Genomic DNA, 224,427 nt, shown 5'->3' on the forward strand with positions numbered 1-224,427 from the left:
CTGCCCGAGTTATCCGAGCGACGCGCCGGCGCGCTACGTGCTCGAGCTGCCTGCCGGGACGGCACGACGCGTCGGCGTGGAATCAGGCGACGAGCTGAAGGTCGAAGGCGACATCGGTCCGGTACGCTGACCGGCGCCGCGCTGACAGGGAAGCCCCACCTGGTAGGGGACCAACCGCGACGGGTCGAGCCGCTCCAGCACCGCCCAGTCGTCCTCGAACGGAATGAACTGTTTCACGGGTGTCTCCTGTGCCGGGTACGGAGACAGGAAAGCAGACGGCCCGGTCCGCACGATGACGGAACCGGGCCGTTTGATGACAGGCGCGAGGCGCGCGTCAGTCGGTCTCGACCATTTCGAAGTCGTCCTTGGTCGCGCCGCAATCAGGGCAGGTCCAGGTGTCAGGCACGTCTTCCCAGCGCGTGCCGGGCTCGATGCCTTCCTCGGGTACGCCTAGCGCCTCGTCGTAGATGAAGCCGCACACCACGCACATCCATTTGCGCGTCGCGGGGGGTTGGGCGTCGGTGCTCATCGGATCGTGTCTTCGTCTGCAGTTGAATGGGCCATTCTCGCAACTCCCCCGCCCGAGCGAAAGCGCGGCGACCTGAAAGAAGGACTTCCATGCCCTATCTCCCATCAAGTGGCTTGTACGCGATCACCAATGGTCCGCGTAGCGACCTGGTGCAGGTCGTCCGGGACGCGCTGGCCGGCGGCGTACGTCTGCTGCAGTACCGCGACCTTGGCGATGACCACGCACGCCGCCATGCCGAAGCGCAGGCGCTCAAGCGGCTGTGCGACGAGCATGGCGTGCCGCTGTTGATCAACGGCGACGCCGCGCTGGCGCAGGCGGTCGGCGCCGCTGGCGTACATCTCGGTGAGACAGCCGAGGACCTGGCCAGCGCGCGCGATCGGCTTGGTCCCCAGGCGATCATCGGCGTGTCCTGCTTCGATTCGCTCGAACGCGCACGCGGGATGGTCTCGGCAGGTGCCGATTACGTTTCCTTCGGCGCCTTTTTCCCCTCGTCGACGTTGCCGCGCGCGCGCATGGCACCCCTGGAGTTGCTGAGGCAGAGCGCCGCACTCGGCGTGCCGCGGGTGGCGATCGGCGGCATCACACCCGAGAATGGCGCGGCCCTGGTCGACGCTGGCGCCGACTACCTCGCGGCCATCTCGGCCGTGTTCGGCGCCACCGACGTGCGCGCGGCCGCGCGCCGCTTGGCCGACCTCTACCGTTTCCCTTCCAGCGAGTCCCATCCATGACCACCAACCATGAACTTTTCCAGCGCGCGCAGCGGCTGATGCCCGGCGGCGTCAATTCGCCGGTGCGCGCGTTCAAATCGGTCGGCGGCGAGCCCTTCTTCACCGCGCGCGCCGACGGCGCCTACCTGTGGGACGTGGAGGGCACGCGCTACATCGACTACGTGGGTTCGTGGGGCCCGATGATCGTCGGTCACAACCATGCACACGTACGCGGAGCCGTCGAGCGCGCCGTGCGCGATGGCCTGTCCTTCGGCACGCCTTCCCCGGCCGAGGTGGCCATGGCCGAGACGATCACGCGTCTGGTGCCTTCGGTGGAAATGGTGCGCATGGTCAACTCCGGCACGGAGGCAACGATGTCAGCCATCCGGGTGGCGCGTGGCGCGACCGGGCGCAACAAGATCGTGAAGTTCGAAGGCTGCTACCACGGCCATGGCGACAGCTTTCTCGTCAAGGCCGGCTCCGGCGCCCTGACCTTCGGCGTGCCGACCTCGCCGGGCGTGCCCAAGGCAGCCGCCGACCTGACGCTCACCCTGCCCTACAACGACCTGCCGGCGGCCGAGGCCCTGTTCGCCGAACACGGGGCCGACATCGCCGGCCTGATCATCGAACCGGTCGCTGGCAACATGAATTGCATCCCGCCGACGGACGGCTATCTCAGGGGCCTGCGGGAGCTGTGCACGCGCCACGGCGCGCTGCTGATCTTCGACGAGGTGATGACCGGCTTCCGCGTGGCGCTGGGTGGCGCGCAAGCGCATTACGACGTGACGCCGGATCTCACGACTTTCGGCAAGGTGATCGGCGGCGGCATGCCGGTCGGTGCCTACGGCGGGCGGCGCGATCTGATGGAGCAGGTCGCGCCAGCCGGCCCCATCTACCAGGCTGGAACGCTCTCGGGCAATCCGGTGGCCATGGCGGCAGGCTTGGCCATGCTGGAACTGATCCAGGCCCCGGGCTTTTACGACGCGCTGGCCGCACGCACGCGGCTGCTCTGCGACGGCCTGCAGGCGGTGGCAGACGCCGAAGGCGTGCCGTTCACCACCAACCGGGTTGGCGGCATGTTCGGGCTGTTCTTCACGGGCGAGAAGGTGACGAGCTACGCACAGGCCACGGCGGCCGACGCGGCGCTGTTCAATCGCTTCTTCCATGGCATGTTGAAGCGCGGCGTTTACCTGGCGCCGAGCGCGTTCGAGGCGGGATTCCTGTCCAGCGCGCACAGCGAGAAGGACATCGCGGACACGCTGGAAGCCGCCCGGGGCGCGCTGCGCGAGGCCAGGCAACAGGGGTGAGTACAGCCATTCGCTGCGTGCTGTTCGATCTCGACGGCGTGCTCGCCGACTACGATCGCGGCAGGCGGGTAGAAACCTTCGCGCGGCATCTCGGGCACCGGGCCGAAGCCGTGCACGCGGCGATCTACGCGTCCGGCATCGAGGATGCCGCCGACGCCGGCCTGCTCGATGCACCCACCTATCTGTCGGCGCTTGGGCGCGAGCTCGATCGCGACGTCGATGCGGAGGCCTGGGTCGATGCGCGCCGAGCGGCAACCCGCGTCCGACCGCCCGTGCTTGAACTTGCGGGTCGGCTCCGCGATCAGGGGATCGCGGTGGCCGTGCTGAGCAACAACGGTTTATTGATGGCCGAACGCTGGCCGGTGATCGTGCCGACACTGCTGCCGTTGTTCGAACGCCGGTTCTTCTGTTCGGCCCAGCTGCAGGCGCCGAAACCTTCGCCCGTTGCCTACCTGCGATGCCTCGAGGCGCTGGCCATGCCGCCCGCGGCCACGCTGTTCGTCGACGACAGCGACGCGAATGTCGCCGGCGCCCGCAAGGCCGGCCTGGTCGCGCACCACTTCACGGACCTGGAGCAGTTGCGTTCCGCGCTGGCGAACTGCGGCCTGGCCTGAGGCCGCCTACCAGCTGCCGGTGTTGGGCATCGACGACCACGGCTCCTGCGGCGACAGGTGGCCGTCCTGCAGCAGCTCGATCGAGATCAGGTCGGGGGAGCGGACGAACGCCATGTGTCCGTCGCGCGGCGGGCGATGGATCGTGTAGCCCATGTCCTTCAGTCGCTGGCAGGTGGCATAGATGTTCTCCACGCGGAAGGCAAGGTGGCCGAAGTTGCGCGCCGAGCCATAGTCTTCCTGGGAGTCCCAGTTGAAGGTGAGCTCGATCTCCACCTCGGGGCTGTCCGGCGCGGCAAGGAACACCAGGGTGTATTTGCCCTCGGGAACCTCTTTGCGGCGCGCCTCGCGCAGACCGAGGCCGTCGCAGTAGAAGCGCAGCGACGCGTCGAGGTCACGCACGCGGACCATCGTGTGCAGATACTTCATGGCGTGTCTCCGGCAGGGGTCGCGAGGAAGTCGGTGAATGCCGCGCGCAGGCGCTGCAGGCCTTCCGCCAGTTCCTCGTCGGTGATGGTCAAAGGCGGAAGCAACCGCAGCACGTCGGGCCCGGCCTGCAACAACAGCACACCGTGTGCAGCGGCGACGTCGAGGATGGCGCCGGCCTTGCCGCGATGCGGCGCGGCCAGCGCCGCGCCCAACATCAGGCCGCGGCCGCGCACTTCATCGAAAAGGCCCAGGTCGGCATCGATGGCCGCCAGGCTGGCACGCAGTTCGTTGGCCTGGCGCTCCACGTTGAGCAGCACCGCGGGCGAACCCAGCTTGGCCAGCGCCACGCGCGCCACGGCAGCGGCCAGCGGATTGCCGCCGAACGTGGAACCGTGCGCGCCGACCTGCATGGTCTGCGCAACCTTCGGACCGGCCAGCATGGCGCCGATAGGAAAGCCCGCGCCGAGCGCCTTGGCCAAGGTCACGATGTCCGGCGCCACGTCGTCCTGCACGTGCGCGAACAAGGTGCCGGTGCGGCCCATGCCGCACTGGATCTCGTCCAGCACCAGCAACGCCCCATGCCGGTCGCATTGTTCTCGTACCTGCTTGAGGAAGCCGGGGGCCGCCGGTCGCACGCCGCCCTCGCCCTGCACGGGCTCCACCATCACGGCGGCCACGTCGTCGTGCGCGAAGGCCATCTGGAGCGCTTCAACGTCGTTGAACTCGATGTAGCGGAAACCACCCGGCAGTGGCTCGTAGCCTTCCTGGTACTTCGGCTGCGCGGTGGCCGTCACCGTGGCCAGGGTGCGTCCATGGAAGGAGCCACGGAAAGTGACAATGGTGCGCCGCCCGGCATCGCGCCCCTGCGCGGCCGCCCAACGGCGCACCAGCTTGATTGCAGCCTCGTTCGCTTCGGCCCCCGAGTTGCACAGGAACACGCGCTCGGCAAAGCCGGATACCTCGACCAGTTCCCGCGCGAGCTTCAGCGGCGGCTCGGTGTAGAACACGTTGCTGCTGTGCCAGAGCTTGTGCGCCTGCGCGGTCAGCGCGGCGAGCAGGTCCGGGTCCTGGTGGCCCAGGCTGTTGACCGCGATGCCCGCGCCGAAGTCGAGATAGTCGCGCCCCTGCGTATCCCAAAGCCGCGCGCCGACGCCATGGTCGAGCACGAGCTCGCGCGGACGGTACACCGGCAACCAATAGCGCCGGGCCAGGTCGATCAGGGGAGCGTCTTGCGGGGACATGGCCTCTCCGTCGGCGCACGGGCGCCGTCGCAACGTGCGTGGGAATGCGACCGGGGCGTCGCCCGCACATGCTAGCACCGCGACCCCGGCGGCCCGAACGGCTCCGGCTGTAACAGCCGCACAAGGTGTATCACTGCTGTTACACCCCGCGCCAAGCCCGGTTCTATGCGGCTTGCGACCGCCGAAAGGCTCTCGGCGCGCGGCTGCCTGTAACACCCGTGCGGGATTCGTTTGCCTGCATCCGCTCAAAAACCGCGCAGTGGCGCGGTCTGGCGGCCTTCGGAAGCTTTGGCATGGCGCTTGCCACCAGGGCTCTCACCGAAGGAACGAGCGTGCCATGGAATCCGCAGTCGCCCCCCACCGCCTTCTCGCGCTCCCGCCGTTCGCGGCCATGATCGCGCTGGTCGGCATGCCGTTCGCCAGCCATGCGGCGGATGCGCACCGCGCGGTCGACGCCAGGCCGGGCGACATCGTGTTGTTGCGCACGGTCTCCACGCGACCGGCCGCGCGGCCGGCACCGCCGGGGATGGCGCTGATGGTCTCGCCCTCGCCACAGCCCGAAATCTTCGCCTCGCTCGACAGCAGCGAACTTTCCGACGACGACATCGCGCAATTGGGCGCCACGCCCTCGCCCACCGCGCAACTGCAATCGACCGTGGGCCAGACGCTCGACGGCATGCTGGTCCGCGGCGGCGGCAGCAACACGGTGGCCGGCAACGGCGTGAGCAACGCGGTCGCGGCGCCGATCGGCGCGGTCGGCAACGCGACCGGCGGCATCGGCGACCAGGTGCAGGGCGCGCTGGCGCAGTTGCCCTTCGGCACCGGGCATTGATCGCCATGCGCCGCGCGACCGTTCTCACCTCTCTCGCCGCGCTGGCTATGTTGAGCACCGGCGTCAGCGCGGGCGATGACGACTACGCCGCCATGCTCGGCTACCTCACCAGCAGCCGCCTGGATGGCCATGTCTTGAAGGGTGCCGACGGCAGCGTCGCGGTGAACCTGGCGGCGGGCGACCTCAACAGCCAGGCCAACCTGCGCGCCTTCGCCACCGGGCCGGATGCGCAGGCCTGGATCGACGCGCGCCAGCGAACGCTTGGCAACCAGGCCAATGCGCCCACGCACGCGCAGGCCACCATCGCCGGCGACGTCCTCGCCGGGGCGCACGGGCTCGTATCGATCAACCAGGCCAGCGGAACGGCGAACACGCAGCTCAATGCGGTCGCCGCGGCGCTGGCCAGCCAGGGCATACGCGAAACGACGGACGGATCCCTGTCCGCTGCCGTTTCGGCGTCGGCAGAAGTGCAGCCGGGAGCGGGCGCCGGCGTACCGGGCGAAGGCACGCGCAGCGTGTCGGTCGCCGCGGGCGCCATGCAGGGCTTCCGTGGCGTGCTGCAGCTCAACCAGACCGCGGGATCGGGCAATGCCACGGGCAACGTCCTTTCGCTATCCGTGTCGGAGCTACCGCGGTGACCACCATAAGAATCGGAGTGAGGACACCATGAACGCATCCAAGAAGACCCTGATCGCCCTGGCGGTCGCCACGCTGTTCGGCAGCCCGATGGCTTTCGCGAATGGCCACGACCAACACCACTCGCCGTTCGATTCGGCGGCGGTCGCCACGGTCGACAACAACCAGTCGGTGACCGGCAACGTCACCGCCAACAACAAGCTGAAGAACACCAGCTCCATCGATGACCGCACGGCCGCCCAGGCCTCGGGCAACATCGGCATGAACGTGGCTTCCGGCGACAACAATGCCCAGGACAATGCCGCTGCGCTCGCCGCCACCGACGCCGACTTCGCCTTCGGCCTGGCCGATTCCGAGATCGACGTCGGCCAGTCCGGCATGGGCAACGTCACCGTGAACGAAGGCGTCAAGAACGATGCCTACGTCACCGACAACGCCTTCCGCTGGGCCTCGGGCAACATCGGCGTGAACGTCGCCTCGGGCAACAACAACCAGCAGAAGAATGCGCTGGCCGCCTCGGTCGCGACGACCAAGTTCGCCCATGCCGGCGTGAGCGTGGACCAGGCCTCCTCGGGCAACATCGTTAGCAACGCCGGCCGCGTGGAGAAGTACTACGACACCACCACCGTGCACATGAGCGGCACGGTGCAGGGCTACTCGCTGGGCCTGGGCGCGGGTGGCTATCAAGGCCAGACCAGCAGTACCTCCTACGGCGTCGAGGGCGGCCTGTGGACCGTCGGACCGTTCCCGGCCGGCTTCTACGGCGGCCTGACCGCCAGCGAGTCGCAGGGCCAGGAGCAGGGTCAGCTGGGCTTCGTCGAGGTTTCCGCCAGTGACCTGCTGGCCGATCTGTGCGGCACCGTGCAGACCGCCCGCTACGTCGTGGTCAACGCCACCAACGACGCCAGCCTGTCGGGCAATGCCTTCCAGCATGCGACCGGCAACATCGGCGTGAACGTGGCCTCCGGCACCGGCAACCTGCAGGCCAACAGCCTGTCGCTCGCCGTCGCGCAGCCCAGCCCGTAACAACATCGGCCAAGGCAGGCCAACGAGGGCGGTACCCGGCTGTCCGCAGCCGGGTTCCTATGGAACCCCCCGGCCCGGCCCCTGCGGGCCGGGGGGACTTCCTCCCACTGGTGACATCCATGCGACTGATGACCCGCACCTTCCTGCTCTGCAGCCTCGCGCTTGGCGCGCTGGCCTCCGCGCGCGCCGGCGAGGTGCGCTTTGGTGGCGTGCTGCCCAATGGCGGGCTGTACGCACATCCCGTGGAGAGCATGCAGGAGGCGCGCTACCGCAACCTGGTGCGGCAGGAAACCGACTACAGCTGCGGCGCCGCCGCGCTGGCCACGATCCTGCGCTACGCCTACCACCTGGACGTGGACGAGGCGGTGGTGATCCAGGGCATGCTGGGTCTATCCGACGAGAATCTGGTCAAGCAGCGCGGCTTCTCGCTGCTGGACATCAAGCACTACGTGGAAGCATTGGGCATGCGCGGCCGCGGCTACCGCGTGGACGAATCACGCCTGCGCAGCCTGCGCGTGCCCGGACTGGTGCTGATGGACGTGCGCGGTTTCCGTCATTTCGTGGTGCTCAAGCAGGTCCAGGGCAATACCGTGGAACTGGCCGACCCGATGCTCGGCAACCGCAGCGTTTCCATCGCCGAATTCCTCCAGGCCTGGCCGTCCCGGGCCGTGTTCGTGGTGATCGGCAACGACTTCGATCGCAACACGGTGCTGCTGCAGCCGGAGGGCAAGGCCAGCGCGCGTGCCCTGTATGCCCGGCAAGGACCCATTACCGATGCCGAACTGGTCGACTTCGGCTTCAGCAGCGCCGATCTGTTCTGAGAGGAACTTAAAGCCATGCCTCGCCGTTCCCTCCCCTTTCTCGCCGCCGCGCTGCTGCTGGCCCCGGCGCTGGGCGCGCGCGCGGCCGACAGTGCACCCGGCACCGGGCTGCACGAGCTTGCCGACACCGAGCTCAATGCCATGCGTGGCCGTTACACCGTCGACGACCACACTGTCGCGTGGTTCGGCGTGACCATGATCTCGACCTGGCAGACCGCCAGCGGCCAGCTGCTGCAGGGGACGCTGGCCTTCGGCATGGATTTCGGCAATGGGAACGGCCAGCCCACGCTCAACTTCACCCCAAGCGTGACCCTCACCAAGGCCGATGCCCCGGTACCGATGCCCGCCACCGGCACCCGCAGCGTCGATGGCAGCGGGCTGGCCAACGTCGGCGGCCTGCTGCAAAGCGTGCAGGTGGCCGGCGACGGCAACCTCGCCAGCAACGTGGCCCGGTTGACCATCCGCAACGGTAACGCGCCCGCCACCACGGGTAGGGCCACCGGAACCGGCGGCGCCAGCGTGAGCGACGGCAACGCGAACGTCTCGGTCGGCTTCGACGGCCAGTCCGCCGGCGTGCAACTGTCCATCGACGGCCAGGGCACGGTGCAGCAATGGATCCGCAACGGCAGCCTCGGCCAGAGCGTGCAGCTCGCCGCGGATGGCCAGAGCGTGAGCAACCGGCTGGAGATCGACCTGGTACGCCAGGTGTCATCGGCCAACACGCCGCTTGCGCTGAATGTGGCGCAGGCGATCGGCCTCACCCGAGGCATTGCAGGGAACTGAAGCGCGCGCCACCGCCCGGCACGCCTCCGGTCCAGGGGAGCAACACCATGCACAAGACCTTGTTAGCCACCGCCGTGGCCTGCGGGCTGCTGATCGGCCTGCCCTTCGACCTCGCCGCCCAGGCGGCGCCCATGCCGCAGGACGAAGCCCAGGTGCAGACCTTGCTGGCCCAGCTGCAGGCGCTGAAGGCCAGCTACGCGCAGCAGGTACGCCAGCTTCGCGAGCTGGACATGCAGGTGCAGGCGCTACAGGCGAAACTGGCCGGCAAGACCGCGCCACCCTCGCTGCCTGCACCGGGCGGCACGCCACCGACGGACCGGGTGGCGCAGGCCGGCACGCCGCCGGCCGACGAAGGTACACGTGCCGGCAGCGCCGCCCAGGCCGAAGCCGCGCGCCAGGAAGCGCCCACCCGCAGCCTGAAGGATGCGCTGCAGCAGGAGCACGCGCTGTTCGACCGCAAGTTCACGCTGGAAAACAGCGTCAGCTACGCCCGCTACGACCGCAGCCAGATCACGCTCAACGGCTTCCTCGCACTGGATGCGATCTTCCTGGGCAACATCGCCATCGAGGACGTCAAGTCCGACTCGCTCACCTACAACCTGGCCGCGCGCTACGGCGTCAGTCCGCGCCTGACATTGAACCTGGACGTGCCCTACCTCTACCGCAAGACGGTCTACCAGAAGGGCGGCGCGGGCGGTTCGGCGGCGGCCATCGCGGAGGAGGACACCACCGGCGCGGGCCTGGGCGACATCGGGTTGAGCGCCAACTACAAGCTGTTGGACGAGACCGGCTCGCGGCCCGACACGGTGCTGACCCTGGGCATCACCGCGCCGACCGGGCAATCGCCCTACGGCATCGACTGGAAGGTGCTGCAGCGCGACGACGACCAGTACATCAGCTTCGCCGTCCCGGACAAGCAACCCACCGGCAATGGCGTATGGCAGGCGAACCTCGGCCTGTCGGCGGTCAAGACCATGGACCCAGCGATCGTGTTCGCCAACCTCGGCTACATCTACTCGAAATCGCGCGACTTCGACGACATCAATACCGATCCGGAAACGCGGAACCCGGGCACGGTCAAGCTCGGCAACACCTATTACTTCGGTGCGGGCGTGGCCTTCGCGTTCAACGAGCGCACCAGCCTGAGCCTGTCCTTCGCCGACAAGCTCAGCGCCAAGGCCTCGCTGCGCTACAAGGGCTCGCCCTGGTCGAAGGTGATCGGTTCGGACGCCCATGCCGCCACCTTCAACATGGGCGTGACCCATGCATTGAGCCAGCACACCACGCTGGTCACCCTGCTCGGCATCGGGCTGACGCCGGACGCGCCGGATTTCAGCCTGAGCTTCAAGGTTCCCTACATGTTCTAGCCGCGGCGGACCGGGTCGGACGACCCGGTCAAAGCTGCTCAGGGCGCGGCCTGCGCCAGCTCGTCCAGCGCCAGGCCGTGCTTCTTGCACAGGCGGTAGACGGTGACCCGGGCGATGCCCAGCCGCCGCGCGCATTCGCTGACGTTGAAGCGGGTCTCGCGCAGGCACGCGACCAGCGCATCGCGCTCGGCCGACACGCGCACGCGTTCCAGCGCGGCCGGCGCATGGCCCGGACGCACGGGCAGGTCTAGGTCGTGCACGCTGATCAACGAATCCTCGGCGACCACGGCGGCCCGTTGCACCCGGTTGACCAGTTCCCGCACGTTGCCTGGCCAATGGAATGCGCGCAGCGCGCGGCGTGCGGCCGCGCTGAAGGCGAGCGCGCGGCAGTCGTGTTGTTCGCGGAAGGCGTCCAGGAAGTGCTGCGCCAGCAGTTCCATGTCGCCGCCGCGTTCGCGCAGTGCCGGCATCTGCACGCGCAGCACGTTGAGCCGGTAGTAGAGATCCTGGCGGAACCGGCCGGACGCGACCGCCTTTTCCATGTCCACGTGGGTGGCCGCCAGCACGCGCACGTCCGCATGCAGGCTCTGGCTGCTGCCGACCCGCACGATGGTGCCCTCCTGCAGGAATCGCAGCAGACTGGTCTGCGCGTCCAGTGGAAGGTCGCCGATCTCGTCCAGGAACACGGTGCCGCCGCTGGCGCTTTCGATATGGCCGATGCGGCGGGTGGTGGCGCCAGTGAACGCGCCGCGTTCGTGGCCGAACAGTTCCGACTGCACCAGGTTGCCCGGCAGCGCTCCGCAATTGATCGCGACGAACGGCCGCCCTGCCCGCGGCGACAATTGGTGGATGACGCGCGCGGCCACTTCCTTGCCGGTGCCGGTTTCGCCGGTGATCAGGACCGGCAGGTCCACCGGCGCATACTTGCGCAGGCCGATCCGCAGCGCCCGCATCGCGTCACTGGTGCCGACCAGGCCGGGCATGTCCGGTTCGCTGCGGGCGGGCATCCCGCCCACGGCCAGGCGATCGAGCGCCTCACTTAGGCGCGGGAAGTCGATGGGGCTGGTGAACACCGCCATGCAGTCGCGCAGGATCGATGTCACGCGGGGCTCGTGCGCGGGCGTCTCGGGCGAAACCAGCGCGATCCAGGGCACGCCCGGATGCTCGGCAACCATGACCTCCATCGCTCCAAGCGTGTCCAGGTCTCCCTGGCGGAGGTCGGCCAGTGCGACCACGACATCGCCGTTGCGGGCGCCCACGCCGCTGGCCTGCACGTCGGCCACGCGCACCGGCCAACCTGAACGCGCCAGTCCGTTGCGTTCGGCGCCGTCGGGCCGTCCGAACCAGACGACACAGCGCCTGGGTAATGCCAATGCCGCGGTCATCGCCACCTCCGCCCCTGAACGGATGTCCTGTGTCGATCAGCCGGTGATTACCGGCTGCGATGCCGCCCCGTCCGGGGGCGGCGGACTGTGATGAATATCACAAAACCGGGTGGAGGACCTAACGACAACTTCCGTGAAGGAGAAGTCAATCCAGGAAGAGATCCGGCAGGAGGGGCGCGCCCGGCTGCACCGCGTACGGGTCGAAATCGACCACTCCTCGCGCCCGCAGAACGTCTTCGTCGAGGGCGAAATGCCCGCTGTAGTCCCGCGCCGGGCGGGTAAGGACGGCATGGGCCGCGTCGGCCACGATCTCGGGCCGGCGGCACTGTTCCGGCCGCACGCCCTCGATCATGCCGATCGCCGCCGTGGCGATCACCGTGCGCGGCCACAACGCGTTGACCGCGATGCCCAGCGGTGCGAACTCGGCGCTCATGCCCAGCACGCACAGGCTCATGCCCATCTTGGCGATCGTATAGGCCGTGTGCGGCGCGAACCATTTGGGATCGAGGCTGGGCGGCGGCGCCAGCATCAGCACGTGCGGATTGGCCGCGCGCTTCAGGAACGGCAGGCAGGCCTGGGTGACCAGGAAGGTGCCGCGCGTGTTGACCTGGTGCATGAGGTCGAACCGCTTCATCGGCGTTCCTTCCACGCCGGCCAGCCAGATCGCGCTGGCGTTGTTGACCAGGATGTCGATGCCGCCGAAGCGTTCGGCCGCCTGCGCCACGGCGTCCCTGACCTGGTCCTCCTCGCGGATGTCCACCTTGAGAGCCAGCGCCTTGCCGCCCGCCTCCTCCACGGCGGCCGCGGCGGTATGGATGGTTCCGGGCAGCCTCGGGTTGGGCACGCCGCTCTTGGCGGCGATGACGATGTTGGCGCCGTCCCGCGCCGCGCGCAGGGCGATCGCCAGGCCGATGCCGCGCGAGGCGCCGGTGATGAACAGGGTTTTGCCGGCCAGTGTGGTGTCCATAGCGATGCATGCGTCCCGGGGAACGGCAGGATACGCCGGCGACGCCGACCCGGATGACAACCATCACTGGACGATCGTGCCGCATGCCTCCACAGTGCGACGGCCTCCACCGGAACTTCCGCCGATGGCCACGCTCTTGCCCTTTCCTGCTCCTCCCGCGGTTGCCGCTGCCACGGCCGCGCCGGTCCTGCGCGTTCACGGCCTGCGCAAGGCCTTCGAAGGTCGCGAGGTGTTGCGCGGGGTGGACTGGCAAGTGCCGGCCGGGCGCGTGATCGGTCTGCTCGGCCGCAACGGCGCCGGCAAGACCACGCTGTTGCGTTGCCTGCTCGGGCTGGCGCCGATCGACGCGGGCACGATCGAACTGTTCGGCGCGCCGATGACCGAACCGGGCGGCGAGCGGCTGCACAGGGTCGGCTTCGTGCCACAGAACTTTGAGCTGTTCCCGTGGATGAAGGTGCACGCGTATCTCGACTTCACCGCCGCCTTCTACGCGCGCTGGAACCACGCGCTGGCGGAGCGCCTGCTGCGGGAGTGGGAGCTCGACCCCAAACAGAAGATCGGCCGGCTCTCGCAGGGGCAGCGGCAGAAGCTCGCCATCGTGCGGGCGATCGCGCCGGAACCGGATCTGCTGGTGCTGGACGAACCGGTCGCGAGCCTCGATCCGCAGGCGCGGCGCGCCTTCATGGCCGAACTGCTCGCGCTGATGCGCGGGCCGGGCAAGACGGTGATCTTTTCGACCCACATCACCGCCGACCTGGAGCGGGCCGAGGCTGACATCGCGTTACTGCGCGACGGCCATATCCAGTTCACCCGCCCGCTGGCCGAACTCAAGGCGCGGCTCTCCCACGCCGTCCTCAGTCGCCCGGCCGGCTGGACGACGGCGCCGGCGCTGGCCGGCGTGATCAAGTCACGCATCGCCGGCGCCAGCCTGCACCTGCTCTTGGAAGACGTGCCAGCGGAGCGATTGCATCAACTGGCCAAGGACGAGGACGCCAGCCTGCGCATCGAGATGCCCACGCTGGAGGACTTGTTCGTGGAACTGGCATGAAGGCGATCGTCCAGCTGTGGCTGCTGCCGAGCCGGCAGATGCCGCTGCTGGGCGTGCTTGCTCATCTCTTGTGGCTGGCCGCGCTGGGCTGCCTGGCGTGGATGACGCCGCACGCCGATGGCGCGGCACTGGCCGCCGGCCTGCTCGCGATGGGCAGCTGGTTCTGGCATCTGGGTCTGGCCACCACATTGCGCAGCGCGTGCAAGCCTGAGACCTTCCTGCTGCCGGCGTTCCGCCGGCATCTGGCGGCCTTCGGGCTGCTCGACGCCATGGTCTGGGTCGGCCTGCCGGCGATGTTGGCGCTGATCATGGGCGTGCCGCACGTGCCGCTCGGGAGCGCGTTGCTGTTGCTCGCCGGGGCGATGGGTTTCGCGATGGGCGTGGAACGCTGGGTGAGCCTGCTGTTCTGGCCACTGCTGGTGCTCGCCGGCTGGATGCCGGGACTGGTCGGCGCGATCGTGCACGACGCGTGGCGTTCGCCGCTTACCTTGCCGTTGTTGCTGCTCCTGGCCGTGTTGCTTCTCCGGCTAGCGCTGCATCCCATGCTGCGGGTGACCGACCGGCCGCCGGACACCTCGCCGCTGGAGGGACTCAGCCTCGGACGCAACGCCAGCGCCGAGACGGCGCCCCGGCGCAGCGCGCTGGGGCGGCGCTTCGAGGGCTGGTTCGACGCGATCGCGCAACGGGCGATGGAGCGCGCGTTGATCCGCTACCGCGAACAGCCGACCGCTGCACGGCGCCGCACGCTCGTACGCCGGCTGCTTTTGCCGCACGACAACGTGGCGGCGATCGGGCTACGCATCGCGATCATGGCGGTGTTCGCAACGCTGTACGTGGTGGTCGCCCTGCACCGGAAGCATTTCAACGCGACCGTGGTGGGTGCCTACGCCGTGCTGATCGCGCTGGCGCGATTCCCGCAGATCGGCCGCGGCATGGCGCGCATGCGTCCCAACCTGGCCGACCTGTACCTGACGCTGGCCCCGGTCACGCGCATCGAGTACCAGCGGGCGCTCGCCGACGCCCTGACGGTGCTGGTGCCGGTCGGCACCGTCACCGCCCTGGCGTACACCGTGCTGGGCATCGTGCTGACCCATGCTGCGCAGCCGGGGCTGATGCTGATGGTGACGCTGATCGTCGCCACCAGTGGGGGCCTGGTCGCGCTGGCGGTGCATCTGATCGGACCGCAGAACGCGGTCGGCCGGCACCTGGTCAACGCGGCCGTGCTGATCGGCACCATGGCAACGTATTGGGCTGGCGTCTGGCTGATCGACGTCTTGGGCTACCTCTTCGGCGGCGGGCTGCTGGCGCTGCTGACGCTGGGCTTCGGACTCGGCGTTTGGTTTGCGGCGCAGCGTGAGTACCAGCGACGCGAGCCCTGCTTCGACGCGCCGCTGGCGTGATGGCTTGCGCTCTCTGCCCGGGCGGGCTGTAGGACGCGGCTCGCAACACTTTTCCGCAAGCCTTGTTCCCACCCCAGCATCCGCCGAAGGAGGGAACAGGCTAGTTCAACGCGTCGACGAAGCGGCGCGGCGCGTTCTCGAAACCGCCGTTGGACATGAACACGACGTGGTCGCCCGGACGCGCTTGCGCACGCAGGGCCTCGACCAGGGCATCCACCGTCGGCGCCGTCCGGCCACGGCCCTGCAGCGCCTCGGTCACGCGAGCGGCATCCCACGGCAACTCGGGGCGGTGCAGGAATACCACCGCGTCCGCATCCGCCAGCGAGGGCGCCAGTCCCGCTGCGTGCGCGCCCAACCTCATGGAATTGGAGCGCGGCTCCAGCGCGACCAGGATGCGCGCCTTGCCGACCCTGGCGCGCAGGCCGGCAAGCGTGGTCGCAATCGCGGTCGGGTGATGGGCGAAGTCGTCGTAGACGCGCACGCCACCGGCTTCGCCGACCAGTTCCATCCGTCGCTTGACGCTCTGGAAGGTGGCGAACGCGGGCAGCAGCGCGCGCGGGTCGGCGCCGGACGCGCTGGCGGCGGCCAGCGCAGCGAGCGCATTGAGCACGCTGTGGTTGCCCAGCAGCGACCAGCGTACCTCGCCGATCGTCTCGCCCCGGTACTGCACGGCGAATACCGAACCATCCGTCTCGACCAGCCGCGCCTGCCAGTCGCCCTGGCCGATCCCGAACGTCTCCACGGGCGTCCAGCACCCCATCGCCAGCACGTCGGCGAGGTTCGTGTCGTGCGCGTTGACGATCAGCCGCCCATTGCCCGGCACGGTGCGGACCAGGTGGTGGAACTGTCGCTGGATCGCGGCCAGGTCCGGGAAAATGTCCGCGTGGTCATATTCGAGGTTGTTGAGGATGGCGATACGCGGGCGGTAGTGCACGAACTTCGAGCGTTTGTCGAAGAAGGCGGTGTCGTATTCGTCGGCCTCGATCACGAACGGCGCGGCCTGGTCGCCCAACCGTGCGGAGACGCCGAAGTTGCCCGGCACGCCGCCGATCAGGAAACCCGGCGCCAGCCCTGCCTGATCTCTGGAGGCGTGGTCCAGCAAATGGGCCAGCAGGCTGGTGGTGGTGGTCTTGCCGTGGGTGCCGGCCACCGCCAGCACCTCACGTCCGGCCAGCACGGTCTCGCCCAGCCACTGCGGGCCCGACACGTAGCGCAGGCGCGCATCGAGCATGTGCTCTACCGCCGGGTTGCCGCGGGTCATCGCGTTGCCGACCACGACCAGGTCGGGCGGGGGCGTGAGGTGCGCGGCCGTATAGCCGTCCATCAGACGGATGCCGAGGGCTTCGAGCTGGGTGCTCATCGGTGGATAGACAGCGGCATCGGAGCCTTCCACGGTCAAGCCGAGTTCGCGGCCGAGCGCGGCGACGCCGCCCATGAAGGTGCCGCAGATGCCGAGGATGTGCAGACGCATGCGTTTCGAAACCCCTCCCTCTCGCCAGTTGGGCTCCCCTCTCCCGCCGGGAGAGGGGCTGGGGGTGAGGGTGTCGGGCTTGCGGTGAGCGGAGCTTTCAAACGGCGGCAAGCTCTCACTTCGCCGCCCCTCGCCCCGATCCTTGCCCCCGTGCCTGATCAGAAGGGGCAGCGGGAGCAGATTGCGTCAGCCGTTGGCGGCGGCCGACTCGCTTTCCAGCGCGCGCTTGATGCGCGCGGTCACTTCGTCCAGCTCGCCGACGCCGTCGACCACCTGCAGCTTGCCGCGCTTGGCATAGAAATCAGCCACCGGCGCGGTCTGTTCGGCATAGACGCCCAGGCGCTTGCGCACGGTGTCGGGATTGTCGTCGGCGCGGTTCTCGGCCTGGAATCGGATCTGGCAGCGGCCGACGATTGCCTCGTTGGGCACCTCGAGCTTGACCACGGCGTCCAGCGGCTGGCCGATGCGCGAGAGCAGATGGTCCAGCGCGTCGGCCTGGGCCAGGTTGCGCGGGTAACCGTCGAGGATGAACCCGTTGCGCGCATCGTCCTGCGCCAGGCGCTCTTCCAGCATGCCGAGCAGGATGTCGTCGGAGACCAGCTGGCCGGCATCCATCACCGCCTTGGCCTTCACGCCCAGCGGCGTACCCGCAGCGACCGCGGCACGCAGCATGTCGCCGGTGGAAATGTGCGGTACGTTGAGATCGGCCTTCAGCCGCGCGGCCTGCGTGCCTTTGCCCGAACCGGGCGCACCGAGTAGGACGAGTCGCATAATGCTCCAGGGCGTGTGGTCCGCACGCACGCTGCGGCGGTTCGTCAGATTTCACCCAAGGGGCGTCAAAGTACCGTCTGGACCCGGTAGCGTCAAACCGAGCCGCGCTCCGATGCGCGGCAAGTCGCTGTTTCTCAAGGGTACATGCCCGAGCTTGCCAAGGAGATCGCCATGAGTCCTGCTTCCCGTTCCGGCCGACTGCTCTATGCACAGTCCGGCGGGGTCACCGCGGTGATCAACGCCACCGCCGCCGGGGTGATCGAGACGGCGCGCGCGCGGGGCGTGCCGGTTTACGCGGCCCGCAACGGCATCCTGGGCGCGTTGCGCGAGGAGCTGATCGATACGACGAAAGAGTCGAGAACCGCCATCGCCGCGCTGCGCCACACGCCCGGCGGCGCCTTTGGCTCGTGTCGCTACAAGCTCAAGTCGCTGGAGGACAACCGCGCCGAGTACGAGCGGCTGATCGAGGTATTGCGCGCGCACGACATCCGCTGGTTCCTCTACAACGGCGGCAACGATTCGGCCGACACCGCACTGAAGATCTCCCAGCTCGGCAAGGCGATGGGCTACGACATCCGCTGCATCGGCGTGCCCAAGACGGTGGACAACGACCTGGCAGTGACCGACTGCTGCCCGGGGTTCGGCTCGGTGGCCAAGTACACCGCCGTGTCGGTACTGGAGGCCAGCCTGGACGTGGCGTCGATGGCCGACACCTCGACCAAAGTGTTCGTGCTGGAAGTGATGGGCCGCCACGCCGGCTGGATCGCTGCCGCCGCCGGCCTCGCCGGCGAAGGCCCGGACGCGCCGCCGCACGTGATCCTGTTCCCGGAAAACGTGTTCGAGGAAGCGGCGTTCCTGGCCAAGGTCCAGGACACGGTCGAGCGGGTGGGCTGGTGCACAGTGGTCGCTTCGGAAGGCGTACGCGACGCGGCTGGCCGTTTCCTCGCCGAGGGCGGCACGCGCGATGCCTTCGGCCACGCGCAGTTGGGTGGCGCGGCCTCGGTGCTGGCGCAACTGGTCAAGGACAAGCTCAAGTACAAGGTGCACTGGGCGCTGCCTGATTACCTGCAACGCTCGGCCCGCCACCTGGCCTCGGCTACCGACGCGCTGCAGGCCTACGCGGTCGGCCGCGCGGCGGTGGAGTTCGCGCTGGCCGGGATGAACGCGGTGATGCCGGTGATCGTGCGTACCTCCGACTCCCCTTACCGCTGGAAAATCGAGCCGGCGGAGCTGAAGAAGATCGCCAACCGCGAAAAGAAACTGCCCAGAAGTTTTGTCCGCCGCGACGGTTTCGGTATCACCGACGCCGCGCGCCGCTACCTGTCGCCGCTCATCCGCGGCGAGGCACCGCCGCCCTACGGCAAGGACGGCCTGCCTGCCTACGTTTCCCTGCGCAACGTGGCGGTAGCCAGGCGCCTGCCTGCCTTTCCCTGAGGCGACAGGCACCCGTTTCCTTGCTGAGCGTCACGTGAAGGCCGTGTGGAGGTGGCTACCATGCGTTCAGTCGCAGATTCCTACGCTGCGAATCACCCGGGCCCCGCGCCCGGCCAAGGGAGAGACACGATGAAATTCCTGCTGAGCGCCCTGTTTGCCCTGCCGCTGCTTGCCGCCAGTGGCGCGGCGCTGGCCGACCAGGATCACGGCCGCGGGCGCGGCCACGACAAGCACGGCCACGACGAGGGCTGGCACGGCCACGGCCATCACCACTGGGAGCGCGGGAGCCGCTACGAGGGCACGGTCGTGGTCATCCACGACTACGAGCGCGTCCGCCTGCGCCCGCCGCCGCGCGGCTATCACTGGGTGCGCGACGACAACAACGATTACGTGCTGGTCGCCATCGCCACCGGCATCATCCTGGACTACGTGCTCAACTGAGCCTTCGTGGGCCCTGACGCGGCCGGGGCGTTTCGCCCCGGCCGCGTGCGTTTCCGGCGCCCGCTGCGGCGCACAACGATCAATCACATCTCCCCTGCCTATACTCGCCGAGGCCGCTGTCGAAGCGGCATTGGGGCGAGCTGCCCGTGAGGCAACCCGCCTGTCGCGGTATCCACTCACCTGGGGAGGCACCGAATGCAGATGCAGGACGGTATGTGGTTGTGGATCGCGCTGGGGTGCGCGGTCCTCGCGATTCTCTACGGTTTGGTCTCGGTACGCTGGGTTCTCAGCCGCTCGGCTGGCAACGAACGCATGCAGGCGATCGCCGCGGCCATCCAGGAAGGCGCTCGCGCCTACCTCAATCGCCAGTACGGGACCATCGCGCTGGCGGGGATCGTCCTGCTGGTTCTGATCGGCTTCTTCCTCAGCTGGTACACGGCGATCGGCTTTTTGATCGGCGCGGTGCTCTCCGGCGCCACCGGCTACATCGGCATGAATGTCTCGGTGCGCGCCAACGTGCGTACCGCCGAGGCCGCGCGCAGCGGCATGCGGGCCGCGATGGACGTGGCGTTCCGCGGCGGCGCGATCACCGGCATGCTGGTGGTCGGCCTGGCGCTGCTGGGCGTGACCGGCTACTGGTTGATCCTCAACACCCTGCACGTGCCCGACCCGCTGCACCCGCTGGTCGGCCTGGCCTTCGGCAGCTCGCTCATCTCGATCTTCGCGCGCCTGGGTGGCGGCATCTTCACCAAGGGCGCGGACGTCGGCGCCGACCTGGTCGGCAAGGTTGAGGCAGGCATTCCGGAGGACGACCCGCGCAACCCGGCGGTGATCGCCGACAACGTGGGCGACAACGTCGGCGACTGCGCCGGCATGGCCGCCGACCTGTTCGAGACCTACGCAGTGACGGTGATCGCCACCATGCTGCTGGGCGGCCTGATGTTCGCCAACGACCCGCACGCGGTGCTCTACCCGCTGGTGCTCGGCGGCGTATCGATCATCGCCTCGATCATCGCCACCTTCTTCGTCAAGGTGCGCGAGGGCGGCTCGATCATGGGCGCGCTGTACAAGGGCGTGATCGTCTCGGCGGTGCTCTCGGCGATCGGCTTCTGGTTCGTCACCCGCGAGTTGCTCCCGCAGGGCCTGCCGACCGCCGACGGCGGCATCGACAGCATGGCGATCTTCTGGTGTGCATTGATCGGCCTGGTGCTGACCGGCCTGATCGTGTGGATCACCGAGTACTACACCGGCACGCAGTACAAGCCGGTGCGGCACATCGCGCAGGCCTCGACCACCGGCCACGGCACCAACATCATCGCGGGCCTGGGCGTGTCGATGAAGTCGACCGCGTGGCCTGTGATCGTGGTCTGCGCTGCGATCTGGGGCGCGCATTACCTGGCCGGCCTGTACGGCATCGCCATCGCCGCCACCTCGATGCTCTCGATGGCCGGCATGATCGTGGCGCTGGACGCCTACGGCCCGATCACCGACAACGCCGGCGGCATCGCCGAGATGGCCGACCTGCCGCCGGAAGTGCGCGGCATCACCGACCCGCTCGATGCGGTAGGCAACACCACCAAGGCGGTGACCAAGGGCTACGCGATCGGCTCGGCCGCGCTCGCGGCGCTGGTGCTGTTCGCCGACTACACGCACAACCTGGCCGTGAACAACGCGGGCCAGACCTTCGCCTTCGACCTGTCCGACCATATGGTGATCATCGGCCTGCTGATCGGCGGCCTGATCCCGTATCTGTTCAGCGCCATGGCGATGGAAGCGGTCGGGCGCGCGGCCGGTGCGGTGGTGGAGGAAGTGCGCCGCCAGTTCCGCGACATTCCCGGCATCATGCAGGGCACTGGCAAGCCGGACTACTCGCGCGCGGTGGATATGCTCACCCGCTCAGCCATCCGCGAGATGATCGTGCCCTCGCTGCTGCCGGTGGCGGTGCCGATCGTGATTGGCCTGCTGCTCGGGCCCAAGGCGCTCGGCGGCGTGCTGATCGGCACCATCGTCACCGGCCTGTTCGTGGCGATCTCGATGACCACCGGCGGCGGCGCCTGGGACAACGCCAAGAAGTACATCGAGGACGGCAACCACGGCGGCAAGGGCTCGGAGGCCCACAAGGCGGCGGTCACCGGCGACACCGTGGGCGACCCCTACAAGGACACCGCCGGTCCCGCGGTCAATCCGCTGATCAAGATCATCAACATCGTGGCGCTTTTGTTGATCCCGTTGCTGTAGGGCCGCCTCGAACCCGCTCCCTCTCTTCTCCGGGGGAGAGGATCGGGGAACGGGCCGCTCTTGCGACTGACCCACTGCCGAAGGCCCTTCACGGGCCTTCGCTTTTGTGGGACGCACTAGCAAGGTTCCCCGCGAGGCCACGCTCACGTCCCAGCCGCCTTCCGGAGGCGAGAGGGAGCAAGGCGCGCCCGACTTCCCTCACAGGCACTGCATCGCCCCAACGGCCACACTCACCCGTTCCACAGGGGATATCCGACATGACCCACACACGCTGGCTCGCCCTTGCGCTGGGCCTCACACTGGCAGGCATGACACACGCACAGACCTCCGCGCCGATCGGCGCACACACCACCGACGACGCGTACCTCTGGCTCGAGGACATCGATGGCATCCGCGCCATGGACTGGGTCAAGCAGCAGGATGCGGCCACGGTCGCCGACTACGCCCAGTCGCCCGAATTCAAGCGGCTCGATGCCCGACTGCTCGAAGTGCTCGACTCGAACGAGCGGATCCCCTTCGTGGAGAAGCTGGGCGGGCACTACTACAACTTCTGGCGCGACAAGTCCCACCCCAAGGGCCTGTGGCGGCGCACGACGCTGGCCGAATACCGCAAGGCGGACCCGGCCTGGGAAACGGTGCTGGATCTGGACGCGCTGGCCGCGACCGAGCACGAGAACTGGGTCTGGCATGGCGCGCAGTGCCTGAAGCCCGACTATCGCCGCTGTCTGCTCTCGCTCTCGCGCGGCGGCGCGGATGCCGACGTCGTGCGCGAGTTCGACCTGCACGACAAGGCGTTCGTCGAGGGCGGCTTCATGTTGCCCGAAGCCAAGAGCCAGGTGGCCTGGGCCGACCAGGACCACATCTTCGTGGGCACGGACTTCGGTCCCGGCTCGATGACCGAATCGAGCTACCCGCGTATCGCCAAGCTGTGGACCCGCGGCACGCCGCTGGCCGAGGCGAAGACGATCTACGAGGGCAAGTCGGAGGATCTCGCGGTCAGTGCCTACCGTGATCTGACGCCCGGCTACGAGCGCAGCTTCTTGCAGCGCGCACTGGCCTTCTACGACAGCGAGAGCTACCTGCTGGGCAAGGATGGCAAGCTCACGCGCATCGACGTGCCCACCGACGCCGAAACCAGCGTCGAGCGCGAGTGGCTGCTGATCGAGCCACGCAGCGATTGGGCCATCGGCGGCCACACCTACAAGGCCGGCTCGCTGCTGGCGACGAACTTCGACGATTTCATGGCGGGCAAGCGTGACGTCACCGTGCTTTTCGAGCCGACCGACACCACCGCGCTGGACGGCTTTTCCTGGACGCGCCACCACCTGATCCTCAACGTGATGGACGACGTGGTGAACCGGCTCGAAGTGCTCACCCCGCAACCGGGCGAATGGAAGCGCCAGCCGCTCCGTGGCGCGCCGTCGCTGTCCTCGATCGACGCCGGCGGCATCGACGCGGACGAAAGCGACGACTACTTCCTCACGGTCACCGGTTTCCTGCAGCCGACCACGCTGTACTACGGCACGCTCGGCAACGGCGATGCCGAGGCCATCAAGCACAGCCCGGGCTTCTTCGACGCCTCGAAATACCAGGTCAGCCAGCATTTCGTGCATTCGAAGGACGGTACCCGCGTTCCGTACTTCGAGATCGCGCCGAAGGAGCTGAAGCTCGACGGCAACAATCCCACGCTGCAATACGGCTACGGCGGCTTCGAGATCTCGTTGCAGCCGAGCTACAGCGGCAGCATCGGCCGTGCCTGGCTGGAGCACGGTGGCGTCTACGTGATCGCCAACATCCGCGGCGGTGGCGAATACGGCCCGCGCTGGCACAAGGCCGCGCTCAAAGCCCATCGCCTGCGCGCCTACGAGGACTTCGCGGCGGTGTCGGAAGACCTGATCCAGCGCAAGGTCACTTCGCCGAAGCACCTGGCCGCGATGGGCGGCAGTAACGGCGGCCTGCTGATGGGCAACATGCTCACGCTCTATCCTCAGCTCTATGGCGCGATCGTCAGCCAGGTCGCGCTATTGGACATGAAGCGGTACACGCATCTGTCCGCAGGCGCATCCTGGATGGCCGAGTACGGCGATCCGGACAAGCCGGCCGAGTGGGCCTGGATCAAGACCTTCTCGCCGTACGAGAACGCCCGGCCGGGCAAGGCGTACCCGCCGGTGCTGTTCACTACCTCTACCCGCGATGACCGCGTGGGTCCCGCGCACGCGCGCAAGATGGCAGCGAAGATGCAGGCGATGGGTTACGACGCGGACTTCTACGAGAACATCGAAGGCGGCCACGGCGGCGCGGCGGACAACAAGCAGTCGGCTTTCATGCACGCGCTCGAATACACCTGGCTGTGGCGGCACGTAAAATGAGGCGTCCGGCGGCCGCCCGGCCGCCGCAACCCACCGCATCGAGCTCATGAAGGCTTCTTCCGGCAACATCGCCCCCCAGTTGCGCGAGTGGATCCTTGCCACCGCTCGCGCGGGCCACGGCGTGCCGGAAGTCCTCAAGCTGCTCAAGGACGCCGGCTATCCGCCCGCGCAATGTCGCAGCGCGGTGGCGGAGGTGCTGAAGATCCCGCTGAGCTCGATCAACGCCAGCGCGCCCGGCGGGCGGCGCACCCGCGCGCCGGCCGCACCGGGGCTGTCCGTCGACGGCCATGAGGTGCGTGTGAGCGCCGGCATGGAGGCGCCAATCATGCGCGTACTGGAAGGCCTGCTCGATGCCGGCGAATGCGCCGCGCTGATCGAGTCGGCGCGACCCAGGCTGGATCGCGCGATGACCGTGGCCGACGACGGCAGGCACCAGGTCGATGAGCGGCGCACCAGCGCCGGGATGTTCTTCAAGCTCGGCGAGACGCCGCTGGTGCGCAACATCGAAGCACGCTTGGCCAAGCTGCTCGACCTTCCGGTCGAGCACGGCGAGGGCCTGCAGGTGCTGCATTACCTGCCCGGCCAGGAATACGAGCCGCACTACGACTGGTTCGACCCCACCCAGCCAGGCTACGCGGCGGTGACGGCGCGCGGCGGCCAGCGCATCGCGAGCGTGGTGATGTACCTCAACACGCCCGAGGAAGGCGGCGGCACCGCGTTCCCGAACGTCGGGCTGACGGTCACCGCGCAGACCGGTTCAGCCGTTTATTTCGCCTACGAAGGCGGCGACACCAGCTCGCTGCATGCCGGTCTGCCGGTGATCCGCGGAGAGAAATGGATCGCCACCAAGTGGCTGCGCGAGCGGCCTCTGCGATAAGCGGGCTGCGACGGGCGATTCCAGCACCCGTTCGCGCTGAGCGTAGCCGCCGGCGAGGTCGAAGCGCCTCGAACCCCAGGATCGAACCCATCTCTGCCTGGCAAGGAGGTGTCGACAGGCTCGAGCGAGAGGCATGACACGCTTTTTGGCATGTCCTCGAATAGCCGCCCGCTAAACAGCCGCCGCTCGCTTCGCTGCATTGCAGCAGCGTTTGCCGTATCCTTTCGCGCCTCGCTTTTTCGTTCCCCCCGAAGGATTCCCATGGGTCTGCATCACGTCCCCGCCGGCCGCAACGTGCCGGACGAAATCAACGTCGTCATCGAAATTCCCAAGGACGCCGAACCGGTCAAGTACGAAGTGGAAAAGGAAAGCGGCGCGATTTTCGTCGACCGCATCCTGTCCACCCCGATGCGCTACCCGTGCAACTACGGCTACGTGCCGGGCACGCTGGGCGGCGACGGCGATCCGCTGGATGCGCTGGTGATCCTGCCGCTGCCGCTGATCCCCGGCTCGGTGATCCGCTGCATCCCGGTCGGTATGCTCAAGATGTCCGACGAAGCCGGCAGCGACGAGAAGCTGATCGTGCTCCCCGCGCCGAAGATCTTCCCCGGCTACGCGCACATCAACGACATCAAGGGCGTCTCGCCGCACTGGCTCGAGCGCATCGGCCACTTCTTCGAGCACTACAAGGACCTGGAGAAGGGCAAGTGGGTGAAGGTCGATGGTTGGGTCGGCGCCGAGGAAGCGAAGGCCGAGATCCTTGCCGGCGTCGAGCGCTACAAAGCCGCGAAGTAAACCGCTTTGCCCGAGGCGCGCCGCCAATCACGGCGGCGCGCCTTTTTCATGCCTTGTGCGACGGGGCACGCTCCCACGGCGGCACCTCGCCCAGCTGCTCGGCCAGGAAATCCACGAACGCGCGCACCCGCGGCGGCACCAGCCGGCGTTGCGGCATCACCGCCCAGATCGCGCTTTCCGGCAGGGAGTAATCGGGCAGCACCGCCTCCAGGCGACCGCTACGCAGCGCCTCGTGCACATGCCAGTGCGAATGCAGCGCAATGCCCTGCCCGGCCAGTGCGGCATCGCGGACCAGTTCGCCGAGCGTGCTTTCGAAGCGCCCGCGCACGCGGACCACGTGCTCCTGGCCCTGCCCATCGGTCAGCCGCCAGGTGTCCTGCCGCCCATGGCGGCCAGCCAGCAGCACGCATTCGTGATCCGCCAGTTCCGCCGGCGTGCGCGGGCGGCCGTGCCGCGCCAGGTACGCGGGCGAGGCGCACAGCAGGCGCCGGTTGGAGGCGAGCCGGCGCGCGATCAGGCTGGAGTCGTCCAGGGCGCCGATGCGAATCGCCAGGTCGTAGCCCGCGCCTACCAGGTCCTGCATCTCGTCGCTCAGGTGCGCAGACAGGCGCAGTTTCGGATGGCGCGCGAGGAACTCGGGCAACAGCGGCGAGAGGTACTGGCGTCCGAACGCGGCCGGCAGGGTCATGCGCAATGTGCCCGAGACGCTCACGGCGCTCTGGCGCAGGTCGGTGGTCAACGCGTCCAGGTCCTCCACCAGCGCGCGCCCCTGCTCGGCCAGCAGCAGGCCTTCCGGCGTGGGGTGCAGGCGGCGCGTGGTCCGCTGCAATAACCGCACGCCGAGGCCGCGTTCGAGTCGTTTCAGGCGCTGGCTGGCGACCGCCACCGAAAGGCCCAGGCTGCGTGCGGCAGCGCTGATCGAACCGAGGTCAAGCACGCGCAGGAACAGGGTCAGGTCGTCCAGCCGGTCCATGATCTTCAATCGTTCATTGAAAGCGATTCGTCATCCTGCTGCTTTCTGTCGAAAGTGCAAGCGCCTAGCCTGCGCACTCGCGGCCGTGGTGATCAGTGACCCCGGCGCCCGACTTCGGTCTCAGCCGCAGGAGCCACCATGCCATTCACCCACGTCGCCATCCCCGCCGGAACGCCACCCGCTGACAAGGCCGCCATCGCCCGCGGCGTGCACGAAGCGATGGTCGCGGCCCTCGGTATTCCCGACGACGATTTCTTCCAGATGGTCTGTGAGTACCAGCCTGGTGATTTCCTGTTCGACCGCGGCTTCCTCGGCGTGCAGCGCTCCGATCGCGTGGTCGTCATCCGCATCACGTTGCGGCGAGGGCGCAGCGACGCGATGAAGCGCGACCTCTACGCCCGTGTCGCCGCCAACCTCGGCCGGGACGCGGACATCCGCCCACAGGACGTGTTCGTCTACCTGGTCGAGAACGATTTTTCCGACTGGTCGGTCGGCGGCGGGCGGATGAGCATGGAAATCGCCGTGCAGCGGGAGGCCGACGCATGAACGGAGGCATGGAATACCGCGCTCTGGGCACGTCGGGCTTCATGGTCCCCTCGCTGGGTTTCGGCGCCGGCACCTTCGGCGGCAAGGGGCCGCTGTTCGCCGCCTGGGGCGCCACCGACACCGCCGAAGCGCGCCGCCTGGTGGACATCTGCCTGGAGGCCGGCGCCAACCTCTTCGATACGGCGGACGTCTATTCCGACGGCGCCTCCGAGGAGATCCTCGGCGCCGCACTGAAAGGCCGGCGCGAGCAGGCGATCATCTCGACCAAGCTGACGCTGCGCGCCGGCGCCGGACCGAACGATGTCGGCGCCTCGCGCCACCATCTGGTCGGTGGCGTGGAACGCGCGCTGAAGCGGCTGGGCACCGACTACATCGACCTCCTGCAGTTGCATCACTTCGACGCGATGACTCCGGTCGACAGCGTCATGGCGACGCTGGACGATCTGGTGCGCGCCGGGAAGGTGCGCTATCTGGGCGCTTCCAACTTTTCCGGGTGGCAACTGATGAAGTCGCAGGCCGCCGCGGACCGGCACGGTCGTGCGCGTTTCGTCGCCAACCAGGCCTACTACTCGCTGGTCGGCCGCGACTACGAGTGGGAGCTGATGCCGCTGGGACTGGACCAGGGCCTGGGGGCGGTGGTGTGGAGTCCGCTGGGCTGGGGCCGGCTTACCGGGAAGATACGTCGTGGACATCCGCTGCCGGCCGGCAGCCGCCTGCACGAGACCGCACAGTACGCACCGCCGGTGGATGAGGAGCGGCTCTATCGCGTGGTCGATGCGCTGGAGGCGGTCGCCGCCGAAACCGGCCGCAGCGTGCCGCAAGTCGCGATCCGCTGGTTGCTGCAACGGCCGACCGTCTCCACCGTGCTTATCGGCGCGCGCAACGAGGCGCAGCTGAAGGACAACCTCGGCGCGATCGGATGGACGCTGGACGCACAGCAGATGTCCCGGCTCGATGCAGCCAGTGCCGTCATGCCGCCCTACCCCTACTACCCGTATTGGAACGGCATGTTCGCCGAGCGCAATCCGCCGCCGGTGCCGGCCACCCTGCCCGCCGGAGACGCGTTGTGAAAGCCGTCGCCTTCACCCGCCATCTGCCCATCGACGATCCGGAATCCCTTCTCGACCTGGATCTGCCCGAGCCCGCCCATGGCGCGCACGACCTGCTCGTACGCGTGGAGGCAGTCTCGGCCAATCCCGTCGACACGAAACTTCGCGCGGCCGGACCGGAGATCGAGGACTCCCCACGCGTACTCGGCTTCGATGCCGCCGGCATCGTCGAAGCTGCAGGCGCGCGCGCCAGGGGCTTCGCACCGGGCGACCGCGTGTATTACGCCGGCGACGCCACGCGCCCGGGCAGCAACGCGCAGTTGCAAGCCGTCGATGCGCGCCTGGTCGCGCATGCGCCGCGCACGCTCGATCCCGCGCAGGCGGCGGCGCTGCCGCTGGTCTCGCTGACCGCGTGGGAACTGTTGTTCCAGCGCATGCCCTTCGACAGCGAACAGGGCGGCCGCGGACGCACGCTGCTGGTGATTGCGGGTGCGGGTGGGGTCGGTTCGATGGCCATCCAGTTCGCGCGACGGGCAGGCTTCCGCGTGATCGCCACCGCGTCGCGGCCGGAGACGGCCGCGTGGTGTCGCCAGCTCGGCGCGGCCGCGACGATCGACCATCGTGAGCCGTTGGCGCCTCAACTGGCCGCACTCGACCTCGCGCACGTCGATGCGGCGATCAACCTGGCCGACACCGACCGCTACTGGAACACCCTGGGCGAGTTGGTCGCGCCGCAGGGCCATGTCGGCCTGATCGTGGAGCCGCGTGGGCCGTTGGCGATCGGCGGCCCGTACAAGGCCAAGTCGATCGGCATCCATTGGGAGTCGATGTTCACCCGTTCGCGCACCGCCGCCGCAGACCTGGCCGAGCAGGGCCGCATCCTCGCCCGCGTCGCGGCGCTCGTCGACGCCGGTCAGGTGCGCGGCATCGCCCGGGAAATCCTCTCGCCGATCAACGCGGCGAACCTGCGCGAAGCGCACCGGCGTCTCGAGGCGGGAAGGAGCATCGGCAAGCAGGTGCTCGCCGGCTGGTGAATCAGTGCTGCCAGCCGGAGCCGGCGTTCGAGGACGGTTTCGCCGGCGGCTGCGGTTGCGCCGGTCGCGCCGGTTCACCCTGCTCGCCCAGTTGTGCCAGCAGCGTGGCCATGTCCTCGGCGTGCTCCTCCTCCTGCGCCAATACCTCTTCCATGATGCGGCGCGTGGTCGGATCGTCTCCGCCGATGTACTCGATGATCGCGCGGTAGGTGTCGATCGCGATGCGTTCGGCCACCAGGTCCTCCTTGATCATGTCGACCAGGTTGGCGCCTTCGGCGTAGTCCGCGTGGGCGCGGCTGAGCAGGCCATCGGGATTGAAGTTGGGCTTGCCGTCCAGTTGCGTGATGCGCTCGGCAATGCGGTCGGCGTGTTCCTGCTCCTGCTGCGCGTGCTCGAGGAACTCGGCCTTGACCGCCTGGGAGTGGATCCCGGAGGCCATGAAGTAGTGGTACTTGTAGCGCAGCGTGCAGACGATCTCGGTGGCCAGCGCCTCGTTGAGCAGCTTGATCACGGTCTCGCGGTCGGCGGTGTAGCCGGCGGTGATCGCACCCTGGTCGATGTGCTCGCGGGCACGTTTGCGGATGGCCTCGATGTCGGTCAGGAACGGCTTGCTTGCCATGTCGGTCCCTCGGTGGTGGGTACCGGCGCAAGCTAGTGGAGACGGCGCGAAACGCCGGTGAAGCATGGCTTGCCGGTTTCCGCAGAGGGGCTTCGGCCCACCGTGGATCTTGGGGCGACGTCGATGGTCGGCCGAAGCCGACCTCACCTCCGCGCGATCAGCGCGGCAGGTAGGCGCGCAGGAACATCTTCACGCCGGCGCGGGCGGTCGCCTCGATCTCGGCGGCGTAGCTGTCCGGGCATTCGCAGCAACCGAACATCTGCCGCATCATCAGGTTGCCCTTGATCAGCGTGAGGAACTGCACGCAGGCGCGCGGCACGTCGTCGATCTGGAGCTTGCCGGCGTCAACCGCCTGCTGCAGCAGGCGTTCCATCAGGCCATGCGTGCGCGTGGCGCCCTCTTCCCACATCAGCCGGCCGTAGCGGGGATTGCCCTGGCGGCAGTCGGAAAGGATCGCGCGGAAGGTGCCGACGGTCTCGGCATTGCAATCGAGTCTCGCGTGGGTCAGCGCGACGCGCAGCAGTGTATCGGCGATGTCCTCGTGCGGATCGAAGTGGTACGTCTCTTCCGGCAGCAGGTCGTTCACGCGGGCTCGGATGACTTCGCGGAAGAGATTGTCCTTGTCGCCGAAGTGGCTGTAGACGGTGAGCTTGGACACGCCCGCCTCGGCTGCCACGGCGTCCATGCTGGTGCCGGCGAAGGCATTGCGGATGAACAGCGCCTTGGCCGCCTCCAGGATCGCCGCGCGCTTCTCCATGTCCTTCGGACGGCCGGGGCCGGGAGTCTTGGCGTGGGCGGGACAATTCATGGTGACACCTTGGGCGGGAACAGCTTCACAAGAACGAGCGGGAACTTTATTATACGGATCGGTTTACTTATTTCCAGTTTCCCTGGAAGCGGCCTTGCGTTGAACCGCTCTTTCGTCCCTGTGCGCAGTGTACCGCCATGCAGGGCGCGTGCCGGGTGGTGGGCAGCGGCGCGCTTGCCTGGTTACAGGGGGCCTGTGTCCGCGGACACCGCGCCGGGCATGACTTCCGTCAATCCGGCGCGGTGACTTCCGGCACTTCGGGCACCGGCCACGAGGCCGCACGCTAAACATCACTGTCGCGGCGGCCTCCGAACGCTTATCCTTTTGATCTTTTTGATTCTTGCGGACGTTAGACCATGGCGATGAATTTCGAACAGGCACGGCAGAACATGGTCGAGAACCAGGTGCGCCCCTGGGATGTGCTCGATGCACGCGTGCTCGATGCGCTGGCGCAGGTGCGCCGCGAGGATTTCGTGGCGCCGGAGCACCGCCAGCTGGCGTTCGCCGACCTGTGCCTGCCGATCGGTCATGGCCAGGTGATGATGAAGCCGGTGATCGAGGGTCGCGTGCTGCAGGCGCTCGACCTCAAGGCCACCGAAAGCGTGCTGGAGATCGGCACCGGTTCGGGTTTCCTGACCGCGTGCATGGCCACGCTCGCCGCGCACGTGACGAGCGTCGACGTACATGGCGATTTCACCGCGGCCGCACGGTCGCGCCTGGACACGGCCGGCGTTGCCAACGCCACCCTGGTGACCGCGGACGCGGTGCAGGACTGGCAGCCGCAGGACCGGTTCGACGCCATCGTGGTTACCGGCGCCGTGTGGCAGGTCCCGCAGCGTTTCCTGGGCTGGCTCAAGCCGGGAGGCCGCCTGCTGGCGATCCGCGGCGAGTCGCCCGTGCAGCAGGCCGTCCTGCTGACCCAGGCCGGCGCCGGCGGCTTCCGCGAGGAATACCTGTTCGAGACCGACCTGCCGTACCTGGCTCACGCCGAGCCGCCCCGCCGTTTCGTTTTCTGACTTCCTATCGATTGCATGAGGCAACCCCGATGCGCTTGAAGCTGCTGACCCTCGCCCTGGCCCTGTCGGCGACCTCGCTGCCCGGTCATGGCGAGGACCTGATGGACGCCTACCGCCAAGCGCGCGCCAACGATCCGGTGCTGTCGCAGGCCGAGGCGCAGCGCCTGTCGGTGGGCGAGACCGTGACGCAGACGCGCGCCCTGCTGCTGCCGCAGCTGTCCGGCCGCGCCACCTTCAGCCAGTCCAGCGGCGCCAATGCGCAGACCGTGGCCGAGGGTGGCGCGCCGATCAACGCCGGCCACCTGCGCAGCCGCGACGAATCGCTGGAACTGAGCCAGACCATCCTGGACCTCAGCAAGATCGCCGACCTGCATGCCGCAGAATCGCAGGCCGATTCGCAGACCGCCCAGTACGATGCCGCGCAGCAAGAGCTGCTGGTGCGCGTCACCGCCGCCTACTTCGGCGTGCTGACCAGCCAGGACGAGCTGGCCTACGCCAAGGCCAACGAGGACGCCTTCCGGCAGTCCTACGAACAGGCCGAGCAGCGCTTCAACGTGGGCCTCTCGGCAGTCACCGACGTGTACCAGGCCAAGTCGTATTACGAACTGGCCAAGGCGCAGACGGTCGCCGCCAACAACGCGCTGAACGATGCGCGCGAGGCATTGGCGCAGATCACCGGCAAGCCGGTCGGCGACCTGAAGCAGCTGCGCGACGACCTGCCGATGGTGCCGCCCAAGCCGGCCGATCCGAACGCCTGGGTGCAGCAGGCGCAGAAGAGCAACCCCAACGTGATCGCCCAGCAGTACAACGTCGAGGCGGCCTCGCACTCGGTCAATTCCGCCCGCGCCGGCCACCTGCCGACGATCAACGCATCGGTCAGCCGCGGCACGTCGTCGAACTGGCTTGAGAACATGGGCGGCGCCTTCGCCGATCGCAACGGCCGCTATGGCACCACCGTGGGCATCACGCTCAACGTGCCGATCTTCTCCGGTTTCGCCACGCAGTCGCGCGTGCGCCAGTCGATCTACCAGCGCGATGCCGCCGAGGATTCGCTGGAAGCCCAGCGCCGCCAGGTCACCCGGGACACGCTCAACTTCTACCGCTCGGTGATCGCCGGCATCAGCCAGGTGGAGGCCAACAAGGCCTCGGTCGAATCCGGCCAGAAGGCACTGGAAGCCACCCGCGCGGGCTTCGACGTCGGCACGCAGACGATGCTCAACGTGCTCAACGCGATCCAGACGCTGACCCAGGCCGAGAGCAGCTACTCGCAGTCGCGCCACGCGCTGATCCTTGACCAGCTGCAGCTCAAGCAGGCCGCCGGCACGATCGACGTGAAGGACCTCGAGGCGGTCAACTCCCTGCTCCAGTAACACCTATCCCCGCAGGAGCCCGTTCGCGCGCTCCTGCGGGGTTATTCCTCCAGCACGCGGTCGACCAGTTCCATCACCCGCCCTACGGCACCCCGCTCGCTGTCGAACACGCGGCGCGCCTGGCGCCCCATCCGCTCGCGCTGGCGTTCGTCACGCAACAGATCGAGCACGGCGTGGCCCAGCTGGTCCACGTGTTCGACGCGGTTGGCACCGCCCTCGCGAATCAGCGTGAGGGTGATCTCCTCGAAATTGAACGTATGCGGACCGACCAGCACCGGCCGCGCCAGCGCCGCCGGTTCCAGCACGTTATGCCCGCCGATCGGCACCAGGCTGCCGCCGACGAAGGCCAGGTCCGCGGCTGCGTAGAACGGCATCAGTTGTCCCATCGCGTCGATCACGAACACCTGGTGCGCGCCGGGCACCTGCTCGACGCTGCGCGTGGCGACGGTGAAGCCCAGGCTGCGCGCCGAGTGTTCCACCAGCTTGAAACGCTCCGGATGCCGCGGCGCGATCAGCAGCAACGCGTCGGGCAGCCGGCGCAGCACGTCCAGGTGCGCTTCCAGCACCGCCAGCTCCTCGCCCTCGTGCGTGCTGGCAGCGATCCATACGGGCCTGCGCGGGCCCCATTGCGCGCGTAGCGCGGCCCCCTTGTCGACGGCGCCATCGGGTACGGGCATGTCGAACTTGAGGTTGCCGCTGACCACCAGTTGCGCAGGGTCCGCGCCCAGCAGGCGGTAGCGCGCGGCGTCGGTGCGCGACTGGGCCGCGATCTGTCGCACCGTGCGCAGCGCCGAACGGACCAGGGAGCGCAGCGGCCGGTAGCCACGCATCGAACGTTCGGACAGCCGAGCGTTGACGATCATGAGCGGAATGCCGCGACGGCGGCAGGCGAAGTAGAGATTCGGCCAGATCTCCGTTTCCACGATCAACGCCAGTCGGGGGCGCACCCGCTTCAGGAAGCGATGCACCGCGAATGGCAGGTCATAGGGCAGGTAGACATGGAAGACGCTGTCGCCGAACAGCTGGTGCACGCGCGCCGAACCCGTCGGCGTCACGGTGGTAACCACCAGCGGTGCGTTGGGGTAGTCGCGCCTGAGCGCCTTGATCAGCGGTTCGGCCGCATTGACCTCGCCGACCGACACCGCGTGCACCCACAGGCTTCCACTGAACTGCGGCGGCTGGAACAGGCCGAAGCGCTCCGGCCAGCGCCGGTGGTAATTGCCGTAGCGCGCGCCACGGATCATCAGGCGCAGCACGATCAGCGGCGTCGCCAGGTACATCACGAAGGTGTAGAGATAGCGCAACGGGAGGCCAGGCCGGAAGGACGTCAGGAATTATAGGGCCCTTGCTCACTCCGCCTCCGCACAGCGCAACAACCCGGGCTTGTCGAAGGCGTCGGGTCGAGGCAGTCAAGACTAGCGGGGAGAACCATGCGAACCGGCAGCCTTGATGAAACGCGCCGAGCGTCGCCCAAAAAAAACTCATCGCCGGAAGTGAGAGGGCTTCCGCGCGGTCCATCCCCGTACAATCCCCCGATGCCCGGCATGCCCCGCCCCTCCTTCGATCGCGCCCTGCTCGCCCCGCGCCACTGGCCGGCGTGGCTGGGCGTGGGGGTGATCTGGCTGATCGCCCGTTTGCCCTATCCGCTCCTGTTGCGGCTGGGTCGCGGGCTCGGCGCGCTGATCCGCCACGTGCCCTCGCGTCGTCGCCGCGTGGCCGAGGCCAACGTCGCATTGTGCTTTCCCGAGCTGGACGCCCGCGCGCAGGCGGCACTGGTCGATGCGCACCTGACCGACATCGGGCTGATGCTGGTCGAGTTCGCGCTGGGCTGGATGGGATCCGATCGCGCGATCGCACGCATCCCCACGCGCATCGAGGGCCTGGAGCACCTGGAGGCCGCGCACGCGCAGGGCCAGGGCGTACTGCTCGTAGGCGGGCATTTTTCGCATCTGGAGTTGTGCGCGCGGCTGATCTCCCGACGCATCCCGATCGCCGGCATGTACCGGCGCATGGACTCGGCCGTGTTCGAGTGGACCGTGCTGCGCGCACGTCTCCACTACGCGGCGGCCATGTTCGAGAAGGACGACATCCGCGGCACGGTGAAGTACCTGCGCGGCGGCGGCACGCTCTGGTATGCCCCGGACCAGGACATGCGCAGCAAGGACAGCGTGTTCGTGCCGTTCTTCGGCGTGCCTGCCGCGACCATCACCGCGACCCACCATCTTGCTCGGATGGGGCAGGCGCAGGTGATTCCGTTCTTCCACCAGCGCCTGCCCGGCGGCGGCTACGCCATGCGGCTGGGCGCGCCGCTGCCGATGGACGGCGACGCGGCCACCGATACCGCACGGGTCAACGCCAGCATCGAACAAATGGTGCGCGCGGCGCCCGCGCAGTACCTGTGGGTGCACAAGCGCTTCAAGACCCGGCCGCCCGGCGCACCCGCGGTCTACCGCTGACGCGGATGGCGCAGCGCCCCGGGCGCGCTGCGCACGCGTGCCTCGTGCAGCTTGGCGTACTTGAGGAAGGCGTAGAAGGCGTGCACGCGCGCCGCGATGAAACCCGCCCAGCCCGCGCGCCAGTGGCCGCGCAACAGGTAGAAGCGAAGAAAGGCGATCGTCGGATAGGCGATCAGTCGCCAACCCAGCCAGGCGCGCTGGCGGCGCGCGTCATCGGCCGCCTGCAACGTGGAGTAGCGGTTGGCCTTGTCCACGCGGCCGGCGATATCCGGTTCGCCGAAATGGTCGAGCACCACGTCGAGCCTGCCGACCGGCCCGTCCACATGGACCGCTTCGTGCACGCTGTGCCCACTCATTTGCGCGCGTTCGCGATCGAACAGCCGCACGTAGTGATTGAGCCGCGCACGCGGCGACTGCCAGCGCCAGAACACCCATTCGCGCCGCCACAGCTGGTACCCGGCGCAGGCCGGACCTTCCAGCGCGCGCAGCATGGGCGCGACGGCATCGGGCGGCAACGCCTCGTCCGAATCCAGCAGCAGCACCCAGCGATGCCGGGCCAGGTCGATCGCAGCCTGTTTCTGCGCGCTGTAGCCGGCGAACGCCTGTTCGTGCACGCGCGCGCCGTGGCGCCGCGCGATCGCCGCGGTGGCGTCGGTGGAACCCGAATCGAGCACCACGATGTCCTCGGCCCACTTCACCGATCCCAGGCAGGCATCCAGCGTGTCCGCGCTGTTGAAGGTGGTGACCACCACCGATAACGACTCACGCATCACCGTCCTCCATGACGACATCCTCTATCACGTATAGCGCCGCGCACCAGAGCCCCAGCAGCCAGGCGAACAACAGTCCCCACCACGCCGAGTAGAAGGCCAGGTGGGTGTTGAACGGAAACAGCATCACCGCCAGCGCCACCGTGGCGGGGAACGCCCGCGCGCGTGCCGCCGCGCCCTGCCGGCGCCACGCGCGAAGCGCCCAGAACGTCGCGGCCAGCCAGAGCATCAGCCCGATCGCGCCGGTCTCGCTCAGCACCTCCAGCACCAGCTGGTGCGCGTGGCAGGCGCCCTCGCCCGTGCCGCAGGCCTCGTCGACCAGGAAGTGGTCGTTGGCCGGCGCGTAGTCGGGATAGGCGTAGCGGAAGCCGCGCACGCCCACGCCGTTCCAGGGATCATCCGCGAACATCCGCAGGCTGGCGCGCCAGATCGCCGGCCGGCCGGTGAGCGCCTCGTCCAGCCCCTGGGGTTCGTCCGCGAACACCGCGAGGGTGCGTTCCATGCGGTCCTGGAAGCGACCGGACGTATGCCAGGCCACCGTGCCGGCCAGAACCACCATCACCGCGCCCAGCGCGCACCAGAGCGCGAAGCGATAGGCCGAGCCAGCCTCGCGCCAGGCGAATGCGAGCGCCACCAGGCCGTAGCAGAGCCAGCCCGCGCGCGAGCCGGCCAGGAGCACCGGCCCCAGCACCAGCAGGAAAGCCAGCATCAGCCCCGGGCGTCCCCAGCGCTCGCGGGCTGCCCACAGCGCGAACGGTGCGAGCACCGCCAGCGTCGGCCCGAGCTTGAGGTTGTCCGCGCCGAAGATGCCCGACACGCGCTCGGCATCGGCAGGACCGCCAAGGCTGAAGCCGGTGAATGCCTGCAGCCAGGCATCGGCCACCCACACGGCGATAACGGCGGCGACCGCGAAGAACAGCGCGCGCAGCCTGGCATCACGACGGATCGCGAAGCAGGCGTACAGCCCCAGCGGCACGTAGCGCAGCAGGCCGGCGGTGGCGCCCCAGCTCTTGCCCGGCGCCACTGCATCGAACGAGGACAGCAGCGCGGCGCCGACGTAGCAGGCCAGCAACACCAGCAGCAGGCGCGCACCGGCGTGCCCATCCAGCGCCCGCGGGTGGCGCACGAACAAGAGGATGGTGCCGATCAGGCACAGCAGCGTCCCCAGTTCCGAACTTCGCCCGACCGGCAGCAACGCGATCACCAGCCAGAATGGCAGCAAGGGCGAACGCAGTGAGGCAGCTATCGGTCGGATCGCGGGCATCCGGGGATTGTAGGCGCGGCGGCTCCGTGCCTGCTGGCAAGCCTTGCAAGGATGTGCCGGCGGGCGATGTTTCCAGCCGCGGGCGGCGCCACGAGTCGCATGGCTCCACGTGCGGCCCGGAACGGCGGCAGTCGATCAGCCGGCCACTTCCCCATACAGTGCCAGTACCGCCTGCTGCATGTCCGACAGCCGGTAGCTCTGCAGCATCGGGATCGGCGGCGCCACGCGCAGCAGTTCGGCGGCACGCTCGACCAGCTTCTGGCGGTCGCCCACCGGCACGCGACCGGCCGGGTACAGCTCGGCCAGCAGTTCGCCGACGCCGCCGTGGGCGTAGCCAAGCACGGGACGGCACAGCGAGAGTGCCTCGACCACGGTGCGCCCGAACGATTCGGGCTTGGTCGACAGCTGCAGGATCAGTGCGGACACCGCGTAGATGTCGCGCACGTCGTTGCGGGGCGCCGTCAGCACCACCTGCGCCTCGACGTCGCGCTCGCGGATCAGCTGACGGAGCTCTTCCACGTAGGCCTCGCGGCCCGGCTCGATCACGCCCAGCAACAACAGGCGCGCCTCGATGCCGCGGCGCTTGAGCTCGGCCATCAGCTCGATCGCCTCGTGGTGGCCCTTCAGGCGCGTGCCACGCCCCGGCAGGGTCAGCAGCGGTGCGCCGGCCAACTGCGGGTACTCGGCGAAGAAGGCCTTCTGCCAGGCGTCGTCCGGACGATGGCCGTACGGGAACGCCTCCGGGTCGATGCCGCGCGGAATCACTTTCACCCGCGTCGGATCCAGCCACGGATAGTGGCTCAGGGCGTAATCGCGCATCGTCTGCGAGACGGCGATGACCCGCTCGCCGCGCAACAGGATCGAGCTGTAGCGGCCGGGCGAGTTGAGCCCGTGCACGGTGGTGACGAAATGCGGACGCGGATTCAGCCCGCGCAAGGCCCACCAGCCCATCCATCCGGGCAGGCGCGAGCGGGCATGCACGATGTCGGGCTTCAGTTCGCGCAGCCGACGGCGCAGCGCGCCCAGGTGCAACAGCGTGCGCGGCGACTTGGTGCCGATGTCCAGGGTGACGTGCTCGCTGCCCTCGGCCTCCAGCTGCGCCACCAGGCGGCCGCCGGAGGAGATCACGATCGAGCGGTGCCCCGCTTCCACCAGCGCCCGACCCACTTCCAGCGTCGAACGCTCCGCCCCGCCCGTATGCAGCGCCGGGATCAGCTGGACGACAACCAGGCGCCGGGTGGGGGTGACGACGGCAGACATGAGGGGTTGTTGGGTGGCCTTCATCCACCTTGGCAAGCAGCGATCGTGCCGAATGCCGCCGTTCAGGAACCGGCCGGGGGCCCGGGTTCAGTCGCGCAGGACGTAATGCGCGCCGCAGTAAGGACAGACGGACTCCCCGCCGTCCTCGACGATCGGCAGGTAGACCTTCGGATGCGAGTTCCACAGGGACATCGCCGGCATCGGACAGGACAGCGGCAGGTCGTTGCGCGTCACTTCGTAACGATTTTCGGCATTCGCCGGGATCGGCGCGGCCTCGGGCAGGGGGCGCGACATGGCAGGCTCCAGGAAGGGGACGTCGAGCCGCCCATGGTAGCAGGGGCACACGCCGGCAACGCGCGGGCGACCACGGCCCCGCCCCGCACTGGACTTCGACGCGCCGTTGCCATCAACTGTGCGCCGGCGTCGCCCGAAGGGGCGGGCGACGCATCGAAGGGGGACGACCGTGGATGGGACGTGGCCCGGCGCCGCGACCCTGACGTTGGCCATCCGTTGCCGCATTCATACGTCGCAAGGGGAACTACCATGGATCTCGGAAAAGCCATCGCGCGCGCAAAAGCCATCCTGGCCTCGCCCAGGACCGAGTGGCCGGTCGCGGCCGCCGAACCGGCCAGCATCGGCGGCCTGTACACCACCTACATCGTCTGGATCGCCGCATTGCCGGCGATCGCCGGCTTCATCAAGAGCAGCCTGATCGGCACCGGATTCATGGGCGTGCACGTGCGCACGCCGATCGGCGCGGGCATCGCCGGCATGGTGCTGCAATACCTGCTGTCGCTGGCCCTGGCCTACGTCATGGCGCTGGTGATCAATGCCCTGGCCGGCACCTTCAATGGCCAGAAGGACATGGTGCAGGCGCTCAAGACGGTCGCCTATTCCTGGACCGCCTCGTGGGTCGCGGGCATCGCGGTGATCATTCCGTGGCTCGGCTGGCTGATCGCGATCGCCGGCGCGATCTACGGCATCTACCTGCTTTACCTGGGCCTGCCCTTCACCATGAAGTGCCCGCCCGAAAAGGCCGGCGGCTACACGGCGCTGGCCGTGATCATCGCCATCGTGCTGAGTTGGATCGTGGGCCTGATCGTGGCGGGCGTGATCGGTACCGCTGCCTACACCGGCGCGGCCATGACCGGCACCCACCTGGGCAGCACTAGCGACAACGTCACCGTCGATCCGGACAGCGCGCTCGGCAAGCTGGCGGCCATGGGCGAGCGCGCCGAACAGGCGAGCAAGGAAATGGACGCGGCGCAGAAGTCCGGCGACAGCGCTGCCCAGCAGGCGGCCATGAACAAGATGATGGGCGCGGCGATGGGCAACGACGGCGACGTGCAGGCGCTGTCCACCGAGCAGGTCAAGGCCTTCCTGCCCGAGACCCTGCTCGGCCTCAAGCGCACCAGCAGCTCGGCCCAGCGCAGCAACGCGATGGGCATGCAGGCCACCGAGGCGCATGCCGAGTACGGCGACAGCAACGGCCGCACCGTCACGCTGGAAGTCACCGACACGGGCACCGCCAAGGGCCTGATGGCGATGGCCGGCGCGATGGCGCCGGAGGAAGAGCGCAGCACCGACCACGGCTACGAGAAGACCTACACCGCCGATGGCCGCCTCACGCACGAGGCATGGGACGATCAGTCCAGGAGCGGCGAGTACAGCGTGGTGGTCGGCCAGCGCTTCACGGTCAAGGCCAACGGCAATGCCGGCAGCATCGACGAGCTGAAGCAGGCCGTGGCCAGCGTCGACCTGGGCAAGCTCGAAGCGATGCGCGAGGAAGGCGTGCGGCATTGACCGCAGGATGGGCTCCAGTCCACCGTCCGGGTCCAACGCGGCGGACTGAAGCCCACCCTGCAAAGAAGAAGCCCGCGCCATCGCGACGCGGGCTTCTTCGTTTTCAACCGGACACCGGCGCCGTCACTTGCCCGCCGAACCCTCGGTCGTGATGCGCAGGCTGATCTCGTCGCTCACGTTGGGCACGTACGCCGACACGCCGAAATCCGAGCGCTTGAGCGTGCCGGTCGCATCGAAGCCGATCGACGGATCGCCGCTCATCGGATGCTTGCCGATCCTGTTGAGCGTGGCATCGAGCACCACCGGTTTGGTCACGCCGTGCACGGTGAGGTTGCCGGTGATGCGGAAATGGTCCTTGCCCAGCGGCTCGACCTTCGTGCTCTTGTAGGTCACGGTCGGGTACTTGGCCACGTCGAGGAAGTCGGGCTTGGCCAGGTGCTCGTCGAGCGCCGGCACGTGCGTGTCCAGCCCGGCCATCGGCAAGGTCACGTCCACGCTGGCCTGCTCCGGATGATCCGGATCGAACACCAGCGTGCCCTGCCCCAGACCCAGTTCCGCGGTCGGGTGGGAGAAGCCGAAATGGCTCCAGCTGAACAGCACCATCGTGTGGTGCGGATCCAGCTGATAGGTGACCGGCGCCGCCTGGACGAGCGCCGCGGCGCCGAACAACCCGGCGAAAAGAACAGCTTTGAACGTGCGCATGCGTAACTCCTGTGGGGGTTTCAGACGATCCGGCAGACTTCGTCGAACGCGAAGCGGTCCTCGCGCGGACGCAGCACGGCGGGGTTGCCGTAGCCGATGTTGATCAGGAAATTCGAGCGGATCTTCGTGCCGGCGAAAAAGGTCTCGTCCACCAGCGTGTTGTTGAAGCCGGACATCGGGCCGCAATCGAGCCCCATCGCGCGCGCAGCCATGATCAGGTAGGCGCCCTGCAGGCTGGAGTTGCGGAACGCCGTCCCCTCGATCGCGGCCGGTTTGCCGGCGAACCAGTCGATCGCGTCCGGCGATTCCTTGTAGAGCCGCGGCAGGTGCTCGTAGAAGGCGTGGTCCGCCGCCACGATCACGGTGACCGGTGCGGCCATGCTCTGGTCGCGGTTGCCGCGGTCCAGCGCTGGCGCGAGCCTGGCCTTGGCCTCCGGCGAGCGCACGAACACGAAGCGCGCGGGCGAGGCATTCGCGCTGGTCGGCGCGAGCCTGGCGAGGTCGTAGATCGCGTGCAGCTGCGCGTCGCTGACCGGCTTGTCCAGCCACGCCTCGGCCGAACGGCGATAGGTGCGCGCGGTGCGGAACAACTGGTCGAGGGCGGCCTCGGAAAGCACTTCGCTCATGGGTATCCTTTGCGTTCTTGGCGCGCCATCCGGCGCGGGCGATCCACAAGTGTAAGCCCAAGGGCGTGGGTGGTCGGGTGAGGAACGGGGAACCCAGCGTGCAGAATCCGACAACAATCGAGCGGGCGACCATCGCGTGAGCGCACCGCGCGAGGAATGCTGGGTCATCACCGACGCCGCTGCCGGAAACCAGCGCCAGGCGCTGGCGCTGGCCGAGCGCCTGGGCCTGCCGGTCCGGCCACTGGTGATCGCGCCGCGCGGACCGTGGGCCTGGCTGGCGCCGCGGTTGGTGCTGGGCGCCGAACTCGCGGTGCCACCGGACGAGCGGGCGCGCCTGGCGCCGCCGTGGCCGCGCGTGGCGGTCGGCTGCGGGCGCGCCGCGGCGCTGTTCACGCGTGCGCTTCGGATGTGGTCCGGCGGGCTTTGCCGCACCGTGCAGATCCTCGATCCGCGGGTCGATCCGAAGCACTGGGACCTGATCGTCGCGCCGCGCCATGACGGCCTCGCCGGACCGAACGTGCTTACACCAGCGGGTTCGCTCAACCCCATCGATGACGAATGGCTGGCCGACGCCCGCGACGCCTGGCCGCGCCTGGCCGACCTGCCCGAGCCACGCGTGGGCGTGCTGCTGGGTGGCCCGCGCCACGGCATCCCGCTGGACGAGGCCTGGACCCGCGCCTTCATCGGCGGCCTGCGCGCGGTGCATGAGCGTGATGGCGGCAGCCTGCTCGTCCTCGCCTCGCGGCGCACGCCGCCGAGCCTTGCGGCGGCCCTGCGCACCGCGTTCAGCGCCACCCCGGGCGTGCACTGGCGCGGCGAGGCGGACGGTCCCAACCCCTATCCGGGCGTCCTGGCCTGGGCCGACCGCCTGGTGGTCACGCCCGATTCGGTCAACATGCTCTCCGAAGCCTGCGCCGTCGGCTGCCCCGTCCACACCTTCGCGCCTGCGCCGCTGCCGGACAAGCTCGCCCGTTTCCATCAGGCGCTGCGCGACGGCGGGCTGTTGCACGACCTCCGGGCCGATGCGCCGACGCGCCAGCCACCGTTGCGCGAAACCGAGCGCATCGCCGCCACCGTGCGACGGCGGCTCGGGTTGCGCTGAGCCGCACATCGCCGCGAGCCCCACCCCTTACCCCGGCCTCTCCGCCAAAGGGAGAGGGAGCAGAAACATCAGGCGAAATCGAAGCCCAAGGCCACGGTCACCGCGCGCACGTCGGCGCACATGGCTTCGAGCGCTGCCTCGCGCGGCGCAATCCGCGGCCGCAGATCGAGTGTGCAGGTCAGCGCCCGCTGCAACAGATCGGCATGCACGCGCGCGAGCGTCTCCGCCTGACCGTCATCGAGCAGGCCGGCACGCCGGCACGCATCGATCAGCGATGCGTTGGCCGTGTTGGCCAGCAACTGCGGACACGCCGCCGCATGCGCGAGCACGAGCCCCTGCAACGCGAACTCGATGTCCAGCAGGGCGCCATGTCCCTGTTTGAGATCCAGCCGCGCCTCGTCCGAGCGATCCCGCTCCGCCCGCCAGCGCTGACGCATCTGGCTCACCTCCGCCAGCACCGCATCGCGCTCGCGCGGCACCGCGAGCACTTCGCGCCGGACCTCGCCCAACGCGTGGCCCAGGCCCGCGTCGCCCGCCACCGCGCGCGCGCGCAGCAGGGCCTGGTGCTCCCAGGTCCACGCACGGCTGCGCTGGTAGGCATCGAAGGCCTCCAGGCTGCTCACCAGCAGCCCTTTCGAACCGTCGGGGCGCAGCCGCGTGTCCACTTCGTACAGGCGCCCGGCGCGGGTCAGCAGGGACAGCCAGTTCATCACGCGCTGCGCAAGGCGCTGGTACCAGCGCGACCCGTCGATGGGGCGGGCGCCATCGCTGGTGAGCTGGGCGCGCGCGCCGTCGAACACGAACACCAGGTCCAGGTCCGAGGCGAATCCCAGCTCGTCGCCACCGAGGCTGCCGTAGCCGAAGACGGCAAAGCCCGAGCCCTCCCCCGGCAACCGCCCATGCTGCGCGGCAAGCTCGCGCTCGGCCAGCGCGGTGACCGCCTCGACCACGGAAGCGGCCAGCGCGGCCAGGCGTCGCGAGGTGGCCACGGCGTCGGCACGCCCGTCGTTGAAGGCCAGGCCGAGGCGGAAGGCGATGCTCGCCTTGAACTCGTTGATGCGCTCCAGCTCCGCCTCCGCCTCGCGCTCGTCCAGCGTACCGAGCACGCGGCTGATCTCGGCGCTGATGTCGGCGCGCTTGAGCGGGAGCTGGTCGATGCGCGGATCGAGCACGTCGTCCAGCAACAACGGCTGGGCGATCACCCGTTCGGCCAGGAACGCGCTATCGGCGAACAGCCGCGCCAGGCGTGCGCGCGCGGCCGGTTGTTCCTCCAGCAGCGCGAGGTAGGCCGAGCGGCGCGCCACCGCCTGCACCAGCCGGCACAGCCGCAGCAGGCACGGCAGCGGCGCGGCGCTGGCGCGGGCGGCGGCGATGAGGTGCGGCATCAGATGATCGAGCCGCTCGCGCGAGCGCTGCGACATGGCGCGTACCGAAGCGGCCTGCGGCAGCTTGGCGAGGGCTTCGGCCGCCTCGATGCCGGGCACGAAGCCGGCCGCCTCCAGCGCGCCCGGCTCCGGCGTGCCGTGGCAGGCCTGCTGCCACAGCGTGGTATCGGCGACCGCCACGCGCGCCGCGCGTCCGCCGGCGGGCATCAGCACGCTGGCGAAGTCCTCGCTGACGACGGCGCGGTGTTGCGCCAGCTCGGCCTCCAGCGCCTCCCAGTGCTCATGGCCCAGGCCACGGGCGAGACGCTCGCGACTCAACGCATCCTCGGGCAGGTCGTGGGTCTGCGCGTCGCGGAGCATCTGCACGCGGTTCTCGACACGGCGCAGGCAGCGGTAGGCCTCGCGCAACGCCTTGGCGCGCGCCGCGCCGATGTGCCCGCGCGCCTCGCAGGCGGCCAGCGCCGGCAACAGGCCACGCACGCGCAGGGACGGTTCGCGCCCGCCGCGGATCAGTTGCTCCAGTTGCACGATGAACTCGATCTCGCGGATGCCGCCGGGACCGAGCTTGAGGTTGTCGGCCAGATCCTTGCGCGCCACCTCCGCGTCGATCAACGCCTTCATCTCGCGCAGGCCGGCGAAGGCCGTGTAGTCGAGATACTTGCGGTAGACGAACGGGCGCAGCAGTTCCTGCAGCTGCTTGCCGGCCGCGCGGTCGCCGGCCACCGGGCGCGCCTTGATCCAGGCGTAACGCTCCCAGTCGCGGCCTTCGCTCTGGTAGTACTGCTCCATCGCGGCGAACGACAGCGCCAGGCGCCCGGCGTTGCCGAACGGACGCAGGCGCAGGTCCACCCGCGCGCAGATGCCGTCGTCGGTGGGCTCGTTGAGCAGGCGCACCAGGTGGCGCCCCAGCCGCACGAAGTATTCGCTGTTGTCGAGCGAACGCGCGCCATCGCTGTGGCCGGCCTGCGGGTAGGCCAGCACCAGGTCGATGTCCGAGGAGAAGTTGAGCTCGGCACCGCCGAGCTTGCCGAAGCCGATCACCACCAGCCGCTGCGGCGCGCCGTCCTCGCTGCGCGCGTGTCCGTAGCGCGCGGCCAGCGCGCGCTCGGACCACGCCAGCGCCGCGCCCAGCAGCGCCTCGTACAGCACGCTGGTGGCCGAGAGCGTCTCGGCCAGGTCGTCCAGAGCGTTGACGTCGCGGAACACCAGCCGCAACGCTTCGGCGTGGCGGAACCGGCGCAGCGCCGCCAGCGTGGCGATCTCGTCCTCCGGCAGCGCCAGCGAGCCGATGCGAGTGCCGGCGTCGCCGGCCGAGCGCAGGCGATCCAGGCCGGCCGGCGCCAGCAGTTGTGGCTGCCGTCGCCATACTTCGAAGGCGAAGTCGCTGGCCGCCAGCGTGCGGCGGATACGCTCGGCCACGCCGGCATCGTCGTGCAGCGCCACGCCGGCCGCGCGGCAGCGGGCGGCCAGTTCGGCGTAACGGTCGTCGATCAGGGCGCGCAGCGCGGGGCTTTCGGGGACGCTCATCCGGCCATTGTGCCGTAGCGTGGGGCCGCATGAACCGCCAGCAACCGCCTGTGGATGGCGAACGCATAGTTCATTTCCGCCCGATTACAGTCACCATTCCATCACGCCGCGCCATCGGACCATTCTTTCCATGATCCTCACCGACCACCCCGCCACGCACTGGCGCGCGCTTGCCGCGCGCGTCCTTGCCGTGGTGCTGATGAGCCTGGCGTTCGTACTGCTGACCGGCCTGATGGATGGCGGTGTGGGCGTGACGCCGCTGCGCATGTTCGACCAGCCGCGTTACCTCCTGGCCAACGCCCTGCCCGGGCTGCTGGCGTCGTGGGCGCTGCTGGCGTTCACCCGGCGGTTGGTGTTTTCGTTCGGGCTGGTGTTCCTGTTCGAGGCGCTGCTCTACCAGATCAACGCATTGAAAGTCGCCAACCTGGGCAACCCGCTGATGCCGGCGGATTTCCTGATGGTCGACCAGCTCAGCAAGGGCGGCGCGCACCTGCTGGTCGGCTACCTGCCACACAGCCCATGGCCGTACGTGGGGCTGCTCGCGGGCGTCGCGCTGATCGTCGCGATGTGGCGCCTGGAGCCGCCGCTGTTCCCGCGCCGCAACTACGGCAAGCGCTTGCTGGGTGGTGCCCTCGCGGTCGTGCTGCTGGGCAGCCTGCTCGGCGGCGTGGCCGCGTGGGGCAAGCTCTACAACCAGCGCGTCCTGTGGCTCGAGCCCTGGTCGCCCACGGTGACGGCCAACCATTCGGGCCTGGTCAGCTCGCTGCTGCTGTTCCATCAACAGTACGGGCACGGCGGGCACAAGGCCGATCCGGACGCCGCCAAGGCGCTGATCGCGCAGAGCCGACAGGCGCTGGAAGCGCGCCTGGACGCCGCATCGCCCAGCGGCGAGCGACCCGACATCGTGGTGGTGCAGAGCGAGTCGTTCTTCGATCCGAGCATCATGCGCGGCTACCAGGACCGTCACTTCACCCCCAACCTCGACCGATTGGAGAAGCGCGGCGTCAGCGGTCCGCTGCACGTGCCGACGTTCGGCGGCGGCACCATCCGCACCGAGTTCGAAGTGCTCACCGGCCTGTCGCTGCGCTATTTCGACGAACTGCAGTTTCCCTACCTGACGCTCGAGCAGAAGGTGGTGCCCAGCGTGGTGCGCACGCTGCGCGCGCATGGCTACAGCACCACCGCGATCCACGGCAACGATCCGGCGTTCTGGAACCGTGCCGCGGCCTTTCGCAAGATCGGCTTCGATCGCTTCGTTTCGCAGTCCTCGTTCCCGAAGGACTCGCCCAACGACGGCAAATACATGGCCGACAGCGCGATGACCGACGAGATCATGCGCCAGCTCAAGGACTCGGGCCCGCCGCAGTTCCTGTTCGCGATCAGCATCGAGGCGCACGGTCCCTACGACGTGCCGCCGACGGACGTCGCCGCGCGCGATGCCATCCCGGTCCCGCCCGGCATCAGCGGTCGCGACAAGCAGGAGCTGCAGACCTACCTCTACCACGCCGAGCACGCCGATGCGGAACTGGGCCGGCTGGCCAGATTGCTGGCCCGGCGCGACCGCCCGACCCTGTTGCTGTTCTATGGGGACCACCTGCCCGCCCTGACCAACAGCTACAACGTCACTGGCTTCGTCGACGGCGGCGACATGCTGAGCGAGCCCGGCGTCTGGCTGCTGCTCGACCCGCGCAATCCGGAACCGGCCAAACGCGAGAGCCTGGCCGCCTGGATGCTGCCGGGCAAGCTGCTGGACGCGGCCGGCATCCATGGCGATCCGTACTTCGCGCTGAGCCAGGTGCTGGCGCCGCAGCTGGCCGAACTCACCCGCGCGCCCGGCGCGCCGCAGCCGGAGATGACGGCCGAGCAGAAGGTGATCGACCGCGACATGGCCAGCGTCGCGATGCTGCGCCTGAAGGGCAAGCTGGATGCGCTGATGCCGCAGCTGGCCGCGGCGAGCCATGCGCTGCCACACCCACAGCCGCCGTCACCCGTGGGCGCTTACGGTGCACGCCCTTGAGCGCGATGGGACGTCCAGACGTCCACCGCTCCTTCACTACGCATGGACAGCGGAGCATTCAGCCATCTGTCCGGCCGCTTAAGCGGACGCAGGCGTATTCATATTGAGGACGGGAAGGCCCGCCTAGGGTCGTGGCTACCGCGGTAAACCCGCGGTTTCCCCACACTGGAGGCATCCCATGCGTAAGACTCTGCTTGCTGCTTTGATCGGTGCCAGCGTGTTCGCCGTCCTGCCTGCCCTGGCGCAGGTCGATCTCGGTGCTGCCAGCCAGGCTGGCGCGGGCGTAAGCGCCGGCGCCAGCGGCGCGGTGAATGGCGCGCCCGGCCAGCTTGGCGCCCAGCCGGGCCAGACCCTGGAGCGGGCGGATCGCCACGCGCACCATGCCACCCGTCACGCGACCGAGCACACTCGTCGCACCCTTGACCGCCATGGCAACGCCAACGTCGACACGACCGCCAGCGGCTCGGCCGGCGCGCGCGCAAGCGATCAGCGAGCTCATGCAGACGTCGGGGTTCGTGCGGGTGCCCGCGTTGATGCCGGAGCGGCCTCCGACCAGGCCGCCAGCAGCACGCGCGGCCTCGGCGACCAGGTGAGCGACACCGCGCATACCGCAATCGACAGTGCCGGTCGCACCGCGGGATCGGTCGGCGATGCCACCCGCCAAACCGCCACCGAAACTTCGGTCGGTGCCGACGCCAAGGCCCGCGCCAAGGCCGACGAGCACGGCCACTGACGGTTCGCCGTAGGGTGGGCTTCGGCCACCGACATTCCCTCGGGCGGGTCCACCCTACGGCTGCCACCAGGGCTTGCCCGCGCCCGTTCATCCATCTGTCCGGCCGCTTAAGCGCTGTCACGCCGGTTCAGAGTGCGCTAGGCCGAATGCGCCTAGGGTTACCAAGACCGCGGGTCGAACCCCGGCGACACCCAAATGGAGGATCCCATGCACAAGACCCTGCTTGCCGCGCTCATCGGCGCCACCGTGTTCGCCGCGCCCGCATTCGCCCAAGTGATCCCCGGCAGTGCCGGCCAGGCAAGCGCCCATGGCTCGACGCACGCCGGCGCGACCGCGCCGGGCTTGAACGCAAACGCCAGCACCGGCATCGGCACCACAACGTCGACGACCGACGCATCGGGCGCGCAACCGCTCGGCTTGGGCGGCCTGCTCAAGCAAACGCAGGCGGCTGATGCGGCCACCGATACGCCCACCGAAGGCGCCGGTCCGACCGGCGACCTGAACGCGAAAGCCCGCGAGAAGTTGCGCGCCGCGCACGGGCATTGACGCCCCCGGCGGGCAGCTCCGTCTATCGGGCTGCCCGCTCAGGCGAGCGCATCTTCCGCGGCGACGAAACCGCCGGTCTGACGCTGCCACAACCTCGCGTACAACCCCCCGTGCGCGATCAACTGCGCATGCGTGCCGCTTTCCACGATCCGCCCCTTGTCCAGCACGACGAGGCGGTCCATCCGGGCGATGGTCGACAGGCGGTGCGCGATGGCGATCACCGTCTTGCCCTCCATGAGCAGGTCAAGGCTTTCCTGGATGGCCGCCTCGGCCTCCGAGTCCAGCGCGCTGGTGGCCTCGTCCAGGATCAGGATCGGCGCGTCCTTGAGCAGCACGCGCGCGATCGCGATGCGCTGGCGCTGGCCGCCGGAAAGCTTCACGCCGCGCTCGCCCACGTAAGCGTCGTAGCCGCGGCGCCCTTCACCGTCGGACAGCGTCGGGATGAACTCGTCCGCGCGCGCCTCGCGTACCGCCTCGGCAATCTGCATTTCACTGGCGCCGGGGCGACCGTAGAGCAGGTTGTCGCGGATCGAGCGATGCAGCAGCGAGGTGTCCTGGGTGACCACGCCGATCTGCGAGCGCAGGCTTTCCTGGGTGACCCGGGCGATGTCCTGGCCGTCGACGAGAATGTGTCCGCCCTCCAGGTCGTACAGCCGCAGCAGCACGTTCACCAGTGTCGACTTGCCCGCGCCGGAAGGGCCGACCAGGCCGATCTTCTCGCCCGCGCGCACGGCAAGGTCGAGCCCCGAGATGACGCCACCGGCCTTGCCGTAGTGGAAGTGGATGTCCTCGAAACGTACCTCGCCGCGCGTGACTTCCAGCGGCATCGCGCCCGGCGCGTCCTGCACCGCGCGCGGTTGCGCGATAGTCGTCATTCCGTCCTGCACCGTGCCGATGTTCTCGAAGATGCCGTTGACCACCCACATGATCCAGCCGGACATGTTGTTGATGCGGATCACCAGCCCGGTCGACAACGCGATCGCCCCCACCGTGACCTTGCCGTGGCTCCACAGCCACAGCGCCAGCCCCGAGGTGCCCACGATCAGGAAGCCGTTGAGCGTGGTGATGGTGGCGTCCATCGCGGTGGTCTGGCGCGTCATCGCGCGCGTCTTGTCGACCTGTTCGCGCAGCGCGTCGGCGACGTAGGCCTCCTCGCGCCGCGTGTGCGCGAAGAGCTTGAGCGTGAGCACGTTGCTGTAGCCGTCGACGATGCGCCCCATCAGCTTCGAGCGCGCCTCCGAGGCTTTCCACGAACGCTGCCGCGTGCGCGGGATGAAGAACGCCAGCGTGGCGATGTAGAGCAGCAGCCACAGCACCAGCGGCGCCGCCAGCCAGACATCGGCCTGCGCGAACATCACGATGGCGCTTCCGGTGTAGATCGCCACGTACCAGATCGCATCGACGATCTGCACCGCCGATTCCCGCAACGAGCTGCCGGTCTGCATGATGCGGTTGGCGATGCGTCCGGCGAAGTCGTTCTGGAAAAAGGCCAGGCTCTGGCGGATCACGTAGCGGTGGTTCTGCCAGCGGATGCGGGCGGTCACGTTGGGCACGATCGCCTGGTTGACGAGCAAGTCGTGCATGGCGTTGAACATCGGTCGCGCGATGAGCGCCACGAACGCCATCCAGGCCAGCTCGCGTCCGTGCTGACGGAAGAACGCCACGCCCTCGGCCGACTTGGCCATGTCCACCAACCGGCCGATGAAGGCGAACAGCGACACCTCGATGATCGAGACGAAGAAGCCCACCACCAGCACCGCCGCGAACATCGGCCACACCTGGCGCAGGTAGAACAGGTAGAAGCGCCCGGGCGTTGCCGGCGGCATGACGTCGACCGGCTCCTTGAACGGGTCGATCAGGGATTCAAACCAGCGGAAGAGCATGGGAGGGCTCACCTGGGGGGAACGCCCATTGTGGACCAGCCGCCGGCACGCCCGCAGTGAACGCTAGCAGGGTCGCCCGAGCGCTCCGTGCGGCCACGCTCGCGGGCACGCACGCGTACTGCAATCGCACCTGGCCGCCTCCCTTGCCTTAGGCTCCGAGCGCCGCGGCAAAACGGCGGTCTATGAGCGTGGGATTCATCAGGCAAAGCGAGCTGGCGCCAAGCTCTTCTGCGCCATCGTGTTGCGTCCGGGCCATTTCTTTTGGTTACTTTTCTTTGGGCCAGCAAAGAAAAGTGACTCGAGCGCCGTCAGGCGATCGAAAGCCCGCGGCAGGCGAGCCAGGTCGCGGGGAGCCCACGCCAGAGCAGCCACGCAGCGGACGGTCGAAAGCCCAATCGCCCCAGGCGCGCGCGCCTTTGTCGCGGCAAGGTGCTCCCATGGCCCTTCGCCGGCACAAAAAGAAAACCCCGCGCGTGGCGGGGTTTTCCTGGGTACTGCGGTGAGCGTTGGACTTAGAAGTCCATGCCGCCCATGCCACCCATGCCGCCGCCCATGCCACCGGCGCCGCCGTGGCCTTCGTCCTTCTTCGGCAGTTCGGCCACGATCGCCTCGGTGGTGATCGCCAGGCCCGCAACCGACGAAGCGTGCTGCAGCGCGGTGCGGGTCACCTTGGTCGGGTCCAGGATGCCCATCTGCACCATGTCGCCGAACTCGCCGGTGGCCGCGTTGTAGCCGAAGTTGCCCGAGCCGTCCTTGACCTTGTTGAGGATCACGGAGGGCTCTTCGCCGGCGTTGGCGACGATCGCGCGCAGCGGCGCTTCCAGCGCGCGGCGGGTGATCGCGATGCCGAGGTTCTGGTCCTCGTTGTCACCCTTGAGGCCTTCGACGGCCTTGAGCGCACGGATCAGGGCGACGCCGCCGCCCGGCACCACGCCTTCTTCCACCGCCGCACGGGTCGCGTGCAGGGCATCTTCGACGCGGGCCTTCTTTTCCTTCATCTCGACCTCGGTGGCGGCACCGACCTTGATGACGGCCACGCCGCCGGCCAGCTTGGCCACGCGCTCCTGCAGCTTCTCGCGGTCGTAATCGGAGGAGGTCTCCTCGATCTGCGCCTTGATCTGGCCGATGCGCGACTGGATGCGCTCGGCTTCGCCGGCGCCGTCGATGATCGTGGTGTTTTCCTTGGTGATCACCACGCGCTTGGCGCGGCCCAGATCGTTGATCGTGGCCTTTTCCAGCTGCAGGCCCACTTCCTCGGAGATCACCTGGCCGTTGGTCAGGATCGCGATGTCCTCGAGGATGGCCTTGCGGCGGTCACCGAAGCCCGGCGCCTTGACGGCGGCGACCTTGACGATGCCGCGGATGGTGTTGACCACCAGCGTGGCCAGCGCCTCGCCCTCGACTTCCTCGGCGACGATCAGCAGCGGCTTGCCGGCCTTGGCGACGGCCTCCAGCACGGGCAGCAGCTCGCGGACGTTCGACACCTTCTTGTCGTGGATCAGGATGTACGGGTCGTCCAGCTCAACCTGCTGGCTGGCCTGGTTGTTGATGAAGTACGGCGACAGGTAGCCGCGGTCGAACTGCATGCCCTCGACGACGTCGAGCTCGTTCTCCAGGCCCGAGCCTTCCTCGACCGTGATCACGCCTTCCTTGCCGACCTTCTTCATCGCAGTGGCGATGATGTCGCCGATGTTGGAATCGGAGTTGGCCGAGATGGTGCCGACCTGCGCGATCGCCTTGTCGTCGGCGGTCGGGTTGGAGAGCTTCTTGAGCTCGCCCACTGCCGCGATCACGGCCTTGTCGATGCCGCGCTTCAGATCCATCGGGTTCATGCCGGCGGCGACCGCCTTCAGGCCTTCCTGGATGAACGCCTGCGCCAGCACGGTGGCGGTGGTGGTGCCGTCACCGGCGACATCGGAGGTCTTGGAAGCGGCTTCCTTGACGATCTGCGCGCCGAGGTTCTCGTACTTGTCGGCCAGCTCGATCTCCTTGGCGACGGACACGCCGTCCTTGGTGATCGTCGGGGCGCCGAAGCTCTTCTCGAGCACGACGTTGCGGCCCTTGGGACCCAGGGTGACCTTGACCGCGTTGGCCAGGGTGTTCACGCCCTTGAGGATGCGCGAGCGGGCGTCTTCGCCGAAGCGGACTTCTTTAGCTGCCATGTGTCTTTATCCTTCGAATTCGATGGGTAGATTGCGGAGAGTCGTGCGGGAGAGGCTGATCAGCCTTCGATCACCGCGACGATGTCGTCTTCCTTCAGGAAGACCAGCTCTTCGCCGTCGATCTTGATTTCCTGGCCGGCGTACTTGCCGAACAGCACGGTGTCGCCTTCCTTCAGGCTCATCGGACGGACGTTGCCGTCTTCGAGGATGCGGCCGGTGCCGGCGGCAATGACCTTGCCGCGGGTCGGCTTCTCGGTGGCGCTGTCGGGGATGACGATGCCGCCGGCGGAGACGCGCTCCTCTTCCAGGCGCTTGACGATGACGCGATCGTGCAGCGGACGCAGTTTGCTCATGGATGGGACTCCACAGTTCGGGTTGAAAGAAGGTGAGGATCACCGGGACGCTGTTAGCACTCGGTGATGGTGAGTGCCAATTCTAGCGACGCAGTCCGCCCCTGCAAGAGGGTGAAGCGCGAATGGCACAGCAGGTGGGGTGGTGCGGACAGGGTTTCAAGGGTTGCCGCCCATGGCCCGGGGGCGCCGCCTCGGGAGGGACGCGGCGCCGTGCTCGAACCATCTCCGCGCAGGAGAGGGGCTACCATCTCGCGCCATGCCTGGCACCTCCGTCCTGCTCTGCTATTGCACCTGTCCCGACGCCGGCAGCGCCCAGCGCATCGCCGAGGCGCTGGTGGCCGAACGCCTGGCCGCCTGCGTGAACCGTCTGCCCGGCATTGCCTCGACCTACCGCTGGCAAGGCAAGGTCACCACCGACAGCGAGCAGCTTCTGCTGATCAAGACGACGGACGCGCGCTTCGACGCCCTGCGCACGCGCCTGCTGGCGCTGCATCCGTACGACCTGCCCGAACTCATCGCCGTGCCCATCGAGCACGCCCATGCGCCTTACCTGGACTGGGTCCGCGACGCCACTGAAGAGACAGCGCAAGACTGCTGACAGCCCTTGTCAGTGGCATCCCGGCAAACTTGCCTTACCCCATTGCCCGCTCTCCAAGATGAAGAAGATCGATCTTGCCGTCCTGCTGTCGCTGGGCGCCCTGTGGGGCGGCTCGTTCCTGTTCATGCGCATGGGCGCGGGCGCCTTCGGCGCGCTGCCGCTGGCCGGCCTGCGCGCCATCGGCGCGGCGCTGTGCTTCCTGCCGCTGCTGGCCTCGCGCCGGCGGCTGGCCGAATGGCGCGCCCATTGGTGGCCGATCGCCGTGGTCGGGCTGACCAACTCGGCGCTGCCCTTCCTGCTGTTCACCTTCGCCACGCGCAGCCTGCCGGCCGGCCTGGCCTCGATCATCGACGGCATGACGCCGATGTTCGCCGCGCTGATCGGCTGGCTGTGGCTGGGCCAGCGGCTGGATGCCTGGCGCGGCGCCGGGCTGGTAGCCGGATTTGCCGGGATCCTCTGGCTGGCCCAGGGCAGCCTCGCGTTGGCGCCGGGCGCGGGGCTCGCGCTGCTTGCCTGCATCGCGGCCACCGTGCTTTACGGCTACGCGGTGCACTACACCCACCTGCGCCTGGCGGGCGTCACGCCGCTGGTGGTGACGGTCGGCAGCCACATGGTCGCCGCGCTCGTGCTGCTGCCGACGACGGTGCTGGCCTGGCCGGACCAGGCGCCGCCGATGCAGGCGTGGCTAGCGGCCGCGGGACTGGCCGTGCTGTGCACCGCGCTGGCCTACGTGCTGTTTTTCTGGGTGCTGGCCCGGGTCGGTGCCGTGCGGATCATGGTGATCCCCTACCTGATCCCCGCCTTCGGCGTGCTGTGGGGCGCGCTGCTGCTGGACGAGCCGGTGACCGCGCGCATGGTCGGCGGCTGCGCGATCATCCTGCTGGGCACCGCGCTCACCACCGGATGGGTGCGTCCGCGCCGGGCCGGACCACCGCTGGCGGCCGAGGAGACATAAGGCCGCAACGCCGGCTGGCCAGGCGCGCGATGGGTCCATAATGGATTTCCTTCACCGCGCCGCTGGAGACGCGATGCGCCCGATGATCGGCCGCCTGGCCGCCCGCCTGCCGATGTTGCTGGTGCTGTTCTGCCTGGCCGCGCTGTCGCGTCCGTCGTTCGCGCAGGAAGAGGACGGCCTGCTGCCGGTCACCCAGGCCTACCGGCTCTCCACCGACACCTCCACTCCGGGCGTGCTCAAGCTGCACTGGGACATCGCGCCGGACTATTACCTCTACCGTGGCCGCATGAAGTTCAAGCCGGCCGATGGGGTGACCCTGGGCGAGGCGACGTTCCCGGACGGCGAGAAGCACCACGACGAATACCTTGGCGACGTGGAGATCTATCACCACGCGATCGACGCCAGCGTGCCCTACACACTCGCGCCGGGCAGCACGCGGTTGCGGGTTGGCGTGCAGTTCCAGGGCTGCCACGAGGTCGATCCGAAGATCTGCTACCCCCCACATACCGAGCAACTGGACCTGCCGCTACCGGTTGGCACCGCCGCCAGCGGCGGCGGATCGCTCGGCGCCGCGCTGCAAAGCCTGGGCGCGACCCACGGCTCCTCCGGCAGCGATGCGCCATTGCCTGCCGAGCAGGCCTTCAGGCTCGAAGCAGTGGCTCAGGATGCGCGCCACCTCCTGCTGCGCTGGTCGATGCCGCCTGGCTACTACCTCTACCGCGACCAGACCCGGCTGCAGCTGCGTGACGCCAAGGGCGTGGAGCTCACGCCGCAATGGCCGGCCGGCACGCGCAAGGATGATCCGCACTTCGGCAGCGTCACCGTCTATTTCAGCGAACTGGACCTGCCGGTCACCGTCGCGGGTGACATCGGCGGCCGCACGCGCCTGGCGCTGGAAGCCAGCTTCCAGGGCTGCCAGGACGGCGGCCTGTGCTATCCGATGATGACGCGCGCGCTGGACGTCGAGCTCGGCGGCGCGCAATCCGCGACCGGCATGCCCACGGCCACCGCGCCCGAGGCTCCGCCGGCCGCCGCCGGGCAAGGCCCGCTGCAAACCAGCCTGTGGCTAGCGCTGCTGCTTGCCCTTGGCGGCGGCCTGGTGCTGAACCTCATGCCGTGCGTGCTGCCGGTGCTGTCGATCAAGGCCGTCGGCCTGCTGGAGAGCGGCGAGAGCCCGGCCCGCGCGCGGGCCCATGCGATCGCCTACACCGCCGGCGTACTGGTGAGCTTCGTGGCACTGGGCCTGGGCATCCTCGCCCTGCGCTCGGCCGGCCATGCGTTGGGCTGGGGCACGCAGTTGCAGCAGCCGCTGCTGGTCGGCGTGCTGGCGCTGGTCATGCTGGCGGTGGGCTTGTCGATGTCCGGGCTGGTGCAATTCGGCGCCTCGCTGGGCAATACCGGCGCCGGGCTCGCCTCGCGCGGCGGCATGGCCGGCGACTTTTTCACGGGCGTGCTGGCCGTGGTGGTGGCCAGTCCCTGCACGGCGCCGTTCATGGGCAGCGCACTGGCCTTTGCCTTCGCCGCGCCGGCCGCATACGCACTGCTGGTGTTCGTGGCGCTCGGTCTTGGCCTGGCGCTGCCGTTCCTGGCGGTCGGCTTCGTGCCCGCACTCGCGCGGCGGTTGCCACGGCCGGGTCGCTGGATGGAAACGCTCAAGCAGCTGCTCGCCTTCCCGATGTACCTCACGGCCGCCTGGCTGGCCTGGGTGCTCGCCAACCAGCGCGGCGCCGACGCGGTGGGCCTGCTGCTGGTCGCGGCAGTATTCCTGGCGCTAAGCCTGTGGTGGTTCGAGCGCAGCCGCGGTCGCGCCGGCCTGGTGCGCGCGCCGGTGCTGCTGGCGCTGCTGGCCACCGCGGTGCCGCTGTACGCGCTGGCCCGGCTGCCGCCGCCGGTGCGCGCGGCGCACGCCGACACCGGCGTGGTTGCCTACAGTCCGCAAAAGCTCGCCGAGCTGCGCGCCGCGGGCACCCCGGTGTTCGTCGACATGACCGCCGACTGGTGTGTCACCTGCAAGGCCAACGAGCACACGGTGCTGGACACGGCCGCCTTCCGCGCGCTGCTGCAGCGCACCGGCGCGGTCTACATGAGGGGCGACTGGACCGACGTGAACCCCACCATTGCCGCCTTCCTGGAGCACTACCACTCGCCCGGCGTGCCGCTGTACGTGGTGTTCCCGCGCGGCGGCGGCGAAGGGCGCAAGCTGCCGACGGTGCTCACTTCCGGGCTGGTCGAACAAGCCCTGACCGAGGCGGCGCGCTGACATGATGACCCGCGCGAGCTGGCTGATCCTCGCCCTGGCGGTGCTCGCCGCCGCCGCCGGCGGCTGGCTGCAGCACGCTTCGCGCGAACGGCGCGGGGCGGACCTGGCCGGCCAGCCGGCCCCGGCCCTGCAACTGCCCGACCTGGACGGGCGCACGCATACCCTCGCCGACTTCGCCGGTCGCCGCGTGCTGGTCAATTTCTGGGCCAGCTGGTGCGGCCCGTGCCTGAAAGAGATGCCGGCGCTGGCCGCGGCGCAGGCCCGCTTCGGCGGCGATCATCCGGTCGTGGTGGGCATCGCCATGGATACGCCGGAGAACGTGCGCGCCTACCTCGAGGCGTACCCGGTCAACTACCCGATCCTGATCGGCCGACTGGAGGACCCCGACAGCGCGCGCCAGCTGGGCGATCACGCCAGCGTGCTGCCTTACAGCGTGCTGCTCGATGCCGACGGCACGGTGCTCGCCAGCCATGCCGGCGTGCTGGATGCGGCGACGCTCGAGCGGTGGCTGGGCAAGCCAAACCCGTAGCAACGCGCGCTGTGCGCGACCGGGCGGTTCGATGCGTCAGGTAGCCGGCGGTCGCGCACAGGTGCGCTCCCGCAAAGGCTGGCGCACATACGGCCACGCACGGTTCGTGCGCCAGTTCTCCTTCAAACATCGCCGATCTGCGCCGAACTGGACAACATAAGTCGGGGCGCGCACACTTCGCTCCCTTGCCGGACCGCTCCGGCTGGCTGCCAAGGTGCCGCGTGGCGAAACTGCTGGTCCTGCACGGGCCCAACCTCAACCTGCTGGGCTCGCGCGAGCCGGAGGTCTACGGGCGTGACACGCTCGCGGACGTCGACGCGCGGCTCGCACAGCAGGCGCGGGTGGCCGGGCATGAACTGGAGAGTTTCCAGTCCAACGCCGAGCACGCCCTGGTCGAGCGCGTGCAACAGGCGCGCTCGGAGGGAGTCGACTGGATCCTGATCAACCCGGCCGCGTTCACCCACACCAGCATCGCGCTGCGGGACGCTCTGGCGGCGGTGGCGATCCCGTTCATCGAGGTGCACCTGTCCAACGTGCACGCACGCGAACCGTTCCGCCGGCACTCCTACCTGTCGGACCTGGCGGTGGGCGTGATCTGCGGCTTCGGTGCGAACAGTTACTCGCTTGCGCTCGAGGCCGCCCTTCAGCGGCTCGCGCCGGCCTGATTTTTTTCTTTAAAGACCCGACCGGCCGCCCGCGCGGCCCCGAACAAGAAGGCACTCCCATGGATCTGCGCAAGATCAAGAAGCTGATCGACCTGCTCGAGGAATCCAACCTCGCGGAACTGGAAATCAAGGAAGGCGAGGAAGTCGTGCGCCTCTCGCGCGTGCCGACCGGCGGCATGGCCGTCGCCGCTCCGGTGGCACTGCAGGCGGCACCGGTCGCCGCTCCCGCGCCGGCCGCCGCACCCGTTGCCGCGGACGCCGCGCCCGCCGCCAACGCGCTGCCCGACGGCCACGTCGTGAAGGCGCCGATGGTAGGCACCTTCTATGCCTCGGCCACCCCGGGCGCGGCCGCCTTCGTCAAGGTCGGCCAGCAGGTCAAGGCCGGCGAGACGCTGGGCATCATCGAGGCGATGAAGATGTTCAACCAGATCGAGGCCGACGTCGCCGGCACCGTGCAGGCGATCCTCGTCGAGAACGGGCAGCCGGTCGAATTCGACCAGCCGATGTTCGTGATTGCCTGATCCGGCGGGACTTATCCGATGCTAGAAAAAGTCGTTATTGCCAACCGCGGCGAGATCGCGCTGCGCGTACTGCGCGCGTGCCACAGCCTCGGCATCAAGACGGTCGCGGTGCATTCCACCGCCGATCGCAACCTCAAGCACGTGGGCCTGGCGGACGAGGCGATCTGCATCGGCCCGGCGCCCTCGGTCGACAGCTACCTCAACATCCCGCGCATCATCGCGGCGGCCGAGATCACTGACGCGCAGGCGATCCATCCCGGTTACGGCTTCCTTTCCGAGCGTGCCGATTTCGCCGAACAGGTGGAGCAGTCCGGCTTCATCTTCATCGGCCCGACCGCCGACGTGATCCGCCTGATGGGCGACAAGGTCGAGGCGATCAAGGCGATGAAGGCCGCCGGCGTGCCGTGCGTGCCGGGCTCCGGTGGCCCGCTGGGCGACAACACCGACGAGAACATCCGCATCGCGCGCGAGATCGGTTACCCGGTGATCATCAAGGCCGCCGGCGGCGGCGGCGGCCGCGGCATGCGCGTGGTGCGCACCGAGGCGCACCTGGCCAACGCGATCACCATGACCAAGCAGGAGGCCAAGGCGGCCTTCGGCAACGACATGGTGTACATGGAAAAATTTTTGGAGAACCCGCGCCACGTGGAGATCCAGGTGCTGGCCGACGGCCAGGGCAACGCGATCCACCTGGGCGAGCGCGACTGCTCGATGCAGCGCCGCCACCAGAAGGTGGTCGAGGAAGCGCCGGCGCCGGGCATCACGCCGGAGCTGCGTGCGCAGATCGGCAAGGTCTGCGTGGAAGCCTGCCTGCGCATCGGCTACCGCGGCGCCGGCACGTTCGAGTTCCTGTTCGAGAACGGCCGCTTCTACTTCATCGAAATGAATACCCGCATCCAGGTCGAACACCCGGTGACCGAGTTCATCACCGGCATCGACCTGGTGCGCGAGCAGTTGCTGATCGCCGGCGGCGAGAAGCTCTCGATCCGGCAGGAAGACGTGCAGATCCGCGGCCATGCCATCGAGTGCCGCATCAACGCCGAGGATCCGGACACGTTCATGCCCAGCCCCGGCACGGTCAAGCGCTTCGAGGCGCCCGGCGGCCCGGGCGTGCGCGTGGACACGCACCTGTACGACGGCTACCGCATCCCGCCCAACTACGATTCGATGATCGGCAAGCTGATCGTCTACGGCCCTGACCGCGACACCGCGATCTGCCGCATGCGCCTGGCCCTGGCCGAGACGGTGATCGAGGGCGTCAAGTGCAACGTTCCGCTGCAGCAGCGCATCATGGCCGACGCCGGCTTCCAGCACGGCGGCCAGAACATCCATTACCTGGAAAAGCGGATGGCCGAACAGAAGGAACCGAAGGCCAGCGGCGAGTAATCCACGCGAGCGTCACGGAACCAGCGACCTCGCAACAGCGGCGTCATTCCCGCGGAAGCGGGAATCCATTTCGACCCTTGCCACATCGAAGCAGGATGGATTCCCGCCTTTGCGGGAATGACGCCGTGGTGTGTTGAAGGTAACCAGCAAGAACACCCTCATGCCCTTCCTCGAACTCGCCCTCACCCTCCGCGCCGAGCAGCAGCCGCGCGTGGAGGAAGCCCTGGAAGACCTCGGCGCCCTGTCGATCACCCTGCGCGATGCCGATGCCGAAACGCCCGACGAGCAGGCGATCTTCGAGCCGGGCGTGGGCGAGCTGCCGTTGTGGCCCACGCTCACGCTGGACGCGCTGTTCGAGGCCGGCACCGACCGCCGCGGCCTGGTCGAGGCGCTGGGCGAACTGCTGCCGTGGCTCGAACCCGACCAGCTAGCCTTCCGCGACGTCGCGGACGAGGACTGGGAACGCGCATGGATGGACCAGTTCAAGCCGATGCCGTTCGGTCGGCGGCTGTGGATCTACCCGTGGAACATCGAGCCGCCCGCCGACCAGGACATCGTGGTCGTGCGTCTGGACCCCGGCCTGGCCTTCGGCAGTGGCACCCATCCGACCACCGCGCTGTGCCTGGAGTGGCTCGACCACCTCGATCTGGCCGGCAAGCAGGTCATCGACTACGGCTGCGGCTCGGGCATCCTCGCCATCGCCGCGCTCAAGCTCGGCGCTGCCGCCGCGACCGGCGTCGACAATGACCCGCAGGCGCTGACCGCCTCCAACGACAACGCCGAGCGTAATGGCGTGGCCGATCGGCTCGCCGTGTTCCTGCCCGGCGAGGAACCGAAGGCGCCGGCCGACGTCTTCGTCGCCAACATCCTGGCCGGCCCGCTCGCCGAGCTCGCCCCCACGTTCGCCGCCGCCTGCAAGAGCGGCGCGCCCTTCGCCATCTCCGGCATCCTGGCCGGCCAGCAGGACGAACTGCTGGCGCGCTACGCCGAATGGTTCGACGACCTGCGCGTGGACGCGCGCGAGGACTGGATCCGCATCAGCGGCCACCGCCGCTGAGCCGCAATCTCCTGCAGGAGCGCTGCAGCCCACGCGCAACGTGCGCCCACGCACACGCTCCACTCCGACAAACGCCGGCTTTCCCTTTACTCTTGCCGGCATGTACACCCAGTGCCCCGACTGCCGCACGGTCTTCTCGCTCGACGCGAGCGTGCTGGCGCATGCGCGCGGGGCGGTGATCTGCGGCAATTGCGAAACGCTGTTCGACGCACTGGACACGCTCGCCGACCAGTTGCCGCCCGAACCCTTCCGGCAGCTCCCGGGCACCACGCGCTCCGAAGAAGCGCCCAAGCTCGACGTGGCGATCTACCGTCCGCGCGAGGACGTGCCCGTGGCCGCCGTCGAACCGGCGCCGGCGGCGCCCGCGTTCACCCCGCGCTTCGTCAACGATCGGCGCGCCCCTCGCCAGCGCCCGCGACGCTGGCCGTGGCTGCTCACCTGCACACTGCTGGCGCTGTTGCTGGCGGCGCAGGTGGCCTGGGCCAAGCGCGACGTGCTGATCGCCAACCCGTCCATCGGCGCGTGGTTGCGCCAGGCCTGCGCCTCGCTGGGCTGCCGGCTGCCGCTGGTTCGCGACGTGCATCGCCTGCACCTGGTCGCGCGCGACGTGCAGGCGCATCCCAGCGTGCCCGGCGCGTTGATGATCAGCGCCACCGTCCGCAACGACGCACCGTTCGCGCAGCCCTACCCGGTGGTTTCGCTCACGCTCTCCGACGCCGATGGCCACCGCGTGGCGATGCGCCGCCTGCACCCGTCCGAATACCTGGACGATGACGCGGTGCTGCGCGCAGGCCTGGCGCCTGGCGCCAGCGCAGCGCTGTTGATCGAGGTCGCCGACCCCGGCAATCGCGCGGTCGCATTCGAATTCGGTTTCGAATGAAACGAAAAGCCACGGGCGCCAGCACTTAATTTTATCGGCCGTCGCCGGTACACTCGCCCCTTCGCGCATGCGCTCATCGCATGCCAAGCGCGCCATGCCGGCGAGATCCACCACCACCCTTGCAGCGGCCCACGCAGCCGCCGCGTCGCTCGTGAGGTATTGCCTGTGAACGCCGTCCGATTGCCTGTCAACGAGGCCATCCGGGAGCCCCAGTCGTCGCAGAGCGCGCTGGGCGAGTGCGTCAGCCGTACCGTGCGCCGTTACCTGGCCGACATCGGCGATACCGAATGCGACGAAGGCCTGCACGCACTGGTGATCCGCGAAGTCGAAGGACCGCTGCTGCGCGAAGTGCTGGCGTTCCACGACGGCAACCAGAGCCGCGCCGCGGCGGTGCTGGGCATCAACCGCGCCACGCTGCGCAAGAAGCTGGCCGCGCACGGCCTGCTGTAGTTCCCTTGTTCCCTGTGGGAGCGCACATGTGGGCCTCGCCGTGGGGGAATCGCGCAAAGGGTATCGCCCGCAAGTGGTCTTACACGAAGACCCGTTCGCGTGCTTTTGGACGTTTGGCCGTCCAAAACGACACGCCATCCCGGCCGCGTTATAATCGGCGGCTTCCCCTACCCTGGAAGCCGCCATGCCCGCCGTCACCCCGATCCGCCGCGCCCTGCTCAGCGTCTCCGACAAGACCGGGCTGATCGACCTCGGCCGGCGTCTCGCCGCGAAGGGCGTGCAACTGCTTTCCACCGGGGGCAGCGCCAGGGCGCTGCGGGACGCCGGCATCGCGGTGACCGATGTCAGCGAGCTGACCGGCTTCCCCGAGATCATGGACGGCCGCGTCAAGACGCTGCACCCGAAGGTGCATGGCGGCCTGCTCGGCCGGCGCGGCACCGACGACGCGGTGATGGCCGAGCTCGGCATCGCGCCGATCGACCTGCTGGTGCTCAACCTCTATCCGTTCGAGCAGACCGTCGCCAAGCCCGGTTGCACGCTGGAACAGGCGATCGAGAACATCGACATCGGCGGGCCGGCGATGCTGCGCTCGGCGGCGAAGAACTGGGCCGACGTGGCCGTGCTGACCGCGCCGGAACAGTACGAGGACGCGCTCGCCGAGATCGAGCGCGACGGCGGCCTCTCACGCGCCAGCCGCTTCAAGCTGGCGGTGGCCGCGTTCAACCGCGTTTCCGACTACGACGGCGCGATCAGCGACTATCTCTCGGGCCTCAAGCTCAACGAGGCGCACGACGCCATTGCCGGTCATGAAACCTTCGGCGGCCAGGCCAACGGCCGCTTCGTCAAGCTCATGGACCTGCGCTATGGCGAGAATCCGCACCAGAGCGCCGCGTTCTACCGCGACCTGTATCCGGCACCGGGCACGCTCGCGACTTTCCGCCAGTTGCAGGGGAAGGAACTGTCGTTCAACAACATTGCCGACGCCGATGCTGCGTGGGAGTGCGTGCGCAGCTTCGTCAAGCCGGCCTGCGTGATCGTCAAGCACGCCAACCCGTGCGGCGTGGCGGTGAGCCTGGACGGCATCGGCAAGGCCTACGACCTTGCGTTCCAGACCGATCCCACTTCGGCCTTCGGCGGCATCATCGCGTTCAACCGCCCGGTCGACGGCGCCACCGCACGCGCCATCGTCGAGCGCCAGTTCGTTGAGGTGGTGCTGGCGCCGGGTTATGCCGAGGAGGCACTGAAGGCGTTCGCCAGGAAGGGCAACGTGCGCGTGCTGGAAATCCCGCCCCCCGCGGACGGCGACCTGCGCACCCCGCACCCGGGCGTGAACGTCAAGCGCGTGGGCTCGGGCCTGCTGATCCAGACGGCCGACACCGGCATGATCGGCGCCGCCGACCTCAAGGTGGTCACGAAGCGTGCGCCCACGCCCGAGCAGATCGACGACCTGATCTTTGCGTGGAAGGTCGCCAAGTTCGTCAAGTCCAACGCCATCGTCTACGCGAAGCACCGCCAGACCATCGGCATCGGCGCCGGCCAGATGAGCCGCGTGTACAGCGCGAAGATCGCCGGCACCAAGGCGGCCGACGAGAAGCTCGAAGTGCGCGGATCGGTGATGGCGTCGGACGCCTTCTTCCCGTTCCGCGACGGCATCGACGCGGCGGCCGAGGCGGGCATCGCGGCGGTGATCCAGCCCGGCGGCTCGATGCGCGATGCCGAGGTCATCGCTGCGGCGGACGAGCACGACATGGCAATGGTGTTCACCGGCATGCGGCACTTCCGCCACTAAAGTCCGGAACCCTTTTTCCGCCGGAAAAGGGTTCTGGGTGGGGGTCCGGACGGAGCGCGTTCCGCGGCGAGATCGAACCCTCATCCCCTCGCTGCGCGCACTCCCCGCGCACGCGGAAGGGACTATACGAAGCGCCGCACCAGCCGTCGCCACTCCTGCTCGGGAGCATCGTTGCAGAACGGCAACCCGGCCCGCCCGTACCAGTAGCGGGCATTGTCCAGGTCGCCTTCGAGCCGGTGCACGTGCGCGTGGATCGCGGCGGCGCCGGGGTCATCCAGCAACTGCACCAGATGGTGCGCACGCTCGGGCTCGCCGTGGCCCAGCCACCACAGCGCCTGCAGATGGTCGGACAGGCCGGCGGGCGGCACCCCGCCGGCAAGCGACGCTTCGAACCGGGCCTGATCCATACGGTCGCCGATTGTGCGCCCTCACGGCGCCTTGTGGTGTCGATTGCGAGGCTTGCCCGGTTACGCGGAGGCCAAGCCATGACCTACGAGCTTTACTACTGGACCGGCATCCAGGGGCGCGGCGAGTTCGTCCGCCTCGCGCTGGAAGATGCCGGTGCGGACTACATCGACGTCGCCCGCCATCGCGGCGATGCGGTGATGGATCCCTTCCTCAGCGGCGGGAGCACCGAAGATGCGCTGCCCTTCGCCCCACCCTTCCTGCGCGCCGGCCACCTGCTGATCGCGCAGACCGCCGCCATCCTGGGCTACCTGGGCCAGCACCTGCGGCTGGTGCCCGAGGGCGAGGCGCGGCGCATCTACGCCAACCAGCTGCAGCTGACCATCACCGACCTGGTGGCCGAGATCCACGACAGCCACCATCCCATCGCCGCCAGCCTCTATTACGAGGACCAGCGGCGCGAAGCCCAGCGCCGCGCCGCCGACCTGCGCAAGCACCGGCTGCCGAAGTACCTGGGCTATTTCGAGCAGGTGCTGGCGCGTTCGGATGGCCGCCACGCACTGGGTGAACATTCGTATGTCGACCTGTCGCTGTTCCAGCTGATGGCCGGTCTGGACTACGCATTCCCCAACGCCATGCGCGGCCTGCGCAAGGACCTGCCGCGCCTGTGCGCGCTGGCCCAAGAGATTGCGCAACGCCCGCGCATCGCCGCCTACCTTGCCTCGCCGCGACGCCTGACGTTCAACGAGCAGGGCATCTTCCGCCACTATCCCGAGCTGGATGACCAGGCTTGAGGGGTTGGCGGGCTGAAGCCCGCCATCCTCAGAACAACGCGATGACGACTGCACCGGCGACGATCAGCCCGCCACCGACCAGCACCGGCAGGCTGGGTCTCTCGCCCAGGAACACCAGCCCCAGCACGATCACCATTGCCACGCTGAGCTTGTCGATCGGCGCGACCTTGCTCACCGGTCCGAGTTGCAGCGCGCGGTAGTAGCAAAGCCACGAAAGGCCGGTGGCCACGCCCGAGAGGACCAGGAACATCCAGCTGTGCCAGGGCAGTCCCGCCGGACGCGCCCACTCGCCGCGCAGGCTCAGGATGCCGGCGGTGACGGCGAGGATCACCAGCGTGCGGATGAAGGTGGCCAGGTTGGAGTTGATCCCGGCGACGCCGAGCTTGCCGAACAGCGCGGTGAGGGCGGCGAAGAACGCCGAGCCCAGCGCGAACAGCAGCCAGCTCTGGCGCAGGTCCATGGCCGGGTCAGTCGCCCGTGGAGGACGCCGGCGCGGGCTTGGACTTGCCCCATTCCAGGACCTTGTACATCACCGGGCGCGTGGGCTTCTGGCCGTGCTCGTCGACCAGCCGGCCGCTCGGGTCGACCATGTAGGTCTGCGCGATGCCGTTCGGCGGCGTGACCACCACCATGTAGAGCTGGCCGTTGCGACGGTACTCCTGCACCACGTTCTCGCCCTGCTGGTGCACGCTGACCTCGGGCATCGGCTCGCCGGACCGGATCGGCGCGGGCTTGCGCGGCAGCAGCGAGGTACTGCCCGGCGCCGGGGTCGCGGCCGGCTTCTGGGTCGGCGCCGGCACGGTCGCCTTGACGCCCGGATCGTTCATCCCCGGCGGCGGCGGCACGTTCACCGGCGGCGGCGTGGTCTGGGCAAAAGCAGGCGCGGCCAGGAGCGCGGGGACGAGGACGAGCGCGGCGGAAAGCTTCATGGCTTCGGGTCCGGGGAAATGTGCCGCGAGCATAGCAGCGGCCCTGGCGCGGCCCGGTGAACCGCGACCTCATGGCACGCATGCGAGAATGGGCGGATGGCACAGCTCATCCTGATCGACGGCTCCTCCTACCTCTACCGCGCCTTCCATGCGCTGCCGCCGCTGACCAACGCGCGCGGCGAAGCGACCGGCGCACTGTTCGGCGTGGTCAACATGCTGCGCGCGACGCTGAAAGCGCAGCCGGAGTACCTGGCCTTCGTCTGCGACGCGCCCGGGCGCACGTTCCGCGACGAGATCTATGCCGAATACAAGGCCAACCGCGCGGCGATGCCGGACGACCTGCGCGCGCAGGTCGAACCGATGATGGCGATCGTCGGCGCGCTGGGTTTCCCGATCCTGTGCGTCCCCGGCGTGGAGGCCGACGACGTGATCGGCACGCTGGCGCTGGCGGCCGCGGCGCAAGGCATCGACGTGACGATCTCCACCGGCGACAAGGACCTGGCCCAGCTGGTCGGCCCGCACGTGAAGCTGGTCAACACGATGACCAGCACCACGCTGGATATCGCCGGCGTCACCGACAAGTTCGGCGTGCCGCCGGAGCGCATCGTCGATTTCCTCAGCCTCACCGGCGACAGCATCGACAACGTGCCGGGCGTGACCAAGTGCGGCCCGAAGACCGCGGCCAAGTGGCTGGCCGAGTACGGCTCGCTGGACGGCGTGATCGCCAACGCCGACAAGATCGGGGGCAAGATCGGCGAGTACCTGCGCGAAGCGCTGCCCAAGCTGCCGCTGTCGCGTGAGCTGGTCACCATCCGCACCGATCTCGAACTGGAGCACGGCCCGACCGACCTCACCCTGCGCGATCGCGAAACGGCCACGTTGCGCGAGCTGTTCACCCGCTACGAATTCAAGGCCGCACTCAGGGAACTGGATGCCGAAACGCTCGGCGAACCGGGTCCCGCGCCCGCCCCGCAGGCCGCTCCCGCGCCGGCCACGCCGCCACCGGCTGCCGCGAAACCCGGCGACTACGAGCTGGTCACCTCGCCCGAACGCTTCGAGCACTGGCTGCACAAGCTGCGCGAGGCGCCGCTGATCGCCTTCGACACCGAAACCAGCGACATCGACGCCATGCGTGCCGAGCTGATCGGACTGTCCTTCGCGGTGGAGTCCGGCAAGGCCTGTTACATCCCGGTCGCGCACGACTATCCCGGCGCGCCCTGGCAACTGGATCGCGACCAGGTGCTGCATGCGGTCAAGCCGCTGTTCGAGGATCCGGCGCGGCCGAAGCTCGGCCAGCACGCGAAGTACGACATCAACGTGCTGTCGCACTACGGCATCGGCGTGCAGGGGCTGAAGCATGATTCGATGCTGGCCTCCTACATCTGGAACGCCACCGCCACGCGCCACGACATGGACTCGCTGGCCAGCCGCTACCTCCACTACCAGACGATCAAATACGAGGACGTCGCCGGCAAGGGCGCCAAGCAGATCCCGTTCTCGCAGGTCGACCTGGACACTGCCTGCCGCTACGCCGCCGAGGACGCCGACATCACCCTGCGGCTGCACGAGGCGCTGCAGCCGATGCTCGATACCGTGCCGGCGCTCAAGCGTGTCTACGAGGAAATCGAGGTGCCGCTGGCGCCGATCCTCGCCGGCATGGAACGCAAGGGCGTGCTGATCGACGTCGACGAACTGCGCAAGCAGAGCCAGGAGCTGGGCAAGCGCATGCACGAGCTGCAGCAGCAGGCGTACGCGGAGGCCGGCTGCGCGTTCAGCCTGGACTCGCCCAAGCAGCTGCAGGCGATCCTGTTCGACCAGCTCGGCCTGCGCGCGAAGCTCAAGACCCCCAAGGGCCAGCCCTCGACCAACGAGGAGGCGCTGGAGGCGATCGCCGACGACCACGCGCTGCCGCGGCTGATCCTGGATTACCGTGGCCTGGCCAAGCTGCGCTCGACCTATACCGACAAGCTCGCCAGCATGGTCAACCCGCGCACCGGCCGCGTGCACACCTGCTACCACCAGGCCGCGGTGGCGACCGGGCGCATTTCCTCTTCCGATCCGAACCTGCAGAACATCCCGGTGCGTACCGACGAGGGCCGGCGCATCCGTGCCGCCTTCATCGCGCCGCCGGGCTGGCTGGTGATGGCGGCCGACTACTCCCAGATCGAGCTGCGCATCATGGCGCACCTGTCCGGCGACGAAGCGTTGCTGCGCGCCTTCAAGAGCGGCGGCGACGTGCACCGCGCCACCGCCGCCGAAGTGTTCGGTGTCGCGCCGGAGGACATCACGCTCAACCAGCGTCGCGCGGCCAAGGCGATCAACTTCGGCCTGATGTACGGCATGAGCGCGTTCGGCCTGGCGCGGCAGCTGGGCATCGACCGCGGCGAGGCGAGCGACTACATGGCGCGCTACTTCTCGCGCTTCGCCGGCGTGCGCGCCTTCATGGACGCCACCCGCGAGCAGGCCCATCGCGACGGTTACGTGGAAACCATCTTCGGGCGGCGGCTGTACCTGGAAAACCTCAAGGCCCGCAACCAGGCGCTGCGTTCCGGCGCCGAGCGGGCCGCCGTGAACGCGCCGATGCAGGGGAGCGCGGCGGACATCATCAAGCGCGCGATGATCGCCATGGGCTCCTATCTCTGCGACCGCACCGATGCGCACATGCTGATGCAGGTGCACGACGAACTGGTGTTCGAGGTGCAGGAAGACGCCGTGGACACGATGCGCCAGGCCGTGATCGAGCACATGTCGGGCGCCGCCGAGCTGGCCGTGCCGCTGGTGGTGGACGTGGGCGTCGGGGCGAACTGGGAGCAGGCGCACTAGCGCACTGCTTTCGAACTCACCCCAGCCCTCTGTCCGCACGGAAGCGGGAGCAGGATCTTGCGAATGAACGAACCCTGACCTGTTCCGGCTCTCGCGGGCGGGCTCCTTGAAACTTTCCTATCCCGGACGCATCCAATGTTCCGGATGCACGCAACGGCATCCGCCGGCCCGTCCACCTCCCTGAGCGGGCCACCAGGATGCGAACCTCTCCCCTGGGCTTCGCATCCATCCCCGGCCCCGAAGGTTCCCCCTAGCCTTCGGGGCTTTTTTTCGCCCGTTCACGGCCGCGCCCGCTAAGATCGGTCCGAACTCAACCGAGGAGGGCGGCTCATGCGTGCAGGACTCATCATCGTCGGCATCATCCTGTTGGTCGCGGGCATCTGGGTGACCTTGGGCAACGGCAGCTACTCGCAGACCGATACCGTGGCCCAGCTGGGGCCGGCCAAGATCTCGGCCACGCACGAGAAAGCGGTGCCGCAGTGGGTGGGCATCGCCGGCATCGTGGTCGGCGGCCTGCTCACCATCGGCGGTTTCGTCAAGAAAAGGTAAGACCGTGGCGCGCCGCGTTCGCGCGGCGCGCCTGGCAGGCGCCGGTACAATGGGTCGATGGATGTTTCGTACCTGATCGACTCGTTGAACGACGCGCAGCGTGAAGCCGTCTGCGCCCCGCCCGGCCACTACCTGGTGCTGGCCGGCGCCGGCTCCGGCAAGACCCGCGTATTGACCCACCGCATCGGCTGGCTGACCCAGGTCGAGCGCGTGCCGCCGTGGGCCATCCTGGCCGTCACTTTTACCAACAAGGCCGCCGGCGAGATGCGCGCGCGGCTCGATTCGCTGATCCCCGGCGGCACCACCGGCCTCACCGTTGGCACCTTCCACGGCATCGCCCACCGCCTGCTGCGTCGGCACTGGCGCGAGGCCGGGCTGCCGGAAGGCTTCCAGATCCTCGACGCCGACGACCAGCAACGGCTGATCAAGCGCGTCGTCGCGGGCCTGGGACTGGACGAGGCCAAGTTCCCGCCGCGCCAGGCGACCTGGCAGATCAATGGCTGGAAGGACGAGGGCAAGCGCCCGGACGCCATCGAGCACGGCAACCACCCGGTCACCCGCACGCTGGTGCAGATCTACCAGGCCTACGAAGAGGCCTGCCGTCGCGCCGGCCTGGTCGACTTCGCCGAACTGCTGCTGCGCGCGCACGAGCTGTGGCTGAAGAATCCCGCCGTGCTCGAGCATTACCAGCAGCGCTGGCGGCACCTGCTGATCGATGAATTCCAGGACACCAACGCGCTGCAATACGCGTGGATCCGCGTGCTCGCGGGAAATGTCGGCAAGGTGTTCGCGGTGGGCGACGACGACCAGTCGATCTACGGCTGGCGCGGCGCCAAGGTGGAGAACATGCAGCAGTTCCTGCGTGACTTCCCCGGCGCGCGCACGATCAAGCTGGAACAGAACTACCGCTCGACCGCCACGATTTTGAAGGCCGCCAACAGCGTGATCGCGCGCAATGGCGGGCGCCTGGGCAAGCAGTTGTGGACGGCGGGCGAGGACGGCGAGCGCATTGCGCTCTACGCCGCCTACAACGAACAGGACGAAGCGCGCTTCGTGATCGAGCGCATCCGCGAATACGTCAACGAGCACGGCAGCGCGAAGGACTGCGCGATCCTGTACCGCTCCAACGCGCAGTCACGCAACTTCGAGGAACAGCTCAGCCAGCGCAGCATTCCCTATCGGGTCTACGGCGGCCTGCGCTTCTTCGAACGCGCCGAGATCAAGGACGCGCTCGCCTATCTGCGCCTGACCGCCAACCGCCACGACGACGCGGCCTTCGAGCGCGCGGTGAACACCCCGCCGCGCGGCATCGGCGACCGCACGCTGGACGTGCTGCGCAGGCGTGCGCGGGCCGAAGGCAGTTCGATGTGGGAGGCGGCGCTGGGCGAGTTGACCGATGGGCGCGAGCTGGCCGGCCGCGCGAAGAACGCGGTGAAAGCCTTCCTGGCGCTGATCGACCAGATGGCCAGGGACTTCGCTCCCTCTCCCGTGCGGGGAGATGGCTGGGGCGAGGGGTCGAGCTTGCCGGAAGCCCCCGCTCCGGACAGCCCCTCACCCAACCCTTTCCCCGGAGGGGACAGGGCTCAGGATCCCGCAGGCCTCACCCTCGCCGAGCAGATGGACCACGCCATCACCCACACCGGCCTGCGCGACCACTACGAAAAGGACAGCCGCGGCAACGGCGAAGCGCGCGTGGAAAACCTGGACGAGCTGGTCAACGTCGCCAGCCGCTTCGCGATGACGCCCGAGGACGTCGAGGCCGGCCTCACCGAACTGTCCGCCTTCCTCTCCCACGCCGCGCTCGAGGCCGGCGAGGGCCAGGGCGAGGCTTGGGACGACTGCGTGCAGCTGATGACGCTGCATTCGGCCAAGGGCCTGGAGTTCCCGCTGGTGTTCCTGGTCGGCATGGAAGAAGGCCTGTTCCCCAGCCAGCGTTCGACCGAGGACGAAAGCCGGCTGGAGGAGGAGCGCCGCCTGGCCTACGTCGGCATCACCCGCGCGCGCGAACGGCTGGTGGTCACCCACGCCGAATCGCGCCGCATGCATGGCACCGAGATGCTCGCCCGCCCCTCGCGCTTCCTGGCCGAGATGCCGCCCGAACTGGTCGACGAAGTGCGCCCGCGCGTGCAGGTCAGCCGGCCGATGTACGCCGGCCGCTACACCGAGACGACCTCGCTGCAGGAAGACCTGCCGGTCAAGCTCGGCCAGCGCGTCAGCCACCCGAGCTTTGGCGAGGGCGTGGTGGTCAGCGCCGAAGGCAGCGGCGCGCACACCCGGCTGCAGGTCAACTTCGCGGGCAGCGGCAGCAAATGGCTGGTCGCTGCCTACGCCAACCTCACGCCGCTGTAGGCCGGATCACGCCCTTGTCGGAGCGCACCTGGGCACGACCGCCACATTCGGGCCACGGGAAAACGCCGGCCGCTGCGCTACCCATTCGGGTCAACGCCGCAGGCGCGCCACGGCGGCGGCGGCGTCCACCTGCAATCCATCGGGCGTGTGCTTGCTGCTGTCCTGCAGGATCCGGTGCACCGCCTGCGCGCTCAGCCGTGGATCGAGCGAAAGCAGCAGCGCGACGATGCCGCTCACGTGCGCGGCGGCCATCGAGGAGCCCGAGCTGAAGTCGTAGCCCCCGCCCGGTTCGGTGCTGAGGATGTCGTGCCCTGGCGCACCGAGCACGCCGGCCGGCGCGGGCGTGTCGGCGGTGACGCGCACCACCAGTACGCCGGGCGTGTCGTCGGGGAAGCCGCCCAGGGTGCCGCTGGGCGGCAATGCCGCCACCACGATGCGACCCTCCTCCAGCAACTGCCCGAGCAGTTGCCCCAGCAAGGGATCGGCCGGGCCGCCCAGGCTCAGGTTGATGACGCGGGCATCGGTGTCGATGATCGCCGCCAGCGCCTTGGCCAGGGTGAACGAATTGCAGCGCGCGCCGCGGGCGTCCGCGCCGGCGTACCAACAGGCCTTGTAGACGCTGATCGCCGCGTCGGGCGCGATGCCGACGATGCCCTGGCGGTTGTTGGCGGTCGCCGCGATGATCCCGGCCACCTCGGTGCCGTGGCGATCCTGGCGGAAGGCCTGCGCGTCGTCGTTGACCAGGTTCTGCGTGGCGACCACGCGCCCCTCGAGATCCGGATGGGCAACGTCCACGCCGGTGTCGACCACGGCGACCCGTGTGTCCTGCCCCTGGCTCACGCTGTGTGCGAGCGCGGCGTCGGTCTCGACGAAACCGCGCTGCAGGTCCGCGTAAGGATCGTTGTAGCGTTGCGGCTGCGCCCCCTGGTCCGCATAGGTGTCGTACTCGTGCAGCGGTTCGGCCAGCGCCACGCGCTCATCCTTCGCCAGCGCCTGCAGCATCGCCTCGCGGCTGGTGCCCGGCGGTGGCTGCAGCACGATGCAATAGAGCTTGAGTGCCTTGATCGGCCACCCGGCGACTTCGGTCCAGCCGTAACGCTGCTGGAGGTCGGTCAGCATGGCCGAGGCGCGCCGCCCGGCGCCGTAATGCGCCGGCGCGGCGTAGCCGAGCAGGCTCGAACCGGCATGCATCGGCGGGGGATCGAGCGGGTTGGCCACGGCCAGGACGATGTCGCGCCCGCTGTCCATCGAGGCGACGCCGGTGGTCGTCGCGACATCGCCCGGCGCGCGCGTCGCCGGTCGGGTCGACGCACAGCCGGCCAGGCCGATCGCGAGTGCGGCCAGCACGAACACACCGGCGTTGCGGCATGTCATGGCCGGGCGTCGGCAGGCTCGGCCAGGCGAATGCCCCGTGCGGCGCGCAGGCGCTTGAGCGTGTCCTGCGCCGAGCCCCGGGCCGCCACTACCGTGTAGGCGCCGACATCGTTGGGTCCGTCGACCACCTTCAGGTCCAGGCCGCGCAGCAGCGCGTCCCAGTCGGCCAGTTTCATGCCGGCATCGGGCACCACGTGGATCGAGCCCTGCATCACCGGCGCAGACTCCTGGCTCAGCGTGCGGTAGACCGGAGCGGGGTTTTCGGACCAGAGCTTCGCGCCGAGGATACCGATGCCGATCGCCTGCACCAGCACCGCCGCGACCAGCGCCCGGCTCAGCCATGGGCTGGCGCGCGCGGGCCGCGAAGCCTCCGCCGGTTCGGGCTGGTCCAGCCGCGCCATCAGGCGATCGAGTCCCGCGTTGGGGTCGAGCCCCACGTCGGCCGGCAGCGTCAGCGCCAGCCGCAGCCGGCTCTGCTGTTCGAATTCGGTGCGGCAGGCCTCGCAGTGTGCGAGGTGCTCGCTCAGCCATTCGTTGTCTTGCGGTGTCGCGGTGCCCTGCAAGACCCAGGGCATGGCCTCCCAGGCACGGGCGCACCTGTTCGGAAATGTCATGGCACGTTCTCTTGATGCGTGATCGACTCGCCCGCCAGCGCCGGCAGCACGTTGCGCAGTTTCACCCGCGCATAGAAAAGACGCGCCTTCACCGTCCCCACCGGGCATTGCATGATGACCGCCACGTCGTCGAGGCTGTGGCCCACGCCGTAGACCAGCTCGACCACCACGCGCTGGTCGACCGACAGCCGTTCCAGGCCCTTGGCCAGCCAATCGCGCAGCTCGCGGTCCTCGCCCGGGTCGTGCGCGGAGGCGCGCTCGTCACGCACCGGGTCGTCCTCGATCGGCTCGTCGCCGTGTTGGCGCAGGGCCTTGAGCCCGCAGCGGTAGGCGATGCCCATGATCCAGGTCGATACGCGCGAGTCACCGCGGAAGCCGCTGGCCTTCTGCCAGGCGATCCAGAAGCAGTCGTTGATGACTTCCTCGATCACGTCCGGCCGTCGGGTCAGCCGTGACAGGAAGCGGCACAGCCGGCCGTGGTAACTGCGATAGAGCACCGCCAGCGCGCCGCGATCGCCCGCGGCCATGCGCTGGAGCAGCATGCGGTCGGTGTCGTCGTCGTGGGTGTCGGTGTCGTTCATGGGACGGCTCAGGCTCCGGTGCGAAGGCGGCCATTTGCCCGGTAGGTGCCCATGCGGGCGGGAAAGGTTGGCTCCAGGCGTCAGAAGGACCAGGACACCGAGGCCATCCAGGGCGACAGGCCGCCGGTGCCGCGCCGGGCGCGGGGTGCACCGTCGGTCGCGATGCGGTCGAGCTCGACGCGCCAGCGGTCCCCGCTCCACGCCAGTCCGGCCTGGCCGTAACGGTAATACGCAGAGCCTTCGCCGTAGTAGCGGTAATAGCCGTAGCCCCGCTGGAACCGCGCCGCGCCGGCTCCCGCCAGCAGCGAAAAATGGCGCGTCAGTGGCCAGCGCAGGTTGGCCTCGGCCAGCGGGTTGGTGCGTGCGTCGGCGCTGCCGACCGGGCGCCGCGCGGCCAGGTTGAGGGTGAGGATGTCGCGGTAGATCCAGGCCAGGTCGGCCTCCACCCGCTGATAGCCGCGCGCGCGTTCGCGCCGGGGCGCGTCGTAGTAGAGGGCGCTCGCCTGCATCTGCCAGTTGGTCGACACGGGCCAGGAATACGCCACGTGCAGCAGGCCCTCGGCCAGCCGCGTCGAACGCAGTTCGCTGGCCGCCGCTACGCCGAAGGACCAGCCGCTCGGCGCGTCCCAGCGCAGCTCGCCCTGCAGGACCGGTCGGGTGGAGGTCAGCGGCAGGCCGCGATCGACCAGTTGCGAGGTCAACGCCACCGTGCCGCCGAACGGCGCGGCCTGGGCGTGCAGCGGCGCACGCGGGAGGGCCAGCGCGAGCGCGGCAAGACCGATCGGCAACGCCCTGCCCGGCCGCGAAAACGGGACGAGCCGGCCCCGGACCCGGTCAGTGCACCGTGCCCAGGAAGCGGATGAGATCGTCACGCTGCTCGGCGTCATCCAGGCCATCGTATTTCATTTTCGTGCCCGGATTGGCCTGCTTCGCGGGCTGCGAGAGGTACCACTGCAGCTTGTCCGGCGTCCATGTCCAATCGGCGCGTTGTAGCGCGTCCGAATAGTGATAGTCCGGCAGCGCACCGGCACGGCGCCCCACGATGCCGGACAGGCTGGGTCCCTTCTTGTTGCGCCCGGCGCGGATGCTGTGGCATTCGCTGCATTCGGAACGGAACACGTCCTTGCCCGCGTCGGCGTCGCCGGCGAGCGCAGGCCGCGGACCCGCGAGCGTGCCCAGCAGCAGCCAACCCACGGCGAAGAGCGGCAGGCGGCGCCGCTGGAACAGCTTGGTCACGTAGCACTCCTGATGTCTCGCTTGGGCTCGCCCGCGGCGTGCCGCGCTAGAACATGACGCTGGCGGAAACGAAGAACGCGTTCAGGTCCGACGCGTCCGTGGCCGGCGCACCCGGCGGCGCACCGAAAATGTTGGAACGGCGGCCGTTGAACCGGGTGAAGCGGAACCAGCTGAGCGCCAGCTTGAGGTTGGCGGCGGTGGTCCAGGCGTCGTCCTTGCCCCACGGCGTCCAGTACAGGCTGAGCAGGTTGCTGGTCGTGGCCGGGTCGCCCGGCGCCCCATAACGCACCGGATCGCGCGAGCCGGTGCTCATCAGGTAGGTGGCGCTGATGCCATAGCTCTGGCGGAAGGTGTACGTGGCCGTCAGCACCTGGTCGTGCGCCGTGGCATGCGCAGGCGCGACCCGTCCGGAAACCGCCAGCGGGCTGCCGTAATGGCGTCGCTCCATGATGTTCGCGTAGTTCAACTGGACGATGTGCTCGCGGTTGCCCAGGTACTGCCAGGTGAGGTCGTAGCCGAGGTCGGTGATGTCGTCCGCCGAAGCGCTGCGCGGGCGGCGTCGCTGGGTGGTCAGTGCCACGACGCCGGCCGAGAAGAACTGGCGCTTGAAGTCCTTCATCCACGCCAGGCGGAAGTAACCGGTGCCGCTCAACCGTCCCGGGTCGCCCGAGCGCGAGTAGCCCAGGTCATCCTGCTGCGAAACCGCCAGCGAGCGGTAGCTGCCGACCTCGGCGTACCACTGCGCGTCGTAGAAACCGTAGACGCCTCCGCCGACCACGCGATGGGCAAGCGAACCGGGGCTGGACGGATTGAGCAGGGTCCCGGTGACGCCCGGCGGACCCAGGTAGGCCGGCGCCGGCAGCGCACCGACCGGGTCGTCGAAGCCCGGGTTGTTGTTCACGCTCACGCCCAGGACCAGGTCGCGCCCGTCCAGTTTGAGGTCGTACGCCACGTAGCGCAGGTCGACGTTGCTCAGCCTGGTCGCGTAGCCGCCATCACCTTGGTGGTCGGCCTCGATCTTGACGAAACCGCCCACGTGCTCGGTCAGCCGGCCGGCGAGATAGAGGTCTGCCTCGGTGAGGTTGGTCGAGCTGTCGCCGCGCTTGCGGTCGCTGTACTGGGCGATCAGCTGTCCGGCCAGCGGCAGCTTGGTGCCCTCGCCGTCGGTCTCGGTGAAGCCGTTGATCTTGAAGCGCATGCCGTAGGGCGTGAGCGACGGGCCGTAGGCGGCCGCATGGCAATCCGCGCAGGCCGAGCCGGTTTGCCGCGCGAACGCCGCGGTCGCCTGCACCGACGTGCTGGCCGCAAGCAGCAACAGCACCACGAGCCAACCCGCGAGAGCCGGCGCGCGCCGCTGTGTCGGGCGATCGGAATGGAACGGCATGGGTTCTCCTCGAGGTTTCCGGAACAGGCGAAAGATGTGCTGCCGATCAACGGCGCTTCGGCCACATGCCGCGAAGCACCGCATCGCGCAGCACAAAGTGGTGCCAGAGCGCGGCCGACACATGCAGCAGGGCCAGCGCGAGCAGGACCCAGGCCGCGTCCTGGTGCCACGCCAGCAACTGGTCGGCCAGGTCGAAATCCGGCGCCACCAGGCGCGGCAGCGGAAGTCCGGCGAAACGCACCCGCTTGCCCTGCGCGTCGCTGAGCAGCCAGCCGAGCAGCGGCAGGCCCAGCATCGCGGCATACAGCGCGGCGTGGCTGAGCCCGGCCGCGGCGCGCATGGGCCGGCTGGATCGGGCGAGCTCCGGCAACGGGCCCAACCAGAAGCGCAGCACGATGCGCACGGCGAAAAGGCCGAGCACGCACAGGCCCAGGTGGCGATGGACGTCCAGCAGTCCATTGCGCAAGGGGCGGGCGTCGATCAGGGTGCGGGCCAGGATTACGGCCGCCGCCAGCACGAGGCTCAGCACGGTGAGCCAGTGCAGTCCCACCAGTGCGCGCGGCCGGGCCATCGTCGGCGCCGTGTCGAGCCGGGGCGGGATCAGGCCCGCGATGCCCCCACCGTCGATGCCGGCCTTGTCGTCTGCCGCTGCCATGAGCCCCTGTTTCGTATTGCGGTTGGTCGTGAACCGCCGGTCGCGGCAGCGCCGGGAGGCGGGAGGTTTCAGGCGAATGAGTGCGCGGCCATCCGCGAAAGGTTGCCGCGCTCGCTTTTTTCCGACGGGGAGAGCCTCAAGAGCGCGAAGTCCTCGAAATCGCCGACCGCCGCGCTCCCTCTCCCACCGGGGAGATGGCTCAGAGCAATGCGAGGCACGCTCAATCGCCGACTGCTTTTCCTCCCTCTCTCCCGGGAGAGGGCTCGAAGGCGCCCGCATCCACCCACTCGAACCCAACCTTCCGCCAACCGCCCGGCACTTAAGCGAGGTGAGTCGTCCACGACGCATCCGTTGGCCGAAGGACATGGACATCAAGCGCATCCAGTTGCAGTCGCACGGGGACCACCGGGGCATGCTCATTGCCCTGGAGCCGGAGCGGAACGTGCCGTTCCCGATCCGCCGCGTGTACTACCTGTTCGCGACCCGCGAGAACGTGCACCGCGGGCGCCACGCACACCGCCACCTCAACCAGCTGGCGATCACCGTGCGCGGCTCGGTGAAATTCATGCTCGACGACGGCAGCGGCCCGACCGAGGTGGTGCTGGACGATCCCTCGCAGGGGCTGCTGCTCGGGCGCATGGTCTGGCGCGAGCTGTACGACTTCAGCGACGACTGCGTGCTGATGGTGCTGGCCGACCAGCCCTACGACCCGGACGACTACATCACCGACTACGACCTCTTCCTCAAGGAGGTCAACGCCGAGCTCTACCCGGCGGGGCTGGTGGCATGTCTCGACCGCTAGTCCTCGTCGGCGCCGGCGAGTTCGCGCAGATCGCCTGCGAATACTTCCAGCACGACAGCGACTATGACGTGCTCGCCTTCAGCGTGGAGCGCGATTACCTCGTGCAGCCGCAACTGGCCGACCGCCCGGTACTGCCCTGGGAAACGCTGGAGGAGCACTACCCGCCCGGCGAGGTGGAACTGTTCGTGGCGATCCCCGCCAGCCAGCTCAACCGCTTGCGCCGGCGCTTCTACCTGGAAGCGAAGCACCGCGGCTACAGGCTCGCGACCTACGTCAGCTCGCATGCCTTCGTCTGGCGCAACGCCGAGATCGGCGAGAACTGCTTCATCTTCGAGAACAACGTGATCCAGCCGTTCGTGCGCGTGGGCGACGATTGCGTGCTGTGGAGCGGCAACCACGTGGGCCACCGCACGGTGATCGAGGACCACGTGTTCGTGTCCTCCCACGCGGTGATCTCCGGCTACTGCCGCATCGGCGAAGGCAGCTTCATTGGCGTCAACGCGACCTTCAATGACGGCGTGAAGGTCGCGCCCTACAACGTCATCGGCGCGGGCGCGCTGGTCACCCGCGATACCGAGCCAGGGCGTGTCTACGTCGGCTCGCCGGCGAAGGCGATGCCCAACCGCGCCAGCTTCGGCGTGAGCCTGTAACCATGTTCGCCTGGCAGAAGAAGGGCCTGGTGTTCGACACCGCGCGGCGCAGCGTGGGCGCGTGGATGCGCCACTCCGCGCTGACGCCGACGCCCGTGGCGCTCGATGACGAACGCATCCGCGTCTACGCCGGCTTCCGCGACCTCGAGGGCGTCAGCCGCATCGGCTACGTCGACCTGCGCGCGGACGATCCGACCGTGGTGATCGGCGTCAGCCGCGAGCCGGTGCTGGACGTCGGCCGCGGCGGCTGCTTCGACGACAACGGCATGATCCTGGGCGACGTCGTCCGCGCCCCCAGCGGGCTGCACCTGTTCTACGTCGGCTTCCAGCGCGTGGCGCGCGCCAAGTTCCTGGCCTTCACCGGACTTGCGGTGTCCCGCGACGGCGGCGAGCACTTCCGCCGCGTGCAGGAGACGCCGATCCTCGACCGCGCGCCCGGCCGAAGCACGATCGCCGCCGTGCACTCGGCGCACTACGAACAAGGCCGTTGGCGGCTCTGGTACGCCGTCGGCGACGACTGGGAACAGATCGACGGCAGGCCCTTCCCGCGCTACCACATCCGCCACGCGGAAGCGGCCAGCCTCGATGCGATCCCGCGCGCCGACCACGTGTGCCTGCTGCCGCGCGGCAGCGAGTACCGCATCGGCCGGCCGCGGGTGTATCGGCTGGACGGCCGCTACGTCATGTACTTCACCCGCGGCAACCGCACCGGCGAGTACTTCCCCGGCGTCGCGATGAGCGAGGACGGCCTCGCGTGGGAGCGGCGCGACGAGAGCCTTGGGCTCTCGTTGTCCGGGAGCGGCTGGGATTCGCGCACGATCTGCTACCCGGCACTGCTGCCCCAGCGCGACCGGCTGCTGATGTTCTACAACGGCAACGACATGGGCGTGGACGGCTTCGGCGTGGCCGAGGCGCGCCTGCATGTGCGCGCAGGTGCCGCCCATGCTCAGGCTTAGGCCCTACGCGCCAGCCGATGCGGTGGCCTGGGACGCGCTGGTGGCGCGCTCGCGCACCGGCAACCTGCTGCATCGGCGCGGCTACATGGACTACCACGCGGAGCGCTTCACCGACTGCTCGCTCATCGTCGAGCGCGACGGCGAACCGGTCGCCGCATTTCCCGCCAGCCGCGATGGCCGCGTGGTCACCAGCCACGGCGGCCTCACCTACGCCGGCCTGCTGTCGACCGCCGCGCTACGCGCCGAGACGACGCTGGCGGTATTCACGCAGATGGCCGCGCACTACCGCGCCGCCGGCATGCGCCGCGTGCTCTACAAGGCGGTGCCGTCGGTCTTCCACGCCTACCCCGCCGAGGAGGACCTGTACGCGCTGCATCGCCTGGGCGCCCATCTGGTGCGTCGCGACCTCTCTTCCGTGGTCGCGCTGCGCGAGGGCTACCGCTTCTCCGCCGAGCGCCGGCGCGACATCCGCCACGCGCGCGAGGCCGGCGTGCGCATCGAAACCGGCGGCGACCTGGCCGCTTTCCACGCCTTGCTCAGCGAAGTGCTCAAGCGCCACGAGGCGACCCCCACGCACAGCCTGGACGAACTGCGCCTGCTGCAGTCGCGCTTCCCGCGGCAGATCCTGCTGTACACCGCGCACGTCGGCGGCGAGTTGCAGGCCGGCGCGCTGGTCTACGACTTCGGCCGCGTGGTGCACACGCAGTACCTGGCCACCTCCGAGGAAGGCCGGCGCACCTGCGCGCTCAGCCTGCTGCTGGGCGAACTGATCGGCAGCGTGTATGCCGACCGCCACTACTTCAGCTTCGGCGTCTCCACCGAGCAGGACGGCCGCGTGCTCAACGGCGGCCTGGTGACGCAGAAGGAACGGTTCGGCGCGCGCGCCGTGGTGCACGACTTCTACGAGTGGCCGCTGTGATGGAAATGCCACGCATCGACGTGCCGTTCCTGAGCCTCGAGGCGGTCAACGCCCGCCACGCCGACGAGCTCAAGGCCGCGGCCGCGCGCGTGATCGACTCGGGCTGGTACGTGCTGGGCGAGGAACTGGCCGCGTTCGAAAGCGAGTTCGCCGGCTGGTGCGGCGTGCGCCACGCGATCGGCGTCGGCAACGGACTGGATGCGCTGGCACTGCTGCTGCGCGGCTACATCGAGCTGGGCCGGCTGGCCGAAGGCGACGAGGTGATCGTGCCCGGCAACACCTTCATCGCCAGTTTCCTGGCGATCACCGGCAACCGGCTGGTGGCGGTCCCGGTGGAACCGGACCCGGCCAGCTTCAATCTCGATCCGGCGTGCGTGGAAGCGGCGATCGGTCCGCGCACGCGGGCGATCATGGCGGTGCACCTGTACGGCCAGCTCGCCGAGATGCCAGCGCTGCGCTCGCTCGCCGGGCGGCACGGCCTGCTGCTGGTCGAGGACGCCGCGCAGGCGCATGGCGCTGCGTTCGACGGCCGCCGCGCCGGTGCCTTCGGCGATGCGGCCGGCTTCAGTTTCTTCCCCACCAAGAACCTCGGCGCGCTGGGCGACGCCGGCGCCGTCACCACCGATGACGACGCCCTCGCCCACTGCGTCCGGGCGCTGCGCAACTACGGCTCCGAGGTGAAGTACCAGCACCGCCTGCGCGGCACCAATTCGCGGCTGGACGAACTGCAGGCCGCGCTGCTGCGGGTGAAGCTCCGCTACGTCGACGAGGACACCCGCCTGCGCCGGCAGGTCGCGCGGCGCTACCTCGACGGCATCCGCCATCCCGACATCGTCCTGCCGTTCGTGGCGCGCGAGGACGCCCACGCCTGGCACCTGTTCGTGCTGCGCTGCCGCCACCGCGACGCGCTGCAGCGCCACCTGCTCGCCTGCGGCATCCAGGCCCAGGTGCACTACCCGGTGCCGCCGCATCGGCAGCCGGCCTACGCCGGACTGCTCGACGTGCACCTGCCGCTGACCGAGCGCCTGCACGAAGAAGTGCTCAGCCTGCCGCTCGGTCCGACGCTGGCCGACGCCGACGCCGGACGCGTGATCGCCGCGGTCAATGCATTCCGGAGCCCGGCATGAACATCGCCCGCGCCAGCCTCTACTCCACCGCCGCCACCGCGGCGCGGCTGCTCGCGGCGCTGGTGGTGGTCAAGCTGGTCGCCTCGTTCGCCGGGCCCGAGGGCATCGGCAAGCTGGGCCAGTTCATGAGCCTGATGTCGCTGCTGGCGGTGCTCGCCGGCGGCGGCATCAGCGCGGGACTGGTGAAATACGTGGCCGAGTACCGCGAGGACCCGGCGAGGCTTTCCCGCCTGCTCGCCTCGGCGCTGTGGTACGCGCTGTGCGCCTCCTGCCTGATCGGCTGCCTGGCCCTGTTGTGCAGCCGGCCGCTCGCGCTGTGGCTGCTGGACGACGCGCGCTACCAGGGCCTGATTCGCACGCTGGCCGTGGCGCAGCTGGGCATCGCGCTGGTCAACTACCTGCTCTCGGTGATCAACGGCTTCATGGACGTGCAGCGCCTGGCACTGGTGCAGGTCACGGGTTCGGCGATCAGCATCACCGTGGCGCTGGTGCTGTCGGCGTGGCTGCACCTGTATGGCGCGCTGCTGGCACTGATCCTGGGCCAGGTGCTGTGGCTGGCGATCGGGTTGCCGGCGTTCCGGCGCAGCCCCTACTTCCGCCCCGGCATGTGGAAGGCGCGCTTCGATCGCGAGATGACCGCGCGGCTGGCGGCGTTCTCGATCATGACGCTGAGCTCGGCGGTGCTCTCGCCGTTGGTGAACATCGCCGTACGCCAGCACCTTGCCGCGCAGTTCGGCTGGACCGAGGTCGGCTACTGGCAGGCGGTGACGCGGGTGTCCGACGCCTACCTGCTGTTCCTCACCGCGGCGATCAACATCTACTACCTGCCCAAGCTCGCCGCCACGCACGAGCGCGACGCGCTGGCGCACGAGCTGTTCCAGGGCTGGCGATTCCTGATGCCGGTCGTGGTCGCACTGGCGCTGGCGGTCTGGCTCGGGCGCGGCTGGATCACCCGCTTCCTGTTCACCAGCGACTTCGCGCTGGCCAACACGCTGTACGGGCCGCAGCTGATCGGCGACGTGATCAAGATCGCCTCGTTCGTGCCCTCCTACGTGATGCTGGCCAAGGCGATGACGCGGCTGTTCGTCGCCTCCGAATGCGTGTTCGCGCTGGGCTACCTGGTACTGGTGCACCTGCTCACCGCGCGCTTCGGGCTGGTCGGCGCGGTGTACGCCTTCAGCGCCAACTATGCGCTGTACCTGGGCTTCACCCTGGTGGTGGCGCGACGCTACCTGGAGCGGCTATGAGCGCGCCGCTGGTCTCGGTCCTGATCCCCGCGTTCAACCACGAGCGCTTCGTGCAGCGCTGCCTAGACAGCGTGCTGGAAGACCCGTGGCCGGCGAAGGAGCTGGTGATCATCGACGACGGCTCGACCGACGGTACCGGCGAGCGCATCGCGGCCTGGGTCGCGCGGCATGCGCGCGAGATTCCCGTGCGCTTCCTGCGCCGCCCCAACAAGGGCGTGGCCGCCACGCTCAACGAACTGGCCGCGCTGGCGCGGGGCGAGTTCCTGCGGCTGGGCGCCAGCGACGACTATTTCCTGCCCGGCGGGCTGGAAGCGCAGGTGCGCTACCTGCAGGCCCACCCAGGCAAGCAGGCGGTGGTCGGCGATTCGATCGTCATCGACCAGCACGACCGATGCCTGCACGAGAGCGGCATGTGCGGACTGCACCGTGCCGACAAGCGGCTCTATCGCACCGACGCCGGCATCCGTCGCGCGGTGATCGGCCAATGGGCGGTCGGCGGCGCGGTGGTGCTGCTGCGTCGCGACGCGTTGCAACGCGTCGGCGGCTGGACCGAGGGCTTGCACATCGACGACTGGGATTTCTTCCTGCGCCTGGCCGCGCGCGACGCGCTGGGCTTCATCGACGTGCGCGTGTGCGCCTACCGCGTCCACGAGGCCAACCTGAGCAAGACCCGGCACGTCGCCACGCGCGTGTCGAACCTGGTCGAATCGCGCCACGTCGCCCTGCGCCACGCGCGTCTGTTCGAGGGCGCGGACCGCATCCTGCTCAAGGCACAGGCGCACTACATCGGCGCCAAGATCGCCTTCCTGCGGCGCCAGCCCATCGCACTGTCCTGGCACATGGCCGCCTACCTCGCCCTGGCCGCGCTCGCCCGTACCGGCCTGGCGGCGCCGCCGACCCTCGCGAGGCACGCATGACGCTGCTGCGTTTTCCTTCCCTCTGGCTCGCGTTGCCGCTGCTGTTCGCCTGCGCGGTGACGCTGCTCACCTACGACCTGCCCGAAGGCTACGGCGAGGGCATCACGCTGCTGGCCAGCTGTGCCGGCGCGGTGCTGCTGCTCGATCTGGTGACGGGCAACCGGTTGCCACCGCTGGCGCGCTTTCGCCTGCGCGAGTACGCCGGCACGCGCGAGGGGTTTGTCGCGCTGGCCTTCGCGCTCGCCGTGCTGGCTTTCTGCCTGCTGGACCTGCTGCTGTTCCCGGTCGCGCTGGTGGACGATCCACGCGCCTACGCCACGATGGAGGGCGGACGCGAGCACATCCGGCACATCTCGGACATGTGCTGGGTGCTGCCGCCGGTGGGGCTCCTGTGCGCGCGCAAGCGCTGGCTGCGCCGATCGCTGGTGGTCGCGGGCCTTTTGTTCCCGATCCTGGTGATCGACCGCAACCGCCTGCTCAACGGCCTGTTCGCGCTGGCGCTGGTGATCGTGCTGCGGCGGGACGAACACGCGCCATTGCCGTGGAAGCGCATCGTGCTGATCGCGCTGGCCGGCGCCACCGTGTTCTCTGTGCTGGGCATGCTCCGTTCCGGTCCGCTGGAGGGCCTGACGCTGCCTTTCGGCGGCCTGTATCGCGCCTCGCCGCAGGGCATCAAGTGGCTGCTGCTCTACATCAGCGCCGGGCCGTACAACTTCGGCGCGATCGAGGCGAAGCATTACCTGGACGCCAGCTTCCTGATCCACCAGACGGTGCCGCTGAGCGGCTCGGTGGCGACCGCCGGCACGTCCATTCCACTGGATTCGCCGACGGTCAACGTGGGCACGGAGTTCTTCCCGTTCCTGATGGCCTGGGGCCCGGCGGGCGCGGCGGCGGCGGTGTTCGCGCTGTACCTGTGGCTGCAGTGGAGCGTGCGCCGGCTGTGGCCGAACGTGTCGCTGTTCGGGCTGCTGGTCTTCCTGCGCATGGCCTACGTCTGCCTGATGGCGCCGTTCGCGCCGCAGGCTTTCATCTGGACCAACGTCGACTTCATCGCGCTTTGCCTGCTGCTGCAGTTGTTCGCCGCGTGGCTGCCTGTGCGCGCCCCCACGCTTTCGATCCACCCGACCTGAGTGCATGCCCATGGAACATGACGAGATCTACCTGATCGACCTGTGGCGGATCCTGCGCCGCGAATGGCGCTGGTTCGTCGCCGTGGCGGTGGTGGTGGCGGCCGCGGTGTTCTTCGCACAGACGGCGCGCCCGCGCTGGGAGGCGACCGCCTGGATCCGGCCCGGCCAGCTTTCGCCGGTGCCGCCCGGCCTGGACCCTCGGATCGAGCCGTTCCAGCGGGTCATCGAGCGCATGGAGACGCACGAGTTCCAGGACGCGGTGCTGCACGACCTGGGCCTGTCGCCGCGTTCGGCCGAGGCCCACCTGTACCGGGGCAGCTTCGATCTCGACCCCTCGCCCTACGCCGGCCTGCTCAAGCTGACCCTGCGCGGGTACTCGCGACAGCAGGCGCAGCGCTTCGTGCAGGTCACCTTCAAGCACCTGCAACGGCTGCACGAGGGGCTGATGGCCGAACCGCTGGAGCTGGCGCAGGCACGGCTGAAACAGGCCGAGGCACAACTGCGCGATGCGACCGCCGAGCGCGACCGGCTGCGGCAGGCCCTCGAAGAATCGCGCGAGCGCCAGGACCTGATGCTCGCCAGCATGGTGTTGAGCAGCAGCAACCAGGAGGTGCGCCAGCTGCAGCAGACCGTCAGCGACCTGAAGGCGCGGTTGACCGCCAGCTACTCCTACCAGACCACGCTCGCCTGGCCGATCTACGTGCCCGACCATCCGGTCTATCCCAACCGCGTGCTGATCTGGGGCGCCGGAGTGGTGCTCGGGTTGGGCCTGGGGCTGGTGGCGGCGGTGGCGCGCAACGCAGCGCGGCGGGCGGGGAGGCTGGTCGCGAGCGGCCCTTCGACGCCGGCGCTGGGCGCCTACGCCCAGGGCGAACGGGGAGTTGGGCAACGCTAGCAAGCGCTTGCCCTCGAACCCAACGTTCGACGTTCCCTTTGCCCGGGACCGGACGGGTGAGGTTTCGGGCGAAGCGCGGCATCCGGTAGAGCTCTCTGTCCATCCGCTCTCCCGGGGGAGAGGGCTCGGCTGCAACTTCAACCACACCCCGCACACCAGGCACTCACATCAGCCATGGAACGCCGGCCGCATCCGCATGGCGCCACGCGAGGACAGCATGAACCACCCACTCCCCCTCGCTCCGCCCGACGCATCGCACGGTGCGATTAGCGAAGCGCAGTTGCTCGACACCCAGCGTGCCTTCGACAGCGTGGCGCCCGACTACGACGGTCCGCGCGGCAACAACGAGCTGATCCAGCGCATGCGCGTGCAACTGTGGGACACCGTGCAGCGCGAACTCCCCATCGGCTCGCGCCTGCTCGACCTCGGCTGCGGTACCGGCCTGGACGCGTTCGAATTCGCCCGCCGCGGCTACGGTGTGCTGGCCACCGACTGGTCGCCGCAGATGGTCGAACGCACCCGCGCGCGCGCCGCCGCCAGCGCCTTGGCCAGCCAGGTCGCCACCGCCCACCTCGGCGTGCAACAGCTCGACCGCCTGAGCGGCGAGTTCGACGGCATCTACTCCAACTTCGGTCCGCTCAACTGCGCTCCCGACCTCGCCACCGTCGCCAGAGAATGCGCCCGCCTGCTGCGCCCGGGCGGCAAGCTGGTGTTCTCCGTGATCGGCCGGCTCTGCCCCTGGGAGCTGGGCCACTATGCGATCCGCGGCCGCTTCCACCGCGCCGCCGTGCGCTGGGCGCGCAAGCCGATGGCGGTGGGCATGAACCGCCACGTGATCTGGACCCGCTATTACCTGCCGCGCGAATTCCACCGCGCCTTCGCCGCGCACTTCGCGCTCGCCTCCTACCGCGCGCTCAGCCTGTTCCTGCCGCCGCCCTACCTGGTCGAGTTCTACCGTCGCCACGAGAGGTATTGCGAACGGCTCGGCCGACTCGACGACCGCCTCGGCGGCTGGCCGCTGCTGCGCGACATGGGCGATCACTTCCTGATCGTGATGCAGCGTCGCTGAGACCATGGACATGCACGCCCGCCCCGACACGCTCCTGCTCGCCGCCGGCTGGTGGAGCGGCAGCGGCGTGGCGCGAGGCGCGCTGGCGATCCACCGCGACAGGATGGCCCCGGCCGCGTGGACGACCGCGCTACGCATCGACCTGCGCGATCACCTGGTCTTTCCCGCCCTGGTCAACGCGCACGACCACCTGCACGTCAACGCCGTGCCGCCCCTGCGCACCGGCGCGCCCTTCCCCAGCAGCTACGCGTGGATCGACGCCTTCCAGGCGCACTTCGCCGAGCCGTCGGTGGTCGCCGCGCTGGCGCAACCCAAGGCCCTGCGCCTGCGCCACGGCGCGCTGAAGAACCTGCTCGCCGGCACGACCTGCGTGGTCCACCACGACCCCTGGCACCCGTCGCTCGACGAATCGGACTTCCCGGTCGCCCTGCTGCGCGACTTCGAATGGAGCTACGCGCTCGCCGGCCCCAACTACGGCCCGCCGGTGCGCGCGAGTTTCGCCGCCACGCCGCCGCAGCGGCCTTGGATGATCCACCTGGCCGAAGGCACCGACGCCACCGCCCGCGCGGAACTGGCCGAACTGGACCGCCTCGGCTGCCTCGCCGCCAACAGCGTGCTGGTGCATGGCGTGGGCCTGGCTCCGCGTGATGTCGAGCGCGTCATCGCCGCCGGCGCCGCGGTGGTGTGGTGCCCCGGCAGCAACCGCGCCCTGCTCGGGCGCACGCTCGATCCGCGCCGCCTGTGCCACGCCGGACGCCTGCTGCTGGGCAGCGATTCACGCCTGAGCGGCGAGCGCGACCTGCTGGAAGAACTGCGCCTGGCGCTCGACCGCTATGGCCTCACGCCGACGCAACTGCTCGGCCTGGTCACGCGCGACGCCGCGCGCATCCTCAGGCTCGCCGGCCGGGGTCGCCTGTCCCCCGGCGCGCATGCTGACCTGCTCGTGGTGGAGGACCGCGGCGGCGATCCGGTGCGCAGCCTGCTCGGCCTCGCCCGCAGCGACATCCGCGCCGTCGTGCGCGGCGGCCTTCCGCGCATCGCCGATCCGGACTTCGCCGACTGGTTCGCCGCCTTCGGCATCGACACCGTGCCGGTCACGCTGGACGGGCGCCCCAAGCTCATCGACCGCCGCCTGGCCGACGACGCGCTGCTCGCGCTCGAACCGGGCCTGGCCGCCGACGCCATGGCCGGCGCGCGGGTGCTCGCCGCGGCGGGAGCGCACGGATGACCCTGCCCCCCGTGCTCGATCCGCTGGCCGCCTACGACCTGTGGGCGCCCGACTATCCCGCCCACGCGCACAACCCTGTGATGCAGGCCGAAGAGCGCGCGATGCTCGAACTGTTGCCGGCCGACCTCACCGGCCTCACCGTGCTCGACGCCGGTTGCGGCAGCGGCCGCTACATGCGCCACGCGCTGCGCCGCGGCGCCGCCCGCGTGACCGGCGTCGATCTCTCCCCGGCGATGCTGCATCACGCCGCCGCGGCACCGTATGGCGGCGCTGCGTTGCCGGTGGCCCAGGCCCGCCTCACCGCCCTGCCGCTGCCCGACGCGATGGCGGATATCACCATCTGCGGCTTGGTCATCGGCCATCTCGAAGCCCTCGGCCCCGCACTGGCCGAACTGCGCCGCGTGACCCGTCCCGGCGGCGCGCTGCTGATCAGCGACATCCACCCGATCGGCCCCGCGCTCGGCTGGCTGCGCGACTTCAAGGCCGGCGGACAACGCTACGCCGTGCGCCACACGCAACACCTGTACAGCCACTGGCACGCCGCGTGCGCCGCGCTGGACCTGGCCATCGAGGAAGTGCGCGAACCCATGCTCGATCCCACGCTCATTCCCGACGGCGCGCACTTCGATCGCGTCGCGCTCGAGGTGCCGGTGGCGCTGGTGTTCCGGCTGCGCCGCCGCCCCGCCTCTTGAACGGTAACCGCGCCATGACCCGCCGACCCCACACGCTGCTGATCAATCCCACCATCGCCTCGCGCCACAGCGCGCGCTTCCCGCTCGCGCTGCTGAACCTGGCCGCGGCGCTGGACCGCCACGGCGAAAGCCGGATCATCGACGGCAACATCGACCGCGACACCGTGGCCGAAGTGCTGAGCGTGCTCGACCACGAATCCTTCGACGCGGTCGGCATGACGGTGATGGGCGGTCCGCACGTGCCCGAGGCAATCCGTTTGTCCAGGGCGATCCGCGAGCACTCGCCCGGCCTGCCGATCGTCTGGGGCAGCTACTTCCCCACGCTGTTCACCGACGCGGCGCTCAACGCGCCCTACGTCGACTACGCCGTGCGCGGCCAGGGCGAGGACACGCTCGTCGAACTGGTCTCCGCGCTGACCGGCGAAGGCCCGCCGCTGTCCGCAATCGCCGGCCTTTCGTGGAAAGACGGCGATCGCATCGTGCACAACCCGGCGCGTCCGTTCTCGCGCGGCAACCCGCCACCGCTGCTGCCCTACGAAAAGCTCGGCGATCCCCGCAAGTACCTCTCCCGCACCTTCCTCGGCCACCGTACCGTCGCGCACCAGGCCGCGCTCGGCTGCCGCTACCACTGCACCTTCTGCGGCGTGGCTGCGATGTTCGGTGGCGCCACGGCGTTGCCCACCGCGGCACGGCTGGAGCGTGAGCTCGGCTATCTCAAATACGACGTTGGTGCCGACTCGGTGCAGTTCTTCGACCACAACTTCTTCGACCGCGAGGCGGAGATGGTGCCGCTGCTCGAAGTGCTGGCGCGGCTGGAACTGCCCTGGTGGTGCTTCGCCCGCGCCGACGCGCTGATCAACCTGTCCGAGGAAAGCTGGAAGCTGGTGCGCAGGAGCCGCCTGCGCATGGCCTACATCGGCGCCGAGTCGCCCGACGGGCAGATGCTCAAGGAAATCCGCAAGGGCACGCGTCCCGACCAGACGCTCGAAGTGGCGGAGGTCTGCCGCCGCCACGGCGTGATCCCCGAGTTCTCCTTCATGGTCGCGCCGCCCACGCACACCGAGGAGGAGACCGAACAGACCTTCGACTTCATCCGCCAGTTGAAGCGCGTGAACCCGGCCTGCGAGATCGTCATCTACATCTACACGCCGCTGCCGGAAAGCTCGATGCACGCGAAGGACCGCGGCCGCCATCGTGCAACGCCGCTGTTCGACCTGGGCGGGCTCCCGGTGGTGTTCCCCGCCACGCCTGACGAATGGGCACAGCCGCAATGGGTGAACTACGCGTGCCACGCCGATGCGCCGTGGCTGGACGAGCGCCTGCGCCGGCGCATCGACGACTTCGTGACCGTGCTGCGCTGCCGCTACCCCACCGTGCAGGACATGCGCGCGCCGCATTGGGCCAAGCGCACGTTGAGCGCGATGGCCGCCTGGCGCTATCGCATCGGCCACTACGACCGCCCGTGGGAGCTGCGCCTGGCCAACCGCTTCGTGCAGTTGCGCCTGCCGCAGGTGCAGGGACTCTAGCGATGAATCCGCACGTGGCGCAGGTCAGTTTCCTGCCCGCGCCGGCGGGACTCACCGGCGCGCAGGTGCTGGAGCGCTGGCCATCGCTGGCCGACATCGCCGAAGCGGCGGCCAGCGCCGGCACGCGCATCTGCGTGGTGCAGGCGGCCGCGCACGCGGAACGACTGAGCCGGCATGGTGTGGACTACCACTTCGTCGACGTGCGCGGCACGCGCCGGCGCGAGCGCGGCCGGCGCGTGGCGACCCTGCTCGCCGCGCTCGGCGTGGAGCTCGCGCACGTGCACAGCTTTGGCTTCCCGGAAGAGTCCCACGCGCTGGCGCAACATCTGCCGCGCGTGCCGCTGCTGTTCCAGGACCACGCCGACCGCGCGCCGCGGCGCTGGTGGCGCCGCTGGCAGTGGCGCCAGCGCTACCGCGCGATGGCGGGCGTGGCGTTCACCGCGCCGGAACTGGCCTGGCCGTTCGCCGCCGCCGGCGTGCTGCAGCCGTCCACGCGGCTGTTCGCGATCCCCGAATCCAGCAGCCGCTTCCAGCCCGGCGACCGCGAGCGCGCGCGCACCGAAACGGGCCTGTACGGTCATCCGGCGGTGCTGTGGGTGGGGCATCTTCAGCCCGGCAAGGATCCGCTCACCGCCCTCGATGGTGTCGCGCTCGCCGCGCAGAAACTGCCGGGCCTGCAGCTCTGGTGCGCTTACGGCCACGCGCCGCTGATCGGAAAGCTCCAGGCGCGCATCGAACGCGACCCGTGGCTCGCCGGCCGCGTGCACCTGCTGGGCAAGGTCCCGCACGCGCGCATCGAGACCCTGATGCAGGCCGCCGACCTGTTCCTCTCCGCCAGCCATGCCGAGAGCTGCGGCTTTGCCGCGCTGGAAGCGATGGCCTGCGGCACCGCACCGATACTCAGCGACATCCCCTCCTTCCGCGCGCTCACCGGCGACGGCAAGGTCGGCCGGCTGTGGCGTTGCGGCGATGCGCGCGCGCTGTCCCGGGCGCTGGTCGCCGCCACACTCGAGCGCATGCCGCCCGAACAGATACGCGCCCACTTCGATGCCACGCTCTCCTTCGCCGCGGTCGGCCAACGCTGGCGCGAGGCCTACCTGCAGCTGCTGCAGAGCCGCCGCGACGCCTACGCCGACGCCCTCGAGAACCGGCCCGGGAGCCTCGCGTGAAACTCGCCCTCGTCGTCCCCGGCGGCGTCGACCGCAGCGGCGAAAACCGCGTCATCCCCGCCCTGCTGGCCCTCATCAAGCGGCTGGCGCAGGCGCACGAGGTGCACGTCTTCGCGCTGCGCCAGGAAGCGACCCCCGCGACGTGGCCACTGGCCGGCGCAACCGTCCACAACATCGGCGACGGCTGGCAACGCTGGCGCGCCTTCCGCGCGATCGCCGCCGAACACCGCCGCGCCCCGTTCGACCGCATCCACGCCATCTTCTCCGGCCGCTGCGGCCAGGTCGCCGCCGCCGCCGGTTTGTGGCTGCACTGCCCCACCCTGGTCCACGTCGCCGGTGGCGAACTCGTCGCCCTGCGCGACATCCACTACGGCGGCCGCCTGAACTGGCGCGGCCGCCTGAGCGAAGCCATCGTCCTGCGCTGCGCCGACCAGGTCACCGCCGCCAGCACCCCGATCATCGACGCACTCCGCGCCCTCGGCATCCGGGCCCAGCGCGTCCCCCTGGGCGTCGACCTCACCGCCTGGCCCCCGCAATCCCCCCGCCGCCGCGGTCCCGGTCCCGCTCGCCTGCTCCACGTCGCCAGCCTCAACCGGGTGAAGGACCAACCCACCCTGCTGCGTGCACTGGCCGAACTGGCCAGGCGAGGCGTCGCCTTCCGCATGGACATCGTCGGGGTCGACACCCTCGACGGCGAAATGCAGCGCCTCGCCACCCAACTGGGCCTGGACGAGCACGTCCGCTTCCTCGGCTTTCGCACGCAGCGCGAATTGCAGCCGATGATGGGCGCAGCGCATCTGATGGTGATGTCCTCACGCCATGAGACCGGCCCACTGGTACTGCTGGAAGCGGCCATAAGCGGCGTACCCACGGTCGGCACCGCCGTCGGTCACCTTGCCGAATGGTCGCCCGCCGCCGCATCCGCCGTTCCCCCCGGTGACTGGAATGAGTTGGCCGACGCCATCGATCGGGCCTTGACCGATGAAGACCTGCGTCTGCAGATGGGTTGGTCCGCACAACGACGAGCCATGCGCGAGGACGCCGACCACACCGCCCGGGCATTCGAAGCCTTGTATCTCTCGGTACGCGACGTGCCAGCCTTGCCGGTCAGGCTGCGACGTTAGATCAGTCGGCGCCTGGTCGGGAGCGCACCACTTCCTTATGGCTGTCGGATTAGGCTGCGGGTTTAGGCTGCAAGGCTGGGTGTAAGCTGCTGTACTTGAGTGGGTTTACCGCACTGGCCGACAGCTCGTCACCCGGATGGGCTGCCGGTTTACATCCCAAATTCAAACCTACTTCTAGTTAGGCCACGATGAGCAAAGTCCAACGACAAGTAACTAGCAAGAGATCATGGCTGCTCGCGCATGCGCTTGCAGTGGTGACCATTGTCGTGACCGCATATATGCTCTTCCTCAACTTCCGCTACGCGAACATCGATTACATGCCTCCGCCATCAGTGGCGGAAAAAATCTTCATTCCTTTTGGCGTGCCGTCCGTATTCTGGTTCTGGGGTTGGATGCTTACAGACTTCTTTCGCAGCAGGCCAATGCATGCTTCTGTGGCATGGGGTTGGTTCTTGTTGCTGGGCCTGTGGCTTGCATCTGTTCCATACTTCTTTTTCATTTGGCGTCCGCGGCATGCAGGCGCCTAACCAATCGTCCAAGCGAACGCGCGTACCGCGCGCCGCTTAACTCCAGCGTTAGGCCGCATATGGAAATTTCCGGCAACCAACTTGAAGAAGCCTCCTTGGCCGCCTTTGGCACCGAGGCGCTTCAGTACCTCGCCACCGGGAACATTGCTGCCCTCGCAGAGCGCTTTGGCTACGCCTTGGCCTTCAATCAAGACTCGGTCAGCGCAATCCAACGAGACTTGGCTTCGTCGCTCACCTCTGTCGGCGCCAGCTGGCTCGCACCTGCAGACACGCGGGCTCCCCGAGTCGGTTATTTCAAACCAAACGATACTGGTCTGTTCGCGCTCATTGAGGGGCACGCACCCACCAACAATGGCAAAGCCGTCCTTGTAGAGCTGGTCGTAACGGGCAACGAAGCAGAGAAGCATCTCACCTTGGAACAGATCAGTGGTGCGGTCTAACATCTCGTTCGAGGCGGACGGCTCCGCCGCCGCTCAACTCAAGCGTTAGGCACCAAATCATGCACAGACTTGCTGCAATCGCTTTGCTCGCCATAGCCACCTGTGCGTCCGCCCAGCAGCCCGTCAACGGCCCAGAACCCATGCTCAAGTGGGCTCAGTCGATGAAATGCGGTAACCAAGCGGCCGCCAACATCTGCGCCGGTCACGAGCTTGCACTGAAACAGGCAAAGATGGCTAAGTTGCTTGATCAAGAGCAAGAAAAGCTACAAGGCTTCTCTAAGGCTCTAGAGCATCTTGCTGCGGCTCAAGCGGCTTGGCAAAACTACTCGAGTGCTGACTGCACATTCCAAGCCGGTGAACCTGGCCCTGAAGGCGGGACCGGGTACCCACAACGTTTCGCGCAATGCATGCAATCGCATGTAGATGCGCGCATTGCTCAACTGAGGTTGTATGTCGCTTGCCAGCACGACGGGTGCTGGCCAAAGCCGTGAGGCCTAACAACTCGTTCAAGGCGGACGGCTTCGCCGCCGCTTAACTCAAGCGTTAGAGCCCCCATGAAATCTTCGCGGCACTTGATAAAAATTGAGCTGGTAGCGCTCGCCGCACTAGTCTCTGTGGCCTTAGTTCTGGCTACCTACCAGGCATTTTGGAGGTCGCTGCACTTCAGCCCCTACTTCACCACTGCTGATGCATTCGAGGGCGTACTTGGCTACGCGCTGGCCTTAGGTTGCCTTCCAGTCATCCTATTTGTAGCTCCGCTGTATTCGACATTGCTGCACAGAGGTTTTGCGTCTTGGTCAGTTGCCTTTGTCGTTGGCGCTCTACCGGGAGCGGTCCTGCTCCTTTTTTCAGTTCATTTCGGACTCGTAGCTCTGGCTTGCGGTGCCGTCATCGCGCTAGGTACTCATGCGGTTTGCGGGGCGGGCTCTAACCAGTCGTCCAAGCGGACGCGCGAAAAGCCGCGCGCCGCTTGACTCCAGCGTTAGCGTGCGCGGGATGCATCCATGTCATTCCAAATGAGCCTCTACGGCGCGGCCGAGGGCCTCGGCCCTCCTGTCACGTGGGAGCAAGAGCATCGTCAGCCGCTGGGTACCAAGGCGGAACTGCGCCAAAGCCTTGATCGGTTACTGCCCGGACTGCGTTGGTCGGAAAGCGGAGAGCTACTGTTTGCGTCGGGCCCGTTCGGTGGCGAAGAGCATGCTTTGGAACTCAGCCTCTTCGGTGGGCCCCATGAACGGCTCCTCGACTTCAGTGTCTACGCCTCTCCGCCGGCTATCCGTTTGATCATGTCTGGGCTGGACCTCAATTACTGTTGCGCAGTCGAATCGTGCACGCTGCGGGATCCGTTCGCCGCGGGCGACCATTGGTACGGGGCCGCGCGCTAACAATTCGTCCAAGTCGAGGCCGCTTCGCGAAACGGCTTAATTCAGGCGTTAGGGGTCTCACGAAACATGCTTGCGAAAACTAGGTTCAGAGGAATGGAACAAATGACTACGGGCAAGTCCGTCCTCTTGATTTTCCTTCTCGTGCTTGCGTGCACTACCACGCAAGCACGACCCGCCGTCTGGCAGCCTTCGCCCGGCCACGTGCAGGTGCCGATCTGGCCCGGCAAGGCGCCGGATGCGCTAGCGCACCCGAAGCCGGAGGCGGTGGCCGCGGACTGGGCCAAGGTCACCAACGTCAGCCGCCCGACGATGACCGTCTATGCGCCCAAGGGCCACAACACCGGCGTGGCGGTGGTGGTTTTCCCCGGTGGCGGTTACCAGATGCTGGCGATGGATCTGGAGGGGACGGAGATATGCGATTGGTTGACGTCGCGCGGGATCACCTGCGTGCTGTTGAAGTATCGCGTGCCCGATTCGGGGCCGACCTGGAAGGACGGGCATCGCTACTACCCGAAGGTGCAGACGGCGCTGCAGGACGCGCAACGCACGCTGGGGCTGGTGCGCCAGCACGCGGCGCAGTGGCATGTCGATCCGCACAAGGTGGGCGTGATCGGCTTTTCCGCCGGCGGGCATCTGGTTGCCGCGGTCAGCACGCATTTCGACCGGCGCACGTATCCGCCGGTGGATGCCGCCGACCGGCTGAGCTCCCGTCCGGACTTCGCCATCGCGCTCTACCCCGGCCACCTGTGGGTACACGAGGACGAGGACGACGCCACGCGCGACGAGACGGACCTGAAACTGCGTCCGGACATCCACGTCACCTCCGACACGCCGCCGACCTTCCTGCTGCAAGCCGAGGACGACCATGTGGACGGCGTGGAGCAGTCGCTGGCCTATTACGTCGCGCTGCAGAAGGCTGGCGTGCCCACGGAGCTGCACCTGTACGCGCAAGGCGGCCACGCCTTCGGCCTGCGGCCCAGCAAGCTGCCGATCCGCCATTGGCCCGAGCTGGTGGAGCAGTGGCTGCATACGATCGGCATGCTCGGCACCGACACGGCGGCTCAGAGATAGAGAGGCGGATTTCGGCTTTCCTGCGCCAACTTACCCAGGCACTGGCTCCCATGAACCCACCCGAATTCGCAGAAACCTACAGTCGTGGCGAGCGTATCCGCTTCGCCCTGATCGGCATCGTCGTGGGCGCGCTCGCACTTGGCGTGTGGAAGCTATGGGCGCTCCCGGGAATCGCCGGATTCGCGGACACGGCACCGTGCCGTACCGTCTTCGGCATCAACGGTGCCACCGTGTTGTGGTTCGGGCTGTTCGTCGGCCTGCCGATGCTGTTCGCCATCGTCCTGGCTATCGAGCCTGGTCGCCATGGCTTGGCGATCCTGCGCGATGGCCAGTACCCGCCGCGCGGCGCGAAGGTCCTCCGGCCGATCCGCATCCGACGCGGCACGAGCGCGCGATGGATAGGCTACCTGCACCTCCTGGCGTTTACGCCGCTTGTCGCGGTGGCCATCTGGGGATATGGGCAGGCCGTTGCCTTGTCCCACATGAGAGGGATGGCCCACTGTCCCGGCCAACCGGAAGGGCGTCACGCCCACATGCCGGGTCGATAGTGCCGGGTCGCCAGAGCGTCCGGCGGAAATGCCGCTTCGAGCGCACTTGCCGATGACCGTGATCCAGATACGCACAGCCCGTCCCGACGACGCCCGTCAGCTCGCGGATCTCGCGGAAGCCACCTTCCGGGACACGTTCGGCGCCGCCAATACGGCCCAAGACATGGACCTCCATTGCCGGGCGAGCTATGGCGAGGCCATCCAGGCGGCCGAGATCGCCAGGCCGGACATGCTGACGTTGCTGGGCGAGGAGGACGGGCGGCTGACCGGATTCGCGCAGCTTCGCTGGGCCGATGCGCCGGCGTGCGTGGCGGGCGCGGCGGCGGGCGAAATCCAGCGGCTGTATGTCGCCCGCGAATGGCACGGCAAGGGCGTCGCGCAGGCGCTGATGCACGCGTGCCTGGAGGCGATGCGGGCGCGCGGTTCGGAGGTGGTCTGGCTGGGCGTGTGGGAGCGCAATCCGCGGGCGATCGCGTTCTACCGGAAGTTCGGCTTCGCCCATGTGGGCGAGCATGTGTTTGCGGTGGGGAGCGATCCGCAGCGGGATATTGTGATGGCGAGGCCGGTATCGGCCTCGCCGTGAGAGGCAGTGGACTGTAACCCCACGGATCAATGGGGCGCGCGCTCCGATCCGCCTGTGGCATGCCCAAGCGGACAGCTGGCCGATGCGCTGGCGTGCCCGCGCGCGAACCGCCACGGAACCAGCATGGGTACGTCGCGCTGGTAGCTGCGGTAGGTGTCGCCGTACTGGGCGATCAGGTCGCGCTCTTCAAGGAACTTCACCGCCACCAGGATGTAGCCGGTGGTCATCAGGGCGAACAGCAGGCGGCCGGCGCTCATGTCCGGCGTGGACCAGAACGCGATCAGGAAACCCAGCATCAGCGGGTGGCGCACGATGCGGTAGAACGCGCGGGTGACGAAGGGCGTGTCGCGGTCCGGATGCCGGCGGCGCGCGAAGTGCCAGACCTGGCGCAGGCCGAACAGGTCGAAGTGGTTGATGACGAACGTGCTCGAGAGCACCAGCAGCCAGCCGATCGCGGCCAGGGCGTAGAGCACCCAGCGGGCCGGCTCGTTGTCCATCTGCCAGATCACGAACGGCAGCGTGCGCCACTGCCAGAACAAGAGGACCAGCACCAGGCTGCTGGCAAGCACGTAGGTGCTGCGCTCGATCGGCGTGGGCACGTAGCGCGTCCACCAGCGCTTGAACGCCGGGCGGGCCATGCCGCTGTGCTGCACGGCGAACAGGCCAAGCAGGAGCAGGTCGATCACGAGCGCCACGGCCGGCGGACCGGTGAGGCCGTCGTCGATGGTGCGCGGCACGCCCAAGCCGCTGACGAAGCCGATGGCGTAGAGGAAGCTGAGCAGGAACACCGTGTAGGCGAAAGCGCCGTAGAGCAGGGCGAGCAGGCGGGACATGGGATGGAACCTCATTGGCTGGAGCAACGATGCCGGCGGCTCAAAGCGCCGACAGGAACGCCACGAGATCGCGCTTCTGCTGCGCGCTCATGTGGATCTTGAAGCGGGTGTCGTAGAAGTCGACGACGTCGCCGAGGGTGGCGGCCGAGCCGTTGTGGAAGTACGGCGCGCGTGCGGCCAGGCCGCGCAGGATCGGGCCCTTGAACTTGCCGATGTCGGCCCATTTGCCGGTGATCATGGCCAGGCCCGGGTCGGTGGACTGCACGCTCTTGCCGGTGGCCAGGTTGGTGAGCGTGTACAGCGGCAGGTCGGGCGTGCGCCGGCTGGCGTCGGCGACGCCGATGTTCACCGGCAGCGCGACCGAGTGGTTGCCGATGTTCGGCGCGTTGTGGCAACTGCTGCAGCTGCCGCGGATGACGGGCTTGCCGGTGACGTCGTTCAATCCGGCCACGCCGCTGATGTTGATGCGCATCGAGTTGAACAGCTTCTCGCCACGGGCGATGGCGGCGCGGGCGCGGCCGCGGCGGTCGCGGTTGAACTGCCCGGGATCGTCCCAGCTGTCGAACAGGCGCATGGCGTTCTCGTCGAACGCATCGCCGGTCGGGTCGTTGCCGAGCGTGTCGTTGATGCCGATCCAGAAGCGCTGCAGCGCGAGGATGGCGGGGCCGCCCAGCGCATCGGATTCGTTGAGGCGGCCGGCGGCGTTGTCGTCCACCTGCGCGGTGACCAGGTGCAGTTCGAACTCGACGATGCTGTCGATGATCGCGTCGGCGGGCGCGCGCGCGGCCTGCTCGTGGCCGAGGATGGCGTTGCGTGCCTGCTGGGCCAGGCTGCTGCGCAGGTCCTGCACGTCGATGCCCGCGTCCATCGGCGGGTTGAACGGGGTGAAGGTTTCGCGCGCGTCCCACATCACGGCCGTCAGCCAGATCAGATTGGTCGAGGGCAGCGGGCGGCGGAACAGCGACAGCTCGTGCGCGCTTGCGTAGCCGTAGGGATCGTCCACCGCGCTGAGGCGGAACTGGGCGTTGTCCGGGATCGGCCTGCCAACGCGGATCAGCCCGCGGTTGAGCAGCATGGCGTAGGCGCTGCGGCGCGCTTCCACCGAGGAGACGTCGGCCAGCGGCGATACCGCACCGTCGACCAGCGCGAAGATCGGATCCATGCCGCTGGTGCGTGCGAAGCGCTGGCGCAGTTCCTGCGGCGTGATCGACCAGCCCTGCGCCTGGCGGTGGCAGGAATCGCAGCTGCGGCCGTTGCTGCCGAAGCCCTGGAAAAATGCGTTGTCGTGGTCGATGCGGCCGGTGGGCGTAGTGGTCTGCACCGAGCCGGAAGCATCGGATGTCACCAGCGGATTGCCGCGGGAGGCGTCGACCTGCTGGGCGTGGGTGGCGCCGGTGCCGAGCAGGAGCGCGGCGAGCGTGGTGGCCAGTCGCCGGACGGCGGCGGCGCGGAAAGTGCGGTGATCGGACATGCGGGGTTCCCCATGGCAGCGGTGCGTCCTTCGGACTTCGGCTTCGACCGGCAAGGTCGTGGCACGACGGGGAACACTGGTCGTGGGCGAAGTGCGACATGGGGCTCGACGCGGCGACCGGCCGCGACGCGCCGCAAGGGTCAGTTCGACAGCGCGTTGCAGGGACCGATCGGGCGGCGCAGCAGCGCCTCGCCCTCGGCCAGCTCGGGATGCGCGGCCAGGCCATTGGCTTCGATGATCGCCTGCGCCCCACGCGCCTGCACCGCGGCATCCTTGCAGTCGCCGCCGCGCGCCGCGGCGACGGCGAGCCACAGCTGCGCGGCGAGCCGGCGCGGATGGGCCGGCGGCAGTTCATGGCTGGCGCGCGGGATCGCCGCCGCCAACCGTGCTTTCGCCTTGTCCGGCTCGCCCTTCGCGAGCTCGACCTGCGCCCGCAGGGTCTGCACCCACAGCAGCTGCGGATCGCGGCGGGAGGCGACCGCGGCGAGGTCGCGGTCGACCGTCGCCTGCAGCGTGTCCGTGCACTGCGGGCCGGGCGATTGGCGGCAGGCCAGCAACAGGCGCGCCTCGGCGATCAGCGGCGGCACCCGGTACTTGCGCGTGCGCAGGCCTGCGATGGCCGCGGGCAACCGTTCGCGCGCCCGCGCAGGTTGGCCCTCGAGCAGATCGATGCCCGCCAGTTCGCTGTCCACGCGGCCGATCCGCATGCGGTTGGCCGGGTCGTTGCCGTACAGGCGGCGCGCTTCGTCGAAGAGTTTGCGCGCGCCGGCGAGATCGCCCGCTTCCACGGTGCCGAAGGCGGTGGCTTCCAATGAATCGCCGTGCAACGCGCTCTGCGCACCGAAGCCGCCGGCCGACCACGCCTGCGCCTGCCGGCAGCGCGACTGCGCGCTGGTGCGATCTCCCCGCAGCCCTTCCAGCACGCAGGCTTTCTGCGCGGCATAGACCTGGGTGAGCTGCGGCTTGACGCCGTTGCGCGCATACATCGCCAACGCCTGGTCGAACAACGCGTGCGCCTGCGTCCAGTGGCCGGCGCGATACGCGGACGAAGCCAGGCCCGCCAGCGCCAGGGTGGTTTCGTTGCTGGACGGGCCGAAATGCGCCAGCTCGAACTGCCAGGTCTTGCGCCACATCGCCATCGCCTCGTCGTAGCGCTCCAGCCCTTCCAGCGCGGAGGCGACGTCGTTGTAGCCGATGCCGACGCGCGCGTCGTCCGGTCCCCACGTGGCGATCCGTTCGGCCAGTGCTTCGCGGGCGAGGGCCAGCGAGGTCTCGCCGTGCCCTTCGCTGTTTTCGACCGCGCCCAGCGGGCCGAGCAGGTCGATCAGCGCCTCGCCGTGGATGCCCTGGGCGAGCATGCGCTGGTGGGCCAGCCGCAGGTCGGCCCCGCCGGCCGCGAAGTCTTCCATGCGTACCTCCGCGTAACCGCGTGCGGTGAGCGCATGGATGGCCTCGATGTCGGACGGCGCCAGCGTCCGCTCGGACAGCGCGACGGCCCGGTTCGCGAGCTGGCGCGATTGCGCCGCGTTGCCCAGGTTCTCGTACAGGCGCGAGAACATCGCGAGCAGATCCACGCGGCCGCCGTCGTCCATCTGGGGCGAGTTGTCCAGTTTCGCCACGCCATGCGCCACCAGTTCGTCCAGGCTGGGTTGCCGGGAGGCGGCGACGCCGTAGCGGATCGGCGCGAACAGGCTTTCGACGAACGCCCGCACCATGTTGGCGCGCTCGGCCTGGCGTCGCGCGACCTGCGCCTGCCACAGGGCCAGCGACAACGACACCAGGATGGCGAGCACGAACGTCGCGGTGATCACCACGCCACCGCGATGCCGCGCCGCGAACTTGCCCGCGCGGTACCAGCGCGAAGGCGGGTGCGCCTGCACCGGCTCGCTGTCGAGGTGTCGCTCGATGTCTTCGGCCAGCGCGCCAGCGGAGGCGTAGCGCCGCTCCGGCTCCGGGCAGGCGGCCTTCAGCACGATGTTGTCGAGGTCGCCGCGCAGCTTGCGCCGGATGGGCGCGACCGCGCCCGCCGACGGCGCCAGGCCGTAGGCGGTGGCGAGGGTCGGCGTGGTGGTGTGCGAGGGTGGCGTGGTGGCATCGCCGGTGGCGCGCCGGTGGCCGCTGATCAGTTCCTCCAGCAGGATGCCCAGCGCATAGACGTCGGTGGCGGTGGTGATCGGCTGCTGGGCGAATTGTTCCGGCGCGGCGTAGGCCGGGGTGAGCGCGCGGTGCTGGGTGCGCGTGGCGCTGTCGATGTCCTCGTCGAGCAGCCTGGCGATGCCGAAGTCCAGCAGCTTCACGTCACCCTCGGGGGTGACCAGCACGTTGGAAGGCTTGAGGTCGCGATGCACGATCAGCGCGCGGTGGGCGGTCTCGACCGCGCGGCAGACCATCAGGAACAGCACCAGCCGCTGGCGCAGCGCGAGCCCGCGCTCGCGCGCGTAGTCGGTGATCGGCTGGCCGTCGACCAGTTCCAGCGCAATGTAGGCCTGGCCGTTCTCCGTCACGCCGCCCTCGATCAGCCGCGCGATACCCGGATGGCGCAGGCGCGCCAGCGCCTCGCGCTCGCGGCGGAACTGGCGCTGCGCCTCGGCGGTGTAGAGCCCGCGCGCGAGCAGCTTGACCGCCACTTCCTGGCGCACGCCCTCGCTGTCGCGGAAGGCACGGAACACGGTGGAGGAGCCGCCTTCGCCGAGCACCTCGACCAGTTCGAACGGCCCGATCGTGCTGCCGGCGGGAAGCGCATCGCTGACGCTGGCATCGCCGATCGCCTGCGCGGCGCGGGCGGCGTCGCCGGTGGCGAGCAGCTCGCCTTCGGTGGCGTCGGCGGCGAGCATGCGTTCGATCTGCGCGCGCAGGTCCAGGTCGGGGCAGCGCTCGGTGAGCAGGCGTGCGCGCGCGGGCGCCGGCAGCGGGAGGGCCGCCTCGAACAGCTCGCGCAACGACGGTATGGATGCCATGACGCCTCTCCTCGCCCTGCCTCTTCCATAAACCCCGGATGGGTGCGGTTTGCGACCATGTTCCCCGGGTGATGCGCGGACTGCGGCAGGACCCGGTGCTCCTGCTTGCGCGCTAGTCCATGCGGGCCTTGATGAAGGCGCGGGCGAAGCGCCAGTCGCGATCGATGGTGCGCCGGCACAGGCCCAGCGTTTCGCCCACCTGCTCCAGGCTGAGGCCGGCGAAGAAGCGCAGTTCGACCACCTGCGCGGCGCGCGCGTCGGCCAGTTCGAGTTCGTCCAGCGCGGCGTCCAGCGCGAGTGCCTGTTCGGCGGTGTCGAGCGCGAGTTTCAGCGACTGGTCGTCCAGCGTCACGCGCTGCCACTGCCCGCCGGCGCACAGGCGCAGGCGGTCGCGGGCGCGGTTGATCAGCAGATGCCGCATGGCGCGCGCGGCGTAGCTGAAGAACTGCGCCGGATGGTCGAACTGCAGGCCTTCGCGCTGGCCCATGCGCAGGTACAGCTCGTGCACCAGCTCGGTGGTGTCCAGCGTGGCGTTGCGACGGCTGGCCAGCTGTTTGGCGGCCATGGCCTTGAGGCGCGCGTAGACCGTGACGAACAACGCCTCGGCCGACTGGTCGAGCGGCATGGGTCGCGATTCGGACATCCGAAGCACCCCGCTGGGGCAGGCCTCAACGGGGGGATGGTACGCCTGCGGACGATGGGTGGAACGGATCGGGCGATTTGCCGGGGAGTTGCCCCTCTCCGCGGAAAGGGCTGGGGTGAGGGGGCCACTCTTGCGAAAGGCCACCTGAAGGGCGGTCGCTCTGGTTACTCCCCGCAAGCGCCGACCCCTCACCCAAACCCTCTCCTTCGCAGGAGGGAGGTCTTCAGTTTTCGGCCAGACGCGACTCCAGCGCCGCCCTCACCACGTACAACGTATCCATCCGCGGCACCGGGCGGGTCAGCCAGGCAAGGATGCGCCGGCGTTGCGAGGAGACGACCCAGCTCTGCCCCTGCAGCCACAGCTGCGTGCGGACCATGTCCGCCCGCTCGCGCCGGGCCTCGTCGGTCGGCCTGAGCCGGTTGTGCAGGTAGCGCGCGACCTCGCCGGGCGAGCGGCACCATTCCATGCCGGCCAGGCCGTGCAGCCACAGGTCCGAGCAGGACACCGCGCTCAGTGTCCAGCGGCCGGAGACCGCGCGCAGCAGCGGCGGGCAGTCGCGTTCGAGCCGTTCGAGCACGGTGTCGGGCACGGCGTGGCGGTAATAGCGCGCCACCAGGCGCAGCGGCGGCAGCGCCCACCACGGCCGCTCGTGCGCGTGCCACAGCACGTCCCAGTCGCGCGGTGTCATGCGCGTGGCCAGCAGCGAGATGTCGTTGAGGTGCAGCAGGCGCAGGCTGCGGCCGCAGAGGTTGCCGGCCGCATGCAGCAACAGGTGGCCCATCAGCGCCGCGTGCGAGGGGTAGGCATTGATGCCGGGTTGCGCTTCGCGCGGGTACACCGCGGCGGTGAGGTCGACGGTGGCCAGCGGCAGGCGCTCGTGGATGTGCGTGTGCAGCTCGATGTTGACCGGGGTGTCGCGGTGCTCGCCCAGGGCATTCACCGGCGCCTGCGCGACCGGCTTGAACACCTGGTGCTTCCACTGGGTGAAGGAGCTCTCGTAGTCGAGTTCCTGGAGCAGGCCGGCCGCGCGTTGCGCGTCGCCCGGATGGACGAGCAGGTCGATGTCGGCCATCGGCCGTTCGCCCGCCGCGTACAGGCCCAGCGCGTGCAGCGCCGCGCCCTTCAGCGGCACCAGCGGCACGCCGGCGGCGCGGGCGGCGGCGTCCAGCCGGTGCAGCAGGTCGACGATGCGCCGGTGGCGCAGCTCCACGTGTTCGTGCTGGTCGGCGAGAAAGCGCTTCCACGGCGCGTGCTGCCAGCTGGGGCGGCGGTCGAGCAGCGGCGAGACGCCGTGCGCGGCGGCCGCGGCCATGGCCAGGCGCCATTCCAGCGGCGTCCAGTCGGGCGTGCCGCCGCCGGGCAACGCCAGTTCGGCGGCAAGCGCTTCGGTGGCGCGGCGCAGGCCGGCACGGATGGTGCGTAGCGGCGGCAGGTGGTCAGGCATGGCTGAGCGTCGCCGTGGCCGCCGGGCAGGCCTGTTCGGTGCGGTGCGCCTGCTCGCTGGCGATCAGCGCGTTCCAGCGCGCATCGAGCGCGGCGCGGGCCAGCGCGTGGTGCTCGGTGGACTGCTGTGACGCCGACTGCTGCAGCTCCACTTGCGCGTGCAGCAGGTCGCGCACGTGCCGGTAGAAGTCCGAGTCGTAGGCGCCGCGGAACATCATCGCCAGGTCGTTGCTTTCCTCCCAGTGCGTCTTGCGGCCGAGCTGGGCCTTGACCTTCTCGTAGAACTTGGTGCCGGGCAATGGATAGGAGACGCTGACGCCGATGTCGTCCGGTGCGGCGCGTGCGATCAGTTCCCGCGTGGCCAGCAAGTCTTCCAGTTCCTCGCCGAGATAGCCCAGCTGGACGAAGAAGCCGACGCGGATGCCGTGGCGGCCGAGCCGCTCGCGGGCGCCGATCAAATCGGCCACGTGGGTGCCCTTGCTCATCGCGTCGAGCACACGCTGGCTGCCGCTTTCGGCGCCGATCCAGACCTCGACGCAGCCGGCCCGGGCAAGCGCGTCGACCATCGCCTCGCTGCACAGGTCGGCGCGCGCCTGGATGGTGAACGGCACCGAGCCGGCGCTCGCGTGCAGGTGCTCGGCGAAGGTCTGCACCCAGTCCACGTAGAAGCCGAAGATGTCGTCGGCCATCCAGATGTGGTCGGGCGCGAACGTGTGTTTGAGGTGCGCCATTTCGGCGGCGACGTCCAGTGCGCCGCGCTGGCGGTAATGGTTGCCCCAGATCGGCTTTGCGCACCAGTTGCAGCGGAACGGGCAGCCGCGCGAGGCGGCCATGTTGAGGCTGAAGTAGCCGTGCCGGCCGGTCCAGAACGCGCGGTAGCGCTCGATGTCGATCAGGTCCCACGCCGGGTGGCCGACCAGCCGCGCGTCGGGTGGCTGGATGCCGATGCGCTGCAGTTGCGTCTGGCCGCCCGTGCGGAAGGCGACGCCGGCGAGGCCGGCGGTCCAGTCTTGGTTGTCGATGGCGCGATCGCGGTCGAACCGTTCGACCAGCGCCGACAGAGCGCCGACGCCCTCGCCCAGCAGCACCACGTCAGCGCCGGCGGCGAGGAAGGCATCGGGCTGGTCGGAGGCATCGGAGCCGGCCACGATCACGCGCGCGCCGCTGGCATGTGCCTCGCCGATCATCCGGCAGGCCGCCTCGCGCATTCGGCTGAGGCACATCTTGGTGAGGAAGTTGAAGTTGTCCTCGTACAGCACCACCAGCGCGGGCGCGGCAGCATGCAGGGATGCGGCGTAGGCCTCCACGCCGTCGGCCAGCATGGTGTCGAACAGCGTGACCTCGTGCCCGTGCTGGCGCAGGAACGCGGCGACCTGGATCGTCGCCAGCGGGGGATAGGGCTTGCCGCGTTCCCACTGCTTGCGGTCGTACTGCAGGTAGTAGGAGTGGCTGACCTGGATCTTGAGCATGGGTGTCGGCCCGGCCGTTGGCGAAGGAGGCCGCGCGGGGCGGCCGTCGGCGTGCATGCGGGTAAGTGCCGGGCGGGGGGATCGAGGTTGCGTTGCCTGGAAGGCGTCTCCGGGTCAGGAAGTGGATGTGCGTGGCGTTGGGCACCTGACGAAATGGCAGGCGCGCGCAATCCGAAGCTTTCTCCCCGTCGGGGAGAGGGAGCCAATCCGCGGCGAGCAAAACCTCGGCTTCCCGCAGGCGCACTCACACAGGCATGACCCTGCCCTCCTCCCCCGCCACCGTCGCCGATCCGTTCGGCGAGCACACCGCCTGCGGCTTCGGGCTGCAGCGGAAAGTGTTGGGTGGGCGCTTCCACTTCGCCAGCGACAACGAGGCGTTGCTGCAGCTGGTCGAGGTCGCCTATGGCGGGCTTCCCGCGTACGAGCTGCCGCGCGCGGAGGACTTCCACGTCGAGCTGCGCCTGCGGCCCGCCCGCACCAGGTACCGTCGCGAGCCGCCCCCGGTACGGCACCAGGCGGGCGCGGGGCTGCTATGCGGCGTGGTGGACGAGCACAACTACGCCGTGCTCGACCCACGTGGTCGTCGCGCGCTGGTGGTCGCTTCGCAGGCGATGCTCAGGCGGCCCTATCACCTGCGCTACGAGCTCATCGAGTTCGCCGTGTTCACCCTGGCCACGCGCGGCATGGGCCTGGTGCCACTGCATGGCGCGTGCGTGGGACATGGCGGGCGCGGCGTGCTGTTGCTGGGCGACAGCGGCGCGGGCAAGTCCACGCTGGCTCTGCACAGCCTGCTGCACGGGCTGGACTTCCTCGCCGAGGACGCAGTGTTCGTGCAGCCGCACACCCTGCTCGCGACCGGCGTGCCCAATTTCCTGCATCTGCGGCCGGATGCGCTCGGGTTGCTGCCCGATGGCGCCACGCGCGATTGGCTGCAGCGCTCGCCACGGATCCGGCGGCGCAGCGGCGTGGAGAAAGTCGAGGCCGATCTTCGCCAGGGCGCGGGCCGGCTCGCGGGCAGACCGCTCGAACTGGTCGGCGCGGTGATGGTGACCGGGGAGCGGGCCGACGGCGAGTTGCTGTCGCCCGTGGACACCGACACCGCCGCGACCTGGCTGGCGGTCAACCAGCCCTACGCGGCGGGCCAGCCGGGCTGGCAGGCGTTCGCGCAGGCGCTGGCCGGTCGAGGCGTGTACCGGTTACGGCGCGGAGGCGATCCGCGGGCCTCGGTCGAGGTCCTGCGGCGGCTGCTTGATGCCGACGCACACCCCGTTTCGCGGCGCGAAGCGCGATCGAGCGGGCCAACTTTTCCCGAAGCCGCCTGCACTCAGGAAAGATGAGCACGATCCCCGGCAAAGACGCGACCCTGGACCGCCGCGACGGCCTGGCGCCCTGGTACCAACGCGCCACGACAACGCTGCTCCGGGCGCTGCCGGCCTCGCGTTTCTGGCGCGCCTTCGCGCTCACGCTAGGCCGCCGGGATGCGCTGCAGATCGCAACCTATGTGGCGCTGTCGCTCGGCGCGGCGCTGGCCGGCAGCATCGCGGCGATCTGCCTGGTGCCGCTGGTACAGCCGGGTTCGTCGTCCACCTTCGCGGCCTACGGCAGCGTGCCGATGCAGGCGCTCGCCTTTGCGGTGGCCACCGGCAGCTTCGCGCTGATGCGCTGGCAGGTGGCGCGGCTGGGCGCCGACCTGGTCAGCCGCTGCGGCATGAACCTGCGACGGATGGTGCACGCGCGCCTGGTCGATGCGCCGCTGGGCGAGTTGGCCGACGCGAGCTCGGCCGAGATCGCCAACGTGCTGACCTACAACATCGAGATCCTCGTGCAGGGGTTCAGCGCGCTGCTGCAATTGGCGGTGATCGGCCTCACCACCGCGGTGAGCCTGGCGTTCGTGTTCTGGGTATCGCCGGCGCTGCTGTTGATCACGCCGGTGCTGGTGGCGCTAGGGCTGTTCGCCGCGCGCGCCTACGGCCGCGAACAGTCGGCGGTAAGCCGGCAGTACGTGGCCGACATGACGCGGCTGTTCTGGCTCAGCGAGGATTTTCCAAGGCGCCTGCGCTACGTGCGCTCGTTCGAGCGGCAGAGCGCGGAAAAGGCCGGCTACGGTGCGATCTCCGCGCGACTGGGCCTGGGCTACCGGCGCCAGATGGAGCTGGTCGCCGCCGGTCGCCTGATGCTGGAACTGGCCGCCGCCGCGGGCATCGCCGGCATGTTCGTGCTCGCCCATCGCTGGCATGGCATCGACAGTGCGTCGCTGATCGCGGTGAGCCTGCTGCTCGGGCGCCTGCTGCCGTACCTGGTGTCGACCCGGCAAAGTTGCCAGCAATTGCGTTCGGCCTCGCCGGCGCTGGAACTGTGGCAGCGCCACATGCGGCACCGCCATGACGCGTTGCCCGCCGTGCCGGCGCGTGCGCTGGCGGTCGGCGACGTGCTGGCGATCGACCAGCTGCGGTTGCGTGCACCGCTGGAGGCGCTGTGCGTGCGCCACCTGGTATTGGCGCCTGGCGAACTGACGCTGGTCTCGGGCGACTCGGGTATCGGCAAGAGCAGCCTGGTCGACGTGCTCGCCGGCATGACCCTTCCGGCGGACTTCAGCGCCTCGATCGGCGACTACGCGATCGACTTCGACGGCTACCGCGCGCTGGTGCGCAATGGCGCCTACGTCAGCCAGAGCGTGCGCCCCTGGCAGCACACGGTGCGCGACTGCCTGGCCTGGGCGGCGCCGGCGGCGAGCGACGGCACCATGCTCGCCGTGCTGGAGGACGTCGGCCTCGGCCGCTGGCTGGCGGCATCGCGCGAGGGTCTGGACGCGCCGCTCTACGGCAGCTCCAGCCGCCTCTCCGGCGGCGAACTGCAGCGGCTGATGCTCGCCCAGGTGATCCTGCGCCAGCCGCTGCTGGCCGTGCTGGACGAGGCTACCGGTGCCCTCGATGCCGCGTCGGAACTGGCCGTCCTGGCCACGCTCAAGCGGCAACTGCCGCGCTCGATCCTGGTGGTGGTTTCCCATCGCGCCAGCGTGTCGTCCATGGCCGAGCAGCATCTGCAGATCGACCGGGACCTGGCCGTCACGATCGTGCGCAACACGCCCGGCGGTCGATCCGCGCCCGGTGACGCCGCGTTCGGTTGATCGCGAACCCGCCAGGCCGCGCGAGGTCTAGAGTCCGGCTACCAAAGGTCGGACCGGACCCATGAACAAGACACCGCGCCGCAGGGCACTGGACCAGGACATCTGCGTGCACATCTTCAGCGCCTCGGCCGCCATGGTCGGCGTCTGCATCATGGTCATCGGCATCCTGCGCGTGGTCATCACGATCCGCCGGACCGACCTCGTCGGCGACGACCTGCTCGCCCTCAACGCCATGCTGTACCTGATCACGTGCCTGCTTTCCTACTGGGCGTTGCGCACCCGCAACGTGCAACGCAACCACACGCTGGAACGCGTTTCCGACACGCTGTTCCTGGTTGCGCTGACGCTTACCACGCTCAACGCGGGCTTCATCACCTGGGCCATGTCGGTCGATTGAAGGGCTGTCGGGCCATCACGGGATTTTCAGTCCCGATGGAGGTGCCGATCGTGTTTCCGAGCGAGCGGGGACCTCACTCGAACCTTCCGGACGAGGCTCATACACGATTGCTTGTCTCGACCGGCTCGCAACGCGGCGGCCACGCAGCTCGCCGATCCGGCGCAGGTCAGTTCCGCAGCCGCGGCACGCCGTGCTCGTCGCGCTCCTCGACCGCCAGCGAGCGCGTGTCCGGGTGGGACAGACGGCTGTCGCGCGGCAGGTCGAGGGTGGCCTCGCCGCGGGTGAGGGCCAGCGCATTGCGATAGCAGCGCTGGGCGAGCGGGACATCGCCCTGGCCGATGCAGGCGTCACCCATCGCTTCCCAGGCACCGGGGCTGGGTGCGATGGCAAGCGAGCGTTCCAGATAGGTGCGCGCCTTGCCCCATAGTTGCTGGCGCACGCACATGCGGCCGAGCGCGAGCAGCAGGCCGGGGTCGTTGGGATGGGCATCGAGCCAGCTTTCCGCGCGGCGCAGTCGCGCGTCCAGGTCGTCGCCGTCGAGCGTGCCCCAGGTTTCGGCCAGCTGCGGCGACCACTCGCGGCGCAAGGCGGACTCCAGCTCGTCCATCGCCGGCAGCGCCAGCCCGAAGGCGGCGGCGCGGCGGGCGTAGGCGTCGATCACCGCGGGCGCGCGGCGCTGGCCCTTGGGCAGTTGCGACCACAGCGCATTGAGCGCCTGGCCGTCGGGCGTGGCGAGGATGGCGGCAACCAGCACCTGCGTTTCCAGCGCGGTATAGCGCGGCGTGCCGAGCGCGCCGCTTTTCTGCAACGGTTCCAGCGCAGCCAGCGCGCGGCGCGGTTCGCCGGCGGCGAGCGCGGCGAGGGCGAGTTCGTGCCAGCCACCAGGGGTGAGGCTGCCACTGTCGGCCTCGGGATTGAGCAGGGCGAGGGCTTCGGCCGGCTTGCCGTCGCGGCGCAGTACGCGAGCGCGCACCACGCGCGCCGCCTGCGGCGCGGCCTGCCCGGCGCGATTGAGGGCTTCCAGTGCGCGCGCGGCCTCGCCGCGGCGCGAGGCGGCTTCGGCGGAGGCGAGCAGGGCCGGACCGCGCAGCGCGTCCAGTCGCGCGGCTCGCTCCAGGTCGCGTTCGGCCTCGCCGTGGCGACCTTCCATCAGCGCGACCAGGCCGCTGCCCAGCCGCTGTCGGCTCACCCGGCGATGCCGCCGCGACATCGCGCCGAACGGCCAGCGCGCCAGCCGCCACAGCCCGGCAAGAATGGCCCAGGCCAACAGCACGATGACCAGCGCGGCCACCACGGTGGTTTCCACACGCCAGCCGCGCAGGCGTACGAGCACGTAGCCGGGATCCTCGGCGACCCAGTGCCAGCCGAACGCGGCGAGCGCCGCGACCACGATCAGCAGCAACAGCCAGCGCCACAGCTTCACGGCCGGTGCCCCGTGCTGGACGCGCGTGCCGGCGTGGCGTCGACCGCTTTCAAGGCATGCACGGCGCGCAGGTTGCGCAGTTCGGCCAGTGCGGCGCCCAGTTGCACCGGCGCGGCAGGCTTGATGCTCCCGGCGAGGCTCGCCAGTTGGGCCTGGACGTGCGCGACGGCCGGATCGGCGGTATCGAACCGTGCCGCCACGCTGGCCTGCGCACGGGCGATGGCCGCGTGCGCGGCATCGACGTCGGCGGCGAGCAGCGCGGCCTGCGCCTGGGCGAGGTCGAGCGCGGCCAGTTCACGGGCGAAGCGGGCATCGGCCACCGCCAGCGGTGCGCCGTCGTCGCGCTGCACGTTGACCACGCTGCCGAGTGCATGGCGGATGCGTGCCCACGCGCCGGGGTTGGCCGTCTCCGCGATAGCGTCCTCGCGCTTGAGCGGAAGCGTCTGGATCGCACCGCGCAATTGCTGCAGGACATCGATCGCTTGGGTGCGCGGCACGCTCTGCTCCAGCGCCTCGCGCTCGGCGGCAAGGCTCTGGCGCACGCCGGAGAAGGCGCCGTCGTTCACCGCGGCCAGCGCCTGGTCGGCCAGCCCGTAGGCAGCGGCCGCCCCCTGCGCGTCATGGAACAGCACGTAGCGTTGCTGGCCCATGCGCAGCAGCGTCTCGGTTTCATCGAGCAGCATCGCGTCGTGGCCGGAAAGGCTCTTCTCCGACAGCTTGGCGACCGCATCCTCGAGGTTGCGCACGCGCTCGGACTGGCCCAGCAATTCCTCGCGCAGGCTGCGGTTGACCTGCTCGGCGTCGCCCAGGCGCTGGCGCAGCGAGGAGCGCTCGTCGCCGAGCGTGGTGAGCGTGTCTTCCAGATGGCCCACGCGCTGGTCGAGGTTGTCGCTCGCGCTGCCCTGCATCTGCTGCCACTGGCGCCAGGCCACGTAGCCGGCAAGGCCCAGCGCGAGCAGGGCGATCAGCAGCGCGAGGGCGAGCGTGCCGCCGCGCCGCGGGGCTGGGGCGGACGCGGGACGCGGGACCGGGGCGGCGGCCGGAACCGGCGCGTCGGGACGATCGGAAGCGAGGTCGTCTTGGCTCATGCGCGCCATGCTAGCAGCCCGCATGGCGGGGTTCGCATGGTGGGTGTGAAGCCTGCGGCATCCTCCTGCAAGGGAAGCCGCTAGCGCATGCATCGCGGTCGCGCCGGAGGAACCACGGGGTCAGCGGGCGGCGGCGAGGAGGTCGGCGGAAAGGGCTGACGCGGCGCGGCGCACGTGGCGGAAGCCGGCGGCGCGGGCGGCGGCTTCCAGGCGCTCGCTGCTGGCCACGGCGACGGCGCTGCACAGGCGCGTCCATGCTTCCGGAGGCAGGCTGTCATGCAGGTTGGCCAGCGCCTGCACGCTGGAGAGGAGCACGCGGGCGTCGGGACGCAGTTGCCGCACGGCATCGACATGACGGCGGTCCAGCCGTGCCGCCGTGCGACGGTAGACCCATACCTCGCGCAGGCGCGCGCCGCCTTCGATGAGGCGTTGCTGCAACAGGCCGCGGCCGCCGGGGGCGCCGACCAGCGCCACGCCGCGTCCCCGCACGTCGTGCAACGCGGGCAGGTCAAGCAGGCCTTCGCTGTCCTGCTGCCGCGCGGGCGCCTGCACGGCGAGGCCGTGGCGGCGCAACGCGGCGGCGGTGCCCTGCCCGACTGCCAGCACCGTGGCGCGCGTGCGCAGCGGCATCAGCGCGGCGGCAAAGCGCACCGCCGCGGGACTGGTGAAGAGCAGCAGGTCGTCTGCGCGCAGGGCTTCACGCAATGGCGTGCGCGCATCCTCGTCGCCTGCGCGCAATGCCAGGCCCGGCAGCAACAACGCCACGCCGCCGAGGGCGCGCACCTGGCGCGCGAAGGCCGAGGCGGTGCCGGCCGGGCGGGTGATGACGATCACCCGTCCGTCGAGTTCGCCGGTGGTCGAAGCGTGGGGCACCGCGCAGTCCGTGCAGCCGAAACAGGTCGGCAGTGTAAGCCGCTCGCTACACTTGGCGCTTTTCCCCACCCAAGTCCCGCGCCGTGATTGCCGACTCCCGACTGCTCGCCGACGACCTGCTCCGCTTCATCCGCGACAGGATCCCGCTCGCCCGCGCCATGGACCTGCGCCTGCACCATTACGATCGCGATGGCCTTGCGCTGGCCGCACCGCTGGCGCCGAACGTCAACGACAAGGGCTGTGCCTTCGGCGGCAGCCTCGCCAGCGTGATGACGCTGGCCGGCTGGGCACTGGTGGAGCTCGAGTTGCAGCGGCGCGGCGAAGACTGCGACGTGTTCGTGGGGGACTCGCACGTGCGCTATCTGGAACCGGTGTGGACGGATTTCCGCGCCGAGGCGCGGCTGGCCGAGGGTACCGATTTCGAGACTTTCTTCGCCACGTTGGCCGAGCGTGGCAAGGCGCGCATCGACGTGCACTGCGAGGTGCCCGGCAGCGGCGAGCGCCCGGCCGCCACGCTGCAGGCGCGCTTCGTCGCCAAGCGACGGGCTGGGGCACAATGAGGGCCTGTTTCCGGAGGGAATCATCCATGCGTCGCTACCTGTTTCCGCTGATCGCACTCGTCGCGATGCTGTGTGCCGGCTGTGCTACCGACCAGCGCAACCAGGCGCTGATCACCACGCTCAATGGCTATGCGAACACGCTGCGCTGGGCCGACTTCCAGAGCGCGCAGCAGTTCGTCGATCCGAAAGTGCGCGAAGCCAATCCGCTGACCTCGCTGGACCTGGCGCGCTTCCAGCAGGTGCGCGTGACCGGCTACGACGAGGGCGCGGGTCCGGTGCCGGATGGCGAAAACCGGGTGCGGCAGGTGGTGCAGATCAGCCTGGTCAACCTGAACACGCAGTCCGAGCGGACGGTGATCGACCGGCAGAGCTGGCGCTATGACCCGCAGACGAAGCGCTGGTGGTTGATGAGCGGGTTGCCTGATATCACGCGGGAATGAGGTCTGCGCCCTCTCCCTGCGGGGAGGGCTGGGGTCAGGGGTGACTCTTGCGACAGAACCGCCTGCGGGCCCGGCGCCGTAACAACCTTCCCCGCGAGCCCGTCCCCTCACCCAAACCCTCCTTCCGGCGGGGAGAGGGCTTCAGAGCGCGCCACCTTTGCGCCCGTCGCCCCCCTCCCGGATAATCGCCGGTTTGCGCATCCGGCCAGGCCCGCCATGAACGACTTCCTGCACAAGCTCCCCACCTTCGTGGGCAACCATCTCGCGCTGTCGGCGTTGTTCGTGGTCATCCTGCTCGCGCTGGTGGCGATGGAATTCGGCCGCCTGCTGCGCAAGTACAAGGAGCTCACCCCTGGTGGGCTCACCCTGCTGATCAATCGCGAAAGCCCGCTGCTGGTGGACCTGTCCGCACGCGCCGACTTCGAGAAGATGCACGTGCCCGGTGCGCGCCACGTGTTGCCCAGCCAGTTCGACCCCGAGCACAAGGACCTGGCCAAGGCCAAGGACATGCCGGTGGTGGTGATGGACAAGGACGGCCGCGGCTCGGACAAGGCCGCGCAGCGCTTGGTCAAGGCCGGTTTCACCAGGGTGTACACGCTCGGCGGCGGTGTGCTGGCCTGGCAGCAGGCGCAATTGCCGGTCGCCAAGGGCAATCGCTGAGGCGATCCGGCGGGACGGTCACCCGCCGATGCCGGCGCGGCCGGCGAGGATCTGCGCCAGCACGTCCGGCGCGTATTCGAACGAATCGAAGTAGAGCCGCTCGTCCGGCAGGCCTGCCTCGGTGAACATCTGCCGGCCGGCGTCGATCATCGCCGGCGGCCCGCTCATGTAGACCTCGTGGCCGGACAGGTCCGGCTGGTCCTCCAGCACCGCCTCGTGCACCAGGCCCGGACGCAGGCCCGCGGCGGCGGCCTGCTCGGGATCGGACAGCACCGCGTGGAACGCGAGATTGGGCGTCTCGCGCGCCCAGCGCTCGGCCAGTTCGCGCAGATACAGGTCGCCCGCGCTGCGCGCGCCCCAGTACAGCGCCATCGGCCGGCGCGTGCCCAGCGCCAGGAAGTGCTCGACGATCGCCTTGACCGGCGCGAAGCCCGTGCCTCCGGCCATGAACACCATCGGCCGCTCCGAATCCTCGCGCGGCACGAACGTGCCCAGCGGTCCCTCGATGTGCAGCCGCGCGCCGATCGCAAGCCCTTCGTGGACCCACGAGGTGAAGCCGCCGCCGGCGACGTGGCGCACGTGCAGCTCGATGCTGGCGTCCTCCTTCGGCCCGCTGGCGATCGAGAACGGTCGGCGCCTGCCCTCCTCCAGCAGCACGTCCAGGTACTGGCCCGGCAGCCAGTTGAGCGGCGCTTCGCCCGACGCGGGCTGGAGCACCAGGCCGGTGACGTCCGGCGCCAGCGGCTGCTTGCCGATCACCTCCACGGCAAGGCGGCGGCGTGCGACGTCCTCCACCGACGTGACCTCGCGCGCCGCGATCGTCAGGTCGCTCGCGGGCACCGCCTGGCACAGCAGGATCGCGTGGCGCGCCATCGCGCTGCCGCTCAACGCGACCGGCGGGTTGCGCGGGTAGCCGCATTGGCCGGCCAGCAGCGTGGCCTTGCAGCTGCCGCAGACGCCGGCGCGGCACGAATAGGGCAGCGCGATGCCGGCGCGCTGCGCCGCTTCGAGCACGGTCTCGCCCGGCGCCGCGGTGAAGGTGCGGCCGGAATGCTGGAGGGTGATGGTGAACACCTGCGCATTGTCGCCGCGCGGGCCGTGGACGGACAATGCACGCTTTCCCTTCAGGCGGTCCGACCATGGCGATATGGAAGCAGGCACCCGATCTCGAGCGCATCAACGCGTGGAGCGACAACACGCTGATGCAGGTGCTCGGCATCCGCTTCACCGCTGTCGGTGATGACTGGCTCGCCGGCACCATGCCGGTGGACACGCGCACGCACCAGCCGTTCGGGCTGTTGCACGGCGGCGCCTCGGTGGCCTTGGCCGAGACCCTGGGCAGCACCGGAGCGCTGCTCACGCTCGACCCGGAGCTTGAGGTGGCGGTGGGGTTGGACATCAACGCCAACCACGTGCGGGGCGTGCGCTCCGGTGTCGTCACGGGTACCGCCAGGGCGTTGCACCTGGGGCGCTCCACGCAGGTATGGGAGATTCGCATCGAGAACGAGGAAGGGGCGCTGGTGTGCGTCTCGCGGTTGACCATGGCGGTGGTGCCGCGGCGGGCGGTGGTGCGGTGAGCGACGGACTGGAGCCAGGCTCGGCTCCCTCTCCTCCGGGGAGAGGGAGATGAATATCGGCGCGCCCTACGCCAACCTCACCCCCGACCTCGTCCTCGACGCCGTCGGCGCGTGCGGCCTGTGGCCGGACGGCCGCCTCCTCGCGCTCAACAGCTACGAGAACCGCGTCTGGCAGGTCGGCATCGAGGATGCCGCGCCGGTGATCGCCAAGTTCTACCGGCCCGGCCGCTGGAGCGATGACGCGATCGCCGAGGAACACGCCTTCGCCTACGAACTGGCGGCGGATGAATTGCCGATGGTCGCGCCCCTCGCGTTTCACGGACGCACTCTGCTCGAACACGCCGGTTACCGCTACGCGCTCTACCCGCGCCGCGGCGGCCGTGCGCCGACGCTCGAATCGACCGAGCAACTGGAGTGGCTGGGACGCCTGATCGCCCGCCTGCACGCGGTCGGCTCGCGCGCGCCGTTCCGGCATCGCGAACGAGTCGACCGCGCCACGCTGATCGCGCGCCCGGCGCAGGCGGTGCTGGCCTCCCCGCTGCTGCCGTCCCACCTCGCCGAGGCCTACCGCGCCGCCGTACGCCGCCTCGACGACGCGGTGGCCGCGCGTCTGGACGCGGTCGGCCCGGCGCGCCAGTTGCGCCTGCACGGCGACTGTCATCCGGGCAACCTGCTGTGGACGGACGCCGGGCCGCACTTCGTCGATCTGGACGACGCGCGCACGGGCCCCGCGGTCCAGGACCTGTGGATGCTCGCGCACGACGCCGCGGCCATGGATGCCCTGCTCGCGGGCTACACCTCGATGCGCGACTTCGACTACGCCGAACTCGCGCTGATTCCCGCCCTGCGCGCCATGCGCCAGGTGCACCACGCCGGCTGGATCGCCCAGCGCTGGGCCGACCCGGCCTTCCCCGCCGCCTTCCCGTTCGCGGCCGAGCCGCGCTGGTGGGAGCAGCACTGCACCGACCTGCACGAGCTGGTCGATGTGTTGGCCTGAAGTCGCAGACGGCGCGCCGCAAACGCGGCACACTCCGCGCTCCCGCCAACCGGAACCTTTGAATGCGCAGCTTCCTCTTCCGCCTGATCGGCATCCTCGAAATCGCCGGTGGCCTGTACGGCGCCGCGGGCGCGCTGCGCCGCCTGCTGGTGATGGGTTCGACCTACGACATGCTGCACGCGTTGCTGGCGCTGATTGCCTTCGGTTTCGTGTTGCTGGCCGGCGTGTGGCTGGTCGAAGGGAGCGACCGTGGCGTGGCGTTTTCGCGCGTGGCACAGCTGCTGCAGTTGCCGCTGATCGCCACGCCGGTGTTCAGCTACGCGCTGCATGCGGGGGCGTACCTCAACATTTACACCACCTTCCACCTGGCGCGGCCCTGGCTGGACTGGAGCTTCGGCACGCAGGGCTTCGTGCTGGCGGTAGCCGGGCCGTCGGTGTCGCGCATCGGCGTGAACCTGCTCGCAGTGGCCTCGTGGCTGATCCTCAAGCTGCGCTAGCGGCTCGCGGGGTGGGCTTCAGCCCATCACTGGACGTACGGCGCGAGGCGGTGGGCTGAAGCCCACCCTGCGTGGCCGGTATCATTGGCCGGATGAACGCTCCCAGCCCGCACGATCCCGTCGCACCGCCGCGCATCCGCCTCAAATCCGACCGCGCGCCGGGCCACCCGTGGGTGTGGTCGGCGCAGGTGTACAAGCCCGAGCAGCGCCTGCCGCCAGGCAGCGTGGTCGAGGTGGTGGACAGCAAGGACCGTTTCGTCGGTCGCGGCTTCTGGAACGGCCACGCACGCATCGCATTGCGGCTGCTCACGAACGATCCGTCCGAAGCGATCGACGCGACGTGGATCGCCGCGCGCATCGCGCGCGCCGTGCAGCTGCGCCGCGACCTGTTGCAACTGGACCGCGCCAGCGACGCCTGGCGCGTCGTGCACAGCGAGGGCGACGGTTTGTCCGGCCTGGTGGTCGACCGCTATGCCGACATCCTGGTGATCGAATACTTCGCCGCCGGCATGTGGAAGTTCCGCGAGGCGATCCATGCGGCCCTGCTCGAACACTTCCCCGGCGCGCGGCTGTACTGGTTCGCCGAGAGCCACGTGCAGAAGCAGGAATCGTTCGACTGCCGCAGCCCCGAACCGCCGGCGCGGGTCCAGGTGCATGAGCACGGCCTGGCCTTCCACGCCGCGCCCGGACTGGGACACAAGACCGGCTTCTTCGCCGACCAGCGCGAGAACCGCCGACGCTTCGCGGAATTCGCACGCGGCCGGCGCGTGCTCGACCTGTGCTGCAACTCCGGCGGCTTCGCTGTCCATGCCATGGCGGCGGGCGCGCGCGAGGCGGTCGGCGTGGACATGGACGCGGGGATCCTGGAGATCGCCCGCGCCAACGCCGCGGCCAACAACCTGGCCATCGACTTCCAGCAGGCGGACATCTTCGACTGGCTGCGCGAGGCCGCCGCGCGCGGCGAGCGGTACGACGCGGTGATCCTGGACCCGGCCAAGCTCACGCGGGACCGCAACAAGGTCTTCGACGCGCTGAAGAAGTACTTCGCCATGAACCGCCTGGCGCTGGACGTGATCCCGCCCGGCGGCCTGCTGCTGACCTGCTCGTGCACCGGCCTGGTCGCCGAGGCGGACTTCCTGGAGATGCTGCGTCGCGTGGCGCTCAACGCCGGCCGCGAGATCCAGGTGCTGCAGGTGACCGGCGCCGGCGCCGATCATCCGGTGCGCGCCGACGTGCCGGAAGGTCGCTACCTCAAGGCAGTGTTCTGCCGGGTGGAGTGACCACCGGCCACACGCAGGGCGGACTTCAGCCCGCCGCTACCTTGCCGCACGCCGGAGCGGAGGGCTGAAGCCCATCCTGTGAAGGGGTCAGGCGGGTTCCGGCGCGCGATCGGACGAACGCCGCACCACCGGTCGCGCGCTCTTGTCGAACACCAGCGTGCTGTGTTGCTGGGTACGCATGGCCTGCGCCTCGCGCGGGTCGACATCCAGCGCCAGGGCCTCCTCGACGAGCGTCACCGCCGCCGGGCCCTGCCGGCGCCGGGTCCTGTGCGCGAAGCGGGCCTGGTTGTAATAGGCCCAGCTGGCGAACACCACGGCACAGACCAGTGCGTAGCCGAGGATAGACAGCAGGTCGGAGGTCTGGTTGGCGTACGCCTCGGCCGACAGCTCCACCCACGCGGTGCGCAGCCCGGCCAGCCACGCCACCAGCGTGATCACCGGCAGCCACAGGTACAGCCACAGCATCCACGCCACCAGCGTGACGAAGGAGGACAGCGCCCGCTGCGCCGGCGTGCGCTGGCGCTCGTTCTGGATCACGAAGCCTTCGGCTTTCATCGCAGTCCCCGGTCCGGGCTGACCCACACCGCGCGCACGCCGCGGCGCTTGAGCAGCGCCTTGGGGAACGCGACCACCGTGGTCAGCGTGTTGATCACCCAGTAGGCGATCGGATACCAGATCATCCAGTAATAGTTGCGCCCGATACGCGCCTCGTAGCGCCGGTCGATCACCAGGCTGAGCAGGAACTGGGTCAGGCAGGTCAGGCCCAGGATGACGCCGTGCCAGCGCGGCAACAGGCTGGGCACCGCCAGTTCGGGCGGCACCGGCATGAACTTGCCCAGCGCCCACACCGCGACCACCACCAGCATCAGGTAGGCCCACACCAGGCTGAGCACGTACTCCAGCGCAACCGGCCACATGCGCCGGCGGCGCCAGTTGAACAGGCCGCCGGCATAGCGAAGCAGCACCTCGCTGCCGCCCTGCGCCCAGCGCAGGCGCTGGCGCCACAGGCCATGCAGGGTTTCCGGCGTGAGCAGCCAGCACAGTGCGTTCGGTTCGTAGCGCACGTCCCAGTGGCGCATCTGCAGGCGCCAGCTCACGTCGATGTCTTCGGTGACCATGTCGACGTTCCAGTAGCCGACGTCCAGCAGCGCGCGCTTGCGGAACGCGGCGATCACCCCCGACACGGTGAAGATGCGCCCGTACACGCGCTGGGCGCGCTTGATCAGGCCGATGATCGAGGAAAACTCGCCGACCTGCAGCTTGCCCAGCAGCGTCGAGCGGTTGCGGATGCGCGGGTTGCCGGTGACCGCCCCCACGCGCGCGCTTTCCAGCAGGTGGCGCATCATCCAGTGCGCGGCGTGCTCGTCCAGCAGGGTGTCGCCGTCGATGCACACCAGGAACTCGTGGCGCGCGGCGAGGGCCGCCATGCGCAGCCCCATCGCCTTGCCCTGGTTGCTGGCGAAGTGGATCACCCGCAGCTGCGGCACCTCCTCGGCCAGGGCGTCGAGCTGCGCGCCGGTATCGTCGGTGGAGCCGTCGTTGATCGCGATGATCTCGAACTCGGGCCAGCGCTGGCGCGCAAGCTGCTCGATCGTCTCGCGGATGTGCGTGCCCTCGTTGTGGCAGGGCACCAGAATGCTGATCGGCGGCTGTTCGGGCAGCGGTTGGGGTTCGGTGCGCGGCGGCTGCCGGCGCTCCCAGCGCAGGAAGTAGATGATGCTGCCGCTCATCCACAACATCGACATGATGAGTGGGTAGTAGAACGCGAAGTCGAGCAGCATCGACAGGGCGTGATGCGTCGTGTCCACGATCAGCGCTCCTTGTACGGGTAGGTGGCCGAGGAGATGCCCGGGCGGATGCGCTCGAGCTCGGGATGGTCGGCCGGGAAGTCGTCCGGGTAGTAGCCCAGGTGCAGTGCGCCTTGGACCTGCAGGAGGCGCATGCGCGCGAGCAACGTAGTGGCGTCGATCGGCTGGCGCGTGCGCCAGTCCTGGGCGGCCAGCTCGAACACGGTCTTCTCGCGCGCGCCCGGCACGGCGGCGACGGCAGCGGCCAGGCGTTCGAACCAGGCCTTGGAAGGTTTGGCCCCGTCGAGTTGCGGCATCGCCATCAGGCCCACTTCGTCATAGCCGGCCACGAAGGCCGGCAGCGATTGCGCGAACCAGGCCTCGGCCTTGCCGTCGAGCACCGGTGCGGCGAACAGGTTGCGCGCCGTGCGCAGCTGCGGTCGCCAGCGCCGCGCGCGTTCGATCAGTGCGTGGGTGTAGTCAACCAGCCACGCCGTGCGCGCGGCGCCCGGGGACGGCGCGTCGTGCAGCCGGTCGGTGTCGCGCAACAGTGCATCGTCGGAGAACAGCAGGCCGTCGAACTTGGCGTGGCTGGCCAGATCCTCGTAGAGATCGCCGATCCAGGCGCGCACGGCCGGCTGCGAGGGATCGAGCCGCGCCACGTCCTTGCCATCGCCGGCCAAGCCCAGCGCCGCGACCGGATCGCCCGCCCGCGGGCGGAACGCCAGCGCGGGCATCCACGCGTAGACATGCACGCCGGCGCGGGTCTGCAGTTGCCAGGCCACGCGCGAGAACAGGTCCGCGCGCATCGGCAGGTGGCGGTTGGGGAAGTACAGCGCGTCGGCCACGCCATCGCCGTCCGGATCGGCATAGGCCTGCAGCCAGACCTGGTCGACGTCCATCCGCTTGATGCGGTCGAGCAGTTGCGAGAGGTTGCGTTCGCGCTGCGCTGGATCCGGGTCATAGACATAGTCGAGGTCGACCTGCACCACGCGGCGCGGCTCCACTTCATGCGTCGGCATCAACTGCCAGGCCAGGTCCGTCACGCCCGGATCGCTGCCCAGCAGCAAGCGATCCAGGGTGTGGTCGCGCACGGGGTCGGGCACCGCATTGCCGAGTGTGAGCGACATCTCCATGCCGAGCGTCGCGGCGATTTCGCGCGCGGGACGGTTGAACGCACCGTAGGGCCAGACGATCGCGTGCGGCGACTGGCCGGTGTGCTCGCGGATCAGCGCCGCGCTGCGCGTGAGGTCCTCGGTGATGCGCTCGCGCCACGCCGCCTCGGTTTCGTAGCTGCCGGCAGCCGGATCGTAGCGGCGCGTCACCGCCGACGGCAGCAGGTTGCCCTGGGGGTTGCCGACGATGCCCTCGTGCAGCGCGTCGCTGTGCGAGGCGATCTCGACCAGGCCCGAGCGCTGCATCTCGCGCACCTGTGCCCAGGTGACGAAGCAGGACGCATCGCAGTCACGGCCGTTGTAGTCCAGCCGGTCTCCGGGCGCCGTTTCGATCCAGCCGGTCACCAGCGCCAGCAACGCGGGGTAGTGGTAGGCCTGCAGCAGCGGATAGACCTGCGTGTAGAAGCTTTCCAGCCCATCGTCGAAGGTCAGCAGGAAAGCCTTGTCGGGAAGCGCCTGCCCGCCGTGCGCCGCGGCACGCACCTGCGCGGGACTGACCGCGGTCCAGCCGTTCGCGTGCAGGTATTCCAGATGGCCGACCAGATGATCCAGGCTGGTCGCGTCCGGGTCGGTGGTCGGCCCCTGCGCGGGGTCGTGGATGTCGTGGTAGCTCAGGATGACCAGCCGGCCCGCGTGCGCGGGCACGGCCAGCAGGAGCAGCAGGGCGAGGATCAGGTAACGCATGTCACTCCCCCCAGTGCAGGGTCAGTTCGAGCGTGGCGCGCGTCTCGCGGCGGCCGTCGTAGGGCTGGCTGTGCCAGCCCAGGCGCCAGCCGAAGCCGAGCCCCTCGTGCGGCTGCCAGGCCTGGCCATAGCCGACGTCGGCGACCCAGCCGGCGGACTGGCCCTGTTGCGCGTAGCTGCCGACGGCGAGGTCTACCAGCTGGTGCCAGGTACGCCCGTAGCGCTCGACCAGCACGTGGTCCAGGTGCGCGGTGACCGTGGCGGCACCGTCGCGGCGCGGGTTGAAGTAGGCGGTGCCGTCCAACGTGTTGTGCGAGGCGTACAGGTCCGCGCCCAGGTCCAGTTGCAGGCGCGGACGGGTCAGCACGCGCCCGGTGACGCCCAGATCGGCCGCGCGGCGGCGGTTGCCGTCGCTGAAGTTGGCCGCCTGCACGCCCAGCCGCGCGGCGAGCAGCTCGCTCGCGCGCCACTGGACCGTGCTGTCCAGCGTGCTGCCGTGGATGCCGTAGTAACGGGCACGCAACGGGATGTCGGCGCCGGAGCTGCTGGCGTCGGTGCTCCAGGCCCAGTGATCGCTGATCGCCCAGTCGAAGCCCGCTTCCACCGCAGTCGGGTCGGCGCCGGTGCCGCGCGTGGGCAGCGCCTGCAAGTAGGCCTGCACGCCGCGCCACTGGCCGCGCACGCCCAGGCCGGCGTCGGTGCGGTGGGCGTCGCCCTCGGGCAGCGAGGCCTGCGCATGGCGCGCGATGGCGTAGATGCGCCAGTGGTCGGCCAGCAGCGGCGAGGCGAGCGCGGCGGAGGTGTCCTGGTCGCGGTCGCCGTAGTCCGGCGTGTTGCCGCGGCCAAAGGTCTGCGCGGCATCGAACTGCCAGCCGCGCTCGCGGTCCCAGGCGCGGCGCGCGCGCTGTACCTGTGCGTTGCGCGGGTAATGCGCCTCGAGGTTTTCGAGGCCGGGTTCGACGTCGGCGAAATCACCCAGGTCGCGCAGGGTTTCCAGCTGGCCCAGGCGCACGCCGGTGTCCTGTGGATCCAGCCCGCGGGCGATCGCCAGGTCTGCCTCGGCGCGGCGCGGCCAGCCGCGGCTGCGTTCGTTGTTGCCCAGTTCGCGCCGCCAGTTCGCGCTGGCCGGCGCTTCGTGCACGCCCGCGGCCAGGCGTGCGTTGGCGTCGGCCAGCAGGCCGGCGTAGCCGCGCAGCAGCGCGGCATTGAGGTCGTTCTCGCTGCGGTGCGGGTTGGCCGCCGGCTCGGATTGTCCGGGCTTGCGCAGCCACACCGGCTGTGCCGCGGCGGCGGTGTCGATGGTCTGCTTCGCCTTGGCGTACTGGCCGGCTTCGCTGTAGGCGTACATCAGCACGATCGCCGGATCGGATTCGCTTTCGGGAATGCTCCCCGGGGTTGCCGGGCCCGCGCGCTCGAGCAGGCGCGCGGCCTCTTCCGGCCGCTGGCGGTCGAGCAGGGCCTCGGCCAGCGGACGCAGCACGTAGGCCGGCAGGGTCTCGCGTTCGGCCGCGCTCATCGCATCGTAGTCCGCCACCGCCTCGGCGGAGCGGCCCGCGGCCTGCAGGGCCACCAGCCGGTCCAGGCGGGCCCGGCGCACGACGGCCGGCGCGGCGGCATGGCCGGCGACCACGGCATCGAGCTGGCGCACCGCCGCATCGCCGGCGGCGTAGGGATCGGCGTCGGGGGCGACCGGGTCGCGCGCCGCGCGGCGGGCACCTTGCGCCGCCACGTCCGCGTCCAGCCGGGCCAGCAGCACGGGATCGGCCGGCAGCTCCCGCGCCAGCTCGCGGGCGCGGCCGACGGCGCCGGCATCGGCCAGGATCAGCACCTGCCGCCGCAGCAACTCGGCGTCACGGGGATGGTCGCGCAGTGCCTGCTCGCACACCGCCAGCGCGCGGGTCCACTCCCCGGCCTGACGCAGGTGGTCGATCGTAGCAACGAGCTCGCCCGGATCGGCCGCGGCGGCGAAGGCTGGACCGGCCAGCGCCGCCCACGCGGCGACGGCGAGCACGACACGCCGGCGGCCCGCCGGAATGGGGCGTCGAATGGGCATTGCCGTTGTTCCCCCTGCTCCTGTCCGGCACTGGCTTCACAGGCCGGCCACCGTAAGCGGATCGATCTGATTGCGTGCGCGTTTTGTGAACTCTATCACGCTAGTGCGGTTTTCCGGCGCGCATTTGGCCATCCGGAAACGCCTGCCCGGCGGCGTCCGATCAGGGGGGCGCGCCTGCCATCGGCGTGGTTCAACCGTCGTGCGGAATACACCCGTGCAAGGAGTCCGCATCGACGGGGCCGGCTTGTGCGATGAGCTCGCGCGCGGCATCGACCTGGCCCCACACGTTCCACAGCAGCACGCCACGCACGCGCCCGCCGTCCAGGTAATAGACCACGCCCTTGCGATGCGGCTCGCTCCAGTCTTCCACCCGTTGCAGGCGCGCGTCGAGCAGGCCGACCGCCTCGTAGCCGAGGTCGAACAGGTCCGAGTAGAAGTACGGCAGGGTGGCGTAGTCGCCGCCGGCGCCGGCCATCGCGCGGCCGGCATGCGCGCCCATGTCGACGGCAGCGTTCTCGTGCTCCACGCGCAACCGGCGCCCGAGCGACGGGTTGAAGAAATTGGCCATGTCGCCGGCCGCCCAGATGTGCGGGTCGCTGGTGCGCAACTGCGCATCGACGACCACGCCGTCCTCGACGGCGAGGCCGGCCTGCGTGGCCAGCGCGATGTCGGGCGTCACGCCCAGGCCCGCGACGACCGCATCCGCGCGCAGGCGCCGGCCATCGGACAGCCCCAGTTCGACGCCGTCCTCGCCCGCGCTGCCGTCGACTACCTTGACCCCGGACAGCAGTTGCACACCACGCTCGCGGTAGTAGTCGTCCAGGAACGTTGCCAGCGTCGGCGGATACCTGCCGCTACCGATCGAGGCGCCCGGAAAAATCATCGTCACCTTGCAACCGGCGCCACAGAGCGAGGCGGCCAGCTCGCTGCCGATGAAGCCACCACCAACCACCGCGATGTGTGCACCGGCCACGGCATGGCGGCGCAGGCGCCGGTAATCGTCGGCCGTGCGAAAGGCAATGACCCGATCGCCCGCGAAGGGCAACTGCCGCGGCGCGGCGCCGGTGGCCAGCAGCAGGCGGCCATAGCGGTACTCGTCGCCCTGGTCGTCGCTGGCGCGACGGGTGGCCGGATCGAGTGTCTGCACACGCCGCCCCAGATGCAGCTGTGCGCCGGTGGCTGCGGTGCCCAGGTCGATCGATTCGAGCGATTTGTCGCCCTTCCACAGCGCCTTGGACAACGGCGGCCGTTCGTACGGCGGCGAGGTTTCCGCGCTGACCAGGCCGATGCTCGCCGAGGCGTCGGCGGCACGGATAGCCTTGGCCGCCGCATCACCGGCCATGCCGCCGCCGATGATCAGGTAGTCGTACGCGTGCTCCATCTTGCGCTCCCGCGGCTCGTCGTCATCCCATCATGCGCCCGTTGCGGCAGCGCGGGGGGCGCCGTGGTGCAAAGCCCGCGTGCACACCGCCTTGATCGATGCGGCCGCCACACTGCGGCACATGAACACCCGCCCCAGCGATCCCGATCCGGCCCTGCGCGCCGAGGTGCGTGCGGCCGGCCTGGTCTACGTCAGCGACACGCAGCCGGGCATCCGCCGGCTGCGCAGGGGCAAGGGCTTCGGCTACCGCGACGCGGATGGCCAGCCGGTCACCGACAAGGCAGAACTGGCGCGCATTCGTGCGCTCGCCATCCCGCCGGCCTACGAGGACGTATGGATCTGCGCCAATCCCGACGGTCACCTGCAGGCGACCGGCCGCGATGCACGCGGCCGCAAGCAGTACCGCTACCACCCGGACTGGCGCGCGCTGCGCGACCACGGCAAGTTCGACCGCATCCTCGCCTTCGGTGCCGCGCTGCCGAGGCTGCGCCGGCGCGCCCGCAAGGACCTCGCGCTCACGGGCCTTCCACGCGAGAAAGTGCTGGCGCTGCTGGTGCGTTTGCTGGACGAGACGCTGATCCGCGTCGGCAACGAGAGCTACGCGCGCGACAACAAGAGCTACGGCCTGACCACCCTGCGCTCGCGCCACGTGCGCCTGGCGCGCGGCCGGCTTCGCTTCTGCTTCCAGGGCAAGAGCGGCCAGGAGCACGAGATCGAGCTGGACGACCGGCGCCTGACCCGGATCGTCCGCCGCGTGCAGCAGCTGCCCGGCCAACGGCTGTTCCAGTACCTGGACGACGCGGGCGAACGCCAGCCGGTCGATTCGGGCATGGTCAACGACTACCTGCACGACGCCTGCGGCGAAGCCTTCAGCGCCAAGGACTTCCGCACCTGGGGCGGCACCGCCCACGCCGCCGGCGTGCTGGCCTGCACGCCGCTGCCGGAAAAGGGCGGCGAGCGTGCCCGTCGCCATGCGCTGGTGGAGGCGATCAGGCAGGTGGCCGAGGTCCTGGGCAACACACCGACGGTCTGCCGCAAGTCCTACATCCATCCGGAAGTGTTCGAGGGCTGGCACGACGGCAGCCTGCAGCGTGCGATCAGCGAAGCCTGTGCCTGCAAGCCGCGCGAACTGGAAAAGGCCACGCTGCGCTTCCTGCGGCAGCGGTTGAAGCCGAAGCGTCGCGGCAGTTGAGACGGGTGCGCGTAAACTTGGCTCCGTAGCTTGCCGGAACCCGCCATGTCCTTCGCCGACGTACTGCTCGCCCTTTTGCTCTTGGTCGCCTTCGCCATCCTTGCGTTGCAGGTAGTGCTGTTGCGCCGTGGCCGCACCGATGACGGTCTTGCCATCCGCCTGGACGCGCTCAGGGGCGACGGCGAGCGCCTCGAGCGCGTGCTGCGCGAAGAGCAGCGCGCCGGCCGCGAGGAACTGCAGCAGGGTTTCGACCGCTTCCGCGGCCACGTCGCGGAGCAGCTGGCCGACGTGTCGCGCCAGCAGGCCGAGCGCATCGACGGCTTCGGCCAGCGACTGGAGGGCCTCACCGCACGCACCGATGCCGGCCTGCAGGGGCTGGCCCAGCGACTCACCGAGGACGCCCGCAAGAGCCGCGAGGAAGTGGGGCTCACCCTGGCCCGCGCCAGCGAGCAGCAACGCCAGCAGCTGGCCTCGCTCACCGCCGACAACGAAAAGCGCATGGGCGAGGTGCGCTCGACGCTGGAGGTCAAGCTCAAGGCGCTGCAGGACGACAACGCCGCCAAGCTCGAACAGATGCGCGCCACCGTGGACGAGAAGCTGCAGAGCACGCTCGAGACGCGCCTGGGCCAGTCTTTCCAGCTGGTCTCGGAGCGGCTGGAGCAAGTCCATCGCGGCCTCGGCGAGATGCAGAGCCTGGCCAACGGCGTGGGCGACCTCAAGCGCGTGCTCAGCAACGTCAAGAGCCGCGGCATCCTGGGCGAAGTGCAGCTCGGCGCGCTGCTGGAGCAACTGCTCACCTCCGAGCAATACGAATCCAACGTGATCACCGTGCCGGGCTCCAACGAGCGGGTGGAATTCGCCATCCGCATGCCTGGGCAGGGCGCCGTCGACAAGCTCTACCTGCCGATCGACGCCAAGTTCCCGGTCGAGGACTACCAGCGCCTGCTCGAAGCGCAGGAACTGGCCGACGTGGAGGGCGCCGCGGTCGCCGGCCGCGCGCTGGAGCTGCGCGTGCGAGAGGAGGCCAAGCGGATCAGGACCAAGTACGTGGCCGCGCCGCATACCACCGATTTCGCCGTGCTGTTCCTGCCCACCGAGGGTTTGTACGCCGAGGTGATCCGCCGCCCTGGCCTGTTCGAACTGCTGCAGCGCGACCACCGCGTGGTGGTCGCCGGCCCCACCACGCTGAGCGCGTTGCTCAACAGTCTGCAGATGGGCTTCCGCACGCTGGCCATCGCCCAGCGCAGCTCCGAGGTGTGGAACATCCTGGGCGCGGTGAAGACCGAGTTCGGCAAGTTCGGCGACGTGCTGGACAAGGTAAAGAAGAAGCTCGACGAAGCCGGCAGGCACATCGACGCCACCGGCGTGCGCACGCGCGCGATCGAGCGCAAGCTGCGAGGCGTCGAGACGCTCTCGGGCGAGGTCACCCAGCAGCTGCTGGGCGTGGTGCCCGAACCCGACGACGACGTCGAGGAAGACACTGTCTGACGCGATCTGTCCCATTTCCCGCCGGGCCAGGGCTTCAGGTCGCCGGCGCTTTACACAGGGGGTCCGGATACGTCCGACGGCAGCGGACGGTAAACTGCCACGTCCGCAAGCCAAGGCCCCTTTTTGCATGAGCGACCCGAGCAACCCCAACGACGTCACCCAGGCCCAGGCCGAGGAAGCGGTGCGCACACTGCTGCGCTGGGCTGGCGACGACCCCGCGCGCGAAGGCCTGCTGGACACGCCGCGCCGCGTCGTTAAGGCCTACCGCGACTGGTTCTCCGGCTACGCCGACGATCCGTCCGAGTTCCTCAAGCGCACCTTCAAGGAGGTCGAGGGCTACGACGAGATGGTGGTGCTGCGCGACATCGAGTTCGAAAGCCATTGCGAGCACCACATGGCGCCGATCATCGGCCGCGCCCACGTGGGCTACCTGCCGACCAACCGCGTGGTCGGCATCAGCAAGCTCGCCCGCGTCGTCGAGGGCTACGCGCGCCGCTTCCAGGTGCAGGAAAAGCTCACCGCGCAGATCGCCAACTGCATCCAGGAACACCTCAAGCCCGCCGGCGTGGCGGTGGTGATCGACGCCAGCCACGAATGCATGACCACCCGCGGCGTGCACAAGCGCGGCGTGTCGATGGTCACCAGCCAGATGCTCGGCGCCTTCCGCGACGACGCGCGTACCCGCGCGGAGTTCCTGCAGTTCATCGGGATCCACGGCGCACGCTGATGCGGTGGGCGGCCCTGGCGATGCTGCTGGCGCCGCTCGCGGCGCTGGCGCAGGACACGCCGAACGATTACCTGCGCCAGTTCGATGCCGATGGCGATGGGCGCATCGCGGTGCAGGAGTACGTCGACTACCTGGCGACCGGCTTCCGCGCGATGGACACCAATGGCGACGGGATACTCGATGCGAGCGAGCTGCCACCGGGGCCGCGCCACATGCCACGCACGCTGGCCGCGTTCCAGGCCGACCTGCGCGCGCAGTTCCATCGCTCGGACCGGAACCACGACGGGTTCCTCAGCGCGCGTGAACTGGCGCAACCGCCCGGGTAGCGCACGGCGGACCCGGCCCGCTCCCTTGAAGGCTAGGTTGGAGCGGAGCGATCGAGCCCTCCCCTTCACCGGGAGCGTCGAGAATGGGGTTCCCGCCCTTACAAACCCTGCATCCACCGCATCCCATCCATGCCGCGCACGCAGCAATTGGGCCGCACCGATGCGCTATCGTGCGCGCTTCACTCGCCGGTGACCCGCGCATGGATTCGAACCACACCGCACTCAGCGACACGCGCCGCCGCGCGGCGGTGGCCTTCATCTTCGTCACCGTGCTGCTGGACATGCTCGCGTTCGGCATCGTCATCCCGGTGCTGCCGCACCTGATCGAGCAGCTGGCCGGCGGTGGCATCGCCAAGGCCGCCTGGTGGGTGGGCGTGTTCTCCACCGTTTTCGCGGTGGTGCAGTTCGCCTTCTCGCCGGTGCAGGGCGCGTTGTCCGACCGGTTCGGGCGGCGGCCGGTGATCCTGATCTCCAACCTCGGCCTGGCGATCGACTTCGTGGTGCTGGCGCTGGCACCGACGCTGTGGCTGCTGTTCGTCAGTCGCGCGCTGCTGGGCATGACGGCGGCGAGCTTCACCACCGCCAATGCCTACATCGCCGACGTCACGCCCAAGGAAAAGCGCGCGGCCGCCTACGGCGTGCTGGGTGGCGCGTTCGGGCTCGGATTCATCGTGGGGCCGGGGCTGGGCGGCTTCCTCGGCGACATTTCGCTGCGACTGCCGTTCTGGGTCGCCGGCGGACTGGCGCTGTGCAATTTCCTGTATGGCTTCTTCATCCTGCCCGAGTCGCTGCCGAAGGAACGGCGCACGCCGCGCTTCGAGTTCCACAGCGCGCATCCGCTGGGCTCGCTCAAGCTGCTGCGTCGCCATCCGCAGGTCCTCGGGCTGGGCGTGGTGATGTTCCTGGTCTACCTCGCGCACTACGTGCTGCAGACCACCTTCGTCCTGTACGCGGACTACCGCTACGGCTGGGGCCCGCAGGCGGTCGGTTTCGTACTGATGCTGGTCGGCGCCTGCGACGGTTCGGTGCAGGCGTTCCTGACCGGCAGGCTGACCCCGCGCTTCGGCGAGCGGCGGGTGCTGCTGGCGGGCATGGCCTGCGGCATCGGCGCATTCCTGCTGATGGGCGTGGCGCAACAGGGTTGGCTGTTCCTCGCCGGCATCCCGCTGATGGCGCTGTGGAGCCTGTCCGGGCCGCCGATCCAGGCGATCATGACGCACCAGGTCGATCCGTCCGAACAAGGGCGGCTGCAGGGCGCGATCACCAGCCTGGGCAGCTTCGCCGGCATCTTCGGGCCTTATCTGTTCGCGCAGGTGTTCGCCTTCTCGATCGCACCCACCTCGCCGCTGCACCTGCCCGGCCTGGCGTTCGTGCTGTCGGCGCTGCTGCTGGTCGCCGGCGCGATCATCGCCGCGCGCGTGACCGCGCATACCGCGCCGCTGGCGCGTGCCGCCGATGCCCATTCCCCTGACGCGGCAGGCGCCCCGGGCGCACTGCCGCACGATCCCACCCACTGACGCAGGAGTTTTCCATGACGCTTTCGATGTACCAGGCCTCCGTTCCCGTGTTCGTGCGCGCGCTGTCCAACCTTGCCCACGTGCTGAAGAAAGGCGAGGCGCACGCCAAGGTCAAGGGCGTGACCGACGACGTGCTGCTGAACACCCGCCTGATCCCCGACATGCTGCCGCTGGTCAAGCAGGTGCAGATCGCCTGCGACATGGCCGCACGCGGCACCGCGCGGCTGGCCGGCGTGGAACCGGCCTCGTTCGAGGACAACGAGACCACGCTGGAACAGATCCACGCGCGCATCCAGCGCGTGATCGACTACGTGCAGGGCTTCGATGCAGGGAAGATCGACGGCAGCGAGGGCCGCGAGATCCACTTGAAGATGCGCAACGGCGAGATGGACTTCAAGGGCCAGGATTACCTGTTCACCTTCATCCTGCCGAACCTTTATTTCCACTGCACTACCACCTACGTGATCCTCCGCGAGGCGGGCGCGGAGCTGGGCAAGACCGACTTCATCGCCGGCGCGCAGCAGTAGTTTCGTGGCGGGTGCGACGGCACGCCGTCGCGCCCGCCTGAACGAAAGCGATGCGCCAATTTTCCGGCATGCCGCGAAGCGTGATCGTGTTCACACTCGCCATCGGCCCGTGGCGCGAGCCCTGCTTATCCCTGCGCGAGTTTCCACCCTCGAGCAGATCATGGACAGCTTCTACGAATGCATCATTTGCGGCGGCCCGCAGCACGGGCTGGTCTACAAGCGGCCGCTGAACTCCCGCCATTCCACGCCGCTGGCGGTCGTCACCGACGATGGCCAGCTGTGCACGCCGGCGGCGCGCAAGTTCGGCTCGCGCGTGGTGCTGCTGCATCCGCAGGCCACCGGCGAGCAGTTCCGGACCATTCTCGCGGCGTAAGTGGCGTGCCGCGTCACTCCCGCCCGGCGACGCGGCGCCGCCGGTTTGAACCCCTGATGGCACCGCCTGCCGCGCCGCGTCACTTGCGCTCGCCTTGTTCCCACGCACCCGACGCACGGACAATACGCGGCCCGGCGTAAACCCGACCGCACCCGGTCGCGGCCGCCGCCATTCGTGCGAGCCCCATGCTGCGACTGACTGACCTGAAGCTCCCGCTCGACCACGCCCCCGAGGCGCTGGCGAAGGCGGTGCTCGCACGCCTGGAGCTCCCCGCCTCGGCGCTGCGCCGTATCGACGTGTTCCGGCGCGGCTACGACGCGCGCAAGCGCGGCGCCATCGCGCTGGTCTACACGCTGGACGTGGACGTGGCCGACGAGGCGGCGGTGCTGGCGCGCTTCGCCGACGACCGCCACGTGCAGCCCACGCCGGACACCCGCTACCACCCGGTCGCGCAGGCCCCGGCACGGCTGGAGCACCGGCCGATCGTGGTCGGCTTCGGCCCGTGCGGCATCTTCGCCGCGCTGATCCTGGCCGAGATGGGTTTCCGTCCGATCGTGCTCGACCGCGGCAAGGCGGTGCGCGAGCGCACGAAGGACACCTGGGACCTGTGGCGCAAGCGCAACCTGCATCCGGAATCGAACGTACAGTTCGGCGAGGGCGGCGCCGGCACCTTCTCCGACGGCAAGCTGTACAGCCAGATTTCCGACCCGCACCACCACGGGCGCAAGGTGCTGACCGAGTTCGTCAAGGCCGGTGCCCCGGAGGAAATCCTCTACGTCAGCAAGCCGCACATCGGCACCTTCCGCCTGGTGACGATGGTGGAGGCCATGCGCGGGACGATCCAGTCGCTCGGCGGCGAGATCCGCTTCGACCAGCGCGTGGAGGACCTCCTGATCGAGACGGCCGCCGACGGCACGCGCCAGGTCCGCGGCGTGCGGCTGGCCGATGGCGGCGAACTGCGCTCGGACCACGTCGTGCTGGCGGTGGGCCACAGCGCGCGCGACACCTTCGAGATGTTGCATGCGCGCGGCGTCTACCTGGAGGCCAAGCCGTTCTCGATCGGCTTTCGCATCGAGCATCCGCAGTCGGTGATCGACCGCGCGCGCTTCGGTCCGCAGGCCGGTCATCCGCTCCTTGGCGCGGCCGACTACAAGCTGGTCCACCACGGCAACAAACCCGGCCAGAGCGGGCGCTCGGTCTACAGCTTCTGCATGTGCCCTGGCGGCACCGTGGTGGCAGCGACCGCTGAACCCGGACGCGTCGTCACCAACGGCATGAGCCAGTACTCGCGCAACGAGCGCAACGCCAACGCGGCGATCGTCTGCGGCATCACGCCGGAGGACTTCGCGCCCTACGGCGAGGGACCACTGGCCGGCATCGCGCTGCAACGGCACTGGGAATCGCACGCGTTCGCCATGGGCGGCGGCGACTACAGCGCGCCGGCGCAGCGCGTGGGCGATTTCCTGGCCGGACGGCCCACGCGCGAACTGGGCGAGGTGCTGCCTTCCTACAAGCCCGGCGTGCACCTGACCGACCTCGCCACCGCGCTGCCCGACTATGCCATCGGCGCGATCCGCGAGGCGCTGCCGATGTTCGAACGGCAGATCCGGGGCTTTGCCATGCACGACGCGATGCTGACCGGGGTGGAAACGCGCACGTCCTCGCCGGTGCGGGTCAAGCGCAACGACGATGACTACCAGAGCCTCAACACGCGCGGGCTGTTTCCGGCCGGCGAGGGCGCGGGGTACGCGGGGGGCATCCTGTCGGCAGCGGTGGATGGCATCCGCGTGGCCGAGGCGGTGGCGCTTGCGATCACCGGATCGGAATCCCGCGCAGCCTGAAGCCCTCTTCCCGCCGGGGACAGGGTTTGGGTGAGGGGCCCGGGCTCGCGAGGTAGGTCGTCGGCCCTGCAACTCGAAGACCCAAGTTCCCGCAAGAGCAGCCCCCCCCATCACGGCCTCTGCCAGAGCAGACGCGCGGGCGCAGACTCAGTCGGCGTGGCCCTTGCGTCCCAGCCACTTCCCGATCGGCGCCGGATGCCCGAGCAGGTAGCCCTGCCCCAGCTCGCAACCCATGCCCAGCAGCGCCTCGCGCTGGGCCGGCGTCTCGATGCCTTCGGCGATCACCTGGATGTCGAGCGCGCGCGCCAGCGCCAGGATCGCGGCAACCACGGTGGTCGCGGTGGTGTGCTCCTCCTCGCCCAGCGCATGCACGAACGCGCGGTCGATCTTGAGCATGCGCAGCGGCAGCGAATGCAGGTAGCTCAGCGACGAGTAGCCGGTTCCGAAATCGTCCAGCGCCGCGCCCACGCCGATCGCGCGCAGGCGCTCGAGCATCGTGCGGACCTGCTCGGGGTTGTCCAGCAGCGAGCCTTCGGTCACCTCCACGATCAGCCGCCAGGGCGGCAGCCCGGTACGTTCGAGCAGGCGCACCAGGCGTGCATCGAAGTCGCGGTGGCGCAGGTGCAGTGCCGACACGTTGAAGGTCAGGAAGGTGTCCTTGTCCTCCAGCTTGAGGAACCGCTCGCAGCCACGCTCGAACAGCCGCCAGTCGATCGATTCGATGTGCCCGCTGTCATGCGCCACCTTGAGGAAATCGGCCGGCCCCAGCACGCCGAGCTTTGGATGGTTCCAGCGCAGCAGCGCCTCGTAGCCGACCACCGCCCCATCCTCCAACCGGCAGAACGGCTGCAGGTACGGCTCGAACTCGTCGCGCTGCAACGCCTGGCGCAGTTCGCCTTCCATGGTCAGCACGTCGATGACGTTCTTGGCCAGGGTTTCGTCGAACAGTTCGTAGCGCTTGCGGCCCTGGTCCTTGGCGCGGTACAGGGCGATGTCCGCGTCGCGCAACACTTCGTCGGCGGTGACGTAGGTGCTGTCGCCGATGGCGATGCCCATGCTGGCCGACGGTGCCAGCTCGCGCCCGGCAATCTGCATCGGCACGCCCAGCGCATCGAGCACCCGCTGGGCCACCGCCACCGCGGTGGAAGGGATGTCGATGTCCTCCAGCAGGATCGCGAACTCGTCGCCGGAGAGCCGCGCGACCACGTCGGGCTCGCGCACGCAGTCGTGCAGGCGGCGGGCGATCTCCTTGAGGAAGGCATCGCCGGCCAGGTGGCCCAGGCTGTCGTTGATGACCTTGAAGCGGTCCACGTCCAGGTACAGCAACGCGCAGCGGCGGCCCGGCTCGCGTTGCAGGATGGCCAGTACGCGTTCGAGCCGGTCGCGCAGGAAACCGCGGTTGGGCAGTCCGGTGAGCGCGTCGTGCATCACCTCGTGCTTGAGCTGGCTCTGCACGCGCTCGCGCTCGCTGATCTCCTGGCGCAGTTCGGAGGTGCGCTCGGCCACGCGCTGTTCCAGTTCGGCGTAGGCGCGTTGCAGCGAGACCGCGGCGCGGCGGCGGTGGATGCTGTTGGCGATCTGCAATGCGGCGAAGGTGAGCAGTTCCTGGTCGGCCTGGTCGTAGTCGATCGATGCCGTATAGCTTTGCACCGCGACCAGGCCGATCGCCTCTTCGTCGACCCGCAGCGGCACGCCCAGCCAGCACACCGCCGGGCGACCCACGCGGACGAGGTCGACCTCGTCCCGACGCGCGAGCTCCAGCGTGTCCTCATGGAAGGCCAGCAACGGCTGCCCCTTGCGCAGCACGTATTCGGACAGGCCGCGGCCCAGCGGACGCTCCTGCGCCTTGCGCACGCCGGCGTCGACGTAATAGGGAAACACCAGCTTCTTGCGATCGTCCGAGAGCAGCGCGATGAAGAAGTTTTCCGCGTTGATCAGCTCGCCGACCACTGCATGCGTGCGTTCGTAGAACTCGTTCTCGTCGATGTCGGCGGTGGCCAGCTGCGCGAGGTGGAACAGCGCCGCCTGCAACCGCTCGGCACGCTGGCGCTCGAGCACCTCCTGCTGCAGTCCGCGGTTGGCCTCGGCCAGCTCCTGCGTGCGCAGGCGCACGCGCTCCTCCAGTTCGTCCTTGCTCTGCTTGCGCTCCAGCGCGGTGAGCACATGGCTGCCGACGAACTCCAGCAACGTGCGGTCTTCCTCGGAGAAGCCGATGCCGGCCTGGTAGCTCTGCACCACCAGCGCGCCGTGCACCTGGCCCTCGCGCAGCATCGGCACACCGAGCCAGTCGACCGCCTCCGGCCCGGACGGCGCGAAGGTGCCGGTCACCTGCCGGCTGATCTGGTCCAGGCTGCCCATCAGCGCCTTGCCGCCGGTAAGCAGGTGCCAGGTCAACGAATTGCGCATGCTTTCCAGCGACACGTCGTGGCTGGTGTCCGGCGCGTCGGTGTCCTCGGCATCGGCGTAGTAGAGGAACCGCATCGTGCCGTGCTGCGGGTCGCTGCGCACGATGAAGAAGTTCTCCGCGTACATCAGCGTGCTGACGATACCGTGGAGACGCTTGAGCATCTCGGGCATGTCCAGGTCCGAGCCGGCCAGGTCGGAGATGGCGAACAGCGCACGCTGCAAAACCTCCGAGCGCACCAGTTGCTTGTGCGAGTCCTCCAGGTCGGCCAGCTTCAGCGCGCGCTGCAGGTAGGGCCCGGCCAGCTCCAGGAAGGGCTCGAGCCGGTCCAGCAGCGACTCCGTCGGCTGGGCGCGTTCCAGTTCCAGCATCAGGAACGCGCGCTCCTGGGGCAGCAGGCGCAGCAGCAGTTCCTGTCCCTCGCGTACCGGCGCCCGCCCGTTCGATGCCAGCAGCGCCCGGGCGCGGCTGATGCGCCCGTAATCGGGCAGCCGGCCGCTGCTGCTGTAGGCCCGCGGCAGGCCGCTGCCGGCCCAGGCCACGATGGCGTGGCGGCAGCCGGCAAGGTCCTGCGCGAAGGCGGCGACGACCGTGGCGACTTCGGCGGGCGTGGTCGCCTCCACCAGCCGGACCAGCCAGGCGGCCTCGCCGCCCTGCGAGGGCTCCAGCGGCGTGGGGCGCGGGAAATTCATGCACGCACCCCACAGCGGCGCAGGGGCCGATCGCCATCGCGACCGGCCCGTTCGTGCGCCCCTGCCTTGCAACAGCGCCAGTTCATGGGAATGCCGTAACGCCCCCGGTTCCTGCCCATTCTTGTTCCATACCACAAGATCGACCGGCGCGAACCTATCTTGAGTGGCGTGCATGCGGCGCATCGCGACGGCGGGGGCTGCCCGCGCGGGCTAGAATCACGCGATGCTCACCGATGCCACCAAGGACGCGATCCGCGCCTCCTACGCGCGCCTGAAGGAAGGCCTGCCCGGCTTCCGCCCGCGCGCCGCCCAGGGCCGGATGATTGCCGAAGTGGCCAAGGCGCTGGCGACAGAGGGCGGCGCGGCCGTGGTCGAGGCGCCGACCGGCACTGGCAAGTCGATGGCCTACCTGATCGCCGGCATGGAAGTGGCGCGCGCGCAGAAGAAGAAACTGCTGATCGCGACCGCGACCGTGGCTCTGCAGGAGCAGTTGGTCGAACGCGACATCCCGCTCTATCTCAAGCTCGACGGCAGCGAGGCGAAAGTGGCGCTCGCCAAGGGTCGTGGCCGTTACCTGTGCCCGCGTAATCTGGCGATGGCGCGCCAGAGCATGGGCGCGGAAGCCAGCCAGCTGGGCCTGGGTTTCGATGCGGATCTGGCGTTGTGGTCCAAACCGCCGGCCGAGCGCGACAAGCAGGCACTGGCCAAGCTCGCCGGCGCCTTCGAGCGCGGCGAGTGGAACGGCGACATGGACGCCGCGCCCGAACCGGTCGGCGACATGCTGCGCCCCATGCTCACCACCAGCGCCGGCGGCTGTACCGGCCGCAAGTGCATCCACTTCATGCAGTGCCCGTTCTTCGCCGCGCGTCGCGCGGTGGCCGATGCCGACCTGATCGTCGCCAACCAGGACCTGGTGCTCGCCGACCTCACCATGCCCGGCGAGGACGAGGGCTGGGGTGGGGTGATCCTGCCCAAGCCGGCCGAGACGCTGTACGTGTTCGACGAGGCCCACCACGTGCCGGCCAAGGCGATCGACCGCGGCGCCGCCGAGGTGTACCTGGGCGCCAGCGTGCGCCAGTTGAGTCGCCTCGCGCGGCAGGTTCACGCGGCCTATTCGCTGACCGACAAGGAATCCCTGGGGAAGCTCACGCTCGACGCGGGCGATGCGAAGCTGCAGGAGCTGAGCGACGGACTGGAGGAACTGGAGAAGGCGATCCGCCTGTCCTGGCTGCCCGACCCAGCCGAAAACGAACCGATGTACCGCGGCTCGCTCGGCCAGTTGCCGGAGGACTGGGTGCTGCACGCGCAGGCGCTGCACGCGCAGACGGCCGAAATCCAGCGCTGGCTGACCGCCGTGCGCCGCGCGGTGGTGGAGATGACCGACGGCGGCCCGACCCAGGAAGCGCTCTCGCGCGAGCTGGGCATGGCGCTCGAACGGCTGGACCGGCAGGAGCGCACCTGGCGCGCCTGGTCCGGCGACGATGCGGAAAACGCGCCGCCGCTGGCGCGCTGGGTGACGCTCGCCGGCGACCAGCAGCTGGTCTGCCATGCGTCCTCCGTTTCCGCCGGCGGCCTGCTGCGCCACGTGCTGTGGAACAACGCCAGCGGCGTGGTGCTGACTTCGGCCACGCTGAGCGCGGGCGGCAACTTCCGCGGTTTCGCCGACGCCACCGGCCTGCCGGACGACGCGGTCACGCTGAGCCTGCCCTCCCCGTTCGACCTGGCTGCGCAGGCGCGTCTGGAAGTGCCCGCGATCGACGCGCTGCCCGACGCGCGCGAAGCGCACGCCCAGGCGATCTGCGACTGGCTCGCCGACCATCTGGACTGGAACGCCGGCAACCTGGTGCTGTTCACCTCGCGCGCCAAGCTCGACCGCGTGCTGCAGCGCCTGCCGATCGACAAGGTGCGCAAGGTGCGTGCGCAAGGGTCGCTCGGCAAGGCGCAGCTGATCGCCGAGCACATCGCGGACGTCGAGGCGGGCAAGGGCAGCACGCTGTTCGGACTGGCCTCCTTCGGCGAAGGCCTCGACCTGCCCGGCAAGCTGTGCGAGACGGTGGTGATCACCCAGCTTCCGTTCGCCGTGCCGACCGATCCGGTCGGCGCCACCTATGCCGAGTGGCTGGAATCGCGCGGGCGCAATCCGTTCCTGGAAGTGAGCATCCCGGAAGCCACGCGCCTGCTCACGCAGTACTGCGGACGCCTGATCCGCAGCGAGACCGATCGCGGCCGCATCGTGCTGCTGGACCGGCGCGTGGTCACCAAGCGCTATGGCGCAGGCATGCTGCGCGCGCTGCCGCCGTTCCAACGGGTGATCGAGCGCGTCGCATAGGGCGGGCGTGGGGCCACCGGGACGATCCTTTTCCTCGCGCGAGAGCGGCTCGTCGCTGGCGCAGCGGCGCGTTTCGCCAAGTGCCTTCGACTTCGCTCCACCATGCTCAGCGCGAGCCGACGCTGGACCGAAGCCCGCCCTACAATGCCGCGATGCCCATTCTCCGCCTGCACGACTGCCCCGCGCGCCCCTGGAAGAACGGCCTGGGCCGCACCCGCGAACTCGCCGTGGAACCGCCCGCCGCCGGCATGGACGACTTCCTCTGGCGGGTGAGCGTGGCCGAGGTCGATAGCGCGGCGCCGTTCTCCGCGTTTCCCGGTGTCGACCGCACCATCGTGCTGCTGGAGGGCGCGGGCTTCGCCATGGCGCTGGACGATGGACGTACGCATGCGCTGACTGAACCGTTCGCACCCTTCGGCTTTCCCGGTGAGGCGCAGGTGACGGTGACGCTGGCCGGCGGCGCCACACGCGACTTCAACCTGATGGTGCGCCGGGGGTACGCGCGCGGTCGCGTCGCGGTATGGCGCCCGTCCGATGACGTCCGACTGCAGGCGGAGACGGTGCTGCTTTACTGCGCGCGCGGGCGGCTCGAACTGGACGACGACGTGCTGCAGCCAGGCGATGCCTGGTTGCGGTCGGCCACGATCCCGGCACGTTTGCAGTTGGCCCCCGGCGGCGTGGTGCTGGCGGTGAACGTGTCGCCCGTCGGGTGAGCGGCGCGCCACTGCGGTGATGGCATCGTCACGACAGCGCGCCACGGCGCGCCTATGATCGTTCCCCGAACCCGGGGAGAAGCGCGATGCAGCTGATGATCTACGGCCTGTTCGTCTTTCTTGGCGTCCATGTGGTGCCGCTGGTCTTTCCGCGCTGGCGCCGTCGGCAGATCGACCGGTTTGGCGAACGGACCTGGAAAGGCGTGTTCGCACTGGTGGCGCTGGCCGGCCTGGTGCTGACCTGCATCGGTTTCGGCCAGGCGAGGCGGCTACCGTTGGCGCTGTACACGCCACCGCCGTCGATGGATCACCTCAACGCGCTGTTCACCCTGGTCGCCTTCGTGCTGGTCGCGGCCGCGTACGTGCCGCGCAATCACATCAAGGCGGCGCTCGGCCAGCCGATGCTGCTGGGCGTGGTGGTCTGGGCGTCCGGTCACCTGCTGGCCACCGGCCTGCTGCATGACGTGGTGCTGTTCGGCGCGTTCCTGTCCTGGGCGCTGCCGGTGGCCGTCTGGTTGCGCCAGCGCGATCGGCTCGAAGGTGTCGACTATCCCGTCGGCACGCTGCGTGGCGATGCGATCGCGGTGGTGATCGGCGTGGCCGCATGGGCCGTGTTCGCGTTCTGGCTGCACCGCTGGCTGATCGGCGTCGATCCCATGGCCGGCATGCACTGACGGGTGCCGCCAGTCATCTACGCGTCGGCGATCGACCGCGCTAGAGTGCCTTCTTCCTACCACCCGAGGTCAGGTCATGGTCGGTTTCCTGCTCTGGTTGCTGCTGCTCGTATTCTGCTGGCCCCTGGCGCTGCTGGCGCTGGTGTTGTGGCCGATCGTCTGGTTGATCTCGCTGCCGTTCCGGCTGGTGGGCATCACCCTGCATGCGGTGTTCGCCTTCCTCGGCGCACTGCTGATGCTGCCCGCCCGCGTGCTGCGCGGCCGCCCGGCCTGACGTGGACAAGCCGTTCGCACCTGCCTGCGAACGCAACCGCGAACCGATCCTGGACGTCCTGCGCGAGGCCTTGGCACGATGTACGCGCGTGCTGGAGATTGGCAGCGGTACCGGCCAGCACGCGGTGCACTTTGCCGCTGCCATGCCGTGGTTGCGCTGGCAGTGTTCCGACCGCGCCGTCAACTTGCCGGGGATTTGCGCCTGGCTGGACGAGGCCGCATTGCCGAACACGCCCGCACCGATCGAGCTGGACGTGGCGGGCGGCTGGCCCTGTGCACGCTACGACGCGGTGTTCAGCGCCAACACGTTGCATATCATGGGCTGGGCCGAGGTCGTGCGTTTCTTCGCACACCTGCCAGGCATCACCACCGAAGACGCCGTGCTCGCCATCTATGGTCCGTTCAACCAGGACGGTCGCTACACCAGCGACAGCAATGCCGCCTTCGACCGCTCGCTCAAGCTGCGCGACCCGCGCATGGGCCTGCGTGACGCCGCCGCGGTCGACGCCCTGGCGCGTGCCGCGGGCTTCGCGCTACTGGAAGACCACGCGATGCCCGCCAACAACCGTTGCCGAGTGTGGCGCCGGCGCGGCGGCGCCACGCTCGATCCGTCGACCGGCGGTTGAGGGTGTGCTTGACGCGGGATTGATCGCCGCGCGTGCTTCATGGGCGGACCTTCGTCGTCCGGGGAGCCCATGCAACAGCACACAGGCAGGCGATCGTCGCAACGTCCAGCGCGCGCCGCCGTCACCGCGACACGTGGCGTCGAAGCAGTGCCGTGGGTGGACCTGGAGCGCTACATCGGGCGCTGGCACGGCGTGGCCTGGTTGCCGCTACCGTTCCAGCGCCGCTGCATGGGCGAACTCACGCTGGAATACGCGCCGCGAGACGACGGCCTGGTCGCGGTGGTCAGCGCCTGTCGTGGCGAGGACGGCAGGCTGAGCGAAACCCATGGCGTGTTGCGCCAGCCCGAGCCGCTGCGCGAACCGGCCAGGCTGCAGTTGCGCTTCGCCCCGGCGTGGCTGGATCGGCTGCGCTTCGTGTGGCACGAGCATTGGGTGATCGGCCTCGACCGCGATTATCGCTGGGCGGTGGTAGGCGAGCCACGGCGGCGCTACCTGTGGATCCTAGGCCGCGAGCCGCGCATGGACTACCAATTGCTGGAAGAGCTCAAGGCGATTCCGCGTCGCATGGGTTACGACCTGGCGCCACTGCTCGTCTCGCGCCAGCGGTCCGACTGAACGCCGGCGCGTTGCAATTTTTTCTCCAGACGTCAGGATGACCGGAACGTTCTTCCGGTGGACTCCTGCAAAACGTGCGCGCCGTCGACACTCTCACCCCGTGCCCTTGCGGCAACGCCGCCGGTTACGCGCACTGTTGCGGGCCGCTGCACGAAGGCACTCCCGCGCCGACCGCCGAGGCGCTGATGCGCTCGCGCTACAGCGCCTACGTGCTCAAGCGCGAGGACTACCTGCTGGCCACCTGGCATCCGAGTACGCGCCCGGCCCACCTCAAGCTCGCTGCGCAGCAGCCGGCGCCGAGCTGGCTCGGGTTGTCGGTCAGGCGCCACGACGATGGCGGACCGGAGGCCGTGGTCGAATTCGTTGCCCGCCTGCGCTATGGCGGCGGGCGCGCGCAACGCCTGCACGAGGTGAGCCGGTTCCTGCGCGAGGATGGGCGCTGGTACTACGTGGACGGCGAGATCCTCGCCTAGATGCGCACACGTGGGCTCCTCCTGCGCGCGCCACCCTTGTCGGAGCGCGCCTGCAGGTAGCCCTGGCAGTTCAAAACCCCGCGATGCCCACCGCATGAAGCCGCGCGGCGAGCCGCTCCACCTCCGGATGATGGAAGAACGCCCGCAACCGCGCGGCTCGACCCGGACCCACGCCCGGCACGTTCTCCCATGTCGCGGTATCCCGCGCGGCCAGCGCCGGCCAATCGCTCGACTCGGCGTTGCCCGCCGGCGGCATCCCCAGCGCGCGCAACCACGAGTCGAAGCCGGCCGCGTGGGTGCGCTCGAACGCCTGCGCCAGATGCGCGGCACGCGCGGTGCCGATGCCCGGCACGGTAGCCAGCTGCGCGGGCGTGAGGGATAGCCAGTCGAGCAGGCCGCGCACGAGTCGCGCGTCGACCAGCGCCTGCCAGGTCGTCTCGCCCATGCCGTCGATGCGTAGCCCTTGCCGCCCGCCGAGCCATACCAGCCGGGCCAGGAACTGGCGTTCGCAACCGGCGTCCGGGTGCCAGCAATCCAGTCCGTCGCGCGTGGTTTCCGAGGGCACGGCGACGGCGGCGCGCTCGCGGGTACGCCACACGACGCCGTCGAAGCGGGGAATGGTCAATCCGGCCAGCGAGAGCGCGACCTGATCGCCCGGTCGGGCGTCGAGCTTGCGCCAGCGGGCCAGCGATCCGACGCTCACGCGTCGCACCGTACGGTCGTCCAGCACCACCGGCTCCAGTTCCAGCACCACGGCGACGCGGCCGCGCCGGCCACGGCGGAAATCCACCGCGCGCACCGTTGCCAATGCCTTGGCAGGCGGGTATTTCCAGGCGACCGCCCAGTCCGGCGGCGTAGGCTGCCACTCCGTGCCTCGCGGCCGGTGGCCCTGGCGCAGCACGGTACCGTCGGTGGCGAAGGGCAGCGCCTGGCGGTACCAACGCTCGCGCCAGCGACGGACCTGCGCGAGGCTGGCTACCGGCTGTGTCAGTGCTGCGCTGGCGCCGAAACCCATCGCTTCCAGTCCGGCCAGGCGCGCGCGCATGTCGGCCGGTCCGCTCGGCCAGTCCCACACGAACAGGCCGATGTGCGCAGCGGCGTTGGCGTCCAGCGGATCGCGTGCCAGCGCACCGGCCACGTCCGCACGCGCGCGCACACCGCCGTCCGCGGCCTGCCGGTGTCCAGGCAGGCGCCAGACCAGTTCGCCCTGGAGCAGCACGCGTGGCGGCGCGTGCGGAAGGCGCTTCGGGACGGCCGCGATCCGTCGGACGTCGGCAGTCCAGTCCGATCCGTGCAGACCGTCGCCACGGCTGACCGCCTGGCGCAGTCGACCATCGACGTACAGCAGCGTGACGGCCACGCCGTCGGCCTTCGGTTGCACCCACAGGTCGCGGTTGCCGCGCTCGCGCATCCACGCCTGCACGGCGGCGGCGTCGGGGAGCTTGGCCAGGCCGGTCTGTGCGATAGGTGCGCGCACCGGCCCGGTCGCATCGGCCAGGTGGGCCAGCGCGGGCGGCGCCTGGTCGGGAAAGCAGGCGCGCCAGTCTTCGTAGCGGGCGAGCGCCTGGTCGTAGATCGTATCGTCGACAGGCGAATGGCCGGCCGTGCGATAGGCGTGGTTCCAGTGGTCGAGCTGGTCGTGCAAGGCATGCAGCTCGCGCGCGGCGCGCGGCGCATTCCAGTCCGGACAGGCGGCCGCGCACGGCCTGACCAGCAGGCAGGCGGCCAACGCCCACCAGCGCCATCCTTGTCGCATCGACGGTTCCTTCGTGTGTGGCGAGTCCCGCACGGTAGCGGCGCGCCGGTAGCGGGCACAGTGGCCAGGGGCCGTTCCGTCGCGTAGGACGCGCCCGATCGGCAGGTGGGCGATGCCGCAGGGAGCGGTGAGGTTTCGGGCGAGCCCCGGCCCCTCACCCAACCCTCTCCCCGGAGGGAGAGGGCCTCAGATCGCGCGCGGGTTAATGCCTTTCAGGCCGCGGCGGGACCTTCCTGGACAGGCTTACCAAGCCATGTCGCTTTGGCCGTCCGGACGTCCGTCCGGCCCGAACCGTCGCTCGATGATCCGTCCGCCACCCGAGTGGTCGATGAGCACCACCGTGCTGGCGCGGGTGCCATACGCCGACCCGCGGATGAAGGCGGCCGAGAGCGAGCGTTCGCGCTCGCGGCCGATGCCCGTGTCGGGCAGTTGCTCATCGGGCGCCGGTCGTTCGTCCGCCAACGCCGCGAACAGCGGCGCGGCGTCCTCCATGCCTTCGTCCAGCCAGTCCTGCAGTCGCGCCATCAACTGGCGCGTCTTCGGCCAGGGTGTGTTGAAGTCGGCGTTGGACAGCCCATGCACGCCGGGCGTCACCGCCTGCACGCGCGGCGCGGGCCGGTTGCCGAGATAGAAGGCGGCGTGGGCGTCGAAGGTGAGCAGGTTGAACGGGCGATAGCCGGCCGCCGTCTCGCCCAATGCCCGCGCGTGCGCGGTGGCGTCGGGCTGGCCGCGCAGCCAGTCGGTCACCAGCAGGCCACGCGAAAGCCCGGCCTGCGGCACACGCGGATCGCGCACGTTGGTGACCACGCCGCAGCGCCCGCCCGTGCTCACGCCGAGCCAGGTGCCGCCCGCCTCCAGGTCGCGCCCGGCGATCACCGGCATGTCGTCCCAGCGGGCTAGCGGGGCGCTCGGGCGCGCGTGGTACTCGTCGCGATTGCCCGCCAGCACCAGCCGCCAGCGTGGGTGGACGTTCCAGGCGAAGGCGATCAGGCACATGGGATGCTCGGTCGAAGACGGGGAACCCTATTGTCACCCGATAAAAACGGGCGCGCCGGACACCGGCGCGCCCGCAAGGCCCGCGTGCGGGCTCACATCTTGTACTTCACGCCCACTGTGTAGAACCGCCCGACCATGCCCATCTGCGACCACGTCGGGTTGTAGTTGATGCCCGCGTAGTTGGCCGGATCGAACGGCGCGCGGCGATCGAACGCGTTGAGGACCGACGCATAGACCGAGAAATGGTCGTTGAAGTCGTAGTTGCCGGTGAGGTCGAACTGCGTCCATGCGCCGACGTGGCAACTCGGCGGGAACGGATCGCCGTTGTCATCGGTCGAGATGCAGCCCTCGCCCGCATCCGGCGACTCCATGCTGATGCCGCTGGTGTAGTACAGCGTGCCGGTAAGGGTGGCCGGGCCGAACATGAAGCTGTTCGACCAGGTCGCGCGGTCACGCGGCGTACCTGCACCGGAGGACACCGCATAGACGCCGTGGGTGCCGACAAAGCGCTGCACCGTGCCGTCCTGCAAGGTGAGGTTCCACTCGAAGATGCGCGTGGCGCTGAATTCGCTGCGCAGCTTGAGGTTGCCGCCGAAGTCGAAGTTGCCCACCAGGTCCAGGTCCACGCCCTTGGTCTGCAACGCGTTCTGGTTGACGTAGGGCGCCTGCACCACCACCGGCTTGGGCAGCAGCGTCGGATGCTCCGGGTCGGGCACGTCGGGGATGATCGCCGAGCCCGGGGGCAATGGCTGTCCTGCGAAATAGGCGTCCAGCACCGCTTGCGGGTCGAACTGGCCGATCACGCCGGTCTTCTTGATGTCGTAGTAGTCCACCGACGCGCTGAACTGCTCGGTCGGCTGCCACAGCACGCCGAAGGTCCAGCTCTTGGATTTCTCCGGCTGGATGTCGGGATTGCCGATGGTGTCGAAGGCCAGGCCGTACGGGCGGGTGTAGGCGTCGCTGCCGTGGGCCGCCACGTAGTCGTCGGGCAGGTTGTAAGTGGCGAAGCCCTCCGATTCGCTCGAACCGTTTTCGGCAAAGCTCGGTGCGCGGAAGCCCTTGGACCAGGTGCCGCGGATCGCCAGCGATTCGATCGGCTTCCACTTGAAGCCGACCTTCGGCGAGAAGTTGCTTCCGAAGTCCGAGTACTTGTCGTAGCGGCCGGACACGTCCACTTCCAGCGACTCCAGGAACGGCGCATCCAGCTCGACGTAGACGCCCTTCACCGTGCGCTTGCCGAACGTGTGCGCCACGCCCAGGCCTTGTGCCGACAGGCCCGGATTGAGGTCGGGATCGGACTGCTTCTCGCGCCGCAGGTCGATGCCGGTGGCCAGGCCCAGCGAACCACCGGGCAGATCCGCCAGCAGCCGCGTGAGGTGGAAGTCCAGCGACTGCAGGTCCGTGGTCGACTTCTTGTGCAGCACCGGCGCGAGCTGGGCCAGCAGCTCGGGCGAGTTCTGCGTCGGGTCGATGAAGTTGTAGGTGCCGTTGTTGACGGCACTGATCAGCGCGGCGTAGTTGAGGAAGCCATAGTTGTTGACGTCCAGCGAGCTGTGGTTGAGCACCAGTGCGCTGTCGTAGTTCCACTCGCCCCAGATGCCGTGGATGCCGCCGACCAGGCGCACGTTGTCGTTGACGGTCTTCGCCCCGCCCGGGATGTCGCCGAAGGCGTAGGTGATCAGCGCGGGCTGGTTGGGGAACGGGTTGTTCGGGTTGTCCGATCCGTCGGGCAAGGTTGCCGGCAGCACGATCGAGCGGGTGTTGACCGGCGTGCCGGCGCGGATCTGCGGCGGCGTGGCGGCGGCCTCCACCTTGTTGTGGTAGTAGCTGCCGCTGACGTAGGCCTCGCTGTTGTCGCCCACCTTCACGGTCAACCGGCCGTAGACGCCGGCGCGCTCCTGCTTGGGCGCCAGGTCGATGTAGTCGGCGATCTGGTTCTGTTCGCAACCGCTGCCCAGCTCGTTGGTCACGAGCGTCGAGCCCGGTCCGCACGGACGCAATGGCTGCCACAACGCACCGTCGACCGCGGTGCCGGTCTGCTGGCCGCCGGGGCCGGGAACGCCCGGGACGGCCGGCTGCACCATGCCCCAGATCGATCCGGTGTTGAACCCCGGCTGGCCCCAGTTGAGGTCGCTGCCTCCGCCGGGGCTGAGGTCCGTGGTGTTGTAGGGATAATCGCGGTCGCGTGCCCAGATGCGGTCGTCCTTCTGCGCTTCGATGCCGCCGTAGGCGTTCCATCCGTTCTTCTGCAGGTCGCCGCCGCCGAACAACAGGGTGATGCGCCGGGTGGTGCCGCCGCCGCGCTCGGACGTGCCGATCTCGGCGGTTCCCTCCAGTCCCTTGTAGTTCTGCTTGAGGATGATGTTGACGACGCCGGCGATGGCATCGGCGCCGTACAGCGAGGAGGCGCCGTCCTTCAGCACGTCGATGCGCTCGATCGCGTTGACCGGGATCGTGTTGAGGTCGACGAAGGTTCGCTGGCCGTCATCGGCCAGCGGGTAGTTGGTCGAGCGGCGGCCGTCGATCAGCACCAGCGTCGAGTTGACCGTCAGGCCACGCAGGGCGACGCCGGCCGACCCGGCGGCAAAGCCCGCGGTGAAGGCGGTCGGGATCGAACCGCTGTTGTCGGCCGATATCGCACGCACCACGTCGCTGACGGTCTTCAGGCCGCTGCGTTCGATCTGCGCCGCGGTGATCACGGTGACCGGCGAGGGCGTCTCCACGTCGATGCGCGGGATCGCCGAGCCGGTGACTGTGATCGTCTGCAGCTGCTGCGCCTGTTGGGGGTTGGCCTGCTGTTGGTCCTGCGGCGGTGGCGCGGGCACCGGCGTGTCGGCAGGCGGGGTGGTCTGTGCGTAAACGGAACCCAGGGGCGTCAGCAGCAAAGCCAACGCCGTAGCGAGCTTGTTCGCTTTCATGACTCAATCCTCGGTTGTAGGGGTGCGCAATGCGCCCGAGGACTGGTGGTGTATTGCGCACCGCCAGCACTGCAGGCGAGGGGAATTGCGCAGCGGCAGTCTTCCACTTTCCCGGGGTGCTTACAAGCGTTTAACCCCACCTATCGATTTTCGACACAAGTGGCCTTCGTTGGCACGGCGTATGCCTGTATGGACGGCCATTTGCAGGCTGCCATGCGCTTGTCTGCATGGACGTCCATACCGCCATACGCTCACAGCTCCAGGCGCAGCCCAAGCGACATGCTGCGACCCGGCGCCGGCTCGTAATAGCGGCCATTGCCGTCGTTGACGATGACCGAGCCGACGATGCGCCGGTCGAACAGGTTGTCCACCCGCGCGCTCACGTGCAGCCGCGTGCGTCCCAGCGCCATCCCGTAGCCGAGGTCGAGGCCCGTGCGCAGGAAGCCCGGCGCCATGGCGCTGTTGCGATCGTCCACCGGCACCGCGCCCGCGCCGTCGAGTTCGATGCCACCACGCCAGCCGAGCTCACCGCCGCGTTCCAGACGCAGCGATCCGTAGCGCCGCGGCACGCCGGGAATGCGCGTACCGGCCGGCACCGGCAGGTCGGGAACGATGCAGGGCGTGCCGGAACAGGCGAGGAAGCCGCTGCGGAAACGCGCGTCGAGCCACGTCATGCCCAGCTGCAGCCGCCAGCCAGCGCCGAGGTCGCCATCGACCGCCAGCTCCGCGCCCTGCCTGCGGCTGCGGCCCACGTTGCGGTAGGTCGAGCGACCGTCGTGGTTGCTGGCCACCGCCAGTTCGTCGCGGCTGTCCGCGCGGAACAGCGCAAGCTCGACGCCCACGCCATCATGCGGCTGCCACTTCAGCCCCAGTTCCTCGTTGCGGCTGCGCGCTGGCGACAGGTCGAGCGCCAGTCCCGCGCCGCCGTCGCGCCGGTAACCCAGTTCGTTGAAGGTGGGCGTCTCGAAGCCTTCGCCGTAACTGGCGTACAGCCGCACCTGCGCACCGGGCCGGTAGACGACGCCCGCCACCGGCGTGATGGCGCGATAGCGCACCTTGCCGCTGTCGTCCGGATTGGCGGCGGTCACGTAGCGATCGCGCACATGGAAGGCCACCTCGCTATGGCGCGCGCCGAGCAGCAGCGACCAGTGCTCGGCGACATGCCAGTACAGCTGCCCGTACTGGTCGAAGTCGTGTACGCGGTCGTGCTCGTCGCGGCGCAGCGCGCCCACCACGCCGAGGGTGTCGCCGATGAAGTTCTCGTAGCCGCGCCGGTGCTGGTCCTGCACGTCCCAGCTCGTACCCAGCACCCATTCGAGCGGGCGACCCAACGCCTGGCCGCGGTGGGTCCAGCGCGCGTCGGCGCCGCCGTAGCCCCCGTCCAGGTCGACCACGCCACCGGCGCTGAGGGGGCTTTGCTGCGCGAAAGGCGGGATCGACAGCACCTGGGTCACGGCCCGCCGCCCCGCGTAGCCCATCAGGCGCACGTCATCGCGCGCGCCTTCGACGTTCCAGATCGCACCCAGTTGTTGCTGTTGCACGCGCTTGCGCGTGTCGAACGCGAATGCCGCGTCCACCGCCTGGCGCGGATCGGCGTGCCACTGCGCGCGGGTGAGGCCCAGCGGATCCTGCGCCTGTGGTTGCGCCAGCGTGTTGAGCACCAGGGTCAACGTGCGACCGGCGCCCAGGTCGAACCCCAGCCGCGCGTTGCCGGAGGTGCGTTGCGCGCGGCTGTGCGCGCGGTAGCCGTCGGTACGGAAGTGGCCCAGCGCCACGTTGTAGTCGAGCGGGCCGGTAACGCCGCGCGCCTGGGCGTCCACGCGCAGGCTGACGTCGGCACCGGTCCAGGCGTCCAGCGCGCGCACCGGCACCGGCCCGCCCCCGGCGCTCCACACCTGCACCACGCCGCCGGAGGAGTTGCCATACAGCGCCGAGAACGGCCCGCGCAGCACCTCCACGCGATCGGCCGCGGCCAGCGCGACGTGCGAGAGCTGGCCCTGCCCGTCCGGCATCGTGGCGGGAATGCCGTCGACGTACAGCCGCACGCCGCGCACGCCGAAGGTGGCGCGCGCCCCGAAGCCGCGGATGGAGAGTTGTTCGTCCTGCGCGTAGTTCTGCCGGTCGCGCGCCAGCACGCCGGGCACCCCGACCAGCGCTTCGGAGAGATTTACACCCGGCTTGCCGCTGGCGCTGATGGCCACTGGCGCGCGGGACAAGGCGGCGGGCAGATCGAACGGCGGGATGTCCAGCCGCATCGCCTGCACCGGGACCGGCGGCAGTTCGGTCACGGTCTGCGCCACCAATGCCCATGGGCAACTGGCTGCTGCGAGCGCGATCCACTTCCCACGTTTGCCCATCGCACCGCCCGTCCGCTGACGAACGGCCATGGTAGCGGCCGCCCGTGCAGGCGCTGTCGCCGCGCGGACGCTGGCGGGAACGCAGGGGCTTCTGCCCGCCGCTCTCCCACCAGAGCCGTTCGGCTGAAGCCCACCCCGCCCTACGACGCGTCCGCTTCGGGGATAATCGGTCCCCATGCGCCGACCCGCCCCTCGTGCCCTCGCCCTCCTGTTGACCGTTGTCGCGCTGGCTGCTGCCGTGCCGGCGATGGCACAGCAATCCTCGCTCCACAAGCAGGCTCAGGCCAAACAGCAACTGGCCGAACTGCGCAGCAGGATGGAAGCCCTCGCCCGCGAGCAGGCACAGACCGCCGCTCGTCGCGACAGTGCCAACGCCGAACTCGCCCGCCAGGCCAACGCCCTGGCGGATGCCGCCCGCGCACTGCGCGAAACCGATGCCGCGCTGGCGGCCAAGCAGCAGGAGCTGGACCAGCTCCAGCAGCAGCGCGACGAACTCCAGCAGCGCCTGGCCGGCCAGCGCGCCGCCATCGCCGACCTGCTCCGCGCCACCTACACGCTTGGACGCGGCACCGACCTGCGGCTGCTGCTCGGCGACCAGGATCTCGCGCAGATCGCGCGCACGCTGGCCTATTCGAAATATTTCCAGCAGGACCGCGCCGCGCGCGTCGCCGCCTTGATGGGCGAGCTCAGCCATCTGCAGCAACTGGAGGCCGGGATCACGGCCGAGCAGCAGGCCCTGGCCGCCACCCGTGCCGAACGCGCGGACAAGGCCAGTACGCTGGCGAACCGGCGCGCCGCGCAGCAGAAGCTGGTGGCCCAGGCCAATGCCAAGTACAAGGACGAGACCCAGCGCCTGGCGGCGATGAAGCAGAACGCGCAATCGCTGGACCACCTGGTCGACAAGCTGCAGCGCGCCATCGACGATGCCGCGCGCGAGGCCGCCCGCAGCGATCGCGCCAGCCCCGCCGCGCCCAGCCGCGCCGGCGGCAAGGCCGACATCCGTGGCAACCTGCCCTGGCCTGCGACCGGCCCGGTGGTGAGCTACGGCAACGGCGTGTTGATCAAGGCCGACGGCGGCAGTGAAGTGCATGCCGTGGCGCGCGGCCGCGTGGTCTATGCCGCGTTCCTGCGTGGCTACGGGTTGCTGGTCATCCTCAACCATGGCGATGGCTGGCTGAGCATGTACGGCAACAACGAGAGCCTGCTGCACAGCGTCGGCGACCAGGTCGAGGTGGGCGAGGCGATCGGCACCGCCAGCCCCACGACCGGCGTCAACACCGGCGTGTATTTCGAACTGCGTCACAAGAACAAGCCGGTCGACCCGCGCGGCTGGCTGGCCAAGCGGCGTTGACGCCCTTCTTTCCACGCCACCGGCTAGTTTTGAACGACCGCGCGGCCGCGCGGTCGAAATCCGCCGGATACCCAGGAGTCTTCGCATGCATCCGATCCCCCGTGCCCTGGCCTGCGCCGTGACCGCCGCGCTGGCGTTCGCGCCGCTGCACGCACAGCAGGCCCCGGCCGCCGCAGCGAGCACGGCGGTGCCGGCCAAGGCCGCCAGCGCGCCCGATCCGGTCGACCTGGACGACGTGCGCAACTTCAGCCGGGTCTACGAAGTGATCCGCCAGGCCTATGTCGAGCCGGTCGACAACAAGACGCTGATGAAGGCGGCGATCAGCGGCATGCTGAGCGGGCTGGATCCGCACAGCGAATACCTGGACAAGCAAGGCCTGCAGCAGCTTTCCGAGGACACCACCGGCCAGTACAGCGGCCTGGGCATCGAGGTGCTGGAAGTGGACGGCACGCTGCGCATCGTCGCGCCGATCGACGATACCCCGGCCGCGCGCGCCGGCATCAAGCCCGGCGACACCATCGTCAAGATCGATGGCAAGGCGGTCGATCCGGACAACGTGGACGACATGTTCAAGCGGCTGCGCGGCGAGCCGGGCAGCAAGGTCACGCTCTCCATCCTGCACGAGAACAGCGACCAGCCGGTCGACATGCCGCTGGTGCGCGAGCAGATCTCGGTGACGAGCGTGAAGCTGCGTGAGCTGCAGCCCGGCTACGCCTACATCCGCATCAGCCAGTTCCAGGAAGACACCGCCGACGACCTGGAGCGCAAGTTCGCCGATTACGTGGCCAAGCACGGGCAGCCCAAGGGCGCGGTGCTCGACCTGCGCTCCAACCCCGGCGGCTTGCTCACCTCGGCTGTGGCGGTCAGCGACGACTTCCTCGACGCGGGCGGTATCGTCAGCACGCGCGGACGGCTGGCCGATGCCAACATGAAATTCGACGCGCACCCGGGCGACCTGCTGCAGGGTGCTCCGATGGTGCTGCTGGCCGACAACGGCACCGCCTCGGCGGCGGAGATCGTCGCCGGCGCGCTCAAGGACGACCATCGTGCGCTGATCGTGGGGCGGCGCACCTTCGGCAAGGGCGTGGTGCAGACCGTGCTGCCGCTGGATGCCGACCACGCGGTCAAGCTCACCACGGCGCGCTACTACACGCCCAACGGCACCTCGATCCAGGCCGAAGGCATCAAGCCGGACATCGCGCTGGCCGAGCTCACCGTCAACCAGGCCGACAGCGAGCCGGAGCTGATCAGTTCCGAAGCCGATCTCAAGCATCACCTGGCCAACGAGAACACCGCCGCCGCGCAGGACATCGACAACGACGGCAGCGCGGACAATGCCAAGCTCGCCACCCAGGACTACACGCTGGCGCAGGCGTTGAACATCCTCAAGGGGCTGGCGCTGGGGCATCGGCCCGACGCCGTGCAGTAACCGCCCTGCTCCCTTTCCCCGACGGGGAGAGGGAGCTGACATCGCGCTATTCGGAAGCCTCGTCGCGCGGCTTGACCAGCCAGCGCACCGCCAGCACGCCCAGCTCGTAGAGCAGGCACATCGGCACGGCCAGCATGATCATCGAGGTGATGTCCGGCGGCGTGATCACCGCGGCGATCGCGAAGGCGCCCACGATGGTGTAGCGGCGCACGCTGCGCAGCTTGGCCACGTCCACCACGCCGACCGCGGCCAGGATCACCACCGCGACCGGGACCTCGAAGCACAGGCCGAAGGCGAAGAACATCAGCATCACGAAGTCGAGGTAATGCGTGATGTCGGTCATCATCTCCACGCCCACCGGCGTCACCGCGGTGAGGAAGCGGAACGCCGCCGGCAACACCAGGAAATAGGCGAACGCACACCCGACGTAGAACAGCACCAGCGCTGCCAGCAGCAGCGGTCGCGCAAGCCGCTTCTCGTGCTTGTACAGGCCGGGGCTGACGAACGCCCACAGCTGGTAGAGGATCACCGGCATGCTGATGAACAGCGCGGTGTAGAAGGCCAGCTTCAACGGGGTAATGAAGGGGCTGGCCACCTCGGTGGCGATCAGGTGCGCGCCCCGCGGCAGGTGAGCCACCAGCGGCGCGGCCAGCAGCGTGTAAAGCCGGTTGGCGAAGGGAATCAGCGCCAGCAGCACGATCAACACCATCGCGCAGGCCTTGAGCAGGCGCGAGCGCAGTTCGATCAAGTGCGAAAACAGCCCCTGCTGCAGGTCGACCTGCGGCTCGGGCTCAGGCGATGCCATGCGGATGTTCCTTCACCGGGGCGTGCTCCGGGTCGTCGGCGAACAGGTCGCCGGTACGTGTGTCGCGCTCGGGTGGCGGCTCGTCGTCACCGTCCGTGGGCTCCCCGGGCAACCGGGCGTGTGCAAGCTCCGGTTCGGGCTCGGTGGCCGGAACCGGCGCGGCCGTCACCGAACCGACTGCCTCGCGCACTTCACGCGCGGTGGCATTCATCTGCGCCTGCGCGGCTTCGGCACGCGCGGCGGCCTCGCGGGCGGTGCGCTTGATCTCCTCGATCTCCAGCTCGCGCTCGACCTCGGTGCGCACGCTGTCCCAGGTGTTGCGCACGCGGCGTATCAACGCGCCGGCGGTGCGCGCCGCGCCGGGAAGCTTTTCCGGGCCGAGCACCAGCAGCGCAATAAGCGCCAGCAGCAGCATCTTGCCGAAGCTGATCTCGATCATCGCCGCGCCACCGCGCGCTTACTTGGTTTCGCTGGTGTCGCGCGCCTTGCTGGCGGTGGCGTCCGCGGCCGGCGGGTCGGCGCGCAGCTGCTCCTGCGCCTTGCGCTTGGCCTCTTCCTCATCGTCCTCGCCCTGCATGGCTTTCTTGAAGCCGCGCACGGCGTTGCCCAGATCCGGGCCCATCTTCGCCAGCTTGCCGGTGCCGAAGATCACCAGCACCACGACGAGCAGGATGATCCAATGCCAAAAACTGTCCAGACCCATGACTTCAAACCTCTGACGGACTGTGCCGAAAACCGTTGGGGTTGCCAGCGCTATGCCAGCAACGGGATCAACGCGCAGTGTACTCCTCGAGCTGGTCGCGGAAGTCCACGACCGGGCCCGGCACGTTGACGACGCCGCCTTCGAAGATGCGCCGCGGCGTGATGCCGGAGCCGTACACGGCCTCGTTGGCGTCGTAGTCGATACGCAGCACCGAGCCGTCCAGCGCCACGCCGGCGAACAGGCCGCGCGAGCGCGAGTAGGAATAGATCTCCGCCTTCATCTGCGCGTCGGTGGCTGCGCTGGCGGTGCGGCCCACCGGGCCGGCCGCGGCGGCGGCATCGGCGCCGAGGGTGAACTTGCCGTTGACGATCGAGTCCACGCCGCGCTGGGTGCGGAACACCAGCACCACGTCGGTCGAGGACACGCCCGCCTGGAAGCCCACACTGCCGCCGGTGAGGGTGATGAAGCTGGGATTGGACCAGGTGCCGTCCGCACTGCGTACCGAGATCAGCCCTTCGCCGCGGCGGCCGCCGAAGATGAAGCCGGCCTTGACCATGTCGGGGATCACCGCGATCGCCTTGGCGTTGCCCAGCAGGTCGTTCGGGATCGCCTTGTCCGGCGCCTGCATGATCTCGTGCAGCACGCGCACCGCGTTCTGCGCGCGCACCAGCGGCGGGTCCTCCGCGTGGGCGGCCATCGCCGGCAGCAGCAGGGTCAATGCGATCAGCGAGCTACGACGCAATGCCTTGAACATGGAGAACTCCTTGCGCAGGGAAAACGGGGGGTGCGGCAACGGTGCCCGGGGGGCGTCCGGCGGCTTGTGGCAGACTCCACCGCCTGCACGCCGCCGACGCCTTCGATGCCACAGCGCGACCACTATACCGGCCCTTCAGACCACGCCCCTGACCGGAACGTTCAGCCGGGTGCGACCGGCGTGCTGCTGGTCAACCTCGGCACGCCGGAGGCGCCGACGGCGCGTGCGCTCAGGCCCTACCTGGCCGAGTTCCTCTCCGACCGCCGCGTGATCGATTACCCGCGCTGGCTGTGGTGGCCGATCCTCCGGGTGATCCTGGCGATCCGCCCGCGCCGCTCCGCGCATGCCTATGCGCGGGTCTGGACCGAGGCCGGCTCGCCGCTGCGCGTGCTTAGCGAAACACTGGCCATCGCGTTGCAGGCGGAGCTCGGCGACCAGGCGCGTGTCGCGCTGGCGATGCGCTACGGCGCACCGTCCGTCGCGACCAAGATCGCCGAACTGCAGGCTGCCGGGGTGCGCCGGTTGCTGGTGCTTCCGCTGTATCCACAGTATTCGGCCACCTCCACCGGCTCGGTGATCGACGCGGTGGCCGACACGCTCAAGCAGCTGCGCTGGCCGCCGGAGCTGCGGGTGGTCAACGACTACCACGAGGACCCGGCGCACATCGACGCGCTGGCCACGCGCATCGAACGCTGGTGGGAGGCCAACGGCCGCGGCGAGAAGCTGCTGCTGTCCTTCCACGGCATTCCCGAGCGCTACGTGCGCCTTGGCGATCCCTACCTCGCCCAGTGCCAGGCCACGACGGCGCGGCTGCGCGCGCGACTGGGCCTGGACGAAACGCAGCTGCTGCTGAGCTTCCAGTCGCGCGTGGGCCGCGAGCCGTGGCTGCAGCCCTACACCGATGCCACCGTGCGCCAGCTCGCCGGCGAGGGCGTCAAACGCCTGGACGTGGCCTGCCCCGGGTTCGCGGTGGATTGCCTGGAGACGCTGGAGGAAATCGCCATGCAGAACCGCGATTTCTTCATCGCCGCCGGTGGGCAGGAGCTTCGCTACATTCCCGCGCTCAACGATTCGCCCGAGCAGGTGGCGAGCCTGGCGGCGCTCATCCGCCGGCATGCACAGGGTTGGCCGGGTTTCACTTCCTAGCGTTCGGCGACGATCCGGTGCACCTGTCCATGCATTCCCGGCGAACGGGGGAGGTTCGACGCATCACCCTTGCGCCTGCTGCATGCCAAGCCCGCGCTCGACGCGTGCGAGCACGCCGGCCAGCGGCGTGCGCAGCAGCAGCGCGCCCAGGGCCAGCCCAAGCGCATCGGCCGCCAGGTCCCACACGCTCGCGTCCTTGGGGTTGTGGGGCCACTGCGCCAGCTCGATCAGCAAGCCGAACAGCAGGCAGGCGGCCGCCACGCCCAGGCGAGGGCGCGGCCGGTGATAGAGGTTGCCCCACCAACCCATCAACGCCGCGAAGGCGACCATGTGCAACAACTTGTCGCCTTCGGGCAGGGCCAGCGCCATGGCGGTGAGATGGCGCGTCGCCGGCAGCAGCGCGATGGCCGCCACGGCAACCATCAGCAGAACGCCGAGCACGACCCAGCCGCGATGCCAGCGCAGGGGCGCCGCCCCCCTCACCAGTGCGTTCACAGCCGTCCGCCATGGTCCGCGGCGAGCAGTTCGGCGGCCAACGGCAGGGCGGGCAATCCGCGTGCGAACAGCATGGCCTGGAAGCGCTCGCCCATCTGTTCGGGCATGGTCAGCCGGCGCACTTCCTGCGCCAGGCGGTGGCGGGCAAAGTCGTCGCCGGCCTGCGCGTGTACATGCTCGAAGGCCGACTGCAGGCCACTGGCCAGCAGGAACTGCGCCTGCGGCAGGTACGCCGCCACCCCGAAGCCGGCGCTGTTGCCGGCCTCGGCCAGCGCAGTGAAGTCGACCGACGCGGTCAGGTCGTTCAGGCCCGGGAAGTGGAACGGATCGCCGTGCGCGTGGTGGCGGTAGTGCGCCATCAGCGTGCCGTCGCTGCGTTCGGGCAGGTAGTACTCGCGGCGCACGTAACCGTAGTCGATGAACAGCATCAGCCCCATCTCCAGCGTGCCGGCGACCGCCTGCACCCAGTACGGAAGCTGCGGCAGCACTTCGGAGCGGTAGCCGTTTTCGAAAGGCTGCCCCAGGTCGCGTTCCAGGTGGCGCACGGCGCCGGCGACCAGGGCATCGGCCGGACGGTCGGTGCGCATCAGGCGGCCCTCGCCATCCAGCGCGACGTGTTCCTCGTAGACCTCGCCGGCGCGTAGGGTGAAGCGTGTGGTCGGCAGCGCGTCGACCACCTCGTTGGCGAACAGCACGCCGCGCCACGCTTCCTCGGGCGGGCGGTCGAGCCACGCCACGCGGGCGTTGAGCTCCGCCGGCAGCGCGGCGGCGAGGCGTTCGCGCTGGCGCTCGCGCAGGTCGGCGCTGGGCTCCAGGATCAGGTAGCGGCGCGGCAGCGTGCCAGCCTCGGCGAGGGCGAGCAGCACGGTTTCGGCGAAGGCGCCGCTGCCGCCGCCGAGCTCCAGGAAATCGGCCTGCTCGCCCAGCATCGCCAGCACCGGCTGCACCGCGTTGGCGACGCAGCGCGTGAACAGGTTGCCCAGTTCCGGCGCAGTCACGAAATCGCCTGCCTCGCCGAACTTGGTTTTGCCGGCGCTGTAGTAACCCAGGCCCGGCGCGTACAGGCAGCGCTCCATGTACTGGGCGAACGGCATCGGCCCGTGCGAGACGATCTGCTCGCGCAGGAGCTGCAGCAGGCGGTCGGAGTGCGCGCGCTCGTCGGCGCCGGGATCGGGAAGTCGTGAGGCCATGCGGTCAGGTGCTTGGATGAAACCGGAAGGGTAGCCGATGCCATGTCAGTCCAGCGGCAACGCGCGCCGTACGGGCGGTCAGAAATCCTTCTGCAGGCTCAGATACACCGCGCGCCGCGGAGCGAACTGCGGCGCGCCCACGCCGATGCCGCTGCCGTCGCGCAGCTCGTAGCTGCGATCCAGCGCGTTGATCAGCGCCAGCCGGGTTTGGAGGTCGCCCAAACGCCCCACCGTGAAGTCGTGCGCCACGCTCAGGTTGAGCTGGAAATACGCCGGCAGGTGATCGCCGTTGGGTACCGCGCCATCACGTCGCAGGCCGCTGCCGAAAAGGTAGTCCGCGCCGACCTGCGTGCGCTCGCCGAGCGCGTAGCTGATGCCGCCGGAGGAGGCCAGCGTCTGGTCATGGTCGAGGTGAATGTAATGCTGGGCGATGTAGGCCAGGTCGTCCGGATCGAAGTTGTACTGGCTGGTGATGATGCCCTTGCCGACCGCCTTGCTGGCCGCGAAATTGAAGTAGGCCGAGATCGGACCTGCGCTGTAGTCGGCGGTGAATTCGACGCCCTTGACCCGGCCCTTGGCGAGGTTAAACGTCGAGTAGACCAGCGCCGAGCCGAACTGGCCCTCGTCCTGCAGGCGGTCGACCTTGCGGTAATAGGCGTCCACGCCGAGCGTCCACGGCCCCAGCACCTGCTGCACGCCGGCGTCGAAATAGTCCGAGCGCTCGGCCAGCGGCGTGTTGTTGCCCAGGTCCGGCACCGCGTTGGTGGTGCCGTCGAAGCGGGCGATGTTCTCGCTGGTGATCATTTCGGTGGCTGGTGGCGTGAAGTAGCGCGCATAGCCGGCGTGCACCGCCGTGTTGCCGGTGGCCTGCCAGACCAGTCCGACGCGCGGACTGAGCTGGCTCTCGGTGCGTTCCAACCGGTAGCGGTCGCCGCGCAGGCCGAGGTTGAGGGTCCAGGTCTCGCCAAGGCTCCATTCGTCCTGCACGTATGCCGACCAGGTCTTCGCCGTGAGGCGGTTCGCGTCGAGGATTTCCTGCGGCGTGGTGCTGGCCTGGCCGCCCTGGGCGTCGGCGGGGAACACCCAGGCGTCGTTGCCGCTGCCGGCACGCTCGAAGCTGCCGTAAAGGCCGTAGCGCAGCGTGTGGGCGCCACCCAGCGGCGTGGCGAAATCCGCCTGCAGCGTGCTTGCGCGGTTGCTGCGGGTGACGGCGGAGGCGACGCCGTTGAACATCAGCTCGCCGGTCCGGTCGGGGGTGTAGTCGACGTCGGTGTAGCGCTGGCCGAGCGACACCTGGTAACCCGTATGGCCGAGCTTGCCCTGCAGCGCGAGCACGCCGAAGCGTGTGTTTTCCCGCTGGCGGGCGTCGAGCAGGGACGAATCGAAAGTCGTGCGGTCGAGATAGCCGAACTGCGGCTGCTGGCCGGGCACGTTGGGGATCTCGAAGCGGTTGTTGGCGGTGCCGAACAGGAAGTTCAGCCGCGTGTCGGCATCGATCAGATAGCTGACGTCGCCGAAGCTCTTGAGCTGGTCGGTGTGGTCGTGGATCGGCTTGCGGCTGGCAGTCGGGTTCTCGATGCCCGCATCGCTTTCCAGATGGTTGGCCGTGAAGAAACCGCTCCAGCGGTCGCTGCTGCCCCACAGCGCGACGTTCGGGTTGAGCGTGCCGAACGAGCCTCCCGTGATGCCCACGCTGCCGCCATTGCCGAGCTGGTGGCCGCTCCTGGTGGTGATGTCGACCACCGCCGCGGTGCGTAGCCCGTACTGCGCCGGCAGCGCGCCGTCGAGCAGCTTCATGCTCTGGATCGTCCGCGCATCCAGCGTCTGGCCGAAGCCGGAGATCGATTCGGGAATGATGACCCCGTTGATGCGGTACTGCAGGTTGCCGTGATCGCCGCGCACGTGCAGGCCGCCGTAGGAATCCTGCACCACGCCCGGCGCCTGCAGCAGCACCTGGTTGACCGGCGTGGCCGCGCCGAGCGGCAATTGCGCGATGGCTTGCCGGTCGATCACGTACTGGCTCGAGCCGGTATCGGGCGAGAGCGTATTGCGCGCCAGGTCCAGCGCTGCGCTGACGTCGATCGTGCCCAGCTCGTGCACCTGCTGCGGGGCCGGCGGCGCCTCGGCGTCGCCGGTCGTGGCATCGCGCGGCGTGGTGGCGGCGAAGACGGGACTCAGGGCGCAGGCAAGGCTTAGGGCGAGCAGCGTACGGGGCATCGGCAGTATTCCAAGGGAGGTTGGCAGGTGATGTTATAACGTAACAATTCGGCTCGCCATCTGCCCCGGGCCAGAGGTCATGCCTCATCGCGCCGCATGCCCCATTCACGGCCAGTCACCCACACTGGGCTTCCCGCCTGCAGGAGCACCCATGGCCGACTCGCCGACCCAGGTTCCCGCCGTGCCCGCGCCGATCGAGCACAGCCGCATTACCGCGGCGATCCTCGATTTCGCCAGCCAGATCCCCGGTAGCCACGTCCACCGGGGCCTGCACCCGGAGGCGAAGGCGCGCGAACTGGCCGCCCAGGCCTCGCGCAAGGCGGCGCTCACGGCCGGTTCGCTGGCGCTGCCGCCGGGCCCTCTCGGCTGGCTGACGGTGTTGCCCGAACTGGTGGCGATCTGGCGCATCCAGGCGCAGATGGTCAGCGACATCGCAGCCGCCTACGGCCAGCACGCCAGCCTGGGCCGCGAGCAGATGCTGTGGTGCCTGTTCCGCCACACCGCGGCGCAGGCGTTCCGCGATCTGGTGGTGCGCATGGGCGACCGGCTGCTGTTCCGCCAGCTTTCGGCCACGCTGGCCGAGCGCGTGGCCAAGCGGATCGGCGTGAGCCTGTCGCAACGCGCGGTCGGCGCCGGCATCTCGCGCTGGCTGCCGGTGATAGGCGCCGCGGGCGTGGGCGCCTACGCCTGGTACGACACCCGCAGCGTGGCGCGCACGGCGATCGACCTGTTCGGCAGCGGCACCCTGGTGCGCACCGAACCGATGGCGATCCCGGATGACGGGACCGAGCCGGACGATGTCATCGAACCGGACGCCCCACCGCCGCCGTGACGCCCGGCTCCCTTTGCGGCAAGCTCGCCGCATGAGCATCCAGCATCCCCGCCCCGTCGCACTGGTCACCGGTGGCGCCCGCCGCGTCGGTGCCACCATCGCCCGCACGCTGCACGCGGCCGGTTACGACCTCGCCCTGCACTACCGCCACTCCGCCGACGAGGCTGCCGGGCTGCTGCGGGAACTGGAGCGCGCGCGCGCCGGCAGCACGCTGGCGGTACAGGCCGACCTTGCCGCGGTCGAGCGCCTGCCCGCGCTGGTGGAACAGGTGACGTCGCGCTTCGGGCAGCTCGACGCGCTGGTCAACAACGCGTCGGCGTTCTTTCCCACGCCCGTGGGCAGCGCCACGGCAGCGCAGTGGGACGAGCTGTTCGCGTCCAACGCGCGGGCGCCGTTTTTCCTTGCCCAGGCCGCGTGGCCGGCGCTGCGCGAGTCGCGCGGGGCCATCGTCAACCTGGTGGACATCTACGCCGAGCGCGCGCTGGCCGGCCACCCGATCTACGTCATGGCCAAGGCCGCGCTGGCCGCCATGACGCGCACGCTGGCGCAGGACATGGCGCCGGAGGTGCGCGTCAACGGCGTGGCCCCTGGCGCGGTGCTGTGGCCGTCCGAAGGCAAGGACTACGACGACCGCGCCGCGATGCTCTCGCGCACGCCGCTGCAGCGCGCCGGCGCGCCGGAGGACGTCGCCTCCGCCGTGCTCTGGCTGCTGCGCGACGCACCGTTCGTCACCGGACAGATCATCCGCGTCGATGGCGGCCGCACGCTGGCGGTGTAGGCACCGTTTGTCGCAGGAGCCCCACCCGTGGCTCCTGCGATCGCCTTACTTCTTCGGACGGAAGGCGCCCTGCAGCAGCGCCGGCTCGAAACCGGCACCGCTCTCGCCGACCTCGGCGTAGCGGTACAGCGCCGCCGCGTAGATGCCCTGCAGCGAGGCTTGTACCAGGCTCAACAGCATCAGCGCGACCACCACCACGACCACCGCCGCCACCACCACCGGCATCGAATGCAGCGCGAAGGCGCCGCTGACCAGTAACGCGCCGAGCAGCACGGCCATGAAGGTCATCAGCCCGAACGCAGCGCCCAGGCCCACGGTGCCGATCAGGTTCTCGCCCCAGGTGCGCTTGAGCAGTTCCACGCTGCGCTTGACCGCATCGACCGGCCCCACCGCCTGGCTCGCCAGCACCGGCACCACCAGGAAGGTCGCCACCGTCCACGCCAGGCCGAGCAGGCCGGCGACCAGACGGCCGACCAGGCCCAGCCGCTCCTGCAGCGCCCGCAGGAACAGGCCCACGGTGGCGGCGATCAGCGCGTAGCCCAGGATGCTGGCCCAGCGCGAGCGGGCCAGGGCCAGGCCATCGGACAGGCTGGTCGGCTCGCCGCGCAGGTGGCGCAGCGCGCAGCCGGCCAGCGCGGTGTTGAAGAACACGATCACGAAGTACTGCACCAGGTAGAAGGCGAACATCAGCAGCCAGGTCGCCGCCGACCAGTGCTCGCGGTCGAGCGTGCGGCCGTCGCTGGCGATCACCGCCAGCGCGACCGGCACCAGGAAACTCGCCGCCACCACCAGCGAACACAGCCCGGAGAGCAGCGGAAAGGCCAGCAGGGCCTTGTCCGACCGCAATACCGCGGCGCTCGCCTTCATCAATGCCCAACTGCGCGCAAACTTGCCGGCCATGCGTTTCCCCCTTCGATCCGTGAATACCGGACGCCTTTCTAGCATCGGCTCCGCGCGCGCGACAGTGGCTGCGAGCCTGCGGCAGCAACCTTAGGAGGCGACCGCGTGCGCCCGCTCGCACCCAACGGCGCTCCTACAAGGGAGTCGGCGCAAGCGGTTCGCTATGCTGCGGGAACGCCGCCCACAGTTCGGCCATGCTGCGTCCATCCAGCGGATGACGCAGGTCGGGCGCGATGTCTGCCAGCGGCTTGAGCACGAAGGCGTGGCGCAGTTCCTTGCGCGGGATCTGCAGGTGACCGGAACCTTCGAGCACGCGCTGGTCGTAGAGCACGATGTCCACGTCCAGCGTGCGGTCGGAATAGCGCGGCACGTCGCGGCGGCGGCCGTGGCGATCTTCCAGCGCATGCAGCCAGTCGTTCAGCGCTTCCGGTTCAAGCTCGGTGTCCAGCGCCACCGCGAGGTTGACGAAATCGCTGCCCTCGAAGCCCACCGCACGGCTGCGGTAGGCCGGCGACACGTCGATCGCGCCGAAACGCACGCGCAGTTCGTCCAGCGCCGCACGCAGGTGACGCTCCGGTTCGAGGTTGGAACCCAGGCTCAGGTAGGCGCGTCCCATTGCCTCAGGCCCCGGCCAGCGCGCGGGCACGCGCGGGTGACGCCAGCGCCGCGCGCACGTCCTGGCCCGAGGGCTGCTGGTACAGCGCCAGGCCGAACTCGGGCAGCAGCGCGAACAGGTGCTCGAAGATATCAGCCTGGATGCCTTCGTACTCGGCCCACGCCGTCGTGGCGGTGAAGCAGTACAGCTCCAGCGGTACGCCTTGGGCGACGCCGTCGAGCTGGCGGACGATGCAGCTCAGGCCGCGGTGGATGCGCGGATGGCCGTCCAGGTAGGCCTGCACGTAGGCACGGAAGGTACCCAGGTTGGTCAGCCGGCGTCGATTGGCCGGCAGCGTGGCGGCCTCGCCCAACGTCTGGTTCCACTGCGCAAGGTCGCGCGTCTTCGTCGGCAGATAGTCGGCCAGCAGGCGCAACCGGGCCAGGCGCGCGATCTGCGCCTCGTCCAGGAAGTGCACGCTCGCGGCGTCGATGTGCAGCGCACGCTTGATCCGCCGCCCGCCGCTCTCCTGCATCCCGCGCCAGTTCTTGTACGGCTCGGACATCAGCCGCCAGCTCGGGATGCTGGTGACGGTCTTGTCCCAGTTGCGCACCTTGATCGTGTGCAGGGCGATGTCGATCACGTCACCGTCCGCGTTGAGCTGCGGCATCTCGATCCAGTCGCCGACCCGCAACAGGTCGTTGGAAGACAGCTGCACCCCGGCGACGAAGCCCAGGATGGTGTCCTTGAAGATCAGCATCAGCACGGCGGACATCGCGCCCAGGCCCGACAGCAGCAGGCCCACCTGCTTGCCGGTCACCGCCGCGATCACCACCAGCGCACCGACCAGGTACAGGCCGAGCTTGGTCAGCTGCACCGCGCCCTTGATCGAGCGCTGTTGGCCCACCGTCGTCTGCCGGAACACGTCCTCGGCCGCCGACAGCGCGGCGTTCAGCGCCATCACCACGCACAGCACCACCAACGCCAGCATGGCTTTGGCCACTGCCGCTTCGACCGCAGCGGGCACGCCGGGGACCAGCGCGATGCCGTAGGAAAGCGCGAGCGGCGACGCCAGTCGCGCCAGCCATCCGAAGGCCCCGTGCTGCAGCAATGCATCGTCCCAGTGCCAGGCGGTGCGCCGCGCGACACCGCACACCAGCCGCAGCAGCAGGCGCCGGCACAGCTCGCCGGCCAACCACGCCAGCGCCAGCACAGCCAGCACACCCAGCAGGGTGCGCATCCAGGGAAGATCGATCAGTTGGGACAGGGAAGGCATGCGGTCTCCTTTCGGCCGGTCGCACGCGGCACGCCACGGCCGCGGCGGACGACGCCGCGCAGGCGCCGCCGATGGGATTACTGCGGGCGCGTGCCGCGTTCGATGCGCACGCCGACCGAGCGCGCGCCGCGCACGGCGCCGGGCTTGGACAGCTTCAGGCGCACCCAGGTCACGCCGAACTCCTCCCGGATGATCGCCGCGCAGCGCTCGGCGAGCGTCTCGACCAGGCCGAAGCTGGAGCTGCCGACGTAGTCGATCAGGCGCTTGGAGACGTCCTTGTAGTTGAGCGTGTGCGCAATCTCGTCGCTGGCGGCCGGGACGGTGTTGTCGAACGCCATCTCGATGTCGAACGCGAGCGTCTGGCGCACGCGCCGCTCCCAGTCGTAGATGCCGATCACCGCGTCGATGCGCAGGTCTTCGATGAAAACGATGTCCATCGCGCCAGTTTAGGGCATGCAGGAGCACGCCGAAGTGCGTGTGCGCGGGAACGACCGTGCGGGCCGGCCCGCATGGCGTCGTGCACTTCAGGGGCGCGCCTACACCGGCTGCAGGCTTTCCAGGTCCCAGCGCGGCGACACGCGCACCGACTCGTCCTGGCCCTGGCCCGCGGCCAGCCGGATCGCGCCGGCCAGGGCGATCATGGCGCCGTTGTCGGTGCAGAACTGCAGTCGCGGGAAGTAGGTGCGGAAGCCGTCCTTCTCGCCGGCGGCCGCCAGCGTTTCACGCAGGCGCCTGTTGGCGCCGACGCCGCCGGCGATCACCAGCCGGTGCGTGCCGGTCGCTTCCAGCGCGCGGCGGCACTTGATCACCAAGGTGTCGACGATGGCTTCCTCGAAACCGCGCGCGACGTCGGCGCGGGTCTGGTCGGACTGGTCGGACTGCTTCCACGCCAGCAGCACCTGGGTCTTGAGGCCCGAGAAGCTGAAATCCAGCCCGGGCCGGTCGGTCATCGGCCGGGAGAAGCGGAACGCGCCGGGCCGGCCCTGTTCGGCCAGCTTCGCCAGCGCCGGGCCGCCCGGGTACGGCAGGCCCATCAGCTTGGCGGTCTTGTCGAAGGCTTCGCCGGCGGCATCGTCCAGGGTGTCGCCAAGCAGGCGGTACTGTCCGATCGCGCGCACCTCGACCAGCATGGAATGGCCGCCGGAAACCAGCAGCGCCACGAACGGCGGTTCAGGCGGATCGGGCTCCAGCAGCGGCGCCAGCAGGTGGCCTTCCATGTGGTGCACGCCGATCGCCGGCACGTCCAGTGCCCAGGCCATCGCGCGAGCCGCCGCCGCGCCGACCAGCAGCGCGCCGACGAGGCCGGGACCGGCGGTGTAGGCCACGCCGCCGAGGTCGGCGGGGGTCATGCCTGCCTGCGCCAGCGCCTCGCGCACCAGGGGCAGCAGCTTGCGCACGTGGTCGCGGCTGGCCAGTTCGGGCACCACGCCGCCGTAGTCGGCGTGCAGCTTGATCTGGCTGTAGAGCGTGTGCGCCAGCAGGCCGCGGCCGGGAGCCTCGGGCTCCCAGCGCAGCAGCGCCACGCCGGTCTCGTCGCAGGAGGTTTCCACGCCGAGAATGGGTTTGTTGGACGGGTTTGAAAGTTGGTTGGTGTGCACGCTATACTTCGCGGCTCGCCCTATTCCACAGGCGCGCCAGGTTGGCGGGCCAGTTTACCACCCGGAGTTTTCATGCCCAGCGTAAAAGTTCGCGAGAACGAGCCGTTCGAGCTTGCCCTGCGCCGTTTCAAGCGTACCTGCGAAAAGGCCGGCGTCCTCGCCGAAACCCGCAAGCGCGAGTTCTACGAGAAGCCGACCCAGGAGCGCAAGCGCAAGCGTGCCGCCGCGGTGAAGCGCCACCTGCGCCGCCTCTCGCGCGACGTTTCGCGCAAGACCCGGATGTACTGATCCGTCTGCCGCTGCGTAGCGCGCGGCACGGCGGTTCTTTCATCCCCAAGGCCGGTGTTGCCCTCCACGGCGACACCGGCCTTTCGCGTTTCCGGAGATAGCCCATGAGCCTCAAGCAGCGCATCACCGACGACATGAAGGCCGCCATGCGCGGCGGCGAGAAGGATCGCCTGGCGGTGATCCGCCTGATCCTGGCCGCGATCAAGCAGCGCGAGGTGGACGAGCGCATCGAGCTGGACGAGGCGCAGACCCTCGCCGTGCTGGAAAAGATGCTCAAGCAGCGGCGTGACTCGATTGTGCAGTACGACGCCGCCGGTCGCGTGGATCTCGCGGACGTCGAGCGCGCCGAGATGGTAGTGATCGAGGCCTATCTGCCGGCCAAGCTGTCCGAGGCCGAGGTCGACGCGCTCATCGACGCCGCCATCACGCAGACGGGCGCGACCTCGCCGCGCGACATGGGCAAGGTGGTGGCTTCGGTCAAGCAGCAGGCTGCCGGCCGCGCCGACATGGCGCAGGTGTCCTCGCGCATCAAGGCGCGACTGGGCGGCTGAGGCCAACCACAATCCATCCCGCCCTCCCCTTCAAAGGGCGGGATGTAGAAGCTCGTGCCTGCGTCCTCGCACCTCGAGGCCCTGCCCCTCACACCGCGCACAGCGAGCTGATGCGCACCCTTCACGCCGCTTCCCCTACAACGTTGCGGCGTCGCCGGATCGGAGGCTCCCGCCCCCGGCCGCGCGGCGAGGGAGAAGCCGCATGCTGAAGTGGGCCATCATTTTCGCCATCATCTCGCTGATCGCCGGCTGGCTCGGCTTCGGCGGGATTTCCGGCATCGCCGCGACGATCGCCAAGGTCCTGTTCGTGATCTTCGTGATCCTGTTCATCATCGCCCTGCTGGCGGTGATCGGGGTGTTCCACATCCTGTAGCGAGGCGAAAGCCACCGCGCATGGCGCACACGAGGGCGGGCCCGGCGGCCCGCCTTCGCGCAATGCCGCAGGCGTCCCCGGAACACGGGCACAAGCCCTAGACTAGCCGCCTATGCGCGGCCGTATCCCCGACAGCTTCATCGACGAACTGCTCGCCCGCGTCGACATCGTCGACGTGATCGAGCGGCGCGTGCCCTTGAAGAAGGCCGGGCGTGAATGGACTGCCTGCTGCCCGTTCCACAACGAGCGCACGCCCTCGTTCTACGTCAGTCCCGCCAAGCAGTTCTTCCACTGCTTCGGCTGCGGCGCGCACGGCAGCGCGGTCAAGTTCCTGATGGACTACGAGCGGTTGGAATTCCCCGACGCGGTGGAGGAACTGGCGCAGGCGGTCGGCCTGACCGTGCCACGCGAAGGTGGTCGCGAGGCGGCGCCGCGCGAGGACAAGACCGACCTCTACGCGCTGCTCGACAATGCGGCGCGCTGGTATGAAACCGAGCTGCCCAGGAACGCCGAGGCGCAGGCCTATTGCCGCAAGCGCGGTCTGGATGCCGACACCATCGCGCGCTTCCGGCTGGGCTGGGCGCCGGCTGGCTACGACGGACTGATCAAGGCGCTGGGCGGCAGCGACCGTCGCATGCAGTTGCTCACCGAAGCGGGCATGGTCGCCACCGGCGAGCGGGGCCATCGCTACGACCGTTTCCGCGAGCGGCTGATGTTCCCCATCCTCGACCGCCGCGGCCGCGTGATCGCCTTCGGTGGCCGGGTGCTGAGCGCGGAGCAATCGCCGAAATACCTCAACTCGCCCGAGACGCCGCTATTCCACAAGGGCCGCGAGCTGTTCGCGCTGTGGCAGGTCAAGCAGGCCAACAGCCAGCTCGCGCGCATCGTGGTGGTCGAGGGCTACATGGACGTGATCGCGCTGCATCAGGCGGGCCTGCCGATTGCGGTGGCCACGCTGGGCACCGCGACCACGCCCGAGCACACCGAAGTGCTGTTTCGCGCCGCGCCCGACGTGGTGTTCTGCTTCGATGGCGACCGCGCCGGCCGCGCCGCGGCGTGGAAGGCGCTGGACGCGGCGCTGCCGCGACTGCGTGACGGCCGCCAGGCGTATTTCCTGTTCCTCCCCGACGGCGAAGACCCGGACTCGCTGGTGCGGAAGGAAGGCAAGGAAGGCTTCGAGAAGCGCCTGAAGGATGCCACGCCCCTGTCGGATTATTTCTTCGGCGAACTGGCGCACGACGTGGACACGGCCAGCCTCGACGGCCGCGCGCGACTGGCCGAACGCGCGCGCCCGCTGATCGCCAGGCTTCCCGACGGCGCCTTCCGCGACCTGATGGCGCAGGAACTGGAAAGGCGCACCGGCGCGCGCGCCAACGTGCCGGCCGAGCCGACTGCGCGCCGCGCGGTACAGCGTCCCGTGGCCGTGCAGCGTTCGCTGGTGCGCAGCGCCATCGCGCTGCTGCTGGCGCAACCGGGACTGGCCGACCTGGTCGAACCGCCCTACCGTTTCCTGCGCCTGGACAAGCCGGGCGTCGGACTGCTGGCCGAGCTGGTCGATCTGTGCCGCGCGCGCCCGGGCATCAATCCGGCGATGCTGGTCGAACACTTTGCCGAGCGCCCGGAGTATCCGGCACTGCAGAAGCTGATGGCGGCGATGGTGGTCGGCGAGCCGGACGTCCAGCGCGAGGAATTCCTCGATGCACTGAGGCGAATGGAGGAGCAGGCCACCGCGCTGCGCCGCGAAGCACTCACCGCGAGGCACCGCGACGGCACCCTGACCAGCGCCGAGAAAGCCGAGCTGCGCGAACTGCTGGCGGCACGTCGTCCGTCCCCGACGCAGGGCTGATCGATGCGGCATGTTTCCTGGCGCGTGCGCCATTCCCGATCGACGCGCGCGCCCGCCAGGAGCAACGATGGCGCTGCTTGAACGGCTGATCGTGCTGTTTGCCGAAAGCGGCTACCTGGCGGTGTTCGCCGCGCTGCTGCTGTGCGGCGCCGGCGCGCCGTTGCCCGAGGACATCACGCTGGTCGCCGGCGGCGTGATCGCCGGCCTGGGTTTCGCCAACGTGCACGTGATGGCGCTGGTTTCGCTGGTCGGCGTGCTGGTCGGCGATGCGGCGATGTTCCTGCTCGGCCATCGGCATGGCGCGCGCATCATGCAGTGGCCACTGGTGGCCCGACTGCTCACGCCCCAGCGCTACGCGCGCGTGCAGGAAAAGTTCGCCCGCTACGGCAATCGCCTGCTGTTCCTGGCGCGCTTCCTGCCCGGCATGCGCACGGCGGTCTACGTGACCGCGGGCGCCACGCACCGCGTGTCGTTCCTGCGATTCTTCCTGCTCGACGGGCTGGCCGCGCTGATCAGCGTGCCGGTGTGGGTGTACCTGGGCTACTTCGGCGCCAACAACCGCGAGTGGCTGGCGATGTGGATCGGACGCGGGCAGCACGGGATCTGGATCCTCGCCGCGCTGCTGGTGATCGCCGGCATCGTGTTGTGGTGGCGCCATCGTTGGCGTGCGCGTCGGCGCATGGACGACTGAGCCGGCCCGCTACAATCGTCCGTTGCACTCGCTTTGGCTCCCGAGTCACATGTCCCTTGCCCCGCTGCGTCGCCTGCTTCCGGACGGCTTCACCCTCGCCCTGCTCGCCGCCGTCGGCCTGGCCACGGTGTTGCCGTGCCGCGGCGATGCCGCGTTGTGGCTGGACCGGATCACCGACGCGGCGATCATGCTGCTGTTCTTCCTGCACGGCGCGAAGCTCTCGCGCGCGGCGATCCTTCGCGGCGTGACGCACTGGCGGCTGCATCTGGCGGTATTCGCCAGCACCTTCGTGCTGTTTCCGCTGCTGGGCTTACTGCTGGCGCCGCTGGCGCGCGCCCTGTTGACGCCCTCGCTGGCGCTTGGCGTGCTGTTCGTCTGCACGCTGCCGTCGACGGTGCAGTCGTCGATCGCGTTCACCTCGATCGCCGGCGGCAACGTCCCCGCCGCAGTGGTGAGCGCCTCGCTGTCGAGCCTGATCGGGATCGTGCTGACGCCGCTGCTGGTCGAGTTGCTGCTGGCCACGCACGGCGGACACGCGCCCGGCGCCGCGGGCGTGTGGCAGATCGTCAGGCTGTTGCTGCTGCCGTTTGCCGTCGGGCACCTGCTGCGGCCGTGGATCGGGCACTGGGTCGACCGCCATCGCCCCGTGTTGGGGGTCACCGACCGCGGCACGATCCTGCTGGTGGTCTACGCCGCCTTCGGCGAGGCAGTGGTCGACGGCCTGTGGCGCACCACCGCGCCGCTGGCCCTGCTGGCCACGCTCGGCGTGGGCGCGCTGCTGCTGGTGCTGGCGCTGCTGTGCACCAGCGCGGCTGGCAGGCTGTTCGGCTTCGCCCGAGCCGACCGCATCACGCTGGTGTTCTGCGGCTCGAAGAAGAGCCTGGCCAGCGGCGTGCCGATGGCCAAGATCCTGTTCGCCTCCCAGGCCGGCGGATTGGGAGCCCTGCTGTTGCCACTGATGATCTTCCACCAGTTGCAGCTGATGGTGTGCGCGGTGCTGGCGCGTCGGTACGCAAAGGCGCAGCCGACCCTGTAGGAGCCCCCATGGACTCCTACAGGGTTTCCGTTACTGGGTTTTGACCGCCACGTCGTCGACCACGAACGAAGTCTGCAGGCTTCCATCCTCGACGCCGTAGAAGTTCACCTGCACCGTTTGTCCCTTGTAGCCGCTCAGGCTCAGGGTGTGGTGCTGGTAGCCGCTGGCGGCGTCCGTGTTGGAGTAGGTGGCCAGCGTGACGTACTTGCCGGTGGCGGTGATCACCTGCACCTGCAGCGTGTCGTAGGCGGTGCCGGTACCTTCGGCGCTGTCGATGTGCAGGTAGAAGTCCAGCGTGGCACTGCTCACGGTCGAAGGGATGCTTACCTGCTGCCGCACGTAGTCGGTGTGGCTGCTGCCGTAGCCGTCCAGCCACGCCTTCCAGCTGCCGGCGTGGGCCGCTTCACTGCTGTCGCTGGTGATGACGCCACTGGTCTGGGTCCAGGCGGTGGCGCCGCTCTCGAAGCCGCCGTTGCTCAGCAATTGGCCGCTGCCGCCGCCGCTGCCGTTGGCGACGCTGAAGCCCACGCCCGAACTGCTGCCGACGTTGCCGGCCGCGTCGTAGGCCTTGGCCACGAGCGTGTGCGAGCCGTCGGTGAGCGTGGTCGAGTCGAGGTTGGCCTGGTAGGGCGAGCTGCTGTCGGTGGCCTTGAGCGCGCCATCGACGTAGAACTCCACGCGGCTGACGCCGACATTGTCGCTGGCCGTGGCGGCCAGCGTGATCGTACCGGCGCTGCCGCTTTCCGAGGTGCTGACCGTCGGCGGCGTGGTATCGCCGCTACCGCCGCCGCTGCCCTGGCTCACCCAGATCGGCGCGGACCACAATCGGTTGCCGTCGGCCTGCGTGATCTTGGCGTAGTAGAAATGCTCGCCCGCGGTCGGCGTGATCGTGGTGGTCGCGGTTTCGGACAACGACGTCACGGTGCCGTTGCTGCCAGGGACGCCCTGGAACACCTGCACGCGCTGCACGCTGTCGCCGGACGTGCTGGCGTAGTTGACGGTGAGCGTGAGCGGGCCAGAGTTGCTGAAGCGCTCGCCCATGACGTGCCCGTTGGCGGTGAGCACGATCTGGTCGGTCTTGTCTTCCGTCGCGAATACGCGGCGTGCGCGCAGCGCGTCGAGGAAGCTGGTCAGGCTGAGCGCCGTGCCGCTCGGGATCAGCACGCCGGTGCGGTTGGTGTAGCTCGCGCCCCAGTTGGCGCAGTGGTTGTCCTGGTCGGAACTTGGCGCCACGTGGTAGCCGCGTTCGAGGATGGTGTTGAAGGCGGTCTCGTAGTTCGGCCGCGAGGTTTCGGTCTCGCTGGTATTGGCCGAGAAGGCCGAGCTGTTGAGCACTTCGGCCAGCACCATCACCGTGTCGCCGTCGGCGGTGTAGCCGAAGTTGGTGCCGTTGACGACGAACTGGCCGCTGGAAGCCGGGTGGTTGAACTGGCCGATCCAGCCATGCTGGCGCATCAGCGTGTACAGCGAGGCGTAGTCGCCCTTGGCGATGTAGTAGTCGCCGATCACCTGCCCGGCGCTGTTTTTCTCCCACTCGATCAGGCCGTCGGCGTTGAGGATGTTCATGTGGCCGCCGTTGCTGATCACGCCCCACTCCTGGCCGTACACGGCCAGGAAGTTCGGGTGCGCGGCACGGAAGGAGCTTGCGGCCTGCAGGCCCGAGGCGAACAGACTCTTGGCCGTGGCCGGATCGGCCGATGTGTTGGTGCCGGTGGAACCATCGAACATGTGGTTGTGCTCGGAGGTCATCAGCATGTCGAGCCCGCGGTTCATCGCGTACTGGTAGGCGTCGGCCGGGCCGTAGGCGCTGCTCTGCGGCGCCTGTTCGCTGTCGCAGGTGGCAAGGTCGCCGCCGCCGTCACTGTGGTTGGTCTGGCTGTGCAGGTTGCCGTAATAGATCGTGTAGGGCAGCGAACCGGCGCCGACGGACTGGACCTGCAACGTATCGCCGTGGCGAGGCAGCGCGCGGAAGGCCGGCACGCGCGCGGGCGCCACAGCGCCGACCTGGATGTCGTAGCGCTGCTCCTCGATGCGGTCGGGCGCGCGATCGGCGGCCAGGGCCAGCGCGTGGCCAGCCAGGCCGGTACCCAGTTGCCGAACGTTGGCTTCGTCGAGCGCGATCGCGCGCAGGCGCATCGTGTAATAGCCGGCTCGCAAGGCTTCGCCACGGTCGCCCTTGCCATCCCAATGCACACGGGCCGTGGCCGTGCGCGCGTGCAGCGTGCTGTGGCCGTCCCAGGCGCGCAGCACGCGGCCATCACGATCCAGCAACGCGACTTGCCAGGCGACCGGTGTGCCGGGCGCGGCGCCCGGATAGGCAAAATGCAGCGTCACCGGCCGTCCGGCGACTGCCTGGAACGGTACCTGCAACGACGCCTCGAATTCCTGGTGGTCGGGCAACGCCGTGCCGGCCCACGCGGCCGGCAGGCCGCAGCATCCCAGGCCCGCCAGCATCAGCGCGCGAGCCATCAAAATTCTTGCTTGCATATGAACCCCTACACGTTGGCAAGGATTCCCCCGACAGGTTTTATAGCTGTCGGCCGCTGGTGGCGGTATCGGCAAAATTCGTAGGAAAAATTCCCCGAAGGGTCAGAGCCAGCGGCCGTAGCGCCGCATGTACACGCGCTTCACCAGCTGCGTCAGCACGGCATAGCAAAGCAGCGTCAAGGCCAGCCAACCGAAGTACGCCAGCGGCAACCCGGTCATCCCGAGCTTGGCGCCCAGTCGACTGTAGGGAATGAACAAGCCGATCGCGCCGATGGCCACCGTCAGCGCAAGCACGGGGGCGGCCGCGATGCTCTGCACGAACGGAATCCGCCGCGTGCGGATCATGTGCACGATCAAGGTCTGCGAGAGCAACCCCTCGACGAACCAGCCGGACTGGAAGAGCGCCTGGTGCGCCACGTCGTTCGCCCCGAACAGGTGCCACAGCAGCCAGAACGTGGTGAGGTCGAAGATCGAACTGACCGGTCCGATCCACGCCATGAAGCGGCCGATGTCGCTGGCGTCCCACTGGCGCGGGGACTTGAGGTATTCCTCATCCATGCGGTCGAAGGGAATCGCCAGCTGCGAGATGTCGTAGAGCAGGTTCTGCACCAGCAGCTGCAGCGGCAACATTGGCAGGAACGGCAGGAAGGCGCTGGCCACCAGCACGCTGAACACGTTGCCGAAGTTCGAGCTGGCGGTCATCTTGATGTACTTCATGACGTTGCCGAAGGTGATGCGGCCCTCGATCACGCCCTCTTCCAGCACCATCAGGTTTTTTTCAAGCAGGATGATGTCGGCCGACTCCTTGGCGATGTCGGTCGCGCTGTCCACCGAGATGCCCACGTCGGCCTCGCGCAGCGCCGGCGCGTCGTTGATGCCATCGCCGAGGAAGCCGACGGTGTGGCCCTGGCGCTGCAGCGACTTGACCACGCGCGCCTTCTGCAGCGGGGACATCTTGGCAAACACGGTGGTGCGCGCGACCAGCGCGTCGAGCGCGGACTCGTCCAGCGGTTCGATGTCGCGGCCCTGCGCCGAATGCGCCACGTCCAGGCCGACCTCGCGGCAGATCTTGCGCGTGACCGCCTCGTTGTCACCGGTGACCACCTTCACCGCCACGCCGTGGTCGCGCAGCGCCGCGATCGCGGTGGCGGCCGAGTCCTTGGGCGGGTCGAGGAACGCCAGGCACCCGATCGCCGTCAGGCCCGCCTCGTCGGCCAGGCCATAGGCGCGCCCACTCGGGTTTTGCCGCTTGATCGCCACGACCAGTACGCGCAGGCCGTCCTCGTTGAGGCGGCGGGTCATCGCGCGGATCTCCGCACGCTGGGCGTCGTCGAGCGTGGTGTCGATGCCGTCCAGCCGCGCGGCGGTACAGATGGCGAGCATTTCCTCGACCGCGCCCTTGCACACCAGCAAGTGCTGCCCGTCGTCACCGCCGAGCACCACCGACATGCGCCGGCGCTGGAAGTCGAACGGTATCTCGTCGACCAGGCGGAAGCGCGCGGCCATCGGCTCGAGGTTGCGGTGGGCCAGCACCGCCTTGTCCATCAGGTTCTTCAGGCCCGTCTGGAAACGGCTGTTGAGAAAGCCATATTCCAGCGCCTCGTCCGACGCCTCGCCATCCAGGTCCAGGTGGCGCTCGAGCACGATCCGGTCGAGCGTCAGCGTGCCGGTCTTGTCGGTGCACAGCACGTCCATCGCGCCGAAGTTCTGGATCGCGTTGAGGCGCTTGACCACCACCTTGCGACGGGACATCGCCATCGCGCCCTTGCCCAGGTTCGCGCTGACGATCAGCGGCAGCATCTCGGGAGTCAGGCCGACCGCCACCGACAGCGCGAACAGGAACGCCTGCAGCCAGTCGTGCTTGTCCAGCCCGTTGATGGCGAACACCACCGGCACCATCACCGCCATGAAGCGAATCAGCAGCCAGCTGACCGAGCGCACGCCGCGGTCGAAACTGGTCTGCACGCGCTGTCCGGACAACGTGTGCGCCAGCGACCCCAGGTAACTGCGCGAACCGGTCGCCACCGCCACGGCGATCGCGGTGCCGCTGACCACGTTGGTGCCCATGTAGCAGACCGTGGGCAGGTCCAGCGGATCTTTCGCGTCACCTTCGGCCAGGTCCCGCGCCGTCGGCGCGGCCTTTTCCACCGGCAGCGATTCGCCCGTCAGGATCGCCTGGCTGATGAACAGATCCTTGGCCGAGAGCAGGCGCAGGTCCGCCGGCACCATGTCGCCCGCGCCCAGGTGCACGATGTCGCCAGCGACCAGTTCGCCGACCGGTACCTCGATGCGCTCGCTATGGCCGTCGGCCGCGCGGCGGGTGACGCTGGCGGTGTTGCGCACCATGGCCTTGAGCCGCTCGGCGGCGCGCGAGGAACGGTATTCCTGGGTAAAGCTGAGCAGCACGCTGATGCCCACCATCACGGCGATGATCAGCGGTCCGGTGAGGTCCTCGCGGTCGGTCGCCAGTTGCACGATGGCCAGCAGCACCAGCACCGCGATGAACGGGTTGCGGCAGGCGCGCAGCAGCTGGCGCGCCCAGTGCGGCGGCTTCTCGTGCGAGACCTCGTTGGCGCCGTCGCGGTGCAGGCGCGCGGCGATGCGTTCGGCATCCAGGCCTGCCGTGCCGGTGTCGAGCCGGGCCAGCAGTTCGTCGTTGCGCAGCCGCGCGTAGTCGACCGCCATCACGCGTGCCGGCGCCGCGCCTCTGCCGGTTGCCCGGGCCGCCGCGCTGTGGAGGGTCTGCCTGATCATCTGTCCGCTTCCGTCTTTCGCCTCGTCGAACGACGCTTGCCTTCGATCAGGCGCGCCGGCTACCGCAGGTCCGGTCGTCTGGACGGCCGGATGGGACGAGGTCCTGGCGGGGGCCAGCCCCTGTGCAACGGATGCAGGCTCACCCGTTCACCGTGCACGGCAGCGGGGCGGGCTGGGTTACCACCACGGGATTGCGCCGTTCGGCCAGGCCCGCGTCGGCCAGCGGCGCGGGAACGGTGATGGCGTAGACCGGCCGCGCCGCGCTATGGCGGCCGACGGCAAGGCGGCGCCACAGGCGCAGCCACGGAAGATCGCGAAGGAGGTTCATGACCCATCTCCTCGTACGGTGCCGACGACACCGCGGGAGTGGGCCGGGCGTTTCCTAGGCCAGGAAAGCGCCGGCCGACCGCAGGCGGTCGCCGCAGGCGTTCAGCTTGTGATGCGACGCCGGCATCCGAAGCACGCGGATGTCGACGTTGCGACTAGGGTAGACGTCCATATGCCTTTGGAAGGTCTTGGGGAATGCCGCGGCGCGGCGCGCCGGAAGGCGCGCGCATTCTGGTGTCCACACGCTCGTCTGTCAATGGGCTACAGGCGTCCCTGTCCTTTTTCACATTGGCCGCGGCGCGCGCGATCAGGCATGCTGCGCACCCTTCTCCGCCGGATGGGCCAGTGACGGCAGCGGCTTCCCCTTCGTTCGACCGTCTGCATGAGCAGGCCCGCGCCGCGCTGCGCCAGCACGACTTCGCGGGCCTGCACGTCCTCGCCACGCAGATGCTCAAGCTCGTGCCGGCGAGCGCCGAGGCACATTACCTGGCCGGTGTCGGCGCGCTGGAATTGCGCCAGGTCGGCGTGGCACTGGAACACCTGCACCGCGCGGCGAGCGGCGAGCCCCGGCGGGCCGACTATGCCGTGCAGTTCGCCCGTGCGCTGGTGCGCGCCCATCGCCCGAGCGATGCGCTGCAGGTAGCCCTTGCCGCCAATGCGTTGGCTCCCCGCGATCCGCTCCTGCTCGATGCGCTGGGCACGGTGTTCACGCAATGCCACGCGCACGAACGGGCGGCCAGCCTGTATCGCCATGCGGCTGCGCTGGCGCCGGACAACCCGGTGTGCCAGTTCAACCTGGCCATGTCGCTGGTCTATGCCGGCCGCGCGGCGGATGCCGAGCGCGCGCTGGAAGCGTGCCTGGCGCTGGCGCCCAAGTACTGGGTGGCGCACGGCGCGCTGTCGCGGGTGCGGCGCCAGGATGCCGGATGCAACCACATCGAGCGGCTGTCCGCACTGCTGGCCAGCCATGGCGCCGAACCGGCCGCGGCCTACCAGCTCAACATGGCGCTGGGCAAGGAACATGAGGACCTCGGCGATCATGCCCAGGCGTTCGAACACTTCAGCCGCGGCAAACAGGCGGTTCGCGCAAACCTGCGCTACGCGCCGGCACGGGACGCGGCGATGGTCGAATCGCTCATCCACGCTCTCCCCGCGCCGGCTTCCCCGGGCGGTTGCCTGAGCGACGAGCCGATCTTCGTCATGGGCATGCCGCGCAGCGGCACCACGCTGGTGGAGCGGATCATCGCCAGCCACCCGGAAGTGCACGCCGCCGGCGAGCTGGAAAACTTCAGCATCTGGCTACGCCGCCTCGCCGGTGGCACGGCCCCGGTGCCGCTCGATCCCGACGTGGTGGCGCGCGCCACACGGCTGGACTGGAATCGGCTGGGCGAGCTCTACCTGGCCAGTACGCGGCCGGCGACGGCGCTCAAGCCGCGTTTCGTCGACAAGTTCCCGCACAATTTCCTCTATGCCGGCTTCATTGCGCAGGCGTTGCCGAACGCCAGGCTCGTCTGCCTGCGTCGCCACCCGCTGGACACGTGCCTGGGGAATTTCCGCGAGCCGTTCGCCGAGGGTTCGTTCTTCCATGGTTACGCGTTCGACCTGCTCGACATCGGCCGCTACTACGCGCTGTTCGACCGCTTGATGGCGCACTGGCGGCACGTGCTGCCCGGACGCATCCTGGAGATCGATTACGAATCGCTGGTCGATGCGCCGGAGGCCACCACGCGGCAACTGCTCGCGCACTGCGGCTTGCCGTGGAACGACGCCTGCTTGCACTTCGAGCGCAACCGCGCGGCCAGTTCGACCGCCAGCGCACTGCAGGTGCGCGATCCCATCCACAAGGCCGGGGTGGGCCGCTGGAAGCAGTACGCGACCCAATTGGCCGGCCTGCGCGATCTGCTGCAGGCCAACGGCATCGACTGCGGGGAGTAAGGCCTCAGCGAGCCACGGACGCCAGCGGCGCCAACGTCGGCACCGCCGTGGCGGCGGCCGACTGCAGCACCAGCCCGGGCTGCGACGGCGGCGCGATCCAGTGGTCGGCCAGCAGGAAGGCGAACAGCGCCATCAGGTACACGATCGAGTACTTGAACACACGCATCGCGAAAAACTCGTCCGGCGGGTTGAGCAGGCGGATCGCGTAGTAGAGGAAGCCGCCGCCGAGTACCAGCGCACCGCCCAGATACACCGCGCCGCTGAAGCCGGTCAGCGCCGGCAGCAGGGTCACCAGCACCAACAGCACGGTGTAGAACAGCACGTGCCAGCGGGTGTAGGCCACGCCGTGGGTCACCGGCAACATCGGGATCTTTGCGCGCGCGTAGTCCTCACGGCGGAAGATCGCCAGCGCCCAGAAGTGCGGCGGCGTCCACACGAAGATGATCAGGCACAACTGCAGCGCGAAGGCGTGCAGCTGACCGGTGACCGCGGTCCAGCCAAGCACCGGCGGGATCGCGCCGGCCAGGCCGCCGATCACGATGTTCTGCGGCGTGGCGCGCTTCAGGTACGCGGTGTAGACCAGCGCATAGCCGATCAGCCCGCCGAAGGTCAGCCAGGCGGTCAGCGGATTGACCAGCAACGCGAGCACCAGCATCGAGGCGATGCCCAGCAGCACCGCGAACACCAGCACCTGGCGCGGCTTGAGCTGGCCGGTAGCGAGCGGGCGACGCTGGGTACGCGCCATGAGCTTGTCGATGCGCTCGTCGATCAGATGGTTGAACGCAGCGGCGGATCCGGAGGCCATCCAGATACCCAACGTACCGAACGCCAGCGCGCGCCACGGCGGAATGCCCGGCACCGCCAGGAACATGCCGATCACGGCGCAGAACACCAGCAGCGCAACGACGCGCGGCTTGGTCAGTTGGAAGTACTGGGACAGATGCAGGGTCACGTGGAAACTTCGCGGTGTGGGTGGGCCAGGCGGTCAGGGCGTGCGCTGTGCAAGCTCGTCCGCGGCCGTGTCGGAGTAGTCGGCGAACTCCGAGTAGGACAGCCGGTGGTCGCCGTCCGCGTCGAACTTGTCGAAGCGCGCGCGCAATGCGGGCAGGCTTTTCAGTTCCGAACGCGTCAGGCGCAGGTTCTTGTCCTGGTCCAGGCTGAGAAACAGGTCGGTCAACTGCTGTGGCGACAAGGTCGGGCGGGCGTCATCGCGGCGCTTGAGCTCCTGCTGGACTGAAACCATGTCCTGGCCGCTGGCGTGTATCTGGCTGCGCCGCTCCACGGTCCCGGTGCTTACGCCCTTTTCCGGCCGTTCCTGCGCCAGCGTGTTGCCCGCCACCAGGATGGCTCCCGCGCCCAACGCAAAACCAAGCAACCGCGCCGAAGATTTCGCCATGCCCGGACTCCCTGTTATCAATGTGGGTGGGTCGACCCGATGGCCGGGAGCCGCTGCGTCCGCGCCAGCGTAGCCAGCAGGGTGAACAGCAGCAACGCAGCGACACCGTTGTGGAGGGTCGCCACCGGCAAGGGTAGCCCGAAATGTACGTTGCTGATGCCCAGCAGCACCTGTGCCACAAGCACCACGCCGATCGCCGCACCGGCCAGGCGCAGGCCGCGTTTGGCCGCGCGATGGCTCAGCCACATCAGGTAGACGAACACCACCAGCGCACCGAAGCGGTGCGCGACCTGGATCGCACTGCGCGCGGCCATGTCCAGGATGCCGCCCTCGTAGTTCACGCCAATGCCGCGCCACAGCACGAAGCCTTCCTTGAAATCGGTCGGCGGCATCCATTGGCCCAGGCACTTGGGGAAGGCGTCCGCGCCCGTGCCGCACGCGAGCGCAGCGTAGTTGGACGAGGTCCAGCCACCCAGCGCGATCTGGCAGGCCAGCAGCACGATGCCGAGCACGACCCAGCGGCGCAGCGCCGCGTGGCGCTCGTCGGGCGCGCCGACGCCTGCGAAGCGCAGCGCCGCGTAGGCCAGCAACGCGAAAGTGGTGATGCCGCCGAGCAGATGGCCCATCACCACGATCGGCTTGAGCAACAGGGTGACGGTCCACATGCCCAGCATGGCCTGGAAGATGATCACTGCCAGCGCCAGCACCGCGATCCGCCACGCGCCGGGGCTGCGCAGCCGGGTCGCGGCGGCCAGCGGCAGGGCGATCGCCACCACCGCCAGCAGCGAGGACCAGGCATGCTCGCCGCGCATGTACAGGGTGACGCCGCCGGCGGCGAAGACCGCGCCCAGGATCACTGCAGCACGCGCCCAGCGCGGACGCCAGGCGGCCATCAGCGCCAGCACGAGCACCAGCACGCCCAGCGTGCCGGCAAGGAAGCGGTGGACCTGTTCGCGCCAGGCCTTGTTCGCCTCGTAGGGGCGGTCCGGGAACGCCGCGTCGGCCCGCGCCACCGCCTGCTCGTGGTGCGGCCAGGTCACCTGGCCGTAGCAGGTCGGCCAGTCCGGGCAGGACAGGCCTGCGTTCGACAGGCGTACGAAGGCGCCGAACATCACCACGCCGAAGGCGAATACCGCCGCGCACAGCGCGAGCCAGCGCATGATGCGCCGCGCCCTGGACGACGCCAACGGCGTTTCGCTCGCGATCCGCATGCGGCCGCCATCCTCACCGTTCATTTGATCACCTTGTGCATGTCGCGAAGCAGGCCGGTGCCGTCGAAGCCCGCCGGGTAGTAAGCCAGTGCCGTGCCGTTGGATTCGACGAGCAGCGCGCTCACGCTGTCGGGCGCCTGCGGGCGAAAGGCGCCGAGCTTGCCTTCTGCATCGCGCCCCAGCGTCCAATAGGCCTTCATGGCCGCAAGCTGGCCCGCATCGGCCGGTGGCTCACCGACATACAGGAGGCGCAGGCGCTTCTGGTTGCGATTGAGCGTGACCCATGCCTTGGCCATGCCTGTCAGCGTCTCGAAGCACCGCGCAGCGCAGCCGGGGCCGGCCAGCGCGACCAGGGTCATGCGCGGCTCGGCCGGGTCGCGCCAGGCGTAGTCGCTGGCGTCGGCAAGCGTCACGCGCAGGTGTTCGTCGACGAAGTTGCGCTGCGGTTCGATCGGCTGGCCATAGCCCTTGCCGCTGGGCTGCCAGCCGGTGAAGGTCAGCACGCCGGCGGCAATGATCGGCAGCGCGAAGACCGCCATGATTGCCAGCAGCTTCAGGCGGCTGGCCTTGAGGGTCGGAGGCGCGGGTGTGTTCATGGGTTGTCCGTGCGTCGGGGGCGGCGCTTGCGGTGCAGGACCAGGAAGATCACCACCACCGCGACCGCAAAGCTGAACCACTGGAAGGCGTAGGCCCGATGCCGCTCCGGCGGCATCGAGGAAAAGTCGAAGGCATGCTCGCGCTGGTAAGCCACCGTCGGGTCCGCGTCGAGCGCGAGCACCCGCGGGTACAGCGGCCGACCCAGATCCTTGGCCACCTGGCCGAGTTCCAGATAGATGGTCGTCTTGGGCCAATGCGCCTGGCCAGCCAGCGCATCCCCGCCCAGTTCCAGGCCCACGCCCGGCGGGGGCAGGTAAAGCCCGTGCAAGGCGACCTCGCCGGCCGGCAACGGCGGCAGCGCCGACACCTGCTCAGGGGTGCCAGGCAGGAAGCCCAGATCCACCAGCAGCAGGCGCGACTGGCCGGGCAGCGCCAGTGGCACGTAGACCTCCGCTCCGCCGCGCGCATCGTGGTGGGGGTTGTCCAACAGATACGCGCGGTCAGCCAGCCAGGTGCCATGTACCGCCACCCGCGGGAACGCGTCAGCCGGCGGCGTGGCCGCGACCTGCCCGAAGGGTACCGGCGGGGCAGTGGCCGCGGCGGCATAACGCCGCACCAGGCTGTCCTTGTAGGCCGCGCGATCCAGTTGCCACACGCCCAGGCGCACGAACAGCGCCGCGGCGGCCACGGTCAGCAGCACGCTCCACCAGGCCGGCCTGCGCCAACGTGTCACGCGGAGGCCTCGTCGGCGGTGGCTATACTGCCGGCTGGGAAGTCGTTCGGACCGCTCACGTGGAAACCATCTACAAAGTCGCGCTGGTGATCATGTTCCTGATCGTGGTGTTCAACCTCGGCCAGGCGCTGTATTACATGATGACCGACAAGGACGGCAGCAAACGCACCGCCTGGGCGCTGACCCGGCGTATCGGCCTGTCGATCGTGCTGATCGCCATGATCATGCTGGGCATCTGGATGGGCTGGCTGCAGCCCCACGGCGTCGGCCGCTAATTGTAGCGGGCCCGGGCCAGCGAAGCCCGCAAGCGCGACATTTAGCGCAAGCCGCACTGGTGTAGAACCCCCGCGTGAAGGCCTTTCACCGGACCGCCAAGGAACATCGCCCACAAGTGGGCTACCACGAAAAAAAAGCCCGCCGATCGGCGGGCTTTTTCTTGTTGCGCGGCTGTCGTCTCAGAGGATGTAGACGAACATGAACAGGCCAAGCCACACCACGTCCACGAAATGCCAGTACCACGCCACTGCCTCGAAGCCGAAGTGGTGATCGGGGCTGAAGTGGCCCTTGAGCACGCGCAGCCAGATGATCGCCAGCATGATCGTGCCCAGCGTCACGTGCAGGCCATGGAAGCCGGTCAGCATGAAGAAGGTCGAGCCGTACACGCCGGTGTGCAGCGTGAGGTTGAGCTCCTTGTAGGCCTCCATGTACTCGTGCGCCTGGGCGTACACGAAGGTGGCGCCCAGCAGGACCGTCAGGCCCAGGAACACCAGGATCTTGCCGCGGTGGCCGGCCTTCAGCGCATGGTGCGCGATGGTCACGGTGACGCTGGAGGTGAGCAGGATCAGGGTGTTGAGCAGCGGCAGGCCCCACGGCGCCACCGTCTGGAAATTGCCGCCGATGTTGCCCGGGCCGTTGCCGCCGCCGGCGCCCCATGCTGCGGCGTAATCGCTCCACAGGAACTGGTGAGTCAGCACGCCATGGCCTTCGCCGCCCAGCCACGGCACGGAGAACATGCGGGTGTAGAACAGCGCGCCGAAGAACGCGGCGAAGAACATCACCTCGGAGAAGATGAACCACATCATGCCCATGCGGAACGAGCGATCCACCTGCGCGTCGTACTTGCCGGACAGCGATTCATGGATCACCGAGCGGAACCAGCCGAAGAACATCAGCAGGATCCCGATGAAACCGATGGCGATGACCGTCTTGCCGAAGCCCGCTTCGCCCGGCGGTGCGTTCAGCCAATGCGCGGCACCGAACACGGTGAGGAACATGACCACCGCGGCCACGATCGGCCAATGACTCTTGGCCGGTACGAAATAAGCTTGCTGCTGACCCATGAGCGACCCCGTGGATATCTCTTCGTTTGCTTCCATCCCCGCCGTGCCGCGCGGGGAACTGCTTGCCGGGCCGCCGTGACGGATCCGGGGAATACCTGTGCTAGCCGATCTTCACCATGCTCAGGATCGAGAGCAGGAACAGCACCACCGCGATCGTTCCGGTGATCCAGAGGGTGCGCCGTACGCCCTTTCGGCGTGCCAGTTCCCCGTCTTCCGTCTGCCTGCTCATCATCCTGGGCCCTTCGGGCGCACCGACCGGGGTCGGCGCAACCGCTGCCTCAATCATCCACGTGACCGTGGGCCAGCTCGTCGTCGTGGATCACCGGCGGCAGCGCGAAGGTGTGGTGCGGAGCCGGCGACGGCACCGTCCACTCCAGGCCACGAGCGCCTTCCCACACGCGGTCGGCAGCCTTCTTCTTGGAGAAGAACGCGCAATGCACGATCACGCCCAGGAAGATCAGCTGCGAGGCGCCGAACAGGAAGCCGCCGATCGAGCTGATCATGTTGAAGTCGGCGAACGCCACGTTGTAGTCCGGGATGCGGCGCGGCATGCCGGCCAGGCCCAGGAAGTGCTGCGGGAAGAACAGCACGTTCACGAACACCACCGAGCACCAGAAGTGCACCTTGCCCCAGAACTCGCTGTACATGCGGCCGGTCCACTTGGGCAGCCAGTAGTACGTGGCGGCCATGATGGCGAACGCCGCGCCGGTCACCAGCACGTAGTGGAAGTGCGCCACCACGAAGTAGGTGTCGTGGTACTGGAAGTCGGCCGGGACGAGCGCCAGCATCAGGCCGGAGAAGCCGCCGATCGTGAACAGGATGATGAACGCGATGGCGAACAGCATCGGCGTCTCGAACGTCAGCGAGCCACCCCACATCGTGCTCACCCAATTGAACACCTTGATGCCGGTCGGCACCGAGATGAGCATGGTGGCGTACATGAAGAAGATTTCGGCGCCCAGCGGCAGGCCCACCGCGAACATGTGGTGCGCCCACACGATGAAGGACAGGAACGCGATCGCCGCGATCGCGAACACCATCGCCTTGTAGCCGAAGATCGGCTTGCGCGAGAACGTCGGCACGATCTCCGAGATGATCCCGAACGCCGGCAGGATCATGATGTACACCTCGGGGTGACCGAAGAACCAAAACACGTGCTGATACAGCACCGGATCGCCGCCGCCGGCGGCGTTGAAGAAGCTGGTGCCGAAGTACTTGTCGGTCAGCAGCATGGTCACCGCGCCGGCCAGCACCGGCATCACGGCGATCAGCAGGAACGCCGTGATCAGCCAGCTCCACACGAACACCGGCATCTTCAGAAGATCCATGCCCGGCGCGCGCATGTTGAGGATGGTCGCGATGATGTTGATCGCGCCCATGATCGAGCTGATGCCCATCAGATGGATCGCGAACACCACGTAGGCGACCGAATCGCTCTGCAGCGACAGCGGCGGATACATGGTCCAGCCGCCGGCCGGGCCGCCGCCGGGCATGAACAGCGTGGACAGCATCAGCGCGAAGGCGAACGGCAGGATCCAGAACGAGAGGTTGTTCATGCGCGGCAGCGCCATGTCCGGCGCGCCGACCATCAACGGGATCATCCAGTTACCGAGGCCCACGAAGGCCGGCATGATCGCGCCGAAGATCATCACCAGCGCATGCATGGTGGTCATCTCGTTGAAGAAATACGGCTGCACCAGCTGCATGCCCGGCTTGAACAGCTCCGCGCGGATCACCATCGCGAAGCTGCCGCCGATGAAGAACATCAGCAGCGAGAAGACCAGGTACAGCGTGCCGATGTCCTTGTGGTTCGTGGACATGAACCAGCGCGTGAAGAAGTTCGACGGTGCGCCGTGGTGCTCGTCGTGGTGATCGTGGGTGGCTGCGTGGGCCATGGCCTTGCACCTCTACCTAATGCGAATGCTTGAAAGCGGAAAAGCGGGCGATCAGCCCTGCTTGCCCGGCGTCTTGGCTGCCGGGGCGGCCGTGGTCGATGCGGATGCCGGGGCGGCGGCGGTCGATGCCGGCGCCGGTGCAGCCGGCGTCGCGGGCGTGGCCGCCGGTGCCTTGCCGGCGGCTTCCTGCTGCGCCAGCCACTGGGCGAACTCGGCCTTGGAGACCGCCTTCACCACGATCGGCATGAAGCCGTGGTCCTGGCCGCAGAGCTCCGCGCACTGGCCGCGGTAGGTGCCCGGCACCTTGATGTTGGTCCAGGCGGCGTTGACGATGCCCGGGATGGCGTCGATCTTCCAGCCCAGCGCCGGCACCCACCAGGAGTGGATCACGTCGCCGGCGGTGATCACGAAGCGCACCTTGGTGTCGACCGGCAGCACCAGCGGCTTGTCGACGTTGAGCAGGTAGGTGTTCTCGTCACCGACCTTGACCGACTTCGGATCCAGGCCCGAATCCAGCTGGCGGGTCTCGTTGCTCTGCTCGTCGAGCTTGGACATGAAGCCGACGCCGTCGATCGCCTTGCCCTGGTAGTCGACGTAGTCGTAGCGCCACTTCCACTGGTAGCCGGTGACCTTGACGGTCATCTGCGAGCCGGTGGTGTCGGCGAAGGAGACCAGGCCGCCGGTGGACATCCAGGCCAGCACGATCAGGATGATCACCGGAATGGTGGTCCACACCACTTCGAGCATGGTGTTGTGCGACCACTTCTCGGCCACCGCGCCGCGCGATTTGCGGAAGCGGAACATGGCGACGAACATCGCGCCGAACACCAGCACGCCGATCACCGTGCACACGCCGAGCGCGACGTTGTTGAGGAAGTAGGCCTCGGGCGACCACTCGCTGACGCCGCGCGTCATGTTGAGCTGGCCCGGCTGGGGGTTGGCCCATACCGCGCTGCTGAACAGCGCACAGGCCGCTGCCGCCCATGCCTTGATCCTGATGCCGCCAGATGTCATGTCTTGCACCTTTGTTGACCCTACCCGCGCTGCCGGCCTTGCATGTCCGCCAGCAGCACCTTGAGTTTTCTCGACAACTCGACGCGTTCCTCTTCGGCGAGGAACGAGCCGATCTCCAGCTCGCGTCCATGCGACCCCAGCAGCAGACGCCCGTGCCCGTTGCCGGGCGCCAGCCGCACGCGCACCCAGTAGGACTGGAAGCACGCGCGGCGCCGCCCGGGCAGCGACCGCACCTCCAGCGACTTTTCGTCGAGGCGGATGCGTTCGCTGCGGTCACCCGCGCGCCAGGCCTGCCTCAATGCAAAGGCCATCGCGCAGGACTCGATCAGGGCAAACAGCGGAGCAAACACATTCCCCTGCCACGCGCCCAGTCCGGCCGTCGTCAGCGCCAGGGCCGCCAGCACCATGATCAAGCGACGCAGCCCGCGTCGGCTGAGTGCGCGATTGGGCCGAAGCCACATCGTCACGCACGGCAGGCCGGCGCCAGCGGGTCGAAGCACGATCATGGGAATCCGGCGTGCCTGGAACTGCGGAATGATAGGCCGCTGAATGACTGCGAGGCAAGAATGTCGCACCCGGCTGACCTGGATCACGCGACGAGAGACAGGCAGCGGGAGGGGAAAACGGTCATCCGGGACGCGCATGTGCGCGGCTGCACGCTCGCTAGCGACGTGCATCCCGTTTGCGCGCCACGGCATGGGATCCGCCCAGCGTCTTGCCATAGACGGCCGCGTCCGTCGATGCGCCCGCGCACGGATGCGTGCGCCTGGGTGCCGGGCGTACAATTGCCGGCTTCGCCGCCGCCCCGGGCGGCCACCTGCCGCAGATCCCCCACGTGACGCAATCTATCCTGAGCCCCGAAATCCCCGCGGTCGCCGAGCCTGCGCGTGCCCGCATCACCGCCGCCTGGCTGCGCGACGAGACCGAAGCGGTGCTCGATCTGCTCGACCAGGCCGACCTGCCTCCGGAGGAACGCGAAGCGGTGGTCGACCGCGCGGCCGCCCTGGTCACGCGCGTGCGGGCGCGGGCCAAGGACCAGAGCATGGTCGAGGCGTTCATGCGCCAGTACGACCTGTCCAGCGAGGAAGGCGTGCTGCTGATGTGCGTGGCCGAAGCCCTGCTGCGCATCCCCGACCAGAGCACCGCCGACAAGCTGATCCGAGACAAGCTCGGCGACGCCGATTGGCGCAAGCACCTGGGCCAGAGTGAATCGGCGCTGGTCAACGCCTCCACCTGGGGCCTGCTGCTGACCGGCCGGCTGGTCAACCTGGCCCAGACTACCCGCGACGATTTCACCGGCTCGCTGCGCCGGCTGGTCGCGCGACTTGGCGAGCCGGCGATCCGCGCCGCGGTGCGCCAGGCCATGCGCCTGATGGGCCACCAGTTCGTGATGGGCCGCACTATCGACGAGGCGCTGGACCGCGCGAAGAAGAAGGAAAACGCGGCCTACCGCTATTCGTTCGACATGCTGGGCGAAGCCGCGCTGACCGCAGCCGACGCCGAGCGCTACCAGCAGGCCTATCGCGACGCCATCGCCGCGATCGGCCGCCGCGGCCCGCACCCCAACCACACCGACGCACCGTCGATCTCGGTCAAGCTCTCGGCGCTCTACCCTCGCTACGAGTCCGGCCAGCGCGAGCGCGCGCGCAAGGCGCTGGTCGCGCGGCTGCTGGAGCTCTCGCAGCTGTCGATGAAGGCCGGTATCGCGCTCTCGGTCGACGCCGAGGAAGCCGACCGCCTTGAGCTCTCGCTGGACATCATCGGCGAGGTCTTTGCGCACCCGTCTTTGGAAGGCTGGAATGGCCTGGGCATCGTGGTGCAGGCCTACTCCAAGCGCACCCCGTTCGTGATCGACTGGCTGGTCGAGATGGCGCTCGCGCACGGCCGGCGCTGGTACGTGCGCCTGGTCAAGGGCGCCTACTGGGATGCCGAGGTCAAGCGTGCGCAGGAAGGCGGCCTGGCCGGCTATCCGGTGTACACGCGCAAGCCGAACACCGACGTCTCCTACATCGCCTGCGCGCGGCGCCTGTTCAACGCCGGCCCGACGCTGATCTACCCGCAGTTCGCCACGCACAACGCGCACACGATCGCCGCGGTACACCACCTGTCGCAGGGCCGGCCGTTCGAATACCAGCGCCTGCACGGCATGGGTGCGGACCTTTATGCCGAAGTGATCGGCGCGAACGGGCTCGCCGCGCCGTGCCGCGTCTACGCGCCGGTGGGTACGCACGAGGACCTGCTGCCGTACCTGGTGCGCCGCCTGCTCGAAAATGGCGCCAACACCAGCTTCGTCAACCGCGTGGTGGACGAGGACGTGCCGGCGCGCGAACTGGTCGCCGACCCGTGCCTGACGGTCCGCTCGTTCGAGTCGATCCCGCACCCGCGCATCCCGCTGCCGGCCAACCTCTACGGTGAACTACGGAAGAATTCCATGGGCGTGAACTTTGCCAACGACAATGAACTGAAGGCCCTGGCCGACGAGGCCAACGCCCACCAGGGTCCGTGGACCGCAGGTCCGCTGGTGCCCGGCGCCACCAGCCAGGGACCGGCCGTCGAGGTCACCGACCCGACCGACCGCCGCCGCAAGCTCGGCACCTACGTCGCCGCCGACGAGGCTACCGTGCAGCAGGCGCTGGCCAACGCGCACGCCGCGCAGGACCGCTGGAGCAACTTCCCGGTCGCCAACCGCGCGGCCATGCTCGAGTACGCCGCCGAGCAGCTCGAGGCGCGCCGCGGCGAGTTCATCGCCCTGTGCGTGCGCGAGGCGGGCAAGAGCCTTCCCGACGCGATCGCCGAGATCCGCGAGGCGGCCGACTTCCTGCGCTACTACGCGACCATGGCGCGCCGCCTGTTCGGCGAGCCGATCGCCCTGCCTGGCCCCACGGGCGAAACGAACCAGTTGTTCCTCGAAGGCCGCGGCGTGTTCGTCGGCATCAGCCCGTGGAATTTCCCGCTGGCGATCTTCATCGGCCAGGTCAGCGCCGCGCTGGCCGCCGGCAACACGGTGATCGCCAAGCCGGCCGAGCAGACCAGCCTGATCGGCTACGTCGCCACCCAGCTGCTGCACGATGCGGGCATCCCGAAGGACGTGCTGCAGTTCGTCCCCGGCGACGGCCCGACCGTCGGTGCCGCCCTGACCCGCGATCCGCGCGTGGCCGGCGTGGTGTTCACCGGCTCGACCGAAACCGCCTGGGCGATCAACCGCGCGCTGGCCGCGCGCAAGGCGCAGATCGCCATCCTGATCGCCGAGACCGGCGGCCAGAACGCGATGATCGCCGACTCCTCCGCGCTGCCCGAGCAGATCGTCAAGGACGTGATGGCCTCGGCCTTCCAGTCCGCCGGCCAGCGCTGCTCGGCCGCGCGCGTGCTGTACGTGCAGGAGGACATCGCCGACAAGGTGATCACCATGCTCACCGGCGCGATGGCCGAGCTCAAGGTCGGCGACCCCGGCCTGCTCTCCACCGACGTCGGCCCGGTGATCGACGAGGACGCCAAGGCGATCCTGGTCGCCCATGCCGAGCGCATGGACAAGGAGGCGAAGAAGATCGCCGAGGCGCCGATGGACCCGGCGGCGACCGCGCACGGCACCTTCTTCGCGCCGCGCGCCTACGAGATCCCCACGCTGTCGATCCTCGATCGCGAAATCTTCGGTCCGGTGCTGCACGTGCTGCGCTGGAAGGCCAGCGAGCTGCCGCAGGTGATCGAGAAGATCAACGAAACCGGCTACGGCCTGACCCTGGGCGTGCACAGCCGCATCGACGCGACCATCGACTACATCGCCCGCCACACCCGCGTGGGCAACTGCTACGTCAACCGCAACCAGATCGGTGCGGTGGTCGGCGTGCAGCCCTTCGGCGGCGAAGGCCTCTCCGGCACCGGCCCCAAGGCCGGCGGCCCGCACTACCTGCTGCGCTTCGCCAGCGAGCGCACGCTCACCATCAACACCACCGCCGCCGGCGGCAACGCCTCGTTGCTGACCATCGGCGAGTAAGGGAAAGCGGCAAGGTGTGATCGCCCCCCTCTCCCCTCAGGGAGAGGGTTGGGGCGAGGGGCTACGCTGGCCTCGATCCGACCAGCCGCGGCCGGCGAGGGGCGGGGAACGGCGCGATCCGGATCGGGCTCATCGACGGAGAACCGCTGGTCGAGCTGCGTCAGAGCACGCGCATCGGCAATAGGCCAAAGGCCGTCTACGAAACCGATCACGCTTGCTCTGACGTGACCGGCGCCAAATCGTCCAGGCGGACTGCAGGTGCCGCGCAAGGCGCGTCCGGGCCTCTCGCCCTGACCTCTCCGGAAGGGAGAGAGAGCGGAGCGCGCACGCAACAACGTTTGCCGCAACCTCGTGCAACCATGTGCGTAATTTCCATCGGGCGCACGCCATGGCCGACACCCCCGAACTGACCGCTACCTTGCACCGCCTGCGCGCTGCGCAGGCGCGTGATCCGCTGCCGTCCTGGCCGTTACGTGCCGACCGGTTGCGGCGTCTTGAGCGGATGCTGCGCGAGCAGCGTGCCGCATTCGCCCAGGCGATCGATGCGGACTTCGGCCAGCGCCCGGTCGAGGAAACCGAACTGCTGGAACTGTTTCCCTCGCTGTCGGCCATCCGCCATGCGTTGCGCCACGGCAAGCGCTGGATGCGTCCGCGCCGGGGGTCGACCGCGCTGGCGTTCCTGCCCGGGCACAACCGCCTGCTGCCGCAGCCGCGTGGCGTGGTCGGCATCGTGGTGCCGTGGAATTACCCGCTGTTCCTGGCGGTCGGGCCGCTGGTCGACGCGCTGGTGGCGGGCAACCGCGCCATGGTCAAGATGAGCGAGTTCACGCCGCGCTTTTCCGCGCTGTTCGCCGAGCAGATCGCGGCGTATTTCGTCGACGACGAGGTCGTCGTGGTCACCGGCGACGCCACGGTAGCGCAGGCCTTCAGCGGCCTGGCCTTCGACCATCTGCTGTTCACCGGCTCGACCGCCGTCGGCCATCACGTGATGCGGACCGCTTCGGCGCACCTGACGCCGGTGACGCTGGAGCTCGGTGGCAAGTCGCCGGCCATCATCGGGCCGGGGGCGGACATGGCGCAGGCGGTCGAGCGCATCCTGGTGGGCAAGCTGGTCAATGCCGGGCAGACCTGCATCGCGCCGGATTACGTATTGTTGCCCGGCGCGCGGGTGGAAGAATTCGTCGCCACGGCGCGCACCACGATGGCGCGGCTGTACCCCGATCTGGCCAGCAACCGGCAGTACACCAGCCTCATCTCCGAGCGCCATTTCGAGCGCATGGCGGCGCTCCGCAACGAGGCGGCGGATGCCGGCGCGCGGATCGAGCCGCTGGACGACGCACCGGCCGATCCCGCGCGCCGCCTGTTCCCGCCGCAACTGCTGCTCGACGTGCCCGACGACGCGAAGGTGATGCACGAGGAGATCTTCGGCCCATTGCTGCCGCTGGTCGCCTGCGACTCGGTCGCGCAGGCGGTCGACTACGTCAACGCCCGCCCGCACCCGCTGGCGCTGTACCTGTTCGAGCGCGACCGCCCGACCATCGATGCGGTGCTCGCCCGCACTCAAGCCGGCGGCGTGACCGTCAACGACACGCTCTACCACATCGCCCAGCACGGGCTGCCGTTCGGCGGCGTCGGTGCGTCGGGCATGGGTGGTTACCACGGCAAAGCGGGCTTCGATACGTTCACGCACCTCAAGCCGGTGTTCGCGCAGTCGCGCTGGAACGGTGCGGGGCTGCTGCGACCGCCCTACGGTCCCCGCTTCCGGCGGCTGTTGGAGCTCCTGCTGCGGCACGGCTGACGTTCTTCGCAGGAGCCGATCTCAGCGAACAGGATGACCGCACCTCGACGATCCGCGAACCGCAGGGCGACGGCGACCACATCGCCACCGATCGCGGCGACAAACCGCTGCGCAACGGCTGACCATCCGCCGAACACCGCGCACAAAAAAACCTCCCCGCTCACGCGGGGAGGTCTTGCACTTCAAACGATCAGAACTTGTACTGCGCCGACAGGCTCAGCAGGTTGCCGTAGTCGTCGAAGTTGCCGGTCAACCGGTCGCCCGTGGGGCTCACCGAATCGATGTGCGCGTTGTTGACGAAAATGTGCGCGTACGAGGCATTGAGCTCGAAGTGCTCGCTGGCCTTGTAGCCGATGCCCACCGCGGCGAACTTGCGGGTGGAGTCGGGCACGCGGGCGTCGCGGGTGGCGGTGTAGGTCGGCGTGGTGTCGACCGAGATGCCGGCGCGCAGGGTCAGCTTGTCGTTGACGTAGTAGTCGCCGCCGATCGCCGCATACCAGGTATTGCGCCAGTTGAAGGTCTCGACGCTGTCCGGCTGCGCCGGGTTGCCGTACTGCACGCGCAGTTCCTTGAACACGTCCCACTTGGTCCAGTTCAGGTCGACGCCCAGGCCAAACTTCTCACCCTGGTGCCAGTAGCTGAATCCGGCGCTGGCAGGCGTGGTGAAGTTCGCGGTGCCGGTGGTGTGGGTGAACGGCACACCGCCGGCGGCGGCCAGCAGCGGGGCTACCTGCGGGCTGGACAGCAGGGCGGTCACGTTGGCCGGCACGGTGAAGTTGCCGGTGCCCTCGAGCTTGTGGTCGATCTTGGAACGGTAGTTGACGGCAAGCTTGTCGTTCGGGGTGAGCTTCCAGTACGCGCCCAGCTGCCAGCCGTAACCCCAGTCGTCACCCTTGACGCGAGCGAGGCCGTCGGAGCCCGGCGGGACCACGGTGCCGACCAGCTGCATGTAGGCCGGTACCTGCGCCGCCGGGATCAGGCCGCCGGCCGCACCCTGTTGGATCAGGCCCATCGCGACGCCGTTGAAGTTGATCGCCGAGGTCAGCTCGGCCGAGGTCTTCTGCGCGATGACGCTGGCACCCAGGGAGAACTGGTCGTTCACGTCGAACGAACCGGACAAGGTAGCGTCCAGCGACTCGAACCGCGACTTGATCGCGTTATAGCGACCCTTCCAGTTCTGGCCATATTCGGTCTGGAAGCCGAACGGCACCGACAGGCCAAAGCCCAGGTGCACGCGGTCGGACACCTTGCTCGCGATGAACAGCGCAGGGATCGGCAGCGTCGTGCCGGCGTCGCCGCCGTCACCGCCGCTGATTGGACGGCCGAGCGCGTCCGTCGCGGTGCCCTTGAAGCGGGCGCTGAAGTTGATCGCGGTGACGTCGGCCTGCAGGTAGGTGCCGTCCAGGTCGGTCATCGCGGCGGGGTTGTTGGCCACCACCGAGGCGTCGCCGCCGGCGGTCGCCGAGCCGGCATAGGCGCGGCCCATGCCCTTGGCACTGTTTTCCTTCAGCTGGAAGGCACTGGCATCGGCCGCCTGCGGCAGCGCCAGCGCACCGGCGACGGCAAGGCTCAGCGCGGCCAGCGCCAAAGGCCGGGCACGGCCCGGGATGGAACGAAAAGACATAGGCATCGCTTGCTCCTGCTTATCTTAAGACGCGGCTCGGGGTGGCAACGGAGACCGTCACGGCTGTTTTCATACGCGCGTTTGAGGCCCCCGCGCGACACTCTGCCCAGCCACCCCCGGGCTTGCAAGTGCGACCGCAGCATTGACGGTGCACGCTGCTACCCTTCGCGTCCCCCGCCCCACGCCATCGCCGTCGGAGTCGTCCCATGCATTGTTTCGTCTACGCCAGCCAGCGCAAATCCGATACCTACGTGTGGCTCGCCGCGCGCGACGAGTTCGGCGTGGTTCCCGAGTCGCTGTCGATGATGCTCGGCGACCTGCGCTTCGTGCTCGAAGTGCAGCTGGACGAGCAGCGCCGCCTGCCGAACGAAGACAGCGAGGTCGTGCTCGAACATCTGCGCACCCAGGGCTGGCACCTGCAGCTGCCGCCGCAGGAGACGCTCGCGGTCGCCAACCAGTTGCAGCGCAGTACGCCGGACGATCGCGACGAATGATTTGTGGTGTCGGGGTTAACGTGCCGTTACCGTCTGCGGCGCCCACGCTTCCTATACTCGCGCCATGAATGAGCCCCGATCGCGCCACCGCCCGCCGTCCCTGCTCAAGGGAACGGCCTGGTTCCTGCCTGGATGGATTGCCGTGGCGATCGCCGCGCTCGGGGCGCACCCGCTGGCGCTGATCCCGTTGCTGCTGGCCAATGCGCTGACGATGGCGGCGGTATGCCACGCGATCGGTTTCGATCCCGAGCCCCGCTTCGGCCGTACCGTGCTGCGCCGGGGCGCCGCGCACCTGGTGATGTTCACCGGCTACGTGGCGCTGGTGTTCCTGCTGATTGCCTGGCCGATGCTCGAATTGCGCCAGCAACCGACGCTGGGCGGCGCGCTGTTGCTGGCCGCCGCGCTCGTGGTCGCGCTGGTGTCGCTGTGGCGCGTGTGGCCGGCCTTCGGTTTGGTGTTCGTGTGGGACGACGCCTATCCGGCGCAGAGCGATGGCTCGTGGATCTTCACTGCGACCGCGCGCAGCCTTGCGTTCGGCCGTCACCTGGCGCGCGAGGAACGTTTCTTCAGCCATTTCCTGCCGGCGGCGTTCGCGCTGCTGGTACTCGCCTATGGCGCCATCGCGCTGACCGGGCTGTATGGCGTGCTGCCGTCCGAACTGCGCACCGCGGCGCTGGTCGTCTACGGGCTGGCGGTGTTGCCGCTGGGTTGCCTGGTGATCGCCAACCGCACGCTGCGTGCGTTGCTGTGCGAGCGCACGCGCCCGCGTCGCCGCGCCGAAGACGCTCCGTTGCCGGCCGACTTCCTCGCGCCGCCAGCCCCGCGCCCGTCGACGCTCAGCGAGGAAGAGCGCACCGCCGGCGCGCCCGAACAGGGTCCCGCGCTGCTCGCGGCCGCGCGCGACGGCGACATCGAGCGCGCGCTCGCGCTGCTCGAGGCCGGCGCCGATCCCGACAGCACGCCTGCGCCCGGCGAGCGCGACCAGCGTCCGGTGCTTACCCTGGCCGCCTTGCTGCCGGACACGCGCCTGCTGCGCGCACTGATCGCCAAGGGCGCCGACGTCAATCGCGCCAGCGGCGGGCTCACCGCCCTGCTCGCGGCCACCCGCGACAGCTGGCACGGTCGCGCCGAAGCGGTCATGACCCTGCTCGCCAACGGCGCCAGCCCGCTGGCCACCGACAGCGAGGGCAACACCGCGTTGCATGGTGCCGCGCTGAGCGAGGAACCGATCGTCGCGGCGATGTTGCTGGACGCCGCCGCGCCGGTGAACGCGCTCAACCGCGCCGGCGTCAGTCCGCTGGCCGCGGCCTGCCGCGCGGCCAACTGGCCGCTCGCCAAATACCTGCTCGAGCACGGCGCCAAGCCCGCTCCCGCCGAAGGCGAGCCCGCGCTGGTCGCCGCCGCCGGCATCGCCGACGACGATCCCACCGGCGTCAAGCTGCTGCTCAAGCATCGCGCGAACGTCAACGCCACCGACGCCCATGACCGCAGTGCGCTGATGGCCGCTGCGGCCGAAGGGCACCTGCAGATCGCCCGCGCCCTGCTCGCCGCCGGCGCCAACCCGAACCTGGCCGACCGGCATGGCGCCACCGCGCTGATGGAAGCGGCGCGCTGCGGCGCCAGCGAGCTGGTGCAGGTGTTGGCCGACGCGCATGCGGACGCCCGCGCCAGTGACAGCCACGACCGCGACGCGCTCACCCTCGCCTGCCAGTCGCCGCACGCGCAGGCCGCAACCGTGCGCGCGCTGCTCGCGCTCGGCGCCGAGCCCCGGCGCGCGGGCAGCGATGGCCGCAGCGCGCTGGACCATGCCGCGGCCGCCGGTCGCTGGGACCTGGTCGCGCTGCTCGACCCGGAATCGCCGCTGCCCGCCAGCCTCGGCGGCGACGCGCCCGACGACGACGAAACGCCAGCGCGATTGCTCGAAGCCCTGCGCCAAGGCCAGTGGGCGGTCATCGCCACGTACGCCGAGCGCGCGCGACAGTGGCCGCAGGCCCAGCTCGCGCAGCTCTACCTGGAGCTATCCGCGCCCGGCCTCGGCGCAGCGCGGCGCTGGCTGCTCGAACACGGGCTCGCGGCCGAAGCCTGTTTGCCCGCGGCGACGATCGACGCCGGGCACCCAGCGCACGCGCCTGGCCGGCGCCTGTTTGATGCACTGCTGGTCCAACTGCCGGCCTCCAGCGAAGCGGTGGACGACCTGCTCAAGGCCGGCGCCACGCCCGCCGGCGCCCATCTGCTAGCGCAGGCGCTGGGCGCCTTGGGCGACGGCGTCCTGGGCGCGGCACTGCCGCTCAAGCTGCTCGAGGGTGGCGCTGACGCCTTCGGCCCCGATGCACGCGAGCGCACGCCGCTGCACCTGGCGGCGATCCATCGGCACGGCGCACTACTCGAAGCCCTGCTGGCACGCGGCTGCGATCCCAACGCACGCGATGGTTCCGGCCGCACGCCGCTGTTCGCCGCGATCGAACATGGCGAGAGCGGACTGGCACTGGTGCGCGCGCTGATCGCCCACGGCGCCGATGCCGAAGCCACCGACGCCAACGGCGAAACGCCACTTGGCCTCGCGCTGGAACACGGCGCCATCCAGCACTGGCTGGACTGGGGCGACTGGACGCGTCCGCGTCGCGCACTGACCGCCACGGACCTGCCCGCCGCCACCCGCACGGGCGCGCTGACCGCGGTCGAGCGCCTGCTCGAACTGGGCTTCGACGTGGATACCCGCGACGCGCAGGGCGCCACCGCGCTGCTGCATGCCTGTGGCGCCGGCCATCGCGAGATCGCCATCCGCCTGCTCGACGCCGGCGCGGATGCCACGCTGGCGGCCGGCACCGGCGTCACGCCGCTCGCCGCGGCGGTGGGCGCGCGCCGCGATGCCCTGCTCGGCGTACTGCTGGAGCGCGGCGTAGAGGTGGACCAGCGCCTGCCCGGCGAAACCACCGCGCTGATGGTCGCCGCTGCGCTGGGCTATCCGGAACTCGTCGAACACCTGCTCGCCGCCGGCGCCGACATCCACGCGGCGGACATGCGCGGGCGCACCGCGCTGCACGCCGCCGCGCAGTTCGGCTTCGAACACAACGACAGTCTGCGCGCGCGGCGTCTGTTCGACGTGCTGTTCAAGCACGACGCCGACGTCAATCGCGCCGACAACGAGGGCAAGACGCCGCTGCTGCTGCTGCTCGGCGCGCAGTTCAAGCCGGGCTCCGCCTGCGATGCCACCCACCTGGCGGCCTTGCTGCCGGTGCTGCTCGACGCCGGCGCGCAGCTGGAACATGCCGACCAGCGCGGCGTCACCGCGCTGCACGCCTGTGCCATGCACGCACTGCTGCCGGCCGCGCGCGTACTGCTGGCGCGCGGCGCCGACCGTCAGGCCACCGACGCCTTCGGCCGCACCCCTGCCGACGTGGCCCGCCACCTGGGCCTGGTCGATATCGCCCACGAGCTGGCCGCGCGCAGCAACGCGGTGCCCAGCGTCCGGCAGATGTTGCGCCAGCCGGCGCAACCGGCGGAGTAATCACGCTCGCGCGACCCAAGCCCCTCTCCCCGCCGGGGAAAAGGTTTGGGTGTGGGCGGGACGCGCGGGAAATCCGCGTCGAAAACCGAGGCGCTCCATACCTCAACGGCTGCTCTCACACGGACGGCGACGACGACTCCGGTCGTTCCCGCTCGGCGTCCGCCTCGAACAACTGCTCCAGGTCCGCCAGTGCCTCGCGCGTGGTCTGCACGATGCGCGCATCGTCGTCGTACACCAGATACTGCCGCTTGAGCAGCTCGGCATCCTGCTGGCGAAAACGTTCCACCCGCGCCGCAGCCACGTCCCTGGACACGCCCAGCGCCTCCAGCGTCATCTGCGTCATCTGCAGGCTGGAACAGAGCGTCTCGCGCACCGGGTCGTCGATCCCCAGATCCATCAGCCGCCACACGTGCTGGCGGTTGCGCGCGCGCGCGATGACCCTCAGGTGCGGATACTGCCGGCGTACCAGCCGCGCCACGCGCAGGCTCGATTCGGGATCGTCGCTGGCCAGCACGAACACCTCGGCCTTGTCCGCCTGCGCCGCGCGCAGCAGTTCCGGCCGCGCCGGATCGCCGTAGAAGATGTCGTTCCAGCCGCCGAAGCGCTGCACCAGGTCGATCTGCTCGACCGAATGGTCCAGCGCCACGAAGCGGATGCCCTGGGCGCGCAGCACGCGCGCCACGATCTGGCCCATGCGCCCGTAGCCGGCGATGATCACCTTGGGTGTCTCGGTCTCGATGGTGTCGTACTCGCGCACCGCCTTCTTCGGTCGCGCGCCGAGCAACCGCCCGGTGAGCGCAACCAGCAGCGGCGTCAGCGCCATCGACAGCGTGATCGCGAGCACCAGCCGGTTGTGCAGCGTGCCATCGAGGATGCGCTGCCCATCGGCGAGGTTGAGCACCACGAAGGCAAACTCGCCGCCGCTGGCCAGCAACACCGCCAGGCGCAACGACTCGCCGCGGTCGAGCCCGCCGACCAGCCGCCCCAGCGGCCACAGCAGCACGCCCTTGACCAGCAGAAGACCGACGACCAGCGCCAGCACGCGCAGCGGCTCGCTGAGCAGCAGCGACAGGTCCATCGACATGCCCACGCTGATGAAGAACAGCCCCAGCAGCAGCCCCTTGAACGGCTCCAGGTGCGATTCCAGCTCGTGGCGGTATTCCGAATCGGCCAGCAGCACGCCAGCCAGGAATGCGCCCAGCGTGGAAGAGACGCCCACCCGTTCCATCAGCCACGCCGTGCCCATCACCACCAGCAGCGCGGTGGCGGTGGACACCTCCACCGCATCGGCCTTGGCGACGAAGCGGAACACCGGACGCAACAGGTAGCGTCCGCCGACCACCACCGCCACGATCGCGCCCACCGTGCGCAACACGCCCGCCAGGTCCATGCCGTGCCCGCCCGAGGTCGCCAGCAGCGGCACCGCGGCGATCAGCGGGATTGCCGCCAGGTCCTGGAACAGCAGGATCGCGAACGCCTGGCGCCCGTAGGCCCAGCCGGCCTCCTTGCGCTCGGCCAGGATCTGCAGGCCGAACGCGGTGGACGACAGCGCCAGGCTGCCGCCCACGATCGCCGCCGCCCGGCCGCTCAGGCCGAACCACGCGAAACCGATCGCACCGATCGCGATGCCGCACGCCAGCACCTGCATCAGGCCGGTGCCGAACACCGCACGGCGCATCACCCACAGGCGTTGCGGCGAAAGTTCCAGGCCGATCACGAACAGCATCAGCACCACGCCGAACTCGGAGATGGTCGCCACGCCGGCGGTGTCGGCGACCAGCCCCAGCAGTTGCGGGCCGATCACCACGCCGGCCAGGAGGTAGCCCAGCACCGAGCCGAGGCGGAAGCGCTTGGTCAGCGGTACGGCGATCACCGTCGCGAGCAGGAACACCAGCGCGGTTTCGAGGTAATGATGGCTTTCCATCCGCGCGACGCCTTGGTGGGGATGCCTCCGATTATTCCACGCCGCACCCGCCACGACTGCCGCGTCGCCGTGCACGCAACCGTGGGATGATCGCGCGATGAAATCCGTCACGCTCGCCATGGCCGGCCTGCTGCTGCCGTGCCTGGCCATGGCTTCGTCCATTCCGGTGCAGGGCTATACGGTCGTGCACGCCTTCCCGCACGATCCGACGGCCTACACCGAAGGGCTGTTCTATCTGGACGGCTATCTCTACGAGGCAACGGGGACCGTCGGCGCGTCCTCGGTGCGCAAGGTGGACCTCGCCAGCGGCAAGGTGCTCCAGCAGACGCCTACGCCGTGGCCGGACTACGGCGAGGGGATCGTGGCGTGGAAGGGCCGGCTGATCCAGCTGACCTGGCAGGATCACGAAGGCTTCCTGTTCGACCTGGCCACGCTGACGCCGCGCGCGAAGTTCGCCTATCCGGGCGAAGGCTGGAGCCTGACTACCGACGGCACCCGCCTGCTGATGAGCGACGGTACGCCGACCATCCGCATTCTCGATCCGGACTCGCTCCAGCAGGTCGGCCACATCGACGTCACCGCCGACGGCCATCCGCTGGCGAACCTCAACGAGCTGGAATGGGTCAAAGGCGAGCTGTACGCCAACGTCTGGCTGACCGACCGCATCGCGCGCATCGATCCGGCCAGCGGCCGGGTCATCGGCTGGATCGACCTGGCCGGCCTGGGGCCCGCGCCCGAAACGCTGGAAGACCCGGCGAACGACGTACTCAACGGCATCGCCTACGACGCGGCGCACGACCGCCTGTTCGTCACCGGCAAGCGCTGGCCCCGGGTGTATGAAATCCGCCTGGTACCGGCGCATCACGACACAGCGGCGGGCCCTGCCGCGGCGAAAGCGGGATCACCGCCGGCCAGCCGCTAGGCACGCCTAGCCCACACAGAACGGATGACCCATGTTCGACACGAAGAACCTGGGCAGGCCCAAGGTGATGGACGCCCAGGCCCTGGGCGACGCAGGCATTCTGGACGTTCGACAAGGCCGTGTTCGCCGACGCTCGGTGCGCAGCACAAGGCGCTGATCACCATGGCAGTGCGCTGACGACGCAGTGTCCGTACCGCATCGAACTGCACAACTAAAGCTCCGCGCGGCCGGCGCCACCGACGCCACGCAGCGGTTCGCTGCCTGACCCCTTGCCGGTAATCCGAATGCTCAGCGGCCGGCGTTCCCGGCCGCTGCGGCGGACGCGTGACGCACGAAACTGCGCATGGTGAGGCCGGGCACGGTGCGAAAAGTCGTCGGCCGCGGCGCACCGGCGTCGGCGGCGATGAACACGAAACGGTCGCCTTCCAGGCGGTAACTGGCCGGCAGCGGCATGCCGGCATCCGGACCCATCGCGTCGATCCAGGTGATGGCCTTGGGCGTCACCGAAGCGTCCAGCATGAAGCGGCCTTCGAGCAGCATTTCGCCTTGCGGCGTGCGTACGCAGAAGTGATCGCCGTCGATGATGGTCAACGCATCAGGCGCGCCGGTGCTGTCGGGCGCGTCGGGGACACCGTTCTCCTCGAAGGCGACCTGCCGCCAGACGCCTTGCAAGGCGGCCAGGTCGTGGGCATTCGGGTCGGGTGCATCCATGCGCATAGTCCCACTCTTACAAGGAGCTTATTCGCCGCCCAGCCAGCGCGCAGCGTCGATGGCGTAATAGGTAAGGATCGCGTCCGCGCCAGCGCGCTTGAACGCGGTCAACGATTCGAGCACCACCGCCTTCTCGTCCAGCCAGCCGTTCTGGGCGGCGGCCTTGAGCATCGCGTACTCGCCGGACACCTGGTAGACGAAGGTCGGCGCGCCGAAGGTCTCCTTCACCCGGCGCAGCACGTCCAGGTAGGGCATGCCCGGCTTGACCATCACCGCGTCGGCGCCTTCGGCCAGGTCCAGCTCGACCTCGCGCAGCGCCTCGTCCGAGTTGGCCACGTCCATCTGGTAGGTGTGCTTGTTGCCCTTGCCCAGGTTCGCCGCCGAGCCGACCGCGTCGCGGAACGGGCCGTAGAAGCTGGAGGCGTACTTGGCCGAGTAGGCGAGGATGCGCGTGTGGATGTGGCCGGCCGCTTCCAGCGCGTCGCGGATGGTGCCGATGCGGCCATCCATCATGTCCGACGGCGCGACGAAATCCATGCCGGCCTCGGCCTGCGCCAGCGACATCTTTACCAGTGCCTCGACGGTAGGCTCGTTCATCACGTAGCCGCGTTCGTCGATCAGTCCATCCTGGCCATGCGTGGTGTAGGGATCGAGCGCCACGTCGCCGATCAGGCCCAGTTCGGGATATTTCGCCTTCAGCGCGCGGGTGGCGCGATGCATCAGGTTGTCCGGATTCCACGCCTCGACGGCGTCTTCACTCTTGACCGACGGGCCGGGCGACGGGAACAACGCCAGCGCGGGGATGCCCAGGCGCACGCACTCGCCGGCCAGCTTGAGCAACTCGTCGATGGACAGCCGCGCAACGCCCGGCATCGAAGGCACGTCTTCGCGTTGGCCTTCGCCTTCGATCACGAACGCCACCATGATCAGATCGCCCGGCAATAGGCTGTGCTCGCGCATCAGCGCGCGGGAAAAGGCGTCGCGACGCATGCGGCGCATGCGGATGGCGGGGAAGTTCATGGCAGATCCGTCGCTGGTGCGAAAGGCGCCATTGTACGCCGCGGGCTTCGCATGCCTTCCGGCTGCGGCGTTCCATCGCTCGCTGCCCGGACATGCCCGAACGGACGACTCTGCATGACACCGTCAAGTTCTGCCCGTCGCGCCGCATGGGTCGGTGCATCACACATTTTCCACGACGGTCGCACAACGACCGGCTCGCAAGTAGCCAGTCAGGCCGGTTTCCGATACCTTCCCCCGATTGCCGCCGCGCCCGCGCTGCGCCACAGAACGACCCGATGAGCTTCGACACCCGACCCCCCACCCTGCTGGCCGACCTCGGCGGCACTAACGTGCGCTTCGCGCTCGCCGACGTCGGCGCCGCGGAGCCGCTCGTGGCCGACAGCGTGCGCCGCTACCGCGTACGCGATTTCGCCACGCTGGCCGACACCATCCGGCAATACTTCGCCGACACCGGGCTGACCGCGCCGCGCGCGATCATCGCCGCGGCCGGGCGCATCGCCGACGGCGAGACGGTGCAGATCACCAACAATCCGTGGGCGGTCGCCGCGCATGCATTGCAGGCGGACCTGGGGATGGAGTCGGTGCGGCTGGTCAACGACTTCGCCGCGCAGAGCATGGCCGTCTCGCTGCTGCAGCCGCAGCACCTGAAGGCCGTCGGCGACCTGCCGCTGCCGCGGCTGGACAGTCGCGATCACCAGACCTTCGTGGTGATGGGTCCCGGCACCGGGCTGGGCGTGGGTGGCCTGCTGCGCCGCGATGGCCACTGCAGCGTGCTGGAAAGCGAAGGCGGCCACGCCGGCTTCGCCGCGCACAGCCGCGAGGACATCGAGATCCTGCATCGGCTCAACGAGCGTTTCGGCCGCGTCTCCAACGAACGGCTGATCTGCGGCAACGGCCTGGTGAACCTCTACACGGCGCTGGCCGACATCGCCGGGGAGCGTGCGCAGGACTACTCCCCCGAGGACATCACCGCCCACGCCGGCGCCGGCACCGATCCGTTGTGCGTACGCGCGGTCGAAACGCTGGCCGGCATCTTCGGTTCCGTCGCCGGCGACCTGGTGCTGACCCTGGGTGGCTGGGACGGCGTCTACCTCACCGGCGGCCTGCTGCCGATCCTGCTCCCGTGGCTGCAGCGCGGCGGCTTCCGCCAGCGCTTCGAAGCCAAGGGCCGCTTCAGCGACACCATGCGCCAGGTGCCCACCATCGCCGTACTGCACCCGGAACCGGGCCTGCTCGGCGCCGCCGCACTGGCGGTGATGGAAACGGGTCTCCCGCTGCTGCCGCGGGCGTAGACATCCCCTGAGCGCCGCGCGGCTATCCTCCACGCAATCACAAGGAGGATGGCGATGATCCGACCGAGTGTCTTCGGCTTCGCGCTGGTTTGCGCATGTATGTGGGCGCCGATCGCCTGGACAGCGCAGCCGTTGCCGTCAGCGACGGCGGTCACGCTTGCTCCGCCGTTACGCTGGCCGGACAGGCCGATCGCCTCGCGCGCCCAAATCGATGCGTACGTGCGCCACACACCGGTCGAAGCCTCTCCACTGAGCGCATTTACCCCGGCCGGCAGGCGGCGCTTCCTGGCGAGCCTGGTGTTTGGCGAGCGCGGGCTTGGCGGCTTCAGTACCGACGATCTCCGTTACGACCTGACACGCGTCCAGGCATGGAACGTATTGCGTCTGTTCGATGCCCAGGGCCGTGCCAATGACCTAGCCACACGCACCCGAGCGCGGCCGGCCACAGTGCAGACGACGCTCGAAAGTGCTTACGACCATCTCCAGACGCCCGCCACGCCTGACGACGAGGCGAAGATGCTGGCTGACGTGTACGCGCGCGAGTTCGCGCCAGCGCAACGGCGGCTGGCTTCCCTGAGCGACCAGGACGTCGAGTTGTTGTTTCGCGGCGCGAACCGGTTGAGCTTCGTGGTGGCATCGCCCGTCTACCTGGCGGACATGCGTCGCGACTTCGACGAGCTGGACCGCCGCCATCGCGTGGATCGGCCGCATGTCGACGCACTCTACGATGCGTTGCTGGCCGCACATCGCCCCGCCGATGCGCGCGCACTAATCGGCGCCTATCCGATGCTGGATCGCCCATCGCCGCCGACCCTGCACGACGCAAAGTTCGAACACGATCAGCCGACCACCTGGGTCGCGCGCGGCGGGCATGACCTGTGGCGTCAGCCGTTACCGTTGGATGCGGATGCGCAAGTGGTCGTGCTCGGGTCCACCGGCTGCCACTTCTCCGAAGCCGCGGCGCGCAGCATCGGCGCCGACCGAATGCTGCGCGAAATGTTCCGCACGCATGCCCGATGGGTGGCGCCAGCCCACGACATCGTCGCCTTCGATGCCCTCACGGCATGGAACCGCGCACATCCCGCGCAGCCGCTGGCCATCCTTCACGAGGATGCCGGATTGCCCTTCGTAACCCGGGTCGCGACACCGACGTTCTACTTCATGCGCCATGGGCACGTAGTGGACACGGTGGTCGGCTGGCCGAACGACGCGCAGCGTGCCGCCTTGCGCGCAGGGCTGCGCAAGATCGGGCTTCTGGATACAGCCTCCGCCTCGGGAAAACACCGATGACCCGCCCGCGCACCGCTTTCCTGTTCGACCTCGACGGCACGCTGGTCGATAGCGTCTATCAGCACGTGCTGGCGTGGAAGGAGGCGCTCGACCGCGAGGGCATCGAGCTGGCGGTGTGGCGCATCCACCGCAAGATCGGCATGAGCGGCGGGCTGTTCACGCGCATCCTGCTGCGCGAGACCGGCATCGAGATCACCGAGGAGCGCGTGGCGCGGCTGCGCCGCTGGCACGCGGAAGCGTTCTCGCGGCGTGCCGAAGCCGGTGGTGTGCGCCCGCTTCCGGGCGCGCGCGAGCTGCTCGACTGGCTCACCGAGGCGGGCCTGCCCTGGGCCATTGCCACCAGCGGCCGCATGCAGACGGCGGCACACAACCTGGAGGCGCTCGGCGTCGACCCGGCCAAGGTGCCGGTGATCACCCGCGATGACGTGCGCCACGCCAAGCCCGACCCGGATCTGTTCCTGGCCGCGGCCGAACGGTTAGGCGTGGACATCCAGCATGCGCTGGTCCTGGGCGACAGCATCTGGGACATGCTCGCCGCACAGCGTTGCCGTGGCCTCGGCGTGGGCCTGCTTTCCGGCGGCTACGGGCAGGAGGAGCTGGAGCGCGCCGGCGCGTTCCGCGTGTACGAGGACCCCGCCGACCTGCTGTACCACATCGACGAGGTCGCCGCGCGCGATTGACCCGCGCCTGCCGGCACCGCCGATCGAACGCCATCCCGCGGCGAGGGGTTCAGCCGGCCGTTCTTCGCACCGTCGAAAGCAGCGGGTGGAAGCCCGCTCCACGCGGGCCGTGCGCTCAGCCTGGCGCGAGCAGCGCGTCCAGGTCGTCCTGGTCGAAGCTGAGCTTCTCGCGGGCGCCACCGCCTTCGAGCACCGCCTCGGCCAGTTCGGCCTTGCGCGCCTTCAACTCCTCGATGCGTTCCTCGACGGTGTCGGCGGTGATCAGCCGGAACACGAACACCGGCTTGTCCTGGCCGATGCGGTGCGCGCGGTCGGAGGCCTGCGCCTCGGCAGCCGGATTCCACCACGGGTCGTAGTGGATCACGGTGTCGGCGGCGGTGAGGTTCAGGCCCACGCCGCCGGCCTTGAGCGAAAGCAGGAACAGCGGCACGTCGCCGTCTTGGAAGCGCTGCACGGGTTCGGCGCGGTCGCGGGTTTCACCGGTGAGCATGACGTAGCGGATGCGCTTGCGATCCAGTTCCGCGGCGATCAGCTTGAGCATTTCGGTGAACTGCGAGAAGAGCAGCACCTTGCGGCCTTCGGCGAGTAGCGCCGGCAACATGTCCATCAGCAATTCGAACTTGGCCGACTCGCGCACGCCGCGCGCGGCCTCGAGCTTGACCAGCCGCGGATCGCAGCAGACCTGGCGCAGCTTGAGCAACGCGTCGAGCACCACGATGCCCGAATGGGTGATGCCGCGCTGGGCGATCACTTCGCGCAGCTCCTCGGCGAGGGTGAGGCGCAGGCTCTCGTAGAGCTCGCGCTGGCGCCCGTCGAGCACCACGCGGCGGGTGATCTCGGTCTTGGGCGGCAGTTCGGACGCGACCTGCGCCTTGGTGCGCCGCAGGATGAAGGGCGCAAGCCGCCGGTTGAGGCGGGCCTGGCATTCGTCGTCGCGCTGCTTCTCGATCGGCACGCGGTAGTGGCGACGGAAGGCGCCTTCGTCGCCAAGCAGGCCGGGCACGGCCAGGTCGATCTGCGACCACAACTCGCCCAGGTGGTTTTCCAGCGGCGTGCCCGTCAGGCAGACGCAGCGCGGCGCGCGCAGGCTGAGCACGGCGCGCCGCGCCTGCGTGCGCGGGTTCTTCACCTGCTGTGCCTCGTCCAGCACGATCAGCGCGAACGGCTGTTTGCGCAGGGTGACGACATCGCGCGGCAGCAGCGCATAGCTAGTGAGCACGATGTCCTGCGCGCCCAGTTGGGAGAAGTCGCCGCTGCGCTGTGGACCGTGCAGCGCGAGCACCGTGAGGTCGGGTGCGAAGCGCGCGATCTCCGATTGCCAGTTGGGGATGAGGCTGGTCGGTACCACCACCAGCGCCGGCTGGGTCAGCGCACCGCGCTGCTTGAGCGCGAGCAGATGGGTGATCAACTGCAGCGTCTTTCCCAGGCCCATGTCGTCGGCGAGCACGCCGCCGACGCCGGCCTCGGCCAGCGCGTTCAACCAGCGCAGGCCTTCGCGCTGGTACGGGCGCAGCTCGACCGTGAGGCCGTCGGGAATGGCGTCGCTGGCGCGCTCGGCGGCATCGCGCAGGCGCGCGGTGAAGCCGCGAAGTGCCTCGGGCGCGCGCAGTTCGCCGCCGCTGGGCAGCGCCTCGACCAGTTCCTCCAGGCGGCCCGCCTGCACGCGCGGCAGGTGCAGCTTCTTCTTTGGGCGCTCCAGGTACTCGGCCAGCGGCGCCAGCAGGCCGCGCAGTTCCTTCAGGCGTACCGGCACGCGGCGGCGCTCGTCGACCGGCGCGTACCACACGGCGTCTTCCGGCTCGTTCGGCGCGGGGCTCAGGTTCAACTGGTGCTCGGCCAGCGCCTGCGCCACCGCGGGCAGCAGGTTGTGCCGCTTGCCCTCGACCTCGATGCCGATCTCCAGGTCGAAGGCATGGTCGTCGGCGTCTTCGGTGGCGTTGCCGTACCAGCGCACCGGGCCTTCGAGCACTTCGAACGGGAAGCTCGGCGCGTAGTCGAGCTGGAAGCCTTCGGCCTCGAGCTTGGCGCGCAGCGCCAGCCAGCGTGCCGGCGTGTTCACCTCCAGCGCGCCGGCATAGCCCTTGCCGGGGAACAGCCAGGCGTCCTCGGGCAGGGTGTCGGCCAGGTCCCAGGGCAGGCCTTCGGTGTCCACGCCCGGAGTGAGCCCGACGCGCTCGAGCTGCTCCATCGCGGAGAGCTCCTCCGCGCGCCGGCGCGTGATCTCGACGAGGTGGCCGTTCCGCACGCGGCGGACCAGCGGTTCGCCGCCGCGGCCGGGCAGGCGCTCGCCGGCGTAGTCGAAGGCCAGCCGCGCATAGGCCAGCGGCGGCGTCCCGGCGGCCAGGCGGGCGTGACGCGTGAGTGCGTGCAGGGTCAGGACCGGCTTGGGCGCAAGTTCCGCGCGGCGCAGTTCGTCGAATACCTGTGGTGCGGGCAGGCGCTGGCCGAGCGGGCTGTTCTTCAGCGCCTTGAGCAACGGCCGGCCGGCTTCGTGCCTGAGCGGCGGCAGGTCCAGCCAGTGGCTTTCGCGCTTGTCCGCCTCGAGCAGGCCCAGCGTGGCGCGTTCGGCGTCGAGATACCAAAGGCAATCGAGTCGCAGCAGGCGCTGGTTATGGCCGAGCGTGGGCAGCAGGCGCTGGCTGCCATCCTGCTCCAGGTGCCAGTGCCAGTTGAGCGGATGCGCCTTGCCGCGCGACAGGCGCAGGCCAGCCAGGCCACCGAGGAAACACGGCGCGGTATCGAGCATCTGCGCCAGCAGGGCGTCACCGATGTGACCGGCCAGGCGCACGTAGCTGCGGCCCTTGCGCACGTTCTGCGGCAGACCGAGCAAGGCAGCGGCCAGGTGTTGTTCGTGCGGTTGCAGCGGCGCCTGGGCGAGGTGGCGGCTGTCCAGCGGGACCGGGCGCACGTAGCGGCCCTGCTCGGCCACGCCCAGCGCCACCGGCGCGACGTCCAGGTGGGCCCAGGAAGCACCTTCCTCGGGCATGACCTCCAGGAAGAAACCGAGCACCTGGGTTTCGGCGGGAATTCCCGCGGGCGGCTTGAACAATCGGCGCCAGGCCGGTGGCAAGCCGCCTCCGGCCATGTCCTCCGCCGGGGAGGCACGATCGGCAGGCTGCTTTTCGTCCGGTTGCTGCATGCGCATGCGGTCCGCTTGCCGGCCAAAACAACGAGCTTAGCAAGGGGATGGGTGGTGTGCGCGTCGAGGGCGCAAGTTCGTGCGGGGCCGCCCCACGGGGCATGAGGTGGGCTTCAGCCCACCGCCCATTCACGTCGCATGGCCGGGCGTGGCCCGCCGTCGACCGGGAGCAACGTCGTGGCCCCGGCCGTTCACCCCAACCATCTTCCCGGACGGAGCCGTGGGTCAGGCGTTGCCGAACAAGCCTTGCGGGTATTCGGGCTTCTGCTCGCGCGACATCAGCATGCGGACGCCCTCGACCGGAGTGACCTCGCCGTGCAGCACGGCGCGCACGCCACTGGCGATGGGCAGGTCCAGGCCATGCTGTTCGGCCAGGCGGGACACCTCGTCGGCGGTCACCACGCTCTCGACCACCTGGCCGATCTGGCGCACAGCCTCGTCCAGCGCAATGCCCTGCCCCAAGGCCAGGCCGAGCCGCCGGTTGCGCGAGAGATCGCCGGTACAGGTCAGCACGAGGTCGCCCAGGCCGGACAGACCCATCAGGGTTTCCGGCCGCGCGCCGAGCGCCAGACCCAGACGCAGCATCTCGTTCATGCCACGGGTGATCAGGCCGGCGCGGGCGTTGAGGCCCAGTTGCATGCCGTCGGCCACGCCGGTGGCCACCGCCAACACGTTCTTCATCGCGCCGCCGAGCTCGGCGCCCAGCACGTCGTTGCCCGAATAGGCGCGGAAGTTCGGCGCATGCAGCAACGCGGCCAGCGACTTGGCGAAGGCCTCGTCTTCCGAGTGCACGGTGACGGCGCTGGGCAGCCCGGCGGCCACCTCGCGCGCGAACGACGGTCCGGTGACTACCGCGGCCGGCCGGCCCGGCAGCTTCTGCGCCACCAGCTCGTGCAGGAAGCGGCCGGTGCCCGGCTCGAAACCCTTGGTCGCCCAGGCGATCGCCGTGCCGGCGTCGAGCAGCGGCGCAAGCTCGTCCAGCATCGCGGCGAAGGCGTGGCTGGGCACCACGATCAGCACGATGTCGGCATCGCGCACGGCCGCGGCCAGCTGCGGCTCGTAGGCGAGCGCGGCCGGCAGCTCGAGGTCAGGCAGATAACGCTGGTTGCGGCGGCTCTGCGCCATTGCCTCCAGCGCCGCGCGGTCGCGGCCCCAGAGGCGCGTGGTCACGCCGTTGCGCGCGGCCAGCGCGGCCAGCGCGGTGCCCCAGGAGCCGGCGCCGAGCACCGCGAGGATCGGTTGGTCCCGCATGGGTTGTCGCCGTCAGCTGTTGAGCGTCGGGGCCTCGCCGCCGCCCGCCGCGCGGCGCTGCTGCTCCGCGAAGAGAGCGTCGAAGTTGATCGGCTGCAGCAGGAACGGGGGGAACCCGCCCTCCAGCACCAGCGAGGAAATCACCTGGCGCGCATAGGGGAACAGCAGGTTCGGGCAGTAGCTGCCGATGATGCCGTCGTGGTCCTGCTCGTTGAAGCCCGCGATGCCGAACACGCCGGCCTGGTGGACCTCGGCCAGATAGGCCGTCCGCTCGCCGATGGTGCAGGTGAGGGTCAGGCTGAGCACCACTTCGTACAGGCTGTTGCCCAGGTCGGTGGCGCGCTGGCCCAGGTTGAGCTGCACCTGCGGCTGGACCTGGTCGTTCTCGCCGATGTCCTGGAAGATCTGCGGCGCGTTGGGAGCCTCGAAGGACACGTCCTTGACGTAGATCTTCTGCAGCATCAACTGCGGCATGGCCTGGCCGGCGGCCTGGTCGTTGGCGGGCGTGACTTCTGCCATCGGGAATCCCTCGAATTCGTGAATGCGGGCGAGCAAAGAGGGCGATTGTTCCATACATCCGCACGCCCCGCCACGGTCAGGCGCCCCGGGCGACTTGCGCAGGATGCTGTTTTTCCGCGAGAATACGCGGCTCGACCGAGGCCGCCCCGATCTTTCGGGCTTCCGCGACGCGATGCGGGAACGCAAGCCGGCCACGCTCGATACGCAACACCCTCCAGCATCGCGTGGCGCCCCAAGCGCCGCTGGGCCGATGCCGCCCTGGCCAACGGGCGGTCAGATACCGATTACGGAGGCCCTCATGGCCCGTGTATGTCAAGTCACCGGAAAGGGTGTGCAGACCGGCAACAACGTCTCGCACGCCAACAACAAGACCCGTCGCCGCTGGTTGCCGAACCTGCACGAGCGCCGCTTCTGGGTCGCCAGCGAAAACCGTTGGGTGAAGCTGCGCGTTTCCAACGCCGCGCTGCGCACCATCGACAAGAATGGCATCGAGGCCGTGATCGCCCAGCTGCGTGCCCGCGGCGAGAAGGTCTGAGGATTGAACCATGGCTAACAAGACCCAAGACAAGATCCGCCTGATCTCCTCGGCCGGCACCGGCCACTTCTACACCACGCAGAAGAACAAGAAGAACACGCCGGAGAAGTTCGAGTTCAAGAAGTACGATCCGGTCGTTCGCAAGCACGTGATCTACAAGGAAGGCAAGATCAAGTGATCTTCGAAGAAAACCCGCCCACGGCGGGTTTTCTTTTGGGCGCGCGAAAGTTTCCGCTCGCTTATGATCCGCGCCATGGCTGAGGCCCTGTTCCCTGCGCTGCTCGGCGAACAATGGCACGCACTGGCGACGCCGGTGCGGCGCATGCATGGCGATGCGCCGCGCGTGCACGCCATCGGCCAGGCCGACGTGGCCGGCGCGGGCCACCTGCCGGCGCGCCTCCTGCGGTGGCTGCTGGGCTTGCCCGAACCGGGTCCGGCGCAGCCTCTGGAGCTGTCCATCGAGCGACACCCGGGCCATGAAACCTGGACGCGGCGCTTTGCCCACGGCGGGATGCGCTCCCGCCTCACCCGGGCTCCGCGGGGCGATCGGCTGCATGAACGGCTCGGCCCGGTAACGCTGCATTTCGAACTGCGCCGTACAGGCGATGCGATCGACTGGCAACTTAGCGGTGGAAACCTGCTGGCCTGCCGCTGCCACGCATGTGGTTCGGCTCGGTGCTTGCGCAAAGCGGCGCGCAGGAAGGGCGCTACAGCTTCCACATCGATACGCGATTGCCTTTGCTGGGCCGGCTGGTCGCCTATCGCGGCCGGCTGGAGCCGAGCGATGGCTGAGCGGGAGGACGTCATCGTTTTCGACGGGGTCTGCGTGCTGTGCAGCCGCTGGGTCGATTTCGTGCTCCGGCATGACCACGCGGGCCGCTTCCGGCTGGCCGCCATGCAGGGCACGCATGGGCGCAGGTTGCTCCAGGCGCACGGCCTGTCGGCGGACGACCCGGCGTCGTTCCTGCTGGTGCACGACGGGCGCGGGCATACCGATACCGATGCCATCGCGCACGTCCTGCGTGAATTCGGCGGTCGCTGGCGCGTGGCCGCGTCGCTGCTGCTGGCGACCCCGCGCTTGTGCCGCGACCCGGCGTACCGCTGGATCGCCCGCCACCGGTACCGGCTGTTCGGGCGACGCGCGAGTTGCCGGTTGCCCGAACCGGCGCAGTCCTGGCGTTTCCTCGACTAGAGCGGCTCGGCCAACCCCGGCTGTCCACCCGGCGCGCGCTCAGGCGTTTCCACGCAGGCGCAAACCCCGCGCCGCGTTTGCGTTCCATCCCCCAGCCTGGTGCTGCATCGCCTACCGGAGATACGCCATGTCCAAGCTCCTCTTCCGCCCCACCTCAGGCCTGGTCCTCGCCTTCGTTGTCACCACGGCGGCGGCCGCCACCGGCACGGTCACCGTCCGTTACGACCATCCGGAAAACTTCACCGAAACAAAGGAAGTGCGCGCCTTCGCACCCATGCGCGCCGATTCGGCCTACCTGGACACCCTCAAGCGCTACATCGAAACCAAGGCGGCGACCGAGCTTGGACAAGGCCAGACCCTCGACATCGTCGTGACCGACATCGATCGCGCCGGCTCCTATGCGCCGTCGGTGGGTTCGTTGCAGCCGGTGCGCGTGGTCAAGGACGTCTATCCGCCGCGCATCACGCTGCACTTCCGCCTGCTGGACAGCGAGGGGCAGGTGGTCCGCGAAGGCGACCGCACGCTCACCGACCTGGGCTTCATGTACGACAGCCCGGGCGGGTCTTCCAGTACCGATCCGCTGCGCTACGAAAAGCGCACGATCGATCGCTGGCTGGCGCGGGGACCGGCAAAGCTGTAACGCCGAAGTCACAGGGCTGAAGCCCACCCGGCAAAAAAAAGCCCGCCATGGAGGCGGGCTTTTTTTCATGCATCAGGCCGTTCAGGCGTTGGCGACGCGGTAACCCTTCAGCCGTGCCGCGAACTCCTGCAGCGAACGGATGCCGCTCTGTTCGGCCTCGGCGATCCATTGCTGCAGGCCCTTGAGGGTCTGTTCGGCGCCACGCTGCTCCATCAGGGCCGCCAGGCGGGTGCGGAAGTCGCACACGGTGCGCAGCGTGGGGCGCTTGGCCAGCACGGCCTGCAGGCGCGCGCTGCCCTCGCTATCCAGCCAGCGGCCACCGTCGGCCAGCGCATGGCGCATCCGGCGCGGCATTGCCTTGAGGTTGTCGCCCGCGTGGGCGGCTTCCTCGCGCAGGGTCGGCATGATCACGCCGCGGTAGTAGTCGGTCATCGCCTGGAAGCGATGGGTCAGCACCGCCTTGAGCGTCTCGGCATCGGGCAGGTTCACGTTCGGACGCACGTCCAGGGCCGGCGCCACGCGCAGCACCTTGGCCAGGCCCACCGCGCGCAGCCCGCAGATCGCCGCCCAGCCGATGTCGAACTCCCACTTGCGCAGGGCGAACTTGGCCGAGCTGGGGAACGCATGGTGGTTGTTGTGCAGCTCTTCGCCGCCGATCCAGAAGCCCCACGGAATCAGGTTGCGCGCGGTATCGGCACTCTCGAAGTTGCGGTAGCCGGCCCAGTGGCCGACGCCGTTGACGAAACCGGCCGCCCAGAACGGGATCCAGATCATCTGCACCGCCCACAGCGCCGCGCCGATCACGCCGAAGAGCGCGAGGCTGATGAGCAGCATCAGGGTCGGGCCCCAATACGGATGGGCGCCATAGAGCTTGTGCTCGACCCAGTCATCGGGCGTGCCGCGGCCGTACTGCTCCATGTCCTGCTTCGACTCGCAGGCGTCGCGGTACAGCGACACGCCGTCCCAGAACACCTTCTTGATGCCGTAGATCATCGGGCTGTGCGGATCTTCCTCGGTCTCCACCTTGGCGTGGTGCTTGCGGTGCACCGCCACCCACTCCTTGGTGACCATGCCGGTGGTCAGCCAGCCCCAGAAGCGGAAGAAATGCGCCAGCGCCGGGTGGAAATCCACGCCGCGATGGGTCTGGCTGCGATGCAGGTAGAGAGTCACCGTGAAGATGGTGAGCTGGGTCACCACCAGCATGTAGACCAGCATGGCAAGCCAACTGGCGTGGGTCACGCCGTTGGAAAGGAACGTCAACACCGTGTCGAGCATCAGGAAAACACCGGGGAAGTTGAAAGGCAGTCTATCGGAGGGGTTTCCGTACCCGCCAGCATGGCGCATTGCGCTTCGCGCATGCGTGAAGCGCCCCGCAGGTTGTGCAAACGTGGGGGCGCCGTGACAATCATGCAATGACTCTGCCACAACCGCTGTTAATGCTTGAGAAAGCCAGCCGCCGCCGCGCCGGGCGGGCCGCGGTGCGGGACCTCGACCTCACGCTCGATCGCGGCCAGGTGCTGGGCCTGCTGGGCGTCAACGGCGCCGGCAAATCGACCACGCTGTCGATGATCGCCGGCGCGCTGGCGCCGGACGGTGGTCGCATCCTGCTCGACGGCGCGGACCTGGCCGAGCACCCGGCATCCGCCCGCCGCCTGGTGGGCTGGCTGCCCGAACGTGCCCCGCTGTGGCAGGAACTGACGGTGGGGGAACATCTGGACGCGCACGGTCGCCTGCGCGGACTCACGGGCGCGGCACTCAGGCAGGCGCGCGTGCGCATGATCCAACGGCTCGAACTGGCCCCGCTGGAACACCGGCTCGCGGGCGTGCTGTCGCAGGGCCAGCGCCAGCGACTGGGGCTCGCCTGCGCGTTGCTGCACCAGCCGGCGCTGCTGGTGCTGGACGAGCCCGGCAATGCGCTCGATCCGGTGCAGGTCGCCGCGCTGCGCGCGCTGATCCGCGAGCAGGCCGCGGCGGGCACGGCGGTGATCCTCTCCACCCACGTGCTGGCCGAAGTCACCGCGGTGTGCGATCGCGTGGCGATCCTGCACGATGGCACGCTGCGTTACGAAGGTGCCCTGGACGCGCACGATCACGCCGCGCTGGAACAACGCTTCTTCGCCATCGCCACCGCGAAGGCGGCCGCATGAGCGCGCTGGCGATGACGCGACTGGAGTTGCGCCGGCTGTTCGTGCGCCCGCTTGCCTGGGTGCTTGGCGCACTGACACTCGCCTGGCTAGCGTGGAACTTCACGCTGCTGCTGGGCAGCTTCCTCGCCGCGCAGATCCGACTCGCTGCCCTGCCCGATGGCCCCGGCTACACCGACCTGGTGGCCGTGCCCTTGCTGGCCAAGCTGGCCGAGCTCGCTTTCCTGGTCGTGCCGCTGCTGTCGATGTCGGCACTGGCCGGCGAACGTCGCGAGGGACGCCTGTCGCTGCTGCTGGGCATGGGCCTTGCCCCGTCGCGCATCGTACTCGGCAAGTACGCCGCGCTACTGGTGTGGTTGCTGGCCTGGCTGGCGCTGGTGCTGGCTATGCCCGCGGCGCTGGCCCACGCGACCGCGATCGACTGGGGCAAGCTCGCTGCCGCGGCGCTGGGCATGGCGCTGCTGCTGGCCTCGCTGGCCGCGCTGGGGCTGGCCTGTTCGGCGTTCGCCTCGCACCCGGCCATCGCCGCGGCCGCCGCGCTGGTGCTCACGTTGGGGCTGTGGGCGGTGAACATGGGTGCGCAGTTGGCCGGCGTGGATGACGGCACGATCAACTGGCTGGCAATGAGCTCGCACCTGCAGCCGCTGCTGCGCGGGCTGGTGACCAGCGTCGACGTGGCGTGGTTCGCACTGCTGGCGACCGTCTGCCTGGCGCTGGCCATCCGTCGCGTCGCGACGGAACGGGAGCGCGGCTGATGCGCACGCTATTCGGACGTCTGGACGGCTGGCTGTTCGCGCTGGCCCTGGTCGTCGGCGCGGGCGCCGTCGGTTACCTCACGACCCGGCATGTCTTTGTCGCCGACTGGACCGCGGGCGGACGCGCCAGCCTGTCGCCGGAGAGCCGCGCCGTGCTGGGCCAGCTCCATGGCCCGGTCGAGATCGTCAGCTATGCCAACCCGCAGGGAGACCTGCGCCCGACCATCGCCGGCTTCCTCGAACGATATCGCCGGGTCAAGCCCGACCTCACGCTGCGCTTCGTCGATCCGCAGCAGGATCCGGCGAAGATGCGCGAGCTCGGCATCACTGTCGACGGCGCGATCATCGTGCACTACGGCAATCGCGAGCAGCGGCTGGACGAGCTGTCCGAGCGCAGCCTCACCAATGCGCTGGAGCGCCTGGCGCGCGGCGGCGAACGCATCGTCGCCTTCGTCACCGGCGATGGCGAGCGCCGCGCCGATGGCCAGGCCAACGCCGACCTCGGCACTTTCATGGCGCAGCTGGAGAGCCGCGGCATGCGCGCGGTGCCGCTCAACTTCGCCCAGGTCACCGCGGTGCCCCAGCACACCGACCTGGTCGTGCTGGCCAGCCCTTCGCTGCCGCTGGAAGCCGGCGCCGTGCGCGCGCTGGTCGATTACCTTGCCAACGGCGGCAACCTGCTGTGGCTCACCGAGCCGGCCAACAGCGACCTGAACCTTGCGCCGCTTGCCGACGCGCTGGGCCTGCGCGTGCTGCCCGGCGTGCTGGTCGACGGCGGCGGCGCGGCGCTTGGCCTGAAGGATCCGCGCCTGATCGCGCTGGGCGCCTATCCGCCGCACGCGATCACCCGCGGCTTCCTGCTGACCACGCTGTTTCCGCAGGTTGCCGCGCTGGCCCAGGTCAACCGCAACGACTGGGCGGTGCAGGACTTCCTCGAATCGGGTCCGCAGAGCTGGACCGAGTTCCAGCCGATCGGGAACGACGGCAGCTCGACCATCCGCTTCGACGCCGCGGCCGGCGAGTTGAAGGGGCCGCTGGCCTTCGGCCTGGCGCTCTCGCGGCTGTCGCCCAGTCCCGACAAGAGCCAGCAGCGCGTGGTAGTGGTCGGCGATGGCGATTTCCTTTCCAACACCTTCCTGGGCAACGGCGGCAACCGCGCGCTGGGCGAGCGCGTGTTCGACTGGCTGCTCGGCGACGACGCACTGGTGAGCCTGCCGCCGCGCGGCGCGCCCGATCGCGTGCTGGAGATCACGCAGGCCGAACTCAACGCGCTGAGCCTGGGTTTCCTCATCGGGTTGCCGGTGTTGCTGCTGCTCGTCGGCGGCGTACTGACCTGGCGTCGGCGCCGGCGCTGATGCGACGCAAGGCACGACAGCGCTGGATCATGCTGGGCATCGCGCTCGTATTGGTGGCGCTGGCTTCGATGCAATACCTGCACGACCAGCGCGAGGCGCCCGGCACGCTGCTGGAGCTGGAACCGGCCGCGATCACCTCGGTGACGCTGGCCCTGTCCGGCCAGCCGCCGGAGAGCTACCGCCGCCGCGATGGCCACTGGTGGCAAGCCGACGGCCAACGCGCCGACGATGGCCGCCTGCAGGAGCTCACCGAAATCGCGCAGGCGCCGGTAGTGGCCTGGCGGCCCGACGCGGATTTCGACGCCGCGAAAATCGGGTTGGCACCGCCGGTCGCGCGGCTCGCGCTGGATGGCCACGTACTGGATTTCGGCACCACCGCCGTGACCGGGCCGCTGCGTTACGTGCGCGCAGGCCACCGGATCGCGCTGGTGCCATTGCGTTACACGCCGCGCCCGGCCACGCAGGACGCCGAGCGTATCCACTGACGCCTTCGCAGGGCGGGCTTCACCACAGCACCGCCTGGGCGAGGATGCCTGGCGGACGAAGCCCACCCAACGCCTATGCGGTGCTTGTGGCGCGCGCGGGTGAGCCCATATTGGACGGATCAAGTCCAAAGGAGCGCGCGATGAGCCTGCAGGTGATGGGTGTGTTCGGCATGGGCGTGATGGGACGCAGCCTGGCGCTGAACATCGAAAGCCGCGGCCATGCGGTTTCCGTCTACGACCATGATGGCGCCTTCACCGACCAGGTCATGGCCGCCCATCCCGATCGCCGCCTGGTGGCGTTCCACGAATTGCCTGGTTTTGTCGCGTCGCTGGAACGCCCGCGCCGCATCCTGCTGATGATCAAGGCCGGTCCGCCGGTCGACGCCATGCTGGAGGCGCTCAAGCCGCTGCTGGAGGCCGGCGACATCGTGATCGACGGCGGTAACAGCTACTACCGCGACACCATCCGCCGCGAGCAGGCGATGCAGGCGGCCGGCTTGAACTTCATCGGCTGTGGCATCTCCGGCGGCGAGGAAGGTGCGCTGCACGGACCCTCGATCATGCCCGGCGGCCCGCGCGAGGCCTACGCGAAAGTCGAACCGATCCTCACCGAGATCGCCGCACGCGCGCCCGACGGCACGCCCTGCGTGGCGTGGATGGGCCCCAACGGCGCGGGGCACTACGTGAAGATGGTCCATAACGGCATCGAGTATGGCGACATGCAGCTGATCGCCGAGAGCTACGCGATGCTGCGCCAGGTGCTGGGTCTGTCCAACGCCGAACTGGCGCGGATCTACGCGGACTGGAACCGCGGCGAACTCGACAGCTACCTGATCGGCATCACCTCGCACATCTTCACCCGCAAGGATCCGGACACCGGCAACGACCTGGTCGACATGATCCTCGACCGCGCCGCGCAGAAGGGCACCGGCCAATGGACCTGCCAGGACGCGCTGGAAATGCGCGTGCCGTTGCCGTTGATCACCGAGGCGGTGTTCGCCCGCGGCCTGTCGGCGCAGAAGGACGAGCGCATGGCGGCCAGCCGCGTGCTGCACGGGCCCGCCGCCAGCTTCGCCGGCGACCGCACGGCGTTCGTCGAGTCGGTGCGTCGCGCGCTGTACCTGGGCAAGCTGGTTTCCTACGCGCAAGGCTTCGCGCAACTGCGGGCCGCATCCGCGGCGCACGACTGGGATCTGGACTACGCCACCATCGCGAGCATTTTCCGCGCCGGCTGCATCATCCGCGCCGGCTTCCTCGAGCGGATCATGGAGGCCTACGCGCGCGATCCTGCGCTTTCCAACCTGATGCTCGATCCCTATTTCGCGGACGTGGCACGCGAGTACCAGGAGGCCCTGCGCGAAGTGGTCGGCACCGCGGTGCGCCAGGGCGTGGCGGTCCCGTGCCTGGCGTCGGCGATCGCGTGGTTCGACGGCTACCGCAGCGAGCAGTTGCCGGCGAACCTGCTGCAGGCGCAGCGGGACTATTTCGGCGCGCACACGTTCGAGCGCGTCGACCGCCCCGGCAGCTTCCACGTCGACTGGGAATGACCGCCCGCTTCATGCAGGAGCCTGCCGGCGGGCTCCTACAATGCCCTCGCCATGCCTGAACTTCCCGAAGTCGAAACCACCCGCCGCGGCATCGCCCCGCATGTCGAGGGCCGCCGCGTCACCGACGTCGTGCTGCGCCGCCCGGACCTGCGCTGGCCGATCCCGCGCGAGGTGAGCGAGCTGCTGCCGGGACAGCGGATCGACGCGGTCGAACGGCGCGCCAAGTACCTGCTGCTGCACACGCAGGCCGGCAGCGCGCTGATGCACCTGGGCATGAGCGGCGTGTTGCGCGTGCTGCCGCCGGATGCGCCGCTGGGTACGCACGACCACGTCGACATCGTGCTCGCGGCCGAAGCGGGCCGCGCCGCGCGCGTGTTGCGCTTCAACGATCCGCGCCGCTTCGGCTGCCTGCTATGGCAGCCACCCGGCGAAACCCACGAGCTGCTCGCCGCGCTCGGCCCCGAGCCGCTTACCGACGCCTTCGACGGCGACGTGCTCTGGCACCTCTCGCGCGGGCGCACCGCGGTGGTCAAGCTGTTCCTGATGGACAACGCGGTGGTCGTGGGCGTGGGCAACATCTACGCGAGCGAGGCACTGTTCGCGGCCGGCATCGACCCGCGCCGCGCGGCCGGCAAGGTCTCGCGCGAGCGTTACGCGCGGCTCGCCGCGGAGGTCAAGCGCATCCTCGGCTGGGCGATCGAGCGCGGCGGCACCACGCTGCGTGACTTCCTCAACCCGGACGGCGCGCCCGGCTATTTCTTCCGCGAGCTCAACGTCTACGGTCGCGCTGGCGAACCGTGCAAGGCATGCGGCACGCCGATCCGCCAGGCGGTGCTCGGACAGCGCTCGACCTTCTGGTGCCCGCGCTGCCAGCGCTGAGCGCCGGGGTTCATCGCCCCCCGTACAGCTGCTCGGCACGCTGGAAAAGCACCCAGCTGGTGGCGATCACCTTCTCGCCCCCACGCGGGCGATTGCCGCGATGGGTGTGCGTGAACGCGGCCGGCGCCAGCAGCAGCGCACCGGTGCGCGGAACGATCTTGCGCTTCTGGTAGAGGAATTCGGTCTCGCCATCGACGAAACCTTCGTTGAGGTAGAGCGTCCACAGCAGGTGGCGGTGCAGCGTCTCGGCGTGCGCGTCGCGCGGGTAGAGCTCGCAATGCCAGTAGGGGTAGCCGCCCCGATCGGCGGCGTAGCGCTGCAGGTTGATCGCGCCGGGGCGGAACACCGTCTCGACCAGTGGCGCCAGCATCGCGTCGTCCATCGCCCGCAGCCGTTCGGGCGTGAGCCGCTCGGATGTCCCGCCCTCGCCGGGTACCTGCAGCATCAGCGGTGCCACCAGCGCGTGCGGGTAGCGGCGCAGATACTTCAACAACCCGGTGAACACCGCCTGGTTGAGCGCCGCCTCGGCCTCCCGCCACGCGGGCAGGCCGCTGATCCCAAGGTCCTGGCTGTCCTTCAGCTCGGGCAACACGCCCGCGCCGACGCGGCCCGGTCGCAGTCCCTCGCTCGTGGCCAGGCGCTCGACCAGCGCCGCGCAGGTGGCCGCCGGCAAGGCCTCCGGATAGAGCTCGATGAAGTCGTCTTCAGGCGAAGAGGCAGGCATGCGGGGCGTCAAGGTTCAGCTGCGGGAAAGCCATCCTCGCATGCGTCTTGCCACCGGCAAACGCTTGCCTGGTGCGGCCTGCCGAGCCTCCCGCAACACAGGCGACCATACGCCCAGGTGTGGAAGCAGACGACCGGGTGTTCACGCACGGCTGCAAATGCTGGCCTGGATCGCCCCATTCCGCGGGCGTCTCGGGGAGCTTACGCATGCCATCGAAGTTCATGCCGTCGATCAGACACACCGCCTTCCGCCTCTGCGCCATCGCCGCGGGCCTCCTCGCCAGCGGCGTCGCGCTCGCGGACGCCCAGCTCGACCCGCAACTGCTGGCCCAGATGGGGAGCGCGGCCAGCACCGATCCGCTGCAGGTGGTGGTCACCTACAAGCAATCGGGCCCGGTCACGGCCGATCAGCTGGCCGTGCTCGAGTCGCTCGGCATCACCCGCGGCCTGACCATGCACACGCTGCCGATCGCCGGTGCACTGGCGACGCCGGCGGAGATCCGCGCACTGGCCCAGCGCGACGATGTGCTTTCGATCTGGGCCAACCGCCGCCTGACCTACCTGGACGCGGAGGCGAACGGACTTTCCGGTGCCGCGCGCACGGTGGCCAATCCCGCCGATTACCACCGCGCCATTCCGTTCAGCGGCAAGGGCGTGACGGTGGAGATCAACGATTCGGGCATCGACGCGACGCACATGGACCTGCAGTACGGCACCCACGTGGTGCAGAACACGCAGGCCGTGACCAACCTGGCCGCGCTCGACACGATGCTGCCGATCACTTACCTCGAGGGCGTGCCGAACAGCGACTGGGGCTCGGGCCACGGCACGCATTGCGCCGGCATCGTGGGCGGCAACGGCGCGCGCTCCAACGGCCTGTACGAGGGCGTGGCGCCCGGCGCCGACCTGGTCGGCTATGGCTCGGGCGCCGTGCTGCTGGTCCTCGATGCGGTCGGCGGCCTGGACTACGCGGCCACCCACCAGTTCAGCTTCCGCAACCCGATCCGCGTGGTCAGCAACTCGTGGGGCAGTTCCGGCAAGTTCGATCCGGCCGATCCGGTGAATGTCGCCTCCTACGAGTTGTACAAGCGCGGCATCGTCAGCGTGTTCGCCGCCGGCAACGATGGCCCTGGCGAGGATACCCACAACCCCTACGCGCAGGCGCCGTGGGTGATCTCGGTGGGCGCCAGCGAGAAGAATGGCGTGCTGACCGACTTTTCCTCGCGCGGCAAGCGCGGCGAGAGCGGCACGTTCGCCATGCCCGACGGCCGGCAGTGGACCTACGTCAACGAGCCGACCATCGTCGCGCCGGGCGTGGACATCATCTCCACCCGCGACAGTACCGGCACGCTGCCGGCGCTGGCCGCGCAACAGGATGCCGAGGTCATTCCCGCGGCCTACCTGCCCTTCTACACGATCATGAGCGGCACCTCGATGGCCACGCCGCATGTGGCCGGCATCGTGGCGCTGATGTTGGAAGCCAACCCGGGCCTCACGCCGGCACAGGTGCGCGACATCCTGGAACGGACCGCCACCAACATGACCGGGCGGCTGGGC

208 protein-coding genes and 1 pseudogene (2 of these 209 running past the window's edge) are annotated in these 224,427 nt (G+C 69.2%); 124 read left to right on the forward strand and 85 right to left on the reverse strand.

From position 1 onward, the window contains the following. Positions 1-130, forward strand: partial view of a DUF192 domain-containing protein gene (locus ACFWZ1_RS15160; protein WP_439667048.1) — the 3' end only. 323 nt of this gene lie to the left of the window's left edge; 130 of the gene's 453 nt are visible here — the last part of the coding sequence; its start codon lies off the left edge, out of view; the stop codon is at positions 128-130. 204 nt (positions 131-334) lie between these two features. Here ACFWZ1_RS15160 and ACFWZ1_RS15165 read toward each other — a convergent pair whose 3' ends face one another. Continuing rightward, a complete protein-coding gene (locus tag ACFWZ1_RS15165; RefSeq protein WP_231321720.1) occupies positions 335-529 on the reverse strand; it encodes a rubredoxin in 195 nt (64 codons plus the stop codon). 89 nt (positions 530-618) lie between these two features. Here ACFWZ1_RS15165 and thiE point away from each other — a divergent pair, with 89 nt between their 5' ends. The 3 genes from thiE to ACFWZ1_RS15180 are packed head-to-tail and all read left to right on the forward strand — an operon-like array spanning position 619 to position 3,157. Then, positions 619-1,257 (forward strand): thiamine phosphate synthase, encoded by a 639-nt coding sequence (gene thiE, locus ACFWZ1_RS15170; RefSeq protein ID WP_439667049.1) that lies wholly within the window; start codon positions 619-621, stop codon positions 1,255-1,257. Next, the gene (gene hemL / locus ACFWZ1_RS15175) at positions 1,254-2,543 is read left to right on the forward strand and encodes a glutamate-1-semialdehyde 2,1-aminomutase (protein WP_439667050.1); all 1,290 of its coding nucleotides are present in this window, start codon (positions 1,254-1,256) and stop codon (positions 2,541-2,543) included. Before thiE ends, hemL begins: the two co-directional genes overlap by 4 nt. Positions 2,544-2,560: 17 nt before the next feature. Then, positions 2,561-3,157, forward strand: a complete 597-nt coding sequence (locus ACFWZ1_RS15180; RefSeq protein ID WP_439667051.1) for an HAD family hydrolase — start codon at positions 2,561-2,563, stop codon at positions 3,155-3,157. Between the two features lie 6 nt (positions 3,158-3,163). Here ACFWZ1_RS15180 and ACFWZ1_RS15185 read toward each other — a convergent pair whose 3' ends face one another. Together ACFWZ1_RS15185 and ACFWZ1_RS15190 are read right to left on the reverse strand one after the other, a co-directional pair. Continuing rightward, complete coding sequence (locus ACFWZ1_RS15185) at positions 3,164-3,583, reverse strand: VOC family protein (protein ID WP_439667052.1); 420 nt, start codon at positions 3,581-3,583, stop codon at positions 3,164-3,166. Further along, positions 3,580-4,824 carry an acetylornithine/succinylornithine family transaminase gene (locus ACFWZ1_RS15190; RefSeq protein ID WP_439667053.1) on the reverse strand — a complete coding sequence of 415 codons (1,245 nt, stop codon included), beginning with the start codon at positions 4,822-4,824 and terminating at the stop codon, positions 3,580-3,582. Before ACFWZ1_RS15190 ends, ACFWZ1_RS15185 begins: the two co-directional genes overlap by 4 nt. A 337-nt stretch (positions 4,825-5,161) precedes the next feature. Here ACFWZ1_RS15190 and ACFWZ1_RS15195 point away from each other — a divergent pair, with 337 nt between their 5' ends. The 6 genes from ACFWZ1_RS15195 (at position 5,162) to ACFWZ1_RS15220 (ending at position 10,289) form a co-directional block, all read left to right on the forward strand. Next, positions 5,162-5,656 carry a hypothetical protein gene (locus ACFWZ1_RS15195; protein ID WP_439667054.1) on the forward strand — a complete coding sequence of 165 codons (495 nt, stop codon included), beginning with the start codon at positions 5,162-5,164 and terminating at the stop codon, positions 5,654-5,656. A gap of 47 nt (positions 5,657-5,703) precedes the next feature. Continuing rightward, positions 5,704-6,294: a hypothetical protein gene (locus ACFWZ1_RS15200; RefSeq protein WP_231326059.1), complete on the forward strand. Its 591-nt coding sequence runs from the start codon at positions 5,704-5,706 to the stop codon at positions 6,292-6,294. A gap of 28 nt (positions 6,295-6,322) precedes the next feature. Further along, entirely contained in the window at positions 6,323-7,318 is a 996-nt protein-coding gene (locus ACFWZ1_RS15205; RefSeq protein ID WP_231321732.1) for a hypothetical protein, read from the forward strand. Positions 7,319-7,437: 119 nt separating this feature from the next. Next, positions 7,438-8,139 (forward strand): C39 family peptidase, encoded by a 702-nt coding sequence (locus ACFWZ1_RS15210; RefSeq protein WP_439667055.1) that lies wholly within the window; start codon positions 7,438-7,440, stop codon positions 8,137-8,139. A gap of 15 nt (positions 8,140-8,154) precedes the next feature. Continuing rightward, entirely contained in the window at positions 8,155-8,922 is a 768-nt protein-coding gene (locus ACFWZ1_RS15215; RefSeq protein ID WP_439667056.1) for a hypothetical protein, read from the forward strand. Between the two features lie 47 nt (positions 8,923-8,969). Beyond that, on the forward strand, positions 8,970-10,289 hold the full coding sequence (locus ACFWZ1_RS15220) for a hypothetical protein (RefSeq protein ID WP_439667057.1): 1,320 nt from the start codon (positions 8,970-8,972) through the stop codon (positions 10,287-10,289). Between the two features lie 38 nt (positions 10,290-10,327). Here ACFWZ1_RS15220 and ACFWZ1_RS15225 read toward each other — a convergent pair whose 3' ends face one another. Both ACFWZ1_RS15225 and ACFWZ1_RS15230 read right to left on the reverse strand, forming a co-directional pair. Then, a complete protein-coding gene (locus ACFWZ1_RS15225; protein ID WP_231321736.1) occupies positions 10,328-11,674 on the reverse strand; it encodes a sigma-54 dependent transcriptional regulator in 1,347 nt (448 codons plus the stop codon). Positions 11,675-11,819: 145 nt separating this feature from the next. Continuing rightward, the gene (locus tag ACFWZ1_RS15230; RefSeq protein ID WP_231321738.1) at positions 11,820-12,641 is read right to left on the reverse strand and encodes an SDR family oxidoreductase; all 822 of its coding nucleotides are present in this window, start codon (positions 12,639-12,641) and stop codon (positions 11,820-11,822) included. A gap of 124 nt (positions 12,642-12,765) precedes the next feature. Here ACFWZ1_RS15230 and ACFWZ1_RS15235 point away from each other — a divergent pair, with 124 nt between their 5' ends. Further along, positions 12,766-13,689 carry an ABC transporter ATP-binding protein gene (locus ACFWZ1_RS15235; protein WP_231321740.1) on the forward strand — a complete coding sequence of 308 codons (924 nt, stop codon included), beginning with the start codon at positions 12,766-12,768 and terminating at the stop codon, positions 13,687-13,689. Beyond that, a complete protein-coding gene (locus ACFWZ1_RS15240; RefSeq protein WP_439667058.1) occupies positions 13,686-15,089 on the forward strand; it encodes a hypothetical protein in 1,404 nt (467 codons plus the stop codon). Before ACFWZ1_RS15235 ends, ACFWZ1_RS15240 begins: the two co-directional genes overlap by 4 nt. A gap of 100 nt (positions 15,090-15,189) precedes the next feature. Here ACFWZ1_RS15240 and mpl read toward each other — a convergent pair whose 3' ends face one another. Both mpl and ACFWZ1_RS15250 read right to left on the reverse strand, forming a co-directional pair. Continuing rightward, positions 15,190-16,560 carry a UDP-N-acetylmuramate:L-alanyl-gamma-D-glutamyl-meso-diaminopimelate ligase gene (gene mpl / locus ACFWZ1_RS15245; protein WP_231321744.1) on the reverse strand — a complete coding sequence of 457 codons (1,371 nt, stop codon included), beginning with the start codon at positions 16,558-16,560 and terminating at the stop codon, positions 15,190-15,192. 186 nt (positions 16,561-16,746) lie between these two features. Next, positions 16,747-17,331 (reverse strand): adenylate kinase, encoded by a 585-nt coding sequence (locus ACFWZ1_RS15250; protein ID WP_439667059.1) that lies wholly within the window; start codon positions 17,329-17,331, stop codon positions 16,747-16,749. A 171-nt stretch (positions 17,332-17,502) separates the two neighbouring features. On the opposite strand from ACFWZ1_RS15250, the gene ACFWZ1_RS15255 reads away from it, so the two are divergent. The 6 genes from ACFWZ1_RS15255 to ppa all read left to right on the forward strand — a co-directional run bounded on the left by ACFWZ1_RS15255 (position 17,503) and on the right by ppa (position 25,485). Further along, positions 17,503-18,765, forward strand: a complete 1,263-nt coding sequence (locus ACFWZ1_RS15255) for a 6-phosphofructokinase (RefSeq protein WP_439667060.1) — start codon at positions 17,503-17,505, stop codon at positions 18,763-18,765. A 129-nt stretch (positions 18,766-18,894) separates the two neighbouring features. Then, a complete protein-coding gene (locus ACFWZ1_RS15260) occupies positions 18,895-19,206 on the forward strand; it encodes an RcnB family protein (RefSeq protein ID WP_439667061.1) in 312 nt (103 codons plus the stop codon). A 201-nt stretch (positions 19,207-19,407) separates the two neighbouring features. Then, positions 19,408-21,444: a sodium-translocating pyrophosphatase gene (locus ACFWZ1_RS15265; protein ID WP_231326064.1), complete on the forward strand. Its 2,037-nt coding sequence runs from the start codon at positions 19,408-19,410 to the stop codon at positions 21,442-21,444. A 257-nt stretch (positions 21,445-21,701) separates the two neighbouring features. After that, positions 21,702-23,813 (forward strand): prolyl oligopeptidase family serine peptidase, encoded by a 2,112-nt coding sequence (locus ACFWZ1_RS15270; protein ID WP_439667062.1) that lies wholly within the window; start codon positions 21,702-21,704, stop codon positions 23,811-23,813. A 46-nt stretch (positions 23,814-23,859) separates the two neighbouring features. After that, entirely contained in the window at positions 23,860-24,690 is an 831-nt protein-coding gene (locus ACFWZ1_RS15275) for a 2OG-Fe(II) oxygenase (protein ID WP_439667063.1), read from the forward strand. Between the two features lie 261 nt (positions 24,691-24,951). Further along, positions 24,952-25,485: an inorganic diphosphatase gene (gene ppa / locus ACFWZ1_RS15280; protein WP_231321754.1), complete on the forward strand. Its 534-nt coding sequence runs from the start codon at positions 24,952-24,954 to the stop codon at positions 25,483-25,485. Positions 25,486-25,531: 46 nt separating this feature from the next. Here ppa and ACFWZ1_RS15285 read toward each other — a convergent pair whose 3' ends face one another. Continuing rightward, entirely contained in the window at positions 25,532-26,458 is a 927-nt protein-coding gene (locus ACFWZ1_RS15285) for a LysR family transcriptional regulator (RefSeq protein WP_439667064.1), read from the reverse strand. A 138-nt stretch (positions 26,459-26,596) separates the two neighbouring features. Here ACFWZ1_RS15285 and ACFWZ1_RS15290 point away from each other — a divergent pair, with 138 nt between their 5' ends. From ACFWZ1_RS15290 to ACFWZ1_RS15300, 3 genes are read left to right on the forward strand one after another with little or no spacing between them, the layout of a single operon-like run. Further along, the gene (locus ACFWZ1_RS15290; RefSeq protein ID WP_439667065.1) at positions 26,597-27,004 is read left to right on the forward strand and encodes a tautomerase family protein; all 408 of its coding nucleotides are present in this window, start codon (positions 26,597-26,599) and stop codon (positions 27,002-27,004) included. An 8-nt stretch (positions 27,005-27,012) separates the two neighbouring features. Next, positions 27,013-28,074, forward strand: a complete 1,062-nt coding sequence (locus ACFWZ1_RS15295; RefSeq protein WP_439667066.1) for an aldo/keto reductase — start codon at positions 27,013-27,015, stop codon at positions 28,072-28,074. Then, positions 28,071-29,087 carry a zinc-binding alcohol dehydrogenase family protein gene (locus ACFWZ1_RS15300; RefSeq protein ID WP_439667067.1) on the forward strand — a complete coding sequence of 339 codons (1,017 nt, stop codon included), beginning with the start codon at positions 28,071-28,073 and terminating at the stop codon, positions 29,085-29,087. The genes ACFWZ1_RS15295 and ACFWZ1_RS15300 overlap by 4 nt, the downstream gene beginning before the upstream one ends. Before the next feature lies 1 nt (position 29,088). Here ACFWZ1_RS15300 and ACFWZ1_RS15305 read toward each other — a convergent pair whose 3' ends face one another. Continuing rightward, the gene (locus ACFWZ1_RS15305) at positions 29,089-29,706 is read right to left on the reverse strand and encodes a ferritin-like domain-containing protein (protein ID WP_231321760.1); all 618 of its coding nucleotides are present in this window, start codon (positions 29,704-29,706) and stop codon (positions 29,089-29,091) included. Positions 29,707-29,863: 157 nt separating this feature from the next. After that, positions 29,864-30,514 (reverse strand): TetR/AcrR family transcriptional regulator, encoded by a 651-nt coding sequence (locus ACFWZ1_RS15310; protein WP_231321761.1) that lies wholly within the window; start codon positions 30,512-30,514, stop codon positions 29,864-29,866. Positions 30,515-30,870: 356 nt separating this feature from the next. Here ACFWZ1_RS15310 and ACFWZ1_RS15315 point away from each other — a divergent pair, with 356 nt between their 5' ends. Together ACFWZ1_RS15315 and ACFWZ1_RS15320 are read left to right on the forward strand one after the other, a co-directional pair. Continuing rightward, the gene (locus ACFWZ1_RS15315) at positions 30,871-31,530 is read left to right on the forward strand and encodes a protein-L-isoaspartate O-methyltransferase family protein (RefSeq protein WP_439667068.1); all 660 of its coding nucleotides are present in this window, start codon (positions 30,871-30,873) and stop codon (positions 31,528-31,530) included. A 29-nt stretch (positions 31,531-31,559) separates the two neighbouring features. Next, positions 31,560-32,900 (forward strand): TolC family outer membrane protein, encoded by a 1,341-nt coding sequence (locus tag ACFWZ1_RS15320; protein WP_439667069.1) that lies wholly within the window; start codon positions 31,560-31,562, stop codon positions 32,898-32,900. A gap of 41 nt (positions 32,901-32,941) precedes the next feature. Here the strand turns inward: ACFWZ1_RS15320 and waaA are convergent, their stop codons facing one another. Continuing rightward, positions 32,942-34,204, reverse strand: coding sequence for a lipid IV(A) 3-deoxy-D-manno-octulosonic acid transferase (gene waaA / locus ACFWZ1_RS15325; protein ID WP_439667070.1), 1,263 nt, complete (start codon positions 34,202-34,204; stop codon positions 32,942-32,944). A 240-nt stretch (positions 34,205-34,444) separates the two neighbouring features. Here waaA and lpxL point away from each other — a divergent pair, with 240 nt between their 5' ends. Next, entirely contained in the window at positions 34,445-35,356 is a 912-nt protein-coding gene (gene lpxL, locus ACFWZ1_RS15330; protein ID WP_439667071.1) for an LpxL/LpxP family Kdo(2)-lipid IV(A) lauroyl/palmitoleoyl acyltransferase, read from the forward strand. Here lpxL and ACFWZ1_RS15335 read toward each other — a convergent pair. The 4 genes from ACFWZ1_RS15335 to ACFWZ1_RS15350 form a co-directional block, all read right to left on the reverse strand. After that, the gene (locus tag ACFWZ1_RS15335; RefSeq protein WP_439667072.1) at positions 35,347-36,129 is read right to left on the reverse strand and encodes a glycosyltransferase family 2 protein; all 783 of its coding nucleotides are present in this window, start codon (positions 36,127-36,129) and stop codon (positions 35,347-35,349) included. The two genes, lpxL and ACFWZ1_RS15335, sit on opposite strands and share 10 nt — an antisense overlap. Next, entirely contained in the window at positions 36,119-37,390 is a 1,272-nt protein-coding gene (locus tag ACFWZ1_RS15340) for an O-antigen ligase family protein (RefSeq protein WP_439667073.1), read from the reverse strand. Before ACFWZ1_RS15340 ends, ACFWZ1_RS15335 begins: the two co-directional genes overlap by 11 nt. 135 nt (positions 37,391-37,525) lie before the next feature. Continuing rightward, positions 37,526-38,650, reverse strand: coding sequence for a glycosyltransferase (locus tag ACFWZ1_RS15345; RefSeq protein WP_231321772.1), 1,125 nt, complete (start codon positions 38,648-38,650; stop codon positions 37,526-37,528). An 87-nt stretch (positions 38,651-38,737) separates the two neighbouring features. Continuing rightward, entirely contained in the window at positions 38,738-38,944 is a 207-nt protein-coding gene (locus ACFWZ1_RS15350) for a zinc-finger domain-containing protein (protein ID WP_231321774.1), read from the reverse strand. A gap of 249 nt (positions 38,945-39,193) precedes the next feature. Here ACFWZ1_RS15350 and ACFWZ1_RS15355 point away from each other — a divergent pair, with 249 nt between their 5' ends. After that, entirely contained in the window at positions 39,194-40,453 is a 1,260-nt protein-coding gene (locus ACFWZ1_RS15355) for a YIP1 family protein (RefSeq protein WP_439667074.1), read from the forward strand. A gap of 123 nt (positions 40,454-40,576) precedes the next feature. Here ACFWZ1_RS15355 and ACFWZ1_RS15360 read toward each other — a convergent pair whose 3' ends face one another. Next, on the reverse strand, positions 40,577-41,155 hold the full coding sequence (locus ACFWZ1_RS15360; RefSeq protein WP_231321777.1) for a YceI family protein: 579 nt from the start codon (positions 41,153-41,155) through the stop codon (positions 40,577-40,579). Positions 41,156-41,175: 20 nt separating this feature from the next. Continuing rightward, the gene (locus ACFWZ1_RS15365; RefSeq protein ID WP_439667075.1) at positions 41,176-41,781 is read right to left on the reverse strand and encodes a malonic semialdehyde reductase; all 606 of its coding nucleotides are present in this window, start codon (positions 41,779-41,781) and stop codon (positions 41,176-41,178) included. A 136-nt stretch (positions 41,782-41,917) separates the two neighbouring features. On the opposite strand from ACFWZ1_RS15365, the gene ACFWZ1_RS15370 reads away from it, so the two are divergent. After that, on the forward strand, positions 41,918-42,883 hold the full coding sequence (locus tag ACFWZ1_RS15370) for a mitochondrial fission ELM1 family protein (RefSeq protein ID WP_439667076.1): 966 nt from the start codon (positions 41,918-41,920) through the stop codon (positions 42,881-42,883). A gap of 68 nt (positions 42,884-42,951) precedes the next feature. Here ACFWZ1_RS15370 and glnE read toward each other — a convergent pair whose 3' ends face one another. Beyond that, entirely contained in the window at positions 42,952-45,795 is a 2,844-nt protein-coding gene (glnE, locus tag ACFWZ1_RS15375) for a bifunctional [glutamate--ammonia ligase]-adenylyl-L-tyrosine phosphorylase/[glutamate--ammonia-ligase] adenylyltransferase (RefSeq protein WP_439667077.1), read from the reverse strand. Between the two features lie 130 nt (positions 45,796-45,925). On the opposite strand from glnE, the gene ACFWZ1_RS15380 reads away from it, so the two are divergent. From ACFWZ1_RS15380 to ACFWZ1_RS15390, 3 genes are all read left to right on the forward strand, one after another. Next, positions 45,926-47,812 (forward strand): LTA synthase family protein, encoded by a 1,887-nt coding sequence (locus ACFWZ1_RS15380; RefSeq protein WP_439667078.1) that lies wholly within the window; start codon positions 45,926-45,928, stop codon positions 47,810-47,812. A 178-nt stretch (positions 47,813-47,990) separates the two neighbouring features. Continuing rightward, positions 47,991-48,545 carry a hypothetical protein gene (locus ACFWZ1_RS15385; protein WP_439667079.1) on the forward strand — a complete coding sequence of 185 codons (555 nt, stop codon included), beginning with the start codon at positions 47,991-47,993 and terminating at the stop codon, positions 48,543-48,545. A 207-nt stretch (positions 48,546-48,752) separates the two neighbouring features. Beyond that, on the forward strand, positions 48,753-49,091 hold the full coding sequence (locus ACFWZ1_RS15390) for a hypothetical protein (RefSeq protein ID WP_439667080.1): 339 nt from the start codon (positions 48,753-48,755) through the stop codon (positions 49,089-49,091). 38 nt (positions 49,092-49,129) lie between these two features. Here ACFWZ1_RS15390 and ACFWZ1_RS15395 read toward each other — a convergent pair whose 3' ends face one another. From ACFWZ1_RS15395 to groES, 3 genes are all read right to left on the reverse strand, one after another. After that, positions 49,130-50,974 (reverse strand): ABC transporter ATP-binding protein, encoded by a 1,845-nt coding sequence (locus ACFWZ1_RS15395; RefSeq protein ID WP_439667081.1) that lies wholly within the window; start codon positions 50,972-50,974, stop codon positions 49,130-49,132. 512 nt (positions 50,975-51,486) lie between these two features. Continuing rightward, on the reverse strand, positions 51,487-53,136 hold the full coding sequence (groL, locus tag ACFWZ1_RS15400; RefSeq protein WP_231321787.1) for a chaperonin GroEL: 1,650 nt from the start codon (positions 53,134-53,136) through the stop codon (positions 51,487-51,489). A 59-nt stretch (positions 53,137-53,195) separates the two neighbouring features. Continuing rightward, positions 53,196-53,489, reverse strand: a complete 294-nt coding sequence (groES, locus tag ACFWZ1_RS15405; RefSeq protein ID WP_231321790.1) for a co-chaperone GroES — start codon at positions 53,487-53,489, stop codon at positions 53,196-53,198. Positions 53,490-53,745: 256 nt separating this feature from the next. Here groES and cutA point away from each other — a divergent pair, with 256 nt between their 5' ends. The 11 genes from cutA to purH all read left to right on the forward strand — a co-directional run bounded on the left by cutA (position 53,746) and on the right by purH (position 64,579). After that, positions 53,746-54,087, forward strand: coding sequence for a divalent-cation tolerance protein CutA (cutA, locus tag ACFWZ1_RS15410; protein WP_439667082.1), 342 nt, complete (start codon positions 53,746-53,748; stop codon positions 54,085-54,087). 58 nt (positions 54,088-54,145) lie between these two features. Next, on the forward strand, positions 54,146-55,042 hold the full coding sequence (locus ACFWZ1_RS15415; protein WP_231321793.1) for a DMT family transporter: 897 nt from the start codon (positions 54,146-54,148) through the stop codon (positions 55,040-55,042). Between the two features lie 73 nt (positions 55,043-55,115). Further along, a complete protein-coding gene (locus ACFWZ1_RS15420; RefSeq protein WP_439667083.1) occupies positions 55,116-57,302 on the forward strand; it encodes a protein-disulfide reductase DsbD family protein in 2,187 nt (728 codons plus the stop codon). 1 nt (position 57,303) lies between these two features. After that, the gene (locus ACFWZ1_RS15425) at positions 57,304-57,831 is read left to right on the forward strand and encodes a TlpA family protein disulfide reductase (protein WP_439667084.1); all 528 of its coding nucleotides are present in this window, start codon (positions 57,304-57,306) and stop codon (positions 57,829-57,831) included. Between the two features lie 221 nt (positions 57,832-58,052). Then, on the forward strand, positions 58,053-58,496 hold the full coding sequence (aroQ, locus tag ACFWZ1_RS15430; protein ID WP_439667085.1) for a type II 3-dehydroquinate dehydratase: 444 nt from the start codon (positions 58,053-58,055) through the stop codon (positions 58,494-58,496). 59 nt (positions 58,497-58,555) lie between these two features. After that, positions 58,556-59,017: an acetyl-CoA carboxylase biotin carboxyl carrier protein gene (gene accB / locus ACFWZ1_RS15435; protein WP_231321797.1), complete on the forward strand. Its 462-nt coding sequence runs from the start codon at positions 58,556-58,558 to the stop codon at positions 59,015-59,017. An 18-nt stretch (positions 59,018-59,035) separates the two neighbouring features. Further along, positions 59,036-60,403, forward strand: coding sequence for an acetyl-CoA carboxylase biotin carboxylase subunit (gene accC, locus ACFWZ1_RS15440; protein ID WP_231321798.1), 1,368 nt, complete (start codon positions 59,036-59,038; stop codon positions 60,401-60,403). Positions 60,404-60,563: 160 nt separating this feature from the next. Next, a complete protein-coding gene (gene prmA, locus ACFWZ1_RS15445; RefSeq protein WP_439667086.1) occupies positions 60,564-61,460 on the forward strand; it encodes a 50S ribosomal protein L11 methyltransferase in 897 nt (298 codons plus the stop codon). 100 nt (positions 61,461-61,560) lie between these two features. Continuing rightward, the gene (locus tag ACFWZ1_RS15450; protein ID WP_231321800.1) at positions 61,561-62,340 is read left to right on the forward strand and encodes a zinc-ribbon and DUF3426 domain-containing protein; all 780 of its coding nucleotides are present in this window, start codon (positions 61,561-61,563) and stop codon (positions 62,338-62,340) included. Positions 62,341-62,499: 159 nt separating this feature from the next. Beyond that, positions 62,500-62,790 carry a helix-turn-helix domain-containing protein gene (locus ACFWZ1_RS15455; protein WP_231321802.1) on the forward strand — a complete coding sequence of 97 codons (291 nt, stop codon included), beginning with the start codon at positions 62,500-62,502 and terminating at the stop codon, positions 62,788-62,790. A 184-nt stretch (positions 62,791-62,974) separates the two neighbouring features. After that, complete coding sequence (gene purH, locus ACFWZ1_RS15460) at positions 62,975-64,579, forward strand: bifunctional phosphoribosylaminoimidazolecarboxamide formyltransferase/IMP cyclohydrolase (RefSeq protein WP_439667087.1); 1,605 nt, start codon at positions 62,975-62,977, stop codon at positions 64,577-64,579. A 122-nt stretch (positions 64,580-64,701) separates the two neighbouring features. On the opposite strand, the gene ACFWZ1_RS15465 is transcribed toward purH, so the two are convergent. Continuing rightward, positions 64,702-64,986: a hypothetical protein gene (locus tag ACFWZ1_RS15465; protein WP_439667088.1), complete on the reverse strand. Its 285-nt coding sequence runs from the start codon at positions 64,984-64,986 to the stop codon at positions 64,702-64,704. A gap of 78 nt (positions 64,987-65,064) precedes the next feature. On the opposite strand from ACFWZ1_RS15465, the gene ACFWZ1_RS15470 reads away from it, so the two are divergent. After that, entirely contained in the window at positions 65,065-65,778 is a 714-nt protein-coding gene (locus ACFWZ1_RS15470) for a glutathione S-transferase (protein WP_439667089.1), read from the forward strand. Between the two features lie 28 nt (positions 65,779-65,806). Here ACFWZ1_RS15470 and ACFWZ1_RS15475 read toward each other — a convergent pair whose 3' ends face one another. Together ACFWZ1_RS15475 and ACFWZ1_RS15480 are read right to left on the reverse strand one after the other, a co-directional pair. Next, entirely contained in the window at positions 65,807-66,238 is a 432-nt protein-coding gene (locus tag ACFWZ1_RS15475; protein WP_231321806.1) for an EamA family transporter, read from the reverse strand. A 7-nt stretch (positions 66,239-66,245) separates the two neighbouring features. Next, positions 66,246-66,707, reverse strand: coding sequence for a DUF2782 domain-containing protein (locus ACFWZ1_RS15480; protein ID WP_439667090.1), 462 nt, complete (start codon positions 66,705-66,707; stop codon positions 66,246-66,248). Between the two features lie 96 nt (positions 66,708-66,803). On the opposite strand from ACFWZ1_RS15480, the gene polA reads away from it, so the two are divergent. From polA to ACFWZ1_RS15495, 3 genes are all read left to right on the forward strand, one after another. Beyond that, the gene (polA, locus tag ACFWZ1_RS15485) at positions 66,804-69,530 is read left to right on the forward strand and encodes a DNA polymerase I (protein ID WP_439667091.1); all 2,727 of its coding nucleotides are present in this window, start codon (positions 66,804-66,806) and stop codon (positions 69,528-69,530) included. Between the two features lie 330 nt (positions 69,531-69,860). After that, positions 69,861-70,079: a hypothetical protein gene (locus ACFWZ1_RS15490; RefSeq protein ID WP_231321809.1), complete on the forward strand. Its 219-nt coding sequence runs from the start codon at positions 69,861-69,863 to the stop codon at positions 70,077-70,079. Between the two features lie 57 nt (positions 70,080-70,136). After that, positions 70,137-72,428 carry an ATP-dependent DNA helicase gene (locus ACFWZ1_RS15495; RefSeq protein ID WP_439667092.1) on the forward strand — a complete coding sequence of 764 codons (2,292 nt, stop codon included), beginning with the start codon at positions 70,137-70,139 and terminating at the stop codon, positions 72,426-72,428. A gap of 90 nt (positions 72,429-72,518) precedes the next feature. On the opposite strand, the gene ACFWZ1_RS15500 is transcribed toward ACFWZ1_RS15495, so the two are convergent. The 7 genes from ACFWZ1_RS15500 to ACFWZ1_RS15530 form a co-directional block, all read right to left on the reverse strand. Further along, positions 72,519-73,802, reverse strand: a complete 1,284-nt coding sequence (locus ACFWZ1_RS15500) for a S8 family serine peptidase (RefSeq protein ID WP_439667093.1) — start codon at positions 73,800-73,802, stop codon at positions 72,519-72,521. Beyond that, positions 73,799-74,416 carry an anti-sigma factor family protein gene (locus ACFWZ1_RS15505; RefSeq protein WP_439667094.1) on the reverse strand — a complete coding sequence of 206 codons (618 nt, stop codon included), beginning with the start codon at positions 74,414-74,416 and terminating at the stop codon, positions 73,799-73,801. The genes ACFWZ1_RS15500 and ACFWZ1_RS15505 overlap by 4 nt, the downstream gene beginning before the upstream one ends. Further along, the gene (locus ACFWZ1_RS15510) at positions 74,413-74,997 is read right to left on the reverse strand and encodes an RNA polymerase sigma factor (RefSeq protein ID WP_231321814.1); all 585 of its coding nucleotides are present in this window, start codon (positions 74,995-74,997) and stop codon (positions 74,413-74,415) included. Before ACFWZ1_RS15510 ends, ACFWZ1_RS15505 begins: the two co-directional genes overlap by 4 nt. 80 nt (positions 74,998-75,077) lie before the next feature. Further along, positions 75,078-75,785 carry a hypothetical protein gene (locus ACFWZ1_RS15515; protein WP_439667095.1) on the reverse strand — a complete coding sequence of 236 codons (708 nt, stop codon included), beginning with the start codon at positions 75,783-75,785 and terminating at the stop codon, positions 75,078-75,080. Between the two features lie 46 nt (positions 75,786-75,831). Beyond that, positions 75,832-76,224 (reverse strand): c-type cytochrome, encoded by a 393-nt coding sequence (locus tag ACFWZ1_RS15520; RefSeq protein WP_439667287.1) that lies wholly within the window; start codon positions 76,222-76,224, stop codon positions 75,832-75,834. A gap of 55 nt (positions 76,225-76,279) precedes the next feature. Further along, positions 76,280-77,617 (reverse strand): cytochrome C, encoded by a 1,338-nt coding sequence (locus ACFWZ1_RS15525; RefSeq protein ID WP_439667096.1) that lies wholly within the window; start codon positions 77,615-77,617, stop codon positions 76,280-76,282. 46 nt (positions 77,618-77,663) lie between these two features. After that, positions 77,664-78,188, reverse strand: coding sequence for a cytochrome b (locus tag ACFWZ1_RS15530; protein WP_439667288.1), 525 nt, complete (start codon positions 78,186-78,188; stop codon positions 77,664-77,666). 448 nt (positions 78,189-78,636) lie between these two features. On the opposite strand from ACFWZ1_RS15530, the gene ACFWZ1_RS15535 reads away from it, so the two are divergent. The 22 genes from ACFWZ1_RS15535 to ACFWZ1_RS15640 all read left to right on the forward strand — a co-directional run bounded on the left by ACFWZ1_RS15535 (position 78,637) and on the right by ACFWZ1_RS15640 (position 98,277). Then, positions 78,637-79,074 carry a sugar 3,4-ketoisomerase gene (locus ACFWZ1_RS15535; protein ID WP_439667097.1) on the forward strand — a complete coding sequence of 146 codons (438 nt, stop codon included), beginning with the start codon at positions 78,637-78,639 and terminating at the stop codon, positions 79,072-79,074. Further along, entirely contained in the window at positions 79,059-79,724 is a 666-nt protein-coding gene (locus ACFWZ1_RS15540; protein ID WP_439667098.1) for an acetyltransferase, read from the forward strand. Before ACFWZ1_RS15535 ends, ACFWZ1_RS15540 begins: the two co-directional genes overlap by 16 nt. 2 nt (positions 79,725-79,726) lie before the next feature. After that, positions 79,727-80,680 carry a hypothetical protein gene (locus ACFWZ1_RS15545; RefSeq protein ID WP_439667099.1) on the forward strand — a complete coding sequence of 318 codons (954 nt, stop codon included), beginning with the start codon at positions 79,727-79,729 and terminating at the stop codon, positions 80,678-80,680. Beyond that, positions 80,667-81,599: a GNAT family N-acetyltransferase gene (locus ACFWZ1_RS15550; RefSeq protein ID WP_439667100.1), complete on the forward strand. Its 933-nt coding sequence runs from the start codon at positions 80,667-80,669 to the stop codon at positions 81,597-81,599. Before ACFWZ1_RS15545 ends, ACFWZ1_RS15550 begins: the two co-directional genes overlap by 14 nt. A 14-nt stretch (positions 81,600-81,613) precedes the next feature. Further along, positions 81,614-82,726, forward strand: a complete 1,113-nt coding sequence (locus ACFWZ1_RS15555; RefSeq protein ID WP_439667289.1) for a DegT/DnrJ/EryC1/StrS family aminotransferase — start codon at positions 81,614-81,616, stop codon at positions 82,724-82,726. Further along, positions 82,723-83,973 (forward strand): O-antigen translocase, encoded by a 1,251-nt coding sequence (locus tag ACFWZ1_RS15560; protein ID WP_439667101.1) that lies wholly within the window; start codon positions 82,723-82,725, stop codon positions 83,971-83,973. The genes ACFWZ1_RS15555 and ACFWZ1_RS15560 overlap by 4 nt, the downstream gene beginning before the upstream one ends. Continuing rightward, positions 83,970-84,890 (forward strand): glycosyltransferase family 2 protein, encoded by a 921-nt coding sequence (locus ACFWZ1_RS15565; RefSeq protein ID WP_439667102.1) that lies wholly within the window; start codon positions 83,970-83,972, stop codon positions 84,888-84,890. The genes ACFWZ1_RS15560 and ACFWZ1_RS15565 overlap by 4 nt, the downstream gene beginning before the upstream one ends. Continuing rightward, the gene (locus ACFWZ1_RS15570) at positions 84,887-86,020 is read left to right on the forward strand and encodes a hypothetical protein (RefSeq protein WP_439667103.1); all 1,134 of its coding nucleotides are present in this window, start codon (positions 84,887-84,889) and stop codon (positions 86,018-86,020) included. The genes ACFWZ1_RS15565 and ACFWZ1_RS15570 overlap by 4 nt, the downstream gene beginning before the upstream one ends. A 4-nt stretch (positions 86,021-86,024) precedes the next feature. Then, positions 86,025-86,915 carry a Wzz/FepE/Etk N-terminal domain-containing protein gene (locus ACFWZ1_RS15575; protein ID WP_439667104.1) on the forward strand — a complete coding sequence of 297 codons (891 nt, stop codon included), beginning with the start codon at positions 86,025-86,027 and terminating at the stop codon, positions 86,913-86,915. A 217-nt stretch (positions 86,916-87,132) separates the two neighbouring features. Beyond that, positions 87,133-87,984: a class I SAM-dependent methyltransferase gene (locus ACFWZ1_RS15580; RefSeq protein ID WP_439667105.1), complete on the forward strand. Its 852-nt coding sequence runs from the start codon at positions 87,133-87,135 to the stop codon at positions 87,982-87,984. A 4-nt stretch (positions 87,985-87,988) separates the two neighbouring features. Next, on the forward strand, positions 87,989-89,212 hold the full coding sequence (locus ACFWZ1_RS15585) for an amidohydrolase family protein (RefSeq protein ID WP_439667106.1): 1,224 nt from the start codon (positions 87,989-87,991) through the stop codon (positions 89,210-89,212). After that, positions 89,209-89,904 carry a class I SAM-dependent methyltransferase gene (locus ACFWZ1_RS15590; protein WP_439667107.1) on the forward strand — a complete coding sequence of 232 codons (696 nt, stop codon included), beginning with the start codon at positions 89,209-89,211 and terminating at the stop codon, positions 89,902-89,904. The genes ACFWZ1_RS15585 and ACFWZ1_RS15590 overlap by 4 nt, the downstream gene beginning before the upstream one ends. A 14-nt stretch (positions 89,905-89,918) precedes the next feature. Then, entirely contained in the window at positions 89,919-91,430 is a 1,512-nt protein-coding gene (locus ACFWZ1_RS15595) for a B12-binding domain-containing radical SAM protein (protein WP_439667108.1), read from the forward strand. Positions 91,431-91,432: 2 nt separating this feature from the next. Further along, positions 91,433-92,599, forward strand: coding sequence for a glycosyltransferase family 4 protein (locus ACFWZ1_RS15600; RefSeq protein WP_439667109.1), 1,167 nt, complete (start codon positions 91,433-91,435; stop codon positions 92,597-92,599). After that, positions 92,596-93,723 carry a glycosyltransferase family 4 protein gene (locus ACFWZ1_RS15605; protein ID WP_439667110.1) on the forward strand — a complete coding sequence of 376 codons (1,128 nt, stop codon included), beginning with the start codon at positions 92,596-92,598 and terminating at the stop codon, positions 93,721-93,723. Before ACFWZ1_RS15600 ends, ACFWZ1_RS15605 begins: the two co-directional genes overlap by 4 nt. A gap of 188 nt (positions 93,724-93,911) precedes the next feature. After that, complete coding sequence (locus ACFWZ1_RS15610) at positions 93,912-94,250, forward strand: hypothetical protein (RefSeq protein WP_439667111.1); 339 nt, start codon at positions 93,912-93,914, stop codon at positions 94,248-94,250. A gap of 59 nt (positions 94,251-94,309) precedes the next feature. Then, on the forward strand, positions 94,310-94,690 hold the full coding sequence (locus ACFWZ1_RS15615; RefSeq protein WP_439667112.1) for a hypothetical protein: 381 nt from the start codon (positions 94,310-94,312) through the stop codon (positions 94,688-94,690). Between the two features lie 59 nt (positions 94,691-94,749). After that, complete coding sequence (locus tag ACFWZ1_RS15620) at positions 94,750-95,181, forward strand: lysozyme inhibitor LprI family protein (protein WP_439667113.1); 432 nt, start codon at positions 94,750-94,752, stop codon at positions 95,179-95,181. A gap of 513 nt (positions 95,182-95,694) precedes the next feature. Further along, positions 95,695-96,075, forward strand: a complete 381-nt coding sequence (locus tag ACFWZ1_RS15625) for a hypothetical protein (protein ID WP_439667114.1) — start codon at positions 95,695-95,697, stop codon at positions 96,073-96,075. 102 nt (positions 96,076-96,177) lie between these two features. After that, on the forward strand, positions 96,178-97,146 hold the full coding sequence (locus ACFWZ1_RS15630; RefSeq protein WP_439667115.1) for an alpha/beta hydrolase: 969 nt from the start codon (positions 96,178-96,180) through the stop codon (positions 97,144-97,146). A gap of 50 nt (positions 97,147-97,196) precedes the next feature. Continuing rightward, entirely contained in the window at positions 97,197-97,694 is a 498-nt protein-coding gene (locus tag ACFWZ1_RS15635) for a hypothetical protein (protein WP_439667116.1), read from the forward strand. Positions 97,695-97,746: 52 nt separating this feature from the next. Continuing rightward, positions 97,747-98,277, forward strand: coding sequence for a GNAT family N-acetyltransferase (locus ACFWZ1_RS15640; RefSeq protein ID WP_439667117.1), 531 nt, complete (start codon positions 97,747-97,749; stop codon positions 98,275-98,277). A gap of 26 nt (positions 98,278-98,303) precedes the next feature. Here the strand turns inward: ACFWZ1_RS15640 and mddA are convergent, their stop codons facing one another. The 6 genes from mddA to ACFWZ1_RS15670 form a co-directional block, all read right to left on the reverse strand. Continuing rightward, positions 98,304-99,110: a methanethiol S-methyltransferase gene (mddA, locus tag ACFWZ1_RS15645; RefSeq protein WP_439667118.1), complete on the reverse strand. Its 807-nt coding sequence runs from the start codon at positions 99,108-99,110 to the stop codon at positions 98,304-98,306. 40 nt (positions 99,111-99,150) lie between these two features. After that, a complete protein-coding gene (locus ACFWZ1_RS15650) occupies positions 99,151-100,581 on the reverse strand; it encodes a hypothetical protein (RefSeq protein WP_439667119.1) in 1,431 nt (476 codons plus the stop codon). A gap of 140 nt (positions 100,582-100,721) precedes the next feature. After that, complete coding sequence (locus ACFWZ1_RS15655; protein WP_439667120.1) at positions 100,722-103,538, reverse strand: protein kinase domain-containing protein; 2,817 nt, start codon at positions 103,536-103,538, stop codon at positions 100,722-100,724. Between the two features lie 112 nt (positions 103,539-103,650). Beyond that, a complete protein-coding gene (locus ACFWZ1_RS15660) occupies positions 103,651-104,181 on the reverse strand; it encodes an ECF-type sigma factor (protein WP_231321859.1) in 531 nt (176 codons plus the stop codon). 223 nt (positions 104,182-104,404) lie between these two features. Beyond that, positions 104,405-105,625, reverse strand: coding sequence for a nucleotidyltransferase family protein (locus tag ACFWZ1_RS15665; protein ID WP_439667121.1), 1,221 nt, complete (start codon positions 105,623-105,625; stop codon positions 104,405-104,407). Beyond that, a complete protein-coding gene (locus tag ACFWZ1_RS15670) occupies positions 105,618-107,093 on the reverse strand; it encodes a B12-binding domain-containing radical SAM protein (protein ID WP_439667122.1) in 1,476 nt (491 codons plus the stop codon). Before ACFWZ1_RS15670 ends, ACFWZ1_RS15665 begins: the two co-directional genes overlap by 8 nt. 254 nt (positions 107,094-107,347) lie before the next feature. Here ACFWZ1_RS15670 and ACFWZ1_RS15675 point away from each other — a divergent pair, with 254 nt between their 5' ends. The 3 genes from ACFWZ1_RS15675 (at position 107,348) to ACFWZ1_RS15685 (ending at position 110,617) form a co-directional block, all read left to right on the forward strand. Further along, complete coding sequence (locus ACFWZ1_RS15675) at positions 107,348-108,430, forward strand: serine kinase (protein ID WP_439667123.1); 1,083 nt, start codon at positions 107,348-107,350, stop codon at positions 108,428-108,430. Next, positions 108,427-110,220 (forward strand): ATP-binding cassette domain-containing protein, encoded by a 1,794-nt coding sequence (locus ACFWZ1_RS15680; protein ID WP_439667124.1) that lies wholly within the window; start codon positions 108,427-108,429, stop codon positions 110,218-110,220. The genes ACFWZ1_RS15675 and ACFWZ1_RS15680 overlap by 4 nt, the downstream gene beginning before the upstream one ends. A gap of 61 nt (positions 110,221-110,281) precedes the next feature. Next, entirely contained in the window at positions 110,282-110,617 is a 336-nt protein-coding gene (locus ACFWZ1_RS15685) for a hypothetical protein (protein WP_231321866.1), read from the forward strand. A 166-nt stretch (positions 110,618-110,783) separates the two neighbouring features. Here ACFWZ1_RS15685 and ACFWZ1_RS15690 read toward each other — a convergent pair whose 3' ends face one another. From ACFWZ1_RS15690 to ACFWZ1_RS15700, 3 genes are all read right to left on the reverse strand, one after another. Next, positions 110,784-112,040, reverse strand: coding sequence for a heme biosynthesis HemY N-terminal domain-containing protein (locus ACFWZ1_RS15690; RefSeq protein WP_439667125.1), 1,257 nt, complete (start codon positions 112,038-112,040; stop codon positions 110,784-110,786). Then, the gene (locus tag ACFWZ1_RS15695; protein WP_439667126.1) at positions 112,037-113,128 is read right to left on the reverse strand and encodes a uroporphyrinogen-III C-methyltransferase; all 1,092 of its coding nucleotides are present in this window, start codon (positions 113,126-113,128) and stop codon (positions 112,037-112,039) included. The genes ACFWZ1_RS15690 and ACFWZ1_RS15695 overlap by 4 nt, the downstream gene beginning before the upstream one ends. A gap of 120 nt (positions 113,129-113,248) precedes the next feature. After that, positions 113,249-114,001, reverse strand: coding sequence for a uroporphyrinogen-III synthase (locus tag ACFWZ1_RS15700; RefSeq protein ID WP_439667127.1), 753 nt, complete (start codon positions 113,999-114,001; stop codon positions 113,249-113,251). Positions 114,002-114,084: 83 nt separating this feature from the next. On the opposite strand from ACFWZ1_RS15700, the gene ACFWZ1_RS15705 reads away from it, so the two are divergent. From ACFWZ1_RS15705 to ACFWZ1_RS15715, 3 genes are all read left to right on the forward strand, one after another. Further along, positions 114,085-114,561 (forward strand): YiiD C-terminal domain-containing protein, encoded by a 477-nt coding sequence (locus tag ACFWZ1_RS15705; protein WP_231321875.1) that lies wholly within the window; start codon positions 114,085-114,087, stop codon positions 114,559-114,561. A 26-nt stretch (positions 114,562-114,587) separates the two neighbouring features. After that, on the forward strand, positions 114,588-115,001 hold the full coding sequence (locus tag ACFWZ1_RS15710; protein ID WP_231321877.1) for a hypothetical protein: 414 nt from the start codon (positions 114,588-114,590) through the stop codon (positions 114,999-115,001). 216 nt (positions 115,002-115,217) lie between these two features. Continuing rightward, positions 115,218-115,661, forward strand: a complete 444-nt coding sequence (locus ACFWZ1_RS15715) for a rhodanese-like domain-containing protein (protein WP_231321879.1) — start codon at positions 115,218-115,220, stop codon at positions 115,659-115,661. 18 nt (positions 115,662-115,679) lie between these two features. On the opposite strand, the gene ACFWZ1_RS15720 is transcribed toward ACFWZ1_RS15715, so the two are convergent. After that, the gene (locus ACFWZ1_RS15720) at positions 115,680-116,771 is read right to left on the reverse strand and encodes a 2Fe-2S iron-sulfur cluster-binding protein (RefSeq protein WP_439667128.1); all 1,092 of its coding nucleotides are present in this window, start codon (positions 116,769-116,771) and stop codon (positions 115,680-115,682) included. Between the two features lie 29 nt (positions 116,772-116,800). On the opposite strand from ACFWZ1_RS15720, the gene ACFWZ1_RS15725 reads away from it, so the two are divergent. From ACFWZ1_RS15725 to ACFWZ1_RS15740, 4 genes are all read left to right on the forward strand, one after another. Beyond that, positions 116,801-117,238, forward strand: a complete 438-nt coding sequence (locus ACFWZ1_RS15725; RefSeq protein ID WP_439667129.1) for a hotdog fold thioesterase — start codon at positions 116,801-116,803, stop codon at positions 117,236-117,238. Positions 117,239-117,287: 49 nt separating this feature from the next. Further along, positions 117,288-118,235: a serine/threonine protein kinase gene (locus ACFWZ1_RS15730; protein ID WP_439667130.1), complete on the forward strand. Its 948-nt coding sequence runs from the start codon at positions 117,288-117,290 to the stop codon at positions 118,233-118,235. 62 nt (positions 118,236-118,297) lie between these two features. Next, on the forward strand, positions 118,298-118,732 hold the full coding sequence (locus ACFWZ1_RS15735; RefSeq protein ID WP_231321885.1) for a hypothetical protein: 435 nt from the start codon (positions 118,298-118,300) through the stop codon (positions 118,730-118,732). Positions 118,733-118,824: 92 nt separating this feature from the next. Then, the gene (locus ACFWZ1_RS15740; RefSeq protein WP_439667131.1) at positions 118,825-120,012 is read left to right on the forward strand and encodes a class I SAM-dependent rRNA methyltransferase; all 1,188 of its coding nucleotides are present in this window, start codon (positions 118,825-118,827) and stop codon (positions 120,010-120,012) included. 87 nt (positions 120,013-120,099) lie between these two features. On the opposite strand, the gene pgaD is transcribed toward ACFWZ1_RS15740, so the two are convergent. The 5 genes from pgaD to ACFWZ1_RS15765 form a co-directional block, all read right to left on the reverse strand. Further along, positions 120,100-120,567 carry a poly-beta-1,6-N-acetyl-D-glucosamine biosynthesis protein PgaD gene (gene pgaD / locus ACFWZ1_RS15745; protein WP_231321887.1) on the reverse strand — a complete coding sequence of 156 codons (468 nt, stop codon included), beginning with the start codon at positions 120,565-120,567 and terminating at the stop codon, positions 120,100-120,102. Further along, the gene (gene pgaC / locus ACFWZ1_RS15750) at positions 120,564-121,793 is read right to left on the reverse strand and encodes a poly-beta-1,6-N-acetyl-D-glucosamine synthase (protein ID WP_439667290.1); all 1,230 of its coding nucleotides are present in this window, start codon (positions 121,791-121,793) and stop codon (positions 120,564-120,566) included. The genes pgaD and pgaC overlap by 4 nt, the downstream gene beginning before the upstream one ends. A 29-nt stretch (positions 121,794-121,822) precedes the next feature. Continuing rightward, positions 121,823-123,658: a poly-beta-1,6-N-acetyl-D-glucosamine N-deacetylase PgaB gene (gene pgaB / locus ACFWZ1_RS15755; protein WP_439667132.1), complete on the reverse strand. Its 1,836-nt coding sequence runs from the start codon at positions 123,656-123,658 to the stop codon at positions 121,823-121,825. A gap of 1 nt (position 123,659) precedes the next feature. After that, entirely contained in the window at positions 123,660-125,711 is a 2,052-nt protein-coding gene (gene pgaA / locus ACFWZ1_RS15760) for a poly-beta-1,6 N-acetyl-D-glucosamine export porin PgaA (RefSeq protein ID WP_439667133.1), read from the reverse strand. Between the two features lie 190 nt (positions 125,712-125,901). Continuing rightward, positions 125,902-127,092 (reverse strand): NAD(P)/FAD-dependent oxidoreductase, encoded by a 1,191-nt coding sequence (locus ACFWZ1_RS15765; protein ID WP_439667134.1) that lies wholly within the window; start codon positions 127,090-127,092, stop codon positions 125,902-125,904. Between the two features lie 121 nt (positions 127,093-127,213). Here ACFWZ1_RS15765 and ACFWZ1_RS15770 point away from each other — a divergent pair, with 121 nt between their 5' ends. The 8 genes from ACFWZ1_RS15770 to ACFWZ1_RS15805 all read left to right on the forward strand — a co-directional run bounded on the left by ACFWZ1_RS15770 (position 127,214) and on the right by ACFWZ1_RS15805 (position 135,083). After that, positions 127,214-128,284 (forward strand): DNA topoisomerase IB, encoded by a 1,071-nt coding sequence (locus ACFWZ1_RS15770; RefSeq protein ID WP_439667291.1) that lies wholly within the window; start codon positions 127,214-127,216, stop codon positions 128,282-128,284. Positions 128,285-128,329: 45 nt separating this feature from the next. Continuing rightward, positions 128,330-129,772, forward strand: a complete 1,443-nt coding sequence (gene rmuC, locus ACFWZ1_RS15775) for a DNA recombination protein RmuC (protein ID WP_231321895.1) — start codon at positions 128,330-128,332, stop codon at positions 129,770-129,772. A 127-nt stretch (positions 129,773-129,899) separates the two neighbouring features. Further along, positions 129,900-130,499, forward strand: a complete 600-nt coding sequence (gene folE / locus ACFWZ1_RS15780) for a GTP cyclohydrolase I FolE (protein ID WP_231321897.1) — start codon at positions 129,900-129,902, stop codon at positions 130,497-130,499. Next, positions 130,499-130,825, forward strand: a complete 327-nt coding sequence (locus ACFWZ1_RS15785; protein ID WP_439667135.1) for an EF-hand domain-containing protein — start codon at positions 130,499-130,501, stop codon at positions 130,823-130,825. The genes folE and ACFWZ1_RS15785 overlap by 1 nt, the downstream gene beginning before the upstream one ends. Before the next feature lie 200 nt (positions 130,826-131,025). Then, positions 131,026-132,342: a TCR/Tet family MFS transporter gene (locus ACFWZ1_RS15790; RefSeq protein ID WP_439667136.1), complete on the forward strand. Its 1,317-nt coding sequence runs from the start codon at positions 131,026-131,028 to the stop codon at positions 132,340-132,342. A gap of 14 nt (positions 132,343-132,356) precedes the next feature. Further along, the gene (locus ACFWZ1_RS15795; RefSeq protein WP_439667137.1) at positions 132,357-132,869 is read left to right on the forward strand and encodes a DUF1993 domain-containing protein; all 513 of its coding nucleotides are present in this window, start codon (positions 132,357-132,359) and stop codon (positions 132,867-132,869) included. A 160-nt stretch (positions 132,870-133,029) separates the two neighbouring features. Continuing rightward, a complete protein-coding gene (locus ACFWZ1_RS15800) occupies positions 133,030-133,242 on the forward strand; it encodes a hypothetical protein (RefSeq protein ID WP_439667138.1) in 213 nt (70 codons plus the stop codon). Positions 133,243-133,427: 185 nt separating this feature from the next. Continuing rightward, complete coding sequence (locus ACFWZ1_RS15805; protein WP_439667139.1) at positions 133,428-135,083, forward strand: NAD(P)/FAD-dependent oxidoreductase; 1,656 nt, start codon at positions 133,428-133,430, stop codon at positions 135,081-135,083. Between the two features lie 147 nt (positions 135,084-135,230). Here ACFWZ1_RS15805 and ACFWZ1_RS15810 read toward each other — a convergent pair whose 3' ends face one another. After that, positions 135,231-138,179: an EAL domain-containing protein gene (locus tag ACFWZ1_RS15810; RefSeq protein ID WP_439667140.1), complete on the reverse strand. Its 2,949-nt coding sequence runs from the start codon at positions 138,177-138,179 to the stop codon at positions 135,231-135,233. Between the two features lie 223 nt (positions 138,180-138,402). Between ACFWZ1_RS15810 and dinG the strand changes: the two genes are divergently transcribed. The 7 genes from dinG (at position 138,403) to ACFWZ1_RS15845 (ending at position 143,882) form a co-directional block, all read left to right on the forward strand. Further along, entirely contained in the window at positions 138,403-140,508 is a 2,106-nt protein-coding gene (gene dinG / locus ACFWZ1_RS15815; RefSeq protein WP_439667141.1) for an ATP-dependent DNA helicase DinG, read from the forward strand. A 152-nt stretch (positions 140,509-140,660) separates the two neighbouring features. Continuing rightward, entirely contained in the window at positions 140,661-141,221 is a 561-nt protein-coding gene (locus ACFWZ1_RS15820) for a HutD/Ves family protein (protein ID WP_439667142.1), read from the forward strand. Between the two features lie 86 nt (positions 141,222-141,307). Next, positions 141,308-141,895: an NnrU family protein gene (locus ACFWZ1_RS15825; protein WP_439667143.1), complete on the forward strand. Its 588-nt coding sequence runs from the start codon at positions 141,308-141,310 to the stop codon at positions 141,893-141,895. A gap of 76 nt (positions 141,896-141,971) precedes the next feature. Further along, a complete protein-coding gene (locus ACFWZ1_RS15830; RefSeq protein WP_231321914.1) occupies positions 141,972-142,169 on the forward strand; it encodes a hypothetical protein in 198 nt (65 codons plus the stop codon). 1 nt (position 142,170) lies between these two features. Further along, positions 142,171-142,794 carry a DUF938 domain-containing protein gene (locus ACFWZ1_RS15835; RefSeq protein ID WP_439667144.1) on the forward strand — a complete coding sequence of 208 codons (624 nt, stop codon included), beginning with the start codon at positions 142,171-142,173 and terminating at the stop codon, positions 142,792-142,794. 69 nt (positions 142,795-142,863) lie between these two features. Continuing rightward, positions 142,864-143,409 (forward strand): lipocalin family protein, encoded by a 546-nt coding sequence (locus tag ACFWZ1_RS15840; protein WP_439667145.1) that lies wholly within the window; start codon positions 142,864-142,866, stop codon positions 143,407-143,409. Between the two features lie 74 nt (positions 143,410-143,483). Further along, positions 143,484-143,882, forward strand: coding sequence for a YchJ family protein (locus ACFWZ1_RS15845; RefSeq protein ID WP_439667146.1), 399 nt, complete (start codon positions 143,484-143,486; stop codon positions 143,880-143,882). A 70-nt stretch (positions 143,883-143,952) separates the two neighbouring features. Here the strand turns inward: ACFWZ1_RS15845 and ligB are convergent, their stop codons facing one another. From ligB to ACFWZ1_RS15865, 4 genes are all read right to left on the reverse strand, one after another. Beyond that, positions 143,953-145,638: an NAD-dependent DNA ligase LigB gene (ligB, locus tag ACFWZ1_RS15850; protein WP_439667147.1), complete on the reverse strand. Its 1,686-nt coding sequence runs from the start codon at positions 145,636-145,638 to the stop codon at positions 143,953-143,955. A 243-nt stretch (positions 145,639-145,881) separates the two neighbouring features. After that, positions 145,882-146,634, reverse strand: a complete 753-nt coding sequence (locus ACFWZ1_RS15855; protein WP_439667148.1) for an NRDE family protein — start codon at positions 146,632-146,634, stop codon at positions 145,882-145,884. Positions 146,635-146,726: 92 nt separating this feature from the next. After that, positions 146,727-149,552 (reverse strand): TonB-dependent receptor plug domain-containing protein, encoded by a 2,826-nt coding sequence (locus ACFWZ1_RS15860; protein WP_231321920.1) that lies wholly within the window; start codon positions 149,550-149,552, stop codon positions 146,727-146,729. 251 nt (positions 149,553-149,803) lie between these two features. Further along, positions 149,804-151,840: a TonB-dependent receptor family protein gene (locus ACFWZ1_RS15865; RefSeq protein WP_439667149.1), complete on the reverse strand. Its 2,037-nt coding sequence runs from the start codon at positions 151,838-151,840 to the stop codon at positions 149,804-149,806. A 244-nt stretch (positions 151,841-152,084) separates the two neighbouring features. Here ACFWZ1_RS15865 and ACFWZ1_RS15870 point away from each other — a divergent pair, with 244 nt between their 5' ends. Then, the gene (locus tag ACFWZ1_RS15870; protein WP_439667150.1) at positions 152,085-153,260 is read left to right on the forward strand and encodes a murein hydrolase activator EnvC family protein; all 1,176 of its coding nucleotides are present in this window, start codon (positions 152,085-152,087) and stop codon (positions 153,258-153,260) included. Positions 153,261-153,345: 85 nt separating this feature from the next. Beyond that, the gene (locus tag ACFWZ1_RS15875; protein WP_231321925.1) at positions 153,346-154,689 is read left to right on the forward strand and encodes a S41 family peptidase; all 1,344 of its coding nucleotides are present in this window, start codon (positions 153,346-153,348) and stop codon (positions 154,687-154,689) included. A gap of 46 nt (positions 154,690-154,735) precedes the next feature. Here ACFWZ1_RS15875 and tatC read toward each other — a convergent pair whose 3' ends face one another. From tatC to ACFWZ1_RS15895, 4 genes and pseudogenes are all read right to left on the reverse strand, one after another. Continuing rightward, positions 154,736-155,494, reverse strand: a complete 759-nt coding sequence (gene tatC / locus ACFWZ1_RS15880) for a twin-arginine translocase subunit TatC (protein ID WP_231321927.1) — start codon at positions 155,492-155,494, stop codon at positions 154,736-154,738. Continuing rightward, positions 155,481-155,933 carry a Sec-independent protein translocase protein TatB gene (gene tatB / locus ACFWZ1_RS15885; protein ID WP_439667151.1) on the reverse strand — a complete coding sequence of 151 codons (453 nt, stop codon included), beginning with the start codon at positions 155,931-155,933 and terminating at the stop codon, positions 155,481-155,483. The genes tatC and tatB overlap by 14 nt, the downstream gene beginning before the upstream one ends. 18 nt (positions 155,934-155,951) lie before the next feature. Beyond that, entirely contained in the window at positions 155,952-156,197 is a 246-nt protein-coding gene (gene tatA, locus ACFWZ1_RS15890; RefSeq protein WP_231321931.1) for a twin-arginine translocase TatA/TatE family subunit, read from the reverse strand. A gap of 70 nt (positions 156,198-156,267) precedes the next feature. Beyond that, positions 156,268-156,951, reverse strand: a pseudogene (locus ACFWZ1_RS15895) (lipid-binding SYLF domain-containing protein); the annotation flags it as partial. Between the two features lie 105 nt (positions 156,952-157,056). On the opposite strand from ACFWZ1_RS15895, the gene hemH reads away from it, so the two are divergent. Beyond that, complete coding sequence (gene hemH / locus ACFWZ1_RS15900) at positions 157,057-158,097, forward strand: ferrochelatase (RefSeq protein WP_439667152.1); 1,041 nt, start codon at positions 157,057-157,059, stop codon at positions 158,095-158,097. Positions 158,098-158,160: 63 nt separating this feature from the next. Here the strand turns inward: hemH and ACFWZ1_RS15905 are convergent, their stop codons facing one another. The 3 genes from ACFWZ1_RS15905 to ACFWZ1_RS15915 all read right to left on the reverse strand — a co-directional run bounded on the left by ACFWZ1_RS15905 (position 158,161) and on the right by ACFWZ1_RS15915 (position 161,999). Continuing rightward, on the reverse strand, positions 158,161-158,592 hold the full coding sequence (locus ACFWZ1_RS15905) for a VanZ family protein (protein ID WP_439667153.1): 432 nt from the start codon (positions 158,590-158,592) through the stop codon (positions 158,161-158,163). Continuing rightward, on the reverse strand, positions 158,589-159,782 hold the full coding sequence (locus ACFWZ1_RS15910; RefSeq protein WP_439667154.1) for a class I SAM-dependent methyltransferase: 1,194 nt from the start codon (positions 159,780-159,782) through the stop codon (positions 158,589-158,591). Before ACFWZ1_RS15910 ends, ACFWZ1_RS15905 begins: the two co-directional genes overlap by 4 nt. Positions 159,783-159,860: 78 nt before the next feature. Beyond that, positions 159,861-161,999: a TonB-dependent receptor gene (locus ACFWZ1_RS15915; protein ID WP_439667155.1), complete on the reverse strand. Its 2,139-nt coding sequence runs from the start codon at positions 161,997-161,999 to the stop codon at positions 159,861-159,863. 151 nt (positions 162,000-162,150) lie between these two features. On the opposite strand from ACFWZ1_RS15915, the gene ACFWZ1_RS15920 reads away from it, so the two are divergent. Both ACFWZ1_RS15920 and ACFWZ1_RS15925 read left to right on the forward strand, forming a co-directional pair. Beyond that, positions 162,151-162,831, forward strand: coding sequence for a hypothetical protein (locus ACFWZ1_RS15920; protein WP_231321946.1), 681 nt, complete (start codon positions 162,151-162,153; stop codon positions 162,829-162,831). A gap of 31 nt (positions 162,832-162,862) precedes the next feature. Then, entirely contained in the window at positions 162,863-163,609 is a 747-nt protein-coding gene (locus ACFWZ1_RS15925) for a pteridine reductase (RefSeq protein ID WP_439667156.1), read from the forward strand. A 45-nt stretch (positions 163,610-163,654) separates the two neighbouring features. On the opposite strand, the gene ACFWZ1_RS15930 is transcribed toward ACFWZ1_RS15925, so the two are convergent. The 5 genes from ACFWZ1_RS15930 to tsaD form a co-directional block, all read right to left on the reverse strand. Beyond that, on the reverse strand, positions 163,655-164,509 hold the full coding sequence (locus tag ACFWZ1_RS15930) for a DUF6159 family protein (RefSeq protein WP_439667157.1): 855 nt from the start codon (positions 164,507-164,509) through the stop codon (positions 163,655-163,657). Between the two features lie 133 nt (positions 164,510-164,642). Continuing rightward, the gene (folK, locus tag ACFWZ1_RS15935) at positions 164,643-165,125 is read right to left on the reverse strand and encodes a 2-amino-4-hydroxy-6-hydroxymethyldihydropteridine diphosphokinase (RefSeq protein WP_439667158.1); all 483 of its coding nucleotides are present in this window, start codon (positions 165,123-165,125) and stop codon (positions 164,643-164,645) included. 4 nt (positions 165,126-165,129) lie between these two features. After that, entirely contained in the window at positions 165,130-166,380 is a 1,251-nt protein-coding gene (locus ACFWZ1_RS15940; protein WP_439667159.1) for a mechanosensitive ion channel family protein, read from the reverse strand. A gap of 77 nt (positions 166,381-166,457) precedes the next feature. Next, complete coding sequence (gene folB / locus ACFWZ1_RS15945; RefSeq protein WP_439667160.1) at positions 166,458-166,817, reverse strand: dihydroneopterin aldolase; 360 nt, start codon at positions 166,815-166,817, stop codon at positions 166,458-166,460. Positions 166,818-166,916: 99 nt separating this feature from the next. Continuing rightward, positions 166,917-167,939 carry a tRNA (adenosine(37)-N6)-threonylcarbamoyltransferase complex transferase subunit TsaD gene (tsaD, locus tag ACFWZ1_RS15950; RefSeq protein WP_439667292.1) on the reverse strand — a complete coding sequence of 341 codons (1,023 nt, stop codon included), beginning with the start codon at positions 167,937-167,939 and terminating at the stop codon, positions 166,917-166,919. 111 nt (positions 167,940-168,050) lie between these two features. On the opposite strand from tsaD, the gene rpsU reads away from it, so the two are divergent. From rpsU to ACFWZ1_RS15980, 6 genes are all read left to right on the forward strand, one after another. Then, positions 168,051-168,266 (forward strand): 30S ribosomal protein S21, encoded by a 216-nt coding sequence (rpsU, locus tag ACFWZ1_RS15955; protein WP_055999514.1) that lies wholly within the window; start codon positions 168,051-168,053, stop codon positions 168,264-168,266. A 104-nt stretch (positions 168,267-168,370) separates the two neighbouring features. Continuing rightward, positions 168,371-168,817 (forward strand): GatB/YqeY domain-containing protein, encoded by a 447-nt coding sequence (locus tag ACFWZ1_RS15960; protein WP_231321957.1) that lies wholly within the window; start codon positions 168,371-168,373, stop codon positions 168,815-168,817. A 202-nt stretch (positions 168,818-169,019) separates the two neighbouring features. Beyond that, positions 169,020-169,190 (forward strand): DUF1328 domain-containing protein, encoded by a 171-nt coding sequence (locus ACFWZ1_RS15965; protein ID WP_231321958.1) that lies wholly within the window; start codon positions 169,020-169,022, stop codon positions 169,188-169,190. A 112-nt stretch (positions 169,191-169,302) separates the two neighbouring features. Continuing rightward, positions 169,303-171,036, forward strand: a complete 1,734-nt coding sequence (gene dnaG, locus ACFWZ1_RS15970) for a DNA primase (protein WP_439667161.1) — start codon at positions 169,303-169,305, stop codon at positions 171,034-171,036. Positions 171,037-171,103: 67 nt separating this feature from the next. After that, positions 171,104-171,727, forward strand: a complete 624-nt coding sequence (locus ACFWZ1_RS15975; RefSeq protein ID WP_439667162.1) for a DedA family protein — start codon at positions 171,104-171,106, stop codon at positions 171,725-171,727. A gap of 49 nt (positions 171,728-171,776) precedes the next feature. Next, complete coding sequence (locus ACFWZ1_RS15980; protein WP_439667163.1) at positions 171,777-172,763, forward strand: bile acid:sodium symporter family protein; 987 nt, start codon at positions 171,777-171,779, stop codon at positions 172,761-172,763. A gap of 30 nt (positions 172,764-172,793) precedes the next feature. Here ACFWZ1_RS15980 and ACFWZ1_RS15985 read toward each other — a convergent pair whose 3' ends face one another. The 3 genes from ACFWZ1_RS15985 to ACFWZ1_RS15995 form a co-directional block, all read right to left on the reverse strand. After that, positions 172,794-175,232 carry a CehA/McbA family metallohydrolase gene (locus ACFWZ1_RS15985; protein WP_439667164.1) on the reverse strand — a complete coding sequence of 813 codons (2,439 nt, stop codon included), beginning with the start codon at positions 175,230-175,232 and terminating at the stop codon, positions 172,794-172,796. A gap of 120 nt (positions 175,233-175,352) precedes the next feature. After that, on the reverse strand, positions 175,353-178,004 hold the full coding sequence (mgtA, locus tag ACFWZ1_RS15990) for a magnesium-translocating P-type ATPase (protein WP_439667165.1): 2,652 nt from the start codon (positions 178,002-178,004) through the stop codon (positions 175,353-175,355). Between the two features lie 139 nt (positions 178,005-178,143). Then, positions 178,144-178,332 carry a hypothetical protein gene (locus ACFWZ1_RS15995; protein WP_439667166.1) on the reverse strand — a complete coding sequence of 63 codons (189 nt, stop codon included), beginning with the start codon at positions 178,330-178,332 and terminating at the stop codon, positions 178,144-178,146. 344 nt (positions 178,333-178,676) lie between these two features. Between ACFWZ1_RS15995 and ACFWZ1_RS16000 the strand changes: the two genes are divergently transcribed. Next, on the forward strand, positions 178,677-180,266 hold the full coding sequence (locus ACFWZ1_RS16000; RefSeq protein ID WP_439667167.1) for a sulfotransferase: 1,590 nt from the start codon (positions 178,677-178,679) through the stop codon (positions 180,264-180,266). Between the two features lie 4 nt (positions 180,267-180,270). Here ACFWZ1_RS16000 and cyoE read toward each other — a convergent pair whose 3' ends face one another. From cyoE to ACFWZ1_RS16025, 5 genes are read right to left on the reverse strand one after another with little or no spacing between them, the layout of a single operon-like run. After that, entirely contained in the window at positions 180,271-181,218 is a 948-nt protein-coding gene (gene cyoE / locus ACFWZ1_RS16005; protein WP_439667168.1) for a heme o synthase, read from the reverse strand. Positions 181,219-181,251: 33 nt separating this feature from the next. Then, the gene (locus ACFWZ1_RS16010) at positions 181,252-181,662 is read right to left on the reverse strand and encodes an EF-hand domain-containing protein (RefSeq protein ID WP_439667169.1); all 411 of its coding nucleotides are present in this window, start codon (positions 181,660-181,662) and stop codon (positions 181,252-181,254) included. A 17-nt stretch (positions 181,663-181,679) separates the two neighbouring features. After that, positions 181,680-182,873: a COX15/CtaA family protein gene (locus ACFWZ1_RS16015; RefSeq protein WP_439667170.1), complete on the reverse strand. Its 1,194-nt coding sequence runs from the start codon at positions 182,871-182,873 to the stop codon at positions 181,680-181,682. Between the two features lie 20 nt (positions 182,874-182,893). Beyond that, positions 182,894-183,469: a hypothetical protein gene (locus ACFWZ1_RS16020; protein ID WP_231321976.1), complete on the reverse strand. Its 576-nt coding sequence runs from the start codon at positions 183,467-183,469 to the stop codon at positions 182,894-182,896. Beyond that, positions 183,466-184,203 (reverse strand): SURF1 family protein, encoded by a 738-nt coding sequence (locus tag ACFWZ1_RS16025; protein WP_439667171.1) that lies wholly within the window; start codon positions 184,201-184,203, stop codon positions 183,466-183,468. The genes ACFWZ1_RS16020 and ACFWZ1_RS16025 overlap by 4 nt, the downstream gene beginning before the upstream one ends. Before the next feature lie 59 nt (positions 184,204-184,262). Between ACFWZ1_RS16025 and ACFWZ1_RS16030 the strand changes: the two genes are divergently transcribed. After that, positions 184,263-184,478, forward strand: coding sequence for a twin transmembrane helix small protein (locus tag ACFWZ1_RS16030; protein ID WP_231321978.1), 216 nt, complete (start codon positions 184,263-184,265; stop codon positions 184,476-184,478). 180 nt (positions 184,479-184,658) lie between these two features. On the opposite strand, the gene ACFWZ1_RS16035 is transcribed toward ACFWZ1_RS16030, so the two are convergent. From ACFWZ1_RS16035 to ACFWZ1_RS16055, 5 genes are all read right to left on the reverse strand, one after another. Further along, a complete protein-coding gene (locus tag ACFWZ1_RS16035; protein ID WP_439667172.1) occupies positions 184,659-185,543 on the reverse strand; it encodes a cytochrome c oxidase subunit 3 in 885 nt (294 codons plus the stop codon). Between the two features lie 100 nt (positions 185,544-185,643). Next, positions 185,644-185,772, reverse strand: a complete 129-nt coding sequence (locus tag ACFWZ1_RS16040; protein WP_439667173.1) for a hypothetical protein — start codon at positions 185,770-185,772, stop codon at positions 185,644-185,646. Between the two features lie 49 nt (positions 185,773-185,821). Beyond that, positions 185,822-187,438, reverse strand: coding sequence for a cytochrome c oxidase subunit I (gene ctaD, locus ACFWZ1_RS16045; protein WP_231321980.1), 1,617 nt, complete (start codon positions 187,436-187,438; stop codon positions 185,822-185,824). Positions 187,439-187,489: 51 nt separating this feature from the next. Then, positions 187,490-188,452 (reverse strand): cytochrome c oxidase subunit II, encoded by a 963-nt coding sequence (coxB, locus tag ACFWZ1_RS16050; protein ID WP_425600805.1) that lies wholly within the window; start codon positions 188,450-188,452, stop codon positions 187,490-187,492. 20 nt (positions 188,453-188,472) lie between these two features. Further along, positions 188,473-188,913 carry a DUF2244 domain-containing protein gene (locus tag ACFWZ1_RS16055; RefSeq protein ID WP_231326073.1) on the reverse strand — a complete coding sequence of 147 codons (441 nt, stop codon included), beginning with the start codon at positions 188,911-188,913 and terminating at the stop codon, positions 188,473-188,475. Between the two features lie 374 nt (positions 188,914-189,287). Here ACFWZ1_RS16055 and putA point away from each other — a divergent pair, with 374 nt between their 5' ends. Both putA and ACFWZ1_RS16065 read left to right on the forward strand, forming a co-directional pair. Continuing rightward, on the forward strand, positions 189,288-192,443 hold the full coding sequence (gene putA / locus ACFWZ1_RS16060; RefSeq protein ID WP_439667293.1) for a bifunctional proline dehydrogenase/L-glutamate gamma-semialdehyde dehydrogenase PutA: 3,156 nt from the start codon (positions 189,288-189,290) through the stop codon (positions 192,441-192,443). 388 nt (positions 192,444-192,831) lie between these two features. Further along, a complete protein-coding gene (locus tag ACFWZ1_RS16065) occupies positions 192,832-194,241 on the forward strand; it encodes a coniferyl aldehyde dehydrogenase (RefSeq protein ID WP_439667174.1) in 1,410 nt (469 codons plus the stop codon). Positions 194,242-194,431: 190 nt separating this feature from the next. Here the strand turns inward: ACFWZ1_RS16065 and ACFWZ1_RS16070 are convergent, their stop codons facing one another. Further along, a complete protein-coding gene (locus ACFWZ1_RS16070; protein ID WP_231321982.1) occupies positions 194,432-195,871 on the reverse strand; it encodes an OmpP1/FadL family transporter in 1,440 nt (479 codons plus the stop codon). Positions 195,872-196,071: 200 nt separating this feature from the next. Here ACFWZ1_RS16070 and ACFWZ1_RS16075 point away from each other — a divergent pair, with 200 nt between their 5' ends. Beyond that, positions 196,072-196,359 carry a YcgL domain-containing protein gene (locus ACFWZ1_RS16075; protein ID WP_231321983.1) on the forward strand — a complete coding sequence of 96 codons (288 nt, stop codon included), beginning with the start codon at positions 196,072-196,074 and terminating at the stop codon, positions 196,357-196,359. A 64-nt stretch (positions 196,360-196,423) separates the two neighbouring features. Next, complete coding sequence (locus ACFWZ1_RS16080; protein ID WP_439667175.1) at positions 196,424-199,867, forward strand: ankyrin repeat domain-containing protein; 3,444 nt, start codon at positions 196,424-196,426, stop codon at positions 199,865-199,867. A 115-nt stretch (positions 199,868-199,982) separates the two neighbouring features. Here the strand turns inward: ACFWZ1_RS16080 and ACFWZ1_RS16085 are convergent, their stop codons facing one another. After that, on the reverse strand, positions 199,983-201,791 hold the full coding sequence (locus ACFWZ1_RS16085; RefSeq protein WP_231321986.1) for a monovalent cation:proton antiporter-2 (CPA2) family protein: 1,809 nt from the start codon (positions 201,789-201,791) through the stop codon (positions 199,983-199,985). A 97-nt stretch (positions 201,792-201,888) separates the two neighbouring features. Between ACFWZ1_RS16085 and ACFWZ1_RS16090 the strand changes: the two genes are divergently transcribed. Next, positions 201,889-202,713 (forward strand): glutaminyl-peptide cyclotransferase, encoded by an 825-nt coding sequence (locus ACFWZ1_RS16090; protein WP_439667176.1) that lies wholly within the window; start codon positions 201,889-201,891, stop codon positions 202,711-202,713. Between the two features lie 31 nt (positions 202,714-202,744). Further along, positions 202,745-202,870, forward strand: coding sequence for a hypothetical protein (locus ACFWZ1_RS16095; protein ID WP_439667177.1), 126 nt, complete (start codon positions 202,745-202,747; stop codon positions 202,868-202,870). A gap of 131 nt (positions 202,871-203,001) precedes the next feature. On the opposite strand, the gene ACFWZ1_RS16100 is transcribed toward ACFWZ1_RS16095, so the two are convergent. After that, positions 203,002-203,424 carry a TIGR03067 domain-containing protein gene (locus tag ACFWZ1_RS16100; RefSeq protein ID WP_439667178.1) on the reverse strand — a complete coding sequence of 141 codons (423 nt, stop codon included), beginning with the start codon at positions 203,422-203,424 and terminating at the stop codon, positions 203,002-203,004. Between the two features lie 27 nt (positions 203,425-203,451). Beyond that, positions 203,452-204,444, reverse strand: a complete 993-nt coding sequence (gene hemB / locus ACFWZ1_RS16105) for a porphobilinogen synthase (protein WP_439667179.1) — start codon at positions 204,442-204,444, stop codon at positions 203,452-203,454. 275 nt (positions 204,445-204,719) lie between these two features. On the opposite strand from hemB, the gene glk reads away from it, so the two are divergent. From glk to ACFWZ1_RS16120, 3 genes are read left to right on the forward strand one after another with little or no spacing between them, the layout of a single operon-like run. Beyond that, a complete protein-coding gene (glk, locus tag ACFWZ1_RS16110; protein ID WP_439667180.1) occupies positions 204,720-205,736 on the forward strand; it encodes a glucokinase in 1,017 nt (338 codons plus the stop codon). Positions 205,737-205,784: 48 nt separating this feature from the next. After that, positions 205,785-207,026, forward strand: a complete 1,242-nt coding sequence (locus ACFWZ1_RS16115; protein WP_439667181.1) for a hypothetical protein — start codon at positions 205,785-205,787, stop codon at positions 207,024-207,026. Then, complete coding sequence (locus ACFWZ1_RS16120; RefSeq protein WP_439667182.1) at positions 207,023-207,706, forward strand: HAD family hydrolase; 684 nt, start codon at positions 207,023-207,025, stop codon at positions 207,704-207,706. Before ACFWZ1_RS16115 ends, ACFWZ1_RS16120 begins: the two co-directional genes overlap by 4 nt. 115 nt (positions 207,707-207,821) lie before the next feature. Here ACFWZ1_RS16120 and ACFWZ1_RS16125 read toward each other — a convergent pair whose 3' ends face one another. The 3 genes from ACFWZ1_RS16125 to secB all read right to left on the reverse strand — a co-directional run bounded on the left by ACFWZ1_RS16125 (position 207,822) and on the right by secB (position 212,615). After that, positions 207,822-210,845, reverse strand: a complete 3,024-nt coding sequence (locus ACFWZ1_RS16125; RefSeq protein ID WP_439667183.1) for a DEAD/DEAH box helicase — start codon at positions 210,843-210,845, stop codon at positions 207,822-207,824. Positions 210,846-211,070: 225 nt separating this feature from the next. Then, positions 211,071-212,096: an NAD(P)H-dependent glycerol-3-phosphate dehydrogenase gene (locus ACFWZ1_RS16130; protein WP_231321998.1), complete on the reverse strand. Its 1,026-nt coding sequence runs from the start codon at positions 212,094-212,096 to the stop codon at positions 211,071-211,073. 12 nt (positions 212,097-212,108) lie between these two features. After that, complete coding sequence (gene secB / locus ACFWZ1_RS16135) at positions 212,109-212,615, reverse strand: protein-export chaperone SecB (RefSeq protein WP_231322001.1); 507 nt, start codon at positions 212,613-212,615, stop codon at positions 212,109-212,111. A 298-nt stretch (positions 212,616-212,913) separates the two neighbouring features. Between secB and rpmB the strand changes: the two genes are divergently transcribed. The 4 genes from rpmB (at position 212,914) to ACFWZ1_RS16155 (ending at position 214,982) form a co-directional block, all read left to right on the forward strand. Continuing rightward, the gene (rpmB, locus tag ACFWZ1_RS16140) at positions 212,914-213,150 is read left to right on the forward strand and encodes a 50S ribosomal protein L28 (protein ID WP_209619039.1); all 237 of its coding nucleotides are present in this window, start codon (positions 212,914-212,916) and stop codon (positions 213,148-213,150) included. Between the two features lie 10 nt (positions 213,151-213,160). Continuing rightward, positions 213,161-213,328, forward strand: a complete 168-nt coding sequence (gene rpmG, locus ACFWZ1_RS16145; protein ID WP_017463578.1) for a 50S ribosomal protein L33 — start codon at positions 213,161-213,163, stop codon at positions 213,326-213,328. Positions 213,329-213,934: 606 nt separating this feature from the next. Beyond that, on the forward strand, positions 213,935-214,342 hold the full coding sequence (locus ACFWZ1_RS16150; RefSeq protein ID WP_439667294.1) for a thiol-disulfide oxidoreductase DCC family protein: 408 nt from the start codon (positions 213,935-213,937) through the stop codon (positions 214,340-214,342). Positions 214,343-214,469: 127 nt separating this feature from the next. Next, entirely contained in the window at positions 214,470-214,982 is a 513-nt protein-coding gene (locus ACFWZ1_RS16155) for a DUF3016 domain-containing protein (RefSeq protein WP_439667184.1), read from the forward strand. Positions 214,983-215,063: 81 nt separating this feature from the next. On the opposite strand, the gene ACFWZ1_RS16160 is transcribed toward ACFWZ1_RS16155, so the two are convergent. Then, positions 215,064-216,257 carry a DesA family fatty acid desaturase gene (locus tag ACFWZ1_RS16160; RefSeq protein ID WP_439667185.1) on the reverse strand — a complete coding sequence of 398 codons (1,194 nt, stop codon included), beginning with the start codon at positions 216,255-216,257 and terminating at the stop codon, positions 215,064-215,066. Positions 216,258-216,418: 161 nt separating this feature from the next. Here ACFWZ1_RS16160 and ACFWZ1_RS16165 point away from each other — a divergent pair, with 161 nt between their 5' ends. From ACFWZ1_RS16165 to mutM, 6 genes are all read left to right on the forward strand, one after another. Beyond that, a complete protein-coding gene (locus ACFWZ1_RS16165) occupies positions 216,419-217,129 on the forward strand; it encodes an ABC transporter ATP-binding protein (protein WP_439667186.1) in 711 nt (236 codons plus the stop codon). Further along, the gene (locus tag ACFWZ1_RS16170) at positions 217,126-217,881 is read left to right on the forward strand and encodes an ABC transporter permease (protein ID WP_439667187.1); all 756 of its coding nucleotides are present in this window, start codon (positions 217,126-217,128) and stop codon (positions 217,879-217,881) included. The genes ACFWZ1_RS16165 and ACFWZ1_RS16170 overlap by 4 nt, the downstream gene beginning before the upstream one ends. Next, positions 217,881-219,236, forward strand: coding sequence for a GldG family protein (locus ACFWZ1_RS16175; protein ID WP_439667188.1), 1,356 nt, complete (start codon positions 217,881-217,883; stop codon positions 219,234-219,236). Before ACFWZ1_RS16170 ends, ACFWZ1_RS16175 begins: the two co-directional genes overlap by 1 nt. After that, positions 219,236-219,721, forward strand: a complete 486-nt coding sequence (locus ACFWZ1_RS16180) for a hypothetical protein (RefSeq protein ID WP_231322016.1) — start codon at positions 219,236-219,238, stop codon at positions 219,719-219,721. Before ACFWZ1_RS16175 ends, ACFWZ1_RS16180 begins: the two co-directional genes overlap by 1 nt. A 140-nt stretch (positions 219,722-219,861) precedes the next feature. After that, complete coding sequence (gene gndA, locus ACFWZ1_RS16185) at positions 219,862-221,268, forward strand: NADP-dependent phosphogluconate dehydrogenase (RefSeq protein WP_439667189.1); 1,407 nt, start codon at positions 219,862-219,864, stop codon at positions 221,266-221,268. Between the two features lie 51 nt (positions 221,269-221,319). Continuing rightward, positions 221,320-222,147 carry a bifunctional DNA-formamidopyrimidine glycosylase/DNA-(apurinic or apyrimidinic site) lyase gene (mutM, locus tag ACFWZ1_RS16190; RefSeq protein WP_439667190.1) on the forward strand — a complete coding sequence of 276 codons (828 nt, stop codon included), beginning with the start codon at positions 221,320-221,322 and terminating at the stop codon, positions 222,145-222,147. 10 nt (positions 222,148-222,157) lie between these two features. On the opposite strand, the gene ACFWZ1_RS16195 is transcribed toward mutM, so the two are convergent. Further along, positions 222,158-222,871: a 2OG-Fe(II) oxygenase gene (locus ACFWZ1_RS16195; RefSeq protein ID WP_439667191.1), complete on the reverse strand. Its 714-nt coding sequence runs from the start codon at positions 222,869-222,871 to the stop codon at positions 222,158-222,160. 206 nt (positions 222,872-223,077) lie between these two features. Between ACFWZ1_RS16195 and ACFWZ1_RS16200 the strand changes: the two genes are divergently transcribed. Next, on the forward strand, positions 223,078-224,427 hold the 5' portion of the coding sequence (locus ACFWZ1_RS16200) for a S8 family serine peptidase (protein ID WP_439667192.1). 1,146 nt of this gene lie beyond the right edge of the window; only the first 1,350 of its 2,496 coding nucleotides appear in the window; its start codon is at positions 223,078-223,080; its stop codon lies off the right edge, out of view.

Origin of the sequence: Frateuria sp. GZRe14, from assembly GCF_051900395.1 — a bacterium.
Classification (GTDB): Bacteria; Pseudomonadota; Gammaproteobacteria; order Xanthomonadales; family Rhodanobacteraceae; genus Frateuria_A; species Frateuria_A edaphi.

Excerpts from the sequence above, each read along its gene's own strand:
- ACFWZ1_RS15165 (WP_231321720.1), bottom strand. The coding sequence starts at position 529 with ATGAGCACCGACGCCCAACCCCCCGCGACGCGCAAATGGATGTGCGTG.
- thiE (WP_439667049.1), top strand. The coding sequence starts at position 619 with ATGCCCTATCTCCCATCAAGTGGCTTGTACGCGATCACCAATGGTCCG.
- hemL (WP_439667050.1), top strand. The coding sequence starts at position 1,254 with ATGACCACCAACCATGAACTTTTCCAGCGCGCGCAGCGGCTGATGCCC.
- ACFWZ1_RS15185 (WP_439667052.1), bottom strand. The coding sequence starts at position 3,583 with ATGAAGTATCTGCACACGATGGTCCGCGTGCGTGACCTCGACGCGTCG.
- ACFWZ1_RS15190 (WP_439667053.1), bottom strand. The coding sequence starts at position 4,824 with ATGTCCCCGCAAGACGCTCCCCTGATCGACCTGGCCCGGCGCTATTGG.
- ACFWZ1_RS15195 (WP_439667054.1), top strand. The coding sequence starts at position 5,162 with ATGGAATCCGCAGTCGCCCCCCACCGCCTTCTCGCGCTCCCGCCGTTC.
- ACFWZ1_RS15200 (WP_231326059.1), top strand. The coding sequence starts at position 5,704 with ATGTTGAGCACCGGCGTCAGCGCGGGCGATGACGACTACGCCGCCATG.
- ACFWZ1_RS15205 (WP_231321732.1), top strand. The coding sequence starts at position 6,323 with ATGAACGCATCCAAGAAGACCCTGATCGCCCTGGCGGTCGCCACGCTG.
- ACFWZ1_RS15210 (WP_439667055.1), top strand. The coding sequence starts at position 7,438 with ATGCGACTGATGACCCGCACCTTCCTGCTCTGCAGCCTCGCGCTTGGC.
- ACFWZ1_RS15215 (WP_439667056.1), top strand. The coding sequence starts at position 8,155 with ATGCCTCGCCGTTCCCTCCCCTTTCTCGCCGCCGCGCTGCTGCTGGCC.
- ACFWZ1_RS15220 (WP_439667057.1), top strand. The coding sequence starts at position 8,970 with ATGCACAAGACCTTGTTAGCCACCGCCGTGGCCTGCGGGCTGCTGATC.
- ACFWZ1_RS15225 (WP_231321736.1), bottom strand. The coding sequence starts at position 11,674 with ATGACCGCGGCATTGGCATTACCCAGGCGCTGTGTCGTCTGGTTCGGA.
- ACFWZ1_RS15230 (WP_231321738.1), bottom strand. The coding sequence starts at position 12,641 with ATGGACACCACACTGGCCGGCAAAACCCTGTTCATCACCGGCGCCTCG.
- ACFWZ1_RS15235 (WP_231321740.1), top strand. The coding sequence starts at position 12,766 with ATGGCCACGCTCTTGCCCTTTCCTGCTCCTCCCGCGGTTGCCGCTGCC.
- ACFWZ1_RS15240 (WP_439667058.1), top strand. The coding sequence starts at position 13,686 with ATGAAGGCGATCGTCCAGCTGTGGCTGCTGCCGAGCCGGCAGATGCCG.
- mpl (WP_231321744.1), bottom strand. The coding sequence starts at position 16,560 with ATGCGTCTGCACATCCTCGGCATCTGCGGCACCTTCATGGGCGGCGTC.
- ACFWZ1_RS15250 (WP_439667059.1), bottom strand. The coding sequence starts at position 17,331 with ATGCGACTCGTCCTACTCGGTGCGCCCGGTTCGGGCAAAGGCACGCAG.
- ACFWZ1_RS15255 (WP_439667060.1), top strand. The coding sequence starts at position 17,503 with ATGAGTCCTGCTTCCCGTTCCGGCCGACTGCTCTATGCACAGTCCGGC.
- ACFWZ1_RS15260 (WP_439667061.1), top strand. The coding sequence starts at position 18,895 with ATGAAATTCCTGCTGAGCGCCCTGTTTGCCCTGCCGCTGCTTGCCGCC.
- ACFWZ1_RS15265 (WP_231326064.1), top strand. The coding sequence starts at position 19,408 with ATGCAGGACGGTATGTGGTTGTGGATCGCGCTGGGGTGCGCGGTCCTC.
- ACFWZ1_RS15270 (WP_439667062.1), top strand. The coding sequence starts at position 21,702 with ATGACCCACACACGCTGGCTCGCCCTTGCGCTGGGCCTCACACTGGCA.
- ACFWZ1_RS15275 (WP_439667063.1), top strand. The coding sequence starts at position 23,860 with ATGAAGGCTTCTTCCGGCAACATCGCCCCCCAGTTGCGCGAGTGGATC.
- ppa (WP_231321754.1), top strand. The coding sequence starts at position 24,952 with ATGGGTCTGCATCACGTCCCCGCCGGCCGCAACGTGCCGGACGAAATC.
- ACFWZ1_RS15285 (WP_439667064.1), bottom strand. The coding sequence starts at position 26,458 with ATGGACCGGCTGGACGACCTGACCCTGTTCCTGCGCGTGCTTGACCTC.
- ACFWZ1_RS15290 (WP_439667065.1), top strand. The coding sequence starts at position 26,597 with ATGCCATTCACCCACGTCGCCATCCCCGCCGGAACGCCACCCGCTGAC.
- ACFWZ1_RS15295 (WP_439667066.1), top strand. The coding sequence starts at position 27,013 with ATGGAATACCGCGCTCTGGGCACGTCGGGCTTCATGGTCCCCTCGCTG.
- ACFWZ1_RS15305 (WP_231321760.1), bottom strand. The coding sequence starts at position 29,706 with ATGGCAAGCAAGCCGTTCCTGACCGACATCGAGGCCATCCGCAAACGT.
- ACFWZ1_RS15310 (WP_231321761.1), bottom strand. The coding sequence starts at position 30,514 with ATGAATTGTCCCGCCCACGCCAAGACTCCCGGCCCCGGCCGTCCGAAG.
- ACFWZ1_RS15315 (WP_439667068.1), top strand. The coding sequence starts at position 30,871 with ATGGCGATGAATTTCGAACAGGCACGGCAGAACATGGTCGAGAACCAG.
- ACFWZ1_RS15320 (WP_439667069.1), top strand. The coding sequence starts at position 31,560 with ATGCGCTTGAAGCTGCTGACCCTCGCCCTGGCCCTGTCGGCGACCTCG.
- lpxL (WP_439667071.1), top strand. The coding sequence starts at position 34,445 with ATGCCCCGCCCCTCCTTCGATCGCGCCCTGCTCGCCCCGCGCCACTGG.
- ACFWZ1_RS15340 (WP_439667073.1), bottom strand. The coding sequence starts at position 37,390 with ATGCCCGCGATCCGACCGATAGCTGCCTCACTGCGTTCGCCCTTGCTG.
- ACFWZ1_RS15345 (WP_231321772.1), bottom strand. The coding sequence starts at position 38,650 with ATGTCTGCCGTCGTCACCCCCACCCGGCGCCTGGTTGTCGTCCAGCTG.
- ACFWZ1_RS15350 (WP_231321774.1), bottom strand. The coding sequence starts at position 38,944 with ATGTCGCGCCCCCTGCCCGAGGCCGCGCCGATCCCGGCGAATGCCGAA.
- ACFWZ1_RS15355 (WP_439667074.1), top strand. The coding sequence starts at position 39,194 with ATGGATCTCGGAAAAGCCATCGCGCGCGCAAAAGCCATCCTGGCCTCG.
- ACFWZ1_RS15360 (WP_231321777.1), bottom strand. The coding sequence starts at position 41,155 with ATGCGCACGTTCAAAGCTGTTCTTTTCGCCGGGTTGTTCGGCGCCGCG.
- ACFWZ1_RS15365 (WP_439667075.1), bottom strand. The coding sequence starts at position 41,781 with ATGAGCGAAGTGCTTTCCGAGGCCGCCCTCGACCAGTTGTTCCGCACC.
- glnE (WP_439667077.1), bottom strand. The coding sequence starts at position 45,795 with ATGAGCGTCCCCGAAAGCCCCGCGCTGCGCGCCCTGATCGACGACCGT.
- ACFWZ1_RS15380 (WP_439667078.1), top strand. The coding sequence starts at position 45,926 with ATGATCCTCACCGACCACCCCGCCACGCACTGGCGCGCGCTTGCCGCG.
- ACFWZ1_RS15385 (WP_439667079.1), top strand. The coding sequence starts at position 47,991 with ATGCGTAAGACTCTGCTTGCTGCTTTGATCGGTGCCAGCGTGTTCGCC.
- ACFWZ1_RS15390 (WP_439667080.1), top strand. The coding sequence starts at position 48,753 with ATGCACAAGACCCTGCTTGCCGCGCTCATCGGCGCCACCGTGTTCGCC.
- ACFWZ1_RS15395 (WP_439667081.1), bottom strand. The coding sequence starts at position 50,974 with ATGCTCTTCCGCTGGTTTGAATCCCTGATCGACCCGTTCAAGGAGCCG.
- groL (WP_231321787.1), bottom strand. The coding sequence starts at position 53,136 with ATGGCAGCTAAAGAAGTCCGCTTCGGCGAAGACGCCCGCTCGCGCATC.
- groES (WP_231321790.1), bottom strand. The coding sequence starts at position 53,489 with ATGAGCAAACTGCGTCCGCTGCACGATCGCGTCATCGTCAAGCGCCTG.
- cutA (WP_439667082.1), top strand. The coding sequence starts at position 53,746 with ATGCCTGGCACCTCCGTCCTGCTCTGCTATTGCACCTGTCCCGACGCC.
- ACFWZ1_RS15415 (WP_231321793.1), top strand. The coding sequence starts at position 54,146 with ATGAAGAAGATCGATCTTGCCGTCCTGCTGTCGCTGGGCGCCCTGTGG.
- ACFWZ1_RS15420 (WP_439667083.1), top strand. The coding sequence starts at position 55,116 with ATGCGCCCGATGATCGGCCGCCTGGCCGCCCGCCTGCCGATGTTGCTG.
- ACFWZ1_RS15425 (WP_439667084.1), top strand. The coding sequence starts at position 57,304 with ATGATGACCCGCGCGAGCTGGCTGATCCTCGCCCTGGCGGTGCTCGCC.
- accB (WP_231321797.1), top strand. The coding sequence starts at position 58,556 with ATGGATCTGCGCAAGATCAAGAAGCTGATCGACCTGCTCGAGGAATCC.
- accC (WP_231321798.1), top strand. The coding sequence starts at position 59,036 with ATGCTAGAAAAAGTCGTTATTGCCAACCGCGGCGAGATCGCGCTGCGC.
- prmA (WP_439667086.1), top strand. The coding sequence starts at position 60,564 with ATGCCCTTCCTCGAACTCGCCCTCACCCTCCGCGCCGAGCAGCAGCCG.
- ACFWZ1_RS15450 (WP_231321800.1), top strand. The coding sequence starts at position 61,561 with ATGTACACCCAGTGCCCCGACTGCCGCACGGTCTTCTCGCTCGACGCG.
- purH (WP_439667087.1), top strand. The coding sequence starts at position 62,975 with ATGCCCGCCGTCACCCCGATCCGCCGCGCCCTGCTCAGCGTCTCCGAC.
- ACFWZ1_RS15465 (WP_439667088.1), bottom strand. The coding sequence starts at position 64,986 with ATGGATCAGGCCCGGTTCGAAGCGTCGCTTGCCGGCGGGGTGCCGCCC.
- ACFWZ1_RS15470 (WP_439667089.1), top strand. The coding sequence starts at position 65,065 with ATGACCTACGAGCTTTACTACTGGACCGGCATCCAGGGGCGCGGCGAG.
- ACFWZ1_RS15475 (WP_231321806.1), bottom strand. The coding sequence starts at position 66,238 with ATGGACCTGCGCCAGAGCTGGCTGCTGTTCGCGCTGGGCTCGGCGTTC.
- ACFWZ1_RS15480 (WP_439667090.1), bottom strand. The coding sequence starts at position 66,707 with ATGAAGCTTTCCGCCGCGCTCGTCCTCGTCCCCGCGCTCCTGGCCGCG.
- polA (WP_439667091.1), top strand. The coding sequence starts at position 66,804 with ATGGCACAGCTCATCCTGATCGACGGCTCCTCCTACCTCTACCGCGCC.
- ACFWZ1_RS15490 (WP_231321809.1), top strand. The coding sequence starts at position 69,861 with ATGCGTGCAGGACTCATCATCGTCGGCATCATCCTGTTGGTCGCGGGC.
- ACFWZ1_RS15495 (WP_439667092.1), top strand. The coding sequence starts at position 70,137 with ATGGATGTTTCGTACCTGATCGACTCGTTGAACGACGCGCAGCGTGAA.
- ACFWZ1_RS15500 (WP_439667093.1), bottom strand. The coding sequence starts at position 73,802 with ATGACATGCCGCAACGCCGGTGTGTTCGTGCTGGCCGCACTCGCGATC.
- ACFWZ1_RS15505 (WP_439667094.1), bottom strand. The coding sequence starts at position 74,416 with ATGACATTTCCGAACAGGTGCGCCCGTGCCTGGGAGGCCATGCCCTGG.
- ACFWZ1_RS15510 (WP_231321814.1), bottom strand. The coding sequence starts at position 74,997 with ATGAACGACACCGACACCCACGACGACGACACCGACCGCATGCTGCTC.
- ACFWZ1_RS15525 (WP_439667096.1), bottom strand. The coding sequence starts at position 77,617 with ATGCCGTTCCATTCCGATCGCCCGACACAGCGGCGCGCGCCGGCTCTC.
- ACFWZ1_RS15530 (WP_439667288.1), bottom strand. The coding sequence starts at position 78,188 with ATGGCCCGGCCGCGCGCACTGGTGGGACTGCACTGGCTCACCGTGCTG.
- ACFWZ1_RS15535 (WP_439667097.1), top strand. The coding sequence starts at position 78,637 with ATGGACATCAAGCGCATCCAGTTGCAGTCGCACGGGGACCACCGGGGC.
- ACFWZ1_RS15540 (WP_439667098.1), top strand. The coding sequence starts at position 79,059 with ATGTCTCGACCGCTAGTCCTCGTCGGCGCCGGCGAGTTCGCGCAGATC.
- ACFWZ1_RS15545 (WP_439667099.1), top strand. The coding sequence starts at position 79,727 with ATGTTCGCCTGGCAGAAGAAGGGCCTGGTGTTCGACACCGCGCGGCGC.
- ACFWZ1_RS15550 (WP_439667100.1), top strand. The coding sequence starts at position 80,667 with ATGCTCAGGCTTAGGCCCTACGCGCCAGCCGATGCGGTGGCCTGGGAC.
- ACFWZ1_RS15560 (WP_439667101.1), top strand. The coding sequence starts at position 82,723 with ATGAACATCGCCCGCGCCAGCCTCTACTCCACCGCCGCCACCGCGGCG.
- ACFWZ1_RS15565 (WP_439667102.1), top strand. The coding sequence starts at position 83,970 with ATGAGCGCGCCGCTGGTCTCGGTCCTGATCCCCGCGTTCAACCACGAG.
- ACFWZ1_RS15570 (WP_439667103.1), top strand. The coding sequence starts at position 84,887 with ATGACGCTGCTGCGTTTTCCTTCCCTCTGGCTCGCGTTGCCGCTGCTG.
- ACFWZ1_RS15575 (WP_439667104.1), top strand. The coding sequence starts at position 86,025 with ATGCCCATGGAACATGACGAGATCTACCTGATCGACCTGTGGCGGATC.
- ACFWZ1_RS15580 (WP_439667105.1), top strand. The coding sequence starts at position 87,133 with ATGAACCACCCACTCCCCCTCGCTCCGCCCGACGCATCGCACGGTGCG.
- ACFWZ1_RS15585 (WP_439667106.1), top strand. The coding sequence starts at position 87,989 with ATGGACATGCACGCCCGCCCCGACACGCTCCTGCTCGCCGCCGGCTGG.
- ACFWZ1_RS15590 (WP_439667107.1), top strand. The coding sequence starts at position 89,209 with ATGACCCTGCCCCCCGTGCTCGATCCGCTGGCCGCCTACGACCTGTGG.
- ACFWZ1_RS15595 (WP_439667108.1), top strand. The coding sequence starts at position 89,919 with ATGACCCGCCGACCCCACACGCTGCTGATCAATCCCACCATCGCCTCG.
- ACFWZ1_RS15600 (WP_439667109.1), top strand. The coding sequence starts at position 91,433 with ATGAATCCGCACGTGGCGCAGGTCAGTTTCCTGCCCGCGCCGGCGGGA.
- ACFWZ1_RS15610 (WP_439667111.1), top strand. The coding sequence starts at position 93,912 with ATGAGCAAAGTCCAACGACAAGTAACTAGCAAGAGATCATGGCTGCTC.
- ACFWZ1_RS15615 (WP_439667112.1), top strand. The coding sequence starts at position 94,310 with ATGGAAATTTCCGGCAACCAACTTGAAGAAGCCTCCTTGGCCGCCTTT.
- ACFWZ1_RS15620 (WP_439667113.1), top strand. The coding sequence starts at position 94,750 with ATGCACAGACTTGCTGCAATCGCTTTGCTCGCCATAGCCACCTGTGCG.
- ACFWZ1_RS15625 (WP_439667114.1), top strand. The coding sequence starts at position 95,695 with ATGTCATTCCAAATGAGCCTCTACGGCGCGGCCGAGGGCCTCGGCCCT.
- ACFWZ1_RS15630 (WP_439667115.1), top strand. The coding sequence starts at position 96,178 with ATGACTACGGGCAAGTCCGTCCTCTTGATTTTCCTTCTCGTGCTTGCG.
- ACFWZ1_RS15635 (WP_439667116.1), top strand. The coding sequence starts at position 97,197 with ATGAACCCACCCGAATTCGCAGAAACCTACAGTCGTGGCGAGCGTATC.
- ACFWZ1_RS15640 (WP_439667117.1), top strand. The coding sequence starts at position 97,747 with ATGACCGTGATCCAGATACGCACAGCCCGTCCCGACGACGCCCGTCAG.
- mddA (WP_439667118.1), bottom strand. The coding sequence starts at position 99,110 with ATGTCCCGCCTGCTCGCCCTGCTCTACGGCGCTTTCGCCTACACGGTG.
- ACFWZ1_RS15650 (WP_439667119.1), bottom strand. The coding sequence starts at position 100,581 with ATGTCCGATCACCGCACTTTCCGCGCCGCCGCCGTCCGGCGACTGGCC.
- ACFWZ1_RS15655 (WP_439667120.1), bottom strand. The coding sequence starts at position 103,538 with ATGGCATCCATACCGTCGTTGCGCGAGCTGTTCGAGGCGGCCCTCCCG.
- ACFWZ1_RS15660 (WP_231321859.1), bottom strand. The coding sequence starts at position 104,181 with ATGTCCGAATCGCGACCCATGCCGCTCGACCAGTCGGCCGAGGCGTTG.
- ACFWZ1_RS15665 (WP_439667121.1), bottom strand. The coding sequence starts at position 105,625 with ATGCCTGACCACCTGCCGCCGCTACGCACCATCCGTGCCGGCCTGCGC.
- ACFWZ1_RS15670 (WP_439667122.1), bottom strand. The coding sequence starts at position 107,093 with ATGCTCAAGATCCAGGTCAGCCACTCCTACTACCTGCAGTACGACCGC.
- ACFWZ1_RS15675 (WP_439667123.1), top strand. The coding sequence starts at position 107,348 with ATGACCCTGCCCTCCTCCCCCGCCACCGTCGCCGATCCGTTCGGCGAG.
- ACFWZ1_RS15680 (WP_439667124.1), top strand. The coding sequence starts at position 108,427 with ATGAGCACGATCCCCGGCAAAGACGCGACCCTGGACCGCCGCGACGGC.
- ACFWZ1_RS15685 (WP_231321866.1), top strand. The coding sequence starts at position 110,282 with ATGAACAAGACACCGCGCCGCAGGGCACTGGACCAGGACATCTGCGTG.
- ACFWZ1_RS15695 (WP_439667126.1), bottom strand. The coding sequence starts at position 113,128 with ATGAGCCAAGACGACCTCGCTTCCGATCGTCCCGACGCGCCGGTTCCG.
- ACFWZ1_RS15710 (WP_231321877.1), top strand. The coding sequence starts at position 114,588 with ATGCGTCGCTACCTGTTTCCGCTGATCGCACTCGTCGCGATGCTGTGT.
- ACFWZ1_RS15715 (WP_231321879.1), top strand. The coding sequence starts at position 115,218 with ATGAACGACTTCCTGCACAAGCTCCCCACCTTCGTGGGCAACCATCTC.
- ACFWZ1_RS15725 (WP_439667129.1), top strand. The coding sequence starts at position 116,801 with ATGGCGATATGGAAGCAGGCACCCGATCTCGAGCGCATCAACGCGTGG.
- ACFWZ1_RS15730 (WP_439667130.1), top strand. The coding sequence starts at position 117,288 with ATGAATATCGGCGCGCCCTACGCCAACCTCACCCCCGACCTCGTCCTC.
- ACFWZ1_RS15735 (WP_231321885.1), top strand. The coding sequence starts at position 118,298 with ATGCGCAGCTTCCTCTTCCGCCTGATCGGCATCCTCGAAATCGCCGGT.
- ACFWZ1_RS15740 (WP_439667131.1), top strand. The coding sequence starts at position 118,825 with ATGAACGCTCCCAGCCCGCACGATCCCGTCGCACCGCCGCGCATCCGC.
- pgaD (WP_231321887.1), bottom strand. The coding sequence starts at position 120,567 with ATGAAAGCCGAAGGCTTCGTGATCCAGAACGAGCGCCAGCGCACGCCG.
- pgaC (WP_439667290.1), bottom strand. The coding sequence starts at position 121,793 with ATGCTGCTCGACTTCGCGTTCTACTACCCACTCATCATGTCGATGTTG.
- pgaB (WP_439667132.1), bottom strand. The coding sequence starts at position 123,658 with ATGCGTTACCTGATCCTCGCCCTGCTGCTCCTGCTGGCCGTGCCCGCG.
- pgaA (WP_439667133.1), bottom strand. The coding sequence starts at position 125,711 with ATGCCCATTCGACGCCCCATTCCGGCGGGCCGCCGGCGTGTCGTGCTC.
- ACFWZ1_RS15765 (WP_439667134.1), bottom strand. The coding sequence starts at position 127,092 with ATGGAGCACGCGTACGACTACCTGATCATCGGCGGCGGCATGGCCGGT.
- ACFWZ1_RS15770 (WP_439667291.1), top strand. The coding sequence starts at position 127,214 with ATGAACACCCGCCCCAGCGATCCCGATCCGGCCCTGCGCGCCGAGGTG.
- rmuC (WP_231321895.1), top strand. The coding sequence starts at position 128,330 with ATGTCCTTCGCCGACGTACTGCTCGCCCTTTTGCTCTTGGTCGCCTTC.
- folE (WP_231321897.1), top strand. The coding sequence starts at position 129,900 with ATGAGCGACCCGAGCAACCCCAACGACGTCACCCAGGCCCAGGCCGAG.
- ACFWZ1_RS15785 (WP_439667135.1), top strand. The coding sequence starts at position 130,499 with ATGCGGTGGGCGGCCCTGGCGATGCTGCTGGCGCCGCTCGCGGCGCTG.
- ACFWZ1_RS15790 (WP_439667136.1), top strand. The coding sequence starts at position 131,026 with ATGGATTCGAACCACACCGCACTCAGCGACACGCGCCGCCGCGCGGCG.
- ACFWZ1_RS15795 (WP_439667137.1), top strand. The coding sequence starts at position 132,357 with ATGACGCTTTCGATGTACCAGGCCTCCGTTCCCGTGTTCGTGCGCGCG.
- ACFWZ1_RS15800 (WP_439667138.1), top strand. The coding sequence starts at position 133,030 with ATGGACAGCTTCTACGAATGCATCATTTGCGGCGGCCCGCAGCACGGG.
- ACFWZ1_RS15805 (WP_439667139.1), top strand. The coding sequence starts at position 133,428 with ATGCTGCGACTGACTGACCTGAAGCTCCCGCTCGACCACGCCCCCGAG.
- ACFWZ1_RS15810 (WP_439667140.1), bottom strand. The coding sequence starts at position 138,179 with ATGAATTTCCCGCGCCCCACGCCGCTGGAGCCCTCGCAGGGCGGCGAG.
- dinG (WP_439667141.1), top strand. The coding sequence starts at position 138,403 with ATGCTCACCGATGCCACCAAGGACGCGATCCGCGCCTCCTACGCGCGC.
- ACFWZ1_RS15820 (WP_439667142.1), top strand. The coding sequence starts at position 140,661 with ATGCCCATTCTCCGCCTGCACGACTGCCCCGCGCGCCCCTGGAAGAAC.
- ACFWZ1_RS15825 (WP_439667143.1), top strand. The coding sequence starts at position 141,308 with ATGCAGCTGATGATCTACGGCCTGTTCGTCTTTCTTGGCGTCCATGTG.
- ACFWZ1_RS15830 (WP_231321914.1), top strand. The coding sequence starts at position 141,972 with ATGGTCGGTTTCCTGCTCTGGTTGCTGCTGCTCGTATTCTGCTGGCCC.
- ACFWZ1_RS15840 (WP_439667145.1), top strand. The coding sequence starts at position 142,864 with ATGCAACAGCACACAGGCAGGCGATCGTCGCAACGTCCAGCGCGCGCC.
- ligB (WP_439667147.1), bottom strand. The coding sequence starts at position 145,638 with ATGCGACAAGGATGGCGCTGGTGGGCGTTGGCCGCCTGCCTGCTGGTC.
- ACFWZ1_RS15855 (WP_439667148.1), bottom strand. The coding sequence starts at position 146,634 with ATGTGCCTGATCGCCTTCGCCTGGAACGTCCACCCACGCTGGCGGCTG.
- ACFWZ1_RS15860 (WP_231321920.1), bottom strand. The coding sequence starts at position 149,552 with ATGAAAGCGAACAAGCTCGCTACGGCGTTGGCTTTGCTGCTGACGCCC.
- ACFWZ1_RS15870 (WP_439667150.1), top strand. The coding sequence starts at position 152,085 with ATGCGCCGACCCGCCCCTCGTGCCCTCGCCCTCCTGTTGACCGTTGTC.
- ACFWZ1_RS15875 (WP_231321925.1), top strand. The coding sequence starts at position 153,346 with ATGCATCCGATCCCCCGTGCCCTGGCCTGCGCCGTGACCGCCGCGCTG.
- tatC (WP_231321927.1), bottom strand. The coding sequence starts at position 155,494 with ATGGCATCGCCTGAGCCCGAGCCGCAGGTCGACCTGCAGCAGGGGCTG.
- tatB (WP_439667151.1), bottom strand. The coding sequence starts at position 155,933 with ATGATCGAGATCAGCTTCGGCAAGATGCTGCTGCTGGCGCTTATTGCG.
- tatA (WP_231321931.1), bottom strand. The coding sequence starts at position 156,197 with ATGGGTCTGGACAGTTTTTGGCATTGGATCATCCTGCTCGTCGTGGTG.
- hemH (WP_439667152.1), top strand. The coding sequence starts at position 157,057 with ATGCCACAGCGCGACCACTATACCGGCCCTTCAGACCACGCCCCTGAC.
- ACFWZ1_RS15910 (WP_439667154.1), bottom strand. The coding sequence starts at position 159,782 with ATGGCCTCACGACTTCCCGATCCCGGCGCCGACGAGCGCGCGCACTCC.
- ACFWZ1_RS15915 (WP_439667155.1), bottom strand. The coding sequence starts at position 161,999 with ATGCCCCGTACGCTGCTCGCCCTAAGCCTTGCCTGCGCCCTGAGTCCC.
- ACFWZ1_RS15920 (WP_231321946.1), top strand. The coding sequence starts at position 162,151 with ATGGCCGACTCGCCGACCCAGGTTCCCGCCGTGCCCGCGCCGATCGAG.
- ACFWZ1_RS15925 (WP_439667156.1), top strand. The coding sequence starts at position 162,863 with ATGAGCATCCAGCATCCCCGCCCCGTCGCACTGGTCACCGGTGGCGCC.
- ACFWZ1_RS15930 (WP_439667157.1), bottom strand. The coding sequence starts at position 164,509 with ATGGCCGGCAAGTTTGCGCGCAGTTGGGCATTGATGAAGGCGAGCGCC.
- folK (WP_439667158.1), bottom strand. The coding sequence starts at position 165,125 with ATGGGACGCGCCTACCTGAGCCTGGGTTCCAACCTCGAACCGGAGCGT.
- ACFWZ1_RS15940 (WP_439667159.1), bottom strand. The coding sequence starts at position 166,380 with ATGCCTTCCCTGTCCCAACTGATCGATCTTCCCTGGATGCGCACCCTG.
- folB (WP_439667160.1), bottom strand. The coding sequence starts at position 166,817 with ATGGACATCGTTTTCATCGAAGACCTGCGCATCGACGCGGTGATCGGC.
- rpsU (WP_055999514.1), top strand. The coding sequence starts at position 168,051 with ATGCCCAGCGTAAAAGTTCGCGAGAACGAGCCGTTCGAGCTTGCCCTG.
- ACFWZ1_RS15960 (WP_231321957.1), top strand. The coding sequence starts at position 168,371 with ATGAGCCTCAAGCAGCGCATCACCGACGACATGAAGGCCGCCATGCGC.
- ACFWZ1_RS15965 (WP_231321958.1), top strand. The coding sequence starts at position 169,020 with ATGCTGAAGTGGGCCATCATTTTCGCCATCATCTCGCTGATCGCCGGC.
- dnaG (WP_439667161.1), top strand. The coding sequence starts at position 169,303 with ATGCGCGGCCGTATCCCCGACAGCTTCATCGACGAACTGCTCGCCCGC.
- ACFWZ1_RS15975 (WP_439667162.1), top strand. The coding sequence starts at position 171,104 with ATGGCGCTGCTTGAACGGCTGATCGTGCTGTTTGCCGAAAGCGGCTAC.
- ACFWZ1_RS15980 (WP_439667163.1), top strand. The coding sequence starts at position 171,777 with ATGTCCCTTGCCCCGCTGCGTCGCCTGCTTCCGGACGGCTTCACCCTC.
- ACFWZ1_RS15985 (WP_439667164.1), bottom strand. The coding sequence starts at position 175,232 with ATGGCTCGCGCGCTGATGCTGGCGGGCCTGGGATGCTGCGGCCTGCCG.
- mgtA (WP_439667165.1), bottom strand. The coding sequence starts at position 178,004 with ATGATCAGGCAGACCCTCCACAGCGCGGCGGCCCGGGCAACCGGCAGA.
- ACFWZ1_RS15995 (WP_439667166.1), bottom strand. The coding sequence starts at position 178,332 with ATGAACCTCCTTCGCGATCTTCCGTGGCTGCGCCTGTGGCGCCGCCTT.
- ACFWZ1_RS16010 (WP_439667169.1), bottom strand. The coding sequence starts at position 181,662 with ATGGCGAAATCTTCGGCGCGGTTGCTTGGTTTTGCGTTGGGCGCGGGA.
- ACFWZ1_RS16015 (WP_439667170.1), bottom strand. The coding sequence starts at position 182,873 with ATGCGGATCGCGAGCGAAACGCCGTTGGCGTCGTCCAGGGCGCGGCGC.
- ACFWZ1_RS16020 (WP_231321976.1), bottom strand. The coding sequence starts at position 183,469 with ATGAACACACCCGCGCCTCCGACCCTCAAGGCCAGCCGCCTGAAGCTG.
- ACFWZ1_RS16035 (WP_439667172.1), bottom strand. The coding sequence starts at position 185,543 with ATGGGTCAGCAGCAAGCTTATTTCGTACCGGCCAAGAGTCATTGGCCG.
- ACFWZ1_RS16040 (WP_439667173.1), bottom strand. The coding sequence starts at position 185,772 with ATGAGCAGGCAGACGGAAGACGGGGAACTGGCACGCCGAAAGGGCGTA.
- ctaD (WP_231321980.1), bottom strand. The coding sequence starts at position 187,438 with ATGGCCCACGCAGCCACCCACGATCACCACGACGAGCACCACGGCGCA.
- coxB (WP_425600805.1), bottom strand. The coding sequence starts at position 188,452 with ATGACATCTGGCGGCATCAGGATCAAGGCATGGGCGGCAGCGGCCTGT.
- ACFWZ1_RS16055 (WP_231326073.1), bottom strand. The coding sequence starts at position 188,913 with ATGTGGCTTCGGCCCAATCGCGCACTCAGCCGACGCGGGCTGCGTCGC.
- ACFWZ1_RS16065 (WP_439667174.1), top strand. The coding sequence starts at position 192,832 with ATGGCCGACACCCCCGAACTGACCGCTACCTTGCACCGCCTGCGCGCT.
- ACFWZ1_RS16070 (WP_231321982.1), bottom strand. The coding sequence starts at position 195,871 with ATGCCTATGTCTTTTCGTTCCATCCCGGGCCGTGCCCGGCCTTTGGCG.
- ACFWZ1_RS16075 (WP_231321983.1), top strand. The coding sequence starts at position 196,072 with ATGCATTGTTTCGTCTACGCCAGCCAGCGCAAATCCGATACCTACGTG.
- ACFWZ1_RS16080 (WP_439667175.1), top strand. The coding sequence starts at position 196,424 with ATGAATGAGCCCCGATCGCGCCACCGCCCGCCGTCCCTGCTCAAGGGA.
- ACFWZ1_RS16085 (WP_231321986.1), bottom strand. The coding sequence starts at position 201,791 with ATGGAAAGCCATCATTACCTCGAAACCGCGCTGGTGTTCCTGCTCGCG.
- ACFWZ1_RS16090 (WP_439667176.1), top strand. The coding sequence starts at position 201,889 with ATGAAATCCGTCACGCTCGCCATGGCCGGCCTGCTGCTGCCGTGCCTG.
- ACFWZ1_RS16095 (WP_439667177.1), top strand. The coding sequence starts at position 202,745 with ATGTTCGACACGAAGAACCTGGGCAGGCCCAAGGTGATGGACGCCCAG.
- ACFWZ1_RS16100 (WP_439667178.1), bottom strand. The coding sequence starts at position 203,424 with ATGGATGCACCCGACCCGAATGCCCACGACCTGGCCGCCTTGCAAGGC.
- hemB (WP_439667179.1), bottom strand. The coding sequence starts at position 204,444 with ATGAACTTCCCCGCCATCCGCATGCGCCGCATGCGTCGCGACGCCTTT.
- glk (WP_439667180.1), top strand. The coding sequence starts at position 204,720 with ATGAGCTTCGACACCCGACCCCCCACCCTGCTGGCCGACCTCGGCGGC.
- ACFWZ1_RS16115 (WP_439667181.1), top strand. The coding sequence starts at position 205,785 with ATGGCGATGATCCGACCGAGTGTCTTCGGCTTCGCGCTGGTTTGCGCA.
- ACFWZ1_RS16120 (WP_439667182.1), top strand. The coding sequence starts at position 207,023 with ATGACCCGCCCGCGCACCGCTTTCCTGTTCGACCTCGACGGCACGCTG.
- ACFWZ1_RS16125 (WP_439667183.1), bottom strand. The coding sequence starts at position 210,845 with ATGCAGCAACCGGACGAAAAGCAGCCTGCCGATCGTGCCTCCCCGGCG.
- ACFWZ1_RS16130 (WP_231321998.1), bottom strand. The coding sequence starts at position 212,096 with ATGCGGGACCAACCGATCCTCGCGGTGCTCGGCGCCGGCTCCTGGGGC.
- secB (WP_231322001.1), bottom strand. The coding sequence starts at position 212,615 with ATGGCAGAAGTCACGCCCGCCAACGACCAGGCCGCCGGCCAGGCCATG.
- rpmB (WP_209619039.1), top strand. The coding sequence starts at position 212,914 with ATGGCCCGTGTATGTCAAGTCACCGGAAAGGGTGTGCAGACCGGCAAC.
- rpmG (WP_017463578.1), top strand. The coding sequence starts at position 213,161 with ATGGCTAACAAGACCCAAGACAAGATCCGCCTGATCTCCTCGGCCGGC.
- ACFWZ1_RS16150 (WP_439667294.1), top strand. The coding sequence starts at position 213,935 with ATGGCTGAGCGGGAGGACGTCATCGTTTTCGACGGGGTCTGCGTGCTG.
- ACFWZ1_RS16155 (WP_439667184.1), top strand. The coding sequence starts at position 214,470 with ATGTCCAAGCTCCTCTTCCGCCCCACCTCAGGCCTGGTCCTCGCCTTC.
- ACFWZ1_RS16160 (WP_439667185.1), bottom strand. The coding sequence starts at position 216,257 with ATGCTCGACACGGTGTTGACGTTCCTTTCCAACGGCGTGACCCACGCC.
- ACFWZ1_RS16165 (WP_439667186.1), top strand. The coding sequence starts at position 216,419 with ATGCTTGAGAAAGCCAGCCGCCGCCGCGCCGGGCGGGCCGCGGTGCGG.
- ACFWZ1_RS16170 (WP_439667187.1), top strand. The coding sequence starts at position 217,126 with ATGAGCGCGCTGGCGATGACGCGACTGGAGTTGCGCCGGCTGTTCGTG.
- ACFWZ1_RS16175 (WP_439667188.1), top strand. The coding sequence starts at position 217,881 with ATGCGCACGCTATTCGGACGTCTGGACGGCTGGCTGTTCGCGCTGGCC.
- ACFWZ1_RS16180 (WP_231322016.1), top strand. The coding sequence starts at position 219,236 with ATGCGACGCAAGGCACGACAGCGCTGGATCATGCTGGGCATCGCGCTC.
- gndA (WP_439667189.1), top strand. The coding sequence starts at position 219,862 with ATGAGCCTGCAGGTGATGGGTGTGTTCGGCATGGGCGTGATGGGACGC.
- mutM (WP_439667190.1), top strand. The coding sequence starts at position 221,320 with ATGCCTGAACTTCCCGAAGTCGAAACCACCCGCCGCGGCATCGCCCCG.
- ACFWZ1_RS16195 (WP_439667191.1), bottom strand. The coding sequence starts at position 222,871 with ATGCCTGCCTCTTCGCCTGAAGACGACTTCATCGAGCTCTATCCGGAG.